Origin of the sequence: Streptomyces sp. NPDC091282, assembly GCF_044757385.1 — a bacterium.
Classification (GTDB): Bacteria; Actinomycetota; Actinomycetes; order Streptomycetales; family Streptomycetaceae; genus Streptomyces; species Streptomyces gramineus.
The window spans coordinates 382,755-607,402 of sequence record NZ_JBIVUX010000002.1; the positions used below are offsets into that span (position 1 = coordinate 382,755).

At 72.8% G+C, this 224,648-nt stretch carries 198 protein-coding genes, 3 tRNA genes and 1 riboswitch (2 of these 202 cut by a window edge); of the genes, 76 read left to right on the forward strand and 125 right to left on the reverse strand.

Going from position 1 to position 224,648, the window contains the following annotated elements; genetic code table 11:
* Positions 1–833, reverse strand: partial view of a bifunctional lysylphosphatidylglycerol synthetase/lysine--tRNA ligase LysX gene (lysX, locus tag ACIQOE_RS08850; RefSeq protein WP_401410597.1) — the beginning only. The gene continues 2,440 nt to the left of window position 1, outside the view; only the first 833 of its 3,273 coding nucleotides appear in the window; its start codon is at positions 831–833; its stop codon lies off the left edge, out of view.
* 232 nt (positions 834–1,065) lie between these two features.
* Here lysX and ACIQOE_RS08855 point away from each other — a divergent pair, with 232 nt between their 5' ends.
* The gene (locus ACIQOE_RS08855) at positions 1,066–1,521 is read left to right on the forward strand and encodes a universal stress protein (protein ID WP_351313973.1); all 456 of its coding nucleotides are present in this window, start codon (positions 1,066–1,068) and stop codon (positions 1,519–1,521) included.
* On the opposite strand, the gene ACIQOE_RS08860 is transcribed toward ACIQOE_RS08855, so the two are convergent.
* The gene (locus tag ACIQOE_RS08860) at positions 1,457–2,710 is read right to left on the reverse strand and encodes an MFS transporter (RefSeq protein ID WP_401410599.1); all 1,254 of its coding nucleotides are present in this window, start codon (positions 2,708–2,710) and stop codon (positions 1,457–1,459) included. The two genes, ACIQOE_RS08855 and ACIQOE_RS08860, sit on opposite strands and share 65 nt — an antisense overlap.
* Positions 2,711–2,812: 102 nt before the next feature.
* Here ACIQOE_RS08860 and ACIQOE_RS08865 point away from each other — a divergent pair, with 102 nt between their 5' ends.
* Positions 2,813–3,763 (forward strand): LysR family transcriptional regulator, encoded by a 951-nt coding sequence (locus tag ACIQOE_RS08865; protein ID WP_401410601.1) that lies wholly within the window; start codon positions 2,813–2,815, stop codon positions 3,761–3,763.
* A 60-nt stretch (positions 3,764–3,823) separates the two neighbouring features.
* Positions 3,824–5,236 carry an amino acid permease gene (locus tag ACIQOE_RS08870; RefSeq protein WP_362643541.1) on the forward strand — a complete coding sequence of 471 codons (1,413 nt, stop codon included), beginning with the start codon at positions 3,824–3,826 and terminating at the stop codon, positions 5,234–5,236.
* On the opposite strand, the gene ACIQOE_RS08875 is transcribed toward ACIQOE_RS08870, so the two are convergent.
* On the reverse strand, positions 5,233–6,048 hold the full coding sequence (locus ACIQOE_RS08875; RefSeq protein WP_401410603.1) for an alpha/beta fold hydrolase: 816 nt from the start codon (positions 6,046–6,048) through the stop codon (positions 5,233–5,235). The two genes, ACIQOE_RS08870 and ACIQOE_RS08875, sit on opposite strands and share 4 nt — an antisense overlap.
* 98 nt (positions 6,049–6,146) lie before the next feature.
* Between ACIQOE_RS08875 and ACIQOE_RS08880 the strand changes: the two genes are divergently transcribed.
* Complete coding sequence (locus ACIQOE_RS08880; RefSeq protein ID WP_365567596.1) at positions 6,147–6,620, forward strand: MarR family transcriptional regulator; 474 nt, start codon at positions 6,147–6,149, stop codon at positions 6,618–6,620.
* A gap of 3 nt (positions 6,621–6,623) precedes the next feature.
* Here the strand turns inward: ACIQOE_RS08880 and ACIQOE_RS08885 are convergent, their stop codons facing one another.
* Positions 6,624–7,787 carry a CapA family protein gene (locus ACIQOE_RS08885; RefSeq protein ID WP_401410605.1) on the reverse strand — a complete coding sequence of 388 codons (1,164 nt, stop codon included), beginning with the start codon at positions 7,785–7,787 and terminating at the stop codon, positions 6,624–6,626.
* 221 nt (positions 7,788–8,008) lie between these two features.
* Here ACIQOE_RS08885 and ACIQOE_RS08890 point away from each other — a divergent pair, with 221 nt between their 5' ends.
* From ACIQOE_RS08890 to ACIQOE_RS08900, 3 genes are all read left to right on the forward strand, one after another.
* Positions 8,009–8,557, forward strand: a complete 549-nt coding sequence (locus ACIQOE_RS08890; protein WP_351313994.1) for a sigma-70 family RNA polymerase sigma factor — start codon at positions 8,009–8,011, stop codon at positions 8,555–8,557.
* Positions 8,558–8,701: 144 nt separating this feature from the next.
* Positions 8,702–9,217 (forward strand): hypothetical protein, encoded by a 516-nt coding sequence (locus ACIQOE_RS08895; RefSeq protein WP_351313997.1) that lies wholly within the window; start codon positions 8,702–8,704, stop codon positions 9,215–9,217.
* Positions 9,218–9,365: 148 nt separating this feature from the next.
* Positions 9,366–10,022, forward strand: coding sequence for a zf-HC2 domain-containing protein (locus ACIQOE_RS08900; RefSeq protein WP_351314000.1), 657 nt, complete (start codon positions 9,366–9,368; stop codon positions 10,020–10,022).
* A gap of 7 nt (positions 10,023–10,029) precedes the next feature.
* On the opposite strand, the gene ACIQOE_RS08905 is transcribed toward ACIQOE_RS08900, so the two are convergent.
* Both ACIQOE_RS08905 and ACIQOE_RS08910 read right to left on the reverse strand, forming a co-directional pair.
* Complete coding sequence (locus ACIQOE_RS08905; protein ID WP_351314003.1) at positions 10,030–10,893, reverse strand: DNA-formamidopyrimidine glycosylase family protein; 864 nt, start codon at positions 10,891–10,893, stop codon at positions 10,030–10,032.
* 31 nt (positions 10,894–10,924) lie between these two features.
* The gene (locus ACIQOE_RS08910) at positions 10,925–13,015 is read right to left on the reverse strand and encodes a SpoIIE family protein phosphatase (RefSeq protein ID WP_401410608.1); all 2,091 of its coding nucleotides are present in this window, start codon (positions 13,013–13,015) and stop codon (positions 10,925–10,927) included.
* Positions 13,016–13,178: 163 nt separating this feature from the next.
* Between ACIQOE_RS08910 and ACIQOE_RS08915 the strand changes: the two genes are divergently transcribed.
* Positions 13,179–14,600, forward strand: a complete 1,422-nt coding sequence (locus ACIQOE_RS08915) for a lipase maturation factor family protein (protein ID WP_401410610.1) — start codon at positions 13,179–13,181, stop codon at positions 14,598–14,600.
* On the opposite strand, the gene ACIQOE_RS08920 is transcribed toward ACIQOE_RS08915, so the two are convergent.
* The 8 genes from ACIQOE_RS08920 to ACIQOE_RS08955 are packed head-to-tail and all read right to left on the reverse strand — an operon-like array spanning position 14,588 to position 22,478.
* Positions 14,588–15,418 (reverse strand): amidohydrolase family protein, encoded by an 831-nt coding sequence (locus tag ACIQOE_RS08920; protein ID WP_401410612.1) that lies wholly within the window; start codon positions 15,416–15,418, stop codon positions 14,588–14,590. The two genes, ACIQOE_RS08915 and ACIQOE_RS08920, sit on opposite strands and share 13 nt — an antisense overlap.
* On the reverse strand, positions 15,415–15,729 hold the full coding sequence (locus tag ACIQOE_RS08925) for an L-rhamnose mutarotase (protein WP_351314015.1): 315 nt from the start codon (positions 15,727–15,729) through the stop codon (positions 15,415–15,417). Before ACIQOE_RS08925 ends, ACIQOE_RS08920 begins: the two co-directional genes overlap by 4 nt.
* On the reverse strand, positions 15,726–16,712 hold the full coding sequence (locus ACIQOE_RS08930) for an aldo/keto reductase (RefSeq protein WP_401410614.1): 987 nt from the start codon (positions 16,710–16,712) through the stop codon (positions 15,726–15,728). Before ACIQOE_RS08930 ends, ACIQOE_RS08925 begins: the two co-directional genes overlap by 4 nt.
* Positions 16,709–17,464: an SDR family oxidoreductase gene (locus ACIQOE_RS08935; protein ID WP_365559654.1), complete on the reverse strand. Its 756-nt coding sequence runs from the start codon at positions 17,462–17,464 to the stop codon at positions 16,709–16,711. The genes ACIQOE_RS08930 and ACIQOE_RS08935 overlap by 4 nt, the downstream gene beginning before the upstream one ends.
* Complete coding sequence (locus ACIQOE_RS08940; RefSeq protein WP_362167027.1) at positions 17,461–18,810, reverse strand: L-fuconate dehydratase; 1,350 nt, start codon at positions 18,808–18,810, stop codon at positions 17,461–17,463. Before ACIQOE_RS08940 ends, ACIQOE_RS08935 begins: the two co-directional genes overlap by 4 nt.
* Positions 18,811–18,851: 41 nt before the next feature.
* On the reverse strand, positions 18,852–19,886 hold the full coding sequence (locus ACIQOE_RS08945; protein WP_362643550.1) for an ABC transporter permease: 1,035 nt from the start codon (positions 19,884–19,886) through the stop codon (positions 18,852–18,854).
* Positions 19,879–21,411, reverse strand: a complete 1,533-nt coding sequence (locus tag ACIQOE_RS08950; protein ID WP_401410617.1) for a sugar ABC transporter ATP-binding protein — start codon at positions 21,409–21,411, stop codon at positions 19,879–19,881. The genes ACIQOE_RS08945 and ACIQOE_RS08950 overlap by 8 nt, the downstream gene beginning before the upstream one ends.
* Entirely contained in the window at positions 21,408–22,478 is a 1,071-nt protein-coding gene (locus tag ACIQOE_RS08955; RefSeq protein WP_401410619.1) for a sugar ABC transporter substrate-binding protein, read from the reverse strand. The genes ACIQOE_RS08950 and ACIQOE_RS08955 overlap by 4 nt, the downstream gene beginning before the upstream one ends.
* A 178-nt stretch (positions 22,479–22,656) precedes the next feature.
* Between ACIQOE_RS08955 and ACIQOE_RS08960 the strand changes: the two genes are divergently transcribed.
* The gene (locus ACIQOE_RS08960) at positions 22,657–23,358 is read left to right on the forward strand and encodes a FadR/GntR family transcriptional regulator (protein WP_362643587.1); all 702 of its coding nucleotides are present in this window, start codon (positions 22,657–22,659) and stop codon (positions 23,356–23,358) included.
* A gap of 87 nt (positions 23,359–23,445) precedes the next feature.
* Here the strand turns inward: ACIQOE_RS08960 and ACIQOE_RS08965 are convergent, their stop codons facing one another.
* From ACIQOE_RS08965 to ACIQOE_RS08985, 5 genes are all read right to left on the reverse strand, one after another.
* On the reverse strand, positions 23,446–26,463 hold the full coding sequence (locus ACIQOE_RS08965; RefSeq protein WP_401410621.1) for an alpha-mannosidase: 3,018 nt from the start codon (positions 26,461–26,463) through the stop codon (positions 23,446–23,448).
* A 185-nt stretch (positions 26,464–26,648) separates the two neighbouring features.
* Positions 26,649–27,896: a glycosyl hydrolase gene (locus ACIQOE_RS08970; protein WP_401410623.1), complete on the reverse strand. Its 1,248-nt coding sequence runs from the start codon at positions 27,894–27,896 to the stop codon at positions 26,649–26,651.
* Between the two features lie 50 nt (positions 27,897–27,946).
* The gene (locus ACIQOE_RS08975; RefSeq protein WP_365559660.1) at positions 27,947–28,813 is read right to left on the reverse strand and encodes a carbohydrate ABC transporter permease; all 867 of its coding nucleotides are present in this window, start codon (positions 28,811–28,813) and stop codon (positions 27,947–27,949) included.
* Entirely contained in the window at positions 28,810–29,697 is an 888-nt protein-coding gene (locus tag ACIQOE_RS08980) for a carbohydrate ABC transporter permease (protein WP_399009504.1), read from the reverse strand. Before ACIQOE_RS08980 ends, ACIQOE_RS08975 begins: the two co-directional genes overlap by 4 nt.
* Positions 29,698–29,707: 10 nt before the next feature.
* Positions 29,708–31,000 (reverse strand): sugar ABC transporter substrate-binding protein, encoded by a 1,293-nt coding sequence (locus tag ACIQOE_RS08985; protein WP_365567614.1) that lies wholly within the window; start codon positions 30,998–31,000, stop codon positions 29,708–29,710.
* 225 nt (positions 31,001–31,225) lie between these two features.
* Here ACIQOE_RS08985 and ACIQOE_RS08990 point away from each other — a divergent pair, with 225 nt between their 5' ends.
* On the forward strand, positions 31,226–32,272 hold the full coding sequence (locus ACIQOE_RS08990; protein WP_365559662.1) for a LacI family DNA-binding transcriptional regulator: 1,047 nt from the start codon (positions 31,226–31,228) through the stop codon (positions 32,270–32,272).
* A 36-nt stretch (positions 32,273–32,308) separates the two neighbouring features.
* Here the strand turns inward: ACIQOE_RS08990 and ACIQOE_RS08995 are convergent, their stop codons facing one another.
* Entirely contained in the window at positions 32,309–34,687 is a 2,379-nt protein-coding gene (locus ACIQOE_RS08995) for an alpha-L-fucosidase (protein ID WP_401411545.1), read from the reverse strand.
* Between the two features lie 252 nt (positions 34,688–34,939).
* Here ACIQOE_RS08995 and ACIQOE_RS09000 point away from each other — a divergent pair, with 252 nt between their 5' ends.
* Positions 34,940–36,283 carry an amidase gene (locus ACIQOE_RS09000; protein WP_401410626.1) on the forward strand — a complete coding sequence of 448 codons (1,344 nt, stop codon included), beginning with the start codon at positions 34,940–34,942 and terminating at the stop codon, positions 36,281–36,283.
* 173 nt (positions 36,284–36,456) lie between these two features.
* Here the strand turns inward: ACIQOE_RS09000 and ACIQOE_RS09005 are convergent, their stop codons facing one another.
* Entirely contained in the window at positions 36,457–36,948 is a 492-nt protein-coding gene (locus ACIQOE_RS09005; protein ID WP_351314059.1) for a GNAT family N-acetyltransferase, read from the reverse strand.
* Between the two features lie 54 nt (positions 36,949–37,002).
* Positions 37,003–37,176, reverse strand: coding sequence for a hypothetical protein (locus ACIQOE_RS09010; protein WP_351934878.1), 174 nt, complete (start codon positions 37,174–37,176; stop codon positions 37,003–37,005).
* Between the two features lie 484 nt (positions 37,177–37,660).
* On the opposite strand from ACIQOE_RS09010, the gene ACIQOE_RS09015 reads away from it, so the two are divergent.
* A complete protein-coding gene (locus ACIQOE_RS09015) occupies positions 37,661–38,038 on the forward strand; it encodes a hypothetical protein (RefSeq protein WP_362643561.1) in 378 nt (125 codons plus the stop codon).
* A gap of 25 nt (positions 38,039–38,063) precedes the next feature.
* The gene (locus ACIQOE_RS09020) at positions 38,064–38,870 is read left to right on the forward strand and encodes an SDR family oxidoreductase (protein WP_351314068.1); all 807 of its coding nucleotides are present in this window, start codon (positions 38,064–38,066) and stop codon (positions 38,868–38,870) included.
* A gap of 25 nt (positions 38,871–38,895) precedes the next feature.
* On the opposite strand, the gene ACIQOE_RS09025 is transcribed toward ACIQOE_RS09020, so the two are convergent.
* The 6 genes from ACIQOE_RS09025 to ACIQOE_RS09050 all read right to left on the reverse strand — a co-directional run bounded on the left by ACIQOE_RS09025 (position 38,896) and on the right by ACIQOE_RS09050 (position 47,886).
* Positions 38,896–40,389: an SDR family NAD(P)-dependent oxidoreductase gene (locus tag ACIQOE_RS09025; protein WP_351314071.1), complete on the reverse strand. Its 1,494-nt coding sequence runs from the start codon at positions 40,387–40,389 to the stop codon at positions 38,896–38,898.
* A gap of 103 nt (positions 40,390–40,492) precedes the next feature.
* Complete coding sequence (locus ACIQOE_RS09030) at positions 40,493–41,818, reverse strand: wax ester/triacylglycerol synthase family O-acyltransferase (protein ID WP_362643589.1); 1,326 nt, start codon at positions 41,816–41,818, stop codon at positions 40,493–40,495.
* Positions 41,819–41,973: 155 nt separating this feature from the next.
* Positions 41,974–44,295: a GH92 family glycosyl hydrolase gene (locus ACIQOE_RS09035; protein WP_401410630.1), complete on the reverse strand. Its 2,322-nt coding sequence runs from the start codon at positions 44,293–44,295 to the stop codon at positions 41,974–41,976.
* Between the two features lie 230 nt (positions 44,296–44,525).
* Entirely contained in the window at positions 44,526–45,746 is a 1,221-nt protein-coding gene (gene glgC, locus ACIQOE_RS09040) for a glucose-1-phosphate adenylyltransferase (protein ID WP_351314077.1), read from the reverse strand.
* A gap of 92 nt (positions 45,747–45,838) precedes the next feature.
* Entirely contained in the window at positions 45,839–46,990 is a 1,152-nt protein-coding gene (glgA, locus tag ACIQOE_RS09045) for a glycogen synthase (protein ID WP_351934970.1), read from the reverse strand.
* A 38-nt stretch (positions 46,991–47,028) separates the two neighbouring features.
* Positions 47,029–47,886 (reverse strand): (2Fe-2S)-binding protein, encoded by an 858-nt coding sequence (locus ACIQOE_RS09050; RefSeq protein ID WP_401411549.1) that lies wholly within the window; start codon positions 47,884–47,886, stop codon positions 47,029–47,031.
* A gap of 231 nt (positions 47,887–48,117) precedes the next feature.
* Between ACIQOE_RS09050 and ACIQOE_RS09055 the strand changes: the two genes are divergently transcribed.
* Positions 48,118–49,323, forward strand: coding sequence for a DMT family transporter (locus ACIQOE_RS09055; protein ID WP_401410632.1), 1,206 nt, complete (start codon positions 48,118–48,120; stop codon positions 49,321–49,323).
* On the opposite strand, the gene ACIQOE_RS09060 is transcribed toward ACIQOE_RS09055, so the two are convergent.
* Complete coding sequence (locus ACIQOE_RS09060; RefSeq protein ID WP_365567626.1) at positions 49,313–50,473, reverse strand: transglycosylase family protein; 1,161 nt, start codon at positions 50,471–50,473, stop codon at positions 49,313–49,315. The two genes, ACIQOE_RS09055 and ACIQOE_RS09060, sit on opposite strands and share 11 nt — an antisense overlap.
* A gap of 351 nt (positions 50,474–50,824) precedes the next feature.
* Between ACIQOE_RS09060 and gndA the strand changes: the two genes are divergently transcribed.
* Complete coding sequence (gene gndA / locus ACIQOE_RS09065; protein WP_362643568.1) at positions 50,825–52,267, forward strand: NADP-dependent phosphogluconate dehydrogenase; 1,443 nt, start codon at positions 50,825–50,827, stop codon at positions 52,265–52,267.
* Positions 52,268–52,698: 431 nt separating this feature from the next.
* On the opposite strand, the gene ACIQOE_RS09070 is transcribed toward gndA, so the two are convergent.
* From ACIQOE_RS09070 to ACIQOE_RS09085, 4 genes are all read right to left on the reverse strand, one after another.
* Complete coding sequence (locus ACIQOE_RS09070) at positions 52,699–53,334, reverse strand: aspartate/glutamate racemase family protein (RefSeq protein WP_401410634.1); 636 nt, start codon at positions 53,332–53,334, stop codon at positions 52,699–52,701.
* A 7-nt stretch (positions 53,335–53,341) separates the two neighbouring features.
* Positions 53,342–53,686 carry a GNAT family N-acetyltransferase gene (locus ACIQOE_RS09075; RefSeq protein ID WP_351314092.1) on the reverse strand — a complete coding sequence of 115 codons (345 nt, stop codon included), beginning with the start codon at positions 53,684–53,686 and terminating at the stop codon, positions 53,342–53,344.
* A 21-nt stretch (positions 53,687–53,707) separates the two neighbouring features.
* Positions 53,708–54,127: an aspartate 1-decarboxylase gene (gene panD / locus ACIQOE_RS09080; protein ID WP_351314095.1), complete on the reverse strand. Its 420-nt coding sequence runs from the start codon at positions 54,125–54,127 to the stop codon at positions 53,708–53,710.
* A gap of 175 nt (positions 54,128–54,302) precedes the next feature.
* Positions 54,303–55,217, reverse strand: a complete 915-nt coding sequence (locus tag ACIQOE_RS09085) for a hypothetical protein (RefSeq protein ID WP_401410636.1) — start codon at positions 55,215–55,217, stop codon at positions 54,303–54,305.
* Positions 55,218–55,318: 101 nt separating this feature from the next.
* Here ACIQOE_RS09085 and ACIQOE_RS09090 point away from each other — a divergent pair, with 101 nt between their 5' ends.
* The 5 genes from ACIQOE_RS09090 to ACIQOE_RS09110 all read left to right on the forward strand — a co-directional run bounded on the left by ACIQOE_RS09090 (position 55,319) and on the right by ACIQOE_RS09110 (position 62,365).
* Positions 55,319–56,536 (forward strand): CapA family protein, encoded by a 1,218-nt coding sequence (locus ACIQOE_RS09090; RefSeq protein ID WP_365559674.1) that lies wholly within the window; start codon positions 55,319–55,321, stop codon positions 56,534–56,536.
* 371 nt (positions 56,537–56,907) lie between these two features.
* The gene (locus ACIQOE_RS09095; protein WP_365568094.1) at positions 56,908–59,166 is read left to right on the forward strand and encodes a cache and HAMP domain-containing protein; all 2,259 of its coding nucleotides are present in this window, start codon (positions 56,908–56,910) and stop codon (positions 59,164–59,166) included.
* A 6-nt stretch (positions 59,167–59,172) separates the two neighbouring features.
* Positions 59,173–60,792, forward strand: coding sequence for a poly-gamma-glutamate synthase PgsB (gene pgsB / locus ACIQOE_RS09100; protein WP_401410639.1), 1,620 nt, complete (start codon positions 59,173–59,175; stop codon positions 60,790–60,792).
* Entirely contained in the window at positions 60,789–61,271 is a 483-nt protein-coding gene (locus ACIQOE_RS09105) for a poly-gamma-glutamate biosynthesis protein PgsC/CapC (RefSeq protein ID WP_351314109.1), read from the forward strand. Before pgsB ends, ACIQOE_RS09105 begins: the two co-directional genes overlap by 4 nt.
* Before the next feature lie 38 nt (positions 61,272–61,309).
* Positions 61,310–62,365: an NlpC/P60 family protein gene (locus ACIQOE_RS09110; RefSeq protein WP_351314112.1), complete on the forward strand. Its 1,056-nt coding sequence runs from the start codon at positions 61,310–61,312 to the stop codon at positions 62,363–62,365.
* A gap of 261 nt (positions 62,366–62,626) precedes the next feature.
* On the opposite strand, the gene ACIQOE_RS09115 is transcribed toward ACIQOE_RS09110, so the two are convergent.
* A complete protein-coding gene (locus ACIQOE_RS09115; protein ID WP_401410641.1) occupies positions 62,627–64,096 on the reverse strand; it encodes a PHB depolymerase family esterase in 1,470 nt (489 codons plus the stop codon).
* Positions 64,097–64,538: 442 nt separating this feature from the next.
* Between ACIQOE_RS09115 and ACIQOE_RS09120 the strand changes: the two genes are divergently transcribed.
* Positions 64,539–65,366 (forward strand): 3-hydroxybutyrate dehydrogenase, encoded by an 828-nt coding sequence (locus tag ACIQOE_RS09120; RefSeq protein ID WP_401410643.1) that lies wholly within the window; start codon positions 64,539–64,541, stop codon positions 65,364–65,366.
* A 204-nt stretch (positions 65,367–65,570) separates the two neighbouring features.
* The gene (locus tag ACIQOE_RS09125) at positions 65,571–65,807 is read left to right on the forward strand and encodes a ferredoxin (protein WP_401410645.1); all 237 of its coding nucleotides are present in this window, start codon (positions 65,571–65,573) and stop codon (positions 65,805–65,807) included.
* Here ACIQOE_RS09125 and ACIQOE_RS09130 read toward each other — a convergent pair.
* From ACIQOE_RS09130 to ACIQOE_RS09140, 3 genes are all read right to left on the reverse strand, one after another.
* Complete coding sequence (locus ACIQOE_RS09130) at positions 65,728–66,426, reverse strand: response regulator transcription factor (RefSeq protein WP_365559681.1); 699 nt, start codon at positions 66,424–66,426, stop codon at positions 65,728–65,730. The two genes, ACIQOE_RS09125 and ACIQOE_RS09130, sit on opposite strands and share 80 nt — an antisense overlap.
* The gene (locus ACIQOE_RS09135; RefSeq protein WP_401411551.1) at positions 66,423–67,571 is read right to left on the reverse strand and encodes a sensor histidine kinase; all 1,149 of its coding nucleotides are present in this window, start codon (positions 67,569–67,571) and stop codon (positions 66,423–66,425) included. The genes ACIQOE_RS09130 and ACIQOE_RS09135 overlap by 4 nt, the downstream gene beginning before the upstream one ends.
* 62 nt (positions 67,572–67,633) lie before the next feature.
* Positions 67,634–68,182 carry a hypothetical protein gene (locus tag ACIQOE_RS09140; RefSeq protein ID WP_401410647.1) on the reverse strand — a complete coding sequence of 183 codons (549 nt, stop codon included), beginning with the start codon at positions 68,180–68,182 and terminating at the stop codon, positions 67,634–67,636.
* Positions 68,183–68,426: 244 nt separating this feature from the next.
* On the opposite strand from ACIQOE_RS09140, the gene ACIQOE_RS09145 reads away from it, so the two are divergent.
* Together ACIQOE_RS09145 and ACIQOE_RS09150 are read left to right on the forward strand one after the other, a co-directional pair.
* Complete coding sequence (locus ACIQOE_RS09145) at positions 68,427–69,806, forward strand: MFS transporter (protein ID WP_401410649.1); 1,380 nt, start codon at positions 68,427–68,429, stop codon at positions 69,804–69,806.
* Positions 69,807–69,934: 128 nt separating this feature from the next.
* Positions 69,935–71,884: a helix-turn-helix domain-containing protein gene (locus ACIQOE_RS09150; protein WP_401410651.1), complete on the forward strand. Its 1,950-nt coding sequence runs from the start codon at positions 69,935–69,937 to the stop codon at positions 71,882–71,884.
* A 73-nt stretch (positions 71,885–71,957) separates the two neighbouring features.
* On the opposite strand, the gene ACIQOE_RS09155 is transcribed toward ACIQOE_RS09150, so the two are convergent.
* From ACIQOE_RS09155 to ACIQOE_RS09180, 6 genes are read right to left on the reverse strand one after another with little or no spacing between them, the layout of a single operon-like run.
* Entirely contained in the window at positions 71,958–72,926 is a 969-nt protein-coding gene (locus tag ACIQOE_RS09155) for an alpha/beta hydrolase (protein WP_401410653.1), read from the reverse strand.
* The gene (locus tag ACIQOE_RS09160; RefSeq protein WP_365568115.1) at positions 72,923–74,056 is read right to left on the reverse strand and encodes a branched-chain amino acid ABC transporter permease; all 1,134 of its coding nucleotides are present in this window, start codon (positions 74,054–74,056) and stop codon (positions 72,923–72,925) included. The genes ACIQOE_RS09155 and ACIQOE_RS09160 overlap by 4 nt, the downstream gene beginning before the upstream one ends.
* A complete protein-coding gene (locus ACIQOE_RS09165) occupies positions 74,053–74,940 on the reverse strand; it encodes a branched-chain amino acid ABC transporter permease (RefSeq protein WP_401410655.1) in 888 nt (295 codons plus the stop codon). Before ACIQOE_RS09165 ends, ACIQOE_RS09160 begins: the two co-directional genes overlap by 4 nt.
* On the reverse strand, positions 74,940–75,737 hold the full coding sequence (locus ACIQOE_RS09170; protein ID WP_401410657.1) for an ABC transporter ATP-binding protein: 798 nt from the start codon (positions 75,735–75,737) through the stop codon (positions 74,940–74,942). Before ACIQOE_RS09170 ends, ACIQOE_RS09165 begins: the two co-directional genes overlap by 1 nt.
* A complete protein-coding gene (locus ACIQOE_RS09175; RefSeq protein ID WP_401410659.1) occupies positions 75,734–76,546 on the reverse strand; it encodes an ABC transporter ATP-binding protein in 813 nt (270 codons plus the stop codon). Before ACIQOE_RS09175 ends, ACIQOE_RS09170 begins: the two co-directional genes overlap by 4 nt.
* Positions 76,547–76,550: 4 nt before the next feature.
* Positions 76,551–77,786: a substrate-binding domain-containing protein gene (locus tag ACIQOE_RS09180; RefSeq protein WP_401410661.1), complete on the reverse strand. Its 1,236-nt coding sequence runs from the start codon at positions 77,784–77,786 to the stop codon at positions 76,551–76,553.
* A gap of 300 nt (positions 77,787–78,086) precedes the next feature.
* Here ACIQOE_RS09180 and ACIQOE_RS09185 point away from each other — a divergent pair, with 300 nt between their 5' ends.
* Both ACIQOE_RS09185 and ACIQOE_RS09190 read left to right on the forward strand, forming a co-directional pair.
* Complete coding sequence (locus ACIQOE_RS09185) at positions 78,087–78,887, forward strand: CoA transferase subunit A (protein WP_401410663.1); 801 nt, start codon at positions 78,087–78,089, stop codon at positions 78,885–78,887.
* 2 nt (positions 78,888–78,889) lie between these two features.
* Positions 78,890–79,558, forward strand: a complete 669-nt coding sequence (locus tag ACIQOE_RS09190; RefSeq protein ID WP_351314154.1) for a 3-oxoacid CoA-transferase subunit B — start codon at positions 78,890–78,892, stop codon at positions 79,556–79,558.
* Positions 79,559–79,622: 64 nt separating this feature from the next.
* On the opposite strand, the gene ACIQOE_RS09195 is transcribed toward ACIQOE_RS09190, so the two are convergent.
* A complete protein-coding gene (locus ACIQOE_RS09195) occupies positions 79,623–80,249 on the reverse strand; it encodes a TetR/AcrR family transcriptional regulator (RefSeq protein WP_401410665.1) in 627 nt (208 codons plus the stop codon).
* A gap of 163 nt (positions 80,250–80,412) precedes the next feature.
* Here ACIQOE_RS09195 and ACIQOE_RS09200 point away from each other — a divergent pair, with 163 nt between their 5' ends.
* From ACIQOE_RS09200 to ACIQOE_RS09215, 4 genes are all read left to right on the forward strand, one after another.
* Complete coding sequence (locus tag ACIQOE_RS09200) at positions 80,413–81,042, forward strand: isochorismatase family cysteine hydrolase (protein ID WP_401410667.1); 630 nt, start codon at positions 80,413–80,415, stop codon at positions 81,040–81,042.
* Positions 81,039–82,616 carry an aldehyde dehydrogenase (NADP(+)) gene (locus tag ACIQOE_RS09205; protein WP_401410670.1) on the forward strand — a complete coding sequence of 526 codons (1,578 nt, stop codon included), beginning with the start codon at positions 81,039–81,041 and terminating at the stop codon, positions 82,614–82,616. Before ACIQOE_RS09200 ends, ACIQOE_RS09205 begins: the two co-directional genes overlap by 4 nt.
* Before the next feature lie 77 nt (positions 82,617–82,693).
* The gene (locus ACIQOE_RS09210; protein ID WP_401410672.1) at positions 82,694–83,179 is read left to right on the forward strand and encodes a lipocalin-like domain-containing protein; all 486 of its coding nucleotides are present in this window, start codon (positions 82,694–82,696) and stop codon (positions 83,177–83,179) included.
* A 103-nt stretch (positions 83,180–83,282) separates the two neighbouring features.
* A complete protein-coding gene (locus ACIQOE_RS09215) occupies positions 83,283–83,786 on the forward strand; it encodes a MarR family winged helix-turn-helix transcriptional regulator (protein ID WP_401410674.1) in 504 nt (167 codons plus the stop codon).
* 352 nt (positions 83,787–84,138) lie between these two features.
* On the opposite strand, the gene ACIQOE_RS09220 is transcribed toward ACIQOE_RS09215, so the two are convergent.
* Entirely contained in the window at positions 84,139–85,305 is a 1,167-nt protein-coding gene (locus tag ACIQOE_RS09220) for a PP2C family protein-serine/threonine phosphatase (protein WP_401410676.1), read from the reverse strand.
* 199 nt (positions 85,306–85,504) lie between these two features.
* Between ACIQOE_RS09220 and ACIQOE_RS09225 the strand changes: the two genes are divergently transcribed.
* Both ACIQOE_RS09225 and ACIQOE_RS09230 read left to right on the forward strand, forming a co-directional pair.
* On the forward strand, positions 85,505–85,939 hold the full coding sequence (locus ACIQOE_RS09225; protein ID WP_351314175.1) for a MarR family transcriptional regulator: 435 nt from the start codon (positions 85,505–85,507) through the stop codon (positions 85,937–85,939).
* A gap of 262 nt (positions 85,940–86,201) precedes the next feature.
* Positions 86,202–86,534 (forward strand): STAS domain-containing protein, encoded by a 333-nt coding sequence (locus tag ACIQOE_RS09230; protein ID WP_351314177.1) that lies wholly within the window; start codon positions 86,202–86,204, stop codon positions 86,532–86,534.
* A 3-nt stretch (positions 86,535–86,537) separates the two neighbouring features.
* Here the strand turns inward: ACIQOE_RS09230 and ACIQOE_RS09235 are convergent, their stop codons facing one another.
* From ACIQOE_RS09235 to ACIQOE_RS09255, 5 genes are all read right to left on the reverse strand, one after another.
* On the reverse strand, positions 86,538–86,708 hold the full coding sequence (locus tag ACIQOE_RS09235; RefSeq protein WP_351314180.1) for a hypothetical protein: 171 nt from the start codon (positions 86,706–86,708) through the stop codon (positions 86,538–86,540).
* A 33-nt stretch (positions 86,709–86,741) separates the two neighbouring features.
* Positions 86,742–87,098 (reverse strand): PRC-barrel domain-containing protein, encoded by a 357-nt coding sequence (locus tag ACIQOE_RS09240; RefSeq protein WP_401410679.1) that lies wholly within the window; start codon positions 87,096–87,098, stop codon positions 86,742–86,744.
* A gap of 67 nt (positions 87,099–87,165) precedes the next feature.
* The gene (locus tag ACIQOE_RS09245; protein WP_401410681.1) at positions 87,166–89,604 is read right to left on the reverse strand and encodes a SpoIIE family protein phosphatase; all 2,439 of its coding nucleotides are present in this window, start codon (positions 89,602–89,604) and stop codon (positions 87,166–87,168) included.
* 77 nt (positions 89,605–89,681) lie between these two features.
* Positions 89,682–93,956 (reverse strand): HAMP domain-containing protein, encoded by a 4,275-nt coding sequence (locus ACIQOE_RS09250; protein WP_351314189.1) that lies wholly within the window; start codon positions 93,954–93,956, stop codon positions 89,682–89,684.
* 214 nt (positions 93,957–94,170) lie between these two features.
* Complete coding sequence (locus tag ACIQOE_RS09255) at positions 94,171–94,536, reverse strand: STAS domain-containing protein (protein ID WP_365568135.1); 366 nt, start codon at positions 94,534–94,536, stop codon at positions 94,171–94,173.
* Between the two features lie 206 nt (positions 94,537–94,742).
* On the opposite strand from ACIQOE_RS09255, the gene ACIQOE_RS09260 reads away from it, so the two are divergent.
* The 4 genes from ACIQOE_RS09260 (at position 94,743) to ACIQOE_RS09275 (ending at position 98,925) form a co-directional block, all read left to right on the forward strand.
* On the forward strand, positions 94,743–95,153 hold the full coding sequence (locus tag ACIQOE_RS09260; RefSeq protein WP_362648702.1) for an ATP-binding protein: 411 nt from the start codon (positions 94,743–94,745) through the stop codon (positions 95,151–95,153).
* 206 nt (positions 95,154–95,359) lie between these two features.
* Entirely contained in the window at positions 95,360–96,550 is a 1,191-nt protein-coding gene (locus ACIQOE_RS09265) for a glycoside hydrolase family 3 N-terminal domain-containing protein (RefSeq protein WP_365559705.1), read from the forward strand.
* A gap of 117 nt (positions 96,551–96,667) precedes the next feature.
* The gene (locus tag ACIQOE_RS09270) at positions 96,668–97,135 is read left to right on the forward strand and encodes a MarR family winged helix-turn-helix transcriptional regulator (RefSeq protein ID WP_401410684.1); all 468 of its coding nucleotides are present in this window, start codon (positions 96,668–96,670) and stop codon (positions 97,133–97,135) included.
* A 116-nt stretch (positions 97,136–97,251) separates the two neighbouring features.
* A complete protein-coding gene (locus ACIQOE_RS09275; RefSeq protein ID WP_365559725.1) occupies positions 97,252–98,925 on the forward strand; it encodes an MFS transporter in 1,674 nt (557 codons plus the stop codon).
* An 84-nt stretch (positions 98,926–99,009) separates the two neighbouring features.
* On the opposite strand, the gene ACIQOE_RS09280 is transcribed toward ACIQOE_RS09275, so the two are convergent.
* The 3 genes from ACIQOE_RS09280 to ACIQOE_RS09290 all read right to left on the reverse strand — a co-directional run bounded on the left by ACIQOE_RS09280 (position 99,010) and on the right by ACIQOE_RS09290 (position 104,651).
* The gene (locus ACIQOE_RS09280; RefSeq protein ID WP_351314204.1) at positions 99,010–101,199 is read right to left on the reverse strand and encodes an RICIN domain-containing protein; all 2,190 of its coding nucleotides are present in this window, start codon (positions 101,197–101,199) and stop codon (positions 99,010–99,012) included.
* Between the two features lie 28 nt (positions 101,200–101,227).
* The gene (locus tag ACIQOE_RS09285; RefSeq protein WP_401410686.1) at positions 101,228–102,592 is read right to left on the reverse strand and encodes a ricin-type beta-trefoil lectin domain protein; all 1,365 of its coding nucleotides are present in this window, start codon (positions 102,590–102,592) and stop codon (positions 101,228–101,230) included.
* 193 nt (positions 102,593–102,785) lie between these two features.
* Positions 102,786–104,651 carry an ABC transporter ATP-binding protein gene (locus ACIQOE_RS09290; RefSeq protein WP_351315992.1) on the reverse strand — a complete coding sequence of 622 codons (1,866 nt, stop codon included), beginning with the start codon at positions 104,649–104,651 and terminating at the stop codon, positions 102,786–102,788.
* Between the two features lie 171 nt (positions 104,652–104,822).
* On the opposite strand from ACIQOE_RS09290, the gene ACIQOE_RS09295 reads away from it, so the two are divergent.
* The 3 genes from ACIQOE_RS09295 (at position 104,823) to ACIQOE_RS09305 (ending at position 107,930) form a co-directional block, all read left to right on the forward strand.
* Entirely contained in the window at positions 104,823–105,806 is a 984-nt protein-coding gene (locus tag ACIQOE_RS09295) for a YbhN family protein (protein WP_399010023.1), read from the forward strand.
* A 30-nt stretch (positions 105,807–105,836) separates the two neighbouring features.
* The gene (locus ACIQOE_RS09300) at positions 105,837–106,619 is read left to right on the forward strand and encodes a crotonase/enoyl-CoA hydratase family protein (RefSeq protein WP_351314214.1); all 783 of its coding nucleotides are present in this window, start codon (positions 105,837–105,839) and stop codon (positions 106,617–106,619) included.
* A gap of 219 nt (positions 106,620–106,838) precedes the next feature.
* Positions 106,839–107,930 (forward strand): mechanosensitive ion channel family protein, encoded by a 1,092-nt coding sequence (locus ACIQOE_RS09305; RefSeq protein WP_399010024.1) that lies wholly within the window; start codon positions 106,839–106,841, stop codon positions 107,928–107,930.
* A gap of 16 nt (positions 107,931–107,946) precedes the next feature.
* Here ACIQOE_RS09305 and ACIQOE_RS09310 read toward each other — a convergent pair whose 3' ends face one another.
* Positions 107,947–109,530: a M1 family metallopeptidase gene (locus ACIQOE_RS09310; protein WP_401410689.1), complete on the reverse strand. Its 1,584-nt coding sequence runs from the start codon at positions 109,528–109,530 to the stop codon at positions 107,947–107,949.
* A 203-nt stretch (positions 109,531–109,733) separates the two neighbouring features.
* Between ACIQOE_RS09310 and ACIQOE_RS09315 the strand changes: the two genes are divergently transcribed.
* The 4 genes from ACIQOE_RS09315 (at position 109,734) to ACIQOE_RS09330 (ending at position 115,770) form a co-directional block, all read left to right on the forward strand.
* Entirely contained in the window at positions 109,734–111,950 is a 2,217-nt protein-coding gene (locus ACIQOE_RS09315) for an NADP-dependent isocitrate dehydrogenase (protein ID WP_401410691.1), read from the forward strand.
* Between the two features lie 385 nt (positions 111,951–112,335).
* On the forward strand, positions 112,336–113,700 hold the full coding sequence (locus ACIQOE_RS09320; RefSeq protein ID WP_365564644.1) for a bifunctional o-acetylhomoserine/o-acetylserine sulfhydrylase: 1,365 nt from the start codon (positions 112,336–112,338) through the stop codon (positions 113,698–113,700).
* Positions 113,697–114,833, forward strand: a complete 1,137-nt coding sequence (locus tag ACIQOE_RS09325) for a homoserine O-acetyltransferase (protein ID WP_401411554.1) — start codon at positions 113,697–113,699, stop codon at positions 114,831–114,833. The genes ACIQOE_RS09320 and ACIQOE_RS09325 overlap by 4 nt, the downstream gene beginning before the upstream one ends.
* 145 nt (positions 114,834–114,978) lie before the next feature.
* Positions 114,979–115,770: an N-formylglutamate amidohydrolase gene (locus ACIQOE_RS09330; RefSeq protein ID WP_401410693.1), complete on the forward strand. Its 792-nt coding sequence runs from the start codon at positions 114,979–114,981 to the stop codon at positions 115,768–115,770.
* A gap of 225 nt (positions 115,771–115,995) precedes the next feature.
* On the opposite strand, the gene ACIQOE_RS09335 is transcribed toward ACIQOE_RS09330, so the two are convergent.
* The 3 genes from ACIQOE_RS09335 to ACIQOE_RS09345 are packed head-to-tail and all read right to left on the reverse strand — an operon-like array spanning position 115,996 to position 118,546.
* Entirely contained in the window at positions 115,996–116,475 is a 480-nt protein-coding gene (locus ACIQOE_RS09335; protein ID WP_351314232.1) for a hypothetical protein, read from the reverse strand.
* Positions 116,472–117,047, reverse strand: coding sequence for an RNA polymerase sigma factor (locus ACIQOE_RS09340; RefSeq protein WP_401410695.1), 576 nt, complete (start codon positions 117,045–117,047; stop codon positions 116,472–116,474). Before ACIQOE_RS09340 ends, ACIQOE_RS09335 begins: the two co-directional genes overlap by 4 nt.
* Before the next feature lie 59 nt (positions 117,048–117,106).
* Complete coding sequence (locus ACIQOE_RS09345) at positions 117,107–118,546, reverse strand: S8/S53 family peptidase (RefSeq protein ID WP_401410697.1); 1,440 nt, start codon at positions 118,544–118,546, stop codon at positions 117,107–117,109.
* A 115-nt stretch (positions 118,547–118,661) separates the two neighbouring features.
* On the opposite strand from ACIQOE_RS09345, the gene ACIQOE_RS09350 reads away from it, so the two are divergent.
* Positions 118,662–121,265, forward strand: a complete 2,604-nt coding sequence (locus tag ACIQOE_RS09350; protein WP_365568156.1) for a CHAT domain-containing tetratricopeptide repeat protein — start codon at positions 118,662–118,664, stop codon at positions 121,263–121,265.
* An 88-nt stretch (positions 121,266–121,353) separates the two neighbouring features.
* Here the strand turns inward: ACIQOE_RS09350 and ACIQOE_RS09355 are convergent, their stop codons facing one another.
* Positions 121,354–123,081, reverse strand: a complete 1,728-nt coding sequence (locus ACIQOE_RS09355; RefSeq protein WP_401410699.1) for a LuxR C-terminal-related transcriptional regulator — start codon at positions 123,079–123,081, stop codon at positions 121,354–121,356.
* 94 nt (positions 123,082–123,175) lie between these two features.
* Between ACIQOE_RS09355 and ACIQOE_RS09360 the strand changes: the two genes are divergently transcribed.
* Positions 123,176–124,255, forward strand: a complete 1,080-nt coding sequence (locus ACIQOE_RS09360; RefSeq protein ID WP_351314243.1) for a M12 family metallopeptidase — start codon at positions 123,176–123,178, stop codon at positions 124,253–124,255.
* Positions 124,256–124,371: 116 nt separating this feature from the next.
* Here the strand turns inward: ACIQOE_RS09360 and ACIQOE_RS09365 are convergent, their stop codons facing one another.
* The 8 genes from ACIQOE_RS09365 to ACIQOE_RS09400 all read right to left on the reverse strand — a co-directional run bounded on the left by ACIQOE_RS09365 (position 124,372) and on the right by ACIQOE_RS09400 (position 131,820).
* Entirely contained in the window at positions 124,372–125,745 is a 1,374-nt protein-coding gene (locus ACIQOE_RS09365) for an NtaA/DmoA family FMN-dependent monooxygenase (RefSeq protein ID WP_401410702.1), read from the reverse strand.
* Between the two features lie 21 nt (positions 125,746–125,766).
* Positions 125,767–126,978, reverse strand: a complete 1,212-nt coding sequence (locus tag ACIQOE_RS09370; protein ID WP_401410704.1) for an LLM class flavin-dependent oxidoreductase — start codon at positions 126,976–126,978, stop codon at positions 125,767–125,769.
* A gap of 70 nt (positions 126,979–127,048) precedes the next feature.
* A complete protein-coding gene (locus ACIQOE_RS09375) occupies positions 127,049–127,144 on the reverse strand; it encodes a putative leader peptide (RefSeq protein ID WP_351314250.1) in 96 nt (31 codons plus the stop codon).
* A gap of 81 nt (positions 127,145–127,225) precedes the next feature.
* Positions 127,226–128,251 carry a transporter substrate-binding domain-containing protein gene (locus tag ACIQOE_RS09380; protein WP_365564658.1) on the reverse strand — a complete coding sequence of 342 codons (1,026 nt, stop codon included), beginning with the start codon at positions 128,249–128,251 and terminating at the stop codon, positions 127,226–127,228.
* 56 nt (positions 128,252–128,307) lie between these two features.
* The gene (locus tag ACIQOE_RS09385; RefSeq protein WP_365564661.1) at positions 128,308–129,108 is read right to left on the reverse strand and encodes an amino acid ABC transporter ATP-binding protein; all 801 of its coding nucleotides are present in this window, start codon (positions 129,106–129,108) and stop codon (positions 128,308–128,310) included.
* Positions 129,105–130,085: an amino acid ABC transporter permease gene (locus ACIQOE_RS09390; protein ID WP_365564664.1), complete on the reverse strand. Its 981-nt coding sequence runs from the start codon at positions 130,083–130,085 to the stop codon at positions 129,105–129,107. The genes ACIQOE_RS09385 and ACIQOE_RS09390 overlap by 4 nt, the downstream gene beginning before the upstream one ends.
* A gap of 404 nt (positions 130,086–130,489) precedes the next feature.
* A riboswitch (SAM riboswitch) is annotated at positions 130,490–130,601 on the reverse strand.
* Positions 130,602–130,678: 77 nt separating this feature from the next.
* Positions 130,679–131,551, reverse strand: coding sequence for a glutathione S-transferase C-terminal domain-containing protein (locus tag ACIQOE_RS09395; protein WP_365568173.1), 873 nt, complete (start codon positions 131,549–131,551; stop codon positions 130,679–130,681).
* Positions 131,552–131,688: 137 nt separating this feature from the next.
* Positions 131,689–131,820: a putative leader peptide gene (locus ACIQOE_RS09400; RefSeq protein WP_365564668.1), complete on the reverse strand. Its 132-nt coding sequence runs from the start codon at positions 131,818–131,820 to the stop codon at positions 131,689–131,691.
* Positions 131,821–131,979: 159 nt separating this feature from the next.
* Here ACIQOE_RS09400 and ACIQOE_RS09405 point away from each other — a divergent pair, with 159 nt between their 5' ends.
* Both ACIQOE_RS09405 and ACIQOE_RS09410 read left to right on the forward strand, forming a co-directional pair.
* Entirely contained in the window at positions 131,980–132,237 is a 258-nt protein-coding gene (locus tag ACIQOE_RS09405) for a hypothetical protein (RefSeq protein ID WP_351314269.1), read from the forward strand.
* A gap of 140 nt (positions 132,238–132,377) precedes the next feature.
* The gene (locus tag ACIQOE_RS09410) at positions 132,378–133,187 is read left to right on the forward strand and encodes a hypothetical protein (protein ID WP_351314272.1); all 810 of its coding nucleotides are present in this window, start codon (positions 132,378–132,380) and stop codon (positions 133,185–133,187) included.
* A gap of 24 nt (positions 133,188–133,211) precedes the next feature.
* On the opposite strand, the gene ACIQOE_RS09415 is transcribed toward ACIQOE_RS09410, so the two are convergent.
* From ACIQOE_RS09415 to ACIQOE_RS09425, 3 genes are all read right to left on the reverse strand, one after another.
* Positions 133,212–134,576 carry an MFS transporter gene (locus tag ACIQOE_RS09415; RefSeq protein ID WP_401410709.1) on the reverse strand — a complete coding sequence of 455 codons (1,365 nt, stop codon included), beginning with the start codon at positions 134,574–134,576 and terminating at the stop codon, positions 133,212–133,214.
* 57 nt (positions 134,577–134,633) lie between these two features.
* Positions 134,634–136,109: an NAD-dependent succinate-semialdehyde dehydrogenase gene (locus ACIQOE_RS09420; RefSeq protein WP_365568179.1), complete on the reverse strand. Its 1,476-nt coding sequence runs from the start codon at positions 136,107–136,109 to the stop codon at positions 134,634–134,636.
* A 148-nt stretch (positions 136,110–136,257) separates the two neighbouring features.
* Entirely contained in the window at positions 136,258–137,055 is a 798-nt protein-coding gene (locus ACIQOE_RS09425; protein ID WP_365568182.1) for an IclR family transcriptional regulator, read from the reverse strand.
* Between the two features lie 222 nt (positions 137,056–137,277).
* On the opposite strand from ACIQOE_RS09425, the gene fae reads away from it, so the two are divergent.
* From fae to ACIQOE_RS09450, 5 genes are read left to right on the forward strand one after another with little or no spacing between them, the layout of a single operon-like run.
* Entirely contained in the window at positions 137,278–137,841 is a 564-nt protein-coding gene (gene fae / locus ACIQOE_RS09430) for a formaldehyde-activating enzyme (RefSeq protein WP_365564679.1), read from the forward strand.
* Positions 137,838–138,950, forward strand: a complete 1,113-nt coding sequence (locus tag ACIQOE_RS09435) for a mandelate racemase/muconate lactonizing enzyme family protein (RefSeq protein WP_351314287.1) — start codon at positions 137,838–137,840, stop codon at positions 138,948–138,950. The genes fae and ACIQOE_RS09435 overlap by 4 nt, the downstream gene beginning before the upstream one ends.
* On the forward strand, positions 138,947–140,467 hold the full coding sequence (locus ACIQOE_RS09440) for an aldehyde dehydrogenase (protein WP_401410712.1): 1,521 nt from the start codon (positions 138,947–138,949) through the stop codon (positions 140,465–140,467). The genes ACIQOE_RS09435 and ACIQOE_RS09440 overlap by 4 nt, the downstream gene beginning before the upstream one ends.
* A 45-nt stretch (positions 140,468–140,512) precedes the next feature.
* The gene (locus tag ACIQOE_RS09445) at positions 140,513–141,442 is read left to right on the forward strand and encodes an NAD(P)-dependent oxidoreductase (protein ID WP_365568191.1); all 930 of its coding nucleotides are present in this window, start codon (positions 140,513–140,515) and stop codon (positions 141,440–141,442) included.
* 45 nt (positions 141,443–141,487) lie between these two features.
* On the forward strand, positions 141,488–142,648 hold the full coding sequence (locus ACIQOE_RS09450; protein WP_401410714.1) for an iron-containing alcohol dehydrogenase family protein: 1,161 nt from the start codon (positions 141,488–141,490) through the stop codon (positions 142,646–142,648).
* Positions 142,649–142,679: 31 nt separating this feature from the next.
* Here the strand turns inward: ACIQOE_RS09450 and ACIQOE_RS09455 are convergent, their stop codons facing one another.
* From ACIQOE_RS09455 to ACIQOE_RS09490, 8 genes are all read right to left on the reverse strand, one after another.
* Positions 142,680–143,843: a cytochrome P450 gene (locus ACIQOE_RS09455; RefSeq protein ID WP_401410716.1), complete on the reverse strand. Its 1,164-nt coding sequence runs from the start codon at positions 143,841–143,843 to the stop codon at positions 142,680–142,682.
* A 102-nt stretch (positions 143,844–143,945) separates the two neighbouring features.
* On the reverse strand, positions 143,946–144,374 hold the full coding sequence (locus ACIQOE_RS09460) for an OsmC family protein (protein WP_351314302.1): 429 nt from the start codon (positions 144,372–144,374) through the stop codon (positions 143,946–143,948).
* 27 nt (positions 144,375–144,401) lie between these two features.
* Positions 144,402–145,136, reverse strand: coding sequence for a hypothetical protein (locus ACIQOE_RS09465; protein ID WP_401410719.1), 735 nt, complete (start codon positions 145,134–145,136; stop codon positions 144,402–144,404).
* A gap of 61 nt (positions 145,137–145,197) precedes the next feature.
* Positions 145,198–147,285, reverse strand: coding sequence for a SpoIIE family protein phosphatase (locus tag ACIQOE_RS09470; RefSeq protein ID WP_401410721.1), 2,088 nt, complete (start codon positions 147,283–147,285; stop codon positions 145,198–145,200).
* 833 nt (positions 147,286–148,118) lie between these two features.
* Entirely contained in the window at positions 148,119–149,312 is a 1,194-nt protein-coding gene (locus ACIQOE_RS09475) for an XdhC family protein (RefSeq protein ID WP_401410723.1), read from the reverse strand.
* A complete protein-coding gene (locus ACIQOE_RS09480) occupies positions 149,305–151,431 on the reverse strand; it encodes a xanthine dehydrogenase family protein molybdopterin-binding subunit (protein WP_401410725.1) in 2,127 nt (708 codons plus the stop codon). The genes ACIQOE_RS09475 and ACIQOE_RS09480 overlap by 8 nt, the downstream gene beginning before the upstream one ends.
* Positions 151,428–152,420 (reverse strand): xanthine dehydrogenase family protein subunit M, encoded by a 993-nt coding sequence (locus ACIQOE_RS09485; protein WP_365564703.1) that lies wholly within the window; start codon positions 152,418–152,420, stop codon positions 151,428–151,430. Before ACIQOE_RS09485 ends, ACIQOE_RS09480 begins: the two co-directional genes overlap by 4 nt.
* Complete coding sequence (locus ACIQOE_RS09490; RefSeq protein ID WP_351314320.1) at positions 152,417–152,977, reverse strand: 2Fe-2S iron-sulfur cluster-binding protein; 561 nt, start codon at positions 152,975–152,977, stop codon at positions 152,417–152,419. Before ACIQOE_RS09490 ends, ACIQOE_RS09485 begins: the two co-directional genes overlap by 4 nt.
* 232 nt (positions 152,978–153,209) lie before the next feature.
* On the opposite strand from ACIQOE_RS09490, the gene ACIQOE_RS09495 reads away from it, so the two are divergent.
* Positions 153,210–153,812, forward strand: coding sequence for a TetR/AcrR family transcriptional regulator (locus ACIQOE_RS09495; protein WP_365564706.1), 603 nt, complete (start codon positions 153,210–153,212; stop codon positions 153,810–153,812).
* A 57-nt stretch (positions 153,813–153,869) separates the two neighbouring features.
* Here the strand turns inward: ACIQOE_RS09495 and ACIQOE_RS09500 are convergent, their stop codons facing one another.
* From ACIQOE_RS09500 to ACIQOE_RS09510, 3 genes are all read right to left on the reverse strand, one after another.
* Complete coding sequence (locus tag ACIQOE_RS09500) at positions 153,870–154,394, reverse strand: SMI1/KNR4 family protein (protein WP_365564708.1); 525 nt, start codon at positions 154,392–154,394, stop codon at positions 153,870–153,872.
* A 107-nt stretch (positions 154,395–154,501) separates the two neighbouring features.
* Positions 154,502–154,575: transfer RNA gene (locus ACIQOE_RS09505), tRNA-Pro, on the reverse strand.
* A gap of 45 nt (positions 154,576–154,620) precedes the next feature.
* Complete coding sequence (locus tag ACIQOE_RS09510) at positions 154,621–156,048, reverse strand: MFS transporter (RefSeq protein WP_401410728.1); 1,428 nt, start codon at positions 156,046–156,048, stop codon at positions 154,621–154,623.
* 220 nt (positions 156,049–156,268) lie between these two features.
* On the opposite strand from ACIQOE_RS09510, the gene ACIQOE_RS09515 reads away from it, so the two are divergent.
* Positions 156,269–156,859, forward strand: a complete 591-nt coding sequence (locus ACIQOE_RS09515; protein ID WP_351314331.1) for a helix-turn-helix domain-containing protein — start codon at positions 156,269–156,271, stop codon at positions 156,857–156,859.
* A 109-nt stretch (positions 156,860–156,968) separates the two neighbouring features.
* On the opposite strand, the gene ACIQOE_RS09520 is transcribed toward ACIQOE_RS09515, so the two are convergent.
* Together ACIQOE_RS09520 and ACIQOE_RS09525 are read right to left on the reverse strand one after the other, a co-directional pair.
* The gene (locus ACIQOE_RS09520) at positions 156,969–157,826 is read right to left on the reverse strand and encodes a dioxygenase (protein WP_365568213.1); all 858 of its coding nucleotides are present in this window, start codon (positions 157,824–157,826) and stop codon (positions 156,969–156,971) included.
* A 71-nt stretch (positions 157,827–157,897) separates the two neighbouring features.
* On the reverse strand, positions 157,898–158,407 hold the full coding sequence (locus tag ACIQOE_RS09525; protein WP_351314337.1) for a hypothetical protein: 510 nt from the start codon (positions 158,405–158,407) through the stop codon (positions 157,898–157,900).
* Positions 158,408–158,536: 129 nt separating this feature from the next.
* On the opposite strand from ACIQOE_RS09525, the gene ACIQOE_RS09530 reads away from it, so the two are divergent.
* Positions 158,537–158,884 carry a cupin domain-containing protein gene (locus tag ACIQOE_RS09530; RefSeq protein WP_362642711.1) on the forward strand — a complete coding sequence of 116 codons (348 nt, stop codon included), beginning with the start codon at positions 158,537–158,539 and terminating at the stop codon, positions 158,882–158,884.
* A gap of 6 nt (positions 158,885–158,890) precedes the next feature.
* Here ACIQOE_RS09530 and ACIQOE_RS09535 read toward each other — a convergent pair whose 3' ends face one another.
* Positions 158,891–159,922 (reverse strand): LacI family DNA-binding transcriptional regulator, encoded by a 1,032-nt coding sequence (locus ACIQOE_RS09535; RefSeq protein WP_351314343.1) that lies wholly within the window; start codon positions 159,920–159,922, stop codon positions 158,891–158,893.
* Positions 159,923–160,057: 135 nt separating this feature from the next.
* Here ACIQOE_RS09535 and ACIQOE_RS09540 point away from each other — a divergent pair, with 135 nt between their 5' ends.
* From ACIQOE_RS09540 to ACIQOE_RS09550, 3 genes are all read left to right on the forward strand, one after another.
* A complete protein-coding gene (locus ACIQOE_RS09540; RefSeq protein WP_401410731.1) occupies positions 160,058–161,224 on the forward strand; it encodes a phytanoyl-CoA dioxygenase family protein in 1,167 nt (388 codons plus the stop codon).
* A 24-nt stretch (positions 161,225–161,248) separates the two neighbouring features.
* Positions 161,249–162,025, forward strand: coding sequence for an SDR family oxidoreductase (locus tag ACIQOE_RS09545; protein ID WP_401410733.1), 777 nt, complete (start codon positions 161,249–161,251; stop codon positions 162,023–162,025).
* A 129-nt stretch (positions 162,026–162,154) separates the two neighbouring features.
* A complete protein-coding gene (locus tag ACIQOE_RS09550) occupies positions 162,155–163,159 on the forward strand; it encodes a Gfo/Idh/MocA family oxidoreductase (RefSeq protein ID WP_365564717.1) in 1,005 nt (334 codons plus the stop codon).
* 73 nt (positions 163,160–163,232) lie between these two features.
* On the opposite strand, the gene ACIQOE_RS09555 is transcribed toward ACIQOE_RS09550, so the two are convergent.
* Entirely contained in the window at positions 163,233–163,793 is a 561-nt protein-coding gene (locus ACIQOE_RS09555; RefSeq protein WP_365568222.1) for a TetR/AcrR family transcriptional regulator, read from the reverse strand.
* Between the two features lie 128 nt (positions 163,794–163,921).
* Between ACIQOE_RS09555 and ACIQOE_RS09560 the strand changes: the two genes are divergently transcribed.
* The gene (locus tag ACIQOE_RS09560; RefSeq protein WP_365564720.1) at positions 163,922–164,962 is read left to right on the forward strand and encodes an NAD-dependent epimerase/dehydratase family protein; all 1,041 of its coding nucleotides are present in this window, start codon (positions 163,922–163,924) and stop codon (positions 164,960–164,962) included.
* Here the strand turns inward: ACIQOE_RS09560 and ACIQOE_RS09565 are convergent.
* The 5 genes from ACIQOE_RS09565 to ACIQOE_RS09585 all read right to left on the reverse strand — a co-directional run bounded on the left by ACIQOE_RS09565 (position 164,950) and on the right by ACIQOE_RS09585 (position 169,133).
* Positions 164,950–165,138 carry a hypothetical protein gene (locus tag ACIQOE_RS09565; protein ID WP_365564722.1) on the reverse strand — a complete coding sequence of 63 codons (189 nt, stop codon included), beginning with the start codon at positions 165,136–165,138 and terminating at the stop codon, positions 164,950–164,952. The genes ACIQOE_RS09560 and ACIQOE_RS09565 overlap by 13 nt on opposite strands.
* 78 nt (positions 165,139–165,216) lie before the next feature.
* Positions 165,217–166,119 carry a sugar phosphate isomerase/epimerase gene (locus ACIQOE_RS09570; protein ID WP_351934960.1) on the reverse strand — a complete coding sequence of 301 codons (903 nt, stop codon included), beginning with the start codon at positions 166,117–166,119 and terminating at the stop codon, positions 165,217–165,219.
* A gap of 2 nt (positions 166,120–166,121) precedes the next feature.
* Positions 166,122–167,033 carry an ATP-binding cassette domain-containing protein gene (locus ACIQOE_RS09575; protein ID WP_351314366.1) on the reverse strand — a complete coding sequence of 304 codons (912 nt, stop codon included), beginning with the start codon at positions 167,031–167,033 and terminating at the stop codon, positions 166,122–166,124.
* Positions 167,034–167,037: 4 nt separating this feature from the next.
* Positions 167,038–168,108, reverse strand: a complete 1,071-nt coding sequence (locus ACIQOE_RS09580) for an ABC transporter permease (RefSeq protein ID WP_351314369.1) — start codon at positions 168,106–168,108, stop codon at positions 167,038–167,040.
* 5 nt (positions 168,109–168,113) lie between these two features.
* Positions 168,114–169,133: a sugar ABC transporter substrate-binding protein gene (locus ACIQOE_RS09585; protein ID WP_351314372.1), complete on the reverse strand. Its 1,020-nt coding sequence runs from the start codon at positions 169,131–169,133 to the stop codon at positions 168,114–168,116.
* 307 nt (positions 169,134–169,440) lie between these two features.
* Here ACIQOE_RS09585 and iolD point away from each other — a divergent pair, with 307 nt between their 5' ends.
* The 7 genes from iolD (at position 169,441) to ACIQOE_RS09620 (ending at position 179,028) form a co-directional block, all read left to right on the forward strand.
* Positions 169,441–171,312 (forward strand): 3D-(3,5/4)-trihydroxycyclohexane-1,2-dione acylhydrolase (decyclizing), encoded by a 1,872-nt coding sequence (gene iolD / locus ACIQOE_RS09590; protein WP_401410738.1) that lies wholly within the window; start codon positions 169,441–169,443, stop codon positions 171,310–171,312.
* Positions 171,313–171,413: 101 nt separating this feature from the next.
* A complete protein-coding gene (locus ACIQOE_RS09595; protein WP_399010265.1) occupies positions 171,414–172,145 on the forward strand; it encodes a GntR family transcriptional regulator in 732 nt (243 codons plus the stop codon).
* Between the two features lie 341 nt (positions 172,146–172,486).
* Positions 172,487–173,797, forward strand: a complete 1,311-nt coding sequence (locus ACIQOE_RS09600; RefSeq protein ID WP_362642724.1) for an extracellular solute-binding protein — start codon at positions 172,487–172,489, stop codon at positions 173,795–173,797.
* Positions 173,798–173,805: 8 nt separating this feature from the next.
* Positions 173,806–174,786 (forward strand): sugar ABC transporter permease, encoded by a 981-nt coding sequence (locus tag ACIQOE_RS09605; RefSeq protein ID WP_351314383.1) that lies wholly within the window; start codon positions 173,806–173,808, stop codon positions 174,784–174,786.
* Positions 174,783–175,670 (forward strand): carbohydrate ABC transporter permease, encoded by an 888-nt coding sequence (locus ACIQOE_RS09610; protein WP_351314385.1) that lies wholly within the window; start codon positions 174,783–174,785, stop codon positions 175,668–175,670. The genes ACIQOE_RS09605 and ACIQOE_RS09610 overlap by 4 nt, the downstream gene beginning before the upstream one ends.
* 26 nt (positions 175,671–175,696) lie before the next feature.
* Positions 175,697–177,019, forward strand: coding sequence for a glycoside hydrolase family 36 protein (locus ACIQOE_RS09615; protein WP_401410741.1), 1,323 nt, complete (start codon positions 175,697–175,699; stop codon positions 177,017–177,019).
* Positions 177,016–179,028, forward strand: a complete 2,013-nt coding sequence (locus tag ACIQOE_RS09620; RefSeq protein ID WP_401410743.1) for a beta-galactosidase — start codon at positions 177,016–177,018, stop codon at positions 179,026–179,028. The genes ACIQOE_RS09615 and ACIQOE_RS09620 overlap by 4 nt, the downstream gene beginning before the upstream one ends.
* A 284-nt stretch (positions 179,029–179,312) precedes the next feature.
* Here the strand turns inward: ACIQOE_RS09620 and ACIQOE_RS09625 are convergent, their stop codons facing one another.
* From ACIQOE_RS09625 to ACIQOE_RS09685, 13 genes are all read right to left on the reverse strand, one after another.
* Entirely contained in the window at positions 179,313–179,978 is a 666-nt protein-coding gene (locus ACIQOE_RS09625) for an NUDIX domain-containing protein (RefSeq protein ID WP_351942285.1), read from the reverse strand.
* Between the two features lie 89 nt (positions 179,979–180,067).
* On the reverse strand, positions 180,068–181,885 hold the full coding sequence (locus tag ACIQOE_RS09630; protein ID WP_401410745.1) for an ABC transporter ATP-binding protein: 1,818 nt from the start codon (positions 181,883–181,885) through the stop codon (positions 180,068–180,070).
* A gap of 137 nt (positions 181,886–182,022) precedes the next feature.
* Positions 182,023–183,039, reverse strand: a complete 1,017-nt coding sequence (locus tag ACIQOE_RS09635) for a sugar kinase (protein ID WP_401410747.1) — start codon at positions 183,037–183,039, stop codon at positions 182,023–182,025.
* Positions 183,036–183,671 carry a bifunctional 4-hydroxy-2-oxoglutarate aldolase/2-dehydro-3-deoxy-phosphogluconate aldolase gene (locus tag ACIQOE_RS09640; protein ID WP_362642734.1) on the reverse strand — a complete coding sequence of 212 codons (636 nt, stop codon included), beginning with the start codon at positions 183,669–183,671 and terminating at the stop codon, positions 183,036–183,038. The genes ACIQOE_RS09635 and ACIQOE_RS09640 overlap by 4 nt, the downstream gene beginning before the upstream one ends.
* 39 nt (positions 183,672–183,710) lie before the next feature.
* Positions 183,711–184,517, reverse strand: coding sequence for a hypothetical protein (locus tag ACIQOE_RS09645; RefSeq protein ID WP_401410749.1), 807 nt, complete (start codon positions 184,515–184,517; stop codon positions 183,711–183,713).
* Positions 184,517–185,662, reverse strand: a complete 1,146-nt coding sequence (gene dgoD / locus ACIQOE_RS09650) for a galactonate dehydratase (RefSeq protein WP_351314408.1) — start codon at positions 185,660–185,662, stop codon at positions 184,517–184,519. Before dgoD ends, ACIQOE_RS09645 begins: the two co-directional genes overlap by 1 nt.
* Positions 185,659–186,402: a FadR/GntR family transcriptional regulator gene (locus ACIQOE_RS09655; RefSeq protein ID WP_365565520.1), complete on the reverse strand. Its 744-nt coding sequence runs from the start codon at positions 186,400–186,402 to the stop codon at positions 185,659–185,661. Before ACIQOE_RS09655 ends, dgoD begins: the two co-directional genes overlap by 4 nt.
* 40 nt (positions 186,403–186,442) lie before the next feature.
* Positions 186,443–187,216 carry an SDR family oxidoreductase gene (locus ACIQOE_RS09660; RefSeq protein WP_351314414.1) on the reverse strand — a complete coding sequence of 258 codons (774 nt, stop codon included), beginning with the start codon at positions 187,214–187,216 and terminating at the stop codon, positions 186,443–186,445.
* Positions 187,217–187,224: 8 nt separating this feature from the next.
* Complete coding sequence (locus ACIQOE_RS09665; protein ID WP_401410752.1) at positions 187,225–189,303, reverse strand: alpha-galactosidase; 2,079 nt, start codon at positions 189,301–189,303, stop codon at positions 187,225–187,227.
* Positions 189,300–190,148, reverse strand: a complete 849-nt coding sequence (locus ACIQOE_RS09670; RefSeq protein ID WP_365568255.1) for a carbohydrate ABC transporter permease — start codon at positions 190,146–190,148, stop codon at positions 189,300–189,302. Before ACIQOE_RS09670 ends, ACIQOE_RS09665 begins: the two co-directional genes overlap by 4 nt.
* Positions 190,148–191,086 carry a sugar ABC transporter permease gene (locus ACIQOE_RS09675; RefSeq protein WP_351314423.1) on the reverse strand — a complete coding sequence of 313 codons (939 nt, stop codon included), beginning with the start codon at positions 191,084–191,086 and terminating at the stop codon, positions 190,148–190,150. The genes ACIQOE_RS09670 and ACIQOE_RS09675 overlap by 1 nt, the downstream gene beginning before the upstream one ends.
* A 1-nt stretch (position 191,087) precedes the next feature.
* A complete protein-coding gene (locus ACIQOE_RS09680) occupies positions 191,088–192,377 on the reverse strand; it encodes an extracellular solute-binding protein (RefSeq protein WP_365565513.1) in 1,290 nt (429 codons plus the stop codon).
* Between the two features lie 14 nt (positions 192,378–192,391).
* A complete protein-coding gene (locus tag ACIQOE_RS09685) occupies positions 192,392–194,416 on the reverse strand; it encodes a glycoside hydrolase family 27 protein (protein WP_401411556.1) in 2,025 nt (674 codons plus the stop codon).
* Between the two features lie 377 nt (positions 194,417–194,793).
* On the opposite strand from ACIQOE_RS09685, the gene ACIQOE_RS09690 reads away from it, so the two are divergent.
* Positions 194,794–198,864 carry a discoidin domain-containing protein gene (locus ACIQOE_RS09690; RefSeq protein ID WP_401410757.1) on the forward strand — a complete coding sequence of 1,357 codons (4,071 nt, stop codon included), beginning with the start codon at positions 194,794–194,796 and terminating at the stop codon, positions 198,862–198,864.
* Between the two features lie 35 nt (positions 198,865–198,899).
* On the opposite strand, the gene ACIQOE_RS09695 is transcribed toward ACIQOE_RS09690, so the two are convergent.
* From ACIQOE_RS09695 to ACIQOE_RS09720, 6 genes are all read right to left on the reverse strand, one after another.
* Positions 198,900–199,781, reverse strand: coding sequence for an alpha/beta hydrolase (locus ACIQOE_RS09695; protein ID WP_351314432.1), 882 nt, complete (start codon positions 199,779–199,781; stop codon positions 198,900–198,902).
* Between the two features lie 112 nt (positions 199,782–199,893).
* Complete coding sequence (locus tag ACIQOE_RS09700) at positions 199,894–200,271, reverse strand: hypothetical protein (protein ID WP_351314435.1); 378 nt, start codon at positions 200,269–200,271, stop codon at positions 199,894–199,896.
* Positions 200,272–200,375: 104 nt separating this feature from the next.
* Entirely contained in the window at positions 200,376–201,251 is an 876-nt protein-coding gene (locus ACIQOE_RS09705) for a hypothetical protein (protein ID WP_401410760.1), read from the reverse strand.
* A gap of 30 nt (positions 201,252–201,281) precedes the next feature.
* Positions 201,282–202,430, reverse strand: a complete 1,149-nt coding sequence (locus tag ACIQOE_RS09710; protein ID WP_351314441.1) for a hypothetical protein — start codon at positions 202,428–202,430, stop codon at positions 201,282–201,284.
* A complete protein-coding gene (locus ACIQOE_RS09715) occupies positions 202,427–204,691 on the reverse strand; it encodes a hypothetical protein (RefSeq protein ID WP_401410763.1) in 2,265 nt (754 codons plus the stop codon). The genes ACIQOE_RS09710 and ACIQOE_RS09715 overlap by 4 nt, the downstream gene beginning before the upstream one ends.
* 244 nt (positions 204,692–204,935) lie before the next feature.
* A tRNA-Pro gene (locus ACIQOE_RS09720) sits at positions 204,936–205,009 on the reverse strand.
* A 103-nt stretch (positions 205,010–205,112) separates the two neighbouring features.
* On the opposite strand from ACIQOE_RS09720, the gene ACIQOE_RS09725 reads away from it, so the two are divergent.
* Positions 205,113–205,622, forward strand: a complete 510-nt coding sequence (locus tag ACIQOE_RS09725; RefSeq protein ID WP_365565498.1) for a DUF309 domain-containing protein — start codon at positions 205,113–205,115, stop codon at positions 205,620–205,622.
* Between the two features lie 34 nt (positions 205,623–205,656).
* A complete protein-coding gene (gene cobF / locus ACIQOE_RS09730; RefSeq protein ID WP_351314449.1) occupies positions 205,657–206,439 on the forward strand; it encodes a precorrin-6A synthase (deacetylating) in 783 nt (260 codons plus the stop codon).
* 16 nt (positions 206,440–206,455) lie between these two features.
* Here the strand turns inward: cobF and ACIQOE_RS09735 are convergent, their stop codons facing one another.
* The 5 genes from ACIQOE_RS09735 to ACIQOE_RS09755 form a co-directional block, all read right to left on the reverse strand.
* Positions 206,456–207,202: a cobalt-precorrin-6A reductase gene (locus tag ACIQOE_RS09735; RefSeq protein ID WP_401410765.1), complete on the reverse strand. Its 747-nt coding sequence runs from the start codon at positions 207,200–207,202 to the stop codon at positions 206,456–206,458.
* A 91-nt stretch (positions 207,203–207,293) separates the two neighbouring features.
* Complete coding sequence (gene ykgO, locus ACIQOE_RS09740) at positions 207,294–207,416, reverse strand: type B 50S ribosomal protein L36 (RefSeq protein ID WP_046728129.1); 123 nt, start codon at positions 207,414–207,416, stop codon at positions 207,294–207,296.
* Between the two features lie 36 nt (positions 207,417–207,452).
* Positions 207,453–207,710: a type B 50S ribosomal protein L31 gene (locus ACIQOE_RS09745; RefSeq protein ID WP_365568281.1), complete on the reverse strand. Its 258-nt coding sequence runs from the start codon at positions 207,708–207,710 to the stop codon at positions 207,453–207,455.
* Positions 207,711–207,778: 68 nt separating this feature from the next.
* Positions 207,779–207,943, reverse strand: a complete 165-nt coding sequence (gene rpmG, locus ACIQOE_RS09750; RefSeq protein WP_046728127.1) for a 50S ribosomal protein L33 — start codon at positions 207,941–207,943, stop codon at positions 207,779–207,781.
* A 126-nt stretch (positions 207,944–208,069) separates the two neighbouring features.
* The gene (locus tag ACIQOE_RS09755; RefSeq protein WP_365565487.1) at positions 208,070–208,843 is read right to left on the reverse strand and encodes a sulfite exporter TauE/SafE family protein; all 774 of its coding nucleotides are present in this window, start codon (positions 208,841–208,843) and stop codon (positions 208,070–208,072) included.
* A gap of 116 nt (positions 208,844–208,959) precedes the next feature.
* Between ACIQOE_RS09755 and ACIQOE_RS09760 the strand changes: the two genes are divergently transcribed.
* Positions 208,960–209,430 carry a DNA starvation/stationary phase protection protein gene (locus tag ACIQOE_RS09760; RefSeq protein WP_351314463.1) on the forward strand — a complete coding sequence of 157 codons (471 nt, stop codon included), beginning with the start codon at positions 208,960–208,962 and terminating at the stop codon, positions 209,428–209,430.
* Positions 209,431–209,520: 90 nt separating this feature from the next.
* Here ACIQOE_RS09760 and ACIQOE_RS09765 read toward each other — a convergent pair whose 3' ends face one another.
* Entirely contained in the window at positions 209,521–210,453 is a 933-nt protein-coding gene (locus ACIQOE_RS09765) for a LysR family transcriptional regulator (protein ID WP_365568286.1), read from the reverse strand.
* 71 nt (positions 210,454–210,524) lie between these two features.
* On the opposite strand from ACIQOE_RS09765, the gene ACIQOE_RS09770 reads away from it, so the two are divergent.
* Positions 210,525–211,424, forward strand: a complete 900-nt coding sequence (locus tag ACIQOE_RS09770) for an SDR family NAD(P)-dependent oxidoreductase (protein ID WP_401410770.1) — start codon at positions 210,525–210,527, stop codon at positions 211,422–211,424.
* 7 nt (positions 211,425–211,431) lie between these two features.
* Here the strand turns inward: ACIQOE_RS09770 and ACIQOE_RS09775 are convergent, their stop codons facing one another.
* A complete protein-coding gene (locus tag ACIQOE_RS09775; protein WP_401410772.1) occupies positions 211,432–212,286 on the reverse strand; it encodes a Cof-type HAD-IIB family hydrolase in 855 nt (284 codons plus the stop codon).
* Between the two features lie 208 nt (positions 212,287–212,494).
* Between ACIQOE_RS09775 and ACIQOE_RS09780 the strand changes: the two genes are divergently transcribed.
* The 3 genes from ACIQOE_RS09780 to ACIQOE_RS09790 are packed head-to-tail and all read left to right on the forward strand — an operon-like array spanning position 212,495 to position 215,610.
* Positions 212,495–213,898, forward strand: coding sequence for a glutamine synthetase (locus ACIQOE_RS09780; protein WP_401410775.1), 1,404 nt, complete (start codon positions 212,495–212,497; stop codon positions 213,896–213,898).
* Positions 213,895–215,040, forward strand: coding sequence for an amidohydrolase family protein (locus tag ACIQOE_RS09785; protein WP_401411558.1), 1,146 nt, complete (start codon positions 213,895–213,897; stop codon positions 215,038–215,040). The genes ACIQOE_RS09780 and ACIQOE_RS09785 overlap by 4 nt, the downstream gene beginning before the upstream one ends.
* A 42-nt stretch (positions 215,041–215,082) precedes the next feature.
* Positions 215,083–215,610 (forward strand): NUDIX hydrolase family protein, encoded by a 528-nt coding sequence (locus tag ACIQOE_RS09790; protein ID WP_351316004.1) that lies wholly within the window; start codon positions 215,083–215,085, stop codon positions 215,608–215,610.
* Positions 215,611–215,791: 181 nt separating this feature from the next.
* Here ACIQOE_RS09790 and ACIQOE_RS09795 read toward each other — a convergent pair.
* The 10 genes from ACIQOE_RS09795 to ACIQOE_RS09840 all read right to left on the reverse strand — a co-directional run bounded on the left by ACIQOE_RS09795 (position 215,792) and on the right by ACIQOE_RS09840 (position 223,191).
* A tRNA-Pro gene (locus ACIQOE_RS09795) sits at positions 215,792–215,865 on the reverse strand.
* Positions 215,866–216,069: 204 nt separating this feature from the next.
* Positions 216,070–216,429: an MmcQ/YjbR family DNA-binding protein gene (locus tag ACIQOE_RS09800; protein ID WP_351314481.1), complete on the reverse strand. Its 360-nt coding sequence runs from the start codon at positions 216,427–216,429 to the stop codon at positions 216,070–216,072.
* Between the two features lie 30 nt (positions 216,430–216,459).
* Positions 216,460–216,996 carry a GNAT family N-acetyltransferase gene (locus ACIQOE_RS09805; RefSeq protein ID WP_399013395.1) on the reverse strand — a complete coding sequence of 179 codons (537 nt, stop codon included), beginning with the start codon at positions 216,994–216,996 and terminating at the stop codon, positions 216,460–216,462.
* Positions 216,993–217,574 (reverse strand): XRE family transcriptional regulator, encoded by a 582-nt coding sequence (locus tag ACIQOE_RS09810; protein ID WP_362642777.1) that lies wholly within the window; start codon positions 217,572–217,574, stop codon positions 216,993–216,995. Before ACIQOE_RS09810 ends, ACIQOE_RS09805 begins: the two co-directional genes overlap by 4 nt.
* 46 nt (positions 217,575–217,620) lie before the next feature.
* Complete coding sequence (locus ACIQOE_RS09815) at positions 217,621–218,523, reverse strand: LysR family transcriptional regulator (RefSeq protein WP_363017881.1); 903 nt, start codon at positions 218,521–218,523, stop codon at positions 217,621–217,623.
* Between the two features lie 31 nt (positions 218,524–218,554).
* The gene (locus ACIQOE_RS09820) at positions 218,555–219,748 is read right to left on the reverse strand and encodes a glycine C-acetyltransferase (RefSeq protein ID WP_365557882.1); all 1,194 of its coding nucleotides are present in this window, start codon (positions 219,746–219,748) and stop codon (positions 218,555–218,557) included.
* 19 nt (positions 219,749–219,767) lie between these two features.
* Positions 219,768–220,796 (reverse strand): L-threonine 3-dehydrogenase, encoded by a 1,029-nt coding sequence (gene tdh / locus ACIQOE_RS09825; protein ID WP_365568300.1) that lies wholly within the window; start codon positions 220,794–220,796, stop codon positions 219,768–219,770.
* Between the two features lie 201 nt (positions 220,797–220,997).
* Positions 220,998–221,369 carry a YybH family protein gene (locus tag ACIQOE_RS09830; RefSeq protein ID WP_401410779.1) on the reverse strand — a complete coding sequence of 124 codons (372 nt, stop codon included), beginning with the start codon at positions 221,367–221,369 and terminating at the stop codon, positions 220,998–221,000.
* Between the two features lie 49 nt (positions 221,370–221,418).
* Positions 221,419–222,132: an SDR family NAD(P)-dependent oxidoreductase gene (locus ACIQOE_RS09835; RefSeq protein WP_401410781.1), complete on the reverse strand. Its 714-nt coding sequence runs from the start codon at positions 222,130–222,132 to the stop codon at positions 221,419–221,421.
* 129 nt (positions 222,133–222,261) lie between these two features.
* The gene (locus ACIQOE_RS09840) at positions 222,262–223,191 is read right to left on the reverse strand and encodes a LysR family transcriptional regulator (protein ID WP_365557372.1); all 930 of its coding nucleotides are present in this window, start codon (positions 223,189–223,191) and stop codon (positions 222,262–222,264) included.
* Between the two features lie 111 nt (positions 223,192–223,302).
* Between ACIQOE_RS09840 and ACIQOE_RS09845 the strand changes: the two genes are divergently transcribed.
* Complete coding sequence (locus tag ACIQOE_RS09845; protein ID WP_401410783.1) at positions 223,303–223,605, forward strand: muconolactone Delta-isomerase family protein; 303 nt, start codon at positions 223,303–223,305, stop codon at positions 223,603–223,605.
* Positions 223,602–224,648, forward strand: partial view of a YbfB/YjiJ family MFS transporter gene (locus ACIQOE_RS09850; RefSeq protein ID WP_401410785.1) — the 5' portion only. The gene runs 180 nt beyond the window's last position; 1,047 of the gene's 1,227 nt are visible here — the first part of the coding sequence; the start codon lies at positions 223,602–223,604; the stop codon falls past the right edge of the window. Before ACIQOE_RS09845 ends, ACIQOE_RS09850 begins: the two co-directional genes overlap by 4 nt.

Here is a 224,648-nt window from a genome sequence, read left to right on the forward strand (position 1 = left end):
CCGCTGGGCGAGAAGACGACGGCCTTGTCGCGCCGGGTGGCGAAGTAGCCGAGCGAGTCCCGGTCGCCGTAGGCCTTCAGGAGGGCGCGGATGCGGGACTCCTCGTCGCCGTGCAGGGCCGCTTCCAGGCGCTGTGAACGGAACAGGGTGGCGGCGGCGTTGAGCAGGGCCAGGGCGCCGAAGAGGCCGAGCATGAAGGCGACGAAACGGGGCGGTCGCCCGCCGTAGCTGCCGCCGTCGACGAGGCCGCCGCAGACCCGGTCGGCCGCCCAGGCCAGGTGCTGGCCGTGCGGGAGCGAGCCGGGGAAGAGCGAGACCAGGCCCCAGCCGGCCAGGATCGCCACGACCAGGCCGACGAGCAGGACGCCGACGGCACGGCGCACGGCGGCCCGGCGCGAGGCGGCGTAGAACTCGCCTCTGGCCACGATCAGCAGCGCGAGGGCGGATCCGCACACCAGCAGTGAGCTGAAGGAGTACCAGTCGAAGCCGAAGGCGACCGTCAGGACGTCCGCCAGCACCAGCAGGCCGAGGTAGACCACCACCAGCCACCAGGCGAGCTTCTTGCGGGCGGCGGTGGCCCCGGCCAGCAGGAACAGGAAGACGGCGTAGGCCAGGTTGGGGCTGACGGGCACCACGACGGCGTTGAGGAAGTGCACGACCGGACGGAGCAGGGCGCGCAGCGGGGCGATGAAGGAGAGCAGGGCGCACAGCAGGGCGAGGGCGCCGAAGAAGGTCCCGAAGGCCTCCGGCACCCAGGCCGTCCGCCCGCCGCGGGGCGGGCGCACCGGCCCCGCGGTGTCCTTGCCCGGGGCGGGCTCGACGGCGGCACTCATGCTCCGACTGTAGGAAGCGCCCGCCGGACTCGCCCGTCGAACGGCCGGAGCGCGCAGGGCGGCTGCGGGCTGGTGGGCGGTTGCTCGCGCCCCCTTCGGGAGGGCCATGTGCGCGTCCCTGAAAGGGGCGCGGGGAACTGCGCGAGAAGCCCCCGCCGACCCGCGCCCGTACGACTCGCGGCGGGCCACCCCGGACACTCACCGGACCGGTGGATTCCGATAGCCTCGGGGCGTGGCGGAACAACACCAGTTCGAGCGGGGCACGGACGGGCCGAAGGTCATCGTGGTCGGCGTGGACGGCTCGGACTCCTCGTGGCACGCGGCCTCCTACGCCGCCGGTCTGGCCCGGCGGCAGCATGCCCTGCTCGCCGTCGTCTACGTGCAGCCGGTGCTGGCGGCCGGCGCCGCGCTCGGGGCGCCGGTGGCGGAGACGACCGACGAGATCGCGGAGGACCTGGTCGCCCAGATCAGGGACGCGGCCGAGCGGCTCAAGGGGATATTCGAGGTGCGCTGGGAGTTCCACACGTTCCGCGGTGACCCCTACACCGGCCTGACGAAGGCGGCCGACGAGCTGAAGGCGGACGCCGTCGTGGTGGGCGCCTCCGAGCAGGCCGGCCACCGGTTCATCGGCTCGGTGGCGATCCGTCTGGTGAAGGCGGGACGGTGGCCGGTGACGGTGGTGCCGTAGCCCGGTCCGCGGCGCGCGGGAGCAGGGCCGGGGTGACCAGCAGCAGGACCCCGGCCGCGGCGATCGCGGTGCGCGTTCCGGCGAGGGCCGCCAGCGCTCCCCACAGGGCGGTCAGCGCGGCGATGGAGGCCTTGGTGCCGACCGACCAGGCGGACAGGGTGCGGGCGGTCAGGTCGTCCGGGGTGTGGTCGAGCCGGTGGGTGGCGAGCACCGGGTTGAAGACGCCGGCGCAGAGTATGAGCCCGAACTCGGTGACCATGACGATCAGCAGTCCGGGCAGGCCGGGACGGACGAGGGCCGGCCCGAGGGACCACGCGGCGCGCAGCGCGCCAAAGGCCAGCAGGACCCGGCGCTGTCCGTGACGGGCGACGAGCGGGCGGGCCAGGCGGGAGCCGACCAGGCCGCCCAGGCAGGGCACCGCGAAGGCGAGGCCGTACTCCCAGGGCGGGAAGCCGAGCGGGCCGAGCATGAGGACGGCCAGCAGCGGCGCGGTGGCCATGATCAGGCCGTTGACCAGGGCCACGTTCAGGAACAGGGGCCGCAGCTCGGGGCTGGTGAGGATGTGCCGCCAGCCGTCGAGCAGGTCGGCGGCCCGCGGGCGGGCGGCTCCTCTGTCACGGGGGGCCGGCTCGCCGCCGCCGACGGCCCGGATGCCCAGCGCCGACAGCAGGAAGCTGGCCGCGTTCGCGACCACCGTCGTGATCGGGCCGAGCACGCCGATGGCGGCGCCGCCGAGCGGGGGACCGAGGACGGTGGCGGTCCACATCGTCGACTCGAAGCGGGCGTTCGCGGTCAGCAGCCGGTCGCGCGGCACGAGCGACTTCAGGAAGGCCCCGGAGGCCGCGTTGAACGTGATGTCGGCGGCGGCGACCACCACGGAGACGGCTATCAGCTGGCCGATGCCGAGGGCGCCGAGGAGGTAGGCGGCGGGCACGCTGAGCAGCGCGGCGCACCGGACGAGGTCCATCCCCGCCATCACCGGCCGTTTGCGCCGGAACTCCACCCAGGGGCCGAGCGGTACCGCCAGCGCGGCGCCCACGGCGGGCCCGGTCGCGGCGAGCAGCGCCACCTGGGCCGCGCTCGCGTGCAGCACCAGGACCGCGATCAGCGGGAACGCGTCGAACGCGAGCCAGGTCCCCAGCACGCTGACCGAGTACGCGGCCCACAGCCACCCGAACCGCCGTCCCATGCACAACCTCCCGTTGACCCGGGACATGAAAACGTGCTGGTGGCCGCCGAATCAAACAACTCGCCGGTCCCTCGCCACAACCCGCGGTTGTACGGTGGCGGTGTGGACCTCACCGCCGTGCGCACCTTCGTCGCCGTCGCCGACTCGGGGCAGTTCCAGGAGGCCGCCGTCGTGCTGGCGGTCACCCAGCAGGCCGTCTCCAAGCGGATCGCGGCGCTGGAGAAGGAGCTGGGGGTGCGGCTGTTCACCCGTACGCCGCGGGGCGCCGACCTGACCGTCGACGGCCGGACCTTCCTGCCGCACGCCCGCGAGCTGCTGCTCGCCGAGGAGCGCGCGACCGCCTCCGTACGGTCCGGCCGGCGCCCCCTGCGGGTGGACGTGGTCGGCGCCCGACTGGCCCCGGCGGCGCTGCTGCGCGGCTTCCACGAGGCGCACGGCGAGATCGCCCTGGACGTCGTCACGCTCTTCGACGTCGACTCGGCGCTCACGGCGCTGCGCTCCGGCGCGGTCGACGCGTCCTTCCGGGCCGTCGCCATGCCCGGCCGGCCGCTGCCCAGGGGCGTCGAGGCGGCCCGGGTGTACGACGAGCCGGTCCAGCTGCTCACCGGCCCCGGGCACGCCCTGGCGGGCCGCCGGGCGGTCGCGCCCGGCGAGCTGGCCGGGCACCGGATCTGGATGCCGGGCATCGTGGAGGGCACCGAGTGGGCCGCCTACTACGCCGCGCTCGCCGCCGAGTTCGGTCTCACCATCGACTCCTCGGGCCCCAATTTCAGCGGGGCGGTGCAGGACGCGGTGGCCCGTTCCGGCACCCTGGCGACGCTGGTCGGCGAGCGGACCGGGCTGGTCTGGCCCGAGGGTCACGACCTGCGCCGCATCCCGCTGCTCGACCCGGTGCCCGTCTATCCGCACTTCCTGTTGTGGACGGCCGCCAACCCGCACCCGGCGCTGGCCGTCCTGCGGACCCATCTCGCCGGCGCGCGGCCGCCCGGCCCCACGACCGGGATCTGGGTGCCCGGCTGGGCCGAGAGCGTGCGTGGCGTCTTCCGTCCATGACGCCCCTGGGCCATCATGATCCGCCGTCAGCCGTTCGCGATCGGCGATGAGGTGAGGCACATGGCCAAGCTCCGCATGGGTGAAGGAATTCTCCGCCGCAAACCCATCGAACACATCGAGGAGAGCGAGACCGGCGAGGGACCCCGGCTCGACAGATCGCTCGGGCTGTGGCAGCTGACCGCGATCGGCGTGGGCGGCATCATCGGCGCGGGCATCTTCACCCTCGCCGGCACGGTCGCCAACGGCACGGCGGGGCCGGCCGTGCTGCTCTCCTTCCTCATCGCCGGCCTGGCCAGCGCCTGCGCGGCGCTGTCGTACGCCGAGTTCGCCGGGATGATCCCGAAGGCGGGTTCGGCGTACACGTACGGCTACGCGGTGCTCGGCGAGTTCGCGGGCTGGTTCATCGGCTGGGACCTGCTCCTGGAGTACACGGCGATCGTGGCGGTGGTCGCGATCGGCATCTCGGGGTACTTCGGCTTCCTGGTGGAGGAGATGGGCGCGCACCTGCCGCGGTGGATGCTCGGCGCCCCCGGCACCGGGGCCGGTCACCGGGTCGACCTGTTCGCGGCGATCCTCTGTCTGCTGATCGCCTACCTCCTCAACCTCGGCATCCGCAGCGCGGCCCGCTTCGAGACGGTCGTGGTGGTGCTCAAGGTGCTGGTGGTGCTGCTGGTGATCGGTGTCGGCGTGTTCCACATCGACTCGGGGAACTACCACCCGTTCTTCCCGTTCGGCGTCGGCGGGGCGTTCACGGGCGCGGCCACGGTCTTCTTCGCGGTCTTCGGGTACGACGCGATGTCGACGGCGGCCGAGGAGTCGAAGGACGCGCAGCGCCACATGCCGAAGGCGATCATCTACTCGCTGGCGATCTCCATGGTGCTGTACGTGGCGGCCTGCCTGGTCCTGACCGGTATGCAGAACTACAAGGACATCGACCCGGAGAGCGGCTTCTCCACGGCGTTCAAGTCGGTGGGGCTGAGCGGACTCGCGGACGTGATCGCGGTGGGGGCGATCATCGGCATCCTGACGGTGATGTTCACCTTCATGCTGGGCGTGACCCGTGTCTGGTTCAGCATGTCCCGGGACGGGCTGCTGCCCTCCTGGTTCGCGAAGACGCACCCGACGCGGCACGTGCCGACCCGGGTGACCTGGATCGTCGGAGCGGCCTCGGCCGTCCTCGCCGGGTTCGTGCCGATCGGCGAGGCGGCCGAACTCACCAACATCGGCATCCTGCTGGCGTTCGTGGTGGTGTGCGTGGCGGTGATCGTGCTGCGCTACCGGCAGCCGGACCTGCCGCGCGCCTTCCGCACCCCGTGGATGCCGGTCGTACCGGCGCTGGGCGTCGTCTTCTCGGTCTGGCTGATCACGTTCCTGGCCTGGGAGACCTGGGTGCGGTTCGCCGTCTGGTTCCTGATCGGGTGCGTGATCTACTTCGGCTACTCGTACAAGCGTTCACGGCTGGCCGGACGCTAGAGCGCACGCAGGAAGTCGAGCAGGAGGCCGTTGAAGACGTCCGGGCGCTCCAGGTTCGGGTAGTGGTCGGTGCCTTCGACGACCTCGGCGCGGCCGTCGGGGACCTCGCGGGCGAGGCGTTCGGCGGCGGCGAGCAGCTCGGCGGGCTCCAGGCCGCCGTTGATCGTGAGGACCGGGACGTCGATCTTCGGCAGCCGGGGCCAGGAGCCGGTCACCGGCACGTGCCAGTCCGTCTCGCCTGGCGTGTGTCTGGCGAGGGTGCGGCGGGCCATCTCGCGCAGCCGGCGCGGGATCTCCGGGTCCAGGTCCGCGACCTCGCGCCGCGCGCCCGCGGCGACCCGGACGAAGGCGTCGAGCCAGCCCTCGATGTCACCGGCGCCCAGGGACCGGGCGTACTCGGCCCCGAGTTCGGTGTGCCAGGCGTCGGAGTACCGGAAGTCGCCGGTGGCGGCTCCGCAGGTGACCACCGCGCGGACCAGGCCGGGGTGTTCGAGCACGGTGTCGGTGGCGATCACTCCGCCCATGGACACGCCGACCAGGACGGCGGGTCCGGCGTCGAGGTGGCGCAGCAGCGCGGCGAGGTCGTCGGCCCAGCGGAACGGCTCGCTCGCGTTGGCGGAGGAGCCGTGCCCGCGGACGTCGGGGGCGATCACCCGGTGTCCGGCGGCGAGGGCCGGTATCTGGTCCGCCCACATGCGGTGGTCGACGTACCCGGAGTGGATGAGGACCACCGGGTCGCCGGAGCCGGTGTCGAGGTAGGCGAGGTCTCCGTCGCGGGACGGGAAGAAGCGGACGTCCACACCATCTGTCATGACAACCAAGGTGTCATCCTCGGTGCGTTTTGACAACCGAGTTGTCATGATGACTTTGACACCTCGGGTGTCACCTTCGCCGGGTGCATGATGGCCGGGTGAACGACATCGACGAGCCCCTCGGCCCCGACGAGCTGGGTGAGCGCATCACCGAGGTGTACGACCTGATCGGCCCGCTCTACCGGCGCGCCTTCCGCAAGATCGAGCAGGGCGAACAGATCGAGGGAGCCTCGGTCGGCGTGCGGTCCGTGCTGGACCTGCTGCGCAGGTTCGGCCCGATGACGGTGCCGCAGATGGGCCGGATCATGGCGCTCAGCCGGCAGTTCGTGCAGCGCACGGTGAACGACGCGGCGGCCCGCGGCTGGGCCGAGGTGATCCCCAACCCCGCGCACCAGCGCTCCTCGCTGATCCGGCTCACGGACGCGGGCCGGACCGTGATCACCGCGGTCCTCGCCCGCGAGCACGCGGTGAACCGGCAGGTCGGCGGCGGCCTGACCGACGCCGAGATCACGGCGTGCGTACGGGTGCTGAGGGAGCTGCTGCGGACCATGGACCACGTCGACGTGGAGTGAGCGCTACTCCCCCATCACCAGCCCGTCCTTGGCGGCGCCGCGGCCGAGCACGACGTCCCGGATGGTGTCGCGCACGGCGGTGTAGTCGGCGCCCTGGTCGATGGCGGCGTTCAGGTCGACGACCCGGCCGGAGTCGATGTCGTAGAGCTGCGGGACGAACTCGACCCTGGCCACCTCCCAGCGGCCGCCGGGACGGGCCGGCGGGGCGAAGGTGAAGCGGGCGAGGGTGGACTGGTTGCCGCGCGGGTCCTGGCGGCCCTGGCGGTTGTACAGCTCGCCGGCCAGCTGGTCGCCGAGGCTGTAGACGACCCAGGTGCCGTTGACCTTCTCGTAGGCCTGCGGGATGTGCGCGTGGGTGCCGAGGACCAGGTCGATGTCCGGGCGGCCGCCGGTCCGGGCGGCCGTGAGCTGCTTGGCGAGCGTGAGCTGCTGCTGGTCGGGCGCGTCCTGTCCGTCGGTGCCCCAGTGCACGGAGACGACGACCACGTCGGCCCCCGCCTGCCGGGCGGCGCGGGCGTCGGCGACGACGCGGTTCCCGTCCAGGAGGTTGACCGCCCAGGGCTGCCCGGAGGGCAGGGCGTTGCCGTTGACGTCGAAGGTGTAGGAGAGGTGCGCGACCTTGGCGGGCCCGGCGCCGAGCAGGGTGACCGCGGCGGCCTCGGCCTGGGTGCGGGCGGTGCCGGCGTGCCGCAGGCCCGTCCGGTCGAGGTCGGTGAGGGTGCGCCGGATACCGTCGGCGCCGCCGTCCAGGGCGCGGTCGGAGGCGGTGGAGCAGCTGTCGTAGCCGACCGCGGCCAGGCCCTCGACGAGCTGCGGCGGGGAGCCGACGCCGGCCGGGCCGGGCGTTCCGCCCTCGGCGTCGGTCACGGTCGCCAGGTGGCAGAGCGCCAGGTCGGCGTGGGAGACGACGGGTTCGACGCCGGCCAGCATCTGGCGGAAGTCGTGGCCCTTGCCGCCCGCGTCGAGGTTCGCGTGGTCCAGCGCGGACTTCTGCGGCATGACGTCGCCCGAGGCGACGAGGGTGAAGCCGCCGCCCGGCGCGGGCACGGCGGGGGCCGGCCGGCCGGACGGCGTGGCGTTCTCCTGCCGCACGTGGTTCTGGCAGGCGGCTGCGGTGGCGAGGAGGGCGGTCAGGGCCAGGGCCACCTGGCGTCTGCGATTGATCATCAGGAGCACCCCAGAGTCGCAAGCCTTGTCCGATTTACAGATCAATGGGTACGAAGCCGAGCCGGGTCGCAAACAACTCAGGCGTCCCGATTGACCCATCCGGGTGGGGTAACGGGGAGGACGGACCGTTCGTCGCACCGTTCGCCGACCCGATCGACCGTCCGTCGCAGATCCCTGTGCGCCCACTGTCCCGCCGCCCGGCCCTGCGATGCCATACGGCCATGACGGCCGGAACCACCCTTCCCGACGGGACGACGACCGCCGAGCACGAGCTCGCCGCGCTCCAGCGCGAGCACGGCCGCCCGCTCTTCGCGCTGCTGCTGCGGCTCAGCGACGGCGACCGGCAACGGGCCGAGGACCTCGTCCAGGAGACCCTCGTACGCGCCTGGCAGCACCCCGAGGCGCTGCGCGCCGACGACTTCGACTCCGTCCTGCCCTGGCTGCTGACGGTCGGCCGGCGGCTCGCCATCGACGCCCGGCGGGCCCGCCGGGCGCGGCCGCCCGAGGTGCACGACGCCGTCCTGGAGAACACCCGGGCCGTCGGCGACCACGCCGAACGCGCCGCCGCGGCGCTGGACGTGCGGGAGGCTGTGAAGACTCTCACCCCGGAGCACCGTGACGTCCTGGTGCTGGTGTATTTCCAGGGGGCCAGTGTGGCGGAAGCCGCCGAGACCCTGGGCATTCCGCCCGGTACCGTGAAGTCGCGGGCGTACTACGCGCTGCGGGCCCTGCGCCGGGTTCTGCCCGGTTACGCACCCGACCTGGGCTGAAACCGGAAGCCAGGTCAAACCTCGGTAAAGCGCCTTGCTGAGGACCCTGTTGGAGCAATCAGCTGTCTTCATCCGTGTTCCGCACCGGGAGAGGGACGGACCCGGGGTCGGGGCCACGCGCGCACCGGAGGAAGGCAGGACGGGATGCTGCACAGAGGGCAGGAAAGCACGGACGGGGCCGGGAGCGGGGAACTGGCGGTCCCGATGGCCTGGTTGTACGCCGAGTACATCGCCGACGAGCTGCTGCGCACCGGCGATCTCATGCCGCCGACGTCCTTCGAGTTCCGGGCCGGCCGGGACGCGCTGGCGTTGACGATCTTCCTCTCCGACACGGACGGCGAACTGTCGGGCATCCGGGTCGTGTCCCAGTTGGAGACCTGGCTCTCGCTCACCGCCTACGACCAGCCCTGGCAGGACTGGGTGGGGGACCGCATGGCCCGGCTGACCGCCGAGGCGACGGCGACGGGCGGGCCGTCGGCCGACCTGGACCTGGCCGCGGCGGCCTGGCGCTGGCTGGAGGAGACCGAACTGCTCGCACCCGACCTGGACGCGGTGCCGGGCGGTGGTTCGGTCTTCGGCGAGGACGAAGGACCGAAGGTGTGGACGGCCGCCTGGCGGCTCGGTCTGCCCCTCGGACATCTCGCCATCCATCTTTTTTGAATCGGCACCAATCCGCGGGCCCGGCCGCTCCGAACCCGTTGATTACGATTCTGTACGTGCCTTGAGTGAAACAGCGGCCGACTGCGTACGGGTGGGAGCAAGGAGCAATGAGTAACCCCCACCCGCACTCACGGCACGAGGATTCGGCATGAGGTCCCTGGAAAGGCATCGCGACGTCGGCGCGTACGCGCTCGGCGTGCTGGACGAGGCGGAGGCCTTCCGCTTCGAGGACCATCTCATGGAGTGCCCCAGCTGCACGGCACACGTGACCGAGTTCGGCCCCGCCGCACGGCAGTTGATGCTGTACCGCCGGGCCACGCCGCGCTTCGTGCACCCGATGGCCCAGCCGGGTCCCCGGCTGCTGGACCGGCTGCTCGCCGAGGTGGCGAGCCGGCACCGGGTCAAGCGCCGCAAGCTGCTGTACGGTCTGGCCGCCTCGGTGGTGTTCGCGGTCGTCGGCCCCGGCATCGTGGCGTACACCGGCCACGACGCCCCGCCGGCCGTCCGGGTCACCGCCGCCACCGACACGCGCTCCGGCGTGTGGGCGCAGGTGAAGTCGGCGGACACGGACTCGGGCAGCACCATCGAACTCCAGGTCAAGGACGCCGACGGACCGCGCACCTGCCGGCTGGTGGCGATCGGCCGGGACGGCTCCGAGCAGGTCGTGACCACCTGGGCCGAGCGCGACCACGACGACCGGGTGTCCACCATGACGGGCGGCTCCTCGATGCACCCGGACGAGATCGACCGCTACGAGGTCCGCAACGCCGACGGGCAGCCCCTGGTGACCCTGGACCCCCGGTGAGCGCGGATCACTTGAGCAGCCGGGACATCCGGCGGTCCGCCAGCGGCTTGCCGCCCGTCTGGCAGGTCGGGCAGTACTGCAGCGAGGAGTCGCTGAAGGAGACCTCGCGGATCGTGTCGCCGCAGACCGGGCACGGCTCGCCGGTCCGCCCGTGGACGCGCAGCCCGCTCTTCTTCTCCGACTTGAGCCGGCCCGCCGCCAGGCCGTGGGAGCGCTCCACCGCCTCGGTGAGGGTGGTGCGCAGCGCCTCGTACAGCCCGTGGACCTCCTCCGGGGTCAGGGACGCGGCCAGCTTGAACGGGGACATCCTCGCCGCGTGCAGGATCTCGTCGCTGTAGGCGTTGCCCACCCCGGCGATCAGGCTCTGGTCGCGCAGCGCGCCCTTGATCCGGCGCCGCTCGTCCTTGAGGAGGGCGGCGAGCCGGGCCTCGTCGAAGCCCTCGGCGAGCGGGTCGGGACCGAGCCGTGCGACACCGGGCACCTCCCCGGGGTCCCGGACGACGTACACGGCGAGTTTCTTCTGGGTGCCGGCCTCGGTCAGGTCGAAGCCCGCGCCGGTCTCCAGGGCCACCCGGAGGGCGAGCGGACCCTTGCCCGGCCGGGGCAGCCCGTCCGGCAGCCGGTCCTTCCACTGGAGCCAGCCCGCTCGGGCCAGATGGGTGACCAGGTGCAGGCCCCCGTCGCCCTCGACGTCCAGGAACTTGCCGTACCGGTGCACGGCCACCACCTCGCTGCCCTCGAAGGCACCGACCGGGGGGTCGTACGTCTTCAGGACGCTGACGGCGACCGGCAGGACGCGCACCACCTCGTGACCGACCAGGTTCTCGGTCAGGAAGTCCTTGAGCGCTTCGACCTCGGGCAGCTCGGGCATGCGTCCAGGGTGCCACCCGTGGCCGCCGGGGTCAGGCCGGCTCCGGCATGCGGAACTCGCACCAGACCGCCTTGCCGCCGCCGCGCGCCTCCACGCCCCACACGTCGGTGATCTCGTCCACCAGCAGCAGGCCCCGCCCGGACACCCCGTCCGCACCGGCCTCGCGGCGGCGCGGCAGGGCGCTGGAGGAGTCCTCGACCTCGACGCGGAGCCGGCGCTCGCCGCCGCACAGAACCCGCAGGGTGACGATCGCGGAGCCCTCGGTGTGCATCAGCGCGTTGGTGATCAGTTCGTCGGCGACCAGCTCGATCTCGTCGGCGCGCTCCCCCGCGCCCCAGGCCCGGACGGCGGCGCGGATCATGTGCCGGGCCAGGCTGAGCGCCTCGGGGTCGCCGGAGGCCACGTGCTGCTGGAGGCGGCAGACGGCCTGAGCGGTGTCCGGGCCCCGGCGGCGCAGCAGGAGCAGCGCCACGTCGTCGTCGCCGCCCCGGTCCTCGGCGACCTCGATCAGCCGGTCGGCGAGCCGCCGTACGTCCTCCGGGCCCTCGGCGACCTGCCGGATCAGGGAGCGCATCCCGTCGCCTAGGTCGGTGCCCGGCTGCTCGACCAGTCCGTCGGTGCACAGCAGCAGCGTCTCCCCGGAGTCCAGCTCCAGGGTGGACACCGGGTATTCGAGGCTCTTGAACTCGGCGGACAGGCCGAGCGGCAGGCCGCCGTCCACCGGGACCCGCCGGCAGCTTCCGTCGGCGCCGCGGACCAGCGGGTCGATGTGTCCGGCACGGACCACCTGGACGACGCCGGTGGACAGGTCCGCCTCGGCGTACAGGCAGGTGGCGAAGCGGTCGGTGTCGAGTTCGTCCAGGAAGACGGAGGCGCGGGCCATCACGGCGGCCGGGGCGTGGCCCTCGGCGGCGTAGGCGCGCAGCACGATCCGCAGCTGGCCCATGACGGCCGCCGCGTGCGTGTCGTGGCCCTGGACGTCCCCGATGACGGCTCCGACCCGGCCGCCGGGCAGCGGGATCAGGTCGTACCAGTCGCCGCCGATGTCCCGGCCCAGGGTGCCGCTGCCGCTCGCCGAGCGGTAGCGGACGGCGACGTCCGCCCCGCGCACGCTGGGAATGGTCCGCGGCAGCATCGCCTGCTGCAGGTTCTGGGCGAGGTCCTTCTCCTGTTCGAAGAGCATGGCGCGCTGCAGGCTCTGCGCGATGCTGCTGCCGAGGGCGACCAGGACGGCGCGTTCCTCGGTGGAGAAGCCGAGCCGGTCGTCGTAGAGCAGGCCCATGGCGCCGATCGGGCGGCCCTGCGCGATGAGCGGGAGGTAGGCCGCCGAGGTGATGTGCAGCTCGGTGATGTGCGGCCACAGGATCGGGTAGCCGTCGGCGAACTCCTGCGGTGACTCGATGAAGCGCGGTCCCAGGGTCCGCACCACCTCGCCCATCGGGTAGGGCTCGTCTATCCGGGTGATCCGGGTGCCGGGCACGAAGCTGCCCACCGGTCCCTCGGCGACCAGTCTGATCCGGCCGGCCTCGACCAGGCCCATCACCAGACTGGTCGCGCCCAGGTTGGGGATGCCCTGGGTGTCCTTGAGGGCGTCGATGACGTCCTGGACGCTGCGGGCGTGCGCCAGGGCGGCGGTGACCACCTGGACGACGCCGGTCTGCTGGCGCAGCGCCTCGTCCTGGGCGGCCCGCAGGCTGCGCGCCTCGCTGTCCTCCAGCTCCTGGGTGGCGTCCCTGACCACGCCGACGACCCGGCGCGGGCGGCCGGTCTCGTCCCGCCTGATGTACCCCTGGGTGTGGGTCCAGCGCGGGGTGCCGTCGCGGCGGCGGATGCGGAAGTAGGCCCCGTAGTTCTCGCTGCCGTCCTTGATGGCGGCGGACACCACCGCGTCCAGCCGGCTCCCCTCCGTCAGGGGGACCCGGACGGCCAGGCTCTCGGCTCGTCCGTCGTACTCCTCGGGGGTCAGGTCGAACACCTCGTACGCCTGGGCGTCCATGTGGAGCAGACCGGCGTCCAGGTCCCAGTCGAAGGTGCCCAGCCGGTTGAGCGCCAGGATCGGGTGGTCCGGGTGGGCGGGCCAGTCGTCCGGGAGTGACGGAGCGCTCGCTCCCCGATCAGCCATGGGGCCACCTTGCCAGGGGAAGCAGAACCGGGCAATTCATCCGATTTCCTTCGCCTCACTCTCCCGGGTTACGTCACCGGGGGCGCGCGGTACACAGGGTGACGGGCCCTCTCCCGGCATCGGGGCCGGGGCGCGGACCGCTAAGAGGCAGGGGCGCACGGCCGTGGACTGGTTCACCGCACCCGGGTACGGGCTGAGCCGGCTGGTCTTCCAGCGGGCGCTGGCCGGCGTGTACCTCGTCGCGTTCCTGACGGCGGCGCTCCAGTTCCGGGCGCTGCTGGGCGAGCGCGGGATGCTGCCGATCCCGCGGTATCTCGCCCGGGTGCCGTTCCGGCGGGCGCCGAGCCTCTTCCACCTGCACTACTCGGACCGCTTCTTCGCGGCCTGCGCCTGGACCGGGTGCGCGGTGTCGGCGGCGCTGCTGGCCGGACTGGACTCACGGCTTCCGCTGTGGGCCGCGACGGTGCTGTGGCTGATCCCGTGGGCCCTGTACCTCTCGATCGTCAACGTCGGCCAGACCTGGTACGCGTTCGGCTGGGAGTCGCTGCTCCTGGAGGTCGGCTTCCTCGCCGCCTTCCTCGGCAACGACGAGGTGGACCCGCCGGTCGTCGTCCTGTTCCTGCTGCGCTGGATCCTGTTCAGGGTGGAGTTCGGCGCGGGTCTGATCAAGATCCGCGGGGACGCCTGCTGGCGCAGGCTCACCTGCCTGCACTACCACCACGAGACCCAGCCGATGCCGGGCCCGCTGAGCTGGTTCTTCCACCACCTGCCGGGGCCGGTGCACCAGGTGGAGGCGGCCGCCAACCACGTCACCCAGCTCGTGGTCCCCGTCCTGCTGTTCACCCCGCAGCCCCTCGCCACGGCGGCCGCCTCGCTGATGATCCTCACCCAGCTGTGGCTGGTGGCCTCAGGAAACTTCTCCTGGCTGAACTGGATCACCATCGTGCTGGCCCTGTCGGCGCTGCGGCTGCCGTCCGGCCGCACCGCCGCGGCCGGCCCGCCGCTCTGGTACGAGGCCGTCGTCCTCGCCGTGGCCGCGCTGCTGGTCTTCCTGAGCCACCGCCCGGTGCTGAACATGGTCTCCCGCCGCCAGGTGATGAACCGCTCCTTCGACCCGCTCCACCTGGTCAACACCTACGGCGCCTTCGGCAGCGTCAGCCGGGTGCGCTACGAGGTGGTGGTCGAGGGCACGCTGGACGATGCTCCGCGCGAGGACGCGGACTGGCGGGAGTACGAGTTCAAGGGCAAGCCCGGCGATCCGCGGCGCTGGCCGCGCCAGTTCGCGCCCTACCACCTCCGCCTGGACTGGCTGATGTGGTTCGCCGCCCTCTCCCCCGCGTACGCCGACGAATGGTTCGGCGGCCTGATGGAGCGCCTCCTGGAGAACGACCGGGACACGCTGCGGCTGCTGCGCCGCTCGCCCTTCCCGCCCGACCGGCCGCCGCGCTTCGTGCGCGCCCGCCTCTTCCGCTACCGCTACACCGGGTGGCGGGAGCTGCGGGAGACGGGCGCGTGCTGGGAGCGGTCGTACGTGCGGGAGTTCATGCCGCCGACGCGGCTGGCGAGGGCGGCTCAGAGGCCGTAGACCCGGGTGGCGGTGGTCTCGAAGACCTGGGTGCGTTCGCCGGGGCCGATCAACTGCCCGGCCGCGTCTAAGACTTCGGCGTAGGTTCCGGCCAGGAGGCACACCGGCCAGTCGGAGCCGAACATCAGGCGGTCCGGGCCGAAGGCGTCCATGACCGTCTCCGCGTAGGGGCGGAGGTCCTGGACCGTCCAGGAGGCCGGGTCGGCCTCCGTGACCATGCCGGAGAGTTTGCAGACGGTGTTGGGCAGGGCCGCAAGGGCGCGCACCGCACCGGCCCAGGGGTCGAGGGCGCCGGAGGCGATCGGCGGTTTGCCCAGGTGGTCGAGGACGAAGGTGAGCCCCGGATGGGCCTCGGCCGCCTTGACGGCGGCCGGCAGCTGGTGGGCCCGCACGACCAGGTCGTAGACGAGGCCGGCCTCGGCGACCGCGGCCAGGCCGCGGTGGACGTCGGGACGCAGCAGCCACTTGGGGTCCGGTTCGTCCTGCACCTGGTGGCGGATGCCCTTCAGGTGGGCGCCGCCGGGGAGTTCGCGCAGACGGGCCAGTTCACCGGCGACCGCCGGGTCGGTCAGATCGGTCCAGCCGACGACCCCGGCGACCAGGTCGTGGGCGTCGGCGAGGGCCAGGAACTCGGGGGTCTCCTCGGGGACGGTGACCGTCTGGACCAGGACCGTGCGGGTCACGCCGGCCGCCCGCGCCTCGGGCCGGAGGTCCTCGACGCCGAAGTTCCGTCTGAGCGCGCGCAGTCCGGGTCCGGTGATCCAGTCCTGGTCGCGTACCGACAGGTCCCAGACGTGGTGGTGGGCGTCGACGGTCACGGCAGCTCCCAGACGACGGGCAGAGAGGCGTCCGTGCCCGCCCCCGAGTAGTCGTGGACGACGTCCAGCAGCTCGGCCATCCGGGCCTGCCAGGCGACGTTGACCGGCAGCTTCTCCAGCTCGGCGAGGAGCGCGCCGTAGTCGGCGCACTCCAGCACGTGGAAGAGGTCGGTGCCGCTGCGCCAGATGGTCCAGGAGGTGGCGCCGGCCGCGCGGATGGCGTCGGTGAGCGCGGCGGGCACCTCGCGGTGGGCGGCCTCGTACGCGGCGACGCGGTCCGCGCGGACCTTGGTGTGCAGGGCGACTCTCATGACGGGTCCTCCGTCGGGAGCGGGACGTCGGCGGGCAGGAGGTGCGCGGCGCGCAGTTCCTGCCAGAAGGCGGCGGGGACCGGGGTGGCGAACTGCCGTGCCCCGTCCTCGATCTCCGCCGCCGAACGGGCACCGACCAGGACGCTCGCCACGGCCGCGGGGGCGGCGCAGAAGGCGAGGGCGGCCGCGCGGAGCGTGGTGCCGTGCCGTTCGGCGAGCGTCTTCAGCCGCACGGCGCGGGCGAGCAACTCAGGTGGGGCCTGCGTGTAGTTGTAGGTGGCGTCGGGCCTCGGATCGGCCAGCAGACCGGAGTTGAAAGCGCCGCCGATCACCACGGACGCGCCGCGTTCGGCGGCGGCCGGGAGCAGGTCGGCCAGGGCGCTCTGGTCCAGGAGGGTGTAGCGGCCGGCGCACAGCACCACGTCGACGTCGGTGTCGCGGACGAACCGGGTGAGCATGGCCGTCTGATTCATGCCGGCGCCGATGGCGCGGACGAGGCCCTCGGAACGCAGCTTCTCCAGGGCCGGGTAGCCCTCGCGGAAGGCCTGCTCGGCATGGTCGTCGGGGTCGTGGAGGTAGACGACGTCGATCCGGTCCAGGCCGAGCCGTTCCAGGCTCGCCTCCAGGGTGCGGCGGATGCCGTCGGCGCTGAAGTCCCAGACCCGGCGGTGGGTGTCGGGCACGGCGAAACCGTCGGCGAGGTCGTCACCGGCCCCGGGCCCCGGCTCCAGGCGGCGGCCGACCTTGGTGGAGAGGGTGTAGGCGTCCCGGTCGTACGCCCGCAGCGCCTCCCCCAGCCGCCGTTCGGACAGGCCGAGGCCGTAGTGCGGGGCGGTGTCGAAGTAGCGCACGCCCCGCTCCCAGGCGGCGGTGACCGTGTCGTGGGCCTGCCGGTCGGGGACCTCGGTGTAGAGGTTGCCGATCGCGGCGGCGCCGAGGCCCAGCGGGCTGACCGGGACGCCGCTGCGGCCGAGGGCGTTCACCGGCCCGCCGGGCGGAGCCTGAGGCCCTGCATGCCGCCGTCGACGGCGAGGGAGGTCCCGGTGGTGGCGCCGGACAGCGGACTCGCCAGGTAGGCGACGGCGCCCGCGACCTCGGCGGCGGAGACCAGCCGGCCGGAGGGCTGGCGGGCCTCCAGGGCGGCGCGTTCGGCGGCCGGGTCGGGAGCCCTGTCGAGGAGGCGGCCGATCCACGGGGTGTCCGCCGTACCGGGGTTGACGCAGTTGACGCGGACGCCCTCGCGGAGGTGGTCGGCGGCCATGGCGAGGGTGAGGGAGTACACGGCGCCCTTGGTCGCGCTGTAGAGGGCGCGCTGGGGCAGTCCTGCGGTGGCGGCGATGGAGCAGGTGTTGACGATCGCCGCGTGCCGGGAGCGGCGCAGGTGGGGCAGGGCGGCGCGGGCCGTGCGGACCATGCCGAGGACGTTGACGTCGAAGACGCGGTGCCATTCGTCGTCGTCGTTGTCCTCGACCGTGCCCTGCGCGCCGACACCGGCGTTGTTGACCAGGACGTCGAGGCCGCCGAGGGCCTCGGCCGCGTCCTCCACGGCCGACCGCACGGAGGCGTCGTCGGTGACGTCGGCCCGGAAGCCGAGCAGCGGTTTCGCGACGGCCGCCGGGTCCAGGTCGAGGACGGCGACCTGGGCGCCGCGTTCGGCGAGGAGTTCGGCGGTGGCCCGTCCGATCCCGGAGGCGCCGCCGGTGACCAGGGCCCTCAGTCCCTCGAAGTCGGTCATGCGGCCTGTCCCTTCTGGGTGTCGGGGTCGGCGGCCCAGAAGGTGCCGCCGGGGAAGGTGTACTCCGCGATGGACTCCGGTCGCATGGCGGCCGAGAAGCCCGGCGCGGTGGGTGCCGTGTAGTGACCCTCCCTGATCACCACCGGGTCGCGGAAGTGCTCGTGCAGGTGGTCGACGTACTCGATGACCCGGTCGTCGGTGGTGCCGGCGACCGCGAGGTAGTCGAACATCGAGAGGTGCTGGACGAGTTCGCACAGGCCGACGCCGCCCGCGTGCGGGCAGACCGGCACGCCGAACTTGGCGGCGAGCAGCAGGACGGCGAGGTTCTCGTTGACGCCGGCCACCCGGGCCGCGTCGATCTGGACGACGTCGATGGCGCCGGCCTGGAGCAGCTGCTTGAAGACGATCCGGTTCTGCACGTGTTCGCCGGTGGCGACCTTGACCGGGGCCACCGCGCGGCGGACGGCCGCGTGGCCGAGGATGTCGTCGGGGCTGGTGGGCTCCTCGATCCAGTACGGGTCGAACTCGGCGAGCGCCTTGGTCCAGCGGATCGCCTCGTCGACGTTCCACCGCTGGTTGGCGTCGACGGCCATCCGGATGTCCGGGCCGACGACCGCGCGGGCCACCCGGCAGCGCCGGATGTCGTCCGCGAGGTCGGCGCCGACCTTCAGTTTGATCTGCCGGAAGCCGTCGGCGACCGCCTGGGCGGCGAGCCGGGTGAGCTTCTCGTCGTCGTAGCCGAGCCAGCCGGCCGAGGTGGTGTAGGCGGGGAAGCCGCGTTCCAGGAGCCGGGCCCGGCGCTCGTCGGCGCCCGGCCGGGCGCGCCGCAGGATGCCGAGGGCCTCCTCGGGGGTGAGGGCGTCGGTGAGGTAGCGGAAGTCGATCTGGCGGACGATCCACTCGGGTTCGGCGTCGGCGAGCAGCTGCCACAGCGGTTTCCCGGCCCGGCGGGCGGCCAGGTCCCACACCGCGTTGGTGACGGCGCCGATCGCCATGTGCATCACCCCCTTCTCGGGGCCGAGCCAGCGCAGCTGGCTGTCGCCGATCAGGTCCCGGAAGAGGGTCGCCGGATCGTCGCAGATCTCGTCGACCGGGCGGCCGAGCACGTGGTTCCGCAGGGCGTCGATCGCGGCGACCTGGACGTCGTTGCCCCGCCCGATGGTGAACGTGAACCCGTGTCCCTCGTGCCCGTCGGCGGCGTCGGTGCGCAGCACGACGTAGGCCGCCGAGTAGTCGGGGTCCGGGTTCATCGCGTCGGAGCCGTCGAGCTCGCGCGAGGTGGGGAAGCGGATGTCGTAGGTGTCGACCGCGGTGACACGCGCGCGGGGGCCGGGGCTCGGGGACACGGATTGCCTTTCCGTCGGGGGGAGTTCGGGACGCGGGCCGGTCAGTCCTGCGCGCGTCCCGTGGTGACGCGGGCGATCATCAGGGCGACGAGGATGATGCCGCCGTAGATGGCCTGGATCCAGAACGAGGGAACCTGCGCCAGGGTGAGCAGGTTCTGTACGACACCCAGCAGGAGCACGCCGGTCAGGGCGCCGAACATGGTGCCCTTGCCGCCGTCCAGGCTGATGCCGCCGATGACCGCCGCCGCCATCACCGTGAAGATCATGTTGTTGCCCTGGTTGGCGCTGATCGCGCCGACGTAGCCCGTCTGCATGATCCCGCCGACGGAGGCGAGGACGCCCGCGACGACGGAGACGCCGAGCACCACCCGGTCGACGCGGATACCGGCCGCGCGGGCCGCCTCCGCGTTGCCCCCGATGGCGTACAGGGCGCGGCCGACCCGGTGGTACTTGAGGACCAGTCCGGCCGCGCCGAAGGCGACCGCGGCCAGCCACACCGACAGCGGGACCCGCAGGAAGGTGGAGGTGGCCAGGGAGAAGAACGCGTCGGGCATGCCGAACAGCGTCTTGCCCTTGGTGGCGCCGACGAGCAGCCCGCGCAGCACGATCAGCATGGCGAGGGTGACGATGAAGGCGTTGAGCTTGAACTTCACCACCAGGACGCCGTTGAAGGCGCCGATCAGGCCGCCGACGACGAGGACGGCGAGCAGGGCGAGGCCGGCCGGCCAGCCGGTGCCCCAGCCGGACTCGGCGCTCGGCAGCACCAGCAGCGCGCCGACGGCGGGCGCGATGCCGACCACGGACTCCAGGGACAGGTCGATCTTGCCGGTGATCAGGATCAGCGACTCGGCGAGGACCACCATGGCCAGGGCCGCCGAGGCGCCCAGGATGGAGATCAGGTTGCGTTCGGTCAAGAACGAGTCGTTGACCACCGCGCCCAGGATCAGCAGCACCAGCAGCGCCGGTACGAGGGCGAGTTCGCGGACCCTGCGGAGCAGCACGGTCTTGGCGGCGCGGGCGTCGGGGACGTGCAGGGGGCCGGCGGCCGAGGCCGAGGGGGCCTTCGTGTCAGCCATGGTCCACTCCTTCGGCCGGGGAGCCGGCTCCTGCGGGCATCGAGTCCACTCCTTCTATGGAGGCGATCAGCTCGTGGTCGCGCCAGCCGGCCGGGTGTTCGGCGACGACGCGGCCGTGGAAGAGGACGAGGACCCGGTCGCAGCGGCGCAGGTCGTCGAGTTCGTCGGAGACGACCAGTACGGCGGTGCCGTCCTCGCGGGCGTTGTCCATGCGGGCGAGCAGTGACTCCTTGGACTTCACGTCCACGCCCGCGGTGGGGTTGATGAGCACGAGCAGCTGGGGGTCGGAGGCCAGGGCGCGGGCCATGACGACCTTCTGCGCGTTGCCGCCGGAGAGGTCGGAGACGGGCTGTTCGGGGCCCTCGGCGTGGATGTCGAGGCGCTCGATCAGCTCGTCGGCGAAGCGGCGTCTGCGCTCGCCCGCGACGAACCCGAAGCGGCCGAGCCGGTCCAGGACGCTCATGGTGGCGTTGTCGCCGATGCTCATCCCGAAGACCAGTCCCTGTCCGTGCCGGTCCCGCGGCACGCAGCCGACACCGGCTCCGAGGGCGGCCCGCACGTCGCCGAACGGAAGCGGCCTGCCGTCGAGTTGCGCGGATCCCGAGGCCGGCGTGTACAGCCCGGCGAAGGACTCCGCCAGCTCGATCTTGCCGCTGCCGCTGGATCCGGCGATCCCGACGACCTCGCCGCGGCGCACAGTCAGGTCGATGTCCCGGTACGCCGGCGCGGTCAGTCCGCGCGCGTCCAGGACGACGGGGGCTCCGTCGGCCACCGCGTCACGGCTGTGCTCCCGCTCGGTGATCGACTCCCCCGCCATCGCCTCCACCAGCGCGCGGCGCGGGAGTTCGGCGACGGGGGCGGTGGTGATCCAGCGGGCGTCGCGGAGCACGGTGACGGTCTGGCAGACCTCGTAGACCTCCTGGAGGTGGTGCGAGATGAACAGGAAGGTCACGCCCGAGTCCTGGAGCGCCCGCATCCGGCTGAACAGCCGCTCGATCTCCCGGTTGTCGAGCTGGGCGGTCGGCTCGTCGAGCACGATGAACCGGGCGCCGAAGCTGAGCGCGCGGGCGATCTCGACCATCTGGCGGTCCTCGACCTTGAGGTCGGCGGTGCGGGCCTCGGGGTCGACGCGGACGTCCCAGGTGTCCAGCAGCGCGGCCGCCTCGCTCCGCAGCCGCCGCCAGCTGATGAACCCGCGGTGCAGGGGCTGCCGGTTGATGAACAGGTTCTCGGCGACCGTCAGTTCCGGTACGACCGTGGGCTTCTGGTAGACGCAGGCGACCTTGCTCCGCCAGGCGTCCCGGTCGGAGAGCGGGGGCGCGGGTTCGCCGTCGAAACGGACCGTGCCCTCGTCCGGGGCCTGGAGGCCGGTGAGGACGGTGACCAGGGTGGACTTGCCGGCGCCGTTGCGGCCGACGAGGGCGTGGGACTCGCCGGGCAGCACGGTGAGCCGGCCGTCGGCGAGGGCGACGGTGGGGCCGTACCGCTTGACGATGTCCCGGGCCTCAACAAGTGGCGTGCTCATTTGACCGTGTTGCCCCACAGCTTCGGGTCGTCCACGTTGTCCTTGGTGACGAGCGGCGCGGGCAGCTGGTCCTCCAGGATGCCGCTGGGCAGCTTGACGATCGTGGAGTCGTGGTCGGTCGGACCGGGCTTGAACGTCTTTCCTTCCATCGCCGCCTTGATGTAGTACATGCCGTACTTGGCGTAGGCGTCGGCGGGCTGGGAGACGGTCGCGTCGATCTGGCCCTTGCGGATGGCGTCGAACTCCTGCGGGATGCCGTCGTTGGAGACGATGGTGATGTGCCCGCTCTGCCCGGCGGTCTTGAGCATGCCCTTGGACTTCAGGGTCTGCAGGGTCGGCGCCAGGTAGACACCGCCGGCCTGCATGTAGATGCCCTTGATGTCGGGGTTGGCGTTCAGCAGGGTGTCCAGCTTGGAGGCGGCGGTGTCGGACTCCCACTTGGCCGGGATCTCCAGCACCTTGAGCTTCGGGTACTTCGTCTTCACGCAGGTGCGGAACGCCTCCGAGCGGTCCCGGCCGTTGACCGAGGCGAGGTCGCCCATGATCTGCACGACCTTGCCGCTGGTGATGTGCTGGCCGAGGTACTCGCAGGCCTTGGTGCCGTAGGCGACGTTGTCGGCGCGCACCACCATGGCCACCTTGCCCTTGTCGGGCGCCACGTCCACGGCGACCACCGGCACGCCCTTGCGGTCGGCCTGGTCGAGTCCGGCCTCGATGGCCGCGCTGTCCAGCGGGGCGACGACCAGCCCCTTCACGCCCTGGTTCAGCTCGTTGTTGATGTCGGTGATCTGCTGCGAGGGGTCGCTGTTGGAGTTGACCGTCTTCAGCGCCTCAACGCCCTGCGACTTCGCCATCTTGGGTACGTAGTCGTTGTACGACTGCCAGAACGGCGAGGTCAGCAGGGGCAGGATCACCCCGACCTTGCCGGTTCCGCCGCCTCCGGCGCTGCCGCTGCCGGTGTCGTTCGTGCTGCCGCACGCGGCGAGCGCGAGCGAGGCGCCGACGGCCACGGCCGTCGCGCCGATGATCCGTGACCTGTTCCGCTTCCTCAGTGTTCTGCCGGGCATCGGGCAGCTCCTCATCGAGCGTGTTCGAGCAGATGCCCGCATACTTATCAGACCACTCGGCGCCTTCGACACCCTGCGGACGCGATTTTTCCGGGAAACGAACCGTAGTGGTCCGACCACATGGCTGATTAGACTGCGGCGCACCGGCGACAGGAGGAACGGTGTGGACGAGAGCGGCGTGGACGGGGCGGCCCCGCAGAAGGGCACGGTGACGCAGCGCGCCATCGAGCGGATCAAGGAGATGATCGGGGAGGGAAGGCTGGAGCCGGGCCAGCGACTGCCGACGGAGCGGGATCTCGCCGCCCAGCTGGGCATGTCCCGCAGCTCGATGCGCGAGGCGATCCGCGCGCTGACCGTCCTCGGCGTACTGGAGGCCCGGCACGGCTCCGGCATCTACGTCACCCAGCTGGAGGCCGGCGACCTGCTGGAGACGTTCGGGGTGGTCGCCGACCTGTCCCGCGGGCCGCAGCTGGTGGAACTGCTGGAGGTGCGGCGGGTCTTGGAGTCGACGGCCACCGCGCTGGCCGCGGCGCGGATCACGGCCGACCAGCTGGCCGAGGTGGAGAAGCACCTGACGGCGATGAACGCGACGGAGGACCCCGAGGAGATCCTCGCCCACGACCTCGCGTTCCACCGGGTGATCGCCGGGGCGGCCGGCAACGACACGATGGCCGCGATCCTGGAGGGCCTGTCCTCACGGACGTTCCGGGCGCGGGTGTGGCGGGGGTACGAGGAGGAGGGGGCGTTCGCGCGGACGCGGCGCGAGCACGCCGCGATCCACCGGGCCCTCGTCGCCCGGGATCCGGAGGCGGCGAGGGCCGCGGCGGCGGCGCACGTGGGTGAGGTGGAGGAGTGGCTGCGGGTGCAGCTGCGGGGGTAGGCCGGGAGTTCGCGGCCGCGGGTGCGCCGTGGCCGGTCGCGCGGTTCCTCCTCCCCCGGCCTTCGGCCGGGGGTGCCCCCAGGGCCCCTAGAGGGGCGCCAGACGCAGCGTCACCAGTTCGAACGGTCGCAGTCGTAGTGAGACGCGGCCGCCGTCACGCTCCGGGTCCTGCCCGTCCAGCGGCCGCTCCAGCAGGTCCGTCACGCTGACGCCCGCGATCTCGAAGCCCGCCGTCAGCGTCGCGCGGGCGCGGCCGCCGTGGGCCTCGTGGAAGCGGACGACCACGTCGCCGCTGCCGTCGTCGGCCAGCTTCACGGCGGTGACGACCACGGCGTCGTTGTCGACGGTGCCCAGCGGAGCCACCTCCTGACCGCCCGTCACCCGGCGCTCCGGCAGGTTGATCCGCCAGCCCTCGCGCACCGCGTCCGCGATGGCCGCGCCCGGCACCAGGGCGTGCCGGAAGCGGTGCACGCCCTGGTCGGTCTCGGGATCCGGGAAGCGCGGGGCGCGCAGCAGGGACACCCGGACCGTGGTCGTCGTACCCCGGTCGCCGTCCGTGCGGACCGCGCGGGTCACGTCGTGGCCGTACGTCGAGTCGTTGACGATGGCCACGCCCCAGCCCGGCTCTTCCAGGTGGACGAAGCGGTGGTTGCAGGCCTCGAACTTGGCCGCCTCCCACGAGGTGTTGGTGTGGGTCGGGCGGTGGAAGTGACCGAACTGGGTCTCCGACGCGTACCGTTCGGCGTGCAGGTCCAGCGGGAAGGCCAGTTTCAGGAACTTCTCCGTCTCGTGCCAGTCCACCTCCGTGTCGATGGACAGGCGGCGCTCGCCGGGCCGCAGGGACAGCACCTGGGAGACGGCGGACTTCCCGAAGGACCGTACGATCCGGACCGACCGGCCGTCCTCCCCGGCCGTCAGCTCGTCGACGGAGGTCAGGTCGGTCACCGCGTTGCGGTAGAAGGCGTCGACGTCCCAGGCGTCCCACATGTTCGGGAAGTCCGGGTGCAGCTGGAGCAGGTTGGCGGCCGTGCCGGGGGCGACGGTCTCGCGCCCGGCCGCCGTGTCGTACGCGGACACGACCAGGCCGCGGGCGTCGATCTCGACCCGGAGCAGGCCGTTGGCGAGGACGTAACCGCCCTCGGGCCGCTCCGCGACCGTCACCTCCGCGGACGGCTCCGCCTCGCCCGCGGCCCCGGCCGGGACGCCGTGGCGGGTGTGCGGCGCCGCGTTGAAGACCAGGCTCCGCGTCCCCTCCCCCGCCAGCGCCCGCTGGGCCGCGTCGATGATCCCGTCGAGTTCCGCGGCGATCCGCCGGTAGGTGGCGCGGGCCTCGCGGTGCACCCAGGCGATCGACGAGCCGGGCAGGATGTCGTGGAACTGGTGGAGCAGGACCGTCTTCCAGATCCGGTCCAACTCCTCGTACGGGTAGGGGAATCCGGTGCGCACGGCCGCGGTGGCCGCCCACAGCTCGGCCTCCCGCAGGAGGTGTTCGCTGCGCCGGTTGCCCTGCTTGGTCTGCGCCTGGCTGGTGAGGGTGGCGCGGTGCAGTTCGAGGTACAGCTCGCCGACCCAGACGGGCGGGTCCGGGTAGTCGGCCTCCGCCTTCTCGAAGAACTCCCGCGGGGTCTCCCAGACGACCGCGGGCGAGCCCTCCAGGTCCCGTACCCGGGCCGCCTTCGCCACCATCTCCCGGGTCGTGCCGCCGCCGCCGTCGCCCCAGCCGGTCGGCGCCAGGGAGTGCCTGGCCCGGCCCTTGTCCTTGAAGTTGCGCGAGGCGTGGGCGAGTTCGCTGCCCTTCATGGAGCAGTTGTAGGTGTCGACGGGCGGGAAGTGGGTGAAGATCCGGGTGCCGTCGATACCTTCCCACCAGAAGGTGTGGTGCGGGAACTTGTTGGTCTGGGACCAGGAGATCTTCTGGGTGAGCAGCCGGGTGGTGCCGGCCGCCCTGATGATCTGCGGGAGCCCGGCGGCGAAGCCGAAGGTGTCCGGCAGCCAGGCCTCGTCGTTCTCGATGCCGAACTCGTCGAGGAAGAACCGCTTGCCGTGCACGAACTGACGGGCCATCGCCTCCGAGCCGGGCATGTTGGTGTCCGACTCCACCCACATCCCGCCGGCCGGCACGAACCTGCCGTCCGCGACCGCCTTCTTCACCCGCGCCCACACCTCGGGGCGGTGCTCCTTCACCCAGGCCCACTGCTGGGCCTGGGACATGGCGAACACGAAGTCCGGCTCGTCCTCGGCGAGGGCGGTCATGTTGGCGGTGGTGCGGGCCACCTTGCGGACCGTCTCGCGCAGCGGCCACAGCCATGCCGAGTCGATGTGCGCGTGGCCCACGGCGCTGATCCGGTGCGCGGACGGCGCGGCGGGCACGGACAGGACGCCGGTGAGCCGCGAACGCGCCGACCGGGCGGTGCCGTTGACGTCCTGGAGATCGATCGCGTCCAGGGCCGCCTCGACCGCGCGCAGGATCTCCCAGCGGCGCGGGGCGTCCGCCGGCAGCTCGGCCATCAGCTCGCCGAGGACCTCCAGGTCGATCACCAGGTTCCACACGGTCTCGTCGAGGACGGCGAGGTCCATCCTGGTGAGCGTGTACTGCGGCTCGTGTCCCGCGGTGTCCTTGTCGCCGAGCGCGGTGGGACGGAAGGGGTGGTAGTCGAGGATGACGGGGTTGGAGGCGGCCTCGACGTGCAGCCGTACCTCCTCGCCGCCCGCCACCGGGGCGCCGATCCTGACCCACTGATTACGCGGGTTGAGGCCCTTCACCGGGGTGCCGTCGGGCCGGTAGACCAGGCCCTCGCACTGGAAGCCGGGCATGTTCTCGTCGAAGCCGAGGTCGAGGAGGGCCTCCACGGTCCGTCCCGCCCACTCCTCGGGGACGGTTCCGTTCACCCGGAACCAGCTGGTGCCCCACGGAGCGCCCCACCGGTCGCCCACCCGGATCGGGCCCGGCTCGGCCGCGAGTCCTTCGGCGACCGGCACGGGTTCGCCGGGCGCGTGCCACACGGCGACGTCCAGGGGCACGGACTCGGGGTACACGGCGGGGCGGATGCGCTCGTCGAGGACACGCCTGAGGCGGGCTTCCACCAAGCTGCGGTCGTCATGCATGTGGGGTGCTCCGTTTGTTCGTTACCGGTTACCGGGTGTGCGTGGCGGTCACGGGGTCCGACGAGGTGTACTGCTCCCCTGCCGCGCGCACGTCGAACCGTGCCGCCGCCTCGCCCTGGCCCCGGATGTGCCGGATGACGTGCGCCGGGGCGGGCCGAGCGGCCTTCGTGTCCGGGGAGCCTGGGTCACGAGCGGGTCCGTCCCGGTGCGGTGGCGAGGACCTGATCGGGGGTGACGACCTCGGTGATGCCGCGCGCGGCGAGATGGTCGCGGTCGTCCGCGCGGGTGTCCAGGACGGTGGTGGGGCGGGCGCCGTCGGCGGCCAGCCGGAACCAGGCGTCGAAGACGGGGCCGCCGGGCGCGCACCGGGAGCGCCGGGCCGGGTCGGCGGGCACGACGAGCGCGGTGGCACGTGCCGTCGCCGCCCGGGACTCGGCCGCGGCGAGGACGTGCGCCAGGTCCTTGGGCTTGCGGTCGTTGGTGAGCAGGCCTAGTCCGTATTCGAGTTCGGGGAAGTCGGCGAGGCTCCTGCTGACGTCGTGCGAGCACCACCAGGTGACGCCCCACAGGCCGGGGCAGTCCAGGACGGCGTCGAGGGTCGCCTCGGTGAACGCGGCCGCGTGTTCGGCGGGGATCAGCGGCGCGGGCGCGCCCACCTCCTGGAGCCACACGGGCCGGTGCGGGTCCTCGGCCCAGGCCTTGCTCAGCTCCACCAGGTAGGCGGCGTGCTGCTCGGTCTGCGGGGCGCTGCGGCCGTGGCGCTGGGCGGTGCCGTCGAACACCCAGGAGTGCACGGCGGTGAGGTCGCCGAGACGGGCCGAGTGGGCGGGGGTGAAGGGCTGGTCGTCCTGGTACCAGGCGGCGTCGTAGGAGGCGTGCAGGTGCAGTCTGCCGGGGGCGGCCTCGGCGCAGGCGGCCAGCAGCCGGGCCAGCCAGCTCCCGGCCTGCTCCGCGGTGATCCGGTCCGGGTCGGGATGCGGGCCGGCGGCGAACTGGTTGACCTCGTTGCCGATGGTCATCCCGATGAAGTTCGGCCGGTCCGCGAGCGCCGCGGCGAGGGTGCGCAGGTAGGCGACCTCGCCGGAGACCACCTCGGGGTCGGTGAAGAGGTTGCGCCGGTGCCAGGTCCTGGTCCAGGCGGGCAGGAAGTCGAAGCTGCTGAGGTGGCCCTGGAGGCCGTCCACGTTGACGTCGAGACCGCGTTCGGCGGCGGCGTCGGCGAGGGCGACGAGCTGCTCGACCGCGCGCGGCCTGATCAGGGTGCGGTCGGGCTGGAAGTAGGGCCACAGCGGGAAGACCCGGATGTGGTCGAGTCCGAGGGCGGCGATCGAGTCGAGGTCGGCGCGTACGGAGTCCAGGTCGAAGTCGAGCCAGTGGTGGAACCACCCTTCGCTGGGGGTGTAGTTGACGCCGAAGCGCACGGCCGGGGGCATGCGGTCTCCTTGCGGGAACGCGCGGAACGCGGGACGCGGGAAAGGGGGGTTCAGCCTTTGACGGCGCCCTCGCCGACCCCGCGGAAGAAGTACCGCTGGAGACAGGCGAACAGGGCGATGAGCGGGGCCACGGCGATCACGGTGCCGGCCGCGACGAGGCGTTCGTCGTTGGCGAAGGTGCCGTGCAGGTAGTTGAGGCCGATGGTGAGGGTGAACCTGGAGGGGTCGCTGAGCACGATCAGCGGCCACAGGAAGTCGTCCCAGGCGCCCATGAAGGCGAAGATGGCGACGACGGCGACGGTGCCCTTGACCGACGGCAGGGCGATCCGCAGGAACCGCTGCCAGACGTCGGCACCGTCGACGTAGGCGGCCTCCTCGATCTCGTAGGGCAGGTTGAGGAAGGCGTTGCGCATCAGCAGGACGTTCATGGCGCCGATCGAACCGGGCAGCACGACGCCGATCAGGGTGTTGTTGAGGCCGAGTTCCCGCATGGTGGTGAACTGGGCGATGATGATGCCCTCCACCGGCACGAGCATCGCGAGGATGAACACGAGGGTGGCGACCCGGCGGCCCCGGTAGCGCAGCCGGGCCAGCGCGTAGCCGGCGAGCGCGGAGCCCACGCAGTTGGTGACGACGCTGGCGCCCGCCACCTTCAGCGAGTTGAGGGCGTAGTCCCAGACGGGGATGGTGTCGGCGACCCGCCGGTAGTTGCGCAGGGTGGGGTGTTCGGGCAGGAAGCCGGGCGGTGAGCTGAAGATGTTCTCGGTCGGTCCCTTGAGCGAGGTGGACAGCTGCCACAGGAAGGGTCCGACGGTGACGGCCAGCACGACCAGCAGCAGGGCGTAGCGCAGGACCAGTTCGCCGATCCGGACGCGGCGGCCGTGCTCGTCGGTGAGGCGGCTGCGGGTGGCGGTCACGGGCGGTCCCTCCGGTCCGCGCGCAGCACGAGCAGCATCAGCGCGACGGTGACGGCGAAGACGACGACGGAGAGCGCCGAGGCGTAGCCGACCCGGCCGGTCAGGCCGGTGCCGGTGCGCTGCACGAGCATCACGAGGGTGGTGTCCTCGCCGGCCGGGCCGCCGTCCGGGCCCGCCATCAGGTACACCTCGGAGAAGACCTTGAAGGCGGCGACCGAGGAGAGCGCGGCGACGAGCACCATCGTGGAGCGTACGGCGGGCACGGTGACGGAGAGGAAGCGGCGTACCGCGCCCGCGCCGTCCACGGCGGCGGCCTCGTGCAGTTCGCGCGGCACGTTGGCGAGCGCCGCCAAATAGATGATCATGTAGTAGCCGAGGCCTTTCCAGACCGTGACCGCCATCGCGCTCAGCAGGAGCAGCCACTGGTCGCTGAGGAACCCGATCCGGCCGATCCCGACCGTCTGGAGCAGGGAGTTGACCAGGCCGCGTTCGTCGAGCAGCCAGACCCAGATGAGCCCGACCACGACGATCGAGGCGACGACCGGGGTGTAGAAGGCGGACCGGAAGAAGGCGATGCCCGGGATGTTCTTCTGCACCAGCAGCGCGAGCAGCAGCGGCAGGAGGACGAGGGCGGGCACCACCACGACGACGTAGAGGGTGCTGTTGCGCAGACCGGTCCAGAACATGTCGTCGTGGATCAGCTCGCGGAAGTTGGCGAGGCCGACGAACCGGCCGGGGATCAGGGTGCGGCGGTCGGTGAAGGAGTTGACCACCGTGGAGACGAACGGATAGAGCACGAAGGCGCCGACGACCAGCAGCCCGGGAGCGGCGAACAGCCAGGGACTGGTGGGCAGCTGACGCCGCACGCGGGGCACGCCGGCCATGAGGGGCCCCTCAGCCCTGCTGCCGGAGCAGCTGGTCGCAGGCCTTGACAGCGTTGTCCAGGGCCGTCTTGGGGCTCTCCTTGCCCTGGAGGGCCTTGGCGACCTCGTTGCGCAGCGCGGTCTTCATCTGGTCGCTGAACAGGACCGGCGTGTAGTTGACGGCGGTCTTCAGGGACTTGGCGGCGGCGATCCGCACCCGGGTCTCGTCGGTGCCGTCCTCCTTGGTGAAGTACGGGTCGTCCAGGGAGCCGGCGGTGCTGGGGAAGATGGCGACCTGCTTGGCGAAGGACATCTGGTTCTGCGCGTCGGTCACGAAGTGCGCGAAGGCGACCGAGGCCGCCGTGTGCTTGGTCCGGGAGTTGACCATCACGCCCATCACGTACATGTTGACGTGCCCGGTGCTGGTGATCTGGTCGGTGATGCCGATGTTCTTGTACAGGCCGGGCGCCTGCTTCTTGAAGTTGTCGAGGTCCAGGGCGCTGCCGGGGTTCATGGCGACGGCCTCGGTGAGGAACTTCTTGCCGGAGGACTCCGGGGTCGCGGTCAGCGCCTGCGGGTCGAGCGCCTTGGCGTCGTACAGCTCCTTGTACTTGGTGAGCAGTTCGACGCCCTTCGCGTCGTTGAAGGCGAACCCGGTGCCCTGCTGGTCCATCAGCTCGACGCCGTAGCGTCCGAAGTCCTCGACGGTGGGCACGTTGGCGAGGGTGGCGACCTTGCCGCCGCTCTTGCGGGCCATGTCCAGCGCGTCGGCGAAGAGGTCGTCGTAGGTCTTCGGCGGCTGCGCGGGGTCGAGTCCGGCCTGCCGGAACAGCGCCTTGTTGTAGAAGAGCGGCCCGGTGTTCAGGTACCAGGGGAAGGCGTACGTCCCGCTCGTCCCCGGTATCCGGTGGCTGGCCCAGGCTCCGTCCAGGTACTCGGGCCGGTACTTCGCCGCCGCCTTGTCGAGGTCGAGGGCGAGGCCCGCCTTGGCGAGCGGAGCGACGAGGTCCGGGGAGACGTTGACGACGTCGGGCAGGGTGCCGCCGGCCGCGTCCGCGCTGATCTTGTCGGCGTAGCCCTCGGCCGGCTGGTCGATCCACTTCACGTGAGTGTCCGGGTACTTCTTCTCGAAGTCGGCGACCAGGCCCTCGAAGTAGGGCTTGAAGTTGGCGCGCAGGTTCCAGGTCTGGAAGGTGATGTCGCCCTCGACCTTGCCGGAGGCGTCGGTGGAACCGCCGCCGTCCTCGCCGGAACCGCAGGCGCTCAGCGGCAGGGCGAGGACGGCGGCAGCGGCGAGGGCGAGGGCTCTGCGGGAGATGCGCATGGTCCGTTGCTCCTTTGCAGCGGGGCGGCCGAAGGTGTCGGGCCAGACCTTGCACGCCGTTTTGGGCACGCGTCAATGGATTCGGCGGGGCTAAAGTCATTAGTGGCTCAAAACCCCTGCTCAGTCGAGTGGTGCGGGCCTCTTGCCGCCGATCGCTAATGCGCTTTAGGGTGTTCGAACTCAAGCGCATTAGCGGATCGCGGCCCCGATGAATGAGGAAGTGAGTTGGCGGAGAAACGCAGCCCCGCGCGCCGGCCGACGATGAAGGACATCGCGCGCAGGTCCGGGGTCTCCGAGAGCGCGGTCTCCTTCGCGCTCAACGGCCGCCCCGGCGTCTCCGAGACGACCAGGGCACGGGTGCACCGGGTCGCCGAGCAGCTCGGCTGGCGGCCCAGCACGGCGGCCCGCGCCCTGTCCGGCGAGGGCGCGGCCACCGTCGGCTTCGTGCTGGCCCGGCCGGCGCACTCACTGGGCGTGGACTCGTTCTTCCTGCAACTGGTCTCCGGCATCCAGGAGGTGCTGGCCGAGCGCCATCTCGGCCTGCTCTTCCAGATGGCCGAGGACGTGACCGACGAGTGCGCGGTGTACCGCCGCTGGTGGGCGGAGCACCGCGTCGACGGCGTCCTGATGGTGGACCCGCGCGCCGACGACCCGCGGCCCGGCCTGCTGGACGAACTCGGCCTGCCCGCGGTGGTGATCGGCGGTGCGCCCGACGGATGCCGGCCGGGTCTGTCCACGGTCTGGGCGGACGACGCGGCCGCGATGGCGTCGGTGGTGGACGAGCTGACGGCGCTGGGCCACCGCAGGATCGTGCACATCGCGGGCCTGCCGGGCCTCGCCCACACCCAGCGCCGGATCCGCACCCTGCGTGCCGAGGCGGACGGCCGGGGACTCTCCGAGGTCCGCTCGGTGACCACGGACTACTCCGACGCCGAGGGCGCGGCCGTCACCCGCCGTGTCCTGCGTGCCGCGCCGGCCCCGACGGCGCTGATCTACGACAACGACGTGATGGCGGTGGCCGGTGTCGCGGCCGCCGCCGAACTGGGCTACGCCGTCCCCGACGACGTCTCGGTGGTCTCCTGGGAGGACTCGGCGCTGTGCCGGATGGTCAAGCCGTGGCTGTCGGCGCTGTCCCGCGACAGCGCCGAGTTCGGCCGGACGGCGGCGCGCGAACTCACCGCCCTGCTGGACGGCGACCCGGCCCGCGCGGTCCGGGTACCGGTGCCCCGGCTGACGGTCCGGGGCAGCACGGCACCCGCCGCCCGCTCCTAGGGCCTAACCCCTGGGGCACGCGGCCTCTCGCCGGGGTCAGCCGTGCCACTCCACCTTGAACACCCACACGTGTTCGCCCGCCCTGCGGGCCGCCTCGGGGACGTCGATCACCAGTGCTCCGCCGGTGACGGTCCAGGTCAGCGGCCGGTCGTGGCCGAGCATGGTGATCCTGTCGCCGGACCGGACCGGCACCGGTGCCTCGACGGTGAGCCGGGCGCCGGGCCGGGCCAGGGAGTGGATGTAGAAGGCCTCGTCCGGGCGGACGGTGAACCGGAGGTCCTCGCCGAGCTGGGCCATGCGCGACCAGTAGGTGGTCCCGTACACGGCCTCCCCGTTGACCGCGAGCCAGGCGCCGGTCTCCCGCAGCCGGGTCTGCATGATCTCCGGGATGGTGCCGTCGGCACGCGGGCCGATGTCGAGCAGGAAGTTGCCGTTCTTGGAGACGATGTCGACCAGGCTGTGCACGACCTCCTCGGCGGTCATGTAGGAGCCGTCCGGGGTGGCCCGGTTGTAGCCGTAGCTGCGCGGGTCCAGTCCGCGGCTGGCCTCCCACTTGGCGACGACCGTGTCGGCGTACGTCGTGTACTCGGGCGTGGTGAAGTCGTGGAAGCCGATGCCGGAGCGGTCGTTGACGGTCACGTCGGCCGGACGGGCCCGGTCCTTGGCGTGGTTGAAGTACTCGGCGAGGACGTGCAGGCTGTCGTTCTCGCCGCCGATGTCGCACCAGATGATCTCCGGGTCGTAGCCGTGGACCAGTTCGAGCAGCTGCGGCGCCTGGAAGTCCCGTACGTAGTCCTTGCCGGAGGTGTATCCGGTGTACGGCAGGGGTTCCAGCGTGTACGGGTTGCGCGGGGCGTGCCCCATCCAGGGGCTGTCGGGGTTGAACCACTCCGGCATGGAGAAGTAGAGGCCCCGGTGGAGTTCGGGCGTGTACCGGCGGGACGCCTCGAACAGTTCCCCGACCAGGTCGCGCTTCGGTCCCATCCGCACGGCGTTGCGGTCGGAGAGTCCGGTGTCCCACAGGGCGAAGCCCTCGTGGTGCTTGGAGGTCAGCACGTGGTACTGGGCTCCGGCGTCCCGGAACAGTTCCACCCAGGCCCGCGGGTCGAACTTCTCCGCGGTGAAGCGCGGGATGAAGTCGTCGTAGGCGAAGTCCTCGCCGTAGGTGTCCCGGTGGTAGGCGTAGGTGGGGTTGCCCGGGTCCTGCATCTGGTCCCAGTACCACTCGGCGTACTGCACCCCGACCGGCGCCCACGCGGGTACCGAGTACACGCCCCAGTGGATGAAGATGCCGAACTTGGCCTCGCCGAACCAGTAGGGCGCCTGGTGGCCGGCCAACGAGGTCTCGGTGGGCAGGTAGTCGGCGGTCCCGAGTGTCAGCCGGCGCCGCACCGAGGCCGCTCGGCCACCGCGTCCGTCGACGCTGACCGTGCCGTCCCGTTCGGTGCCGGGTGCGGTGCCGGAGCGCCTGCGGATGCCGACCCGGACACGGGCCTGCTCGCCGGGGTCGAGGCGGCGGATGCGGGCGGGCTCGGCGGTGCGGGCGCCGGGGATGTCGACGGTGACGCAGACGTCGTCGCGGGCCAGGATCGCGACGGTGCCGGCGTTGACGACGGTGGCCTCGACGCTCTGGGCGCCGGTGCCGTCCAGCAGGGAGCTGGTGGAGTGCGCGTCCCGCAGGGCCAGTGCCCGGCCCTGGGCGACGGGCTGCAGGGAGAGCGCGAAGACGTGCAGGGCGGTCGTGCCGGCCTCGGCCGGACCGGTGACCGGCAGGGTGAGGGCGACGGCCGCGCGCCGCGGGTCGATCCACACCTCGCAGGTGCCGATCCCGACGGCGTGCGGGTCCTTGCCGCCGTCCGGCCGGTAGCGGTACGGCGCGGTCAGCGAGCCGCCCACCGCGTACCAGTCGGCGCCGCTCAGCCCGGCGGTGCTGGTGGAGCCGTCCTGGTAGTGGACGGTGGCCCGGCCGGAGGCGTTGCCGTAACTGCCCGCGGTGAGGAGGACGGCCGACAGGTAGTGGCCCCCGGGCAGGTCGACGCGCTGGCCGCGCGCGACGACGTTGTTCGCCGCTCCCGCGGTGGCGGCGGGGAAGTCGAAGGCGATCCCGTCGACCTCGACACGGCCGGCCGGGAGTTCCTCGCCGGGGAACGTGTAGCCGGAGCCGTCGAAGTCACCGCCGCGGGCGTCGGCGGTGTCGATGCCGTCGTTGTCGTAGAGGGAGTCGAGCGGTACGGGGACCGGGGCGGGGACGGCGGCCCAGGACGAAGCGGCGGGCTTGCCGGCATCCGCCTCAGCGGCACGGGGACCCGTGGCCCCGGCGGCACGGGCCGGGGCGGAAGCGGCGAGCGGCAGGGCGGCCGCCGCGACGGCACCCGCCGCGGCCCCGAGCACGTGGCGTCTGGGATGGGGAGACATGCTCATGCGCGGCTCCATTCATCGGATGTCTGATGATTGAGCGAGCCCTGGAGCCTGTCAATGGGGTGTGCACGCACAGGAGTTGGGGCAGTGGTCGGATGACCGGAGGGGACTGACCCGGCGTCCGGGACCGGTCCACGGCGCGCTCCGCCCGCGTGTCCGGTCGCCGCCGCTCTCGACGTGACGCCCGCGGCGCGGCAGAGTGCCGTTCTGTACCGACGAGTAAGCCCTTCCGCACCCCCAGGAGCACCCGTGACCAGCTGGGCCGGCCGGACCGCCGCCGACATCGCCGCCGCCGTGAGGGAGAAGCGGGTCACTCCCCGGGAGGTCGTGGCCGAGCACCTGGACCGGATCGCACGCCTCGACGGACGGATCGGTGCGTTCCGCAAGGTCAGGGCGGAGGCCGCGCTCGCCGAGGCGGACGAGCTGGCCGCCCGCGCCGACCTCGCCGAACTCCCGCTGGCCGGTGTCCCGTTGGCCGTGAAGGACAATCTGGCGGTGCGCGGCGAGGCGCATCTGGACGGGTCGGCGGCGACGCCGGACAGCCCCGCCGACGCCGATCACGCCACCGTGGCCCGGCTGCGGGCGGCGGGCGCGGTGGTCGTGGGGCTGACGAACGTGCCCGAGCTGTGCGTCTTCGGTACGACCGACGGGATCCACGGCATCTCCCGCAACCCGTGGGACACCCGGCGCAGCGCGGGCGGCTCCTCGGGCGGCAGCGCGGCGGCGGTCGCCGCCGGGCTGACGCCGATCGCCCTCGGCAACGACGGCATGGGCTCGCTGCGCATCCCGGCGGCCAACTGCGGTCTCGTCACCATCAAGCCGGGGTTCGGCGTGGTGCCGGCCGGTATCGGGCACGGCGACTGGTTCGGCATGTCGGAGAACGGACCGCTGGCGACCTCCGTCGAGGACGTCCGGCTGATGCTCGCGGTCCTCGCCAGGACGGAGTTCGAGGACTCCGCGCGGGACGGCACGCTGAGGATCGCCGTCTCACGGCGCAGTCCGCTGATCGGGACGACCGTGACCAGGCCGTATACGAACGCGGTGGCGGAGGCGGCCGGACTGCTGGCGGGCGCCGGGCATCAGGTGCGGCGGGCCGAGCCGCCGTATCCGGCGTCGATCGGTGTCACCGCGCTCCGGCACTGGACGGCGGGCACGGCCGTGGACGCGGCCGGTCTGGACCCGGCGCTGCTGACCCGCCGGACCCGGGTGCACGCGGCGATCGGCCGCCGGTTCCTGAGCGGGGTCCGCACGAGCGACTCCCGTGACCGGCTGCGCGCGCGGCTGACCCCGTTCTTCGCCGAGTACGACGTGCTGCTCACCCCGGCGCTGGCCCGTCGTGCCCCGCGGGCGGCCGCCTGGCACGAGCGCGGCTGGCTGAGCAACGCGCTGGCCGGCTCCAACTACTCGCCGCTGACCCCGGCCTGGAACCTCACCGGCTGGCCGGCGATGTCAGTGCCGTTCGGCATGCTGCCCTCGGGCACTCCGTGCGCCGTTCAACTGGTGGGCCGGCCGGGCTCGGAGGCGGTCCTGCTGGCGGTGGCCCGGACCCTGGAGACCCTGCGGCCGTGGCAGCGGACGGCGTCGGTCGGCTAGGTCGTGTCCGCAAAGTCCTGTCGTTCGCCCGGAGGGCGGGCCGCGCGGCGTCAGGTGCGTGCTCTCGGCGTGCCGGGCGGAAGCCCTCGTACTGGGCGTACTCGGGCTTTCGCCCGGTGCGGCGAGAGTGCGTGCATGGCGTCGCGCGGCAGACAGGACTTTGCGGACACGGCCTAGGTCGTGTCCAGGGCGCGGTACATGATGTGCAGGCCCACCGGGCCGTGTTCGGGGTGGTCGAAGGCCGCCGGGACCGTGCCGATGACCGTGAAGCCGAGCGAGGTCCACAGCGCGACGGCGGGGTTGGTCTCGACGACGGCGTTGAAGACCATGGCGCGGTAGCCCTGCGCCCGGGCCTCGGCCAGGACGTGTTCGGCGAGGGCCCGTCCGATGCCCTGCCCCGTGCGGTCGGGGTCGACCATGAAGCCGGCGTTGGCGACGCGCGCGGCCGGGCCGCCGTAGTTGGCGGTGAGGTAGGCGGAGCCGACGACGGCTCCGGTGGCGTCCTCGGCGACGTAGACACGTTTCGCCGGGCTCATCCACAGGGCGCGGGCCGCCTCCTCGGAGGTGTCGGGGTCCCAGCCGTACGTCTCGGCGGCGGCGACGATCCGGTGCCAGAAGGGCCAGATCTGCGGCCAGTCGGCCGCGGTTGCTGCTCTGATCGGCATGGGCGTGAGTCTCGCACGCCCATGCGTCGGCGATCGCGGATGATCGACCGGCGGTCAGTCCACGCTCGGCAGGATGTGGGGCTCGGCGAGGTCGTCCTCGTACCCCGCGAGGCGGATCGGGGCGGACCTGGCCCACACGTCGAGGCTGCCGAGCTGTCCGGGCCGCCTGCCCGAGCGCTCCGTGCGTTCCTTGGGGCGCTGCTCGATACTTGTCTTCTCCGGTGTCACCGCGCACTCCTTATGTGTCGGTCACCCTCGGGGCGTGCCGGACGGTCCGCGTTCCGGTGCCCGGCGCCCGCTCGGGTCTTGATGGAAAGGCCGGTTCGGACGCGGTGGCGCCGGTGTCTCACAACGGAGCAGGCCGTTGTCGGCCGGCTCGTCCCGGGACGGACCGTGGGTGTGGGTGGGACCCCTTACTGCTGTCCGTCCCCTCTAGATTAACCAAATGAGCGCAGGTCCGCTCGATAGGGAGTGCAAACAAGGTGTAACTATCGCGAGTCGGCGCACGCGTCGGCCGCCCCGGAATACACCCTTTCGTAACATGATGCACTGTTCGACCCACGCCTGCTCGACCAGGCCACCGAACACGCATTCGCATCGATGGACCTCGCTCTCCGTGCGGGCTGAGCAGTTCAGGCTGCGTTGGCCGGGTCGAAAACTCCACATGATCCGATGGCGGAGGACAACGGCTGTCTCGCGGAAGGACTGACGCATGGAGCTGCGCAGCGTCGAGGAGCTGATGGATCTGCTGTACGCCTGCCGTCACCAGCGGGCCCTGCGCACCGCGGCCCTGCTGCGCCGCAGCCGCCCCGCGGACAAGGAACTCCAGGTCGCGGGCCTGGTGCACGGCATCGAGACGCCGCCGGGCTCGCCCGACGGCGCGGCGCACTCGGTACGGCACCTGCTCGGGGAGCGGGTCCACCACCTGGTGCGCGGGGACGGCGCCGCCACCGAGGACGACACGCTGCGCCTGCGGCAGGCCGACGAGGAGAGCCGCACCGCCGGGTTCGACGCCGGTGTCCTGGAGGACTGGCGGACCGTCCTGGAACTGGTCGCGGCCCGCAACTCCCGTCTTGGGGCTGTCGACTGACGGTCCGTCATGAGACGGTACGGCGATGATGCCGTCGTACGGGCTCAGGGGCAGGGCGGCCGTCGTCACCGGCGGCACCCGCGGGATCGGTCGCGCGGTCGCCGGGGCGCTCGCGGCGGCCGGGGCGCTGGTGTGCGTGAGCGCGCGGGACGCGGACGAGGTCAGGAGCACGGCCGCGGCGCTGGGCGGGACCGGCCTCGCGGGCAGCGTCGCCGAGCCGGAGCATGCCCGGGAGCTGACCCGGCTGGCGCTCGGCGAGTTCGGCCGCCTGGACATCCTCGTCAACAACGCGGCCACCAATCGGCCGTACGGACCGCTCATGGACGCCGATCCCGGCGCGTGGCGGGAGGCGTTCACGGTCAACGTCGAGGGACCGCTGCGGCTGACGCAGTGCGCGTGGCGGGGCTGGATGCGCGAGCACGGCGGTTCGGTGGTCAACATCTGCACGGAGGGCGCCACCCATGTCGGCCCCGACGTCGGCGCCTACGGCACCAGCAAGGCGGCCCTGCTGCACCTGACCCGGCAGCTGGCCGGAGAGCTGGCACCCCGGGTCCGGGTGAACTCGGTCTCGCCGGGCCTGGTGCGCACGGAGCTGGCCCGGTTCATGTGGGAGCCGCGCGAGGCGGAGATCGCCGCCGGGCTGCCGCTGGGCCGCATCGGGGAGCCCGAGGACGTGGCGGGGGCGGTGCTGTGGCTGTGCTCGGACGCGGCGCGGTGGGTGACCGGTGCCGACATCCTGGTGGACGGCGGCACCCGGGTACGGGCGGCCCACGCACCGGCGGGCGGGCGCGGGGAGCCCGGCGACCGGCCCCCGCGGCCCGCACCCGCCTGACCGGCCCGGCCCGGCCGGGCCGGGATCACCACTTGCCGGGCTCGTAGTCCTTCAGGAAGACCCCGTACACGTCCTCGCCCTGCTCACCGCGCACGACGGGGTCGTAGACCCGGGCCGCGCCGTCGATCAGGTCGAGCGGCGCGTGGAAGCCGGCCTCGGCCAGGCGCAGCTTGTCGTAGTGCGGGCGCTCGTCGGTGATCCAGCCGGTGTCCACGGACGTCATGAGGATGCCGTCGCTCTCGAACATCTCCACCGCGCTGGTCCGCGTGACCATGTTCATGGCGGCCTTGGCCGCGTTGGTGTTCGGGTGTCCGGCGCCCTTGTAGCCGCGGCCGAAGACACCCTCCATCGCCGACACGTTGACGACGTACGACCGGCCGCGCGCCGCCTGCTTCGCGGCCGCGGCCATGGCCGGCCGGAGCGCGCTGATCAGGATGAACGGCGAGGTGTAGTTGCAGAGCTGGGTCTCCAGGAGCTCGACCGGGGAGATCTGGTCGATGGTCTGCACCCAGGTGTTGCTGTCGACGACGTCCGGGACGAGGCCGCCCGCGTCGATGGCGGTGCCGTCGAGGTGCCGGGCGACGCTGGCGTTGCCCGCGACCAGCGCCAGGTCGGCGACCTGCTGGGCGTCCAGGCCGCTGGTGCCCAGCGGCAGTGCGGCCAGGCCGTCCACGGCGCCCGAGTTGAAGGCGCCGATGACCTGGTGGCCGGGCAGTTCGCCGGCGGGCAGCGGGGCGCTCTCGCCCTCCACCAGCGCCGCGTAGGCCGAGGGCAGCCGGCGTACGGTCTGGGTCGCGTTGTTGATCAGGATGTCGAGCGGGCCGGCCGCGGCGACCTGCTCCGCCAGGGCGACGGCCTGGGCCGGGTCGCGCAGGTCGATGCCGACGACCTCCAGGCGGTGCAGCCAGTCCGCCGAGTCCTCCATCGCCTTGAAGCGGCGGATGGCGTCCTTCGGGAACCGCGTGGTGATCGTGGTGTGCGCGCCGTCCCGCAGCAGCCGCAGCGCGATGTACATGCCGATCTTGGCGCGGCCGCCGGTGAGCAGGGCGCGCTTGCCGGTCAGGTCGGCGCGGGCGTCCCGCTTGGCGCGGTTCAGGCCGGCGCAGTCCGGACAGAGCTGGTGGTAGAAGTAGTCGACCTCGACGTAGCGGCTCTTGCAGGTGTAGCAGGAGCGCGGCCGCTGGAGTATCCCCGCGATCGTGCCCTGCTCGGTCCGCGAGGAGGGCAGCAGGCCCTCGGTCTCGTCGTCGATGCGCTGGGCCGAGCCGGTCGCGGTGGCCTCGGTGACCGCCTTGTCGTGCGCGGTCTTGGCGGCCCGGCGCTCCTGGCGGCGCCGCTGCTTGACCGTGCGGTAGACGCCGGCCGTGGCCCGGCGCACCGCGATGGCGTCCGGGTGGTCGACCTCCAGCGTGTCCAGCTCGTCGAGGACGCCGAGGCAGACGGCGAGCCGCTCCGGGTCGATGCCCGGGCCGTAGACCACCTGGTCCTCGGCCGTCGGGCCGTCCTGTGTCACCGTCATCGTGCCGCCGCTTCCCTGATCCACCAGCGGCGCTCCGACTCGCGCCCGCCATCGAACAGGGAATTTTACGGAGCGCCGGGCCCTACCTCCAAACCCGACCGCATCATGGATCGCAGACCTCGATCAGCGAGTCGACCTCGTCGGTCACCGCGCGGGCGAGCACGTCGAGGTCCGGGACGGCCGCCGCGTCCGCGACGAGGCCGTAGTGGACCTGGTTGCGGTAGGTGGAGATGGCGACCGCGAGGGACTGGCCGGGCGCGAGCGGGGCCAGCGGGTAGACCGCCGTCAGCGGATGGCCGCCGAGCCGCAGGCCGAGGCCGGGCAGCGGGACGCTGGTGACGAGGATGTCGAACCAGAGCCGGGCCGCCTGGCCGACGAGCGGTCCGCCGAGCCGGTGCCCGAGGGCGGGCACGTGGTCGGCGAGCAGCGCGACGGCACCGGCGCCCCGGTTGGGGCCGGCGTCCTTGTTGCGGACCATCGCCGTGCGGACGCGGTCGAGGCGGGCGAGCGGATCGGGGTCGTCGACCGGAAGCCGTATCAGGTAGCCGGAGAGCCGGTTGCCCTGTGGGGCGACCGTGCGCGGACGGCGCTTGGAGACCGGGATCAGGGCGCGCGGCGCCACGCCCTCGGTGGGGGCGCCGCGCTCCTCCAGCCAGCGGCGCAGCGCGCCGGCGACGACGGCGATGAGGACGTCGTTGACGGTGCCGCCGACGGCCTTGCGGACCCGGTGCACGTCGTCGATGTCGAGATCGACGCCGGCGATGCTGCGGGTCCCGGTGGGCGTGGAGCGCAACGCGGCGGAGGAACTCACGCCGAGGGCGGACAGGGCGACGGACGCGCCGATGTCCAGGGCCCGGCCGACGTCCGAGAGCGCGCCGCGCACCAGCTCCGGGACCTTGCGCACGTCCGGCAGGGCCGGCAGGGTGCGCGGCGGCTCGATCGGACGCGGGGCGCGCTCGGGCAGGTCGAGCGGGTCCAGCACGCCGGCGGCCAGCTTGAGGGCGCGCAGCCCGTCGGCGAGGGCGTGGTGGAACTTGAACAGCACGGCGAAGGAGATCCCGTCCTCGCCGGGCAGCACATGCGCCTCCCACGGCGGCCGGCCGCGCTCCAGCGGGCGTTGCATCAGCCGGCCGGCGACGGCGTGGAAGTCGTCGGTCGGGGCGTGCAGCCGGACGTGGTCGAGGGGGTCGAAGTCCGGGGCGGTCTCGCGGGCGGCGCCGCCGAACGCCAGCGGCTGCCAGACGTCCCTGATGCGCATGCGCAGGCCGGGCACGGCGGCGGCGCGGGCCGCGAGCAGGTCGGCCGCGTGGGCGCCGGCGGTCGGCGAGTGCGCCGAGAAGACGCCCAGCGCCCCGAGGTGCATCGGGTGCAGGTCGGACTCGATGTTCCAGAAGGCCAGATCGAGAGGGGCGAGCAGATCAGCATGCACAGTCATCGAAAGGGGTGCCTCGCGTCGACGGAGGGGGAATCAGCAGTCAAACGCCGACACCTGATTACGGTCAAGTACGATCACGCTACACACAGTTAACAGCAGATTAAGTCCCGCCTCCCCCGAAAGAGGCGGGACTCATGGGAAACCTGAGGTCACCTCAGCGCCGGCGGCGCCGCCTGGGGTGACGTACCCCACTCTGACGGGTGCGGGCCGACCGTGAACGCGAGCGAGCGCAGGGTGCGCAGCGAACCGTTCGTCAGATAGGTCCGGCCGTACGCCGATCCGCCGACCCAGACGGACTGGACGTACCGGTCGGCGGCCGAGGTGCCGGGCGCGGTGACCGTGAAGCCGCCGCTCGGCCAGTAGCGGCGGTCGAGCCGGATGTCGGCCCGGTCGAAGACGGGCGTCGACAGACCCCAGGTGCCGAATCCCGGCTGGACGGGGAAGAGACCGATCGACGACAGCACGTTCCAGGCGGACATGGTGCCGAGGTCGTCGTTCCCGGTCATTCCGGAGGGCCCGTCGGTGAAGAGGGTGAGCGCCCCGTGCACGACGTCGGTGGTCTTCCAGGGCCGGCCGGTGGAGAGGTAGGTGTACGGGGCGATGAGGTCGGGTTCGTTCATCGGGTTGTACACGGCCGCGTGGTAGTAGTCGTACGCGTTGCCGTGCACCCACACCTCGCGGGCGGTCTTCGCCGGATCGGCGAGCAGCCGGTCGTAGGCGAAGAACGCGTCCAGCCGCCGGTCCGCGGCGTCCGCGCCGCCGATCAGGGAGATCACGCCGGGCAGGTCCTGCGGGACCAGCCACTGGTACTGCCAGGCGGTGCCCTCGTGGAAGCCGATGCCGCGGGCCGGGTCCGGGTCGCCGGTGAAGGCACCGGAGGCGTCCCGGGCGCGGAAGAAGCCGGTGGAGGGGTCGAAGACGTTGCGGTAGTTCTGGGCCCGGGTGGCGTAGCGGGCCGCGTCGGCGCCGTGGCCGAGGTCACGGGCCATCTGCGCGAGCATCGCGTCGGACAGCGCGTACTCCAGGGTCACCGAGGCGCCGTGGTCGTAGTCGGAGTCGCCGACCTTGGTGTGCGGGCGGCCCTTGACGTACGGCGCGAAGCCGTCGGCGAGGTACTCGGCGTTGGCCTCGCGGCCGACGCCCGCGTTGGCTGCCGGCGGCACCCCGTCGGCGTTCCTCCGCAGCGCCCGGTAGGCGCGCTCCTCGTGCCCCTTGAGCAGTCCCGCCTGGTAGGCGGTGGTCAGGAACGGGGTGACCGGGTCGCCGGTCATGATGTTGGTCTCGACCGGGCCGTAGCCCCACTTCGGGAGCCAGCCGCCGTCCTCGTCGACCTTCAGCACCGACAGCGCCATGTCCCGGGCCTCGCGCGGGGCGAGCAGGGCGAGCAGCTGGGCCTGGGTGCGGTAGGTGTCCCACAGCGACCAGTTCTGGTAGTACGTGAAGCCCGCCGAGCGGTGGATCCGGCGGTCCCAGCCGGTGTAGCGGCCGTCCGCGTCCTCTCCGACGTTGGGCGCGAGGAAGGCGCGGTACAGGGACGAGTAGAAGGTGCGGCGCAGGGTCGGGGAGCCGCCCTGGACCCGGATGCCGGCCAGCCGCCGCTCCCAGGCGTCCCGGGCCTGCCGTCGTACCGCGTCGAAGGGACGGCCGCCCTCGGCCCGCAGGTTGGCCTCGGCACCGTTCGCGTCGACGTACGACAGGGCGGTGGTCGCCTCCACGGTGCGGTCCCGGGTGGTGTCGAAGCGCACGTAGGCGCCGTCGGCCCCGGTGCGGGCCCCGGGAGCGACGTCGGTGCCCTTCCAGGTGCCGTAGGCGGTGAAGGGGCGGCTGAACCGGGTGACCGTGTACACGGTGTACGGGGCGGTCTCCCGGCAGAAGCCGTGGCCGGTGATCTTCGTGCGGACGGTGCGGTCGTCCAGGATCTCGACCTCGCTGCTCACCGGCTTGTGCAGGGCCTGGCCCGCGTTGAGCAGGACGTTGGCCTTGTCGGTGGCCGGGAAGGTGTAGCGCTGGACACCGGTGCGGGCGGTCGCGGTCAGCTCGGCGCGCACGCCGGAGTCGAGGCCGACGCGGTAGTAGCCGGGGCTCGCCGTCTCGTCGGCGTGGTCGAAGCCGGCCGCGTACCGGGCGTAGTCCGTCTGCGTGACGTCCCCGGTGGTGGGCAGGACGGGCAGGTCGCCGCCGATGCGGCAGCCGACGCCCGAGAGGTGGACCAGGGAGAAGCCGCGGATCCGGTGCTGCGTGTAGTCGTAGCCGGTGCTGTGCCCGGTGTCCGGGGAGAGCTGCACCATGCCGAAGGGCACGGCCGCGCCGGGGAAGGTGTTCCCCTCGTCCTGGGTCCCGATGAAGGGGTTCACCAGGTCGGTGAGGCGGCCGCCGGCCGGTTCGGCGGCCCCTGCGGCGGGGGCGGTGAGCAGCGCGGACGCGGTCAGCACCCCGGCCAGGCACAGCCGTGTGCGCCGGTTCCCTCTCATGTCGGAAGACCTCCGAAGGTTCGACGTCGTTGTCTGCATCGTGAGGGGGAAAGACGGCAAAGCCCGGCAAATGGCGGGTTTCGGGTGCAGCGCGTCGCCGGGCGGGGCACGGCGCGCGGGACGGGCACACGCGGCTCGGCGTACGACGGACGGGCGCGCCGCTCGGCGTACGACGGGACGGGCCCGGCGCGTGAGCGGCGCCGGGCCCGGCTGACGGGGACGGAGGGGAGCTAGGAGACCAGCTGTCCCTTGCCGAGGGCGATCACCCCGGCCTTGGAGACGGTGTACAGCTCCCCGTCCCGCTCCGGGTTGACGCCGATGGTGGCACCGGGCGGGACCTCGACGTTCTTGTCGAGGACCGCGCCGCGCACCACCGCGCCCCGGCCCACCACCACGTTGTCGTGCAGGATCGAGCCCTGCACCACCGCACCCGGGTCGACCCGCACGCCCGGTGACAGCACGGACCGGGTGACCTGGCCCCGGATCAGGCAGCCGGCGCTGATGATGGACTCGCTCGCCATGCCGCCGGCGTTGAAGCGGGCCGGGGAGAGCTGGTTGGAGTGCGTGTAGATGGGCCAGCTGCGGTTGAAGAGGTTGAAGGCGGGCCGCTCGGCGATCAGGTCCATGTGGGCGTCGTAGTAGGCGTCCAGCGTGCCGACGTCCCGCCAGTAGCCGCGGTCGCGGCTGGTCTCGCCGGGGATGTGGTTGGTGCCGAAGTCGTAGAGCTGGGCCTCGCCGCGGGCGGTGAGCTGGGGCAGTATCGAGCCGCCCATGTCGTGCACCGAGTCGTCGTCCTCGGCGTCCCGGTGCAGGGACTCGACGAGGGCCTTGGTGGTGAAGATGTAGTTGCCCATGGAGGCGAAGACGCAGTCGGGCGCGTCCGGCAGCCCCGGCGGGTCGGCCGGCTTCTCCAGGAAGGTCTCGATCGTCTGCCCGTCGGAACCCGGCTGGATGACACCGAACGCCGAGGACTCCGCGCGCGGGATCCGGATGCCCGCGACCGTGACCCCGGCGCCGCTCTCGATGTGCTGCTGGAGCATCTGCCGGGGGTCCATGCGGTAGACGTGGTCGGCGCCGAACACCGCGACGTACTCGGGCTGTTCGTCGTGGACCAGGTTCAGGGACTGCAGGATGGCGTCGGCGCTGCCGAGGTACCAGCGCGGGCCGAGCCGCTGCTGGGCCGGGACCGGGGTGACGTAGTTGCCGAGCAGGCTCGACATCCGCCAGGTGGTGGTGATGTGCCGGTCCAGCGAGTGCGACTTGTACTGGGTCAGCACGCAGATGCGCAGCACGTCCGCGTTGACAAGGTTGGACAGCACGAAGTCGACCAGACGGTACGTCCCGCCGAACGTGACAGCTGGTTTGGCGCGGTCGGCGGTCAGGGGCATCAGGCGCTTGCCCTCCCCGCCCGCGAGCACGATCCCGAGTACCGAAGGCCCACCACGACGCATGGCCGCTCCCCTCACCTTGGTGCTCCATGCCTGCCCTCGGAGCACTCCCGCTAAGCCTGTACCCGGATCGCGTCGAACAAGCGGCCAGCCAGTTACGACTGCTTGAGGATCTCCTCATAGAGCCCGACCGTCCGCCGGGCCACCGCGTCCCAGCCGAACTCCCCGACGGCACGCTCCCGTCCGGCCTCGCCCATCCGCCGGGCCGTCTCCCGGTCGCCCGCGACGGCGTCCAGCGCCCGGGCCAGGTTCGCCTCGAAGTCGTCGTCGAGATCGACCAGCAGCCCCGTCTTGCCGTCCTCGACGACCTCCGGGATGCCGCCGACCCGCGACGCCACCACGGGCGTCCCGCAGGCCATCGCCTCCAGGTTGACGATGCCGAGCGGCTCGTAGACCGAGGGGCAGGCGAACACGGCCGCGTGGGTGAGGAGTTGGATGACGTCCGCGCGCGGCAGCATCTGCGGGATCCAGTGCACGCCCGCACGGACCCGGCGCAGCTCCTCGAACAGCTCCCGGAACTCCCGGTCGATCTCCGGGGTGTCGGGCGCTCCGGCGCACAGCACCACCTGCACGCCCGGGTCGATGTCCCGCACCGCGCGCAGCAGATGGGGCACGCCCTTCTGCCGGGTGATGCGGCCGACGAACAGCACGTAGGGCCGGCCCGGGTCGATACCGGTCCGGGCCAGTACGTCGGTGCCGCGGTCCGGCCGGTACAGGGCGGTGTCGATGCCGTTGTGCACGACGTGGACCTTCGCCGGGTCCAGCGCGGGGTAGCAGTCGAGGATGTCCGTGCGCATCGCACCGGACACCGCAACCACCGCGTCGGCGGCCTCGATGGCGCTGCGCTCGGCCCAGCTCGACAGGGCGTAGCCGCCGCCGAGTTGTTCGGCCTTCCAGGGGCGCAGCGGTTCCAGGGAGTGCGCGGTCACCACGTGCGGGACGCCGTGCAGGAGCTTCGCCACGTGCCCGGCGAGGTTGGCGTACCAGGTGTGGGAGTGCACGAGGTCGCGGCCCGCGAGGCCGGCGGCCATGGCGAGGTCCACGGAGAAGGTGCGCAGCGCGTCGTTGGCGGTGTCCAGCGCGGACCAGGGGCGGTGCCGGACGACGCCGACCCCGCGGCCCTCGCCCCAGCAGTGCACCTCCAGGTCGACCAGCGGCTGCAACTCCCTGGCGAGGAACTCCACATGAACACCCGCGCCGCCGTAGACGTCCGGAGGGTACTCCCGGGTCAGCAGTCCCACTCGCACCCGCAACCCCCTGATCTCCACGGCCGGTTGTTCCATGGTCACCCAGATGCGGCGCGCGGGGAAGAGCGCGGTGGTTGTGTGAAACAACAGTCACCGCAGATCCCGCCGCCCGGTACCCGGTAGTAGAGGCAGCAGCTGCGCCGCCGGAAGGCCGGGCCGGTGCGGACGCCGCCGGCGCGCAGCAGCGGGTGCGCGAGGAGCGCGTCGGCGAGGGCACGGACCCGGTCCACGTCCTCGGTACGGCCCTCGGCGCGTGCCCACCGCTCCAGTTCGCGGGCGGCCCCGGCCAGCGCGGAGGCGGCGTTGCCCCACAGCAGGCCGGCGGCGGCGCCGTAGCGGGCCCGCAAGGTCTCGGCCAGCGGCTGGAGATGGCCGTGCACGACGGCCTCCGCGAGCGTGTCAGGTCCGGCGCCTCCGGGCAGCGCGCGGACCTCGGTCAGCCAGAGGTCGTCGGGAGCGGCGGCAGCGGCGTCCCAGCGGAGCAGCCGGGCGTCCAGGTCGGGGAGGCGGCCGTAGCGGGCGGCGCAGCCGAGGGCGGCCGACCAGAGCCGGGCCGCCAGCCCCTGGTGGGCGATGGAGGCGGCGACGCGGAGTTCACCGGTGCGCAGCCGGGCCGCCACCAGCTCCACCCGGGACGTGAGGACGTCCCCGTGCGCGTCCGGCGGTGACGTTCCATAGGCTTGGGCGAGCCGTGGCAGTCCGTCGATCCGGGCCGCCGCCGGGTCTCCTGCCACCGGGTCTCCTGCCACCGGGTCTCCTGCCACCGGGTCTCCTGCCGCCGGGTCTTCTGTCGCCGGGTCTCCTGCCGCCGGGTCTTCTGTCGCCGGTCGGAGCGTGCGCAGGACGAAGAACCCTCCGAGCGGGCGGAGTGCGGCGAGATCGGGGTCCAGGTCCACGAACAGCAGTAGTACCAGGCACGCCTGGGCTCGCAGGCCGTGGGTCTCCACCCTCCGTCACCCACCCTGGGGATGATCGGAGCCCTCCCCTACTCCATCGGTAGTACGAGGCATTGGGTGCTCAGGTACGACGACGGGAAGCGATCGGGCGGGCAGAGTGTTGCTCATGGAAGCCGACCGTTCACCGTGCGGGACCGCCCTGCGGATCCGCCCGACGCAGAGGAGCCAGCCTTGAGTGCCCTCGCGTTGTCCGTGCTGCTGTCCTTCGTGTCCGCCGTCGCCTACGCCGGCGGAGCGATCGTGCAGGAGCAGGTGGCGGTCACCTCCCCCGGCGAGCAGTACGCGCCGCTGCGCCGCGCGAGCTGGTGGGGGGCGATGGCGCTGAACGGCCTCGGCGGACTGCTGCACGTGGTGGCGCTGGCCTACGGCCCGCTCAGCCTGGTCCAGCCGCTGGGCGCGCTCACCATCGTGTTCGCGCTGCCCATGGCGGCCCTCTTCGTCGGCCGCAGGGCCGGTTCGACCGCCTGGCGCGGCGCGGTCATGGCCACCGTCGGCCTGGCCGGACTGCTCTCCCTGGTCGGCACCTCCGACTCCCACACCCTGGACTCCGCCGGGCGCACCGGGGTCGCGGTGGTCACCGGCGGGGCGATCGTCGCGCTGATGGCCGCGGGCCGCGCCGCGCACCGGCACCCGGCGGTGCGCAGCGTGCTGCTCGCCGTCGCCTCGGGCATAGCCTTCGGCATGTCCTCGGTGTTCACCAAGGTCGTGGCGATCGACTGGGACGGCGGCGTCGCCCTGTCCGACCTGCTCTGGCTGGCCGTGATCGGCGTGTACGCCGTCGCCGGTGTCACGATCTCCCAGGCGGCGTACCGCGGCGGCGGCCTCGCCGCGCCCCTGGCCACGCTGACGGTGGTCAACCCGGTGCTGGCCGCGGCGGTCGGCATCACGATGTTCCACGAGACGTTCCGCTACGGCACGACCGGCACCCTGCTGGCGCTGGCCTGCGGTGTCGTCGCGATGGGCGGTCTGATCCTGCTGACGACCGAACGCATCGAGAGCACACCGCATCCCGCGGACGCCGCGCCGGAACCCGAGGCCTCACCGGAGCCGCTCATCGAGGCCCTGGTGGAACTGGCCGAGGCCGGCCGGACGAGGACGGACCCGTCCGAGGCGGTCCCGACCGGGGCGGTCCCGGCGGCGGCCGGGGTGCCGGAGGCGACTCCGACGCCGGAAGCGGACCTCACGACGGACGGCCCGGCGCCGCTGGACCTGATGGAAGCCGACCTGGTGGACGCGGGCCTGGCGGGCGGCGGTCTGGCAGAGATGCCGCGGCAGCGCACCGGATCCGTGACGGACCTGGCCGAGGTCGTGCTCCCGGCCGTCGGCCACGTACCGGCCCCGGGAGCCGACCGCCGCCGGATCCGGGTCAGATCCTGACGCCGCCGGCCCGGAGATAGGCGACCGGGTCGATGTCCGTGCCGAAACCGGGCCCCGTCCGCACCTCGAAGTGCAGATGCGGGCCCGTGGCGTTTCCGGTCGACCCCGACCGGCCGATCCGCTGCCCCGTGGACACGCCCTGTCCCGCCCGTACCGAGATGGCCGAAAGATGGCCGTACTGCGTGTAGCGGCCGTCGGGGTGCCGTATGACCACCTGGTAGCCGTACGAACCGCCCCACCCGGCCGTGACGACCTGGCCGGCCTCGACCGCCTTCACCGTGCTGCCGGTGGGCGCGAGGAAGTCGACGCCGGTGTGGTAGCCCTTCGACCAGTGCGAGCCGGAGGCGTGGTACGGCGTCCCGACCGGCGCGTCGACCGGCGCGACCAGGGCGTGGTCGCCGTGGGTGGCGGCCTTCTTCGTCCTGGTCTCCGGCTTGGCCGCGGGCTTGGTGCGGGCCGGCTTGGCCGCCGTCTTCGTCGCCTTCTTCGCGGGCGAGCGGGTCTCGTGGCCGGTCAGGCTCAGCCGCTGGCCGGGCAGGATCAGGTCGGGGTCGGAACCGACCGTCGTCCGGTTGGCGGCGTACAGCCGGTGCCAGCCGCCGGCGACGTCCTGTTCGGTGGCGATCCCGGAGAGCGTGTCGCCGTGCACCACGGTGTACATCTCGGCCTTGCCGGCCCTGGACTGCGGTGTGGTCTGCGGCTGTACGTCCCGTACCGAACTCTTGGCGGGGCGGGTGGCGGCGCTCTCGGTGTGCACCTCGGGCGTGGCACCGCCGCGGGTGAGCCCGGCCTGGACCGAGCAGACGGGCCAGGCGCCCGGCCCCTGGCCGCCCAGGACCTTCTCGGCCACGGCTATCTGCTGGTCCTTGGTGGCGAGGTCGGCGCGCGGCGCGTACCGGGTGCCGCCATAGGCCTCCCAGGTGGACTGGGTGAACTGGAGCCCGCCGTAGTAACCGTTGCCGGTGTTGATGCCCCAGTCGCCGCTGGACTCGCAGGCGGCGACCTTGTCCCAGGTGGACACGGAGGCCGCGTCGGCGGTCCCGGCCGCGGCCAGCGGAAGCGCCAGTCCGGCGCCGCCCGCCGTGACCGTGAGCGAGGCGCGGTTGATCCTGTTCGGCTGGTACCGGCGGTGCCGGCCGCGTTCGGCCATGTCTGAGATCCCCCTCGCCACGCGCGTCAGGAAGGCCAAAAGTAAGCGCCACGAACAGGCCATGACAAGGCGGCAATCAGCCGCCTCTCACACCCGGCGGCACGGCGGACGCGGCGTGAAGCGGCGCGCGGCGCGGCCGAGTTGATCCACCGTCAGTCCGCGGACCGCGCGCCCCCCGGGTGAAGTGGGCCGCGAGACGGCTGAGGCGTCGGCGCCTGTGATCCGTATGTGCAAGTGCGGCCGGTCGAACGGCGAGTCAGGATGGCCTTTGGGCAATACTGGCGGGCAGGAGCGGCGGCAGCATCCCTTGCACGTTCTACGGGATCACTTGATCTTTGAGGAGCAGGCGGTATGAGCACTACGGCGCAGATCGGCGTCACGGGTCTCGCGGTCATGGGCCGCAACCTCGCCCGGAACTTCGCGCGCAACGGCTACACGGTGGCGTTGCACAACCGCACGGTGTCCAAGACACGCGAGCTGGTGGAGAACTTCGGGGACGAGGGCGACTTCATCGCGGCCGAGACCGCCAAGGAGTTCGTGGCGGCCCTGGAGCGGCCCCGCCGGCTGGTCATCATGGTCAAGGCCGGCGACCCGACGGACGCGGTGATCGAGGAGTTCGCCCCGCTCCTGGAGCCCGGCGACATGATCATCGACGGTGGCAACGCGCACTTCGCGGACACCAGGCGCCGGGAGAAAGCGCTGCGCGAGCAGGGCATCCACTTCGTCGGCATGGGCGTCTCCGGCGGCGAGGAGGGCGCGCTGCACGGGCCGAGCATCATGCCGGGCGGCCCGAAGGAGTCGTACGACTCGCTGGGCCCGATGCTGGAGAAGATCTCGGCGAAGGCGGCGGCCGACGGCGCGCCGTGCGTGACGCACATCGGTCCCGACGGCGCCGGGCACTTCGTGAAGATGGTCCACAACGGCATCGAGTACGCCGACATGCAGCTCATCGGTGAGGCGTACCAGCTGCTGCGGGACGTCGCCGGGTACTCCCCCGCGCAGATCGCGGACGTCTTCCGGACCTGGAACACGGGCCGGCTCGACTCGTACCTGATCGAGATCACCGCGGAAGTGCTGGCGCACGTGGACGCGGCCACCGGCAAGCCGTTCGTGGACGTGGTGGTGGACCAGGCCGAGCAGAAGGGCACCGGCCGCTGGACCGTCCAGATCGCCCTGGACCTGGGCGTGCCGGTGTCCGGGATCGCGGAGGCGGTCTTCGCGCGGTCGCTGTCCGGTCACGCCGGTCTGCGGGCCGCCTCCCAGGGCCTGGCGGGACCGAAGCCGACGCCGCTGCCCGAGGCAGAGGCGGCGGCGTTCGCCGACCGGGTGGAGCAGGCGCTGTACGCGTCGAAGATCGTGTCGTACACGCAGGGCTTCCACGAGATCCAGGCGGGCAGCGACGAGTACGGCTGGGACGTCGACCTCGGCGCGGTCTCCTCGATCTGGCGGGGCGGCTGCATCATCCGGGCGGCGTTCCTGGACCGGATCCGTGCGGCGTACGACGCGCGGGCGGACCTGCCGAGCCTGCTGTCCGACGAGACGTTCGCGCGGGAGATCGCCGGGGCGCAGGACGACTGGCGCGAGGTGGTCATCGCGGCCACGCGCGAGGGTGTGGCGGTGCCGGGCTTCTCGGCGGCGCTGGCGTACTACGACGCGCTGCGGGCGGAGCGGCTGCCGGCCGCGCTCACGCAGGGGCAGCGGGACTTCTTCGGGGCGCACACGTACCGGAGGGTGGACCGGGAGGGGGCGTTCCACACGCTGTGGGGCGGGGACCGTAGCGAGGTCACTGCGTAGGCGTAGGCGGTCGGCTGTTTCGGTCGCGGTTGCGTTTCGGGCGCGGGTGAGCTGCGGTTTTGCGCAGTTCCCCGCGCCCCTTTGGTGGGTGGCCGCCTGGGGTGTGTTCGTGGGTGCGGGTTGATCGGGGGTTTGCGCCGTTCTCCGCGCCCCCCAGGGGGTGGGGTCAGGTGAGGGGTGGGCCCGGTTGGGGGGTGGGGGTGGGGTCCGGGGGGACCGGGGGTGGGGTGGGGGTCGGGGCCGGCGGGGTCGGGACGGGGCCCGGGGCCGGGGGTGGTTCAGGGGTGGGGACCGGGCTGGGGTAGGGGTCCGGAGGCTGGGGCTCGGGGGGTACGGGGGTGGGCTGCGGGTTCGTCATGGCGTCCTCCGGCCGGTGGCTCGACTGCACCTGCGGGGTGCACCCCTCGCGTACCCGGACGGGACCGGTGCACTCACCCCGCCGCCCGCGCGGCCGCGGCGAGACCGGGACGCGGGCTGGAGAGGATCGGCACGGACGTCGTCGTCAGCCGCTGCGCCGGAGCCATCGAGACCTGGGCGAGGACGATCACGTCGGCGTCGGTCACGGTGTCCGCGGCGGCCGCCACCAGACGGGCGCAGCCCTCGACGTCCCCGGCCTCGAAACGGGTCCAGGCGTCCGCCACGACCTGCACGCGGGCGCGGACCGGGCGGTTCGCGCGCCGGGCCTCGTCCTCGATCAGAGCCAGGGTCGGGGCCAGGGTGCTCTCGACCGTCGCGAGGACCGCGACGCGGGGCCCGGCCGTCACCGCGGCCGCCGCCATCGGACGATCGCCCCGGACCACCGGGACACCGACCCGGGCGGCGGCGCATTCCGCCACCTCGCCGATCGTCGAGCAGGTGCACAGGACGGCCCCTGCGCCGTCCGCGGCCGCCTGCTCCAGGGCCGCCGTGACCTGCGGTGCCACCGCCTCGGGCCCCTCCGCGCGGGCCCGGGCGAGGAGGTCGGGCGCCACCAGGTGGCGCAGCCCCAGGCCCGGGTGGTCCTCGTCGCGCAGGGCGTCGAAGACGGGGACGTGGAGCGGGGACGTGTGCAGGAGGGCGAGCGCCACGGGTTCCTCAGAAACGGCCGGGGTGGGCGACCAGCCACTCCTTCGCCGCGCGCAGCAGCTCGGGGTCGGCTTGCGGCGCCACCTCGGGGTGGCGTTCGGCCCACCTGACGACGTAGGGGCAGAGCGGGGCCACCGGGGTGCCCTCGCGCTCGGCGATGGCGTACAGCTCGCGGGCGAGGGAGCCCGCGATGCCCTTCCCCTCGTGCTCCGGTTCCACGATGGTGTGCACGGGCACCAGGGCCCGGGAGGGCGACTCCAGCACGAAGTACTCGACGTGGCCGACGACTTCGTCGCCGGCGACCGCCTCCAGACGGCCCGCCGCGCGGTCGTCGCGGATCTCGATGTCGCTCATGTCGCCCTCCTGGTCCGCCGGTCAGGCCGACACGGCCTGCGGGCTGCGCTCCTGGTCCGAGCCGGGTACCGGCTCGGCCGGGTCGGCGCCGAGCGCCACGACGCGGTTGTCGTGGTCCACGTGCACGACCCGCGGCCGAAGCGTACGCGCCTCGGCGTCGGTGACCTGAGCGTAGCTGATGATGATCACCAGGTCGCCGGGGTGGACGAGATGGGCGGCCGCCCCGTTGATCCCGACGACTCCGGAACCCCGCTCGCCCTCGATGACGTACGTCTCCAGCCGGGCGCCGTTGCTGATGTCGACGATGTGGACCAGCTCACCGGGGAGCAGGTCGGCGGCGTCGAGAAGGTCGGCGTCGATGGTCACCGATCCCACGTAGTGCAGGTCGGCCTGGGTCACGGTGGCCCGGTGGATCTTGGACTTGAACATGGTGCGCAGCATGTCTGACTCCTACGAGACGGCTCCCTGCCTGCGTTTTTGCAGGTCAAGGGCGTCGTTCAGCCTACATCCGCGCATCCTGGACTCGAAGGCCTTCCAGGACATGGTGTGCCGTCGTGAGCAGGATTCTCACCGGGCCGTCGAGTCGGTGTCCAGGGCCCTACCGAGCCGAGCCGTGTCAGCCCGTGCGGGCGGGACGAGTTGCGGTGGGAGCGGTCGCCCATCGGTGGGTGATCTCGCTCATGGCGGTGGCCGCGCGGTCCGCGGCCGGTGCCTCCAGGCGGACGCCGGGGGCCAACTCGACGTGCAGGAAGGGTACGTCCGCGGCGTCGGCGGCCCGGCCCTCCATGTTCGTGCTGCCCTCCACCGGACACTTCCGTGCCCAGGCCCGGCACACGTGGAAACCGTGGGTGCCGAGGGCGTCGGCCAGCCGGCGGGCGTCCGAGCCGGCGGCCGATCCGGGGCCGGTGGAGGCGACCGCGTCGTAGCCGGGGGCGGTGGAGGCCGCGAAGCCGTGCAGTTGGAGGCCGGGCATCCCGCGGCGGACCAGCTCGGCGCAGATGGCGTAGAAGACGGTGTCCCGTCGATGTGCCACGTCCGCGGAGTTGCCGGCTCCGGCTCTGCGGTGTGCTCCCGCGATCACCAGGACGCCGCCGGGAGAGTCGCGCAGGACCCGTACGCCCAACTGCTCGGTGCTCTTGTCGAAGACCGGGTGGGGGATCTGGATCGAGAACCGCGGTGTGCGGTCCAGGTCGACGTAGACGCGCCCCCAGCCCCGCGGCGTCACGGCCGCGTCGGTGCGGTCGGCGACCTCGGCGTAGTGGTGTCCGGAGACCCGGTCGAGGACCGTGCGTACGGTGAAGTCCCGTCCGGAGAGAATCCGTTCGGCCTGTGCGCGGTGGCCGTCGACGAGCAGGCCGACCGCCCGCGCGACGGCGGTACGGTCCGCGCGGCCGGGCCGCCGGTAGCCGCCGTCCGGAGTGAAGCGGCCGGTGTAGTCCGCGACCTCCCGGGCCAGGTCCACCGGCTGGGCGTCCTGGCCGTGACGACCGTCACCGGAAGCCGGTCCGCCGCCTCCAGTGGCGTGGATCACGGCGGTCGTACCACCGGCGAGACCAGCGATGACCAGGAGAATTGTCGTGATCGTTATGATACGCGAGCGATTGGCACTCATGGTCGTATCAAGATATCCCGGTGAACATACGCCGTAGCCGCACCCCGCTCAGCCTGCTGGCCCCGCTCTCCCTCGTCGCAGCCGTCACCGGTTGCGGGCTCGTCTCGGACGACGGAGCCGGCGGGCCCGCGGGCCGTACCTTCACCGTGGCGGCGGCCGGGGACATCCTGATGCACCCCGCGCTGGTGGACCAGGCCCGCAAGGACGCCAAGACCACCGGCAAGGGCGTCGCCGGACTGGACTTCGGGCCGATGATGGCCGGCATCAAGCCGGTGATCAGCAAGGCGGACCTGGGCATCTGCCACTTCGAGCCGGTGGTGGGCACGGTGAACGGCCCCTTCGAGGGCTTCCCGGACTTCCAGGTGCCCCCGCAGACCGCCAAGACGATCAAGGACCTCGGCTACGACACCTGCTCCACCGCCTCGAACCACACGCTCGACCACGGGTACGGGGGTGTCCGGCGCACGCTGGACGCGCTGGACGACGCCGGCCTGAAGCACACCGGCTCCTTCCGGACCCGTAAGGAGGCGCTCACTCCGCTGATCATGGACGTGAAGGGCGTCAAGGTCGCGCAGATCTCGTTCGCCTACGGCTTCAACGAGCCGCACGAGTACCCCAAGGGCAAGCCGTGGGTCGCCAACAGGATGAGCCTGAAGGCAATCAAGGCGGCCGAGCAGCGGGCCCGCGACGCCGGCGCCGAAGTGGTGATCCTCTCCATCCACTGGGGCCTGGAGCACCACCCGGAGCCCTCGGGCCAGCAGATCTCCTTCGCCCGGGAGATCGCCCGGCAGACCGGCGTCAACCTGGTCATCGGCTGCCACGCGCACGTGGTGCAGCCGATGGAGAAGGTCGACGGCACCTGGGTCGCGTACGGCATGGGGAACCAGATCGCCCGGCACGAGGTGCCGACCGGACTGACCGAGGAGGGCGTGATCGCCTGGTTCACGTTCACCGAGCACGGCAAGGGCCACTGGGACGTCCAGCCGCGGTTCGAGCCGACCCTGCTGGAGATCCCGCCGGACGCCGAGAACGCCACGGACGGCGGCAAGGCCACGTACACCGAGGACGACGCGCGGGACTACCGCCTGCTGGACGTGCCCGCCGCGCTCCGCGACGACAAGGACCTCACCGACCGCCAGCGGGCCCGGCTGCGGCTCGCCTTCGAGCGCACCGAGGGAACCCTCTACAACCGGGGCGCGGCCGAGGACGGCCTGAAGCCGCTGACCGAGATGCCGTGACGGCCGTCTGACGTCGGGGCGGCGGTCGTGACGGCCGTCCGACGCCGGCTGCGGCGGTCGCGTCGCGCGGGCGCCGTGGGCGGGTCGGCGCCCGGTTCCACCGGGCGGTCAACGTGTCCGGGTGCCCGAATCTGACCGCCTAAAAGCTGAATGTTGCGCAGATCACAGCCATACGGGGGCAACTTCATGTGTTTCCGGGTGGTCGGAGTGCTGCGGACACACTCGCGTAACAGGTGTGCCCGCAGCCCACACGCAACGGACACACCGTCCCCGCTTCTCCGCGGGGACTGACCACCTGTACAGCCTGAGAGGACCCTCCCTTGGCGTCACCGCCCCCGGCGCGGCAGCACCGAGCCCGCCGCCGAGCCGACATGTCGCTGATCGGAGGCATCCGGCCGCCGATCGCGGTGCTGTCGGTGCTCCTGCTGTCACTCGCCGGTATCACCGCGCTCGTACTGGGCCGGGTCGACAACGCCGGGGTGCCCAAGGCGGTACTGACCTCTCAGCAGCACTTCGCGGAGGACGGCGCCATCGCGCTGCGCGCCTCCATCGACGAGTCGGTCACCGACCTCACCCGGTCCGCCGCGCTGTTCAGCGCCGGCGAGCCGGTCTCAGGCGACGCCGCCCTGGACAAACTCGGCAGCACCTACCAGAAGTGGACCGGGACCGCCGTCGTCGAGATCCGCTCCGGCAAGCTGGTCGCGGCCCGAGGCGAGACCGTACCGCTGACCTCGGTGAACACCGCCTCCCTCGGCGACGAGGGCGGCCTGGCACCCCGCATGGTCCGGCTGAAGAACGGCGAGACGCGCCTGCTGTCCCTGGCCCTGCTGTCCTGGCCGGGCAGACCGCAGCTGCTGCTGGTGGCCTCCAGCAACCTGACGTTCCCCGGCATCAGCCTCGGCCAGTTCCGGTCCATCGCCGTGGCCGACCAGAACGGCGCGATCCTCAGCAGCGACGGCATCCCCGAGCCCGAGCAGGTGCGCAACGACACCGACCGCGCGGACATCAAGGCGTCCAACAAGCAGCTGAAGTCCTTCGCCCAGCTCGCCGCCCGCAAGGCCCGCCAGGATCCGCGCAGCAGCAAGGAACCCGGCATGGGCGGCTACCAGGGCGTCAGCGGCAGCGTGGTCGGCGGGCACGTGCTCAGCAGCCGTTCCGTCGCCGGATACGCCACCCTGGCCGCGCCCGCCCCCGGCGAGATCACCACCGCCTCCGGGCTCGGCCTGTCCGTCGTCGCCATGGCCAAGGTCAGCGAGGACCCCACCCGGACGAAGTCCGTGGTCTTCGGCCTGCTGGCGGGCGGCGCCCTCCTGGTCGCCGGTGCCGTCGCCGTCGCCGTCCTGCTGGGCACCGTCCAGCGGCCGCTGATCCGGCTGTTCCTCGAATCCCGCCGGCTCACCCGCGGCGACCTGACCCGGCCCGTCAGCGTCCCCGGCTACGGCGAGGCGCGACGCATCGGCAGCGCACTGGAACGGCTGCGCCGGCAGTTGCTCGGCGAGACCGTCGAGGCGACCGGTGCCGCGTCGCGCCCGCGCGGACTGCGCCGGGTCGGCACCCGGGCCCTGCTGAGCGCCTGCGCGGTCCTGCTGCTGGCCTGGTCGGCACCGCTGATGCTGCTGGTCAACCGCGCCGACGACAAGGCCGTCGTACCCCAGCAGCTCGTCAGCGACCAGCGGGAGCGCACCGACACCCTCAGCGACCGGGTGCGCCGCGCCCTCAACGAGGGCAGCGCCGACCTGGACTCGGTCGCGTCCCTCATCGGCAACCGCACCGACGCCGAAACCATGGGCAAGGTGCTGGAACGCACCCTCGACGAGAACCGGCGCTACCGCTCCCTGTACGTCGTCGACTCCTCCGGCCAGATCCTGGCCGCCAAGGGCAACAGCCCCAAGGTGATCCGCGCCCACCGGGTCTCGGACACCCCGATCCGGCTGCTGGGCCAGGGCGGCAAGGAGCCCGTCGTCGTCGCGGACGCCGAGATCCCCGGGCGGAACGGTGCCCGGCTCGTCGGTGAGTTCCGCGTCGAGTTCTTCAACGCGCTCCTGACCCGGCCGGGTCTGGGCGTGGTCCGCCTGGTCGACGACCACAGCAAGGTCATCGCCGGCAACACCGGCTTCCTCGCCTTCCAGGGACTGCCCGACGAGCACCTCAAGGACCTGGCCGCCGCCAGCGCCCAGCGGCTCGGCAAGAAGGCCCGCGCGAACGGGGTCCTCTACCGCGAGGGCGGCGTGCGGATCGCGGCGGCCGCCCCGTTCGCCGGCAGCGGTCCCGCCGAGTCCCTCGGCTGGAGCGTGGTCAGCTGGCAGGCCGCCAACCGGCTCGACATCCCCGAGTACGACAGCCAGAACCGGACCGTGCTCGCCGGACTGCTCGGCGCCGCCGCGGCCGCCGCCTGCCTGGGCTGGATGCACATCGTGGTGGCCCGCCCGCTGCGCTCACTGGCCCAGCGGGCCGAGGCGCTGGCCGACGGCGACCGCAAGACCGTGCTGTTCCCGCAGCACCACGACGAGGTCGGCGCGGTCACCCGCTCCCTCGAACTCATCCGGCAGAAGCTGCAGGAACTGAGCCGGCAGCAGCCCCGCCGCACCCCGCCCCAGGCGCACGCGCCGCAGCAGTACACAAGGAACTGATCGCCCGTGCTCTTCCTCTACACCGTGCTGCTGGTGTGCTGCGCGATCATGCTCGTCGCGGGCATCGTCGAGCAGCGGCGGCACTTCACCAACCTGGACCACATACCGACCCGGGTCCTGATCAACGGCATCCGCGGCAAGTCGTCCATCACCCGGCTGTGCGCCGGCGCCCTGCGGGGCGGCGGTCTGACCACCGTCGCCAAGACGACCGGCACCGCGGCCCGGTTCATCCACCCCGACGCCACCGAGGAGCCGGTCTACCGCAAGTTCGGCATCGCCAACGTCGTCGAGCAGATCGGCATCGTGCGGCGCGCCGCCGCGTACGCGCCGGACGCGCTCGTCATCGAGTGCATGGCCGTCATGCCGGCCCTCCAGGAGATCAACCAGTCCAAGCTGATCCGGTCCACGATCGGCGTGCTCTGCAACGTCCGCGAGGACCACCTCGCCGAGATGGGCCCCACCCTGGACGACGTGGCGCGTTCGCTGTGCCGGTCGATGCCGGAGGACGGCATCTGCGTCACCGCGGAGAAGGATCGTTTCCACATCCTCCAGGAGGAGGCCGACGCCCGGAACTGCCGACTGATCTACGCGGATCCGGAGATCGTCACCGACGAGGAGCTGCGCGGCTTCAGCTGGTTCACCTTCAAGGAGAACGTGGCCATCGCGCTGACCGTGGCCGGACTCCTCGGCGTCGACCGGGAGACGGCCCTGCAGGGCATGTACGAGGCGCCGCCGGACCCGGGTGTCCTCTCCGTCGAGCGTTATGTCACGCCCGAGGGGAAGAAGCTGCGCTTCGCCAACGTCTTCGCGGCCAACGACCCCGAGTCGACGCTGATGAACATCAACCAGCTGCTCGACCTCGGCGCCATCCACCGCCCGGTCAACGTGGTCATCAACTGCCGCCCCGACCGCGTCGAGCGCAACGGGCAGATGGGCGAGATCATCCCCGACCTCGACCCCGAGCGCGTCTTCGTCATCGGCCACCCGGCCAAGTCCGCCATCGACGCCATCCCCGCGGAGTTCCGCTCCCGCGCCGTCGACCTCGGCGGCGACAAGCGCGACCCGCACGAGTTCATGGCCCGGCTGCTGGAGCAGCTCGGTCCCGACTCCTCGCTGGTCGCGATCGGCAACATCCACGGCCAGGGCGAGATCCTGCTGGAGCACCTCGCCGAACTCCCGCCGGACGACAGCCCCGACGAGTCCGCGGCAGCCGCCCCGGCCGGCAGGGCCGAGAAGGCGCCCGCCGTGGTCGAACACGTCGAGACCATGCAGCTGTACGTGCCCCGCATCGACCCCTACCAGGGCTACTCGCAGGCGTACGAGTCGCGCTACGGGCAGCAGCAGCCGTATGCCGCCGGGCAGGTTCCCGTGCAGCGCGACGCCGCGCACCCCTACCCCGACCAGGAACGGGCAGACCGGTCCGGGTACGCCCGGCCGTACCCCGACGACGCCCGGACCCGGCAGCACCGCGACGACCGGTCCGCCCCCACCGCGCCGCAGGCGCGCCCGGAGAACGGCACCGCACCCGGACAGGCCGCGCCCCGCGGGCTGTTCGAGCCCCGCATTTCCCCCCAGTCTTCCGCCGACGAGAGCCAGCAGTGGCACAGCCCAGGAGAACAGCGTTGATCCCCTCCGTCCTCACCCCCGAGATCGCCGCGATCGGCATCGGTCTGGGTCTGATGTTCTCGTTGATGTGCTACTTGGCCACCAACCTGTCGCCGGGCGGCATGATCACACCCGGCTGGCTCGCCCTCACCCTCATCGAGGACCTGCAGCGGGCCGCCCTGGTGGTCGGCGTGACCGTCCTCACCTACGTCGCCACCCTGCTGATGCAGAAGTTCGTGATCCTCTACGGCAAGCGGCTGTTCGCCGCCGTGGTGCTCAGCGGCGTGCTCATCCAGGCCACCGTGATCATCGTGCTGCAGATGGAGTTCCCGCTGCTGTACGCCAACCAGACGCTCGGGTTCATCGTCCCCGGCCTGATCGGCTACCAGCTGGTCCGCCAGCCCAAGGGCGCGACGCTGCTGTCCGTCGGCTCGGTCACCCTCGCCACCTATGTGGTGCTGACCGCCGGCATCCTGCTGGGCGCTCTGCCCTCCGCCTGAGTCCGCCCCTACCCGACGCAATCCTGGAGCCCCTCACCATGCCGAAGCGCAAAGGCCGCCCGGTCGTCCACACGGCGACGGTGCTGGCGCTGCTCGCGGGCAGCGCGTACTTCACCTACGAACTACGCAAGGACGAACAGGCGAAGGTCCCGGCCGCCCAGACGGTCACCGACAACGCTCTGCAGAACTCGGGCACGGCCACCGGCAAGCAGACCTGGGAGCGCCTGAACGACCCGGCGCGGTCCGTGCTGCGCGACGGCAAGGGCGCGATCATCGCCACCTTCACCGACGGTGCCCGCACCGCGACCCTCAAGGGTCCCTCCCGCACGTTCACCGAGCCGGCGAACACCAGCACCAAGGTGATCACCGACGACTGGGTCCGTCTCATGTCGGAGCCGTGGACCAAGGGCGCCGAGAACCAGCAGTGGTTCAAGGACTGGTTCAAGCAGTACTACGGCAGCCAGGAGGACGACATCTTCGCGATCGCCTTCCAGTACGTGCAGGGCGTGCCGGTCAAGAAGGACTCCGCGGGCGTGCCGTACGCGGGCGACGCGGTGTTCGGCCCGTACAAGGCGGACGGGGTGGACCGCCTGGAGCAGAACGACTTCTACGACTACCTCGGCATCCCCTACACCTTCCGCAACGGGACGACGATGAGCCCGCGCCCGGAGCGCTACCGCGCGCTGGACTGCTCGGGCTTCATGCGGATGGTGTGGGGCTACCGGTCCCGCTATCCGCTGATGGCCAGCGACACCCTGGGCGACGGCCTGCCGCGCTCCGCCAACGGCATGGCCCGCTCGAAGACCGGCGTCGACATCATCAAGCTCCAGGGCCCGTCGCCCTGGTACACGCGTCCGAAGAACACCGACATGCTGCAACCCGGTGACCTGCTGTTCTTCAAGATGGACCACCGCACCGCCGACCACATCGACCACGTCGCCCTCTACCTGGGCCTGGACACCGAGGGCCACAAGGTCTTCATCTCCAGCCGCAAGGAGCAGAACGGCCCGACGATCGGCGACGCGGGCGGTGTCTCCCGCATCGACGGCAACGGCTTCTACGCCAAGCTGTTCCGCAGCGCGAAACGCCTCTGACCAGGACGAACCCGCCCCGACGGCTTGCCACCCCTCCGGTGGCTAGCCGTCGCCGTCCACCACCATGGAGGACCTGCTCCTACCTGGACACTCACCAGTACCGGCCGGGAGGCGGCGAGTCGGTCCGGTGACGCCAACCGTGGGGTCTGGACCTGATTCGCGCTACCTCGGCGCCGGGCCGGTCGGCCTGGTCCGGTGGGGGAAGGCTCGGGCCCCGCGCCCGTCTCCGCGTCGGGGAGACGGGCGCGGGGCCGCGGCGGTTCAGCAGCCGGAGTCCGCGATGACGAAGTAACCCGGTGAGGTCTCCTTCAGTGTGTGGGTGATGGCGACGTTGTAGAGGCCCATGTTCTGTCCGGAGCCGTTGGCGTAGGTGTAGCCGCCGGACTGGTGGGCGCGCCCGGCCTGGACCTGCTGGTAGTTGTTGGCGGTGTAGCACGCGGGCGCGGAGCCGGTGGTCGTCGCCGTGACCGCCGCGGAGGACGCGCCGACGGCTCCCGAGGAGTCGACCGCCGCCACGGTGTAGCTGTAGGCGGTGCCGGCGGACAGGCCGGTGTCGGTGTAGGCGGTGCCCGTCGCGGAGCCCACCTTCGCGCCGCCCCGGTAGACGTTGTACGAGGCGGCGCCGCTCACGGCGTTCCACGACAGCGAGGCGCCGGTGCCGGTGGTGCCGGTGACCGTGAGGCCGGACGGGGCGGGCAGGGAGCCGGTGCCTCCGCCGCCGCCGCTGCCGTCCAGGCCCCAGAACTTCGCGGTGTGGTAGCTGGAGCAGATGTAGTTGAGGTAGTAGGTCCCCGTGGTGCCGCACTGGTCGGCTCCCGAACCGGGGTTCACGGCGAGGCCGTGCGCCATGCCGGAGACGGAGAACAGGGCGACCGCGGCCTTGCCGGTGCTGTCGTCGTAGACACTCTCGGTGGTGCCGCCGGTGAGGGTCCGGGTGCTGGAGGCGGTCTGGCCGATGCCCCAGACGTCGGTCCACTGGTCGCGCAGCTCGGTGCCGTTGACGGGGGCGACGGTGGTGTCGGAGGAACCCTGCCAGATGGCCACCCGCGGCCACGGACCCGTGTAGCCCGGGTAGGAGTTGCGGACCTTGTCGCCCCACTGCTTCGGGGTGAGGTTCTGCGCGCTGTACTGGCAGCCGGAGGCGGCGGTCTGCGTCGTGGCGCACTGCGCGGGAAGGCCCGAGTCGACGGCGCCGCCCGCGAACACGTCCGGGTAGTCGGCGAGCAGGTCCGCGGTCATGCCGCCGCCCGCGGAGAGCCCGGTGACGAAGACGCGGGTGCGGTCCGAACCGTACTGCGCCACCGCGGTGTCGACCATCTGCTTGACCGAGGCCGCCTCGCCCTTGCCGCGCGTGTCCTTGGACGAGTCGAACCAACTGAAGCAGGACAGGCTGTTGTTGGCCGAGCTGGTCTGCGGGTACACCACGGCGAAGCCCCACTGGTCGGCGAACTTCTGCCAGCCGGAGTGCGCGTGGTAGTCGCTCGCCGACTGGGTGCATCCGTGCAGGGCGACCACCAGCGGCGCGCCGGAGGGCAGGCCGGTCGGCGCGTATGCGTACATCGCCAGGTTGCCTGGGTTCGAGCCGAAGTTGGTGACCTGCTGGAGCGTGCCGGCGGCCGCGGCGGCGCTCGTCGTGACGGGGGCGACGACGCCGAGGCCCGTCACGACGGCGGCCAGTACGGCGGCCAGTGCGGTCCGCCGGAACATTCGACGCCAGGTGGAGTGAAGCATGATGCGACTCCGATGGGTGGTGGGGAGGGAGGGGGATCACGGGCCCGGTGCGCCGCCCGGCGGTCCCACCCCGCCCGGTCCGCGCCCCGCGCCCTGCCCTTGGGACAGCCGCCGCGGCACCTGTCCGCGCCCGCCGTCCGTCGAACCGGCCTGCTGGAGACGGAAGGTACGACCGGCGCTCCGGGCCGCGACATGTCAGGGGCACCCAGGACACCGCCGCCCGCCGTGGCTCCCGCAGCCATGGTGCGGGCGGTGCCGCTGTGACATGCGGCGGGTCCCGCGGGCCGGAGCCGCGGCGGCTGTCCGGTGGTGCGGGGCGGCCGCGGTCGGCGCCGTCCCGGGCCTGCCGGTGCGGGACGGCGCCGGCCACCATCTCGTGGTGCGCAGGTGTGTCGACGGCCCACATGTCTCATCGTCCGGTTCCTGCCTACCGTGTTCGGCCATGGACAGCACGAAGAGCCCCGACGAGGGCTCATCCCGACACCCCGGGCCCGGGGACACCGCCGCGTCCGATCCGGCGCCGATCCGCTTCCTGGCCGGGCGCAGGGTTCTGGTCACCGGCGCCGCCAGCGGGATCGGCCGGGCCTGCGCGGAAGGCTTCGCCGCGGCCGGTGCCGAGGTGTACGTGGTGGACCGGGCCGGTGAGGCCGCCAAGGAGGTGGCCGAGGCGATCGGCGGCACCGCCGTCGTGGCCGACCTCTCCGAGGCCGAGGCCGTCGACGCGCTGCCGGACGACGCGGACATCGTGGTCAACAACGCCGGTCTGCAGCACGTCGCCCCGCTGCACGAGTTCCCGCCCGCGCGCTTCACGCTGATCCAGCGGGTCATGGTGGAAGCGCCGTTCCGCATCCTGCGCCGCACGCTGCCCCACATGTACGCGCACGGGTGGGGCAGGGTCGTCAACATCTCGTCCGTGCACGGGCTCAGGGCGAGTGCCTACAAGTCCGCGTACGTGACGGCGAAGCACGCGCTGGAGGGCCTGAGCAAGGTCGTCGCCCTGGAAGGCGCCCCGCACGGTGTGACCAGCAACTGCCTCAACCCCGGCTACGTCCGCACCCCGCTGGTCGAGGGTCAGATCGCCGACCAGGCACGCGCCCACGGCATCCCGGCCGCGGACGTGGTGGACCAGGTGTTCCTGGACCGCACCGCGATCAAACGGCTGATCGAGCCGGCCGAGGTCGCCGAGGCGGCCCTGTGGCTGTGCGGCGAACGCAGCGCGTCCATCACCGGCAGCTCGATCCCTCTCGACGGCGGCTGGACCGCCCGCTGAACGCCCGGCACCACCACCCGCATGTGCAGACCCGTGGTGGGTTCGTCCAGGACGTAGCGGATCGGGTCCATCAGGCCGGTGTAGGTCGCGGTGCGTCGAGAGGAGACCGCGACTTCGAGGAGTGGGTCCTGCTGACGCTCGGCCGTGCCACCGCGCACGAGCCGGGCCCAGACTCCCCCGCCCGACCACCTGAGACCGCCCCCCGTGGAGATCCGCATCGACCACGGCACCTGTATCGGGTCCGGGCAGTGCACCCTGACGGCACCCGCCGCCTTCACCCAGGACGACGACGGGGCAGCTGCCCGGCGGCCGGCCACCGGCTGGACGCACGGCGGCCTGGACGCCCGAAACCGGGCCCGGGTCATGCCAGGCCGGCCGCAATGGCGCGGCGGACGGCGTCGGCGCGGTCCTGGATGCCGGCTTTGGCGAACAGGTTGTTGATGTGGGTCTTGACCGTGGCCTCGCTGACGAAGAGCTTCCCGGCGATGGCCCGGTTGGGAAGGCCCTGGCCGATCAGGGTGAGCACCTCACGTTCGCGGCGGGTGAGGTCCGCGGGCAGCGGCTGTGCGGCGGCCGTCGAGCGCGTGCGTACGGTGGCCAGGAGGCGGTTCTGCACCTCCTGGTCGAGTACGGAATGTCCCGCGGCGGCGGTCCGGATCGCGCGGACGATGTCCTGGCGCCCCGCGTTCTTCGTCAGGTAGCCGCGGGCGCCGGCACTCAGGGCGGCCAGGATCGAGTCGTCGTCAGCGAACGTGGTCAGCACGACCACGGCCGTTCTGGGGTGTTCCTCGCTCAGCCGACGGGTGGCCTCGACACCGTCCATCACCGGCATGCGCAGGTCCATCAGGACGACATCGACCGGTGCGGCGGTCACGGCGGCGAGCACCTCGGTGCCGTCCGCGGCGACGGCCACGACGTCGATGTCCTCGCTCATGTCGAGCACCGCGGCCAAGGGCTCGCGGACGGCGGCCTGGTCGTCGGCGACGATCACCTTCAGCGGACGCTCGGTCGGCGCGTCCTGCGGGTCGCGCGGCTCCTGAGCCGGTTCGTTCGTCGTCATCCTCGGATCACTGCCTCCACCTGCCAGCCGCCCCGGTCCGGTCCCTCGGTGAGCGGACCCGCGGTGAGGGTGCCGCCCAGCAGGGCGACGCGTTCGCGCATTCCTATCAGTCCCATGCCGCTGCCGACACCCGCGGCCGCCTCACCGGTCGCGGGCCCGTTGCGGACGGCAAGGCTGGTCGAGTCGGCGTCGAACGTCAGCTCCACCGCGACCTCGGCGCCGGGAGCGTGCCGGCCCGCGTTGGTCAGCGCCTCCTGCGCGATGCGCAGCACGTTCTGGGTGACCTGTGCCGGCAGCTCCCGGACGGTCCCGGTGACGGTGAGCACCTCGCGGTGGCCGGACGACTCGATCATGGCGGTCAGGCTTTCGAGCAGCGGAAGGGAGTCCTCGCGCAGCGCGTGCACGGTCCACTGGGCCTGTTTCAGGCTCTCCCTGACCAGGCTCTGCGCCTTGTTGTGCGCCGCGCGGACCTTCTCCAGGTCCCCGGTGTCCATCAGGGCGTCCGCCAGCTCCAAATGCATGTTGATCCCGGCCAGCGAGTGCGCCAGCACATCGTGGACGTCGCGGGCGATGCGGCCTCGTTCGGTGAGCACGGCCGTTCGGGCCTCGGCCCGCGCGGCCCGCTCGGCGGACTCGGCGGCCTGGAGCCTCGCCTCCACCGCCTGTTGCCTGCCCCGGCCCAGGATTCCGGCCACCACCGGGACGCCGGTGCTGAGGCCGAAGGTCCAGGTGAGCACCTGGTGATCGGGGCCGACGTAGAAGTAGAAGACAGCGCCGCACAGCAGGCTGGACAAGGCCGCGACCGCCAACGCCGGTCTGAGGGGGAGACGGTAGCCGGCGTGCCCGACGAGGAAGTAGGCGAAGAGGTAACCGGAGCCGCTGTTGCTCACCTCGAGCAGGGCGGCCGCCGCCACGACACCGGCGGTCAGCCAGACCAGCGCGACCCGGCGCGGGACGTCGAGCGGCAGGTGCCTGCCCAGCAGGGCAAGGGAGTTGACCGCCAGCAGGGCGACCACGGCCAGGCCGCGGCCGCTGACGCCCACCGGCCGGACGGTGCTGACCGCGATGGCGATGATCAGCAGGGTGACGGCCCACTGGAGGCGGGCGTCGTGCCGGAGCACGGCCCGGGGGCCGGGCTCACGCAAGGAGGCCGGCCCGGGGGCGGGGAGACTGTCGGAGAAGGACACGGCGCGACGATAGTCGGTGGTCAGACGGACCGCTGCGCGGCGACCGTCGTGCGCCGTCCGTCGGCCTCCGGCTGCAGCTGCTCCCGGGTGGCCATGCGGCCGCGGAGGAATATGGTGCCCAGCCGGGTGACCACCTCGGTGAGTGCCATCAGCACGAACGCGGCCACCCACGCGTCCTGCGTGGTGATCTGGTGGGCCAGGCTGAAGCGGGCCACGTCGTCGGCGCCACCGTGGTCGACCCACAGCTGGAAGCCCATCCGCGCTCCCATGCCCAGCACCCACAGGGTCGCGGAGACCGCGCCCGCCTTGATGAAGAGATGCGTGCCGGACTTGCGTATACGGGTGTAGATGCCGCCCGCGACGCCGAGGGCCGCGCCGACGGCCACGAGCGCACCGATCAGCACCAGGTCGTTGCCGGCCGTGGGCACGGTCTTCAGGTAGCTGTGCGCGACGAAGGCCACGATCCCCAGGGGGATCACGTACGACTTCACGTCGAGGCGGCCCTCCCGCAGCTGCCGGAAGACGACCAGGAGGAGGGCGATGTCGGTGATCCAGTCAGTCGTTGTCATGCCTCAAGCCTGCTGACTCGGGCCCGTACGCGCCTGGACCCACAGGTGGAACTACGGGTGGAGTCCGGCCGGTCGGTGAACCGCCGGACTCACGAGCAGAACCGCCTTTCCACGAGCCGGCATGGTGGTCGCACGCATAGCGGACCCTCGAACTGTGTGGTTCCGCCACATGTGCGCCTGACCTGCGGATTCCTACGGTGTGGCGACACGCAAACGTCCCCGTCACACCCAGGAAGTGGTGCCGATGTCGTCGCCCGCAGCCGCTCCACCAACCCCCGCCGGCCTCAGGCGCATCGTCGCCGCGTCCCTCATCGGCACCACCATCGAGTGGTACGACTACTTCCTGTACGGCTCGGCCGCGGCCCTCGTCTTCGGGCGCGTGTTCTTCCCCGACTCGGACCCGCTGACCGGGACGCTGCTGTCCTTCCTCACCTACGCCATCGGGTTCGCCGCCCGGCCGATCGGCGCCGTGGTCTTCGGTCACTTCGGCGACCGCTTCGGACGCAAGAAGCTCCTGGTGATCAGCCTGCTGATGATGGGGCTCTCCACCGCCCTGATCGGCTGCGTCCCCGGGTACGACACGATCGGCGTCGCGGCTCCCCTGCTGCTGACCGTCCTGCGGCTGATCCAGGGTTTCGCCCTGGGCGGCGAGTGGGGCGGGGCCGTCCTGCTGGTCTCCGAGCACGGTGAGGCCGAACGGCGCGGGTTCTGGGCCTCGTGGCCGCAGGCCGGCGCCCCGGCCGGCAACCTGGTCGCCGTCGGGGTGCTCTCCTTGATGACCAGCGTGCTCAGCGACGACGCGTTCGACTCCTGGGGCTGGCGGGTGCCGTTCCTGCTCTCGGCCGTCCTGGTCATGATCGGTCTGTGGATCCGGCTGTCCGTCGACGAGTCGCCCCTGTTCAAGGAGGCGCTGGCCAAGGCGGAACGGCGCAAGGCGGAACAGCGGGCCGAGCAGCCGCCGTTCGTGGCCGTCCTGCGTCACCACTGGCGGGACGTGCTGGTCGCGATGGGCGCGCGGATGGCCGAGAACATCTCCTACTACGTGATCACCGCGTTCGTCCTCACGTACTGCGTCGAGCATCTCAAGATCGACAAGCAGACGTCGCTGAACGCCGTGCTCATCGGCTCGGCCGTGCAGTTCTGTCTGATCCCGCTGTTCGGCGCGCTCTCGGACCGGGTCGGGCGCAAGCCCGTCTACCTGGTGGGCGCGGTCGGCGTGGGCGTGTGGTCGTGGGCCTTCTTCGCCCTGCTGGACACCAGGTCGTTCCCCTCGCTGGTGCTGGCCGTCACCGTCGGGCTGATCTTCCACAGCGCCATGTACGCGCCCCAGGCCGCGTTCTTCTCGGAGCTGTTCGCGACCCGGATGCGCTACACCGGCGCGTCCATCGGGGCCCAGCTCTCCTCGGTGGCGGCCGGCGCCCCGGCTCCGCTGATCGCGACCGCTCTGCTGAGTTCCTACGGCGACGCCACCCCCATCTCGGTGTACGTCGGTCTGGCCGCGGTGATCACCGTCGTCGCCGTCGTCGCCGCCCGCGAGACCCGCGGCCGGGACCTGTCGGCCGTCGAACCGGGCGGTTCCACGGCCGGAGCGGCCCCGGAGCAGCAGCCGGCCGCGTCCGCCTGACGGCGCGCGCCGCGCACCAACGGGAGCCGGTGTCCTGCCTGCTGGGGGACACCGGCCCTCATCGGGCCTTACGCTCCAGGCCGTGCCCCGCCACCACCGTCCACCGACTCAGCAACGGTAGCCCGCCCATGCCGCACTCCCCCGTCCCCGTCACCCGTCACCTGCGCCGCCTGCTGGAGATGCTCGCCGCGGGCGCTCCCGCCGAGGAACTCGGCACCGTCGCGGCCGACGCGCGCCGTGACGGTGCCAGCGCCGAGGACCTCGCGGAGGTGGAGAAGGCCACCGAGGCGGCACTGCGGGTGCAGAGCACTCTCCGGCAGCACCGGCGCCGGGAAGCGGAGTTGACGGCGCTCTTCGACACCGCGGGCGACCTGGCCGCGCTGCGCGACCTCGACGCCGTGCTGCGGTCCATCGTCCGGCGGGCCCGCCTGCTCCTGGGTACCGACACCGCCTACCTCACGCTGCCCGACGAGGACGCCGGGGACACCTTCATGCGGGTCACCGACGGCTCGGTGTCCGGGCTGTTCCAGAACCTGCGCCTGCAACTGGGCGAGGGACTGGGCGGTCTGGTCGCGCAGACCGCGCGTCCCTACGCCACCCACGACTACCGCACCGACGACCGCTTCCTGCACACCGGCAGCATCGACGCCGGAGTCCTGGACGAGGGGCTGGTCGCGATCCTCGGCGTCCCGCTGCTGCTGGGGTCGGGCAGCGGCGGCCAGGTCATCGGGGCGCTCTTCGCGGCCGACCGGACGCCCCGCACCTTCGCCCCGGACGAGGTGGCCCTGCTGTGCTCGCTGGCCGACCACGCGGCCATCGCGATCGACACCGCGAAGGCCATGGCCGACACACGGTCGGCGCTGGCCGAACTCGCCGAGGCCAACGCCGTGATCGGGGAGCATTCGGCCGCCGTCCAGCGTGCCGAGGAGTCCCACGACCGGCTCACCGATCTGGTGCTGCGCGGCGGCGACGTGTCCGATGTCGCCACCGCCGTGGGCGGTCTGCTGAAGGGCGACGTCGCGGTCCACGACGGGGCCGGGTGGCCGCTCACCGCGGTCGGCGGGCAGGGCGGCGCGTTCGCCGAGGGGTCGCAGGACGGGGAGCGCGCGGAGGCCGCCGCGCTGGTCGCGTCGGCGAAGAACTCCCGCGCGTCCGCCCGTGCGGTGTTCCGTGACGGGCGCTGGGTCTGCGCGATGCTGGCGGGCCAGGAACTGCTGGGCTGCCTGGTGCTGTACGGGCGGCCGGACCTGGACGGCCCCGACCAGCGCCTGTTCGAGCGGAGCAGTGTCGTGACCTCGCTGCTCCTGCTGCTGCGGCGGTCGGTGGCCGAGACGGAGAACCGGGTGCGCGGCGATCTGATCACCGATCTGCTCACCGCGCCCGACCGCGACCCGGCCGGCCTGGTGGCCCGCGGCCGCCGCCTCGGCTTCGACCTGGACCGGCCGCACGTCCTGCTCGTCGCCCGGACCGCCGACGAGGCACGGGGACGGCTCGCCGACGCGGCCGTGCGGTACCTGTTCGGGAGCGGCGGTGTCAGCGCGGAACACGAGGCCGCCGTGGTCCTGCTGCTTCCCGGTGAGGGCACGACGCCGGGCGAGGCGGCCCGGCTGGCCGCCGAACGGCTCGGCCGGCTGATCGGCACACCGGTCACGGTGGCCGGCACGGGCCCGGCCGCGGGACCGCGGGCCATCGCCGGCGCGCACACCGAAGCGATGCGCTGTCTGCGGGCGCTGCACGTCCTGGACCGCACCGGGCAGGGAGCCGGCGTCACCGAACTCGGCTTCCTCGGCGTGCTGCTCGGCGACGACCACGACGTGGACGGCTTCGTCACCGCGACCCTCGGTCCGCTGCTGGAGTACGACAGCCGGCGCGGCACCCAGCTGGTCCGTACGCTGCGCGCCTATTTCGACTGCGGCGGGAGCCTGACCCGGGCGAAGGAGGAACTGCACGTGCACGTGAACACGGTCGTGCAGCGCCTCGACCGCGTTCAGGCGCTGCTCGGTGCCGGGTGGAACGCCCCCGAGCAGGCCCTGGAACTCCAACTCGCCCTGCGTCTGCACCTGCTGTCCGGCGCCTGACGCCCGGGCGGGCCGCGAGCGGGGCCCGGGGGCGGCCGGCGTGCGCTCGGCCGTCCCGGAGGGGCTGCCGCGGTCATCCGGACGGGACGGCGCCCGGTCCGCTCGTTCCCCGTGCGTCCGCCGCACGCAGGAGGTTCCGCGCCACGGTCCGGGCGCCCTCGTCGCCGACGAGGATCGTGTAGTGGTTGGTGCCGGACACGCGCTGCGGGCGCACCCGTTGAGGATCCAGGTTCGCGGCGGCGAGCCGGTGCTCGTCGTACAGCCCCTGCGGCTCGTCCATCAGGCCGCGCTCGGCCCACAGGAGCACGGCCGGGCGGGGCAGCCGGTGCACCGCGCCCGACACCTCCTCCCGGAGCTGGTCGACGCCGTCGACGCGGACCGCCTCCCGGTCGCAGGAGGAGCGCAGCAGCGGCTCCTCCCCCACGAGGTCGCGCTGGATGTAGGCGTCCACCCACGGTGTCCAACTGCCGCCGAAGGCCGGATGGTTCCGCCAGAACGCGCGGTAGGCGTCCCGGTCCGGGAACGTCATCGACAGCCGCCGCACGGCCGGGCCGATCACCGCGTCGAGCAGTTCGTCCGGGTCCAGGTCCGCCGGGACGGGGAAGCCCACCCCGCCGTCCACCAGCAGCAGGGCCGCCGGCAGGCGCGGATGGCGCACGGCGGTCAGGGCCGCGACGAAGGCGCCCATCGAGTGGCCTGCCAGCACCACCGGCTCCAGGCCGAGCGCGTCCGCGACGGCGGCCGTGTCGTCGGCGTGGCCCGCGATGCCGTACGGTCCGGGCAGCCGCCCGCTGCCGCCCCGGCCGCGCAGGTCCGGCGCCATCAGGGTCATCCGTCCGGCCAGGTGGTGGGCGACGCGCGCCCAGCTCAGGCCGTTGGCCGTGATGCCGTGCAGCGCGAGGGCCACCGGTGCGGCCGGATCCTCCGCGGGCCAGCGTGACACGGCCAGTTCACCGCCGCGCACCGGTACCCGCAGTTCCTCGCGCGCCGGGGGGCCGGCTTCCGGTCGGGTTGTGGCGGCGGTCCTCGGAGTGCGGTTCATGACGGCACGGCCTCTCCTCGCTCGGCGGTGGCGCGCGGCCCACGGGCCGCGCGGATACGGTCCGGCAGTCGCACCACGCCGCCGGGAAGAAGATAGATGACCGCGATGAACAGGGCCCCGAGCAGGAACAGCGGCTGCGAGAGCGGTGCCCGCAGCACGGTGGGCAGCGAGGTGACCGTCTGCGATCCGGCCAGGTCGCCGAGGCGTTGGTCGGCCCAGGTGTAGAGGATGCCGCCGATCATGGGACCCCACCGGGTGCCGGAGCCGCCCAGTACCACCATCACCAGCAGGGACAGGGTGAAGTCGGAGGTGGTGGTGCGCGGAGTGGCACCGCCCGTCAGCAGGAGGTACACGATGCCGCCGAGCGCGGCCAGGGTGCCGGCGATGACGAAGGCGGCCAGTTTGAAGCCGTAGGGGCGCATGCCCAGCACCTCCACCCGGCGTTCGTTCTCCTTGATGCCCTCCCACACCCGCCCGAGGGGTGAGCGGACGGTCCACTGCACGACGGCCAGCGCGACGACGAGGTAGGCCAGGGCGGTCCAGTACAGGGCCGGGGTGTGCTGGATGCCCACCAGCGGGGCCGGAAGTCCGTCGGCCGGGGCCGCCCTGCCCTCCTCGCCGCCGGTGACGCCGCCGGGGTCGCGCTGCACGAGGATCGACGCGGCCTGCGCGAAGGCCAGGGTCACCATGGAGAACGCGATCCCGTCGACCCGCAGGCTGATCGCGCCCAGCAGCGCGGAGAGCGCCGTGCCCGCCAGGAGTCCCAGCAGCGCGGACACGGCGAACGACAGGCCCGATTCGAGCAGGACGATGTCGGTGACGTAGGTGCCCGCGGCGAAGTAGAGCGCGTGCCCGAAGGAGAGCAGTCCGGTGCGGCCGAGCAGCAGATCGTAGCCGGTGGCCAGGGCGCCGAACACCAGGCAGAGGGCGAGCAGTTGGAGATTGCCCGGGCTGCCGATCGGGCCGTCGAGCAGGACCGGCAGCGGCAGCGCGCTGAAGGGCACGACGACGAGCACCGCCAGCAGCGCGGCGGGCCAGAGGCGGGAGGCGTGCCGCAGCCGCTCCAGGCGGGTGGCGACGGTGCGGTCCCCGGCGCGGGCCGGGCCGCGTGGCTGGGTGACGATGGTCATGCGAGCCTCCTGGTGAGCCCACGCGGCCGGACGAGCAGCAGGGCGGCGAGCAGGACGACGACGGCGAGGTCGCCGAGTCCGGCGGTGGTGTAGTAGTTGGCGAACTGCTGGACGAGGCCCACGGCGACCGAGGCCAGCGCGGCGCCGGTGAGCGAGTCCATGCCGCCCGTCACGACGACCACGAAGGCGAAGATGAGCAGGGAGGTGCCCTGTCCGGGGTCCACGGAGCCGAAGTAGAGGCCGCCGAGGGCGCCTCCGAGGGCCGCCGCCGCGCCGCCGAGGGCGAAGACCAGCGTGAAGGCCTTCCGTACATCGATGCCGAGCGCGGTGACCATCGCACGGTCCTCCACCCCCGCGCGGACGACCAGTCCGTGCCGGGTGCGGCCGAGGAACAGCCTGAGCGCGGCCAGCACGACCACGGCCGCGCCGATCAGCACCAGGCGGTTGAGCGGCACTTCGGCGCCCAGCAGGCCGAAGGTGCCCGCGAGGGCCTTCGGGCCGGGGAAGGGCCGGGCGTCGGCGCCCCAGATCGCGGACAGCAGGGCCGGGACGGCCAGACCGACGCCGACCGTGGCGAGGATCTGTTCGCGCGGGCGGGTGTAGAGCGGGCGGATCACGGCGAGTTCGAGCAGGACGGCGGCGACGGTGCCCACCGCGGTGCCGAAGGCGACGGCGAGCGCGAACCCCGCGCCGCCGGGCCCGGCGCCGGGCAGGTGGCCGGACGCGGCCCACCAGGTGCCGTAGGCGCCGACGGACAACAGGGCGCCGTGGGCGAAGTTGAGCACGTCCATCAGCCCGAAGATCAGCGACAGTCCGGAGGCGACCAGGAAGTACAGGGCCCCGAGACCGAGGCCGGTGAAGACGAGCAGGACGACGGTGGACATCAGGTGTCGGCCTCCGGGAGCCGGGCGGCGGGGCGGGCCGCGAGGTGAGGGGACCGGCCGGCGGGCGCCCGCGTGCCGTCGCCGTGGCCGGTGCTGCCGACGCCGAGCAGCCGGCGGGCCGCCTCGGCGTCGGCGAGCAGGTCGCCGGTGGGGCCCCGGTGCGCGGTGCGGCCGTCGGCGAGGACGACGCAGTCGCGGGCGAGGCGCCGTACCACGGCGAGGTTCTGTTCCACGAGCAGGACCGGGACGGCCTCGGCCGCGCGCTCCAGGACCTGGGCGACCTCCGTGACCACCTTGGGGGCCAGCCCCTTGGTGGGCTCGTCCGCGATGATCAGCCGGTTGCCGTTGAGCAGGGTCCGGGCGATGGCGACCATCTGCTGCTGGCCACCGGACAGGGTGCCGGCGGCCTGCCGGGCCCGTCGCCTCAGCTCCGGGAACAGGTCGTGCACGAGGCCGTAGGCCGGTTCTCCGGCTCCGGACCGCTCGGCGAGGCGCAGGTTATCGGCGACGCTGAGGGCGGCGAAGACGCCGCGGTCCTCGGGTGCGTAACCGATGCCCCGGCGCACCAGGGCGTGGGTGGCCAGGCGCACCGTCTCCTCGCCGGCCAGCAGCACGCTTCCGGTGCGCGGGACCAGGCCGAGGATGCCGCGTACCGTCGTCGTCTTGCCGGCTCCGTTGCGGCCCAGGAGTGCCGTGGTGCCCGAGGCCGCCACCTCCAGGTCGACGCCGTGCAGGATGTGCCTGCTCCCGATCACCACGCGCAGGTCACGCACGGTCAGCAGGGGTGCGGGGGTCACAGCTCCTCCCCGAGGTAGGCCTGTTGCACCGTGGGGTCGGCCATCACGGTCCGCGGGGTGTCGAGGGCGAGCAGCGTGCCGTGGTGCATGACGGCCACCCGGTCGGCGAGTTCCAGCAGCACGTCCATGTGGTGCTCGACCATCAGCACGGTGCGCCCCTCGTCCTGGTGCAGCGAGTGGATGAGTTCGGTCAGCGCGGGCACCTCCTCGGCGCTCACCCCGGCCATCGGCTCGTCGAGCAGCATCAGCCGGGGTTCGCCGACGAGCAGCACGGCGAGTTCGAGTTTGCGTTTCTCGCCGTGCGAGAGGGCGTCGGCGCCCGCGTCGGCGCGGTGGGCGAGCTGGGTGCGCGTCAGCACCCGGTCGACCAGTTCCGGGTAGGTCCCGGCACGGCGCCACACCCGGAACGAGCCGCCCTCGGCGGCCTGGGCCGCGAGCCGCACATGGTCGGCGACCGTCATCCCGGGCCACAGGCTGGAGGTCTGGAAGGTGCGGCCCAGTCCGCGCCGGGCCCTGGCGTAGGCGGCTTCGGCGGTGACGTCGTGGCCGTCCAGTTCGATGGTGCCGCGCGAGACCGGGCTGAGGCCGCTGACCAGGTTGAACAGGGAGGTCTTGCCCGCGCCGTTGGGGCCGATGAAGGCGAGGAACTCGCCCTGGCGGACGTCGAAGGAGACGGAGTCGACGATCGTCGCGCCGCCGACCGTCCAGCCGATGTCGCACAGCCGCAGCACCGGTGCCGCGTCGGCGGAGGCGGCCCGGTCGCCCGAGGCGCCGGCGGCGCTCGCGGGCGCCGTGTCGGAGGAGGACATCGGTTCAGCCCGCCGTGCCGGCGGCCGGTGGCGCGACCTCGGCCATCGGGACGCTGTCGATCAGCTCCGGCCGGGCGGCGGCGCCGGTTCCCTTCAGGCGGGCGGTGAACATCGGCTGGAGCAGGGCGTGGTCCGCGGCCCGGATCTGCTCCTTGCCCTTGGGCCCGTCGAAGGTCCAGCCCTCCAGCGCCTTCGCCATGGCGGCGGTGTCCGTGGCGCTGCCGGAACCGATCGCGTGCACGATCATCTGGGCCGCCGTGAAGCCGTCCGGGCTGAACAGGTCGGGCGTGCCGCCCGCCTTCGTGATGCCGTCGAGCATGGCCTTCTCGACCGGGTTGTCCCCTCCGGCGCCCGGGAAGTAGTGGGCGAGGAAGGCGACCTTGGAACCGGCCGGCCCGAAGACCGGGTACGAGGCGGTGCCCGCGAGGCCGGTGACGACCTTGCTCGCCTCCAGCACGCCCTGCTGGCTCAGCGCGGTCCACAGGGCGGGGGCGTTGGAGCCCGCCCAGGCGACGAACACCAGGTCCGGCCTGCCTGCTCGGGTCTGCCGGGCGAACGGCGTCAGGTCGGTGGCGCTCGGCGGGGCCAGCACCGAGCCGACGCGCGCGCCCTCCTTGCCGAGGACCGCCTTCACCGCGTCCACGTTGGCCTTCCCGAAGGCCGAGTTCTGCGCGAGCACGGTGACCTTCTTGCCCTTGGCGTCGCCGAGCAGGGTCCCGGCCGTGAGGATGTCCTGGTACGACTGCCGCCCCGAGCGGAAGGTGTAGGCGTTGACGCCGGTGACCGCGTCGGTGGCGGCCGGACCGCTGACGTACAGGACCTTGTTCTGGGCGGCCAGCGGTGCCACCTGGAGCGCCACGCCCGAGTCGGTGGTGCCGGCGAGGACCTTGTATCCCTTGCCGACGAGGGACTTCGCGGCGGCGACGGCCTTCGCCGGGTCGCCGGCGTCGTCCTGTTCGGTGACCTCGATCCGGTGGCCGTCCACCGTGTTCGTGCCGTGCGTGGCGTAGGCCAGTCCGGCCTTGAAGCCTTCCTCGTACTGCTTGCCGTAGGCGGCGAGCAGCCCGCTGCGGGAGTAGACCAGGCCCACCTTCACGGCGGCGGGCCCGCCGTCGGAGCCGCCGGTCTCCGTGCCCGCGGTGCCGGCCGAGGAGCATCCGGCGACGAGGGCACCGGTGGCGAGGAGGGTGAGCGCACGGAGGGATCTGCTTCTGAGGGCGTACCTGAGGCTGGACGGCATGGTGATTGGCTCCTGACCGTGTGTCGCGCCCCGTCGCCGGGTGCCGTCGGCCTCGTCCAGGACGACGGCACCGGTCCGCGACAGCGGCGGGGCGCTGCGTGATGGCCGGAACCCTAGAAGCGCCGTACGGCGGGCGGCATGTGGCCGGTCACCGCTCTTCGCGGCCCGGTCGTGGCTCCGGCGCACATGGCCCGTGACGGCGGGTGCGGGCAAGGGTGAGGAGCGGCCGGCCGTCGTCGTGACGTCGGGTGCGGACCCGGGCCGGCGCGCGGTGCGCACCTCTGTGGAGAAGGAATCGGCATGGACAAAGTGGTGGCCGCGGCCGCGCTGGCAGTGGCGGACATCCCCGACGGTGCGACCGTGGCCGTCGGGGGTTTCGGGCTGTGCGGCATCCCGTCGACGCTGATCGCCGCGCTGTCCGAGGCGAGCGCGTCCGGGCTGCGGATCGTGTCCAACAACTGCGGTGTGGACGACTGGGGGCTGGGGCTGCTGCTGCGCGCCGGCCGCATCGCCCGGATGACCTCCTCCTACGTCGGCGAGAACAAGGAGTTCGCCCGCCAGTACCTGTCGGGCGAACTGGAGGTGGAGCTGACCCCGCAGGGCACGCTCGCCGAGCGGCTGCGGGCCGGCGGCAGCGGTGTCCCGGCCTTCTACACCCCGGCGGGCGTGGGCACCCAGGTCGAGGAGGGCGGGCTGCCCTGGCGGCACACTCCCGACGGCGGTGTGGCGGTGGCGTCCCCGCCCAAGGAGACCCGTGAGTTCGGTGGCCGCCGCTACCTGCTGGAGGAGGCCATCACCGCCGATTTCGCCCTGGTGCGGGCCGCGGTCGCCGACCGGCACGGCAACTGCGTCTTCCACGCGGCCGCCCGCAACTTCAACCCGCTGTGCGCGATGGCGGGGCGGGTGACCGTCGTGGAGGCGGAACGCGTCGTGGCGGCCGGTGAACTGCCGCCGGACGCCGTCCATCTGCCGGGCGTGTACGTGGACCGGGTGGTCGCCGCCGACGCGTCGCTGGACAAACGCGTCGAGCGCCGCACCGTGCGCCCGGCGCGCACCCACGCCGAAGCAGCCGTCTCGCGCCCCGACTCCGAGGAGAACTGACCATGCCGCTCGACCGCGACCAGCTCGCCGCCCGCGCCGCCCGGGAACTCCGCGACGGCCAGTACGTGAACCTGGGCATCGGTCTGCCCACGCTGATCCCCGGTCATCTGCCGGACGGGGTGCACGTGGTGCTGCACTCGGAGAACGGCATCCTGGGCGTGGGCCCCTACCCGTACGACGGCGAGGAGCACCCCGATCTCGTCAACGCGGGCAAGGAGACGGTGACCACCGTCCCCGGCACCGCCTACTTCGATTCGGCCCTGTCCTTCGGCATGATCCGGGCCGGCCGGATCGACGTCTCCGTGCTGGGCGCCATGCAGGTCTCGGCCCGCGGCGACCTGGCCAACTGGATGATCCCCGGAAGGGTGGTCAAGGGCATGGGCGGCGCGATGGACCTCGTCCACGGTGCGCGCCGGCTGCTGGTCGTCATGGAACACGTCGCCAAGGACGGCAGCCCCAAGCTGGTCGAGGAGTTGAGCCTGCCCGCCACCGGGCGCCGGGTGGTGGACCGGGTGATCACCGACCTGGCCGTCATCGATGTCACGGCCGAGGGGCTGCGGCTGGTCGAGACCGCTCCTGGTGTCACCGCGGCGGAGGTCCTGGCGGCGACCGACGCCGAACTCCTCGTCGGCGAGGGCGTGCACGCGGGCATCGGTCCGCGACCGGTCTGAGCGACCTCGTGCTCCTCCGCGGGGCTTCCGCCCCGAACAGGGCGCCCGGCGCGGCGGGGGTGCGTCAGGCCTGCGCGGGACGGGGCCCGGCGCGGTGCTTGAGCCGGCGGTTGACCGTTTCCAGGATCTCGTCCGAGAGGTCGCCGTCGGCCACGGCCCGGGACATGAGTACGGCCCCGACCAGCGCGCTGAGGGTGAGCACGGCCTCGGCCCTGGCGTCCTCGGCGTCCTCGGCGTCCTCGGCGTCCCCGGCGTTCTCGTCGAGGCCCGCGATCAGGTCCAGGTAGGCGCGGACCTGGCGCTCGTAGGCGTCCTTGAGGTGGACGTCGCCGTCGGTGCCGTCGCGTCCCGCGGCGGCGCCGAGCGGGACCAGCGCGCAGCCGGTGGCCGGGGTGTCGCGGTGCTGCTCGCTCAGGTACGCGTCGAGGAGGCCGGCCCGTGCGTCCCGCTCGTTCTTCCGCGCGGCCCGCTCCATCTTCGCCGATCCCTCGGTCAGGGCAGCGGCGGCGGCCTGGGTGACGAGGTCGTCGCGCGACGCGAAGTGCTTGTAGAAGCCGCCGTGGGTGAGTCCGGCCTCCTTCATCACGTCCGCGACGCCGAGCCCGCCGACGCCGTCGGTGCGGACCTTGCGCGCGGCGATGCGGAGGACCCGTTCGCGGCTGGCCGCCTTCTCCGCCTGCGAGTGCCCCATGACGGCCCTCCCTCTCGTACCCCGGTCTGGATGACGTGCATCATACTCCGACGCCTCGCAGAGGAGGTCGGCAGCCGTTCGTTTGACTTTCAGGATTATGGCCGTAATCCTGAATGAGGATGTCACGTGTCATCCACATTCATCGTTCCGTTGGGAGTACGCCATGTCCCGGACCTACGAGCCGGGCCGCACAGCGGTCCTGCTGGTCGACCCCTACAACGACTTCCTGTCCGAAGGCGGACAGATCTGGCCGCGCCTCGCCGCCCTGGCGGGCGAGGTCGGCCTCCTCGACCACCTGCGCTCCGTCGTCGGCTCCGCCCGCGAGGCGGGGGCGCGTGTGGTGTTCGTCCCGCACCGGCGCTGGGAGCCCGGCGACTACGCGACGTGGGCCCACCCCAACCCCACCCAGCTCGGCATCATGGAGCGGCACAGCTTCGCCCGCGGCACCTGGGGCGGCGAGTTCCACCCCGACTTCCGGCCGCAGACCGGCGACATCGTGATCCAGGAGCACTGGGCGCAGAGCGGATTCGCCAACACCGACCTGGACTTCCAGCTCAAGCAGCACGGCATCACCCACGTCGTGCTCATCGGCCTCCTGGCCAACACCTGCATCGAGTCCACCGGCCGCTACGCCATGGAACTCGGCTACCACGTGACGCTGGTGCGCGACGCCACCGCCGCCTTCGAGCCCGCCATGATGCACGCCGCGCACGACCTGAACGGCCCCACCTACGCCCACGCCATCACCACGACGGACGAAGTGACCGCCGCCTTCGACGGAGCGCACGCATGAACCTCACCGGAGAACTGCTGATCGGCGCGGCCCGGGTGGCCGCCACCGCCGGGACCATGAAGGCGCTCGACCCCGCCACCGGAGAGGTCGTCGAGCCCGAGTTCGCCTTCGGCGGCGCGGCCGAGGTGGACCGCGCGGTGCGCCTCGCGGACGACGCCTTCGACAGCTACAGCCACACCTCGCTCGCCCGACGGGCCGCCTTCCTCGACCTCGTCGCGGACAAGCTGGAGGCGGTCAAGACCGAACTCGCCGCCCGCGCCGCGCTGGAGACCGGCCTGCCGACCGCACAACTGGAGGGCGAGACGGTCCGGACGGCCGGCGTCTTCCGCAAGTTCGCCGACGTCGTCCGCACGGGCCGCTTCCTGCGGGCGGCCGTCGACACCGCGCAGCCGGACCGCCTCCCGATGCCGCGGCTGGACCACCGGCTGCAGAAGGTGGCCCTGGGCCCGGTGGTGATCTTCGGCGCGAGCAACTTCCCGATCTCCTACTCGGTGGCGGGTGGGGACACCGCCTCCGCGCTGGCGGCCGGCTGCCCCGTCGTCGTCAAGGCCCACAACGCCCACCCCGGCGCCTCCGAGATCCAGGGACGGGTCATCCGGGAGGCGGTCACCGAGGCCGGACTGCACGAGGGCGTCTTCTCACTCGTCCGTGGCGCCGGCAACGGGATCGGCGAGGCGCTGGTCGACCATCCGCTGGTCCGCGCGGTCACCTTCACCGGCTCCGAGGGCGGCGGCATGGCCCTGTACCGCCGGGCCCAGCACCGCCCCGACCCCATCCCGGTGTTCACCGAGATGACGAGCGTCAACCCGGTCTTCGTCCTGCCGTCGGCCCTGGCGGCGCGCGGTGCGGAGATCGGCGCGGGCCTGCTGCAGCGTGCCCTGTACAACGTCGGACAGGCCTGCCTGAAGCCGGCGATCCTGCTGGCCGTCGACGGTCCCGGCTTCGAGGAGCTGCGGGACGCCGCGACCGCCGAGGTGCGCGAGGCCGCCGCGCGGACCATGCTCACGCCCGGCATACACGAGGCCTACACCCGCAACGCGCGGCGGACGGAGGAGGGCGGCGCCGTCCTGGTCGGCGCGGGCGCGGACCCGGCCCGCGCCGGGGAGGGCCAGGCCCTGCTGTACGAGGTGAGCGGTGACCGGCTGCTGGCCGAGCCCGCCCTGCGCGAGGAGGTGTTCGGCCCCGCGGTGCTGCTGGTGCGGCTGTCCGGCGCGGAGCAGCTGTTCGAGGCGGCCCGGGCCTTCCGCGGGCAGCTCTCGGCCACGGTGCACGCCGACGCCGCCGACCGCGCCGCGGCCGGACGGCTGCTGCCCGTCCTGGAGCGGCGCACCGGGCGCATCGTGTTCAACGCCTTCTCGATCCCGCAGGAGGTCTCGGACGCCGCCACCCACGGCGGCCCGTTCCCCGCGACCTCCGACAGCCGGTTCACCTCGGTGGGCATGGGCGCGATCGAGCGGTTCGTCCGCCCGGTCACCTACCAGAACCTCCCCGACGACCTGCTGCCGGAGCCACTGCGCGAGGCGAACCCGCTGCGCCTGTGGCGGCTCGTCGACGGTGAACCCGGCCGGCACTGACCATCCGCGCGGGCTCCGTTCCCCCTCTCCGAACGGAGCCCGGCGGGCTCCACCCGACGACGAAAGGCGGCCCCGCCGTGTCCGAACCCGACCGCACGACAGCCGAGCACGAACGCGTGGCGCGCGACGCGGTCCGCGAACGGCTGATCGGCGCCTGGCGGCTCGTGTCGTACACCGCCACGAGCACCGCGGGCGAGGTCGTCAGCCCGCTCGGCTCCGCGCCGTACGGCCTGATCGTCTACACCGCCGAGGGATACATGTCGGCCCAGCTGGGCCGTGGCGACCGTACGCCCCTGCGGTCGGCGCGCCTGGAGGACGCGGCGGACGGCGAGCTGGCGCGGGCCGCGGCCGGCTATCTCGCCTACGGCGGCCCGTTCGCGGTCGTCGGTCCCACCACCGTCGAGCACCATGTCACAACCAGCCTCTTTCCGAACTGGATCGGCCGGGCCCAGGTCCGCGAGGTGGGCTTCGACGGCCCGCATCTCGTCCTGCGCGTCGCCACGCCCACCCGTCTGTGGGGCGCTGACCGCACGGCCGAGCTCACCTGGCGCAGACTGTCCTGAGCGACGGACCGGACATGACGTGCTTGTCCGGCGGCTCTTCGGGTACGGCGTTTGCATAGGTGATACCTGCAATTGACAGCGGGATTCGGAAAGCGATGCCTCCGTGACTGGTCTGAGTGGTTCCCGGGACGACCGATCAGGTCAACCGCGCGACGGTCCCGTGCCGCTCGCCCCTGCGCTGGCCGACGCCGTGGACCGGCTCGCCCACCTGTGGTCGGACGCGGCTCAGGGCGCGAACCTGCGTCTGTCGCCGCACCAGCTGAGGGCGCTGCGGATCCTCCGGGAGGAACCGGGCCTCAACCTCACCTCGCTGGCCGTGGCCATGAGGATCGGGCTGCCGACCGCGAGCCGGCTGTGCGACCGGCTGGAGGCGGCCGGGCTGCTGGAGCGCGAGCTGCATCCGCGCAACCGGCGCGAGGTGCGGCTGCTGCTGACCCGGCTGGGCCAGCGGATCCTGGACGAGGTGGCCTCGCACCGCGCGGACGCCCTGACGGCGGTGCTCGCGGCGATGGATCCGGCCGACCTGGCGGCTCTCCAGCAGGGGCTCCGCGGGTTCCTCACCGCCCACGACCGGACGGCACGGCAGCACCGCGACGGCGGCCCCTGACCGCTCCGGCGGCGTACGGCACGAACAGCGGCCGCCGGGGCCGTGCCGGTCCGGCGGAGCCCACATCGGGGCCACGCAGCGGACGGCGGCCCGCCCGGCACACCGGGGAACACGGGCCGCGGGCCGAGCACCATGCGGGCGGGCCGCACGCGCCGCACGCCGTCGGCTCCGTCAGGCGTACGGCGGTCGCGCCTGCCGGGGGCGGCCCGACGGCGGTGGCGGCCGGAGCACCGACCACGCGCGCCGCGCACCGCCGGCTCCCGCAGGCGGACGCCCGCCGGGACGGCCTACCGGCGGGGCGGCCGGAGGTGCCGGCCGCGCGGGCGACCGGGGTGGTCACCGGGCGCCGCGGTCAGGGGCGGCCTCGCCAGTCCAGGCAGACGACCAGGGCGTCGTCCGTGGCCAGGACGTCCTCACCCCGGTGGACCGCCAGCTCGCGCAGTATGGCGCGGGGCACCTCGGCGGCGGGCAGCAGCCGGGTGGAGTGTATGGCGCGGGCCAGGGCCCGGTCGCCGTACGCCTCGCCCTTCGGGGAGTTCACCTCGTGCACGCCGTCGCTGACGAAGACGAGCCGGTCGCCGGGCTCCACCTCGAACTCCTGCGCGACGTAGTCCGTCTCCTCGAACATGCCGAGGGGCAGCTGCGCCTCGAAGGGGACCCGCTCGACGGTGCCGCCGCGCAGCCGCAGCAGCAGCGGGGAGCCCGCGTCCACGACACTCACCCGTCCGCTGTCCAGGTCGAAGTCGAACATGAGGACGGACAGGTAGCAGCGGCCCCGGTAGTGGGCGTACACGGCCTGGTCGGCCAGGGCCGCCTGGTCGGCGAGGGAGATCCCGGCGCGACGCGCGTTGCGCAGCGCGTTGATCGCCAGGCTGGTCAGCAGCGCCGCCTCTATGCCCTCGCCCATGCCGTTCGTGACGTAGAGCATCAGGTGGTCGGCGGTGGCCGACCAGTCGAAGTTGTCGCCGAAGACGGCGTAGGCGGGCTCCAGCTGGCCACCGAGGTCGTACTCGGGGCGAGTGCATGAGCGGCCGGGCAGCAGCTGCCACTGCATCTCGGCCGCCAGGGTGAGCCGGTCCTTGCGGCGGGCCTGGAGATACAGGTCCGTGTCGCGTTCGGCCACCAGCACCTCGTGGCCGAGCACCTCGGCGATCTCGGCGAGTTCGGCCACGGACGCGCGGGCCGCCTCGTCGGCGGGCAGCGTCACGGACAGTACGCCGAGCCGGTCGCCGCGCACGCTGACCGGCAGGTGCACGCGCATGCGCCGGTCCTGGCCCTCCTCGCAGTAGGGCTCCTGCGAGCCGAAGGCCCGGCCCGCGGGGCTGCCGTGCACCGGCACCGGCACCAGGTTGTGCGGCCGCACCGACACCGGCTGCAGCGCCGTCAGGCCGTAGTCGGCCATGAACAGCTCGACGGCCTGCGCGCCGTACTGCTCGGTCAGCACGACGCGCACGGCGTCGAGCAACTCGTGGGGAGCCGCCGTGCGCACCGCGCGCTCAGCGGTCTGGAATCTGTTCACGATGAGTAATGCACCATTCTTTCTCCCGGCAACGCGCGGGCCCCGCCGGGGAGGCGGGCCTCGCGAAGAGCCGCGTCGGTCGTTCCGAGGGGTCGGGTAGGGCTGAGGCTCCTAGTAGGCTGAAAGGCGCCCCAGAGCCTGCGAGAGTGTGATCGTGACTGCCTTCCGCCGCCGCCCCGAGCCCGATGAGGTCGCACGTGTGACCACCAAGGCCGTTGAGCTGCTGGAAGTTGTATGGGGCCGTGCGTCGACCGCGCCCACCTCTGCCTCCCAGTTGCGCGTGCTGCACATCCTCGAGCACCACGACGGCATCAATCTGCGCACGCTCGCCGAATCCCTGGCCTCCACCCCGCCGTCCACCAGCAGGCTGTGCGACCGGCTACAGGCCGCGGGATTCATCGAGCGGGTGGTGGGCGCGGAGGACCGGCGCGAGGTACGGCTGCATCTCAGCGGCCGGGGCCGCTCCTTCCTGGCCGATCTGCGGGCCCGCCGCGAGAGCGAGCTGCAGAAGGTGCTGGCGGACATGCCCGCCGCCAAGCGCGTCGCCCTCCTGGAGGGGCTGGAGGCGTTCTGCGCCACCGCGGCGACGCAGATACCCGACGAGACCCCCGAGTCCGACAGCCGGACCGCCTGAACAACCCGCTCGGTACCGGGCCGCCGCCGCTCCAAGGCGGGGGCGGCCGGTGCCGGGGGCGGTCCCTGTCCACCGGAGCATTCCAGGTCCTTCCCCGTGTACGTCCGACTCGGCTACTCTGTTGCCTCATGGCTATTATTGTCAAACGACAACTGTTCTGAGAAACGCTCTTACCTTGTCCGACTACCCTGCTTCTGACGCGATTCGCGTCAACTGTGCGCTATGTCTCGAAAATCCCGGGACACGACACGAGGATGGCTCGATGCCCGCGGCTCCCGAACTGAGGGCGCACGTCGACCGCGACGGGCAGACCTTCGTGATCACCGTGAGCGGGGACGTGGACTACGCCGCCGTCGACGGCTTCGACCGCGCCTGGGACGCGGCCGACCACGCGGCCATGCCCGTCACCGCGGTCGACCTGACGCGCGTCACCTTCGCGGACAGCATGCTGCTCAACGCCCTCATCGAGGCCCGGCTGCGCCATCAGGCCTCCGGGCGCGACCTGGTACTGGTGGGCCCGCTGGGGCCCGCCGTCAGCCGGCTCCTGACGATCACCGGCGCCATCAGGCTGTTCACCGTCGTCGAGGGCGGCTGAGGGTCAGCGCACGATCCGGCGGCGCCCCGCGTGCCGGAGCCTGAACCCCGCGTAGAAGAGATCGGCCAGCAGCACCGCGGCGCCGATGACCAGCAGGTAGAACAGCCCGTGCGCGGTGAACCCGATGATGCCCAGGACGAGGGCCACGAGGATCAGCAGCAGAAAAAGACTCATCGGCTCTCCTAATCGGCCGTCGCGTGTGCCGGGTCAGCGGCGGGCCAGCCGGCGTTCACCGCCGGCGCCCGGGGTGTAGTCGAGCGAGTAGTGCGCGAAGACGGCGGGCTCCTGGTCGGCCGGCAGCTCCCCGTCCGTGTCGATGGACGGCGCCTTCTTGACCGTGTCCTTCTCGTGGGCGACCTGCAGGTAGCCCGGACCGACGGTGGCGCCGTCGAGCGGCACGAACACCAGGCGCCGCCGGGTGGGCAGGCCGACGGTCACGGTGGCGTAGCTGGGCTGGTCGGTCGCCGTGTCGACGTAGACCGATTCCAGGATCCCGACCTTGTGCCCGAAGGTGTCGACCACGTCGTGGCCGCGCCACTCTCGGATATCGCCTGCTTCGAACATGTGACACCTCCGTAGGGTCAGGTACCCCTGATCCCGCGGTTGACGCCGCCGGCCGCTCCGGCGGCGCTCAGAACGGCGCCACGCGGATGCCCACGAGGCAGGTGTCGTCGTCGGTGTCGGACCTGCTGTGGGTCAGCAGGCGGTCCAGCGCCTGGTCCAGGGTCGCGGGAACGTTGCGGGCGGTCGTCAGCAGCTGCGCCAGGGACTCCTCCACCGACCGGTCACGGCGCTCGATCAGGCCGTCCGTGTACATCAGCAGCGTGTCGTCCACGGCGAGCTGCACCTCGTGCTCCTGGTACACGGCCTCCGGTACGGCACCCAGCAGCATCCCCTTGACCAGCGGCAACGGCTCCGCGTCCCCGGCGCGGACCAGCACCGGCGGCAGATGGCCGGCCCGGGCCCAGCGCAGGGTGTGCCGGTCGGGGTCGTACAGGCCGCACACCGCGGTGGCGGTGACGGAGCCGGTCAGGTGGTGGGTGACCATGTTCAGCCAGGACAGCAGCTGCCCCGGCCCGGCACCGGTCACGGCGAGGCCGCGCAGCGCGTTGCGCAGGACCACCATGCTGGTGGCCGCCTCGATGCCGTGTCCGGCGACGTCGCCCACGCACACCAGCACCAGCCCGGACGGCAGCAGGACCGCGTCGTACCAGTCGCCGCCGACCAGGTGCTGGGTCTCCGCGGGCCGGTAGCGCACCGCGAGGTTCAGTCCGGGAACCGCCAGCGGGGCACCCGCGGGCGGCATGATCGCGTGCTGGAGCTGGAGGGTGAGCCGGTTGCGCTCGCTGGCCTGCTGCTCGCTGTGGGCGAGCTGGTCGCGGGTCGCGGCGAGCGCCACCTCCGTCCAGTGGTGCGCGGAGATGTCCTGGTAGGCGCCGCGTACGACGTACAGCTGGCCGCCGGAGTCGAGGACCGGTTCGGCCACCACCCGGATGTGGCGGGTCACGCCGTCGGGGCGCTGCAGCCGGAAGGCGGCGGACGCGGGCCTGCGGTGGTGCAGCAGGGTGCGCAGGAAGCGGCCGATGGCGACGGCGTCGTCGGGATGGGCGTGGACGGGCAGGTCCTCCAGCGGCACCGGGGCACCGGAGTCGGGTTTGCCGTAGAGGTGGAAGAGCTGGCCGTTCCAGGTGATCTCGCCGGTGAGGAGGTTCTCCTCGAAGCCGCCGATCCGGCCCAGGCGCTGCGCGTGCTGGAGCAGGCTGGCCAGCCGGGCGGTCTCGTCCTCGATGCGCCAGATGAGCAGGACGCAGCCGCCGTGCCGGCTGATGTTGATGTCGGCGACGGCCGCGAGGGGGACGTCGTCGACGAGTGCGGTGAGCCGCATGCGGTGGGCGCGGTAGGGCTCGCCGGTGGCGTAGACCCGCTCGATCCGCTCGAACAGCTCGCTGTGTCCGGCGGCCATCGGGTAGGCCTCCAGCAGCAGGGCGCCGCTGATGACGGCCCGGGGCCTGCCGCCGGGATCCAGGAAACGGCCGTTGACGTGGTGGATGCGGAAGTCGGCGAGGTCGCCGCCGGCGTCCAGGTGCGGCACGAGCACCAGAGCGGGGTCGTGGAGTCCGTCGGCCAGGTCCATCAGCTCGGAGAGGCCGGGCAGCACGGGCCGGACGCCGCCGTGGGCGTGGTCCGGGGAGCCGGTGTCCAGGGTGTGCGCGCACAGCTCGGCCAGGGCCTCGACCTGCCGGACGACCGGCGCGGACGGCGGGTCCAGCGGGCCGGGCCAGACGATCTCCAGGACGCCGTGGATGCGCCCCCCGGTACCGGCCGCCACGGCGACGCGGCCGCCCTCGGGATGCTGGTGCTGGCCGATGGACGGCAGCCCGGTCGCGGCCAGGCTGCCGATCCAGTGCCCCGAGCGTTCGGTGAGGCCGCGCCGGGCCACCGTCGCCACCCCCGGCGGCACGTGCCGCCAGCGTCCGGCCTCGGCGGAGGAGAATCCGGCGTGGCCGGCCAGGGTGAGCGAGCCGTCGGCGCCGAGCGCCCAGATGGCGACCGCCTCGGCGCCGAGCGGGGCCAGCGCGTGCTCCAGCAGGGACTCGGCCACGGCCTGGGTGTCGTGGGCGGCCAGCGCACCGCTCTCGGCGGCCCGCAGCCGTACGGCGGAGGCGTGGCCGCCCGCCGGGTCGACGGCCTCGGTACCGGCCGCGGTGGCCGCGAGGAAGGCGGCGGTCACCTCGGACATCCGGTCGCGTGCGGCCTGGTTGATGACGTCGACCGCGAACTCCAGCGGCGTCACCCCGGCCTGCTCGGCGAGTTCGGCCAGCTGCCGGGCCGCCTGGGCCGGGCCGCAGCCGAGCCGTTCGACGAGGATGCCCTTGGCCAGCTCGATCAGGGCCCGCCCGTCGGCCTCGGCGTGCGCCGCCCGCACCTCGCGGCGCAGCCGCTCCACGGTCGCCGCCAGCCGGCCGATGGGGGACGAGGGGCCGGTCTCGGCCGGTGCCCCGTCGGGCTGTCCGCCGTCGGCGCCGTCGAGCGGTCGCGGCGGTTCGGGCGTGGGAGGGAGTTCACTCACGGTGGGCCTGTTTCTCGGCTGGGACGCCCCGGGGCGTTACGCGGCCTGCTGGTGGACGCCGTGGCGGCGGATTGCGGTCACACGGCCAGCCAGCGGCGGACGCGGGCGATGAGGTCGTTCGTGTCGACGGGCTTGGTGATGTAGTCGTTGGCGCCCGAGGCGAGGCTCTTCTCCTGGTCGCCCGGCATGGCCTTCGCGGTGACGGCGATGATGGGCAGCTCCGCGTACTGGGGCATGGCGCGGATCTCCGCGGTGGCCGCGTAGCCGTCCATCTCGGGCATCATCACGTCCATCAGGAGCAGGCAGACGTCCGGGTGGGCGAGCAGCATCTCGATGCCCTTGCGGCCGTTGTCGGCGTGCAGGACCTGGAAGCCGTGCAGTTCCAGTACGCCGCTGAGGGCGAAGAGGTTGCGCGCGTCGTCGTCGACGACCAGGACCGTGCGGCCGAGGAAGGTGTCGTCCACCACCTGGGCCGCCGGTCGGTGCGGTTCGTCGGCGCGTACCAGCGACAGCACGTCGCCGGGCTGTTCGGCGGACAGGTGCAGGGTGATGCGCTCGCGCAGTTCGTCCAGGCTGGACAGGAAGTCCAGCGGCCGGCCGCCCGCGAGGGCCCGCAGCGCCTGCTCCTGCGCCAGGTCGACCCGGTGCCCGGTGTGCACCAGGACGGGCACGCTGGCCAGCGCGGAGTCGCCGCGCATGGCCTCCAGGAAGTCCGCGCCCTCCTTGCCGGGCATGCCGAGCTCCAGGACGACGCAGTGGCAGGGTTCGGCCGCCAGCGTGCTCGCCGCCTCCTGCGCGCCCACGGCGGTGATGAGGTCGATCGCTCCGTGCGGATCGCCGGGGTCGTGCGCGAGGTCGGCGACGGCCCGTTCGGCGACCAGGGTGAGCAGTCCGCGCGGGCGTTCCTCGATCACCAGGAGGCGGCGCCTGCGCTGCGCGGGGGCCGGTCCTGCGGCGGGCAGCGCGCGGGACGCGGGCTCGGGCTCCGCGGCGCTGAGGACCCGGGGCTGCTCCGCCGGCCGGGCGCCGTTGTCGAGCAGGTCCTCGAAGTCGGCGCGGGCGACCGGCAGGTACAGCGTGAACGTACTGCCCTGGCCGGGTGCGCTGTCCACGGTGACCGCGCCGCCGAGCAGATGGGCGATCTCGCGGGTGATGGACAGGCCGAGTCCGGTGCCGCCGTACTTGCGGCTGGTGGTCCCGTCGGCCTGCTGGAAGGCGCCGAAGATGGTCTCCAGCTGCTGGTGGGGGATGCCGATGCCGGTGTCGACGACCCGGAAGGCCACCACCGGGCCGCCGCGCAGCACGCCCGCCGGGACCTCGCGGTCGGCGGCCGGCTCGATGCGCAGCTCCACGCAGCCCTGTTCGGTGAACTTGACCGCGTTGGACAGCAGGTTGCGCAGGATCTGGCGGAGCCGGGAGTCGTCGGTGAGCAGGTCGGCGGGCGTGCCCGGCGCGGTGGCCACCGTGAACTCCAGGCTCTTCTGGGTGGTCATCGGCCGGAAGGTGGCCTCGACGTACTCCAGGAGCTGGCGCAGCGGGACCCGCTCGGGGGCCACGTCCATCTTGCCGGCCTCCACCTTGGACAGGTCGAGGATGTCGTTGATCAGCTGCAGCAGGTCCGAGCCCGCCGAGTGGATGATGCCGGCGTACTCGACCTGCTTCGGGGTGAGGTTGCGCGAGGGGTTCTGGGCCAGCAACTGGGCGAGGATCAGCAGGCTGTTGAGCGGGGTGCGCAGCTCGTGGCTCATGTTGGCCAGGAACTCCGACTTGTACTTGGAGGCCAGTGCCAGCTGCTGCGCGCGGGTCTCCAGTTCCTGCCTGGCCTGCTCGATCTGCAGGTTCTTCGCCTCGATGTCGCGGTTCTGCGAGGCCAGCAGGGACGCCTTCTCCTCCAGTTCGGCGTTGGAGCGCTGCAGTTCGTCCTGCTGTACCTGCAACTCCTCGGACCTGGCCTGCAGTTCGGAGGTGAGCCGCTGGGACTCGCCGAGCAGCTCGTCGGTACGGGCGTTGGCCACGATGGTGTTGAGGTTGACGCCGACGGTCGGCACCAGCTGGGTGAGGAAGTCCTGGTGGATCTGGGTGAAGCGGGCCAGCGAGGCCAGTTCGATGACGCCGAGGACCTGTTCCTCGACCACGATGGGCAGCACCACCAGGGCGCTGGGCACGGCCTGTCCGAGTCCGGAGGAGATGGTGACGTAACCCTCGGGCAGTTCCTCGACGTTGATGATCCGCCGGTTGCGTGCCGCCTGTCCGACCAGGGAGCGGCCGACCGGGATGCGGGTGGGCCGCTCGGTGTCGTCCGGGTAGCCGTAGGAGCCCACCAGGCGCAGTTCGTGGCCGCGTTCGGTGTCCTCCGCCAGGTAGAAGGCGCCGTACTGGGCCGAGACCAGCGGGGTGAGTTCGTCCATGATGAGTTCGGCGACCACGGGCAGTTCGCGGTGGCCCTGCATCAGGCCCGAGATGCGGGCCAGGTTGGTCTTGAGCCAGTCCTGTTCCTGGTTGGCCCGGGTGGTCTCGCGCAGGGACTCCACCATGGAGTTGATGTTGTCCTTGAGGTCGGCGACCTCGCCGGACGCCACCACGGTGATGGAGCGGGTCAGGTCGCCCTCCGCGACGGCGCTCGTGACCTCGGCGATCGCGCGGACCTGCCGGGTGAGGTTCCCGGCCAGTTCGTTGACGTTCTCCGTCAGCCGCTTCCAGGTGCCCTCGACGCCCTCCACCTCGGCCTGGCCGCCGAGGCGGCCCTCGCTGCCGACCTCGCGGGCGACACGGGTGACCTCGGCGGCGAAGGACGACAGCTGGTCGACCATCGTGTTGATGGTGGTCTTCAGCTCCAGGATCTCGCCCCGGGCGTCGACGTCGATCTTCTTCGACAGGTCGCCGCCGGCCACCGCGGTCGTCACCAGGGCGATGTTGCGGACCTGCCCGGTGAGGTTGTTGGCCATGGAGTTGACGTTGTCGGTGAGGTCCTTCCAGGTCCCGGCCACGTTCGGCACGTGGGCCTGGCCGCCGAGCCGTCCCTCGGTGCCGACCTCGCGCGCCACCCGGGTGACCTCGTCGGCGAACGCGGAGAGCGTGTCGACCATGGTGTTGATGACGTCGGCCAGCGCGGCGACCTCGCCCTTGGCCTCCACGGTGATCTTCTGCGACAGGTCGCCGCGCGCGACCGCGGTGGCGACCTGGGCGATCGACCGGACCTGACCGGTCAGGTTGGACGCCATCACGTTGACGTTGTCGGTGAGGTCCTTCCAGGTCCCGGAGACGCCCGGCACGATCGCCTGGCCGCCGAGGTTGCCCTCGGTGCCGACCTCGCGCGCGACACGGGTGACCTCGTCGGCGAACGCGGACAGCTGGTCGACCATCGTGTTGATGGTGTTCTTCAGCTCCAGGATCTCGCCCCGCGCGTCCACGGTGATCTTCTGCGACAGGTCGCCCTGCGCCACCGCGGTGGCCACCTGGGCGACGTTGCGGACCTGCGCGGTGAGGTTGCCGCCCATGAAGTTCACGGAGTCCGTCAGGTCTCGCCAGGTGCCCTTGACGCCCTTGACGTCCGCCTGGCCGCCGAGCCGGCCGTCGGTGCCGACCTCGCGGGCGACGCGGGTGACCTCGTCGGCGAACGCGGACAGCTGGTCGACCATCGTGTTGATGGTGTTCTTCAGCTCCAGGATCTCGCCGCGCGCGTCCACGGTGATCTTCTGCGACAGGTCGCCCTGCGCCACCGCGGTCGTCACCTGGGCGACGTTGCGGACCTGGGAGGTGAGGTTTCCGGCCATGAAGTTGACCGAATCGGTGAGGTCGCGCCAGACGCCGCCGACCCCGGGCACCTGCGCCTGGCCGCCGAGGCGGCCCTCGCTGCCGACCTCGCGGGCGACACGGGTCACCTCGTCGGCGAACGCGGACAGCTGGTCGACCATCGTGTTGACGGTCTCCTTCAGCTGGAGGATCTCGCCGCGCGCGGGCACGTCGATCTTCTGCGAGAGGTCCCCGCGCGCCACCGCGGTGGCCACCTGGGCGATGTCACGGACCTGCGTGGTCAGGTTGCCGGCCATGGCGTTCACGGAGTCGGTCAGGTCCGCCCAGGTGCCGGACACCCCCGGGACCTGCGCCTGCCCGCCGAGCGTGCCCTCGGTGCCGACCTCGCGGGCCACGCGCGTCACTTCCGAGGTGAACTGGGACAGCTGGTCGACCATGCCGTTGAAGACCGTGGCGATGTCGCCGAGCAGTCCCTCGCCGTCGGAGGGCAGACGGGTGCCGAAGTCACCGTCCCGCACCGCCGTCAGACCGGCCAGCAGCTGCCGCAGCTCCTGTTCGCCGGGCCCCTGGACCCGGGTGTCCGCCGACATGCCGCTCATGCACACCCTCGTTCCGCTCCCCAGAGTCCCCACCCCGAGGACCCGGAACCTCGCCGGAGCCGTAGAGCTCCGCCCACCAGCGGCGATTCCGCGTTCGGCGGCATCGCGCGGCAGACATTCGGTCGCAGGTTAACTCAGTTGTCGGCCGACAACCAAAGTGTGCCGAGGCCGGACCGGGGCCGGAACCGGCCCCGCCCGGACGCCCGGCACGGCGTCACGCCGCGATGGCCTCCCGCACGGTCGGATGGCAGGTGGCCAGGGTGTCCAGGCCCACCAGCTCCACGGTCCGCCGCACCGGGTCCCGCAGCCCCGCGAGCCGCAGCCACCCGCGTGCGGCCCGCGTCACCTGGTGGGCGGCGATCAGGGCGTTGATCCCGCTGGAGTCCATGAAGGTGACCCCGCTCAGATCGACGACGACCCGGGAGCCCGCGGTGGGATCGGCCGGCGGCATGGCGCGGGCCAGGGCGCCCACGGTGTCGCAGTCGATCTCGCCGCGCAGGCCGAGCACGGTGACGCCGTCCACGTCGCTCCGGGTGACGGACAGCGCACCGTTCTCCGCTGCCCTGTGTTCCTCTGCCACGTGCGTCCTCCGCGCCCTCGGTCCGAGCTGTGTCGCCGGTCCTCAGCCAACGTGCCCAGCCGGACGGACTGCGATGCACGACGGCGGGCATCCGGATCGGGGCGGTGCGGGAGTACGACGGCGCATCGCCGGGTAGGCGCGCGCCCATGAACGGGGTATCGCGGATCGTCGGCAGGGCGTCTGTCCCGCCCGAGGAGTGTTCCCGGATGGCGGATGCTGCACCTGTCGAGGTCACGGTCGCGCTGGACGGGGCGGACGGCTGTATCGCCCACGCCCGGCACCGGACGTCGGACTTCCTGGCACGGGCCGAGTCGGCGCCGGGACGGCCGGTGCCGGTCCGCACGCTGGAGCTGGCCCAGCTGGTGGTGAGCGAGCTGGTCACCAACGCGCTGAAGTACGCGCCCGGACCGGTGCTGCTGCACCTGGGCGCCGCCGACGGCGTGCTGGAGATCGAGGTGTGGGACAGCGATCCGGCCCTTCCGCTGGCCCGGCCGGCGGACGCCGGACGGGTCGGGCAGCACGGCCTGGAGATCGTCCTGGCGGTGGCCAGGGACGTCGAGGCACGGCGGGAGCCCGTCGGCAAGCGGATCACCGCCCGGCTGGCGCTGTCCGACTGACCGCGACCGTCCGGGCCGCCCTGTCACCGGGCGCTGCGGCCGTCCGGTGAGCGCGCCCGAGGCGGCCGGGACCGCCACAGCGCGCACCGCACCCGTTCGGCGTAACGTGAGGCGCCGGGGCGGATGTCGGGCCGCGCGGGGCAGGGATGCCGTGCGGGGGCCGGCCGGTCCCGTGGACCGCATCACTCACGAGTCAGGAGCGCACCATGGCGACACCCGTCCGCCGGCCCGCGGGCCGGCGTTCCGCTGCCCGGCGCACCGCCGTCGGGCTCGCCACCACCTTGCTCGCCGTGTGCGCGTGCAGCGCGCCGGCGGCCGGGGAGGAGGCCCACCGCGTGTCCGCCACGGCCTGCGCCGACAAGGTCTACACGGGGATGACCACGGCGCAGCGGGTCGGCCAGCTGTTCATGGGCGGAATCGCCGCGTCCCGTCCGAGCGCCGCGGACCTGAAGACCCTGCGCACCTATCACGTCGGGTCCGTCATGCTCACCGGGCGCAGTTCGGCCGGTACGGCGGCGACGAAGAAGGTCGTGGACGGGGCGCGGGCGCAGGCGGACACGGTCGCGGGACACCGGGTCGGGCTGCTCGTCTCCACCGACCAGGAGGGCGGGCAGGTCCAGGTGCTGAGCGGCCCCGGCTTCTCCGTCATGCCCAACGCGCTCACCCAGGGCTCCTGGAGCACGGCGACGCTGCGCTCCCGCGCCGAGACGTGGGCACGGCAGCTCAAGGCGGCCGGCCTCGACCTCAACCTGGCCCCGGTGGCCGACGTGGTGCCCGCGAGCCTCGGCACGCGCAACGCTCCCATCGGGCACTTCTACCGTGAGTACGGCCACACCCCCTCCGTCGTCACCTCCCACAGCGGCGCCTTCGCCGCCGGTTTCCGCAACGCCGGGGTCATGACCACCGTGAAGCACTTCCCCGGTCTGGGCCAGGTCATCGGGAACACCGACACCACCGCGAACGTGGTCGACTCGGTGACCACGTCCTCCAGCGCGAGCCTGCAGCCCTTCCGCAGCGCGATCACCGCGGGGTCGCCGTTCGTGATGATCTCCTCGGCGAAGTACACCAAGATCGACTCGAAGCATCTGGCGGCCTTCTCGCCGACCGTGATCAGCTCGCTGCTGCGCACCAAGTTCGGCTTCAAGGGCGTCGTGATCTCCGACGACCTCGGCCAGGCCGTCGCGGTCCGCTCCTTCACCCCGGCGCAGCGGGCGGTGGACTTCCTGAACGCCGGCGGCGACATGGTCCTCACGGTCAAGGCGTCGGCTCTTCCGGCGATGATCCAGGGCGTGCAGGCCAAGATGGCGTCGGACGCCTCCTTCCGGGCCAAGGTGACCGCCTCCGTGCACCGCGTCCTCACCGCCAAGGCCACGGCGGGCCGGCTGACCTGCAGCTGAGACCCCCGCGATCCGGAGACGGAGCCGGGCCGAGCCGATACGGGCTCGACCCGGCTCCGTCGTATTTACTTATGACTGGTTGAACAGTCCAGACTGATAAATCTAGTATTAGTACATGTGAAGACAGACATAGCTTCCGATGCCGGCGGCACCCGGGATCCGGGCGACGCCTCCCTCCTCGCCGCCGAGCTGAGGCTCGCGGTGGGCCGGATGACACGGCGGCTGCGCCAGGCCCACGCGGTCGGGGACGTCTCGCTCTCGGGCGTCTCCGTGCTGGCGCGGCTCGCGGCCGAAGGACCCGACTCCCCCACCTCACTGGCCGAGATGGAACGGGTGCGTCCGCAGGCCATGGCCGCCACCCTCGCCCAGCTCGAACAGCGCGGCCTGATCCGCCGCACCCCCGACGCCGTGGACGGACGGCGGAGCATCGCCGCCGTCACCGAGGAGGGACGCGCCATGCTCGCCGAGCGGCGCTCGGAGTCCGTGCAGCGGCTCGCGGACGTCCTCGACGGGTTCTCCGCCGAGGAGCGCGAGACCCTCGGGGCGGCCGTGCCGCTCCTCGCCCGGCTGGCGGAACGGGTGTGAGCGCGCCCCGCCGGTCCGGCGCCCTGCGCTCGGCCCGCCACCAGGAAACCCCGCCCGGACCCGGCTACAAGTGGGTCGCGCTCTCGAACACCACGCTCGGCGTGCTGATCGCCACGATGGACGCGTCGATCGTCATCATCTCGCTGCCGGCGATCTTCCGCGGCATCGGCCTCGACCCGCTGGCGCCGGGCAACATCGGCTACCTGCTCTGGATGATCCTCGGCTACCTGCTGGTCTCCGCGGTCTTGGTGGTCGTGCTCGGACGCCTCGGCGACATGTTCGGCCGGGTCAAGATCTACAACCTCGGGTTCCTGATCTTCGCCTGCGCCTCGGTCGCATTGTCACTGGACCCGTTCCGCGCGGGAGCGGGCGCGATGTGGCTGATCCTGTGGCGGATCGTGCAGGCCTTCGGCGGGTCCATGCTCACCGCCAACTCGGCCGCCATCCTCACCGACGCCTTCCCGGCCCGGCAGCGCGGCATGGCCCTCGGCATCAACCAGATCACCGCGCTGGCGGGCCAGTTCCTCGGACTGCTCGCGGGCGGTCTGCTGGCCGCCGTCGACTGGCGGGCCGTGTTCTGGGTGAGCGTCCCGGTCAGCATCACCGGCACGATCTGGTCGTACCTGAGCCTGCGCGAGACCTCGACGGGCCGGCCCGGCCGGATCGACTGGCTGGGCAACATCACCTTCGCGGCGGGCGCCGGCATCCTGCTGGCCGGGATCACGTACGGCATCCAGCCCTACGGCGGCAACGCCACCGGCTGGACGAACCCGTGGGTGCTGACCGGCCTGATCGGCGGCGTCGCCCTGCTGCTGGCCTTCTGCGTCGTCGAGACGCGGGTCGCCGACCCGATGTTCGACCTGACGCTCTTCAGGAACCGGGCGTTCGCGGCCGGCAACGTGGCCGCCCTGCTGACCTCGATCGCACGCGGCGGCCTGCAGTTCATGCTCATCATCTGGCTGCAGGGCATCTGGCTGCCGCTGCACGGCTACGACTTCGAGGACACCCCGCTGTGGGCCGGCATCTTCATGCTCCCGCTGACGCTGGGCTTCCTGGTCGCGGGCCCGGTCTCCGGCTACCTGTCGGACCGGTTCGGCGCCCGGTTCTTCTCCACCGCGGGCCTGGTCGTCGTCATGCTGTCGTTCCTCGGCCTGCTCGCGCTGCCCGTCGACTTCGACTACGGGCTGTTCGCGACGCTGCTGCTGCTCAACGGGCTCGGCCAGGGCATGTTCTCGGCGCCCAACACGTCCTCGATCATGGGCAGCGTCCCGGCCGAGTACCGGGGAGTCGCCTCGGGCATGCGCTCCACCTTCCAGAACTCCGGTACGGCGCTGTCCATCGGCGTCTTCTTCTCGCTGATGGTCTCCGGCCTCGCCGCCACGCTCCCGGACACCCTGAAGAGCGGTCTCACCGCGCACGGCGTACCGGCCGCCTCCGCCGCGCACGCCGCCTCGCTGCCGCCGGTGAGCACGCTGTTCGCGACGTTCCTCGGCAACAACCCGATCGAGCACCTGCTCTCCTCGGAGGGCGTCCTCGACCACGTGACCAGCGCCCAGCGGTCCGTCCTGACCGGCCACACCTTCTTCCCGCAGCTGGTCTCCGGTCCGTTCCACCACGGCCTGACCGTCGTCTTCGGGGTGGCCGCGGGCATGGCCCTGGTCTCCGCGGTGGCCTCGGCGCTGCGCGGCAGCCACCGTCCCGTCCTGGAACGGGCGGAGTCCACGGACCGGGCGGCCGCCCGGACGACCTCGTCGAACTCGCAGAAGTCGCAGAAGTCGCAGAAGCCGTAGCGGTCGCGGCGGTCCCGGACGTCGGGGAAACGGCCGTGGGCCGGTACGGCGGATGTCCGCCGTACCGGCCCACGGCCGTTCAGGTCACGGGTACGACTTCAGGTTCGCCACGTTGGTGGACGAGTTCGACGGTCCGCCCGTGTTGTTGACGACATGGCTGATGGTGCCGGTGCCGCCGAGGGAGACCGTCACCAGGCTGGTGAAGCGGACGCCCGAGGTGTTCGGCGCCTCGACGGCGTGCGCCGCGACCACGCCCGGGTTGACGTTGAAGTAGCAGTAGCTGCCCAGGCCGTACACCTGGTGGCTGGTGACCGAGTCGGCGACCTTGTAGGCCGCGTAGCCCTGGGTCGAGCCGTTCATCCAGGCCGCCTGGTTGGGCGGGTCGTAGGGCATCTCGTTCTGGTAGAAGTACGTCCGGCCGCCGTTGCCGTTCCAGAGGGTCTGGTACTTCTGGAAGTGCTCGACGAACAGGCCGTACATCGTCACGTTGTCGCCGTTGACGACCAGGCCGGTGTCCGCGGTGTTGCTGGTCCAGCCGACCCCGCTGCCGTGGTCGGCGCGCCAGATCCACATGTGGTCGCCGATGACGTTGTCGCTGTTGACGACGAGGCTGGTGGTGGCCTTGCCGACGCCCGCGCCGCCGACCCGGAAGTACACGTCGTGCAGGGAGGTCGGGTCGGCCGCGTGCGAGGCCGAGGAGCCGCTCGGACCGACCTCCACCAGGGTGGAGGAGTTGGTGGTGCCGGCGTCGAAGAGCAGGCCCGCGATCTGGACGCCGTCGACGTCGGCGACCTTCATCGCGGTGACGCCGTTGTCCGGGACGAAGGTGGCGAGGCCGAGGCCGAGGACGACGGTGTCGGCCCGGTTGACCTGGAGCGTCTGGTCGAGGTGGTAGACACCCGGGGTGACCAGGAGGTTCTTGCCCGCCGCCAGGGCCGCGTTGATCTGGGACGCGGTGGCGCCCGGCTTCACGACGTAGAAGCTGTCCAGGGACAGCGACGAACCGGCGGCCGAACCGGAACTCCAGCTGGTGCCGGAGGAGTTGGACCGGGTCGACGGTACGAAGACCTGGTAGTTGCCGGAGCCGTCGACGTACAGGAACGGCTTCTCACGGGTCACCGGGCTCTGGGCGACCGTGGTGTCCGGCGGGCTCGGGAAGGTGGTGCCCGGCACCCCGGTGCTGCCGACGAAGACCATGTTCCAGTTGGAGCCGGTCCAGCTGCCGAGCTGCGAGTTGCGGGTCAGCCACTGCTGCTGGCTGCCGGAGTTGACCTGGCCGTCGATCTTGCTGTCGGCGATCAGGCCGCCGCTGGACCAGCCGCCGTCGTCCAGGGCGAGGTTGCCGCGCAGGTGCATCCGGCGGTACGCCGAGGCCTGCGAGACCGCCCAGCGGTCGGCGCCGCCGGTCGGCGTGACGGACAGGTTCTCCGCGCCGCGCCAGAAGTTCTGGGTGGCGTTGCCCTGGAACCAGTCGGCCTCGGCGTGCACCGCGCCGTTGATGTTGACCGCGTCCGGGGTCAGGCCGAGGCCGAGGACCTGGGTGTAGAAGCCGACGTTGACGTTGGCGCTGTAGGTGCCCGGCTTGAACATCACGGCGTAGCGCTGGGAGCCGAACTGGTTCGTCTCCTGCTGCTGGAAGATCGAGTTGAGGCGGCTCTGGATGGTCGACGCCGACATCGACGGGTCGAAGACGACGACGTTCGGGCCGAGGTCCGGGGTGCCGGACGGCGGCGCCGTCACGGCGGCCACCTGGAAGCGCTGGGCAGCGGTGCCGTTGCAGGTGTACTGCACCAGCTGCACGCTGTCCGCGGTGGAGGCGGCCGGGTCGTCGAGGCACTTGCCGCTGTTGCGGTTGACGAAGTGGTAGGCGCCGCCGCCCTCGTCGACCGGCTGCCACTGCTGGTTGGCCCCGCCGCCGTAGGTCCACAGCTGGGCCGTGGCGTTGTCGGCGGTGGAGACGTCGGTGACGTCGACCACCTGGTCGGTGTTGTTGCCGTTGCCGATCCGGACGTAGCCGTCGCTGGTGGCGGTGAGACTCCACTGCTGGGCGGTGGTGCCGTTGCAGGAGTACTGCTGGACGGCGGTGCCGTTCGCGGTGGCGGCGGCCCTGGCGTCCAGGCACTTGCCGCTCGCGGCGTTGGTGAGGGTGGCGAGCCCGGTGGGCAGCGCGGCGGCGGCCGCGTGCGCGGACGGGGCGGCGGTCAGCAGGGACGCTCCGAGAACGGCCAGCACGGCGGCGGCCGTCGGTCTGCGGCGCCAGGGAAGGCGAGGCAAGGGATCTCCTAGTCCGAGGTGTGGGGGGTCAGCCGGTGTAGCCGGCGAAGACGCGCGTGTAGTCCCAGTTGGACTGGCTCACGCCGGAGCAGCTGTCGGCGGAGCCGCCGGTGCAGGGCCGGTCGCGGTTGGCGGACCAGAAGGTGAGCCGGGCCAGGTGGTGCTGCTGGGCGTAGGCGAGGATGGTCCGGAAGTCGTTGACGGTCACCGTCTCGTTGTTGTCGGTGATGCCGTTCATGGACGAGATGCCCATGTCCCGGTAGGCCTGGTCGTCGCTGTAGTGGTACGCGTTCTTCAGCGCGTTCTTCAGGCCCTCGGCCGCCTGGGTGGTGAGGTTGCCCATGTTCTGGCCGGCGCCGCCGAAGTCGAAGGGCATGATGGCCCAGGCGTCGACGGTCAGCCCGGAGGACGCGGCCCGGTTGATCAGGCTGGTGTCGGGGCCGCTCTGGCCGGTGCCGATGGTGATGTACACCTTCGTGCCGGGGTTGTTGGCCTTCACCGTCTTCAGCGCGTCCACGACCCGCTGCTGCACGGTCCCGTTGCTGTAGGCGTCGGCCTCCAGGTCGATGTCGATCGCCTTGAGACCGCCGTAGGCGTTGATGACCTTCTGGTAGGCCGCGGCCAGTTCGCCGGCGCTGGAGCAGGAGCTCTCCAGCTTGTTGCCGCTGTAGCCGCCGAAGGACGGTACGACGTCACCGCCGTTGGCCCGCACGGTGTTGACCGTCTGCTGGTCGACCCCGCCGGTCAGCGCCCGGCTCCCGTCCCACTGCGGGTTGCAGTAGCCGTTGCTGAGGACGAACGCGAGCGTGTAGTACTTCACGCCGGTCGCGTTGGTGATCGTGGTCGGGCTCGGCGGGTCGCCCCAGCCGTTGTACAGATACGGTGCCACCGCCATCGGCGAGGACGGCGTGGTGCCGCCGCCGTCGGACGCGGGCGCGGTCCACTTCTGGTTGGCGGTGCCGCCGCACGTCCAGATCTGGGCGCGCGTGCCGTTCGCCGAGGAGTTGCCGGTGGCGTCCAGGCACTTGTTCGCCTGCGGGTTGACGATGTCGTGGGCGGAGCTGACGGTCCACTTCTGGTTGGCGCCGCCGGAACACGTCCACAGCTGGGCCTTGGCGCCGTCCGCGGTCGAGTTCCCGGTCACGTCGAGACACTTGCCGAGGGCGCGTATGGTGCCGTCGCTGCCGACGGTCCACTGCTGGGCGGCGGTGCCGTTGCAGTCGTAGAGCTGGACGGCCGTGCCGTCGGCCGAGCTTGCGCCCGCCACGTCCAGGCACTTGCCGCCGATGCCGGTGATGGTGCCGGTGGCGGCCTGCGCGGGGGACGCGGCGAACAGGCCTGCGGAGAGGGTCAGGGCGGCCAGGGCGGCGGCCGTGGGAAGGGGTCTGGCCATGGGGGGTTGGCCTTTCACGCGGGGGGATGCGGCACGGCGTGCGCCCAACACCTCTGTGGTCAGCGGGTGTTGAGCACAGCCGTGAGGCTTTGTTTAAGGCGTGAAGCTAAAGGTCCGGACCAGTGCCGTCAAGTGCGGGAGCGCTCCCTTCGCGGAATCGGGGAAAAAGATGACGCTGAGGTGAACGCGGCCGTCAGGATGCCGGTGCGGCGGCGAACTGGGTGCGGTGCAGCTCGGCGTACCGCCCCTGCGCCACCAGGAGTTCCGCGTGGGTGCCGCGCTCCGCGATCCGGCCGTCCTCGATCACCAGGATCTGGTCGGCCGCCCGGATCGTCGACAGCCGGTGGGCGATGACGACGGCCGTGCGCCCCTCCAGCGCCTCGGCGAGCGCCTCCTGGACGGCCGCCTCCGAGGTGTTGTCCAGGTGCGCGGTGGCCTCGTCGAGGATGACCACGCGCTGGCGGGCCAGCAGCAGCCGGGCGATGGTCATCCGCTGCCGCTCGCCGCCCGAGAGCCGGTAGCCGCGTTCGCCGACCACCGTGTCCAGGCCGTCGGGCAGCGACCGTACGACCTCGTCGAGGCGGGCCCGGCCCAGCGCGTCCCACAGCTCCTCCTCACCGGCCGCCGGGCGGGCGAGCAGCAGGTTGGCGCGGACGGTGTCGTGGAAGAGGTGGCCGTCCTGGGTGACCATGCCGAGGGCGGCGCGCAGCGAACCGGCGCCCAGGTCGCGGACGTCGACGCCGCCGATGCGTACGGCGCCCCCGTCGACGTCGTACAGGCGCGGCAGCAACTGGGCGATGGTGGACTTGCCCGCGCCGGAGGAACCGACCAGCGCGACGGTCTGCCCGGGTTCGGCGCGGAAGGAGATGCCGTGCAGGACCTCGGCGCCGCCGCGGGCGTCCAGGGCCGCGACCTCTTCGAGCGAGGCGAGGGAGACCTGGTCGGCGGCCGGGTAGGCGAAGCGGACGTCGTCGAACTCGACGGCCAGCGGGCCGTCGGGCACCTCGCGGGCGTCCGGTTTCTCCTCGATCAGGGGCTTGAGGTCGAGGACCTCGAAGACCCGCTCGAAGCTGACCAGCGCGCTCATCACCTCGACGCGGGCGCCGGCCAGCGAGGTGAGCGGGGCGTAGAGCCGGGTCAGCAGGAGGGCCAGGGAGACCACGGCGCCCGGCTCCAGGGTGCCGCGCAGCGCGAACCAGCCGCCGAGGCCGTAGACCAGGGCGAGCGCGAGCGAGGAGACGAGGGTGAGGGCGGTCATGAAGACCGACTGGGCGGTGGCGGTGCGCACCCCGATGTCCCGGACCCGGGCGGCGCGCGCCGTGAACTCCGCCGACTCCTCCTCGGGGCGGCCGAAGAGCTTGATCAGGGTGGCGCCGGGCGCGGAGAAGCGCTCGGTCATCCGGGTGCCCATGGCCGCGTTCAGCGCGGCGGCCTCGCGCTGCATCCGGGCCATCCGGCCGCCCATCCGGCGGGCGGGCACCACGAACACCGGCAGCAGCACCAGGGCGAGCAGGGTGATCTGCCAGGACAGGGTCAGCATGACCGCGAGGGTGAGCAGCAGCGTGACCAGGTTGCTGACCACGCCGGACAGGGTGTTGGCGAAGGCCCGCTGGGCGCCGATCACGTCGTTGTTGAGACGACTGACCAGCGCTCCCGTACGGGTACGCGTGAAGAACGCGACGGGCATCCGCTGCACATGATCGAACACCGCCGTGCGCAGGTCGAGGATGAGTCCCTCCCCGAGCGTCGCCGAGAGCCGGCGCCCGAGGACGCCGAGCGCCGCCTCCGCGACGGCGACGGCCGCGATCAGCAGCGACAGCCGTTCGACCGTGCCGGTGTCGTGCCCCGACACGATCGCGTCGACGACATGGCCGGCCAGCACCGGGGTGGCGACGGCGAGCAGGGCGGTGAGCACCCCGAGCAGAACGAAACGGACGATCCCGCCGCGGTGCGGGCGGGCGAAGGCGGCGATCCGGCGCAGCGTGGCCCGGTCGAGCGGGCGCCGCTCCTGCTCGGCGGTCATCACGCTGTGCAACTGGGTCCAGGCGGTGGTCTCCATACTCATGGGGGAGAACGTAGGACCTCAAGCTTCGTTGAGGTCAATGTCCGCTCACCGTCCCCCCGTACGAAGGACCAGATGAGCCTCCCCCCTCACCCGCTTCCCGTCCGTCATCCGGTGTCTCCTCTTCCGCCACCCGCAGTTGGCGCGGCGCGGAAAACCTCTCCCGGTGTGACAGCGGAAAGAATCCCCGGCTTCCGTGCGGGCCGTCTCCCCCGGCTCGCCCGCCGTGTCCCCTGGCGGCACATCCTCACCCTGATCCCGCTCCTGCTCGTGGCGGTCATCGCGGTGCAGCACTGGCCGGTCCTCGTCGAGGGCTTCGCCCACCTCCGTGACGCCTCCCTGCCGTGGCTGCTGGCCGCGGGCGCCGCCACCTGCCTGACCTGGGTGGCCGCGGCCTTCACCCGGCAGGGCGCGGTGGTCCAGCAACTGCCCCGCTGGCGGCTGCTGGCGACCCAGCTCGCGGCCGGCTCGGCCAACCACCTGCTGCCGACGGGCCTGGGTTCCGGCGCGGTCAACCTGCGGTTCATGACGGTGTGCGGGGTGCCGCTGGCCACCTCCTCGGCCGCGCTCGCCCTGTATCTGCTCGCCGAGTCGGTGGCGCGGGTGGGCCTGATGGCCGTGTTCTTCGTCGCCTTCCCGGACGCCCTGCACCTCGGCGGCCTCCTCCCGCACGGGACGGCCGGCCCGCTGCTGACCGTCGCCGGCGCGGTGGCCGTCGTCGCGCTGGGCGCGCTGTTCCTCGTACGACGGGTGCGCGAGCCGGTGTTCCGCTTCGTGCGCTCGGCGCTGAGCGAGGCCCGCTCGGTGCACACGCGTCCGTCCCGGGCGCTGGCGCTGTGGGGCGGCTCGCTCGCCTTCCCCGCCCTCCAGGCGGCCGGACTGGTGGCGGTGGGACAGGCTCTTGGCCTGCCGGTACCGCCCGCCCACATGGCGCTGGCGTACCTGGCGGCCACGGTCGCCGTCGCGCTGATCCCCACCCCGGGCGGTCTGGGTTCCGTGGAGGCGGCGCTGATCGTGGCGCTGGTGGCCGCGGGCGGCCCGGTGGCGGTGGCGACGGCCGTCGTCCTCGCGTACCGGATCATCACCGTGTGGGTGCCGTTGCTGCCGGGAGCCCTGACACTGGGAGCGCTGGTACGACTGAAGGTCATCTGACCCCGATGGCCTTCCGACGGAGGGAAGCGCATGCCGGTCCGCCTGGAACGCCAGGGTCCTGTCACCACGGTCGTCCTCTCCCGGCCCGCCGCGCGCAACGCGGTGGACGGGCCGACGGCGGCCGAACTGACCTCCGCCTTCCTTGAGTTCGAGGCGGACGACGCGGCCCGGGTGGCGGTGCTGTGGGGTGAGGGCGGCACCTTCTGCGCGGGCGCGGACCTGAAGGCGGTGGGCGGCGAGCTGGGCAACCGGGTCGCGGAGGACGGCGACGGGCCGATGGGCCCGACCCGGCTGCGGCTGTCCAAGCCGGTGATCGCGGCCGTCGCCGGGCACGCCGTGGCGGGCGGCCTGGAACTGGCGCTCTGGTGCGACCTGCGAGTGGCGGAGGAGGACGCGGTGTTCGGCGTCTTCTGCCGTCGCTGGGGGGTGCCGCTGATCGACGGCGGCACGGTACGGCTTCCGCGGCTGATCGGTACCAGCCGGGCCATGGACATGATCCTGACCGGCCGTCCGGTCCCGGCCGAAGAGGCGTACGCGATGGGCCTGGCCAACCGCCTGGTCCCGGCGGGCACATCGCGCGCGGCGGCGGAGGAACTGGCCGCGTCCATCGCCGCGTTCCCGCAGGCCTGCCTGCGCAGCGACCGGGCGTCGGTGCTGGACCAGGAGGGGCTGGACGAACAGGCGGCGATGCTCGCCGAGGTCCAGTACGGCATGGACGTGCTGGCGGAGGGCGTCGAGGGAGCGGCGCGCTTCGCGGCCGGGGCGGGCCGGCACGGGACCTTCACGGACCAGGAGTCCTTCACCGGCCACTGATCGTTCACGGAGCACGGATCCTCCACCTGCCAGGGGCCCTTGGCCGGCCGGGGGGCCTTCCCGGACGCCCGTGGGCCGCGCCGGTTTCCCCGCCGGTTCGGGTCCCTTCGGCTGCCCCGCACGGCCGGCCGCCGGGGTCCGCCGCACGAACCTCTGTGCGGATCAGGTCCCGTGGATGCGGCAGGATGAGCGGTTGCACAACCGAATGGGAGGTAACCGGTGGACCGAGCGCTCACCGTCGATGACCTGGTCCTCGCGGGCATCGCCCTGGCGGCGGGCCTGTTGCTGGCCTTTCTGTCGCGCGGCATGCTGCGCTGGCTGGCCAAGCACGCCAAGCGGACGCGCTGGAGCGGTGACGACGTCATCGTGGACGCGCTGCGCACGGTCGTCCCGTGGGCGGCGCTCGCGGGCGGCGCGGCGGCGGCCGCCGCGGCGCTGCCGCTGACCAGAACCGTGCAGCACCAGACCAATCAGTGCCTGAAGGTGCTGCTCATCTTCGCGGTGACGGTCTCGGCGGCGCGGGTGATCGCCGGTCTGGTGCAGTCGGTCACCCAGTCCCGCTCCGGAGTCGCCGGTTCGGCCACCATCTTCGTGAACATCACCCGGGTGCTGGTCCTCGCGATCGGCTTCCTGGTGGTGCTCCAGACGCTGGGCGTCTCCATAGCGCCGCTGCTCACCGCCCTGGGCGTGGGCGGACTCGCGGTCGCCCTCGCGCTCCAGGACACCCTGGCCAACCTCTTCGCGGGCATCCACATCCTCGCCTCCAAGACCGTCCAGCCGGGCGACTACATCCGGCTGAGCAGCGGCGAGGAGGGCTATGTCGTCGACATCAACTGGCGGCAGACGACCGTGCGTCAGCTCTCCAACAACCTGGTGGTCGTCCCCAACGGCCAGCTGGCGAAGACCAACATGACCAACTACACGCGGCCCGAGCAGCAGTTGACGATCCTGGTGCAGGTGGGCGTGAGCTACGACAGCGACCTGGACCAGGTCGAGCGCGTCACGCACGAGGTGATCGCCGAGACCATGACCGAGATCACCGGTGCGCTGCCGGAGCACGAACCGGCCATCCGCTTCCACACCTTCGGCGACTCACGGATCGGTTTCACGGTGATCCTCGGCGTCGGCGAGTTCAGCGACCAGTTCCGGATCAAGCACGAGTTCATCAAGCGCCTGCACCGCCGCTACCGCGAGGAGGGCATCCGCATCCCGGCCCCGACCCGCACGGTGGCCCTCCAGCAGGGGGCCGTGGTGATACCGCAGCAACGCGTCCCGGACGACGTGCCGTCGGGCCTGCCGCACACCGAATAGCCCCCTGCCGTACGGCTTACAGGGTCGCGGAGTTGTCGTGGTGCCGGCCGCCGCGCAGGCTGTGCGGGGTGGCCGGGGCCGGGGTCACCGGGGTGACCGTCCAGTCGGGGTGGCCCGGCATCCGCGGGGTCGTGGTGCCGTAGAGCCAGTCGCGCAGGAAGCCCGACAGGTCCTGGCCGCTCACCTCGGAGGCGACGGCGATGTAGTCCTGCGTCGACGCCGAGCGGTTGCGGAAGCGGTCCAGGAAGGTCCGCTCGACCCGGTGGAAGACGTCCTCGCCGACCAGCTCGCGGAAGGCGTACAGCGTCAGGACGCCGCCGAGGTAGCGCTGGCTGTCGAAGAGGTTGACCGCGTTCGGGGCCGCCACCGGCCCCGAGTCGTGGCGCCACTGGTCGCCGCGGGCGTAGGTGTCCTTCATCCGGGCCTCCATGGTGGTCATGCCCAGGGAGTCCGGCCAGCCGCGTTCGTAGCGGTAGAGCAGCCCGTAGAAGTCGGCGTGGCCCTCGTTCAGCCAGAGGTCGGCCCAGGTGGCGGGCGAGACGAGGTTGCCGAACCAGGAGTGGACCAGCTCGTGCATCATGTGCGAGCCGATCTTCGCCTCCTCCTGGAGCAGGAAGTTCGGCTTGTACAGGGTGAGGGTCTGGGTCTCCAGGCCGGTGAAGTCGAAGGCGTCCGGGTCGTCGGAGTTGCAGGGCAGCAGGCCGTACGTCTCGAACGGGAAGGCGACGCCGAGCCGGTCCTCCAGCCAGGCCACCTGGCCCGCGGTGAGGGCGAGCGCCGGTTCCAGGGCGGCGGCCCGTGCGGCCGGGACGACGTCCCGCAGCGGCAGGCCGTGCGGGCCCCGCCGGTCCCTGATCACGTAGTCGCCCACGGTGATCTGGACGAGTTCGGTGGCGATCGGCGCGCGGGACCGGTACGAGTAGGCCGTCCGGCCGCCGGACAGGCGTTCGGTGCGGGTCAGGGTGCCGTTCGCGACCCCGCGCAGTCCGCTCGGGACCGTGATGCGGAAGGAGAAGTCCGCCTTGTCCGAGGGATGGTCGTTGCACGGGAAGACGGTGTGCGCGGAGTCCGGCTGCGGGCAGACGGCGAAGCCGTCCGGAGTGGGCACCCAGGCGGTGTGCGCGAGGACGCGGCCGGGGTCGGCGCCGTACTCCACGCACACGGTGACCTGGTCGTGCTCGCGCAGCGGGCGCGCGGGGGTGATCCGCAGTTTCTCGCCGGCCTGCTCGAAGGCGGCGGTGCGGCCGTCGACGCGCACGGAGCGTATGTCGAGGCCGAGGGCGTCCAGGGAGAGGCGGGAGAGGTCGTCCGTGGTGCGGACGCGCAGGGTCGCGGTGGCGTCGATCAGGCGGGTCGTGGCGTCGTAGGCGAGGTCGAGGTGATAGGCGAGGACCCGGTAGCCGTCGTTGCCGAGGGCCGGGTAGACGGGGTCGGAGAGGGTCTCAGGGCCCGGGACGGGTGTCCCGCCCCCGGCCCTCGCGGCGCCGCTCCTCTCCCCCGTGGAGAAGGGACGCGCGAGAGCCGGGGCCCCCGTGGCCAGTACGGTCGCCGTGCCGAGCAGGGCGGCCGCCGGGGCCGTCACTCTGGTGCGATTTCTCATGGTCCGCTTTCGCTCGGGCGGCCGGCTGGTCGGTCCGGCCGCCGGTCGATGGTGGCTCGTTCGTCTTGACCACCCTGGGGACCGATCCGGTTGCCTCCCGTATGACAGACCGATCCTCCGAGTCGCGGACCCCTGTCGAGCCCGGGTCGTGCACGAGATATCTTGATGTCGAGCAATGTTGCAGACGTGGAGCGGAGCACCCGGTGACTGACTCGACCATCTTCTACACCTACACAGACGAGGCCCCGGCCCTCGCGACGCACTCGTTCCTGCCGGTGATCCAGGCGTACGCCTCGCAGGCCGGAGTCGCCGTGGACATCCGCGACATCTCCCTGGCCGGGCGCATCATCGCCCATTTCCCGGAGTACCTGAACGAGGACCAGCGCATCCCGGACGCCCTGGCCGAGCTGGGCGACCTGGCCAAGACGCCCGAGGCCAACATCGTCAAGCTGCCGAACATCTCGGCGTCGATCCCGCAGCTCAAGGCCGCCGTCGCCGAGCTGCAGGGCAAGGGCTACGCGCTGCCGGCCTACCCGGACGACCCGAAGAGCGACGAGGAGCGCGAGATCCGCGCCCGCTACGACAAGATCAAGGGTTCCGCCGTGAACCCGGTCCTGCGTGAGGGCAACTCGGACCGCCGCGCCCCCGCCTCGGTGAAGAACTACGCCAAGACCCACCCGCACCGCATGGGCGCCTGGGCCTCGGAGTCCAGGACCGACGTGACGACCATGGGCGAGAACGACTTCCGCTCCACCGAGAAGTCCGCGGTGATCTCCGAGGCCGGCGCGCTGCGGATCGAGCTGGTCGCCGAGGACGGCACCACCACCGTGCTCAAGGACTCCGTACCCGTCCTGGCCGGCGAGGTCGTGGACGCCTCCGTGCTGCACGTGGCCCAGCTCAACGACTTCCTGGCCGCGCAGATCGCGCGCGCCAAGCAGGACGGCGTCCTGTTCTCCGTGCACCTCAAGGCCACGATGATGAAGGTCTCCGACCCGATCATCTTCGGTCACGTGGTGCGCGCCTTCTTCCCGAAGACGTTCGCGCGGTACGGCCAGACCCTCAAGGTGGCCGGCCTCAGCGCCAACGACGGCCTCGGCGGCATCCTCAAGGGCCTGGAGAACCTGCCCGAGGGCGCCGAGATCAAGGCCTCCTTCGACGCCGAGCTCGCCGAGGGCCCGGCCCTGGCGATGGTCGACTCCGACAAGGGCATCACCAACCTGCACGTCCCCTCGGACGTCATCATCGACGCCTCGATGCCGGCCATGATCCGCACCTCCGGCCACATGTGGGGCCCGGACGGCCAGGAGGCCGACACCCTCGCGGTCATCCCGGACTCCTCGTACGCCGGTGTCTACCAGGCCGTGATCGAGGACTGCCGGGCCAACGGCGCCTACGACCCGTCCACCATGGGCTCGGTCCCGAACGTCGGCCTGATGGCGCAGAAGGCCGAGGAGTACGGCTCCCACGACAAGACCTTCGAGATCGCCACCGCCGGCACGGTCCGCCTGGTCGACGCGGCCGGTGCCGTCGTCATCGAGCAGCCGGTCGCCGCCGGTGACATCTTCCGCGCCTGCCAGACCAAGGACGCGCCGATCAAGGACTGGGTGAAGCTGGCCGTCACCCGTGCCCGCGCCACGGGCGACCCGGCCGTGTTCTGGCTGGACGAGGGCCGCGCGCACGACGCGCAGCTGATCGCCAAGGTCAAGGAGTACCTGCCGGAGCACGACACCGAGGGCCTGGACATCCGGATCCTGGCGCCGGTCGAGGCCACCAAGCTGTCCGTGGAGCGCATCCGGCGCGGCGAGAACACCATCTCCGTCACCGGCAACGTGCTCCGTGACTACCTGACCGACCTCTTCCCGATCCTGGAGCTGGGCACCAGCGCCAAGATGCTGTCGGTCGTCCCGCTGATGGCGGGCGGCGGCCTGTTCGAGACGGGTGCCGGCGGCTCCGCGCCCAAGCACGTCCAGCAGCTGGTCAAGGAGAACTACCTGCGCTGGGACTCCCTCGGCGAGTTCTTCGCGCTGGTCCCCTCCTTCGAGCAGTACGCCACGGCCACCGGCAACGCCCGCGCCAAGGTGCTCGCCGACACGCTGGACCGCGCCACGGCGACCTTCCTCAACGAGGACAAGTCCCCGACCCGTCGCGTCGGCGGCATCGACAACCGCGGCAGCCACTTCTTCCTGTCCCTGTACTGGGCGCAGGAGCTGGCCCGGCAGACCGACGACGCCGAGCTGGCCAAGGCGTTCGCGCCGCTCGCCGAGACGCTGACCGCGAACGAGCAGCAGATCGTCGACGAGCTGCTCGCCGTGCAGGGCTCCCCGGCCGACATCGGCGGCTACTACCAGCCCGACAAGGCCAAGGCGGACGCGGTCATGCGCCCCTCGGCCACCTGGAACGCGGCGCTCGCGGCCCTCTGAGCCGGCCCCGCCGCTCCAACCGCTCCACCGCTCCGGGGACCCGCCACGGGTCCCCGGCCGACGGCTGCGCCCCGGCAGGCATCCCGCCCGCCGGGGCGCAGCCGTGTCCGCCCCTCGTGACGTGCGTGTGTCGTTCGTGAAGTCTGCGTGTCGCGCACGGCGGGCCGCTGGCGGGCCGTGATCCGCCGTGGTTCGCTCGACGCATGACGGTGCTGGTCACCCGACGCCATGTCGATCATGTGCGTGTCACCACCACGGGGTGTCGCGCCGAGAGCTGACGCCCCGCTCCGGCCCGGCCCCGCCCTGCCCCGTTCTGCCCCGTTCTGCCGACGACGCGTGCCCGCACGCGCACGCCGTCCTGCCTTCCCGCACGAGGAGCAGCACCATGAGCCAGCCCATCGACTCCGTCACCGCCGGTCACACGCCCGACGAGCCGCCCGCCGGACCCGACACCTCGGCCTGGTCGTTCGAGACCCGGCAGATCCACGCCGGAGCCGTCCCGGATCCGACGACCGGCGCCCGTGCGACGCCGATCTACCAGACGACCTCGTTCGTGTTCCGCGACACCCGGCACGCCGCCGACCTGTTCGCCCTCGCCGAGCCCGGCAACATCTACACCCGCATCCACAACCCCACCCAGGACGTGTTCGAGCAGCGGATCGCGGCCCTGGAGGGCGGCGTGGCGGCGGTGGCGCTGGCGTCCGGGCAGGCCGCGGAGACGCTGGCGATCCTGACCCTGGCGGGGGCCGGCGACCACATCGTGTCGAGCACGTCCCTGTACGGCGGCACCTACAACCTGTTCCGGCACACCCTGCCGAGGTTCGGCGTCGAGGTGTCCTTCGTGGACGACCCGGACGACCCGGAGGCCTGGCGGGCGGCCGTCCGCCCGAACACCAAGGCGCTGTTCGCGGAGACGCTGGGCAACCCGCGCGGCAACGTGCTCGACGTCCGGGCGGTCGCGGACGTGGCGCACGCGGCCGGCGTGCCGCTGATCGTCGACAACACCGTCCCGACCCCCTATCTGCTGCGGCCCCTCGAACACGGCGCGGACATCGTGGTGCACTCGGCGACCAAGTTCCTCGGCGGGCACGGCACGGCCATCGCCGGTGTGGTGGTGGACGGCGGCGGCTTCGACTTCGGCGCGCGTCCCGACCGCTTCCCCGACTTCTCCGAGCCCGACCCGAGCTACCACGGACTGCGCTACTGGCCGGCGCTCGGTCCGGGCGCGTACGCCGTCAAGCTGCGGGTGCAGCTGCTGCGCGACCTCGGTCCGGCGCTCTCCCCGCACTCGGCGTTCCTGCTGCTCCAGGGCGTGGAGACGCTGAGCCTCCGGCTGGAGCGGCACTCCGCCAACGCGCTGGCCCTGGCCGAGTGGCTGGAGGGGCGCGACGAGGTCGCCGCCGTGCACTATCCGGGGCTGCCCTCCAGCCGCTGGTACGAGGCCGGGCAGCGGTATCTGCCGCACGGCGCGGGCGCGATCGTCTCCTTCGAGCTGCGGGACGGGATCGAGGCGGGGAAGCGGTTCGTCGACGCCGTCGAGCTGTTCAGCCACCTCGCCAACATCGGCGACGTCCGCAGCCTGATCATCCATCCGGCGTCCACCACCCACAGCCAGCTCGACGAGGAGCAGCTGGCGGCGACCGGCACCGCACCGGGCCTGGTGCGGCTGTCGGTCGGCATCGAGAACCTGGCCGATCTCCGGGCCGACCTGGAGGCCGGTTTCCGCGCCGCCAAGGGCGCCGCGTCCTGAACGCCGTACCGCCTTCCGAAGTGCCACTGCCGGCGGCCCGGCGTCAGGAGGATCCGCCGGGCCGCCGGCAGTGGCGCGCGCTGCAGAAGCCGCTGCCCCTGGAGGCGGGCGGTGAACTGCCCGGGGTCCGGCTGGCGTTCGAGACCTGGGGACGGCTCGCGCCGGACGCCGGCAACGCCGTGCTCGTCCTGCACGCGCTGACCGGTGACAGTCACGTCGCCGGGCCCGCCGGGCCGGGACATCCGACGCCGGGCTGGTGGGAGGGCGTGGTCGGGCCGGGTCTGGCGCTGGACACCGACCGCTGGTTCGTCGTCGCCCCGAACGTCCTGGGCGGCTGCCGGGGCAGCACGGGCCCGTCCTCCCCGCGCCCCGGCGCCCGCGGCCCCTGGGGCAGCGCGTTCCCCTTCCTGACCCAGCGGGACCAGGTCGCCGCCGAGGCCGCGCTGGCCGACGCCCTGGGCATCGGGCGGTGGGCCCTGGTAGCCGGTGGTTCGATGGGCGGCATGCGGGCCCTGGAGTGGGCGGTGACGTACCCGGAGCGGGTCGGCGCCCTGCTGCTGCTCGCCACCACGGCGGCGGCCGGCGCGGAGCAGATCGCCTGGGCGAACACCCAGCTCACCGCGATCCGCGCCGACCCCGGATGGCAGGGCGGCGACTACCACGGCACGGGCCGGGCCCCGCACGCCGGTCTGGGACTGGCCCGCCGGATCGCCCATGTCACCTACCGCAGCGAGCCCGAACTCGCGGTGCGCTTCGGACGGCGGGCGCAGGGCACCGAGGATCCCCTGTCCGGGGGCCGCTACCAGGTCGAGTCCTACCTCGACCACCACGCCGCCAAGCTGGTCAGGCGCTTCGACGCGGGCAGCTACGTCGTGCTGTCCGAGGCGATGAACGCCCACGACGCCGGCCGCGGCCGGGGCGGACTGCGCGCCGCCCTGCGCCGGGTCACGGCCCGCACCCTGGTGGCGGGGGTGGACTCCGACCGTCTCTATCCCCCGGCCCAGCAGGCCGAACTGGCCGCCCTGATCCCGACCGCCGACACCCTGCGGCTGGTCGAGTCCCCGTACGGGCACGACGGCTTCCTGATCGAGACCGGACAGGTCGGCGCGCTGCTGCGGGAACTGCTGGCCTGACGGCCCACCGCCGCGGGCCGCGACCGCTCGCCCGGCGGGGACGACCCGGTGCCGGGGAGATCGCCGACCGTCACGGCTCGGCCGGCCGGCGATGTGACACCGTGATCCCGCACCCCGTCACCGCCAACGCCCCCGGGAGCCGCCCGTGTCCGAGCCGTCGTACGACCTGCTGCCCGGCGCCGCCGAGTCGCCCGTGATCCTGCACGTGCCGCACTCGGCCCGGGAGATCCCGGCCGCGGTGCGCGACGGCATCGTGCTGGACGACGCCGCTCTGGAGCGGGAGCTGGACCACATCACGGACGCGCACACGGCCGGGATCGCGCGGGCGGCGGCCGGGCTCGCCGCCGTGACCCCCTGGCGGTTCGTCAACCGGCTGTCCCGGCTGGTGGTGGACCCGGAGCGGTTCCCGGACGAGCGGGAGGAGATGCTCGCCGTGGGGATGGGCGCCGTGTACACGCGGACCACCCACCGGGAGGTGCTGCGCGAGGAGCCGGTCGATCACGGCCCGCTGGTCGAGCGGTACTTCCGGCCGTACGCGCGCGCCATGACCCGGGCCGTGGCGGGGCGGCTGGCGGCGACCGGACGGGCCGTCGTGATCGACGTGCACTCCTATCCGAGCCGGGCGCTGCCCTACGAACTGCACGGGACGGGGCCGCGGCCGCCGGTGTGCCTGGGCACGGACGTCTTCCACACCCCGGCCGGGCTGACGGCGGCGGCCCGCGCGGCCTTCGCGGGGTGCGGACGCGCGGAGCTGGACAGCCCGTTCGGCGGGACCTACGTGCCGCTGGAGTTTTACGGGTCGGACGCGCGGGTCCAGGCCCTGATGATCGAGATCCGCCGCGACCTCTACATGACCGAGCCGGGCGGTCCGGCGGGGCCGGGAGCGGACCGGCTCGCCGCCGCCCTGGCCGCGCTCGTCGACACCGTCGCCCGCTGACCCTCCGGCCAGACCGTCTCCGCGCGACACGCGGCGGGGGGCCGTACGACCGTGGTGGCAGGCCCCCGGAGGTGTCCGCGTCCCGCCCGCGCCCGGGGCTCCGGCGGCCGGCTCCCGGGCCGTACGCCGCCGGCACGGGACCGGCGGCGTACGGCCCGCAGAGACCTGCTCCGGCCGGGAGCCGCCACCCGGTCCGTCACCCGGCGCGTCCGGGTGCCGCCGGACTCACACCCGCAGCCACTCCGTGACGATCACGTCGCCGCCGGTCCGCAGCCGGAGCGCGAACGGTCCGACGGGCGCGGTGTCGCTGGCGAACCGGCCCATGCCGTCGGCCGTGAGGGCACCGCCGGCCGCCGGGGTGCCGAGCAGCTCGATGCGCGCCGGCTGCGGAGGCAGCAGCTGCCCGAGCAGTCCGTCGCCGGTGACCTCGATGTCCACCGTGAGGTCGCCCGCCTGGAAGGTCAGCATCCGGGGCGGTGCCTCGGCCCCCCTGACCGGGATGGCGTCGACGAGGGAGTCGAAGGTCAGCTCGGCGATCCGGGCGTCCAGGTCGTGCAACGCGTAGGCGTCCATGGCCAGTTGCAGCAGTCCGGCCGGGAGCGGGTCGAGGACCGCGGCCGCCTGGCGCAGCTCCTCCTCCAGCAGGTCCGCGTCGAAGGCGGAGCCGTCGAGGCCCTCCTCCACCGGGAATCCGTCGTCGCTCATACCGCACCCCTCGCGTCGAGCCGGGCCCGCAGCCGGCGCAGACAGCGCTGGCGCAGCGGGCCGATGCTGCCCACCGCGATGCCCAGCGCCCCGGACACCTCGGCGTAGCTGGGCGGCGGCGAGGCCATCAGCACCCGCAGCAACTGCCTGCACCGGTCGCCGAGTTCCTCGAACTCCTGCCACAGCAGACGGATCAGCTCGGCCTCGTCCGCCCGGTCCTCCGCGTCGATCAGGGACTGCTCGGGCGTACGGTCCTCGCTGACCCGGTCCAGGACCTGCGGATCGTCGGTGGGCATCAGGCGGGTCAGCCCGCGGATCACCTTCAGGCACTCGTTGCGTGCGGTGCTGGCCAGCCAGGAGCCCGCCTTGTCGGGCTCCCGGATCCGGCCCAGATGCTGGGCGAAGCGGAACCACACGGTCTGGTACACCTCGTGCCCGTCGGCGTCGGAGAGCCGATGCGCGCGCACCACGGACCACACCAGCGGGCTCAGCCCCTCCACGAGCGCCTTCCAGGCCGCCGCGTCGCCGTCGACGGCGGACTGGACCAACGCGCCGACCTCTGCTCGGTCCACGGTCCCACCCCTCGTGTACGGGGAGTCATCGTACGCCGTGGAGGGGAGTGTTCCGGAACTCAGGGCGCGGGAGCCGGCTGGACGACCGGGACCGGCTGCCAGCTCGCCGGCCGGAGCGCCGGTACATGGGCCCCGCGCACCTCGGCGTAATCCGTGACGCCCGCCATGAGCCCGGTGCTCGCGGCGCGCGCGTCCGGCTCCTCGGCCGTGCTCATCCGCTCGGCGACGAGGCCGGCGGCGATGGGGGTGGCGAACGACGTTCCGCTCCACTGTGCGAACCCTTCGAACATCACTTGATCGGGTTTGCCGGGGCCGGTGGTCCCGGTGTCGGTCAACACGCCGGTGTGGCGCGGGTACTGGCAGGTGCAGGCGTAGCCGAAGCCGTACCGGCAGGCCTCGTAGGTGGTGTGCTGGTAGACGTACGGCACCGGGGTGTCGAACCCGGCCAGGGCACCGGTCAGTTGCTCACCGGGGGCGTAGACCTTGACCCAGCCGCCGTGGTTGGTGAAGCAGGCGCCGTACTCGCCGTCGCTGCGCAGCGCGCCGACCGAGAGGACGGCGTTCTCGTAGCCGGGCAGTGCGGCGTAGGCGGCGGGCCAGAACGGGGTGGCGCTGCCGTTGTTGCCTGCGGCGGCGACCAGCAGGGTGCCGGGCCGGTCGCGCAGGGCCTGCATGAAGTTCTCGACGCCGAGCAGTCCGTCGGCGCTGCCGTTCGGCGTGCCGGCGGAGAGGCTGATGATGTCCGGCCAGCCGTGCCGGTCGACGGCCTCGAAGAGTTTGGCGCCGAACTCCGACTCCAGGATGGCGCCCGCGTCGTTGAGGGTGTTGGTGACCGTGATGTCGGTGTTGGGCGCCAGGGCCGCGACGAGTCCGGCGATGAACGTGCCGTGGCCGACGTACTGCTGGAGGACGCCGTCGGCGTCGGTCTCCGCCAGCTGCGGGTCGCCCTGGACGCGGGCCAGGAGCGGGTAGCTGCGGTAGTCGTGCACCAGACCGGTGTCGATCACCAGCACGCCGACGGCGGTGTCCGGGTCGTGGGCGCCCTCCACCGGCCGCGGGTTGGGGGTCTGGCTGAGCAGGGCGGGCACCGGCTCGGCGGGGTTGCAGGCGTTGACCGTGGTGGACACGACGTGGTTGCGGCTGACCAGGCGGCGCCCGGCCCGGCCCTCCGCCTCCCGCAGCGCGCGCAGCGCGTGGCCGACCGCGTGGTCGCCGGTCCGGTCGCCGTGCTCCGGGTCGCCGACCCGGATGCGGGTGATGCCGGTGCGGTTGGTCTCCGGGCCCGCCCGGCGCACCTGGTCGGCGACGAGGCCGGTGGTGGCGGTGAAGTGGGCGCGGACGGTGTCCTCGACGGCGCGGGCCTCCTCGCCGTCGCGGGCGAGGACGACGCCCTTCTCGTAGAAGAACTCGGCGGAGTCGTCCGGCCCCATCGCCAGCGGAACGTCCGGCATCGAGCGCTGGATCTGATCGAACTGCTCGTGGAATCGCTGAGGTGCCATGGCCTGTCGTCCTCCCCCGGAAAAACGGCGTTCTTCAGTCAGAGTCTCGCGCCCGCCGTCTGATACAGCGCCAAACCAGTGGGGCATGTATGCCCAGGCCACTACCATCCGAGAGGTGACAGCGGGAAGCGAATCGGTGACGGAACTCCTGCCGATGGTGTTCGCCGCCCCCGGCGAGGCCCTGGCACGCGCGGAGCGGCTCCTCGGGTCGGATCCGTCGCCGCTGGACGCGTCCGTCGCCCACCAGGTCGTCGGCATCTGGCAGCGCGACTTCGGGGACCTCGGCGTCGCCCTCGAACACCTGCGGCGCGCCCGTGACTTCGCGGCGCGCGCGGACTCCGCGGAGCGGGAGGCGGACGTCCTCGCCACACTCGGGGTCGCGCTGGTGCACGCGGGCCGCACCCGCCAGGGCCTGACCGCGTTCGAGCGCGGGGTGGCCCGGGGCAGCGGGCACACCCGGGCCCGGGTGCTGTACCGCAGGGCGTACGTCTGGTGGGTGCTGGGCCGGCACAAGGAGGCCCTGGAGGACGTGCGGCGGGCCATTCCGGTGCTGCGCCAGGCCGACGACGTCATCTGGACGGCCCGCGCGCTGACGCTGCGGGCCACGGTGCATCTGGCCCTCGGCGCGGTGGACCGGGCGGACGCGGACTTCACGGCGGCGGAGCGGCTGTGGGAGACGACGGGCCAGGAGCACGACAAGGCGGACGCGGTGGAGAGCCGGGGCCTGGCCGCGTTCCGGGCGGGCGACATCCCGGCGGCGCTGCGGCTGCTCGCCGAGGCCGAGGAGCGCTACGCCGAGCTGGGCACGCCGACGTTCATGCTGTGCATCCGGCGCTGCGAGGTGCTGATGGCGGCCGGGCTGGCGCCCGAGGCGCTGGCCGAGGCGGATGCGGCCATCGCGGCGCTTGACCGGCTCGGCGGGCAGTCCACGCGCAAGGCCGAGCTGCTGCTGGCCGCCGCCCGGGCCGCGCGGTCGGCGGGTGACGCGCAGACGGCGATCGCCCGTGCCGCGGTCGCCGTACGGCTCTTCTCGGGGCAGCGGCGCGGCTGGTGGGAGACGCACGCCCGGCTGGTGCTGATCGAGGCACGGGTGGCGGGCGGGGCCGTCTCCGGACGCCTGGTGCAGGACGCGGCGGCGGTCGCCGACCAGCTGGCGTCCTTCGGGGCGCCGGCCGCGCCGGAGGCCTCGCTGCTCGCGGGGCGGATCGCGCTGGCGCTGGGCTGGACGGCGGACGCGGAACGGCATCTGGCGGTGGCCGCGCGCAGCCGGCACGGCGGACCGCCGCTGGCCCGGATGACCGGCTGGGCGGCGCAGGCGCTGCGCGCCCGGTCGGCCGGTTCGCGACGGGGCGTGCTGGAGGCCTGCCGGCGCGGCCTGGACGTCCTCGACGACCACCGGATGACGCTAGGCGCCTCGGAGTTGCGGGCCCGGGCCACCGCGCAGGGCGCGGAGCTGGCCGCGCTGGCGCAGCAGGCGAGCCTGGCGCACGGCGGACCGCGCAGGCTGCTGGAGTGGAGCGAACGCTGGCGGGCCACCGTCCTGTCCACTCCCCCGACCCGGCCGCCCGCCGACCCGGCCCTGCTCACCTCGCTCACCGCGTTCCGCGAGATCGCCTCCCGTGCGGAGGACGCCCGCAGGCAGGGCCGTCCGGTGCCCGCCCTGGAGCGTGAACAGCGCCGTCTGGAAGGGGAGATCCGCTCCCGGACCCATCACATCCACGGGGACGCGCCCGGTGGCGGCGACCGCTTCGACCCGGCCCGCCTGCTCGACCGGCTCGGTGACGGCCGCCTGGTCGAACTCGCCGTGCTGGAGGGGCGGGTGCACGTCCTGCTGTGCGGGCAGGGCCGGGTGCGGCGTTTCGCGGGCGGCCCGCTGGCGGAGGCGGTCGCCGAGGCCGAGCACGTCCAGGCGGGGCTGCGGCGGCTCGCGCATCCGGGAGCGGAGGCGCGGCTCGCGGTGGTGGAGGCCGGCGGGCGGCGCCTGGAGGAACTGCTGCTGGGCGCGGCGGCGGACCAGCTCGGCTCGGGTCCCGTGGTGATCGTGCCGCCGGGGGCGCTGCACCGGGTGCCGTGGGCCCTGCTGCCCTCGCTGCGGGAGCGGGTGCTGAGCGTGTCGCCGTCGGCGGGGAGCTGGCTGCGGGCCCGGGAGACCGAGCCGCCGCCGGGCGGCCGCCAGGTGCTGGTCCGCGGGCCGGGGCTGGCGACCGGGGGCGCGGAGGTGCCCGAGATGGCGGGCCAGTACGCGACGGCACGGATCCTCGACCACGACGAGGCCCAGGTGCCCGCCGTCCTGCGCGAGCTGGACGGGGCGGGGCTGGCGCACATCGCCGCGCACGGCACGTTCCGCGCCGACAGTCCGCTCTTCTCCTCGCTGCGCATGGCGGACGGCCCGCTGATCGTCCACGACTTCGAGCGCCTGGCCCGCAGCCCCTACCGGATCATCCTGTCCAGCTGCGACACCGCCCGCCTCGCCTCGGTCGGCGCCGACGAACTCCTCGGTCTTGTCACGGCGTTGCTGCCGCTGGGCACGGCGGGCGTGGTGGCGAGCAGCGCGCCCGTCAACGACGCGGCCGTGGTCCCGCTGATGCTGGCCCTGCACAAGGGGCTGGGCGCCGGTCTGTCGCTGGCGGAGGCGCTGCGGGATGCCAGGGCCGCCCTGCCGGGCGACGCGGTCCACCAGGCGACGGGCTGGGCGTTCGCGGCCTTCGGGGCGGCCTGAGCGGAGCGGGCCGAGGAGCGCCGGCGGCGCCCCGCTCCGTCATGGCGGAGCGCGCCGCTCCCCGCGCCCTTTCGCGGCCCGGGATCGTTCACGCCGTTCTCCGCTCGGGCTCCTCCACCAGCCAGGGCAGGGCCGCCCGGTCGCTCGCGCCGAGGCGGGTGTACGCGCCGTAGAGGTGGTTGCCCACCGTCCGTACGGACAGCGTCAGCCGCTCGGCGATCTGGCGGTTGCTCAGACCGGCCGCGGCGAGGGTGACGATCTGCCGCTGCCGGGCGGTGAGTTCACCGAGGACCAGGCCGGACAGGGCCGGGGTGCGGGCGCCCTGGCAGCGCCGGGCGAGGGCGACGGCGCGGGTCCGGGAGAGACGGGCGGCCCGCGGGTCGCGGTGCGCGCGGGCCGCCTGGGCGTGGGCCTCCGCGGCGAACAGCAGCAGACCGCGTTCGGCCAGCGCCTCGGCGGCCCGGTCCAGGGCGGCCCCGTCCTCGTCCGCGAGGGCCTGCGCGTGGCGGGCGAGCACGCCGGCCGGCCGCTCGGCGGACCCCGCCGGCTCCCCTCGCCGTACCGCGCCGTAGTGCGCGAGACCCCCGTCCCCGCGCACTACGGCAGCTTCTCCCGACTCGGCCGCGGCACGGGCGAGTTCGGTACGGCAGGAGGCGTCGCCCGGCGCCGTCCGCAGTCCCTCCCTCGCCCATGCCGCCGCCTCTCGCAGCTCCCCCCGAAGCCGCGAGTACCGGGCACGCACAGCCGCGTACCCGGCCGGAACGGGCAGGCCTCCCGCTGCCAGCCACTCCCCCACCGGGGCCGGCGCCTCCCGTACGTCCAACCGGTCGATCCGTTCCGCGAGTTCTTCCTGTTCGTCCTTCAGGGCCGGTTCGCACTGGCCGGCGGTGCGGGCCAGCCTGCGGGCCCGGAGCCGGCCCACGCGGGCGCGCAGCGCGGGGCCGTGCAGCGGATGGGCGAGGCGGACCGTGCCCCGGTCGTCGACCTGGATCAGGCCGTCGTTCTCCAGCCGTTCCAGGACGGCGAGGTCGAGGCCTTCGTCGAGGTGCGGCGGCAGCGGCTCGGCGAAGGCGAGCCGTTCCAGGGTGTCGCGCTCGCCGGGGTCGGGGCGGTCAAGGAGCGGCGCGATCCGGTCCCGTACGGTCGCGGTGAGCGGCAGCGGGCCGCGCCAGGACCACTCGCCGGTGTCCGGGAGCCGGTGCAGCGCACCGGACGCGCGCAGCGCGCCGAGCAGGTCCCGCAGCAGCCCCAGGTCGCCCCGGCACATCCGGTGCAGCCGGCGCACGGTGAGCGGGTCCAGGCCGCCGCCCGCCAGGAGCCGGGCCGTCTCGTCGTACGGCAGGGGCTCCAGGGCGAGGCGGGTGAGGAGTTCCCCGGTCCACAGGCGCGCGACCGCGCCGGGCAGGGGCGCCGGGCCGGTGGCGGCGACCACGAGGCGGGTGCGGCCGTGCACGGCGAGCTGGTGGACGAGTGCGGCGGAGGCCTCGTCGAGGAGGTGGGCGTCGTCGACGACGAGGAGGCGTACCCCGGCGAGCTGCCGGATCGCGCCGGGCAGCGAGAGCCCGCCGGGCAGCAGGTGCGCGAACGCCGCGAAGGGCAGCGCGGAGGTCTCCGGGGTGCCGGTCACCCGCACGCAGTCGGTGCCGCGCACGGCCTCCGTGATCAGCCGGGTCTTGCCGCCGCCGGCCGGCCCGGTCACCAGGACTCCCTGCCGGCCGGCGCCCAGCGACCGCCTGACCAGCTCCAGTTCGTCCTCCCGGCCGGTGAAGGGCCAGGGCGGTCCGAGGGGTCCGGTGTCCTGTTCGTAGCTCGTCACACGAGTATGAGTCGGGTTGCTCAGCCCTGATACAGGGGGACTTGAGTAGCTTGCGACTCAGGCGGCCGGCCGGCGGGAACGGCAGGCTGGGCGCATGACCCGACGCTACTGCTCGCTGCCGCGGCAGTCGGACCCGGCGTTCGCCCCGGGACTGGCCGCCGAGCGGCTCGGCGCGCTGATCGGCGGGCGGCGGATGTGGGTCAACGGCACCGTCCTGCACTACTGCTTCCTCGACGCCGCCACCGACGCCTCGGTGATCCCGGTCCCCGGGACCGCGGAGATGCGCCGGGTGCCGTGGGCCGGTACCGAGGAGCAGCGGGACGTGGTGCGCGAGTCCTTCCGGGAGTGGCAGGACCTCGGTATCGGGGTGCGGTTCGCCGAGGTCCGCGACCGGGGCGAGGCCGAGCTGCGGATCGGCTTCCAGGCGGGCGGCGGATCCTGGTCGGCGGTCGGCCGGGACGCGCTCGCGGTGGGGGCCGGCGAACGCACCATGAACCTGGGCTGGGACCTGACCGAGCCCGGCGGCCGCTGGACCGCGCTGCACGAGATCGGGCACGCGCTCGGGATGCGGCACGAGCACCAGAGCCCGTTCGCCGGGGTGCACTGGGACGACGAGGCGGTGTACACGGCCCTCGCCGGGCCGCCGCACCACTGGAGCCGGGACCGGACGGACCGCGCGATCCTGCGGAAGCTGGACCCGGCCGAGGCCAACGGCTCGGTGTGGGACCCGCATTCGGTGATGCAGTTCCCCTTCGGCCCGGGGCTGATCCTGGAGCCGGAGCAGTACCACAACGGCCTGTACCCGCCGGGCTCGCTGTCCCCGGCCGACAAGGAGTTCGTGCTCCGCTGGTATCCGCCCGCCGAGGCCCCGGCCGCGCTGGTGCCGTTCCGGTCGGCGCCGCTCGGCCTCGGGCCGGGCGGGCAGGCGGACTTCGCCGTGGAGCCGCCGGAGACCCGCGAGTACAGCGTGGGCACCTTCGGAGCGTGCGACTCCGTCGTCGTGGTCTTCGAGGAGCGTGACGGGGAACCGCGCTACCTCGCCGGGCACGACGACGGGGGCACCGCGCACAACGCGCTGGTCGGGGTCCGGCTCGTCAAGGGCCGGCGCTATGTCGTCCGCGTACGTCTCCATTCCACGTGGGGGTCGGGGGAGACAGCGGTCATGTGCTGGTGACACCGGCACGGGACCGCGGCGCGGAGGTCGGACTCAGGGTCCGGCACCGGGGGGAAGCGGTCGCGGCACGTAGCCTTCGGGGGAGGGATACGTGCCGCGGCCTTGCCCGTGGCCGCTCAGGACGCCGCGCGCTGCCCCCGGGGCTCGTCCGGGTGGGCGAGGCCGAGGTGGTCGCGCAGGGTGGTGCCCTCGTACTCGGTGCGGAAGACGCCCCGCTCCTGGAGGAGGGGGACGACCGTGTCGGCGAAGGCGTCCAGGCCGCCCGGGGTGATGTGCGGGACCAGGATGAAGCCGTCGGCGACGTCGGCCTGCACGAAGTCGTCGATGGTGCGGGCGACGGTGGCCGGTGAGCCGACGAAGGTCTGCCGGTTGCCGGTGTTGATCACGAGGTCGCGGATGGACCACTTGTTGGCCTCGGCCAGCTCACGCCATTCGCGGGCGATGGCGACCGGGTCGCGGTACATCCGCACCTGGGCGCGGCCCCGCGAGATGTGCTCCTCGCTCACCAGCGGGTCCACCTCGGGCAGCGGCCCCTCCGGATCGTACGACGACAGGTCCCGGTTCCAGACGAACTCCAGGTGCTTGAGGGCGGTCGCCCCGCTGACCTGCAGGCGCCGCACCTCGTGGGCGGCCTCCTCGGCCTCCTCGTCGGTGTCGCCGAGGACGAAGCTGGCGGCGGGCAGGATCAGCAGGTCCTCGGGGCGGCGGCCGTACGCGGCGAGGCGGGACTTGACGTCGGTGTAGAAGGCCTGGCCGGCGTCGAGGGTGGCGTAGCGGCTGAAGATGGCGTCGGCGCCGGCCGCGGCGAACTCGCGGCCCTCGTCGGACTCGCCGGCCTGGAAGATCACCGGGCGGCCCTGCGGGGAGCGCGGCACGTTGAACTGGCCGTGGATGTCGAACTGGGGGCCGCGGTGGGCGAAGGAACCGGCCCTGGCGTCGCTCAGGAAGGCTCCGGCGGCCTGGTCGGCGAGGATCTCGTCGCCGTGCCAGGAGTCGAAGAGCTCGTTCGCCGTGGCGAGGAACTCCTTGGCGCGGGAGTAGCGCTCCTCCTGCGGCAGGAAGCCGCCGCGCCGGAAGTTCTCGCCGGTGAAGGCGTCCCAGGAGGTGACCACGTTCCAGGCGGCCCGGCCGCCGGAGAGGTGGTCGAGGCTGGCGAACTGGCGGGCCACCTCGTAGGGCTCGTTGAAGGTGGAGTTGATGGTGCCGGTCAGCCCGAGGCGGTCGGTGACGGCGGCGAGCGCGGCCAGCACGGTGAAGGTGTCGGGGCGGCCGACCACGTCCAGGTCGTATATTTTTCCGCCCTGTTCGCGCAGCCGGAGGCCCTCGGCGAGGAACAGGAAGTCGAACTTGGCGCGTTCGGCGGTCTTCGCGAAGTGCGTGAAGGAGCTGAACTCGATGTGGCTGCCGGCGGCCGGGTCGCTCCACACGGTGGTGTTGTTGACGCCGGGGAAGTGCGCGGCCAGGTGGATCTGCTTCAGCGGCTTGCTCATGTCGGGTGCGGTCCTTCCGGCTCAGGCGGTGGCGGCGTAGCGGTTGGCGGGCCGGGCGAGCCCGAGCAGACCGCGCAGGGTGTCCGCCTCGTAGGCGGTGCGGAACCGGCCGCGGCGCTGGAGTTCGGGGACCAGGTCCGCGGTGATGCGCGGCAGGTCGTGGCCGAGCACGCCGGGCCTGAGCCGGAAGCCGGAGAGGCCTTCGGCCGCGAACTCCTCCAGGAGATCCGCGAGTTCGGTCGCCGTGCCGGTGAAGACGCGGGCGTCGCCGGTGTGTTCGCCGCCATCGAGTGCGTCGAGGCGTTCCTTGCGGGCGACGGCCGCGGCACGGTCGTCGTCGAGGTGGACCTCCAGGTCGCCGAAGACGTGCACGGTGTCGCCGGGCCGTCCGGCGGCCTCCTGCCCGGCGCGGATCTCGGCGACGGTCGCGCGGGCGTCCGCGGCGTCGGCCGGGGTGACGTAGCCGACGTCGGCCTGGCGGGCGATCAGCCGGTAGGGGACGCTCTGGTGGCCGAGGGCGGTGACCAGGGGCTGGCCCTGTGGCGGGCGCGGGGTGATGGAGGGCCCCTTGACGCTGAAGTGCCGGCCCTCGAAGTCGGTGTAGTGCAGCTTGTCGCGGTCGATGAATCGGCCGGTGGCCGTGTCCCTGATCTCGGCGTCGTCCTCCCAGCTGTCCCAGAGCCGGCGCACGGCCTCCACGTAGTCGCCGGCCTCCTCGATGTACTCGGCGAGCCGGGCCTGCCCGGCCGGTGACCGCAGCTGCGCGAGGTCGGCCGGCGGGAAGGTGCGGCGGCCGAAGTGGTCGGCCTCGTGCGGACGGGCGGAGATCTGCACCCGCAGACCGGCCCGGCCGGTGCTGACGTAGTCCAGGGTGGCGATCGCCTTGGAGATGTGGAACGGCTCGGTGTGCGTGGCGATCACGGTCGGCACCAGGCCGATGTGACGGGACAGCGGTGCGATCCGGGACGCGATCAGCACGGCGTCCAGGCGGCCGCGGACCTGGTCGGTGCGGCCGTCGGGCTCGCCGTGGCGCGAGGACTGCAGGCCGAGGCCGTCCTCGATGGTGACGAAGTCGATCAGGCCGCGCTCGGCCTCGGCGACCAGGCCGGCCCAGTAGCCGGCGGTGAACAGCTCACGGGGGCGGGCGGCCGGGTCGCGCCAGGACGCGGGGTGCCAGCCGGTGCCGTCCAGGGCGACGGCGAGGTGCAGGGGGGAAGCGGGAGATGAGGACACGGTGGTGCCTTCCTGAAGGTCCGTACGAGGGCGCGCCTGGGCGGAGAGGGGGCGCGGCGGGGACAACCGGTCAGGAACAACAGAGCGCGCCGGCCACGCGCGCCAGGTCGATGTGCGGCCGGGAGACCAGGACGGTACGGCGGCTGGGGCTGAGCACACGCGTCATGTCCCGCACCTCCCGGCCTGCTCCGCGTACATCTCGTCACGACGCACAACAGCGGGGCCGCGGTGGTTGTTCCCGGGCCGGTCAGGAGTTGTCGAGCGGCAGTCCGGGCGGGTTGACCTCGGACGTGGCGACGGCCTCGTTGGACAGGTTGTAGGCCTTCAGCCACTGTGCGTACTGGCCGTTGTCGATCAGGTGGTTGATGGCGTCGGCGAGCGGCTTGGCGAGGCCGCTGTCCTTCTTCGCGGTGGCCGCGATCAGGCCCTGGAGGCCGGCGCCCGCGCCGGAGTAGGTGCCGGCGGTGCGGGTGGCGTTGGGCGTGTTCGCGGTCTGTCTGTTGTGGTAGGCGATGCCGGGGTTGGGGCCGAGGTAGGCGTCGATCTTGCCGCCGGCGAGGGCCAGGTAGACGCTGTTGCCGTCCTGGTAGTACTTGACCGTCAGCTTCTTGCCCTCCTTGGCCAGCTTGGCCTTCCACTCCAGGAGGATCTTCTCCTGGTTGGTGCCGGCGCTGACGGCGACGGTCCGGCCGGCGAGGTTCCGGTAGTTCCCGTCGAAGTTCCAGGTGCTCTTCTTGGGGACGGTGAAGGCGAGGTTGTCCTGCCGGTAGGAGGCGAACTCGTACTTCTTCTTGCGTTCCTCGGTGTCGGTGATGTTGGAGAGGGCCACGTCGACCTTGCCGCTGTCGATGCCGACGAACATGTTCTCCCAGGTGAAGTTCTTCACCTCGGGGGTGAGGCCGAACACCGCGGCGACCAGGCGGCCGAGGTCGGGTTCGGAGCCGGTGAGGGTCTTCTGGTCGGAGCCCACGTAGGCGAGCGGCGGGAATCCGGCGGGCAGGGCGCCCTCGCCGATGACGAGCCTGCCGCTCTTGCGGAGGGCGGCGGGCAGTTCGGCGCTGATGGACTCGACCTCGGAGACCTTGATGGTCGTCTGCTGCGCGGCGCCGTTGGAGACCCGTCCGATGACGACCTCGCCGCTCTTGGCGGCGCCGGTCGTGGTGGCGGCGTCGCTGTCGCCCCCGCAGGCGGCGAGCCCGGTGGCGAGGGTCGCGACGGCGGTCGCCGTGGTGAGGCCGCGGATCAGGCTGCGTCGGGTGAGGAGCGTGGGCATGGCTGTCCTTCGGGTGCGAGCGAAAAGCGGTGGGCGGGTGGTGAAAGGGGGCTGGTTCAGAGGACCTTGCGCAGGAAGTCACGGGTCCGTTCGTGCCGCGGACGGTCGAGGACCTCGGCGGGCGGGCCCTGTTCGACGATCTTTCCGCCGTCGATGAAGACGATCCGGTCGGCGACCTCGCGGGCGAAGCCGATCTCGTGGGTGACGATCACGAGGGTGGTGCCGCCCGAGGCCAGGTCCTTGATGACCGCGAGGACCTCGCCGACCAGTTCGGGGTCGAGCGCGGAGGTCGGCTCGTCGAACAGGATGATCCCGGGGCGCAGCGCGAGGGCGCGGGCGATGGCGACGCGCTGCTGCTGGCCGCCCGAGAGCTGGCGCGGATAGGCGCCGACGCGTTCGCCGAGGCCGACCCGTCCGAGGAGTTCCTTGGCCAGCTGCCGGGCCTCCTGCCGGGTCAGCTTCCCGGTGGCGACGGGGGCGGCGGCGACGTTGTCGAGGACCGTCAGGTGCGGGAACAGGTTGAAGTTCTGGAAGACGAAGCCGATCCGGCTGCGCTGGGCCAGGATGGCGCGTTCACTCAGCTCCTTGAGGCCGTCGCCGTGGCGCTTGACGCCGATCAGTTCGCCGCCGACGCTGACGTGCCCGGACTCGGGCTTCTCCAGGTGGTTGACGACCCGCAGCAGCGTGGACTTGCCGGAGCCGGAAGGGCCGATGACGACGGTGACCTCGCCGGGGCGCACGGTCAGGTCGATGCCGTCGAGGACGCGGTGGGCGCCGTAGGACTTGTGGACGTCGTGGATCTCCAGTGCGGCAGGCGTGACGTCCTGGAGCTGGGCCGTGTCCGGTGCGGTGGTCATACGGCGGCCTCCCGGCGTATCCGTTCGCGCAGGCCGTCCAGGCCGGTGCGCAGTCTCTGCAGGGGGGTCGGGGGAAGGGTGCGGGTGGCGCCGCGGGCGAAGTACCGCTCGACGTAGTACTGGAGGACGGAGACCGCGCTGGTCAGGATCAGGTACCAGACGGTGGCGACGAGCAGCAGCGGCACGATGTCGCCGGGGTAGGTGGCGCCCATGGACTGCACCGATCCGAAGAGGTCGAGCAGCGAGACGTAGAACACCAGGGACGTGCTCTTGATCAGGCCGATGAGCTGGTTGACGTAGTTCGGCACGATGGAGCGCAGGGCCTGCGGGAGGACGATCCGGGAGAACTGGTAGCCCTTGGGCAGGCCGAGCGCGGCGGCCGCCTCGTGCTGGCCCTGGTCGACGGAGAGGATGCCGCCGCGCACCACCTCGGACGCGTAGGCCGCCTCGTTGAGGCTGAGGCCGATCACGGCGATGGCCAGGTCGGTGGCGAGCTTCGACTCGTCGAAGCTGACGAAGGCCGGGCCGAAGGGCACGCCCAGGCTGAGCGTCTGGTAGAGCGCGGAGAAGTTGTAGAGGAAGATCAGCAGCACGATCAGCGGGATCGAGCGGAACAGCCAGGTGTACGTCCAGCTCACCGCCCGCAGCACCGGACTCCCCGAGAGCCGCGCGAGCGCCAGGACGACACCGCCGAGCAGGCCCAGGACGGCGCTGAGCGCGGCGACTTCGAGGGTGACGACGAGCCCGTCGAGGATGGTGGGCCGCAGGAACCAGTAGCGGAAGCGGTCCCACTGGTAGAAGGGGTTGGTGGCGAGTCCGTGGGCGAACTGCGCCACGAGCACCAGGACGACGGCGGTGGCGATCCACCGGCCGGGACGGCGCAGCGGCCGGACTCGCTCGCTGCGGACGGTTCTTGACGGTGTGTCGGTGGGCGGTGGCGCCTCGGCTACGGACAGGACGCCTGGGGGTTCACTCATGGCGGGCTCCGGCGGAGTCGGACGTCCCGGACCACGACGGCCGGGACCGCGGCACCGGACCGCGTCAGGGGACACGGCACCGGTGCGCGGGGGCGCGCGGGACACGGGACGGGGCGGACGGCTGCGCACCGGGACGGCCGGTGCGTCGTGGCGGTCGCGGGGACGCGAGGCCGCGCGAGCGGTGCTGCGGGCGGGGCGGAGGGGTCGGGTCAGACCCGACAGCGGGCGACGCCCGGCGCGGTACACGCGGTACACAGCGCGCTGCTGACACGGAGCAGGTCGACGGCGCGGTCGGCGACCAGCGGGCTCGGACACGGCTGTACGCAGCCCTGGGCCCGGCCATGGGCCGACCTCGAAGCTGCGTACATGTCCGTCACCTGTCGCTGTCGTGGCGGCCCCTGGGGGCCTCGCGCTTACCGAACGTCGTCATCCGGTCCGGTCGTCACCTGGGGCACCCCACCGCGGTGCGAGGGTTGCCGGTCAGCAAGCCAGGGCTCGATGCTGACGCTCTTGACCGTTCTGTGCCGCAAGTAAGTCAGTCGGCCGAAAAAATGTCAACGCCTGTCCGACAGGCGAAATGACGAGGACCGCTTCTACCTGCGCGAAGTGCCGGAGACGTCCGCCGCGTGCCCCGCCCAGTCCAGGATCTGGACGGCCGCGCCGGCGGCCTCCAGGCCCTGGCAACGGCCGTGGTGGCGGCGGGCGATGCCGTCGAGGTCGAGGTGGGGGCCGAAGGCCGGGTGCGCGGCCAGCCGGCGGGCATAGGCCCACAGCGCGGGGTGGCCGGCGACGGCGTGCACGGCGGCGGCGTCCAGGTGGTTGCGGTGCACGGTGTCGAGTTGCACCAGGGCCACCCACAACTCGACGTCGGCTGCCGTGAGTTCTTGGCCGACCAGGAACTCCGCGCCGGTCAGCCGGCGCTCCAGTGCGCCCAGGGCGGCGAGCAGGGTCTCCAGCGCCGCCGGGTCGCCGCCCTCCCGGCCGGCGTCCTGCGCCGCCCGCCCGATGTCCTCGGCGCACAGCCGCTCGGCCTCCTCGATCGCGGTCTCGGCACCGCACGGGTACAGCCGGACCGCGCCGTCACCGAAGTGGCGGTCCAGGTCGCGCAGGATGTCCCGGCTGTGGGTCGACACGATCCGGCCGGACCAGTCGTCGCTGAGCACCGGCGCGAGGGCCGGTCCCGAGTAGCGGTGGGCGCTCGCCTCGTACAGCGGGCGCAGCGCGGTGTGGCCGCCGTCGGGACCGTCCGGGACGGCGGGCAGGAAGGTGACGGGACAACAGTCGTCCAGGGCGAGGAGGCTGTGGCCGACGGCGATGCGGAGGCCGTCGGGACAGGCGGTGGCCAGGTGCAGCCGGTAGCGGCGGGGCACGGCGTAGTGCCCGCTGCGCGCGTCCCGGCCGATGCGGCCGCGGAAGACGGGGCCGGAGCGGGCGGCGGGCAGGGCGGCGAACGGAGTGATGGACATGCGTCTCCCCGGGGGTAGGGGCGCGCGGGCGTCCGCGCGGCGGAGGCGTTCGTCGGTGGGCGGGCGCCCGGCGGGTGCGGCCGGTGGCGGGCGTCCGGTCCTGCGGGGGCCGTGGGGCGGTGGCCGGCGGCGGGTGGTCAGCCGGTGCGGCTGATGGCGCTGCACACGCGCTGCAGGTCGATGTGCAGCCGCGAGGTGAGCAGCGGGACGGGGCAGGGCCTACGGCTCTCTCGGCGCTGTCTGCCGGTGGCCGTGCGCTGCGGACCCATCGTTCCCTACCTTTTCACTAGGATTCCCCTTGGAGTGTCGATCGGCCTCCGCGTGCCGTCAAGGGGGCGTCCACGCCTGGGACACCCGGTCCCGGTTTGCCCTCGGGCGGCGGCTGCTGTCCGCTGGAGACGCGGGCCGAGTGACAGGAGCCGGATGCGATGAGCGAGCCCCCGGGTCCCGGGCCGGTACCGGGTGCCGTGCCCGAGACCTTCGTGTTCGCCTGCGGGCGCTGCGGTGAGGTCTGGGAGGCGGTCTTCCAGGCGGTGTTCTTCACCGATCCGGTCGCCGACCCGGACCTGCAGAGCACCCTGGAGTACGTCGACGAGGCCGGGCGCGCGGTGCGGTCGCCGCTCGCCGACGCGGTCTGCCCGCGCTGCGGCAGCAGGCGGGTGCGGATCACGGCACCCGGATCGTGACGCTCACCCGGATGGCACGCGCGGGTGGTCGGCCGCGGTGCCGGATGGTGGCGTGGAGGGACGTACCGCCGTCACCCGCGGAGTGACGCAGCACCGCTGCCCCCGCGGGGACGTCCCGCCGCCCCGAGGAGGCAGTCGCGATGATCCGTCCGTTCCGACCCGTGCGTGTTCTCGCTCCGGCCGTGGTGGCGGGGGTCCTGCTCGCCACGGCGGCCTGTTCGGACGAGGGCGGCGGCCCCGGGGCCGTGGCCGTCTCGCCGGCCGGCGAACGCTCCCCCGCGTCCCCGTCGGCGACCCCGGCCCTCACCGGTGCGGGCGCGAAGGCCGCCCTCATCACACCGGCCGACATCGAGGACAACTGGAAGCTGGCCACCGACGCGGCGAGCTGGCGCAACTCGATGCCGGTCGGCAAGGTCGACGTGGCCGCCTTCCTCACCGCCAAGGCGGACGCCGCCGACTGCCAGCGCCTGCTCGACGGTCTCTACTCCGACAGCCTGCTGGGCCGTGCCTCCGGCGCCTCCGGGCTGCGCGGGTTCACCTCGGAGGACTCCCGGATGCTGTACCAGGTCGGCGACTACGGCTCGGCGAACCTGGACGCCACGCTGGCCTGGCTGAAGTCCCTGCCGTCCAAGTGCGACCAGTTCACGGCCACCGGCAAGGACGGCGGCAAGCGGACCGTGCAGGTCGTCTCCGCGAAGGTGCCGGCGTCCGGCGACGCGCGCGAGGCGGTGACGGTGACCGTCCAGGGCGACTCGGGCGGGCAGCCCGCCACCTACACCACCGACGTGGCGGTGCTGCGCATCGGCGCCTCCGGCGCGGCGGTCACCAACGGCGGCCTGTCCGGCGTCGACCACGACAGCACCGCGCTGGCCGTGCGCAGCGGCGCCCAGCGCCTCAAGGACGTCCTGTCCGGCAAGACCCCGGCACCGATGCCGAGCCAGCTCGACTAGCGTGCGGGGTCCGGCCGGGCGGTCTCAGCCGTCGGCCGGGCCGCGCGCCGTGCGGGCCGCCCTGGCGAGGTCCAGGTCCGTGGTCTCCGGGGCGAGGAACTGGGAGACCAGACCGCCGATCGCCAGCACGCCCGCGCCGACGAGCAGCACGAACTCCACGCCGAACCGGTCCAGGCCCATCGGCAGCAGGAAGGTGCCGACGGCCGCGCCGACCCGGCTCATCGCGGTGGCGAAGCCGACGCCGGTGGCGCGCAGCGAGGTCGGGAACACCTCCAGCGGGTAGACCGCGGTGAGCGCGCTGGAGGCCGCGTTGAGGAAGATGAAGAAGAGGAAGCCGGCCACGATGACGGGCGTCGAGTGCGGCCACACCGCGACCAGCGCGAGACAGCCCGCGGTGATCCAGAACGGCGGGATCAGCAGCCTGCGGCGGCCGATGCGGTCGACCACCAGGCAGCCCGCGGTGACACCGGCGACCGCGGTGAACGAGTAGACGAGCAGCGCCGCGACCGCGTTGTCACCCATGTGCAGGGCGTCGAAGACCTGCGTCCAGAAGGTGCCGATGGCGAAGTACGGCAGGACCAGCGCCGCCCAGAAGACGCTCGCGAACACCGTGCTGCGCAGGTGCTCCTTGCTGAACAGTGCCCAGAACCCGGCCTGTCGGCCGGTGGTCGGCTCGTCGAGTTCGGCCTCGACGTCGATCTCGATGCCGTACCGCTCGATGAGCGCCTCGGCCTCCTGCCGGCGGCCCTTGCTCAGCAGCCAGCGGGCCGACTCGGGGATGCCGCCGCGCAGCGACACGCAGACCACCGCGAGGACGGCGCTGCTGGCCAGGGACCAGCGCCAGCCGCCGTCGACCTCCGCGAACACGGCGCCGACGACGGTGGCCGCCGCGTAGCCGACGTACCAGCTGATCTCCAGGCTGGCCAGCAGCCTGCCCCGGCCCTGCCTCGGCGCGTACTCGGACAGCAGCGGGGCACCGATGGCGTACTCGCCGCCGATCGCCACGCCCATCAGCAGCCGGATCAGGAACAGCTGGAGCCCGTCGGTGACGAAGAACTGGAGCACCGAGCCGACCAGGAAGACCACCATGTCGGCGAGGAACACCGGGCGGCGCCCGAACCGGTCGGCGAGCCGGCCGAAGAGCGGACCGCCTACGAAGATGCCGATCAGCGGGGAGGCGCCGACCAGGCCCTCCATGAGGGTGGAGAGGTGGAGGTCGGCGGTCAGGGCGGTCATCGCCATGCCGATGCCGCCGATGATGTAGCCGTCGATGCCCTCGCCGATCTGGGTGGCGAGCTTCAACTTGGTCTGCAGGCGGCGGCGTTCGCGGGTGCGGTCGGCGGCTTCGGGGGTGCCGGGCGGTTGCTGGGTCGCAGGCGTCATTGCCATGTGCGGTCCTTGGGGGTGAGCGGGTGAGCGGACGGGGACGGGCGGCGGACGGACGGGTCAGAGGGGCCAGTCGAGGGCGATGTACTGGGTCTCCAGGAAGGCCTCGATGCCCTCGCGGCCGCCCTCCCTGCCGAGGCCGGACTGCTTGACGCCGCCGAAGGGCGCGGCCGGGTCGGACAGCAGGCCGCGGTTGACGCCGACCATCCCGGCCTCCAGGCGTTCGGCCAGGCGCAGCGCCCGGCCGACGTCACGGGAGTACACGTAGGAGGCCAGGCCGTGGACGGTGGCGTTGGCGCGGGCCACCATCTCGTCCTCGTCGGTGAAGGTGGTGATCGGCGCGACGGGGCCGAAGACCTCCTCGTGCAGGACGCGGGCGTCGTCGGGGACGTCGACGAGGACGGTCGCGGGGTGGAAGTGGCCGGGCCCGTCCGGGACTTCGCCCTGTACGGCGATCCGGGCGCCGCGCGCCACGGCGTCGGCGACCAGGTCGCGGATCCGGGCCACCGCCGTCTGGTCGATCATCGGGCCGAGGGTGACCCCGTCGGCGAGGCCCGGACCGGTGCGTACGGCGGCCATGGCGGCGCCGAACTTCCGGGTGAACTCGGCGGCGACGTCGGTGTGGACGTAGAACCGGTTGGCGGCGATGCAGACCTCGCCGCCGCCGCGCATCTTGGCGTCCATCGCGCCGCGCACGGCGGCGTCCACGTCCGCGTCCGCGCAGACCACGAACGGGGCGTTGCCGCCCAGTTCCATGGTCACGTTGACGACGTTGGCGGCGGCCTGCGCCAGGAGCGTCCTGCCGGTGGCGGTGGAGCCGGTGAAGGAGAACTTGCGGACCCGTTCGTCGCCGAGCCAGACCCCGACCACCTCGGCGGCGCGGTCGGTCGGCAGGACGTTCAACAGGCCGTCGGGCAGCCCGGCTTCGGTCAGCAGCGCGGCGATCGCCAGGGCGGTGAGCGGGGTCTGCGGGGCGGGCTTGAGCAGCACCGGGCAGCCGGCCGCGAGCGCCGGGGCGATCTTGCGGGTGGCCATCGCGGCCGGGAAGTTCCAGGGGGTGACGAACGCGGTCACGCCGACGGGGTGTTTGCGCACGACGTGCCGGTAGCCGCCCGCCGGGGCGTCCCCGAAGGCGGAGCCGACGCGCACCGCTTCCTCGGCGAACCAGCGGAAGAACTCGGCGGCGTACCCGACTTCGGCCACCGCGTCCCGGTGGGCCTTGCCGTTCTCCAGCACGATGAGCCGGGCGAGCGCGTCGGTGTGCTCGCGCATCAGCGCGAAGGCGGCGTGCAGGATCTCCGAGCGGCGCCGTGGCGGGGTCGCCCGCCAGCCGGCCGCGGCCTCCTGTGCCGCGCCGATCGCCGCGCGGGCGTCCTCGGGCCCCGCCGCGGAGACCTCCCTGACCGGATCGCCGGTGGCCGGGTCGTGCACGGGGTACGTGCGCCCGTCGGCGGCCGGGAGCCAGCGGCCGCCGAGGAACACATCGCCTTCCGCGAACGGCGCCTTGGCCAGGAGGTCGATGCCGACGAGGTTCATGAGCTGCTCTTTTCTCCGTTCCGGACGAGGCTCGTCCGATGCGCGGTGAATTTACGAGCGCGTCATGGGGCCGACAAGGCAACCCCGGCGGATCGCAATGGGGGTTGCTCTGAGGGCAACTCGCCGATCTTGGCGGGGAGTACGGCGGTCAGGTGAGCCGGGCCCGTCCCTGCGGGGTGCGCCGCGGCTCCCAGCCCAGCAGCGACGACACCCGCGCCGCCGCGCGTGCCGTGGTGCGGCCCGCCTCGTCCAGCCGGTCGCCGAGCCGGGACTTGGGGGCGGAGATGTTGATGGCCGCGACGACCCGGCCCCGGAAGTCCCTGACCGGCGCGGACACCCCGACCAGTCCCTCCTCGAACTCCTCGCTGACCCGCGCGTACCCCTGCCGCCGGGCGTCCTGGATCAGGGACCACAGGTCCTGGACGGGCATCTCCCCGCTGGTGCCGAACCGGACGTACAGCTCGTCGGGGGTCGCGTCGGCGAGCAGCACCCGGCCCGCCGACAGCCGCCAGGCGGGCACCCCGCGTCCTTCCCAGTCGTGCACGCGGAAGGAGTGGCCGGAGACCGAGAGCAGGGTGAGGACCTCGCGGTCGCTGAGCACGCACAGGTGGCTGGTCTCCTCCAGGTCCGCCGACAGCGCGTGCATGACCGGCTCGGCCACCCGGACCAGGCGGCTCTCGGAGGTCCGGGCGACCAGGGAGAACAGCCGCCAGCCGAGCCGGTACTCCAGGGTGTCGGGGTCGCGCTCGACGATGCCCTCGGCGGCCAGCGCCTTCAGGGCCCGGGAGACCTGGGTCTTCTCCCGGCCGACCAGCCGGGCGAGGCGGACGACGCCGAGGCCGCCGGCGTTCTGGGCCTCGTCGGAGGCGAGGGCCTCCAGGAGGTCGATGTCACGGCGCAGGCCGTGGCCGCGGGAGGCCGCGGAGGAGTCGGTCACAGGGGCCATCGTAGGCGCGCGTACGACCGCCGGAACCCCCAGGTCAGCCCAGAAGTTGTCAGGAGAGCAACCGGCATTTCGATTCCCCTGGCCACCTTGCGAGGGGGTGGTGGCGGACCTAGATTCGCCGCATCGGGCCGGAGGAACCGCACCGAATACGAGGTTCGTCCTCCACGGGATCTGCCTCTCCGTGCCCGCCGAACCACGCTTCCCAGGTCCAGGAGAGATCCGATGCCCACGCCGGTTTCCCCCGCCAGCCCGCCCGGCTTCGCCCCGACCGCGCTCATCGGCGAGTCCTTCGTCGGTGACGGCGCCAACGCCGCGCACACGAACATCGTGATCGGACGCAAGGGCGGCCCGGTCGAGACGGCGTGGGCGACGGCGCTGGCCACCCCGAGCGCCGGGCACGTCCCGTTCCTGACGGTGGTGCGGCCGTCGGTGCCGGTGAAGCCGCTGACGCTGTTCGTGACCAAGGCGGCCGCGGCGGGCGACCTGCACGAGCGCGCCACCTGGGGCTCCGCGCAGGCGGGCCTCGCGCAGGGCGTCGCGGACGCCGTCCGGGAGGGCCTGATCCCCGCCGCGGACGCCGACGAGCTGCTGATCATCGCGGCGGTGTGGGTCAACCCGGCCGTCGACGACCTGGACGCCTCCTTCCGCAACCAGCGCGCCGCCGCGCACGGCGCGGTCCGCGCGGCCGTGACCGGCACCCCGACCGTCGCCGACGTGCTGGCCGCCGCCGAGGAGGGCCCGGCCAACCCGTTCTACACCCCGACCCCCGAGGTGCTCGCCCGATGAAGATCACCGACATCACCCTGGACCGGCTGCGCCTGGAGCTGGACCCGCCGTTCCGCGCCGCCTGGGACCCCGAGCCGCGCCGCGCCTTCGACGCCACTATCGTCCGCGTCCACACCGACGAGGGGATCACCGGCATCGGCTCCGGCGATCTGATGGACGGCTTCGAGACGTACAAGCACCTGTTCGTCGGCGAGGACCCGCTCGACATCACCCGGCACGTCCGCGCGATCGAGACCGCCAACTTCCACGGCGCCCACTACTGGCCGCTGGAGGCCGCGCTGTGGGACGTCATCGGCAAGGTGCACGGCCGCCCGGTGTCCGAGCTGTTCGGCAACGCGGCGAAGCGGCTGCCCGCCTACGCCTCCTCCGGTGAGCTGAAGTCCCCGGCGGAACGCGTCGAGACCGCCCTGAAGGTGCGCGAGGCCGGTTTCCGCGCCATGAAGATCCGCATCGACCGCAACCGGGTCGACGAGGGCGTCGCGGCGGTCCGCGCGGTCCGCGAGGAACTGGGCGCGGACTTCGAGATCATGGTGGATCTCAACCAGTCCTGGCGGATGGCCGGCGACACCGCGAACGCCTCCGACCTCGCCAGGACCCGCAAGACCGTGGCCCGGCTCGCCGAACTCGACGTCTTCTGGGTCGAGGAGCCGCTGCCGTACGCCGACCTGAACGGCTTCAGGCAGTTGCGCGCGGAGAACCCGGGGGTGCGGATCGCCGCCGGCGAGATGCACCACTCCCCCACCGAGCTGCTGCGGTACCTCGAAGAGGACGCCCTGGACATCTACCAGATGGACGTGGTGCTCGCGATCGGCATGCACCGCGCCCGCACGCTGGCCGAGCTGGCGCAGCTGAAGCACCGTCAGTTCACCCCGCACAGCTGGACCAACGGCATCGGCGTGCTCGCCAACCTCCATGTCGCGGCGGGCGTCGGCGGCGGCCCGTTCTTCGAGTTCCCCTACGACCCGCCCGGCTGGACCCCCGAGCGCCGTGACTTCATGCTCGCCGAGCCGGTCCGGGTGAACGCCGAGGGCGACCTGGAGATCCCGGACCTGCCCGGCCTCGGCATCGAGCTGGACGAGGACGCGATCGACCGCTGGAGGATCAAGTGACGTACACGATCGACGAGTTGCTGGCACGGTCGTACGACGACTGGCTGGCCGCGGCGGACAAGCTCGCCTTCGAGACCCGGCTGTTCGTCGACGGCGCCTTCACCGACGCCCTCTCCGGTGACTCCTTCGCGAGCGTCTCGCCGCGCGACGGCGCGGTGCTGGCCCACGTGCAGGCGGCCGGTCCAAAGGACGTCGACCGGGCGGTACGGTCCGCGCGGGCCGCCTTCGAGGACGGCCGCTGGCGCGACCTCGCACCGAAGGAGCGCAAGCGGATCCTGCTGCGCTGGGCGGACCTGATCCTGGCGAACGCCGAGGAACTGGCGCTGCTCGACACCCTGGAGATGGGCAAGCCCGTCACCGAGTCCGTGCGGATCGACGTGGCCAAGACGGCGGAGACCATCGCCTGGTACGCCGAGACGATCGACAAGACCTACGACGAGGTGGCCCCGACCCCCGGTGACGCGCTGGCGCTGGTCACCCGCGAGCCGCTCGGCGTGATCGGCGTGGTCGTTCCGTGGAACTACGCGCTGCTGATCGCCAGTTGGAAGCTGGGTCCGGCGCTCGCCACCGGCAACAGCGTGGTCCTGAAGCCCGCCGAGCAGACCTCGCTCGCGGCCCTGCGGCTGGCCGCGCTGGCCACCGAGGCGGGGCTGCCCGACGGGGTGCTCCAGGTGGTGCCGGGCCGGGGCGAGGTCGCGGGACAGGCGCTCGGCCGCCACCCCGAGGTCGACAAGATCGCCTTCACCGGTTCGGCGGAGGTGGCCCGGCTCTTCCAGGTGTACGCGGGCCAGTCGAACGGCAAGCAGGTCGCCGTGGAGGCGGGCGGCAAGTCGCCCCAGCTCGTGCTGGCCGACGCCGACATCGAGGCCGCCGCGTCCGCCGTGGCCTGGGGCATCTTCTACAACGCCGGCCAGACCTGCAACGCGGGCTCCCGGGTCGTCGTGCACGCCTCGGTCAAGGATGAACTCCTGGACGCCGTACGGCGGATCACCGCCAGCACCTTCCGCGTCGGCGACCCGCTCGACCCGGCCACCGTGATGGGCCCGATCGTGGACGAGGGCCAACTGGCCAAGATCCTCGGCTACATCGAACGCGGCCGGGCGGACGGGGCCCGGGTCCTGATGGGCGGCGGGCGCACGCTCACCGGCACCGGCGGCACCTTCGTGGAGCCGACCGTGCTCGACGGCGTGTCCAACACGTCCGCCGTCGGCCAGGAGGAGATCTTCGGCCCGGTCCTCGCCGTCGTGTCGTACGACGGCGGGGTGGACGAGGGCGTACGGCTCGCGAACGAGAGCGACTTCGGGCTCGTCGCCTCCGTCTGGACCCGGGACGTGACGGTCGCCCACCGCACCGCGAAACGGCTGCGGGCCGGCACGGTGTGGATCAACACCTTCGACGCCAGCGACGTCATCACGCCCTTCGGCGGGTTCAAGGCCACCGGCGCGGGACGCGACAAGTCCCTGCACGCGCTGGACGCCTGTACGGCGCTGAAGACCACCTGGATCAACCTGGCCTGACCGGCCGCCTCCCCACCACTTCACCTGCATCGAGCGAGGACAACGATGAGGATCGGATTCATCGGCCTGGGCAACATGGGACGCCACATGGCCCGCCACCTGATCCACGCGGGACACCTGGTCACCGTGTACGACACCCGCCCCGAGGCCGCCGTCGAGCACCTGGCGCTCGGCGCCCGCTGGGCCGACACCCCGGCCGAGTGCGTGGCCGGCGCCGAACTGCTGATCACGATGCTGCCGAACCCGCGTGTCGTCGAGGAGGTGCTGCTGCGCGGCGGCGCCGCCGAGGCGCTGCCCGAGGGCGCGCTGTGGATCGACATGTCGACCTCCACCCCGGCCGTCGCCGACCGGATCGCCGCGGACGTCCTGGACCGGCGCGGGGTACGCCGGCTGGACGCCCCGGTGAGCGGCATGGCGCACGGCGCGGAGGCCGGGCGGCTGCAGATATTCGTCGGCGGCGCGGCGGACGACTTCCGGATGTGCCTGCCCGTCCTGGAGGTCCTGGGCGACCCCGACAAGGTGCTGCACGTGGGGCCGCTCGGCACCGGCTACACGGTCAAGCTGATGATCAACCTGCTGTGGTTCAGCCACCTCGTGGCCACCTCCGAGGTGCTGGCCATGGGCACCAAGGCGGGCGTGGACCTCGGGGTGCTGCGCGGTGCGCTGCTGGCCAGCCCGGCCGCCTCGCACTTCCTGGAGCGGGACCTGCTGTCCGTGCTGGTCGACGGCGACTACGACGACTCGTTCGCCATGGTGCTGGCCTGCAAGGACCTCGGTCTCGCCGTGGACCTCGGCCGTGACCTCGGCGTCCCCACGGAGCTGTCCGCACTCGTGGAGCAGATCTACCGCCGCTCCCGGGCCCAGCACGGCGACCTGGCCGGGGAGATGAGCCCGGTGCGCCTCTACGAGGACCTGGCCGGACGGGAGTTCCGTCTCCCGCGCCCGGAGGAGGCCCTGCTGAGCACTCCCGTCTGAGCCGAACCCCCTCCCTCTTCCCCGCGTCCCCAGGAGCCGTACGCCATGGGCGAGTCCCTCACCGGTCAGCTGACCGTCGACCCCACCTGCCGCATCGAGTTCGGCCCCGGCCGGCTCTCCCGCCTGCCCGACCTGATCGCCTCCCTCGGCTCGGACCGCGCGTTCGTGGTCACCGACCGCGGACTGCGGGCCGCCGGGATCGCCGGCCAGGTGCTCAAGGTGCTCGACGCGGCGGGCGTCGAGCACGCGGTGTACGACGGGGTCGGCGCCAACCCGTCCACCGGCAACGTCGACGAGGGCGCCGCCCGGGCCCGGGAGTTCGGCCCCGCGGTGGTCGTCGCCCTCGGCGGCGGCTCGGTCCTGGACGCGGCCAAGGGCATCTCGCTCCTGGTGGGCAACGCGGACGCGGCGGCGGCCGACGCGGACGCGCTGTGGGAGGCGCTGGACGGGCTGCCGCTGATCGCGATCCCGACCACCTCGGGCACCGGCGCGGAGACCAACGGCTTCGGTGTCATCGAGGACACCGGGGCCCGCCGCAAGGTGTACATCGGGCATCCCTCGGTCAAGCCCAGGATCGCGCTGCTCGACCCGGAGCTGACGCTCGGCCTGCCGGCCCGGATCACGGCCGCCACCGGCATCGACGCCCTGGTGCACGGCATCGAGTCGCTGGCCTCGCGCGGCGCCAACCCGGTGTCGCAGGCGTACGCGACGCAGGCGGTCGCCATGATCGGCCGCTGGCTGCCCCGCGCCCACGCCGACGGCTCGGACCTGGAGGCACGGGCCCAGCTGATGCTCGGCGCCCACCTGGCGGGCCAGGCGCTGACCGTCTCCGGACTCGGCCTCGTGCACGGCATCGGGCACGCGCTGACCGCGCACACCGGCACCCCGCACGGGGTCGCGCTGGCCGCCGTCCTGGAGGAGGTCCTGGAGTTCGGCGCACCGGCCGCGGCGGACGCGTACGAGCGGACCGCCCGCGCCCTGCGCCTCGATCCGCCCGCCGACGGCGACTGGGCCCGCGCCGCGGTGGACGCCGTCCGGGAGATCTCCGGCGCGCTCGGCGTCAAGCAGCCGCTGCGTGAACTCGGCGTCCGCCCTGACCTGTTGCGTCCCATCGCCGCGGGCGCCGTGGCGGACGCGGTCACCAGGAACGCCCCGCGGCAGCCGACCGAGGAGGAGGTCCTGCGGATCCTGGAGGCGGTGTACTAAGAGCGCCGGTCCGGCGGGCCCGGCGGGACCGTCACCAGCGCACATGCAGGGTCGGCGGCTTGCGGAACACCAACCCGTGCGGTGCGGCGGGCCGTTCCGGGTCGAGGCGCAGCGCGGGCAGGCGGTCCAGCAGGCGCCGCAGGGCGATCCGGGTCTCCAGGCGGGCGAGGTGCGCGGCGACGCAGTGGTGCGGGCCGTGGGCGAAGCCCAGTTGGAGGCGGGCGTTGTCGCGGCGGACGTCGAACCGGTCCGGGTCGGGGAAGACCGCCGGGTCGCGGTTGGCGCCGGTGAGGGAGACGGTGACCAGGTCGCCGCGTCGGACGGCCGCCGTCCCGAGGACCACGTCACGGGTGGCGTAGCGGTCCACCACCGCCGCTCCGGGCTCCAGCCGCAGGGACTCCTCCACCGCACCGTCCAGGAGGTCGGGATCGGCCCGGACCAGGGCGAGTTGGGCGGGGTCGCCGAGCAGGTGGAGCAGCGCGTTGGTGATCATCGCCTCGGTGGTCTCGATACCGCCGAACATCATGACCGCCGCGTTGGAGGCCACTTCGGGCGGTGTCAGCCGGCCGGCGGCGGAGACGAGGAGCGAGGACGCGTGCCGGTCGGCGATCGTGGCCTCCACGGCGGCCCGCAGCTCCGCGTAGGCGGCGGCACCGGCCGGACCCGCCGCCACTCCCTCGGTGATGTCCGAGACGGCCCGTACGATCGCGTCGTACCAGGCCAGGACCGTGTCCGTGGTCGCGCCGGCCAGGCCGAGCGCCTCGGTCACCACGGCGACGGCGAGCGGTCCGGCGAAGGTACGGCGCAGTTCGGCGGCTCCGGACGGTTCCAGGCCGGTGATGAGCCGGTCGGTCTCCCCCTCGATGAACGCGGCGAAGCCGTCGTGCACGGCGCGGGGCCGGAAGGGAGCGGCGAACGGCTCGCGGTGCCGGGCGTGCGCGGCACCGTCGAGGGAGAGCATGCTCGGACCGACGACCTGGGCGGTGGAGAAGCGCGGGTCGTCCACGGTGAAGGTGGCGGAGTCCCGCATCACGTCCACCGCGAGGTCGCGGCGGGTGACCAGCCAGCCGTTCAACTCGGGCAGCCAGGACACCGGTTCGCCGGCACGCAGCCGGGCCAGAAGCGGGTGCGGATCACGGGCGAGTTCGGCGAGCGTGGTGGAGGCGCCGAGCGGGAAGGCACCGGCGGTGCTCATCGGGCGGTCCGGCCGGAGGAAGGGAGTCCGTTCACCTCCTCACCCAATCACGGCGGCCCGGCGGCCCGTCGGCCGCCCCGGGAGCGACGGGCCGCGGGCGGTTCAGTCGTCCTCGACCGAGACGGCGACGGGGGTCCCGGCCTCGATGGTGCGGCTGACCGTGCACAGCCGGTCGTGCGAGACGGCGACGGCGCGGGGCAGGATGGCGCGGGCCCGGTCGCCCGACGGGCCGTCCGGGAAGGTGACGGAGAAGGAGACCGCGAGGTCCGTCATCCGGTTGCCGCCCTCGTCGGTGACCTTGTGGCCGCTGACGGTGACGGTGAAGGCGTCCGGTTCGACGTGCCGGCCGGTGGCGACGTCGACGTCGGCCGCGGTGCAGCCGCCGATCGCGGCGAGCAGGAGCTCCACCGGGGTGAACTCGGTGCCGTCGGCGGTGCCGAAGCCGATCGTGCCGCCGCGCGCGTTCGTCGCGGTGAAGTGTCCGGTGGCGGTGCGCTCGACGGTGACCAGGCGCAGGGAGTCTTCGCTCATACCGCCGAACCTAAGGCAGGACGGCCGTCAGCGCAGGATGTTGACGGCCCGCGCCACCACCAGGACCACCGTCACCAGGGACACCGAGGACTGCAGCATCATCAGCATCTTGGCCCAGCGCGACAGCGGCATCACGTCGGTCGGGCTGAAGGCGGTGGAGTTGGTGAAGGACAGGTACAGGTAGTCCAGGAAGGCGGGCTCCCAGTCCGCCGGGGCGGTCTCGGGGCTCTGCATCTGCACGAAGAGGAAGTCAGCGTACTGGTGGTGGCCGCGGACCCGGGCCATCGGGCCGCCGCGGTCCCACTCCCAGTACCAGAGCGCGAACACGATCACGTTCGTCAGCCAGATGCCGCCGCCGGTCAGCAGCAGCGGTCCGGCCTCCGCGCCCTCGGTGCCGTCGACGAGGCCCGCCACCAGCCGGACCGCCGCCCAGCCGTTGGCGAGGCTGATCACGCCCATCAGGGCCAGGCCCAGCAGTCGCAGCCACCGGGTGCGGGGTTCCACCCTCCGGGGGTTGCCGGCGATCAGGCCTGCCAGCAGGGCCAGTTCGAGGGCCGGCAGCGCCCAGTAGGGCTGGAGGGCGAGGCGGTGCGGCAGCATCAGCTGGAGCGCCACGGCCACCAGGATGACGGCCGTCACGGCCCAGCGCGGCTCGCCCCGCGTGGCCCTGCGCCACGCGGGCACCACCTGGCGTTCGCCGTCGGCCAGCAGCCGTTCAAGCCTGGCCGGCCGGCCCTCGGCGTCGCTCCCCGGGTCGTTCATGGTGACGATTGTCCACGAGGCGGCCGGCCGGCCCCACGCCGCCCGGCGGCTGTGCCGTGCTTCACGGGTCCGGCGGCAGCAGGGGCCGGGCCCTGGCGATGAGCAGGGCGACGTCGTCCTCGCCGCCGGGCGGCCGCAGCGTCTCCAGGATGCGTTCGCAGGTCAGCTCCGGATCGTGGCCGCGGGTCGCGGCGAGGGCGTCGAGCAGGGTGTCCAGGCGGGCGTCGATGGCTTCGTCGCGGGTCTCCACCAGGCCGTCGGTGTAGAGGACCAGTTGGTCGCCGGGCCGGAAGTCGACGGTGGCGGCCTCGAAGGGCACTCCGCCGACGCCGAGCGGGACGCCGGCGGGCAGGTCGAGGAGCCGTGCCGGGCGACCGGCCCGCAGCAGCGCCGGCGGCAGGTGCCCGGCGAGGCACATCCGGCACTCGCCCCGGTGCGGGTCGCAGACGCAGTACAGGCAGGTGGTGATGGCCTGGTCGCTTCCCTCGATGAGGTGGTCGAGGTGGTACAGGGCCTCGTCGGGGGCGAGGTCGAGTTCGGCGAAGGCACGGGCGGCGCTGCGGAGTTGGCCCATGGTGGCGGCGGCGTTCAGTCCGCTGCCCATGACGTCCCCGACGACCAGCGCGGTCTTGTCGCCCCGCAGCGGGATGGCGTCGTACCAGTCGCCGCCGATCTCGCTCATGGCGCCGGCCGGCTGGTAGCGGCAGGCCACCTCCAGGCCCGGCAGCCGGGTCGGGAGCTGCGGGAGCAGGCTGCGCTGCAGGGTGAGGGCGGCGTGGCGCTGGGCCTGGTAGCCGCGGGCGTTGTCGATGCAGACCGCGGCGCGGGCGGCCAGTTCGGAGGCGAGGAACACGTCGTCCTCGTCGAAGGGCGCGGCGTTGCGGGTCCGGGCGAGGGCCAGGGCGCCCAGGACCTCGCCCCGGGCGGGCAGCGGTACGACCAGGTAGGAGTGGACGCCGGCGGCGGCGAGGAGGGCGGCGGCGCTCTCGTCGCGGGTGATGAGGTCCAGGTCCCGGCGGGTGGTGCGGGAGAGCAGGACCGGGCGGCGGGTGCGCACGCACCGGGAGACCAGGCGGTCGCTGTCGTAGGTGACGAGTCCGCCGGGCGGGTGCGCGGCGCGGACCGCGTCGCCGTCGTGGGCCGCGCTGACGGCCAGGGTACGGAAGCACAGGCGGCCCTCGTGCGCGACGGTCCGGCCGTCGAGCGCCCGGTCGAGGACGTCGACGGAGGCCACGTCGGCGAGGTCAGGTACGACGACGTCGGCCAGTTCGCGGGCCGTCGTCTCCAGGTCGAGGGTGGTGCCGACGGAGGCGGACGCCCGGGCGATCATGGCAAGGCGGTGCCGGGCCTCGGCCGCCTCGGTGGCCGCCCGGTACCGTTCGGTGACGTCGATGACGGAGTACGCGAGGCCGAGCACCCGGCCTCCGGAGTCCTCCAGCCGGTAGTACGAGACGGACCAGGCGTGGTCGTGGTCGGGGTCGCCGGGCGGACGGCAGACGATGTCCCGGTCCACCACGGACTCGCCCGTCTCCAGGACCCGGCGCAGCCGCGCCTCGGGGCCGGTGTCCAGGTAGGTGAGGATCTCGCCGGCGGTCCGGCCCAGGCGTTCGGCGGCGGACTGGCCCGTGATGCGTTCCAGGGCCGGGTTGACGGCCCGGTAGCGCAGGTCCGAGTCGAGGATGGCCAGGCCGACCGGGGACTGGGACACCAGTCGTATGGCCAGGGCCGCGTCCAGTTCGACCCGCTCCACCGCGGCCCGGTCGGCGGCCAGGCCGAGCGCGTAGGAGCCGCCGAGGTCGTCCAGCAGCCGCATGTTGCGGAACTCCACCAGGCGGGTGCTGCCGTCCTTGTGCCGGACGGGGAAGACCCCGGCCCAGTTCCGGCCGGTCTCCATGACCCGCGTGAACAGCCGTACCAGTTCGTCCCGGTGCTCCTCGTGGACGATCAGCCGGGCCGCGTACTGTCCCAGCGCCTCGGCCGCGCTGTGGCCGAACAGTTCCTCGGCCTTGGGACTCCAGAGGACCACCTGGCCCTCCGCGTTCAGCACCACCGCGGCGACGCCGAGCAGGTCGAGCAGGCCGCTGGGCGGTGCGTGGGAACCGGTCGCCGACCGGTCGTCGGCTGCTCGGGAGGAATCCGTCGCGTCCATCCCTCACCTTCCCCTCCCGCCCGGTGCTCTCGCTCGTGCCGCATCGGCGGGCGTGCTGTCTTCATCCATGGTCGCCCCAGACCGACGAGGTCCACACCTGGGCCCGCCCCGACGCCCCGTCCCCAGCCCCGGCCGACCCCCTCCCGCCCACCTCCCACCGCAGGTCGGACGCCCTCCAGCCCCGCCCCGCCCCCGTCGGCCGGTCCCGGCCACCGGTGCCCCCCGATCCCGGCCGGCCACGACCCGGCTGATCACCGGACCCGCCAGCCAGAACGGGCACGCTCCGGCGCCTACGGCCCGTGTGCGCCCGAGTCCGGCGCGCACGGACCGGGGCCGCTCGCACCCGGCGCGCACGAGCCGGGGGCGCGCTGACCCGGCGCCAGCGGACGCGGGCTCTCCGACCTGGCGCCGAGGGACTGGGGCTCTGCGACCCCGGCGCCAACGGACCGGGGGCGCGCTGTTCCGGCGCCAACGGACCGGGGGCGCGCTGTTCCGGCGCCAACGGACCCGGGCTCTCCGGCCCGGCCCCACCGACCGAGGACGCCGACCCGGCGCCCACGGACCGGATGCGCTCGCGCCCGACGCTCACGGACCGGGGCGCGCTGAGCCTGCGCCCACGGACAGGGGCTCTGCGACCCGGCGCCCACCGACCGGGCGACCGGTCACCTGGTCGCCGCGCACCGGGGGCAGCCGGTGTGTGCCGGGGTACGGTCACGGGGTGCCGGGCGGTGCCTGCTGTCGTGGCGCGGCCCGGCGGGCCGCCGTCGGCCGTGGAGCCGCGCGGCAGCGAAGGCGGTCCGGAACGGAGAAGACCGGGCGGCCGCCGTCGGCGGTCAGCCCGGGCGTACCGGTGACTTCCTGGTCGTGATCACGGTGTCCGGGGTGGTGCGGCGGGCCGGGGCCCGGTCCGCCGCCGGCCGGTGGATCGGTGTCGCCGAGCCGGTGAGCGGTGCGCCCGTCCCGCCCCGCCGGATCGCGACGATCTCCGCCGCGATGGACATCGCGGTCTCCTCGGGCGTGCGGGCGCCGAGGTCGAGGCCGATCGGCGACCTGAGGCGCGCCAGCTCCGCGTCGCCGAGGCCCGCCGCTCGCAGCCGGTCCTCGCGGTCGGCGTGCGTGCGGCGGGAGCCCATCGCGCCGACGTACGCCACCGGCATCCGCAGGGCCGCCGCCAGCAGCGGCACGTCGAACTTGGCGTCGTGGGTCAGCACGCACAGGACCGTGCGCGGGTCGGTCCGCGTGCTGCGGAGGTAGCGGTCCGGCCAGTCGACGACGACCTCGTCCGCCTCCGGGAAACGGGCCCGGGTGGCGAAGACGGGACGGGCGTCGCACACGGTCACGCGGTAGCCGAGGAGCTTTCCGGCCCGTACGAGCGCGGAGGCGAAGTCGATCGCGCCGAAGACGATCATCCGGGGCGGCGGGACGCGGGTCTCCACGAACAGGGTGAGGCCGCCGGGGCAGTGCGAGCCGTCCTCGGAGATCTCGACGGTACGGGTGCCGCCGGCGGCCAGCGTCGCCAGGGCCTCGGCGGTGACGCGCTCCCTCGGGAGGGAAGCCGGAGTGCCGTGCGCCGGAGCCGGCCGGTCCTCGCCGGGGGCGCGCACGGCCGTACCCAGCAGGTCGGCGGGCCCCCGGACCACCCGCGCGAGGGCCACCGGCTCTCCGCGGGCGGCCGCCCGCAGCGCCGCCTCGTACGTCCCGCGGTCCGGTGCGTCGCGGGTGACCGGCGTGACCAGGACCTCGATCACCCCGCCGCACGTCAGCCCCACCGCGAAGGCGTCCTCGTCGCTGTAGCCGAAGCGCTCCACGACCGGTTCGCCGTCTTGGAGCGCCTGCACGCACAGGTCGTACACCGCGCCCTCCACACAGCCGCCGGAGACCGACCCGACCGCCGTGCCCGCGCCGTCGACCGCGAGGGCGGCGCCGGGCGGGCGCGGCGCGCTGCCGCCGACGGACACCACCGTGGCGACGGCGAAGTCCCGGCCCTCCGCGGCCCACGCGCTCAGCTCCGCCGCGAGGTCAAGCATCCCGGCCCGCCCGCAGCACGCGGTCGGGGCGGATGGGCAGGCTGCGGTGGCGTACGCCGGTCGCGTGCCAGACCGCGTTGCCGACCGCGGCCGCCGCGCCCACGATGCCGATCTCGCCGATGCCCTTGATGACGACGGGGTCGTCCTCGTCCGGGTCCTCGGCCAGCCAGTCCGCCTCGATGGACGGGACGTCGGCGTTGGCCGCGAAGTGGTAGCCCGCGAGGTCGGCGCCGACGTGGGCGCCCGACGCCTGGTCCCGGACCGCCTCCTCGTGCAGGGCCATGGAGATGCCCCAGGTCATGCCGCCGACGAACTGGTTCCTGGCGGTCAGCGGGTTGACGATCCGGCCGGCCGCGAAGATGCCGAGCATCCGGCGCACCCGTACCTCGCCGGTCGTGACGTCCACGGCGACCTCGGCGAAGTGGGCGCCGTAGGAGTGCCGTTCCTTCTGCGGGAGGGCCGCGAGGGCCGCCGTGGTGTCCGAGCGGACGGTGATGCCCTGCGCGGGGATGCCGCCGCCCAGCGCGAGGCGTTCGCGCAGTTCGTCGGCGGCCGCGGTGACCGCCCAGGACCAGGAGCTGGTGCCCATGGAGCCGCCCGCGATCATGGCCGGCCCGAAGTCGCTGTCCCCGATCAGGACGCGCACGCGGTCGGGGGTCACCTCCAGCGCGTCGGCGGCGACCAGGGTGAGCGCCGTGCGCGCGCCGGTGCCGATGTCCGCGGCGGAGATCCGGACGGTGAAGCCTCCGCCGGCCTCGGCGGTCACGGTCGCCGTGGACGGCAGGGCTCCCGCGTGGAAGGTGGCAGCCGCCGTTCCGGTGCCGAGCAGCCAGCGGCCGTCGCGGCGCAGGCCGGGACGCGGGTCGCGGTCCGCCCAGCCGAACCGCCGGCCGCCCTCCCGGAAGCAGGCGGTCAGTGCGCGCCCGGCGAACGGCAGTCCGGACACCGGCCCGGTCTCCGGTTCGTTGCGGACGCGCAGTTCGATCGGGTCGATGCCGAGCTTCGCGGCCAGTTCGTCGAGCGCGGACTCCAGCGCGAACGAGCCCGGCGCCTCGCCCGGCGCGCGCATCCAGGTCGGCGTCGGCACGTCGAGCCGTACGATCCGGTGGGCGGTGTGGTGGGCCGGGGCGTCGTACAGGACCCGGGCCGGCATGGCCGCGGGCTCCAGGAACTCGTGGACGGTCGAGGAGAGGTTCAGCGACCGGTGCTCCAGCGCGCGCAGCCGCCCGTCGGGGTCGGCGCCGAGCCTGACGTGCTGGGCCGTGGGGCTGCGGTAGCCGACCAGGGAGAACATCTGACGGCGGGTCAGGACGACCCGGACGGGGCGGCGCAGGAGGGTCGCGGCCATGACGGCGGCCACCTGGTGGGCGCGGACGCCCTTGGAACCGAAGCCGCCGCCGATGTGCTCGGAGCGCACGCGCACGGAGTCCGGGTCGAGGGAGAACAGGCTGGCGAGTTCGCCCTTGACCCAGATGGCGCCCTGGTTGGAGTCGACGACCTCCAGGCGGCCGCCGTCCCAGCGGGCGGTGGCCGCGTGCGGCTCCATCGGGTTGTGGTGCTCCTCGGGCGTGGTGTACTCGGCGTCCACGACGACGGCGGAGCGGGCGAGTTCGGCCTCCAGGTCGCCCTTGGCGGTCACGGCCGCGGCGTGCGGCACGTCCGCCGCGGTGTACGCGTCCGGGCGCCCGTCGGCGAACGTGATGTCGTGCGGCTCCCGTTCGTAGCGCACCACGAGCCGCTCCGCGGCCTCCCTGGCCTGTTCGGAGGTCTCGGCGACGACCAGCGCCACGGGCCAGCCCGCGTGCGGCACCCGGTCGTGCTGGAAGAGCGCGATGGACGGGTCGGGCTTGTTCCCCATGAGGCCGGCGTAGTCGGTCTCCAGGTGCGGGGCGTTGCCGTGGTGCAGGACGGCGAGGACGCCGGGCAGGGCGAGGACGGCCGCGTCCTCGACGGCGGTGACACGGCCGCGGGCGACCGTGGACAGCACGAGCCAGCCGTGGGCGAGTTCGGCGAAGGGGATCTCCCCGGCGTAGCGGGCGGCGCCGGTGACCTTGGCGTGTCCCTCCACGCGGGTGTGCGCGGTGCCGACGGAGCCCTTCAGGGGCGTGACGGTGGTCATCGGGCCGCCTCCTCGGCGAGTTCGGTGAGGACGGCCACCATGAGGTTGCGCATCAGGGTCACCTTGTATCCGTTGTGCGGAAGGGGCCGGGCCGCGGCGAGTTCGGCGTCCGCGGCGGCGACGAAGGTGCGGGCGTCGGCCGGTGCGCCCGTGAGCACCCGCTCGGCCTGCGACGCCCGCCAGGGCCGGGACGCGACCGCCCCGAGGGCGAGCCGCGCCTCCCGTACGGTGCCCGCCTCGACGTCGAGCGCGGCGGCGACGGATCCGATGGCGAACGCGTACGAGGCCCGCTCGCGGACCTTGCGGTAGCGCGAGGCGGCGGCGACCGGTGCGGGCGGCAGGGTGACGCCGGTGATCAACGCGCCGGGCGGCAGGGCCGTCTCCCGGTGCGGTGTGTCCGCGACCGGCAGGTAGAACGCGGCGAGCGGCACCTCCCCCGGCCCGTCGGCCGTCTCGTAGGAGACGACGGCGTCGAAGGCGGTGAGGGCCACGCCCATGTCGGAGGGGTGTACGGCCACGCAGTGGCCGGAGGCGCCGAGGATCGCCGCGTTGTGGTGCTCGCCGGTGACGGCGGGGCAACCGCTGCCCGGGGTGCGCTTGTTGCACGGCTGGGTGACGTCGGTGAAGTAGCCGCAGCGGGTGCGCTGGAGCAGGTTGCCGCCGACGGTGGCCATGTTGCGCAGCTGCCCGGAGGCCCCGGCCAGCACCGCCTGCGCCAACGCCGGGTAGCGGCGGCGTACTTCGGGGTGGGCGGCGAGGTCGCTGTTGGTGACGGTGGCGCCGATCCGCAGGCCGCCGCCGGGGGTCTTCTCGATGCGGTCCAGGGGCAGTTCGCGGATGTCGACGAGGCGGGCGGGCCGCTCGACGCCGGTCTTCATGAGGTCGACGAGGTTGGTGCCGCCGCCGAGGAACCGTGCCTCGGGGTCGGCGTCGAGGACCGCGACCGCGCCGGGGACGTCGAACGCGCGCTGGTAGCCGAACTCCCTCATGCCGCCGCCTCCGTGGTGCCCTGCTCCGCCGCCGCCCGCGCGACCGCCCGGACGATGGACACGTACGCGCCGCAGCGGCACAGGTTGCCGCTCATCCGCTCGCGGATCTCCTCGGCGGTCAGCGGCGGCGGGCCCGCCTCGGGCCGTACGTCGCCGGTGGCGGCGCTCGGCCAGCCGGCCGCGTGCTCCTCGATCACGGCGACGGCCGAGCAGATCTGGCCGGGCGTGCAGTAGCCGCACTGGTAGCCGTCGAGGTCGAGGAAGGCCTGCTGCACGGGGTGCAGCCGTTCGCCGTCGGCGAGTCCTTCGACCGTGGTGATCTCCCGGCCCTCGGCGGCGACCGCCAGTTGCAGGCAGGAGACGGTCCTGCGGCCGTCGACCAGGACCGTGCAGGCCCCGCACTGCCCCTGGTCGCAGCCCTTCTTGCTGCCGGTGAGGTCGAGCCGCTCGCGCAGGGCGTCGAGGAGGGTGGTGCGGTGGTCGACGGACAGGGAGTACTTCTCGCCATTGATGTGCAACGTGATGGCGCTGTGCGTAGAGGGATGGGATGGAGCCATGATCAGCCTTCTTTCGCAGATCCGGAGCGCGCCGTGAAGGCGGTCCGGTACGCGGGCGTGGGGGAGGATCGGGGGCACCGGAGGGCAAAGAAGCAGCTCAGTGGATGGCTTGATCAGGTCGGCCGGGACTATGATGCGTCCAATCGGACAGCTGTCCGCTCTTACGGGCAACGTACCGGACACTTGTCCGCTTAGCAAGGCGGCTCCTCGGCGAGCCCGCGAGGAGGCAGGCGTGCCGGAGAAGCCGGAGAAGCCCGGGAAGAAGGACGCGGGGCTGCGCTCGGACGCGCAGCGCAACCGCGAACGCATCCTGGACGTGGCGCTGGCCGAACTGACCCGCTGCGCCGACGTCCCGCTGAGCGCGATCGCCAAGAAGGCGGGTGTCGGCCAGGGCACCTTCTACCGGAACTTCCCCAACCGCGAGGCCCTGGTCCTGGAGATCTACCGCCACGAGATGCAGCTGGTCGCCGACTGCGCGACCGAGCTGCTGGCGACCCGGGAGCCCGACCGGGCGCTGCGCGCCTGGATGGACCGGCTCGCCCTGTTCGCCATGACCAAGGCCGGCCTGGCCGACGCGATCCGGCAGGCCACGCGCGCGGCCGGGGCGACGGCGAAGCCCGAGCACACTCCGGTGACGGACGCCTCGGACCGCCTGCTCCGCGCCGCCGAGAAGGCCGGCGCCATCCGCCCCGGCGTCACCGCGGACGACTTCTTCCTCGCCATCAGCGGCCTGTTCACCATCGACCCGCAGGGCGACTGGCAGGCCCGCTCCGCCCGCCTCTTCGACCTGGTCATGGACGGCCTGCGCACCGGAGCCCCGGGCCCGCAGTCATGACCGTGCCGCCCCCGGCGGCGACACCACTCCCCCGGTCACCCCGCTCGTGCGCCGTCGTCAGCCCATCGGCTGGAAGAACGGGCGATCCGGCGGGAAGCGGCGAGAGCGCACCGTCACGTCCTCACCCCTGAGGTAGGCCAGCAGCCACTCGCCGAACGTCATGTCATGGAGCGTCCAGGCCGGGCTGTCCAACTCGACGACCACGACCCGCCAGGGCACCGAGGAGTCCTCCGGGACGCGGAGGAAGACGGATTCCCCCGTCACCGCCGACGCCACCGGCATCAGTTCACCGGGATGCGCGCCGGCCGGACCCGGCAGGTACTCCGCCATGTCGTCCTCGCGGAAGAGTTCGAGATCTCCCCTGACGGATTCCGCGAGGTTGTGCAGCAGGTGACCGGCCGGATGCTCCACGTACAGCTGGTCGTTGACGCAGACCGAACCGTAGGCGTCCACGATCTCGCGGAAATCCTCGGGGAACTCGATTCCGAACTCCCGCCGCATGCCGTCCCACGGCGCCGGATCCGTCCAGTTGAATCCGGGTTCGCCCAGCAGGGACCGAATCTCGGCGAATGCCGACCTCACCGCACCTCCTCCGGCGGGATTCCGCGTCCCGCTCCCCGTCCCCCGCAACGGCCGGAGGCCGGACTCGGTTGGTTCCGAGTCCGGCCTCCGGTTGCGACTGTCTCCAGTCGGGACGACAGGATTTGAACCTGCGACCCCTTGACCCCCAGTCAAGTGCGCTACCAAGCTGCGCCACGTCCCGCTACGCCATCACGCGGTGCACACCGCGTGATCACGCAGGTCAACATTACCGTACGCGTGCGGGTGCTGCCGCCGCCCGCTCCGTGACCGCTACGGTGACGCGCCGGTCGCGGCGGGCCGGGACCAGGAGCGCGGCCCCGGCGGCGGCCAGGCAGAACAGGGCCAGCAGGGTCCAGGCGTGGGTGTAGCCGGAGGCGTAGGGCAGGCCGGAGGGCTGGAGCCGGCCGGTGACCAGGACGCTGGTGAGCGCGGCGCCGATGGAGCCGCCGATGGTACGGATGTTGGCGTTCATGCCGGTCGCGGCGCCGGTCTGCTCGGGCGGCACGCTGCCGACGACGAGGTTGGCCATGGAGGCGAAGGCCAGGCCGATGCCGAGGCCGAACAGGCCGGAGACGACGGCGATCTGCCACTGCGCGGTGTGCCACAGGGCGAGCAGCCCGAGCGCGAGGGCACCGAAGGCCGCGCCCGCGGTGAGGAGCGCCTTCGCGCCCACCCTGGGCTCCAGCCGGCCGCTGAGGATGCCCGAGCCGAACATCGCGAGCAGCATCGGGAGCATCAGCAGTCCGGACGCGGTGACGCTGGCGCCGAAGCCGTACCCGGCGACGGACGGCGTCTGGAGGAAGCCGGGCAGGAAGGACCAGAGCGCGTACATGCCCGCGCCGAACAGCAGGGCGGCGGCGTTGGTGGTCCAGACGACGGGCAGCCGCATGACGCGCAGGTCGATCAGCGGGTTGCGGGAGCGGGCCTCGGCCAGCAGCCAGATTGCGAACAGCACGACGGCCGTACCGAACAGGCCGAGCACCTTGGCGGAGCCCCAGCCCCACTGTCCGGCCTGGCTCAGCGGCAGCAGCAGCGCCACCAGCCAGGCGGAGAGCAGCCCGGCGCCGAGCCAACTGACGCTGCCCTCGGCCCTCTTGGGCGACTCGGGGACGTAGCGGGCGGCGATCAGGACGGTCACGGCGACCACGCCGACCGGGATCCAGAACAGCCAGCGGTAGTCCAGCGCGGAGACGATGGGACCGGCGGCGACGATGCCGACGCCGCCGCCGGCCGCGATCACCGCGGACAGGTTGCTGATGCTGCCGCTGACCTCGGACGGGGCGAACTCGTCGCGGATGATGCCGAAGGAGAGCGGGAACAGGGCGCCGCCGACGCCCTGGACGACCCGGGCGAGGATCAGGACGCCGATGTTCGGCGCGAGGGCGGCGAGCAGACAGCCGGCCAGGACGGCCAGCAGGACGGCGACGAGGGTGCGCTTCTTGCCGGTCAGGTCGCCGACCCGGCCGAGTATCGGGGTGAAGACGGAGGCGGACAGCAGGTAGGCCGTCATCACCCAGGTCGCGTTGGACTGCGAGGTGTGCAGGGCGTGCTGGACGGTCGGCAGGGCCGGCGCGACCAGCGACTGGAGCATGGAGAACACGCCGGCACCGGTCGCGAGGACCGCGAAGGTGAGGCGGGTGGACTTCCGGGGCATGAAGGAGCCTCTCCGAACATCGGACACGGAGGGAAACAACGAGGAAGGGGGGTGTCTGGGCGGGTGCGGAAGGGCGCGGGCGCAGGCCGCGTCCGGCCGTGGCGGGCCCTTCTCGCACTGCTAAAGTGGAGGTACCCCTCCACTGTACTGGAGGCGGACCTCCGCTTCAACCGAAGTCGAGGAATCCCTCCGGTTCACCTTCGTCCCCCGGGAGGCAGCAGTGACCGCCGGCACCTTCCCCGTCAGTGAGATCGTCGCGTCCCGCAGACCGCACCGGAAAGACGCGGCCCGCAACTACGACGCGCTGCTCGCGGCCGCCCGCGAGGCGTTCGCCGAGAACGGCGCGGAGGCCTCCCTGGAGGACGTCGCGCGCCGCGCCGGGGTCGGCATCGGCACGCTGTACCGCAACTTCCCCACCCGCCGGGACCTCTTCGAGAGCGTGTACGCCGACGAGGTCAACACCCTGTGCCGGGTGGCCGTCGACCTCGCCGAGCAGGAGCCCTGGCAGGCCCTGACCGCCTGGCTGGACCGGTTCACCGCCTACATGGTCACCAAGCGCGCGGTCCGCGACGCCCTCAACGACGAGTCGGAGATCTTCCAGGCCTGCCGCGACTCGATGTACGGCGCAGGCGGCCCGCTGCTGGAGCGGGCCCAGAAAGCCGGCGTGGTACGGACGGACATGGAGATCGGCGACCTGCTGCGGATGGTCTCGGGCATCACGGCGACGGCCTTCGAGGACGAGACCCAGCGCGACCGGGTGATGGGCATCGCGCTGGACGGCGTCCGGGCGGCACGGCAGACCGCCCTCTAGCGGGTGAGGCCCACGCGAGGAGAAGCCTCCCCGGCGGGCGCGGTGAGCGCGGCGCCGGGCCGGAGGAGCACGCGGGCCGGACGGGTCCCGCACCCGAGGTCCGGCGGGTTCACGCACGCTCCAGCACGAGGTCGAACCGGGCGTGCCGGAACGGGTTCGGCACGCCGAACTCCGCCGCGAGCGCCGGGTCGTCGGTCGGCGTGAAGTCCTTGACCAGGCTCTCCTTGACCGCGAACACGGCGTCGGAGTCCAGGTACTCGCCGCCCGCGACGAAGACGTGCGTGGTGACCGGCGCGTGTCCCGCGGCCGAGGCGATGAAGTGGACGTGGGCGGGACGGTAGGGGTGCCGGCCGGTGGCCTTGAGCAGGGCGCCCACCGGGCCGTCGGCCGGGACCGGGTAGGCGCGGGGCACGCAGGTACGGAACCGGAAGCGCCCCTCGGCGTCGGCGGTGAACAGGCCGCGGCCGTTGCCGGACGGCTGGACGCCGGGCTGCTGGACGTCGTAGAAGCCGTGCGGGTCGGCCTGCCAGACGTCCACGACGGCGCCGGGCAGCGGGGTGCCGTCGGTGGACCGGACCACGCCGCTGATCACACAGGGTTCTCCCGTGCCCACCAGGTCGATGTCCGCGCCCAGCTCCCGGACCGGGGACTCGGTCAGGTGGAAGGGGCCGAGGACGGTGGACTCGGTGGCGCCGGGCGCGCGGTGCGCGTTGACCGTCTCGACCACCGTCGACAGGCCGAGGACGTCCGACAGCAGGATGAACTCCTGCCGGGTGTCGGTGCAGGTCCGGCCGGTCTCGGTGAGGAAGGCGACCGCGTTCTCCCACTCGGGCGGGGTCAGCCGGGTCTCGCGCGCGAAGGCGTGCAGATGCCGGATCAGCGCGGCCAGCAGCTCGCGCAGCCGGGGGTCGTCGGTGTTCCGCAGGCTCTCGACGGCCTCGGCGGTGACCGCGTCGACGGTTGTCATACCGGCTCCTTGCCCGGGAGGAACAGTGACCAGAAGTGATCGTAGACCGTTGACCGTTCAAGGAACCGGATCTACTTGATCAGCGCGTTGGCGACCACCACGATCACCCCGAGCAGCGCGTCGAGCAGGCCGATGAGGACGGCCGCGGGCCAACTCCGCGCCGACCGGCGGGCCGTGACGAGACCGAGCCCGAACAGGATCACGATGTTCAGGAGGAACGCCGGGTACTCGACGCCCTTGGGCGGCCACCAGTTCCAGCCGGCGCCCGCCAGCAGGAAGACCGTGGGCAGCACCGCCGTGACCAGCGGCCACTCCAGGGCCAGGGCGCGCAGCCCGTCCCAGCGCCGGTGCGGGGCGCGCTCGGCGATGTAGTGGGCGTAGCCGTGCGCCAGGGCGGAGGCGCCGGCGGTCACCAGGAGCCACAGCGCGTCGTAGCGGCGGCTGGCGGCGGAGGTGTGGCCGTACTGGGTGAGCGCCGCGACCATCGAGGAGGCCAGCACGGCGCCGTAGACCCCGCCGAACAGGACGGCCTCGCGGGTGTCGTGGGAGTGCGGCTCCGCCACCGCCGTGGAGTCGGCCATGCCCTCCACGATCGCCCCGGCACGCCGCGCCCGCCAGTCCGGCGGCCCGACGAAGTGTCCTCCCACCAGGCCGGATGCCCCACACCCTGTCCACGCCCAGGGTGCGTCCGGGCTCGCTAGGGTCGCCGTATGACGACGCACAGCTTCGCCCTCCACATCCCCGACGCCGACCTCGAACCGGAGCCGCTGGATGCGGCCCAGATCCTCTCCGGCACCCCCGAGGTCACCGGGAAGGTGGTCTGGGAGTCGGCCGATGGCAAACAGATCCGCGGGATCTGGCAGATCACCCCGGGTGTGGTCACCGACACCGAGGCGGACGAGCTGTTCGTGGTGGTCAGCGGCTCGGCGACGATCGAGGTGGCGGACGGCCCGACGCTCACGGTGGGGCCCGGGGACATGGCCGTGCTCCGCGCGGGCGACCGTACGACGTGGACGGTGCACGAGACGCTGCGCAAGGCGTACGCGATCACCCTGTGAGCGCGCTCAGCGGACCGTGGCGGCGGGCATGTTGTAGGGCGTGACCACCTGGATGGCCGACGGCAGGGTCGGGCCCGCGGGGGGCAGCGCGCCCTGCGCGCGCATCACCAGGTGGCAGGCCTCGCGCATGTCGTGGCGCAGGTCGTGGTGGAGGACGGCGGACAGGCGGTGCTCGCGCAGCAGGCGGGTGTTGTCGTGGTCGAGGTCGTGGGCGACGAACACGGCGCACTCCCGTCCCAGGTCGGCGAAGGCGCGCAGGGTCGCGTTGTTGCCGCCGCCGATGGAGTAGACGGCCCGGATCTCCGGGTCGCGTTCGAGTGCCGCGCGCACCAGGTCGTACTGGGTGGCGTCCAGGCCCTGTCCCTCGGCGATCTCCACCACGGTGCGCTCGGGATGGGTGGCCCGCATGACGCTGCGAAAGCCCATCTCGCGCTCCTCCTCGTTGCGGAAGAAGCCGCTGCTGAGGCTGGTGAGGACGTTGCCGGGGCGGTCGCCGAGCCACTGGCCCGTCAGGTAGGCGGCGGTGGCGCCGGCCGCCCTGTTGTCGCTGCCGACGTAGGCGAGCCGGCCGCTGGCGGGCAGGTCGGTGACGAGGGTGACGACCGGGATGCCCGCCGCCCGCAGACGCCCGACGGCCTCGGTGACCTCGGGGACGTCCGGCGCCTTGAGGATCACGCCCTGCGAGCCGCGGCGGGCCGTCCGGTCGAGCGTCGCCACCAGCTCGGCCACCGGCCCGGTCTCCCGGAAGTGGAACCGCGAGCGCACCACCGCCGGGTGCAGCGAGGGCAGCTCGGCCTCCAGCGCGCCGCGCACCGCGGTGGTGAACCGCTCGGGAGCCTGCATCACGATGTCGACCATGAAGGTGCGGCCCACCAGCCGGACCTGGGTGCGCTGCCGGTCCAGGTCGGCGATCGCCTGCCGCACCTCCCGCCGGGTGCTCTCCCGCACCCCTCCCCTGTCGTTCAGGACCCGGTCCACGGTGGCCTCGCTGAGCCCTGCCTGACGTGCGATCTCCCGGATCGGGAAGGGGTGGCCCACGACCTGGCTCCTTGAGGGGTTTTTGATGGCTCGCTGCTGGTTGTTCGAGGGGTTTGTACTGACAAGAATGGCAGAGCCCCGCCGCTCCCAGGGCCCCGGGCCGTGACCATGGCCCTGACCGAAAGAAGGACGCCGATGTCCCTCGCCGCCGAACAGGACCGCGCCTGGCTCTCCGGGCAGGACTGCGATCTCGACACCTTCCGCGCGCTGGTCGAGCGGACCACCGATCCGGCCGACTACCCGCACGCCGCGGCCGTCGAGCAGAACGTCCTCGTCTACGACAGCGAGCGGCTGCGCGCCCGCGACACGTCCCACGGCATCCGCACCGAACTCGTGCGCGCCCTCACCGACGGCCCCGGCGTCGTCGTCTTCAAGGGCGCCTTCCCCGATCCGACGGTCGTGGACCGGGCCTCGGCGGTGTTCGACGCGCTGATCTCGGAGCAGAAGGAGTCGGGCGCGCGGGCGGGCGACCACTTCGCCAGGCCCGGCGCCAACGAACGGGTGTGGAACGCGCTGGAGAAGGCGGCGCTCTACGACCCGGAGGTGTTCGCCGACTACTACGCCAACGACATCCTGGCCCTGGTCTCCCGGGCCTGGCTGGGCCCCGGCTACCAGGTCACCTCGCAGGTCAACGTGGTCAACCCGGGCGGGGTGGCGCAGACCGCGCACCGCGACTACCACCTCGGCTTCCTCTCCGACGAGCAGGCCGGGGCCTACCCGGCCCACGTGCACCGCCTCTCCCCCGCGCTCACCCTGCAGGGCGCGGTCGCGCACTGCGACATGCCGGTGGAGTCCGGGCCCACGCTGTACCTGCCGTACTCCCAGACCTACGAGCCGGGTTACCTGGCCTGGCGGCGCCCGGAGTTCCAGGAGTACTTCAAGGCCCGTCACGTGCAGCTGCCGCTGGCCAAGGGCGACGCGGCGTTCTTCAACCCGGCGGTGTTCCACGGCGCCGGCACCAACCGGAGCGTCGACGTGCGGCGGACCGCCAACCTGCTCCAGGTGTCCTCGGCCTTCGGCCGGGCGATGGAGACCGTGGACCGGGAAGCGGTGACCAACGCGGTCTACCCGGTGCTGCGCCGGCGCCAGGAGGAGGGCGCCTCCGAGGCGTGGCTGGACCACGTCATCGCGGCGAGCGCCGAGGGCTACCCGTTCCCGACCAACCTCGACAACGATCCGCCGGTCGACGGCATGGCCCCGCCCTCGCAGGCGGACCTGGTGCGCCGGGCGCTGCGCGAGGGCTGGGCGACCCGCGTGCTGCGGGACGAACTGCGGGCCGCCACGGTCCGGCGCGAGAGCTGAGCGAGCGGAAAGGCCAAGGAATCCATGGGACTTCTCGACGACAAGGTCGTCCTCGTCAACGGCGGCAGCCAGGGCGTCGGCGCCGCCGTCGCGCGGGCCGCGGTGCGTGAGGGCGCCGCGGTCGCCGTCACCGGCCGCCGTCCCGGGCCCGGCGAGGCGCTGGCGGCCGAACTCTCCGCCGCCGGCGGCGAGGCGCGGTACATCCGGGCCGACGTGTCGGACGCCGGGCAGGCCAGGTCCTCGGTGGCCGAGGTGATCGGGGCGTGGGGCCGGATCGACTGCCTGGTCAACGCGGCGGGGCTGACCTCCCGGGGCACCCTGCTGGACACCACGCCCGAACTGTTCGACCAGCACATCGCGGTCAACCTGAAGGGGCCGTTCTTCGCGATGCAGGCGGCGGTGGCCGACATGGTCGCCCGCAAGGCGCCCGGCACCGTGGTCAACATCATCACGTCGTCCGCGCACGGCGGGCAGCCGTTCCTCGCGCCGTACGTCGCGGCCAAGGCCGGGCTGATCGGGCTGACCCGCAACGCGGCGCACGCGCACCGCTGGGACCGGGTGCGGATCAACGGCCTCAACATCGGCTGGACGGCGACGGAGGGCGAGGACGCCACGCAGCGGGAGTTCCACGGGGCGTCGGACGGGTGGCTGGACGAGGCCGCCGCGCGGCTGCCGATGGGCAAGCTCGGCCAGCCGGACGAGATCGCCGACTTCGTGGTGCTGCTGCTGTCGGACCGGTCGGGCGTGGTGACCGGCTCGGTGATCGACTGGGACCAGAACGTGCTGGGCGGGCTCGACTGAGGGGCTGCCACGCCGGGTCACGGGCCGCCCGCGGCCGCGTCGTGGCCGATCGCGCCCATGCGGCTAAGCCGCACATCGGTACAGCCCCGCGCCCCTCGGGACGCGTACACATCAAGGAGTAACACCCTCATGCGTATCGGAATCCTCGGCCTCGGCCGCATCGGAGCCTTCCACGCCGAGACCCTGTCCGGGCTCGACGCCGTCGAGTCGCTCGTCCTCACCGACCCGTTCGCGGACGCCGCCAAGGCCGCCGCCGAGAAGTTCGGCGGCGAGGTCGTGGACTCGCCCGAGGCGCTGCTTTCCGCGGGCGTGGACGGCATCGTGGTGGCGGCCGCCACCGACGCCCACCCCGCGCTGATCCTGGCGGGCGTCGAGGCCGGCATCCCGGTCTTCTGCGAGAAGCCGGTCGCCAAGCGGATGAGCGAGGGCGTGCGGGTCCTGGAGGCGGTCCGGGACACGGGCGTGCCCATCCAGATCGGCTACAACCGGCGGTTCGACGCCGGGTTCGCCGCCGCGCGGGCCGCCGTACAGGCCGGCGAGCTGGGCGCGCTGCACACCGTCCGGTCCACCACCCTGGACCCGGCTCCGCCGCCCGCCGCCTACGTCGCGGTCTCCGGCGGGATCTTCCGGGACTGCTCCGTGCACGACTTCGACATCATCCGCTGGGTGACCGGCCGTGAGGTCACCGAGGTGTACGCGGCGGGCGGCAACCGGGGCGCCGACTACATCAAGGAGGCGGGCGACGCCGACACCACGGGCGCGATCCTCACCCTGGACGACGGCACCCTCGCGGTGGTCTCCAACTCCCGCCACAACGCACGGGGTTACGACGTCCGCATGGAGCTGCACGGCTTCCGGGACTCGATCGCGGTCGGCCTGGAGGACAAGCTCCCGCTGCGTTCGGTCGAGCCGGGCGTGACCTTCCCCGCGGGCACCCCGCACGACTTCTTCATGGACCGCTTCACCGCGGCCTACCGCGCCGAACTCGCCGCGTTCACCGAGGTCGTGGCCGGCTCCCGGCCCTCTCCCTGCACGGTGGAGGACGCCCTGGAGGCCGGCTGGATCGCGGAGGCCTGCACCCTGTCTCTGCACGAGCACCGTCCGGTGTCGATCGCAGAGGTGCGCGGAGCCTGACACCGCGCACGGCGGGGCGGGGCACCGGGACCGAAGCACGCGGTCCGGGCGCCCCGCCCCGCCCTTTCGGTGTTCACCGGGCCCGCAGCCCGTCCACGACGAGTTCCAGGATCCGCGCCGCCCGCGCCTGCGCGTCGCCGCGCGCCGGGTCGATCCGCCACAGGACGCTGAGCTGGAGGAGCACGTCCTCGGGGTCGACGTCCGGCTTCAGCGTGCCGTCCGCCGCGCCCGCGTCGAGCAGGACCGCGATGGCGCGCACGAACGGCTCGTACATCGGGTCGGCGCCGCCGCCCATCGCCGCGTGCACGACCTCCGAGACGCCGAACTTGAGCCTGCCGTAGCGGGCCACCTCGTCGCACCAGCGGCGCAGGGCCACCAGCGGCGGATGCGTCCGCAGCAGCTCGGGCGCGAGGTCGATCAGGTGCTGGAGGTCGTGCCGGTACAGCTCCATGATCAGCGCCTCCCGGGTCGGGAAGTGCCGGTAGAGCGTGCCGATGCCGACCCCGGCCGTGCGGGCGATCGCGGAGAGCGACGCCGAGGTGGCGGCGGAGAGTTCCGCGCGGGCGGCGGCCAGGATCCGGTCCCGGTTGTCGCGGGCGTCCTTCCGCGTCGGCTTCGAGGGCTGCGGGTTCACGGTGTCAGTCGTCCGTCCGGTGTGGATTGCTATCCGGAGGCCCCTCCGGTACGTTGGGAGACGTAGCGGAGGGGTCTCCGTTTCATTGCCGATTCTGGCACATCCCAGCACATCCGTGGAGGTCAGTCATGCCCGAACTCGTCCTGGTGACCGGCGGCACCGGATACATCGCCGGCTGGTGCGTCGCCGAGCTGCTGCGCCGCGGCTACGACGTGCGGACGACCGTGCGCGCACCGGGCCGCGAGCAGGCGGTCCTCGACGCCGTCTCGACGGTCGCCGACCCGGCCGGGCGGCTGGACTTCGCCGTCGCCGACCTCACCGCCGACGCCGGGTGGGAGGCCGCGGTGAAGGGCGTCGACCGGGTGCTCCACGTGGCCTCCCCGCTGGGCGTGAGCGCCACGGCACCCGATCTGGTCACCCCGGCCCGGGACGGCACCCTGCGGGTGCTGCGGGCGGCCACCGCGGCGGGCGTACGGCGGGTGGTGATGACGTCGGCCGCGAACGCCGCGAGCCCGTCGTCGTACGCCACGCAGGGCGTCACCGACGAGACGCTGTGGACCGATCCGGAGGATCCCACGCTGATCCCCTACCGGCGGGCGAAGACCCTCGCCGAGCTGGCGGCCTGGGAGTTCATGCGGGAGCACGGCGGCGCGACCGAGCTGACCACCGTGCTGCCCGGCGCCGTCTTCGGGCCGGTGCTGGCGCCGGACACCGCCGGTTCCGTCGGGATCGTCGCCCGGATGCTCTCCGGCGCGATGCCCGGCGTGCCCCGCATCGGGCTGGAGGTGGTGGACGTCCGTGACCTCGTGGACGTGCACCTCGGCGCGATGACCTCACCGGCCGCCGCGGGCGAACGGTTCCTGGCCACCGGCGAGTTCGTGTGGATGGCGGACCTGGCGCGGTTCCTGCGGGAGGGTCTGGGCGAGCGCGGACGGCAGGTGCCGACGCGCACTCTGCCGGACTTCGCCGTGCGCCTCGCGGCCCGCTTCCGGGACCCCTCGCTGCGGGAGATCACCCCGGCGCTGGGCCGGCGCAACCGGCACACCACCGAGAAGGCGGCGCGGCTGCTCGGCTGGCGGCCGCGGCCGGCCCGCGAGACGGTGCTGGACTGCGCCGAGAGCCTGTTCGCCCACGGCGCGGTCCGGGTCCCGGCGGCTCAGAGGCCGTAGCGGACCGCGAACTCGTCCGGGTCGTAGGCGTCCCGGTCCGGGTCGTGACCGGTCGCCGGCCTGGTCTCGACCATGTCCTCCGGCAGGATCCGGTCCGGGAGCGCGCCGAAACGCCGGTGCCGCGCCTCCTCGGCCGCGGTGTCCGCGTCCGGCCGTGCCCGCTCTTCGTCCGTCATCGTCGCCCCCATGGCCATCGTCCGGTGTCGTCCCGTCGACCCTGTGAACGTCCGGACCCCGGGCGCGTGTTCCCGCCCTCAGGCCCCGCAGGACCGCAGGAACTGCCGGGTGCGCACCGCGATGGGCAGCGGCTTGTCCGGCTCGCAGGGGTACATGTCCTGCTCGACGATGGCGAACAGGTCGACGCCGAGGCGCTGCGCCGCCTCCATCACCGGGCCCAGCTCCGGCACGCCGGCGGGCGGTTCGCACATCACGCCCTGCGCCACGGCCGGCCCGAACGGGGTGCCCTTGGCCTGCACGTCGGCCAGGATCGCCGGGTCCACCTGCTTGAGGTGCAGGTAGCCGATCCGCTCGCCGTAGGTCTCGATCAGCTTGACGCTGTCGCCGCCGCAGTACGCGTAGTGGCCGGTGTCCAGGCAGAGGCCGACCAGGTCCGCGTCGGTCGAGTCGAGGAAGCGCTCCACGTGCTCCTCGGTGTCGATGTGGGTGTCGGCGTGCGGATGGACGACGATGTCCAGGCCGTACCGCTCCTTGACCTCGTGGCCGAGGCGTTCCATGCCCTTGGTCAGGTGGGCCCACTGCTCGCCGGTCAGCTCGTGCGGCTCCAGGATCTCGGCGGTCTTGTCGTCCCGCCAGAAGGACGGGATGACCACCAGGTGCTTCGCGTCCATCGCCTGGGTGAGCGCGGCGACCTGGCTGACGTGCTCCCAGGTGGACTCCCAGACGGCCGGGCCGCGGTGCAGGCCGGTGAAGACGGTGCCGGCCGAGACCTTCAGGTTCCGCCGGCCGATCTCGTCGGTGAGGCGGGCCGGGTCGGTGGGGAGGTAGCCGTACGGGCCCAGTTCGATCCACGGGTACCCGGCCTCGGCGACCTCGTCGAGGAAGCGTTCCCAGGGCACCTGCCGGGGGTCGTCGGGGAACCAGACGCCCCAGGAGTCGGGGGCCGAGCCGACACGGATGCGGTCGAGGGCGTTCGCCATGCTCAGGACTTTCCTTCCGGACCGGCCGCCGAGCGGGCGGGCAGGTCCTCCTCTTCCGGGAGTTCCTCGGTGTCGACTCCGCGGACCTGGGACAGTTCGTGCTTGAGGGCGGCCAGTTCGGCGCCGCCCGCCATGTGGTTGGTCAGCTCTTCGAGGGTGATCCCGCTGCGCTCGGCGGAGAGTTCGAGGGTGCCGAGGCGCAGCACGCTGAAGTGGTCGCCGACCATGTACGCGTGGTGCGGGTTGTGGGTGATGAAGATGACGCCGAGGCCGCGTTCGCGGGCGGCGGCGATGTACTTCAGCACCACACCGGACTGCTTGACGCCGAGGGCGGCGGTGGGCTCGTCCAGGATCAGGACCCGGGCGCCGAAGTAGACCGCTCGGGCGATGGCCACGCACTGGCGCTGGCCGCCGGAGAGGGTGCCGATGGGCTGCTCCAGGTCGTCCAGGACGATGCCCATGTTGCGCAGTTCGCGGTCGGCGGTCTCCTTCATCCCGGCGATGTCCAGACGGCGGACCGGCCAGGGGCCCTTCGTCATCTCGGAGCCGAGGAAGAAGTTCCGCCACACGGGCATCAGCGGGACGGTGGCGAGGTCCTGGTAGACGGTGGCGATGCCCTTGTCGAGGGCCTCGCGCGGGCTGCTGAAGCGCACCGGCGCGCCGTCGACGAGGAAGTCGCCCTCGGTGTGCTGGTGCAGTCCCGAGATGATCTTGATGAGGGTCGACTTGCCGGCGCCGTTGTCGCCGAGGACGCAGGTGACCCGGGCGGGGAAGACCTTGAGGTCGACGCCGTGCAGGGCGCGGATGTTGCCGTAGGACTTGCCCGCGCCGCGCAGTTCGACGATCGGGGCGTCCTCGGCCGGCTCCGTGTCCGGGAGGCCGGCGCCGTGGGTTCCGGTTGCGTTGTCAGTCATCGGGTCACCTCCTGGTCGCGGTGCGCTGGACCCACAGGTTGATCAGGACGGCGCCGAGCAGCATCACGCCGAGGAACGCCTTGAACCAGTCCGGGTTCCAGCCGGCGTAGACGATGCCCTGCTGCACCATGCCGAACATGAAGGCGCCGAAGACCGGGCCGATCGCCGAGCCCGCGCCGCCGGTCAGCAGGCAGCCGCCGATGACCGCGGCGGAGATGTAGATCAGCTCCTGGCCGACGCCCTCGCCGGACTGCACGGTGTTGAAGGAGAACAGCTGGTGCATGCCGACGAACCAGGCGCCGAAGCCGACCAGCATGAACAGCGAGATCTTGGTGAAGGTCACCGGGACGCCGACCGCGCGGGCGCTCTCCTTGTTGCCGCCGACGGCGAAGATCCAGTTGCCGTACTTGGTGCGCAGCAGCACCCAGGTGGCGATGGCGGCGAAGACCAGCCACCACACGATGGTGATCTTCACTTCCACGCCGCCGATGTGGAAGGAGGACGCGAAGACGCTCCTGACCTGGTCGAAGCCGTCCATGTTGCTGATGTCGTCGGTGGCGACGTTGCCGGTGACCAGCTTGGTGACGGCGAGGTTGACGCCCTGCAGGATCAGGAAGGTGCCGAGGGTGACCAGGAAGCTGGGCAGCCCGGTCTTCACCACCATCCAGCCGTTGAAGGCGCCGATGGCGAGCGAGACGACCAGGGCGACGACGACGCCCATCCACACGTTGAGCGTCAGCTGGTAGCTGAGCATGCTCGCGGTGAGCGCCGAACTGACCACCGCGACACCGGCGGAGAGGTCGAACTCGCCGCCGATCATCAGCAGGGCCACCGGCAGCGCCATGATGCCGATGGTGGACGACTGGTACAGGATGTTCGCCATCGCGCCGGCCTCGCGCACCGGCGGTGCCGCGACCAGGAAGAACACGTACACGGCGACCGCGCCGAGGAACACGCCCACGTCCGGGCGGGCCAGCACCCGCAGCGCCAGCGGGCGTTGTGCGGTACGCCCGTCCTTCTGCCCGGGGCCGGGGGCCGGCGGTGTCGCCACCGCCGGCGGTGCCTGGTGACTCATACCGCTCACCGTGTGCCCTTCGCGGCGAACTGGGCGACCTTCTCGACGTTGGACTTGTCGACGAAGGCCGGGCCGGTCAGCACCGGCTGCTCACCGCCGCCCATGTAGTTGCCGTTGTTCTTGTAGAGCCACAGCGAGTCGACGGCCAGGTAGCCCTGCAGGTACGGCTGCTGGTCCACGGCAAACTCGATGGTCCCCTTGCTGATCGCGCCGGTCAGGTCCTTGTTGAGGTCGAAGGTCGCGATCTGCGCCTTGCTGCCCGCGTCCGACACCGACTGCACGGCGATCAGCGCGATCGGGGCGCCGAGCGTGATCACGTGGTCGATGGCGCCGTCCGTCTTGAGCTTGGCGGTGATCGTGGACTTGACCGCGGTCGGGGACGTGCCGTCGACGTACAGGGTCTCCGTCGTCCCCGAGAAGGTCTTCTTCACGCCGTCGCACCGCTGGGTCAGGCCGACGTTGCCCTGCTCCTGGATGACGCAGACGACCTTCTTGGCGCCTTCCGTGTTCAGCCGCTTGCCGAGCGCCTCGCCCGCCACCGTCTCGTCCTGGCCGAAGAACTCCAGCAGGCCGAGCTTCTTCCAGTCGCTCAGGCCGGAGTTGAGGCCGACGACCGGGATGTTCGCCGCGGTCGCCTTGCCGATGACGGCCTTGAGGGCGTCCGGCTTGGCGAGGGTGACGGCGATCCCGTCGACCTTCTGGTCGATCGCGTTCTGCACCAGGTTGGCCTGGTTGCCCGCGTTCGGGTCGGCGGAGTAGACGAGCTTGACGTTGTCCTTGTCGGCGGCCGCCTGGGCGCCCTTGCGGACGATGTCCCAGAAGGTGTCGCCGGGAGCCTGGTGGGTGACGAGGGCGACCGTCATGCGCGGGGTGCTCGCCTTGCCGGCGGCGGCGGACGCCCCGCCCTCCTCCGACTTCTTTCCGCCGGAGCTGCTGGAGCAGCCGGCGAGGGTCAGGGCGGCCGCAGCGGCCACGGCCACGAAGGGGGCCAGTCTCCGCGTGCGGATTCGGGATGAGCGGTCCATCGTGCCTGCACCTCACTGTGCGACGGGAAGGAGAGGAGATCCGCGAGGATCCTGACCCGGTCCGGACGGGGCCGGTCCGGGTCGGTGCTGTGCGTTGGGACGGGATACAAGTCCCTGCGCGGCCCGCTGTCAATACTTTGTTAAGACATCATTTCACACTCAGGTCCGAATGTAAGTACAAACCATTGACAGTTCGGCCCGCCCCGAACTACACCTGAGAGGCACCCCTGCACCCGGGAGCCCCGCGATCCCTACCCGCTCCCGCCCGGCGTACCCCTGGACACCGTCCCGCGCGAATGAGGTCCCCATGAGCCAGCCGACCACCCGCCTGACCGTCGCCCAGGCGCTGGTGCGGTTCCTGTCCGCCCAGTACACCGAGCGCGACGGCGTCAGGCACCGGCTGATCGCCGGCACCTGGGGCATCTTCGGCCACGGCAACGTGGCGGGCATCGGCCAGGCGCTGCTGGAGTACGGCGACGTCATGCCCTATCACCAGGGCCGCAACGAGCAGGCGATGGTGCACGCGGCGGTCGGCCACGCCCGGCAGCTGGACCGGCTCTCCGCGCAGGCGGTGACCACGTCCATCGGACCGGGCGCCACCAACCTGGTGACCGGGGCGGCGCTGGCCACGATCAACCGGCTGCCGGTGCTGCTGCTGCCCGGCGACTACTTCGCCAGCCACGCGCCCGACCCGCTGCTGCAACAGCTGGAGCACCCCGTCGAGTTCGACGTCTCGGTCAACGACACGCTGCGCCCGGTCTCCCGCTACTTCGACCGGATCACCCGCCCCGAGGCGCTGGTCCCGTCGGCCCTGAACGCCATGCGGGTGCTCGCCGACCCGGCCGACACCGGCGCGGTCACCCTCGCCCTTCCGCAGGACGTCCAGGCGGAGGCGTACGACTGGCCCGAGGAGTTCTTCGCCGAGCGCGTCTGGCGGGTACGGCGGCCCGCTCCCGACCCGGCGGAGCTGGCGGACGCCGTGCGCGCCGTACGGGCCGCCGAGCGGCCGTTGATCGTCGCGGGCGGCGGAGTCCACCACAGCCGCGCCGAGGACGCCCTGAGGGCCCTCGTGGAGGCCACCGGCATCCCCGTGGCCTCGACCCAGGCGGGCAAGGGCGCGCTCCGCCACGACCACCCGGCCGACCTGGGCGGCATCGGGCACACCGGGACCGCCGTCGCCGACGGCCTGGCGCGCACCGCCGACCTGGTGATCGGCGTCGGAACCCGGTACACGGACTTCACCACGGCCTCCGGCACGCTCTTCCAGAACCCGGACGTCCGCTTCCTCAACCTGAACATCACCGGTTTCGACGCCCACAAGCTGGCCGCCCGCACCCTCGTGTGCGACGCGCTGGCGGGGCTGGACGCCCTCACGAAGGCCCTCGCCGGACACCGGGTGGCCGCGGCCTACGAGGCCGAGTACCGGGACGGCAAGGAGCGCTGGGAGCGGGTCGTCGAGGCCGCCTACCGCGCGGACGACGAGGACGCGGTGCCGACCCAGACCCAGGTGCTCGGTGCCCTGGACGCGGTGGTGGGCGACGACGACGTGGTCATCAACGCGGCCGGCTCGCTCCCCGGCGACCTGCACAAGCTCTGGCGGGCCCGGTCGCCGCGCCAGTACCACCTGGAGTACGGCTACTCCTGCATGGGCTACGAGATCCCGGCCGGCATCGGCGTCCAGCAGGCCGCCCCGGACACCGTGGTCTGGTCGCTGGTCGGCGACGGCACCTACCTGATGAACCCGACCGAGATCGTCACCGCCGTCCAGGAGGGCCTGCCCGTCAACCTGGTGCTGATCCAGAACCACGGGTACGCCTCCATCGGCGGGCTCTCCGAGTCGGTGGGCGGCGAGCGGTTCGGCACCGACTACCGCTTCCGTTCGGCCGACGGCACCTTCGGCGGTGCCCCGCTGCCGGTCGACCTCGCGGCGAACGCGGCCAGCCTCGGCATGGAGGTGCTGCGCGCCAAGACCGTGCGCGAGCTGCGCGCGGCGCTCGCCGCGGCCCGCGCGAGCTCCCGGCCGACCTGCGTGTACGTCGAGACGGACCCGGCGTCCACCGCGCCGGGCGCCGAGGCCTGGTGGGACGTGCCGGTGGCCGCGACCGCCACCCGCGAGCCCGCCGTGCGGGCCCGCGAGGACTACGACCGGCAGGTCGCCGGCCGCCGCCGGCACCTGTGATCCCCACGAACCCGGAAGGAGGCGTCCCGGTGGCCCGAACCGCTGATTCCGCCCGAACCGCCGGTTCCGGCCGGACCTCGACCGGCGCGGCGCTCGGCTCCCTGGACTTCGCGCTGGACCGCGGCAGCCCGGTCCCGCTCTACTACCAGCTCGCCCGGCAGCTGGAGGAGGCCATAGAGCACGGGGTGCTGGCCCCCGGCAACCTGCTGGGCAACGAGATCGACCTGTCGGTGCGGCTCGGCCTGTCCCGGCCCACGGTCCGCCAGGCCATCCAGTCGCTCGTCGACAAGGGCCTCCTCGTCCGCCGCCGGGGCGTGGGCACGCAGGTGGTGCACAGCCAGGTCAAGCGGCCGCTGGAACTGAGCAGCCTCTACGACGACCTGGAGTCGGCCGGCCAGGGCCCGAGCACGCGGGTGCTGCGCAACGAGCGGATCCCGGCGACCGGCGAGGTGGCCGCCGCGCTCGGCGTCGCGGAGGGCGCGGAGGTGGTCGTGCTGGAGCGGCTGCGCTGCACGCACGGCCAGCCGGTGGCCTTCCTCTGCAACTACCTCCCCGCCGGTCTGCTCGAACTCGGCACGGAGCGGCTGGAGTCGACCGGTCTGTACCGGATGATGCGGACGGCCGGGATCACCCTGCACAGCGCCCGGCAGACCGTGGGCGCGCGCAGCGCCACCGCCGAGGAGGCCGGCCGCCTCGACGAGAAGGAGGGCGCCGCGCTGCTCACCATGCGGCGCACGGCCTACGACGACACCGGACGTCCGGTGGAGTACGGCAGCCATGTCTACCGGGCGTCCCGGTACGCCTTCGACTTCCAGCTGCTGGTGCGTTCCTAGACATCGGCGCGACGCCACGGGGAACGGCGGCCGGCGGTGCGGCCACCGCGGGCTTAACCGCTGGTCCCGCCGTGCGAAACCAACATGCCCGCACACGAGTCCCCACGGAGTTCGCCCGCCGGGGGCCCGGCCGTACCGCTCCGTTCAACAAAGCGGCAGGCAACCATGTCGATTACGTTTCGGGCAAGAGACGGGCGAGAGGGACGCAGGCTATTGACGCATGAGCGGACAAGCGGCTGTTATGGCGCCCACGATGTTCGGCCGAGTTGGTTTCTGATCGGTTTCGGGACCTTTCGAAGATCAACTCTCCCCTTGCCGAACCCTGTTACTCAGGAGCCGCCATGCGCATCTCCCCGTCCGGTCTTCACCTGCCGGGTCCGAGCCGCCGAAACGTCCTGCGTGGGGCCGGTTCGGCCGCCCTGCTCGCGGGCGGCATACCGCTGCTCTCCGCCTGCGGCGGCAGCGGGTCCTCCTCCGACCCGAAGACCGTCACCCTGGGCTCCAACGGCTCGGACGCCGTGCCGAAGAAGGCCTACGCGGAGATGTACGCGACCTTCAAGAAGCAGTCGGGCATCACCGTCGACGTCAACACGAAGGACCACAACACCTTCCAGGAGCAGATCAACTCCTACCTGCAGGGGACGCCGGACGACGTCTTCAACTGGTTCGCCGGGTACCGGATGCAGTTCTTCGCGAAGAAGGGTCTCGCGACCCCGATCGACGAGGTCTGGGACAAGATCGGCGACGGCTTCCCCGACGCGATGAAGAAGCTCAGCAAGGGCGAGGACGGCAAGTACTACTTCGTGCCGCTGGACACCTACCCCTGGGCGATCTTCTACCGCAAGAGCCTCTTCCAGGAGAAGGGCTACAAGGTCCCCACCACCTGGGACGACTTCGTGGCCCTGTGCAAGCAGATGAAGAAGGACGGCCTGGTCCCGATCGCGTTCGGCGACAAGGACGCCTGGCCGGCCATGGGCACCTTCGACCAGCTCAACTTCCGCATCAACGGCTACGACTTCCACGTCGACCTGATGGGCGGCAAGGCCGAGTGGACCGACCCGAAGGTCAAGGCCGTCTTCGACCACTGGGCCGAGATCCTCCCCTACCACCAGGACGGCTTCATGGGCCGCACCTGGCAGGACGCCGCGCAGAGCCTGGTCTCCAAGAAGGCCGGCATGTACCTCCTCGGCTCCTTCGTGGCCCAGCAGTTCACCAACAAGGCCGACCTGGACGACCTCGACTTCTTCGCCTTCCCGGAGATCAACTCCGCGTACGGCCAGGACACCGTCGAGGCGCCCACCGACGGCTACATGGTCAGCAAGGCCCCGAAGAACAAGTCCGGCGCCTTCAAGCTCATGGAGTACCTGGGCACCCCGGACGCCGAGCAGATCTACCTGAAGGCCGACTCCAGCGTGGTGGCCGCCTCCTCCAAGGCGGACACTTCGTCGTACTCCGCCCTGCAGAAGAAGGCGTACGACATGATCAGCAACGCCAAGAGCCTCACCCAGTTCATGGACCGCGACTCCCGACCGGACTTCACCTCGACGGTGATGCAGCCCGGCCTGCAGAAGTTCCTGCAGAACCCGAAGGGCGTCGACAGCCTGCTCTCGTCGATCGAGCGCCAGAAGAAGACCATTTTCGCGTCCGAGTGAGCGGCTGAATGACCACTGACATCACCACGAAGTCCCAGGAGGCGGCCGCCGTGCCGCCTCCTGGGCGCGCGTCCGAGAAGAAGCGGGTCCGGCAGGGGCACAAGCGCCTGCTGACCCGCCGCGACCGCATCACGCTGGCCTTCATGGCCGGCGTGCCGACGGTGCTCCACGTCCTCCTGGTCTGGGTGACCGCCCTCGCCTCGATCCTGCTGGCCTTCACCACCTGGGACGGCATCGGCTTCGACTCCATCAAGTGGGTCGGGTTCGACAACTTCCACCAGCTCTTCAGCGACAACCCGCAGTTCTGGCCCGCGGTCCAGCACAACGTCATCTGGTTCGTCGTACTGATCCTGATACCCACGCCGTTCGGCCTGTTCCTGGCCGTGCAGCTGGACAAGCGGATCCGGTTCACCCGGATCTACCAGACGGCGTTCTTCCTGCCGGTCGTCATCTCCATGGCGTGCATCGGCTTCGTCTGGCAGCTGATCTACAACCCGGACACCGGCCTGATCAACAGCATCATCGGCGCCAACAAGCCGGGCCACTACATCGACTGGATCGGCGACCCGAAGCTGAACCTGTGGGCGGTCCTGATCGCCGCGTCCTGGCGGCACGCCGGCTATATGATGATCCTCTACCTGGCCGGCCTGAAGAGCGTCGACCCGTCGCTGCGCGAGGCCTCCGCCCTCGACGGCGCCAACGAGTGGCAGACCTTCAAGAACGTCATCTTCCCGACCCTGCGGCCCACCAACACGGTCGTCCTGGTCGTCACCATCATCGAGGCGCTGCGCGCCTTCGACCTGGTCTTCGTCTTCAACAAGGGCGCCCAGGGCACCGAGTTGCTCTCCATCCTGGTGACCAACAACATCATCGGCGAGTCCAGCCGCATCGGGTACGGCTCGGCGATCGCGGTGGTCCTGCTGGTCATCTCCCTGATCGTGATCATCCCGTACCTGATCGCGACCTTCCGGAAGGAGCGGCGCGCATGAGCACCGTGAGCGCGCTGGGCAAACAGCGCACCCCGATCCGTCCGGCCCGCGTCCTGCTGCACGTCTTCCTCGCCGTCACCGCGCTCGCGTGGCTCGCCCCGCTGCTGTGGGCGGTCTTCTCGGCGCTGCGCCCGTACAGCGAGACCAGCGACCGCGGGTACGTGTCCTGGCCGCACACGCTGAACTTCGACAACTTCACGAACGCGTTCACGCAGTCGGACATGACCCACTACTTCATGAACACGCTGATCATCGCGGTCCCGGCCGTGCTGCTCACGCTGTTCCTGTCGTCGATGGTCGCCTTCTACGTCAGCCGCTTCGACTTCCGGCTCAACCTGGCGCTGCTGCTGGTGTTCACGGCGGGCAACCTGCTCCCCCAGCAGGTCATCATCACCCCGCTGTACCGGATGTACCTGCTGACGAACCTGCCGGGCATCACGCAGAGCGGCAAGCTGTACGACTCGGCGCTCGGCCTGGTCCTCATCCACGTGGCCTTCCAGTCCGGGTTCTGCGCGTTCGTGCTCAGCAACTACATGCGCTCGCTGCCGCACGAACTGACCGAGGCCGCGCTGGTGGACGGCGCGTCGGTGTGGCGCCTGTACTGGCAGATCACGCTGCCGCTGTGCCGGCCGGCGATGGCGGCCCTGGCGACCCTGTTGTCGATCTGGATCTACAACGACTTCTTCTGGGCGCTGGTGCTGATTTCGACCGGTGAGAACATGCCGATCACCTCGGCGCTGAACAACCTGTCGGGCCAGTACTTCACCGACCCGAACCTGGTCGCCGCCGGCTCCCTGCTCACCGCGATCCCGACGCTCGTCGTGTACTTCGCGCTGCAGAAGCAGTTCGTCAGCGGCCTGACCCTGGGCTCCGCCAAGGGCTGAGACGGCCCCCTCCGAAAGAGAACCCCGTGCACAACCCGTTCACCCCGGTCGCCTCCGTGCCCGTGGACACCTGGTCCGCGCGTGTCCACGAGGAGGGCTGGCAGTCCTGGTCGCCGAGCGGCTCCTACCGGCTCGGCGTCGCCCCGTACCGCCCGGCGAACGCCAACTGGGCGACCGTGTGCTACCGGCCCGGCAGGACCGTGCCCGCCGGGACCTACCAGGGCGAGGGCCTGCTGGCGCTCGACCCGGGTGACGGCTCGCCGGCCCGGCTGTGGGCGGCGGTGAACCCGCCGCACGAGGTGCCGTCGGTCCGGCTGACCATGGCGCGCGGGGTCGCCGAGGTCGAGGCCGACGGCCCGGTCAAGGAGTGGACCGGCCCGGACATCCAGTCCGTGCTGGGCGAGTGGGCGGACTCCCTGGCCCTGCCGGCGCCCCGGCCCGCGCCCACCGTCTGGTGCTCCTGGTACGAGTACTTCACGACCGTCACCGAGGACGACATCCACGAGAACCTGCGGGCGATGGACACCCTCGACCTGCCCGTCGACGTGGTGCAGATCGACGACGGCTACCAGAGCGCCCTGGGCGACTGGCTGAACCTCTCCGGCCGCTTCCGCTCGCGGCGGGGCATCGCGGACGCCATCCGCGGCCGCGGCCGCCGGGCGGGCATCTGGACGGCGCCCTTCCTGGTCGACCCGGCGAGCGCGCTCGCCGAGACCTACCCGGACCTGCTGGTCCGCGACCCCGACGGCGGCCCGCTGCACGCGGGCCGCAACTGGGGTCACGACCTGTACGTCCTGGACACCACCCACCCGGCCGCCGCGGCCTACCTCACCGAGGTCTTCGCCACGCTGCGCGCCGAGGGCTACGACTACTTCAAGACCGACTTCCTCTACGCGGGCGCGATGGACGGCGTACGGCACTCGGGCGCCGACCCGCTCACCGCGTACCGGCAGGGCATCGCCCTGATCCGGGAGGCCATCGGCGCCGACGCCTACCTGCTGGGCTGCGGCGCGCCGATGCTGCCGTCCGTCGGCCTGTTCGACGCGATGCGGGTCAGCCCCGACACCGCCCCGCGCCGCCGCCCCGAGGCCGACGACTACAGCCAGCCGGGCCAGGACCCGGCCGAGTTCACCGGGACCGGCCGCCAGTGGCAGCACGGCCGGCTCTGGGTCAACGACCCCGACTGCCTGATGGCCCGCCCCGCCGTGGAGACGCGCGACCGCTGGGCGGCGCACGTGGAGGCCGTCGGCGGCCTGGTCGCCTCCAGCGACCGGCTGCTCTCCCTCGACCCGTGGGGCGTGGACATCACCCGCCGCCTTCTGACCGGAGCCAACGGAGCCACCCGATGAACGACCGCACCCTCTCCGTCCCCGGCATCGTCTACGGCGGCGACTACAACCCCGAGCAGTGGCCCGAGGAGGTGTGGGCCGAGGACGTCCGTCTGATGCGCGAGGCGGGCGTGAACATGGTGAGCGTCGGCATCTTCTCGTGGGCGCTGCTGGAGCCGTCCGAGGGCGTCCTCGACTTCTCGCGGACGGACCGGATCCTCGGCCTGCTCCACGAGAACGGCATCGCCGTCGACCTCGCCACGCCGACGGCCGCCCCGCCCGCCTGGTTCTTCCGCGCCCACCCACAGGCGCTCCCGGTGGACCGCGACGGCCGCACGCTGTCGTACGGCAGCCGCCAGACGTTCTGCCCGAGCAGCCCCGCCTACCGGGCGGCCTCGCTCAAGATCACGGCCGCCCTCGCCGAACGGTACGCGAGCCACCCGGCCGTGACGATGTGGCACGTCCACAACGAGTACGGCTGCCACAACGCGGCCTGCTACTGCGACACCAGCGCCGAGTCCTTCCGCCGCTGGCTGCGGGCCCGCTACGGCGACGACCTGGCCGCCCTCAACCACGCCTGGGGCACCGCGTTCTGGAGCCAGTGGTACTACGCCTGGGACGAGATCCTGCCGCCCCGCGCCACCGGTGCCGTACCGAACCCGACGCACCAGCTGGACTGGCGGCGGTTCTGCTCGGACGAACTGCTGTCGCTGTACACGGCGGAACGGGACGTGCTCCGGGAGGCGGCCCCGGCGATCCCGGCCACCACCAACTTCATGGTGATGCACAACTTCGACGCCCTCGACTACTGGCGGTGGGCCCCGGAGCTGGACGTGGTGGCCAACGACCACTACCTGATGTCCGCCGACCCAGAGTCGCAGATCGACGTCGCCCTCAGCGGTGACGTGATGCGGTCGCTGGCGGGCGGCCCGTGGCTGCTGATGGAGCACTCGACGGGCGCCGTGAACTGGCAGCCCGTCAACCGCGCCAAGACTCCCGGTGAGTTGCGCCGCAACGCGCTCGCCCACGTGGCGCACGGCGCGGACGGCATCTGCTACTTCCAGTGGCGGGCGGCGAAGGCCGGTGCCGAGCAGTGGCACTCCGCGATGCTGCCGCACGCCGGGACCGACAGCCGGATCTGGCAGGACGTGGTCCGGCTGGGCGCGGACCTGCGGGCGCTGGCGGAGGTCCGCGGCAGCGGCGGCAACGCCGAGGTGGCCGTGGTCTGGGACTGGGACGCCCGCTGGGCGCTGGAGTTCCCGTCCCAGCCGAGCGGCGAGCTGCGCTTCCAGGAGCTGGTCCGTGCCTGGTACGAGCCGCTGTGGCGGGCCGGGGTGGCCGTGGACTTCGTCCGGCCGGACGCGGACCTGTCGGCGTACAAGGCGGTCCTGGTCCCGAGCCTGTACCTGGTGGACGACGCGGGCGCGGCCAACCTCACCGCCTTCGCGGAGGCCGGCGGCACCCTGGCCGTCGGCTTCCACAGCGGCATGGTCGACGAGAACAGCCATGTGCGGCTGGGCGGTTACCCGGGGGCGTTCCGCGAGGTGCTGGGCGTCCGCACGGACGAGCTGTTCCCGCTGCTGCCGGGTGAGCGGGTGGCGTTGGGCGGGGGCGGCACGGGCTCGCTGTGGTCGGAGCGGGTGCGGCCGGCGGGCGCCGAGGTGGTCACGTCCTACGCCGACGGGCCGCTGGCCGGTGTGCCCGCGGTGACGCGGCACGCCTATGGCGCGGGCAGCGCCTGGTACCTGGCGACGCTGCCGGACGCGGAGACCCTCGCGGGGCTGCTCGGACGGATCCGCGAGGAGGCGGGGGTGGCCGCGGGCCGTGCGGCGCCTCAGGGCGTGGAGGTCGTCGTGCGGCGCGGTGCGGACGCGGACTTCGTGTTCGTGATCGACCATGCGGGTGCGGGGGCGGAGGTTTCGGTGGCCGCGGGGTCGGTGGAGCTGCTGTCCGGGAAGCCGGTCGACGGGGTGGTTGTGGTGGCTCCGGGCGAGATCGCCGTGGTTCGGGAACGGCGGGCGTCCGCCTAGCCACGAGTCGGCGATGTGCTGTGGCGACTGCCGGCCTGTCGTGGCTGATCGCGCAGTTCCCCGCGCCCCTGAAGGGGCGCGACAGCCCGCGCGTCTTCGCAGGGAGGCGACGGCCACTTGCCCCTGAAGGGGCGCGACAGCCCGCGCGTCTTCGCAGGGAGGCGACGGCCACTTGCCCCTGAAGGGGCGCGACAGCCCGCGCGTCTTCGCGGGGAGGCGACGGCCACTTGCCCCTGAAGGGGCGAGGTAGCCCCCGCGTCCTTGCAGGGACGCGGGGGCTGGTCTCACTTGGCCGCGAACGGGCCGTCCAGGGCCGCCCATTGGAGGAGCATGATGGTCTTCGCGTCGGCGATCTCGCCGGTGCGGATCATCTCCAGGGCGCGGCGGAAGGGGAGTTCGAGGATCTCGATGTCCTCGCCCTCCTCGTCCAGGCCGCCGCCCTCGTGCGTGCGGGTCGCCGGCGTGTAGGCGGCCGCGTAGAAGGAGATCCGCTCGGTCACCGAACCGGGGCTCATGTAGACGTCGAAGACGTGCTCGACGTCCCCGACGGTGTGGCCGGTCTCCTCGACGACCTCCCGGCGGACCGCGTGCTCCGGGTGCTCGTCCTCGGCGTCCAGCAGACCCGCCGGGGTCTCGATCAGCATGCCGTCGGGGTGGCCGTTGACGTACACCGGGAAGCGGAACTGGCGGGTGAGCAGGACGGTCTCGTGCTCGGTGTCGTAGAGGAGGAGGGTGGCGCCGTTGCCGCGGTCGTGGGTCTCGCGTTCCTCGGTGTGCCAGGTGCCGTCGGCGTGCCGGTAGTCGAAGGTGGTGGCCCGCTCGACGTACCAGTGGCTGGAGAGCAGCTTCACCTCCCGGACCCGCACGCGCGGGTTGCCGGTCAGGTCGAGACCCGTGCGGTCGAGTCCGGTGCGGCCCCGGCGGTCGGGGGTGTCGGCCCCGGCGGTCATCGCGGGCCTGCCGGGCGGGCGGAAGCGTTCGGATCGTTCATGATCCCCTGTCTACCACCCGCCCGCGGAACCGTTGCCCCGGGCCGGTCCTAGTGCACCTCGGCCCGTGCCGGGTCCTCGTCGAGGAAGCCGCCCGACTGGTGCTGCCACAGCTTGGCGTAGGCGCCCTCTGCGGTGAGCAGTTCGTGGTGCGTGCCCTGCTCGACGATCCGGCCCCGGTCCAGGACCACCAGCCGGTCCATGGAGGCGACCGTGCTCAGGCGGTGCGCCACCACCAGTGCCGTACGGCCCTCCATGAGCCGCCACAGCGCCTCCTGGACGAGGATCTCGCTCTCGGAGTCCAGCGCGCTGGTCGCCTCGTCCAGGAGCAGGATCGGGGCGTCCCGCAGGATGGCACGGGCGAGGGCGACCCGCTGGCGCTGGCCGCCGGAGAGCTTGACGCCGCGCTCCCCGACCATCGTGTCGAAGCCGTCCGGCAGCGCGTCGGCGAACTCCGTGACGTGGGCCGCCTCGGCGGCCAGCCGGATCTCGGCCTCGCCCGCGCCCGGCCGGGCGAAGGCGATGTTGTCCCGCAGGGTCCGGTGGAACATCGCCGGGTCCTGCGGCACGTAGGCGATCTGGCTGCGCAGGTCGGCCTGGCGCAGCCGGCTGATGTCCTGGCCGCCGATGGTGATCCGCCCGCCGTCGATGTCGGTCATCCGCAGCAGCAGCCGGGTGAGCGTGGTCTTGCCGCCGCCCGACCGGCCGACGAACCCGAACTTCGAGCCGCTGGGCACGTCCAGCTCAAGCCCCTCGAACAGCGGTTTGGCGCCCGCGTGGGTGAAGGAGACCTGCTCGAAGCGGACGTCGGCGGCGCGCGGCGCGAGCGGTTCCGGGGTCACCGGGTCCAGGACGGTCGGCGGGTCCAGGAGCAGTTCGGTGAACTGGGCGGCCTCCGTCATGGAGCTCTCCATGCGCCGGTAGATCTGGTTGAACTCGAACATGATCCGGGTCGCGTTGGTGTAGTAGGTGAAGGCGACCACGACCCCCTCCACGCTCTGCCCGCCGCCCGCGAGGCCCACCGCGAGCAGCAGGCCCAGCGCGTTCGTCGCGACGGACATCGGCGCGACGAAGGTGTCGATGCGCAGGTTGCCGTAGTCCCAGGAACGCAGCGTGCGCCGCCTGGACTCGGCCACCCGCGACCGGTGTTCGGCGGCCTCCCGCCGCTCGGCGGAGAACGCCCGGACCGTGTCCATGTTCATTAGGCTGTCGGCGACATGGCCGGACACCCGCGCGATGGCCTCCTCCCGCTGGGCGACCAGCCGCTGCCGCCGCCGGATCAGCGGCACCACGCACACCGCGGTGACCGCGATCATCGCCAGCAGCCCGACCACCAGGAGCGGTTCGTAGCGCCACAGCACCACCGACCCGAACAGCAGGGGCACGAAGCTGCCGACGATGTTGAAGGTGAGCGTGTCGGCGAACTCCTCGAAGCGGGTGGCGAAGCTCAGCACCCGCTTGGTCAGCGATCCCGCGAAGTTGTCGTGGAAGAACGCGGAGTCCTTGGCGAACAGTTCGTCCATACCGGTGACGTACAACTGCTCGATGCCGAGTGCGTCCAGGCGGTTCAGGCAGTGCAGCCCGATCCGCCAGAGGGTCTCCGCCAGCAGCAGCGTGCCGCCGAAGCCGAGCACGTACGGCAGGGCCGCGGCCACGCTCAGGCCGTGGCCGCCGGCGATCCGGCCGACCAGCTTGGCGACGGCCAGCGGCGCCACGTAGTTGATTCCGATGTTGCCGAGTGCCGGCAGCAGCATTCCGGGCAGCGTGAACCACTTGAGCCGCGCCAGTTCCCGTCCGTAGTAACGCAGTGCGAGCAGGACGGCACCTTGTCGCGGTCCGCTCGCCGGTAAATCGACCGAGGATGTCATGTTCAACCCTGTGTAGTCGTCGTACGGCATGCCGAGTCGGCCGGCGCATGGTCTGCGTCGGCCTGGAATCGGCAGGTCAGGAAAGGGAAGTGTGCCGTGGCGACGGTCACCGAGTCCACGTGTTTTCCGGACGGCGGCTACTGTCCGAACACGCGGTCGACAGCGGGGCGGTCCGGGTCCTCGTACCGCTCCCAGTCCGCGTCCGCGAGGCCGAGGAGCCGTTCGGTGCGCGCCGGGTCGGGCAGCGGACCGTGATCGCCCGTCACCTTGAGGGCGGAGACGGCGGTGATGTGACCGAGCCGCAGGGCGCGGACGGTCGAGCCGCCGCGGAGCAGTCCGGCCAGGAAGCCCGCCGCGAACGCGTCGCCCGCGCCGACCGGTTCCACCACCGTCGTGCGCAGCGCCGGCACCGTGCACGCGCCGTCCGCGGTGACGGCGGTGGCGGCCCGCGCGCCGTCCTTGACGACGAGGATCCGCGGACCGGGCAGCAGGTCCCGCACGCCGGCGACGGTCAGGTCGGCGCCCCACAACTGCTGTGCCTCGTCCAGGCCCACGAGGACGATGTCGGCGCGGTCGGCGAGGGCGCGCAGGACACCGGGCGCGGTGCCGTCCGGCCACAGGGCGGCACGGTGGTTGACGTCGAAGCTGATGGCGTACGGCCGTTCGCCGGCCGGCGTGGCGAGGGCACCGGTCACCAGGTCCCGGCAGGACGGCGAGAGGGCCGGGGTGATGCCGGTGAGGTGCAGGAGGGCGGCGGAGCGCAGCGGTTCGCCGTCCAGCAGGCCGGGATGCAGGGCCGAGGCCGCCGAGCCCGCGCGGTAGTAGTGGACGCGGGTTCCTGCGGGGCCGGGGTCCTTGACCAGGAGGCCGGTGGGCCGTCGCGGGTCGACGAGGACGTGGCCGACGTCGACCCCGGCGGCGGCGACGGCCGCGCGGACCCGGTGCCCGAACGGATCGTCGCCGACGGCCGAGAGCCAGACGGCGGGGATGCCGTGGTCGGCGAGGTACATGGCCACGTTGGACTCCGCGCCCGCCGTGGACAGCCGCAGCGCGTCGGCCCCGGCGAGCGGCCGGGGCGGGTCGGGGGCCAGCGCCGCCATGGTCTCGCCGACGCAGACGACCCGTCCCGGGGCCGGCCTCCAGGGTGCCGTCATGCCGGTCCGTCCTCCGCCACGGCGGCCAGGAACGCCCGTGCCCTCTCGCGCAGCGCCGCGAGGTCGCCGCCGTCGGCCGCGTCGCCGACCAGCGGCGAGCCGACGCCCACGGCGGTGGCGCCGGCGGCCAGGTAGGCGCGGGCGGCGACGACGTCGACACCTCCGACCGGGACCAGTACCGCGTCCGGGAACGGGCCGCGCAGCGCCTTCAGATAGGCCGCTCCCCCGGCCTCGGCGGCCGGGAACAGCTTCAGCGCGGCCGCGCCCCGGGCCTGGGCCGCGATGACGTCCGTGGGCGTGAGCACACCGGCCAGGACCGGCATGCCGAGGTCCAGCGCGGTGTCGACGCCGGCGCCCAGGCCGGGGGTGACCGCGAAGCCGGCGCCCGCCCGGTGCGCGGCCCGCGCGTCGGCGGCGGTCAGCACGGTCCCGGCACCCAGCGGCCGGCCGGGTCCCAGTTCCGCGGCGGCCCGGGCCAGGACGGTCAGCGCGTCCGTGCCGCTGAGGGACACCTCGATCAGTTCGACGCCCTCCTCGGCGAGGGCCAGCACGGTGCGCAGGGCGGCGTCCGGATCGCAGCCGCGCACGATGGCGAGCAGTCGGCGGGAGGTGAGGGCGGCACGCAGATCCACGGCCAGGCTCCTTGGGGGTTCGGGATGGCGAGGGGGCGCTCAGGGGCAGGGGCAGGCGGCGGTCACGGTGAGCCGCCAGCGGACCTCGCCGGTGGCGCCGACGCGGGCCGCGTCGTCCGGGCCCGCGTCGGCGAGGTCGAAGACCCGGCCGAGCATGGGCTCCACGCCCGTACTGCGGTAGGGCCGGTCCGCCGGGAAGCCGCCGAGGTTGCGCCACAGGGCGACGGAGACCGGCTGTCCGTCGGCCTCGACGGTGAAGGCGAGCCGGTCCGCGCCGTCGTGCACGCAGCACCGTTCGGCCGCCACCACGGCCCCGGCCGCCGTGCCGTCGTCCGGCCCGAACCGGTCCATGCGCAGTCCGAGCGGCGCCGGCCAGGTGCCCTCCAGCCAGCGGGCTCCGTCCGGCCAGGGCCGGTCCAGCAGGCCGGCCGCCTCCGGGAACAGCCGGGCGGGCGCCGCCTCCCGGAGGGTGACGACGGCCTCCTCGGAGAGGTCCAGCAGGGCGTGTGCGGCCCACAGGAAGCGGAAGCCGGGCTCGGCCGTCAGCACGTAGTCGGCGCGGACGCCGTCGGCCGTGGCGCTCAGCTCGCGGGCCAGCGTGAAGCGTTCGCAGCGGACGCGCTCGGTGTTCCCGTCCCGGGTCCAGGCCCGCGGCCAGGCGTCCCCGTGGTCGGGTGTGCCGCGCACGGTGGGGACGCACTCCTCGAGACCGCCCGCGTCCACGAACGCGTCGCCCGGCGCCGCCGAGTCGCGGCCGGTGTCCTCGCGCCGCCACAGCCATTCACGGCCGCCGTGCCGCAGCGAGGTCCAGCGGCCGCCGTGTACGGGGTCGGTCAGGACCTCCATCACCACTCCGCGAACGAGCCGTCGGAGTGCCGCCACACCGGGTTGCGCCACTGGTGGCCGGACCGGTCGGCGGCGCGCACGGCCGCCTCGTCGACGGTGATGCCGAGCCCGGGGGCGTCCCCGCGCCGCGCGTGCCCGTCGGCGAACCGGAAGGGTTCGGTGTCGACGAGGTAGGAGAGGAGGTCGGCCGCCTTGTTGTAGTGGATGCCGCGGCTCTGCTCCTGGATCAGGAAGTTCGGCGTGGCGAAGGCGACTTGCAGGCTGGCCGCCAGCGCGATCGGCCCGAGCGGGCAGTGCGGGGCGAGCTGGGCGCCGTAGGTCTCCGCGAGCGAGGCGATCCGGTGCACCTCGGAGATGCCGCCCGCGTGGGACAGGTCCGGCTGGGCGACCGCGATGCCTGCTGCGAGGACGGGCAGGAACTCGGCCCGCGAGTACAGGCGTTCGCCGGTGGCCAGCGGCACCGGGCTGGCGGCGACCAGGCCGGGCAGCAGGTGGCCCTGTTCGGGGACGACGGGTTCCTCGACGAACAGCGGGTGCAGGGGCGCGAGTTCGGCGAGGACGCGGCGGGCGCTGGCGGCGGTGAAGCGGCCGTGGAAGTCGACGGCGACGTCCCGGTCGGGGCCGAGCACGTCGCGGGCGGCCGCCACCCGGGCCACCACGGCCGCGGTCTCCGACGCCGTGGTGATGGGCGAGGTGGCCCCGGCGGCGTTCATCTTCACCGCGGTGAAGCCGGCCTCCACCTGGGCGGTGACCTGCTCGGTGAGTTCGGCGGGTTCGTCGCCGCCGACCCAGGCGTAGACCCGGACCCGGTCGCGGACCGGGCCGCCGAGCAGGGCGTGCACGGGCGCGCCGTACGTCTTGCCCGCGATGTCCCAGAGCGCCTGGTCGAGTCCGGCGACGGCGCTGGACAGGACGGGGCCGCCGCGGTAGAAGCCGCCCTTGGTGAGCACCTGCCAGTGGTCCTGGACGCGCAACGGGTCCTGTCCCACCAGGTATTCGGCGAGGACCTCGATGGCGGCGCGCACCACCTCGGCGCGGCCCTCGACGACGGGCTCGCCCCAGCCCACCACGCCCTCGTCGGTCTCGACGCGGCAGAACAGCCAGCGGGGCGGGACGAGGAAGGTCTCTATTCGTTCGATCTTCACTGGCCGCCGGTGCCTTTCGGGTCGTCGTCGGTGCCGTCGAGCCGGGCCAGGTCGCGGCCCGCCTGGTCGAGCAGGGCACGCATGGCGCGCTCGGCCGCCGCGGGGTCGCCGTCGCGGACGGCGTCCAGGACGGCGCGGTGGGCGGGGACGGGAGGCTCGCTGTGCGGGGAACTGTGCACGAGGCGGTCGCGGTGGGCGAGCCCGGACTCGATGACCATCTCCATGCGTTCGAGCAGTTCGTTGTGGGTGGCGGCGAGCAGGGCGCGGTGGAAGGCGAGGTCGGCGTCGACCGCGTGTCCCGGGTCGGTGTCGTCGTGCCGTCCCATGGCGTCCAGGGCCGCTTCCAGGGCCGTGAGGTCGTCCTCGGTGCGGCGGGTGGCGGCGAGCCGTACGGCGGCCGGTTCGATGATGGCCCGGACCTCGGCGAGGTTGTGCAGCAGCGACCGGTCGGCGCCCTCGGCGCCGGCGCCCTCGAACCGCCAGCGCAGCACGTCGGCGTCGAGCAGGTTCCAGTCGGCGCGGGCGCGCACGAAGGTGCCGCGTTTCTGGCGGGCGTCGACCATGCCCTTGGCGGCGAGCACCTTGAGGGACTCGCGCAGGGCGGTGAGGCTGACGTCGAGTTCGCTCTGCAGCGCCACCAGGTCGAGGGTGGCCCCTTCCGGGATCTCGCCGCCCAGGATGCGGCGCGCCAGGGCCTCCACGGTCTGGCCGTGCACACCGCGGCGGGCGTAGGGCGTCATGTCGTACAGCCTTTCTGTTCACGGCGTGGCGCGGCGGCGCTCACTCGGAGTCCTTCACGATGCTCCAGCCGCCGTCCACGACGAGCCGGGCTCCGGTGATGAAGGAGGCCTCGTCGGCGCTGAGGAACGCGATGGCGGCGGCCACCTCCTCGGGCGTGCCGAACCGGCGGGCGGCGGTCTGCGCGACGCTGCGCTCCCGTTCCTCGGGCGGCACCCGGTCCCAGGCGCCGGTCAGGACCGGTCCGGGCAGCACCGCGTTGACGCGTACCTCGGGCCCGTACTCGACGGCGAGCTGTCCGCACAGCGACAGCAGCGCGCCCTTGGCCGCCGCGTAGGCGGGGTGCCCGGGGATGCCGGCGTGGGCGTGCACCGACGAGGTGAGCACCACGGCCCCGCGTCCGGCCCGCAGGTCGGGCAGGACGGCCTTGAAGCCGAGGAAGCTCGCGGTGAGGTTGACGGCGAGCTGCCGCTGCCAGGACTCGGCCGGCATCTCGTGGGCCGGGCGGACGTCGACGGTGTAGGCGTTGCTGACGAGCACGTCGACCGGGCCGAAGGCGTGGGCGGCGGTGACGATCCGGTCCCAGGCGTCCTCGGCGGCGACGTCGGCGTGCACGTAACAGGCCCGGCCGCCGTCCTTGGTGATCCCGTCCACCACGGCCTGCCCGCGTTCGTCGGCGATGTCGACGAGGACGACGGCGGCCTCCTCACGGGCGAGGCGTTCGGCGGTGGCGGCTCCGATGCCGGAGGCGGCACCGGTCACCACGGCGGTACGGCCGGTGAAGCGGGCACCGTACCGTCGTACGGACTGGTCCATCGGGCTCCTTAGAGGGTGAGCTTGCTGGAAACATATGCGTCCTGCCGGCGGGTCAGCACCACCAGGTCCGCATCGTGGTCGGCGCTCCAGGCGAACGGCAGGCCGTGGTGGAGCAGATGGGCTCCGCCGTATTCCGCTCCGCTCGCCGTGTCCCGGTAGCGGGCGGCCGGGTCCAGGCCGCGCAGCCGGAGGCGGTCGGGGCGGCCGGTCAGCAGCGGGGCGCCGTCGAGGCGGCCGGTGGAGAGCGCGGCGACGACGGTGCGGTCACCGTGGTCGTACTGCACTCCGCAGCTGGTGTCGTCGGGGGTGCCGAGCAGCCGGGCCTCGCCGAGGTGGACGACGTCCCGGACCTCCTTGTAGCGGGCGATCCACCGGGCGGCCTCGGCCCGCTGTGCGGGTGTCCAGGCGCGCAGGTCGGCGCCGATGCCGAGGACCCCGCACAGGGCGTTGACGAAGCGGAAGGCGAGGCTGCGCGGCCGCGGGTCGAGGATGCCGGGGGCGTCGGTGACCCAGGAGCTCATCACGTGCGGGGCGTGCGCGTGCAGGAAGCCGTGCTGGATGCGCAGCCGGTCCATGGGGGCGGTGTTGTCGCTGGGCCAGACGACGTCGGTGCGGGCGATGGTGGCGTGCTCGATCCGGCCGCCGCCGCCCGCGCAGCCCTCGACGGTGACGTCCGGGTGGGCGGTGCGCAGGTGGTCGAGGACGCGCAGGTATCCGGCGACGTGCTCGGCGTCCAGGTCGGCGGGGCCGGCGCCGGGGCGGCCGCGTTCGGTGGGCGGGCGGTTCATGTCCCACTTGAGGTAGCCGATGTCGTAGGTGCCGAGCAGCCGGTCCAGGGTGGCGAGGACGAACTCCTGGACGTCGGCGCGGCCGAGGTCCAGGAGCAGCTGGTTGCGGACCAGGCGGGACGGGCGGCCCTCGACGCGGTACACCCACTCCGGGTGTTCGGCGTGGAGCCGGCTGCCGGGGCTGACCGCCTCCGGTTCGACCCACAGCCCGAAGTCCAGGCCGAGGGCGCGGACGTCCGCCACGAACCGGTCGAAGCCGTCGGGGAACGCGGCCGGGTCCGGGTACCAGTCGCCCAGTCCGCCGGTGTCGTCGGCGCGGCCGGTGAACCAGCCGTCGTCGACGACGAACAGCTCGGCGCCGATGTCGGCCGCGGTCCTGGCCAGTTCCAGCTGCCCGGCCGCGTCGACGTCGAAGCCGGTGGCCTCCCAGGAGTTGTAGAGCACCTTGCGCGTGCGGTGCAGCCGGTCGCCGGTGAGCCGGCGTTCGTAGCGGTGCCAGACCCGGGACAGGCCGTCGAGTCCGTCCGCGCTGAACGCGCAGGCGAGACGGGGCGTGGCGAGCGTCTCTCCGGCGGCCAGCAGCACGGCGCCCTCGTGCGGGACGCGGCCGGCGCGGATCCGTACGGCGCCGCCGGGTTCGGCCTCCGCCGTGATGTGCCAGTTGCCCGACCACTCCAGTGCGATGCCGTACGCGGCGTCGCCGCTGCGCACCGCGAGCCAGGGTGCGTACGCGTGTCCCGGCGTGCCCTGGAGGCTGCCGATGCCGAACGTGCCGCGTTCCAGGTCGAGATGGGTGAGCTGGAACTCCTGCGACCACTGCCCGCACAGGTAGGTGAGCCGGGCCGGGCCGGTGACGGCGATGTTGACGGCGGCCGAGTCGAGGCGTTCCAGGCGCAGTTCGCGGTCGGCGGTGAACTCGGTCCAGCGCAGGATCACGTCGGTGCCCGGCACGGTCTCGTAGCACAGGACCGTGCGCAGCCCGGTCCTCTCGTCGGTGAAGGCGAGCCGCAGCGTGCCCTCCGTGTGCTCCGCGCCGTCGAACTCCCACCACACGCCGCGCTCGTCGCCCGCGATCAGCTCGGAGCCGGTGAACGGCCGCAGTCCGTACGGGAGGTACTCGGCCGGGGCGGCGTCGGCGGGCGTGATGAAGTGGGTGCGGTGGGACCAGTCGAGGGCGGAGGGGCCGTCCTCGACGCCGAGCGGGCCCCAGGCGTCGAGTTCGGCCCAGGGGCCGTCCGGGGAGAGGCGGACGGTGTAGGAGGTGTGCTCCGTGCGCAGGGTCCAGCGGGTGTACGTCACTTGACCGCTCCGAGGTTGAGGCCGGCCACGAAGTGGCGCTGGAAGCGGAGGAACACGGCGACCGTGGGCGCGGCGGCGATGACCGAACCGGCGGCGATCACGTTCCACATGGACACGTACTGCCCCTGGAGTCCGATGAGGGCCGCGGTGATCGGCATCTTGGAGTCGCTGCGCAGGACGGTGATGGCCCAGAGCAGGTCGTTGAAGATCCAGGTGAAGGACAGGGCGCTGAGCGCGGCCAGGGCGGGGCGGGTGAGCGGGAGGATGATCCGCCAGAAGATCTGCCACGGTCCGGCGCCGTCCACGACGGCGGCCTGCTGGATCTCCGCCGGGATGGACCGCATGAAGCCGTGCAGGACGAAGACGTAGAAGCCGACGCCGAAGCCGATCTGCACGCCGATGAGCGCGGGCAGCGTGTCGTAGACGCCCATCAGCTCGCTCAGTTTGGACACCGGGATGAGCAGGATCTGCGGGGGAAGCAGGTTGCCGCCGAGCATCAGGAGCAGCAGGGAGCGCCGGAAGGGCAGGTCGTAGCGGCTGAGGGCGAACGCGGCCATCGCGGCGAGGGCGAGCGTGGCCAGGACGCTGGGAACCGTCACCAGCAGGCTGTTGATCAGTGCGCGCTGCTGGCCGCCGTCGGTCCAGGCCTGGCCGAAGTTGCCGAGGGTGAAGGAGTGCGGCCAACTGCCCAGCCCGTGCGCGGCGATGTCGTCGAAGCTGCGCAGGCTGGTGACCACGACCAGGACGATGGGCAGCAGCCACAGCAGGGCCAGCGCGCCGGCGCCCAGGTGGAATCCGGCGGTCGCGGCCCGCCTGCGGCGCAGTGCCGTCGAGTCGGCGGACATCAGTCGGCCTCCCGGAACGCGCGGACCAGATAGGAGGCGATGACCCCGAAGGCGAGGACGAAGATGACGACGGCCAGGGCGGAGCCGTAGCCCAGGCGCAGCGACTGGAAGGCGGTCGAGTACATGTAGGTGCTCAGCAGTTCGGAGGAGTGGTAGGGGCCGCCGCGGGTGAGCGACCAGACGACGTCGAAGGAGCGCAGCGAGTCGATGACGATGACGGACAGCACGACCGCGTTGACGCTGCGCAGCTGGGGCAGGGTCACGTGCCGGAAGCGCTGGAACGCGCTCGCGCCGTCGACCTTGGCGGCCTCGTAGAGCGCCGGGTCGATGCCCTTGAGGCCGGCCAGGTACAGCACCATGACGTAGCCGATCTGCCGCCACAGCGCGGGCACGATCACGGCGTACAGGGCGGTGTCCTGGTCGGCGAGCCAGGCGTGCCTCAGGCTGCCGAGGCCCACGCCCTGCAACACCTGGTTGAGGACGCCGTCGGGCTGGTAGATCGCCTGCCAGACCAGGGCGGTGGCGACCAGGGAGAAGACCACGGGCAGGAACAGCGCGGCCCGGTAGAAGCCGATCCCGCGCCGCTCCTGCTGGAGGAAGAGCGCGGCGGCCAGGCCCAGTACGGCGGACAGGCCGCCGAACAGGACCAGCCACAGCACGGTGTGGCCGGCCGCGCTGCGGAAGACGTCGTCGTGGGCCATCTCGCGGAAGTTGTCCAGGCCGACGAACTGCGGCGGGGAGACGCCGTCCCACTTGGTGAGGGCGAGGTAGAAGCCCTGCGCGGCGGGCCAGAAGACCCACACGGCCTCGGCCAGGAGCGGGACCAGGACGAACGCGAGGACCAGGGGCGGGGTGCGCCGGGGCCCCCGGCCCGCCCGCCGCGTTCGGGCGGGCGGGCGGGCCGGGGACTTCTGGCCGGGCGCGGTCAGCACGGCCATCTCAGGCGTTCCAGATCTTCTCGGCGTCCCGCTGCCAGCCGGTCAGGATGCTCCCGATCGACTTGGGCTCGGCGAAGAACTTGGTGAGCGCGGTGTCCGCGGTGGGCTGGAGGGCGTCGCTGGAGTCCCGGTTGAAGAACTGGGTGATCTCGGCGGCCGCGTCGACGTGCGCGCGGCCCTTCTTCACGAGGGCGGTGCCGGCGTCCTTGGCGTCCGGGTTGCAGGGCAGCACGGTGCCGGAGGAGCCCTTGATGTAGATCTCCTGGGCCTCGGCCGTGGCGAGGTAGCCCATCAGGTCGCGGACCTGGTCGCCGCGGCCGGTGCGGGCGCTGGCGAAGTAGCCGTCGACGGGCGCCTCCTCGGCGAGCGGGACCTTGGAGTCGATGACGGGGAAACGGAAGAAGTCGATGTCGTCCAGGGCGCTCTTGGGCGCCGAGTCGGCGAAGAAGGTGCCGATGAGCATCATGCCCGTCTTGCCGTTGAGCAGGGCGGTGGTGGCGTCCTGGAAGGCGAGGGCGGTGCCGTTCGGGTCGAAGTAGGGCAGCACCTCCCGCCAGCGGTCGAAGACCTTGCGCACCTCGGGGTCGTCGAACCGGTGCTTGCCCGCGAGGAGTTCGCGGTGGTACTGGGCGCCGTTGATCCGGATGTCCAGGTAGTCGAACCAGGCGGACGCCACCCAGGGCGTGTTGCCGCCGGCGCCGAGTCCGATCGGGGCGACGCCCTTGCTCTTGAGCTTGTCGCACAGGTCGAGGAAGCCGTCCCAGCTGGTGGGTTCGCTGACGCCCCACTTGGCGAACTGGGACTTCCGGTAGAACATGCCCCACCAGTAGTAGGTGTTGGGCACGAACACCTTCTTGCCGGAGCTCGCGGTGCAGAGCGTGTGCAGGGCCTTGGAGTACCGCTTGAGGTCGGGCGAGGAGGCCCACACCTCGTCGAGGTCGAGCAGCAGGTTCTTCTTCGCGTAGGCGTCCGCGACCGAGCCGGGGTACCAGGTGTACACGTCCGGCGGGTTGGCCGAGGTGAGGTAGGTCGGCAGCTGGGTGCGGAAGGTCTCGGCGGCGACCGTGTTGAGACTGGCCCTGCCGGACCCCTTCTTCGCGTACGCCGCGACCAGGTCCTCCATCGCGGTCTTGGCCTGCGGGGCGGACAGGTTGGACTGGAGGGTCACCGCGCCCTTCGAGGAGCCCTTGGCGGAGGAGGTGTCGGTGACGCAGCCGCTGAGCAGGGCCGCGGTCCCGGCGGCCCCGATTCCGGCGAGGAACCGGCGTCGGCTGGGCTGGTGGTCGGTCATGGTCGTTTCCTCAGTCACTTGAGTCGGGTGCGGTACACGTGGCCGTCGACTCCGCGGAACACCGCGTCGACGGCTCCGTCGGGGCCGGCGGCCGCGCCGAGGGCGCCGTCGAACGCCGCGCTCGGGAACTCCTGCCGTTTGCTCCAGCCCTGCCAGGCGCCGTCGGCGTACCGCTGCTGCCAGAGCGTGTAGTCGGCGGCCCGCGCGTACAGCAGCACCGCGTCCCCGGCCGCGACGAGGGTCGGGCTGCCGCTGACGGTTCCGCCGACGGAGGTCCAGTCGGACCACTGCCCCGCGGTGTCCCGGGTCCGGGTCCACACGTCGTCGGCCGCGCCGCGCACGGCGACGTGGACGACGCCCTGTGCGTCGACGGCGGCGGACGGACGGCCGTGGACCGGCCGGCCGCCGGGTGCGCCGAGCGAGGTCCAGCCGGAGGCCGGCCCGCGCTGGACGACCGTGCCGTCGGAGCCGGTGGCGAACAGCGTCCAGTGCGCGGGGTCGGTGAAGGCGACGGTGGGCGCGTCGGTCAGCCGGCCGCCCAGCAGCTGCCAGCGGCCCCAGCGGCCGTCGGCGTAGACCCTCCGGTAGGCGCGGGAGTCGGCGCCGCGCACGAAGACGTCGGTACGGCCGCCGGCGGAGGTGTACACGGCCGGCTGGCCGAGGATGCCGCCCCGGACCGGGCCGCCGAGGTCCCGCGTCCCGCCGTCCGCCTTCTCCACGAGCGAGCCGTGCGGTCCGCGGAAGAAGACGCCGCCGCTCGTCACGGCCGGGCTGGCCGTGGCGGTCACGCCGAGGTCGGTGCCGGGCGGGGTGTCGGCGCCGGTGAGCTTGAGGAACGCGGTGCCGTGCGCGGGAACTTCGACGGTGTACGACCCGGTGTGCGTGCCCCGGTCGGTGCGGGCCCGCAGGTCGCGGACGCGCACCGGGCCGCCGAGGCCGGCGTCGGAGAACGTGACGGTCCGCCGGGCGCTCTGGTCGGAGCGGTTGAGCAGGACGACCGCGCGCTGTCCGCGGCCCTGGAGCACCTTGCTGTAGACGTCGCCGACGGAGTCGGTGGCGACCCGCACGCCCTGAATGGCGAGGGGGTCCTGGTCCACGGCGATGATCTCCGGGTTGCGCAGGGTCGCGAGCATCGAGTCGGAGAGCGTGCGCGGGTCGGAGCCCAGCACCAGCGGGGAGGCCATCTCGGCCCACATCACGAACTGGCTGGTGGACTCCTCCTGCGTCAGCTCGTAGGACCCGTCGGTCATCTTCCGCATGGGGATGAGGTAGTCCGGGTCGTTGTAGTGGCCGGGGCCCTGCGCCTCGGGGTGCCAGGCGTTGGCGTCCATGTTGCGCAGGATGTTCGGCCACTCGCCGGGGCTCGGGGTTCCCCAGGCGATGTCGGTGCCGGTGCGCCAGGAGTCGGCGATCGCCGGGGCGTAGACGTAGGTGTTGTGGGCGTCCTGCTCGGGGGTGTGCGGCAGGCCCCAGTCGTCGGTGAGCGGGTTGCAGAGGTTCAGCAGCATCCTGCGGCCGGACTTGGCGACCGCGTCGCTGAACTCCTTGTAGGCGGGGCCCGGATCGAGCTGGGCGCCGATCCCGCAGAGGAAGTCGACCTTGATGGCGTCGATCTTCCAGTCCGCGAACTGCCGTGCGTCCTGGTCGTAGTGGCCGCGGCTGCCGAGGCCGCAGCTCTTGCCGCCGTCGTAGGTGCCGCCGTCGGTGTAGATGCCGGCCCGCAGACCACGCTTGTGCAGATAGGAGACGAGGGCCGGGATGCCGGACGGGAAGCGGTCCGGGTTGGCGACCAGGTGGCCCTGTGCGTCGCGGGGGTTGTCGGCCTGCCAGCCGCCGTCCAGCCACACGATGTCGTATCCGCTGTCGCGCAGACCGCTGCTGACCAGCCGGTCGGCGACCGAGCGCACCTCCTTCTCGGTGGGCGCGCCGAGCCCGTAGTAGGTGTTCCATCCCATGTAGGGGGTCGGCGCGAGGCCGCTGTCGTAGGACGCGGGCGCGCCCTGGTCGACGGCCGTCCCGGCGACGGCGTCGGGGGTCATGGTGGCGGCCAGGACGGCCGCGATCGCGGCCGTCAGGGCGGGCCGGGTGAACCGGTGGTGCCTGGAGCCGGTTGATACGGGCGGGTGCAAAGTCACGTGCCTCTCCCGGGGATTGGGAAGCAGGAGGACGAGACGCGGGCCGCTCCGCGGCAGAGGCCGACGACGTCACGGCGACGACTGTGGCCCGTGGCCGAAACACTGTCAAGATTAATTACTAATTTAATAGAAGCCAGCCGAGGCCTGCGCGCAAAACCTTGACAGGGTCAGCACAGGGGTGCAGTGTTCGGCAACGTTGTCATACGTCCTGGCAACGTTGTCATCATCTGGTGTCCCCGGCTGTGCCGTTCCTCGAACTCCCCCGATCGGAGCGCTCGTCCATGTCGGATCAGTCAACCTCGCCGTCCCGCCGCGCCGTTCTCTCCGCCGGCACCACGCTGCTGGCGGGATTCGGGCTCGGTGCGGGCCCGCTCGCGACCACCGCCACGGCGGTATCCGGACAGCCGCTCGCGGGCGGATCGCGGTCCGAACTCGCCGCCTTCCGGCCGGTGTCGGTCTCCTCCACCGACTACGCGCCCACGCCCGCGGAGTTCGCCGTGGACGGTCTGGACACCGTCGGCGTCCGGGGCAGCGGGTGGCGGGCCGCGGCCGGCGATCCGCAGTGGATCTCCGTCGACCTCCAGGCGCCGTGCCGGGTGGAGTCGCTGCGGCTGGTCTTCGAGGCGACCGCGGACGACCCGCCGTTCACCGAGTCGCCGAGCGGCAGCCCCCGCAACGACACCACCGGGCAGGAGATCCTGTCGAGTTGCGCGGTCGGCTTCGTCGTGGAGACCTCCACCGACCACCGGTCCTGGACCAGCGTGTACCGCACCGAGTCCGGCACCGGCGGGGTCATGGAGATCACCCTGAGCGAGCCGGCCACCGCCCGCTGGGTGCGCATGACCGTCCACAAGCGTTCCAACGCCAACCCGCTCGGCCTCAACGGCTTCCAGGTGTACGGCACCTGCCGCACCCCGCGCCCCGAGGTCACCGGCTGGACGGACTGGGAGTCCCGGCACCGCACCCCCGAACCGCTGCGGATCGCCGCGGACGGCACGGTGGCGCTGGAGTCCGGGTGGGACCTGACGATGGACGACCGGGCGGCCGGCGGCGGTGCCGCGCTGTCCAGACCCTCGTTCGACACCAGCCGCTGGCTGCCGGCCACCGTCCCCGGCACCGTGCTGGGCTCGCTGGTGGAGCAGGGCCGGCTGCCCGACCCGGTGGCCGGCTTCGGCAACCTGCACGTCCCGGAGGCGCTGTCCCGGCACTCCTGGTGGTACCGGCGCGAGTTCCGGCTCCCCGCGGGCCTGCGCACCGGCTCGGGCCGGCACGTCTGGCTGGAGTTCGACGGGATCAACCACACGGCCGAGGTCTGGTTCAACGGCACCCGCGTCGGCGACTTCACCTCGCCCTTCGCCCGCGCCGCCTACGACGTCACCGGCCTGCTGGGCGACGGCGAGCAGGCCCTCGCCGTCCGGATCGCCCCGATGCCCTTCCCCGGCAGCCCCGCCGACAAGGGCCCGGCGGGCCTGGCGTTCGTGGACGCGGGCGCGAACATGATGAACCGCAACTCGCCCACCTACCTCGCCTCCTCGGGCTGGGACTGGATGCCGGCGGTACGGGACCGGGCGGCCGGCATCTGGAACCACGTACGGCTGCGCTCCACCGGTGCGGCGGTCCTCGGCGACCCGCGGGTGGACACCGTGCTGCCCGACCTGCCCGACACCGGTACGGCGGAGCTGACCGTGGTGGTCCCGGTGCGCAACGCGGGCACCGCCGAGGCGCGGATCACCGTCGCGGCGGCCTTCGGGAAGGTGCGGGTGGCGCGGACGGTCACGGTGGCGCCCGGCGAGGGCACCGACGTCGTCTTCACCCCGGACGCGTACGCGCAGCTCCGGCTGCGGAACCCGGCGCTGTGGTGGCCGAACGGCTACGGCGAGCCGGCCCTGCACACGCTCACGCTCACCGCGTCCCTGGACGGCACGGAGAGCGACCGGCGCACCGCCCGCTTCGGGATGCGCCAGTTCGGCTACGCATACGAGGTGCCGCTGACCTTCCAGTCGGGCAGCGACGCCTACGCCCAGACCGTGGACTTCACCCGGCGAACGGCCCGGTACGTGCGCGTCCTGTGCCGCACCCGCGCGACGGACTGGGGCTCGTCGCTGTGGAGCCTTGCCGTGCTGGACTCCTCCGTGCCGACGAACGACCTGGCCCTGCACAAGGAGGCCACCGCGTCCTCGGTCGACGACCCCGGCAACGGTGCGGGCAACGCCACCGACGGTGACGCGGCGACCCGCTGGTCCTCGGCCTTCGAGGACGATCAGTGGATCCGGGTCGACCTCGGGTCCCAGGTGGCGTTCGACCGGGTGGTGCTCACCTGGGAACGGGCGTACGCCGGGACGTACACCGTCCAGGTCTCCGACGACGGCACCGACTGGACCGACGTGCGCGACGTCGACAACACGGCGGTGCCGCTGCCGTTCCGTACGTCCGGCTCGGCGAGTCTGCAGACCGTCGAGCTGGCCGCCGCGACGGCCCGGTACGTGCGGGTGTTCTGCCGTACCCGGGCGACCAGTTGGGGTTCGTCGCTGTGGAGCCTGTCGGTCGTGGACAGCGCCGTGCCGGGCACCGATCTCGCGCTGCGCAAGGAGGCCGCCGCGTCCTCCGAGAGCGACGGGACCCACGCGGCCCAGGCGGTCGACGGGAATCCCGACACCCGGTGGTCCTCGGCCTACGAGGACGACCAGTGGATCCAGGTCGACCTGGGCTCGCGGGTGCGGTTCGACCGGGTGCTGCTGCTGTGGGAGCAGGCCTACGCGAAGACGTTCACGGTCCAGGTCTCCGACGACGGGACCGACTGGCGGGACGCCGAGTCCGTCGACAACTCCACGGTGCCGCTGAAGATCAGCGTCAACGGCGTCCGGGTGTTCTGCCGCGGCGGCAACTGGGGCTGGGACGAACTGCTGCGGCGGATGCCCGCCGACCGCATGGACGCGGCCGTGCGGATGCACCGCGACATGAACTTCACCATGATCCGGAACTGGGTGGGCTGCTCCGACCGCGAGGAGTTCTACGCCAGTTGCGACGAGCACGGCCTGCTGGTGTGGAACGACTTCCCCAACGCCTGGGGCATGGACCCGCCGGACCACGATCTCTTCCTCGACCAGGTGGCGGACACCGTACGGCGCTACCGCATCCACCCGAGCGTGGCCGTGTGGTGCGGCGCCAACGAGGGCAACCCGCCGGGACCGGTGGACGACGGCATGCGGGCCGCGGTCCGCGACCAGGCGCCGGCCGTGCTCTACCAGAACAACTCGGCGGCCGGGATCGTCTCGGGCGGCGGCCCCTACGGCTGGGTCGAGCCGGAGCGCTACTACTCCGCCTCGACGTACGGCGGCGGGACGTTCGGCTTCCACACGGAGATCGGCATGCCCGTGGTGTCCACCGCGGAGACCATGCGGGCGCTCGTCGGCGACGAGCCGGAGTGGCCCGTCGGGGGCGCCTGGTACTACCACGACTGGAGCACGAAGGGGAATCAGGCTCCGCAGAACTACCGGGCCGCCATCGAGACACGGCTGGGCGCGGCGACCGGCCTGGACGACTTCTGCCGCAAGGCGCAGTTCGTCAACTACGAGAACTTCCGCGCCATGTTCGAGGCCTGGAACGACCGGCTCTGGCAGGACGCGAGCGGGCTGATGCTGTGGATGTCCCATCCCGCCTGGTACAGCACGGTCTGGCAGACGTACGACTACGACTTCGACGTCAACGGCGCCTACTACGGAGCCCGCAAGGCCGCCGAACCCGTCCACGTGCAGGCAAGTCCCGTCGACGGCCGGGTGATCGCCGTCAACCACACCGCGCGGCGGATCACCGGCGCCACGGTCGTCGCGCGCCGCTACGACCTGACTGGTCGTCAGATATCGGCCGAGCAGCGGGCGGGCGTCGACATCGCGCCGTCCGCCGCCGCGACCGCGTTCACGCTCGGCGACGACGGGCTGCCGGACCTCCACCTGCTGCGGCTGCGGCTGACGGACGCCCGGAACACGCTGCTGTCGGAGAACACCTACTGGCAATACCGCGCCCCCGAGGACATGCGGGCCCTGGACCGGATGCCCCGGACCAGGGTCTCGGTGGACGTCACCGGCACGGACCACGATCCGGGGACCCGGCGGCGCACGCTGACCGCGCGGGTGACCAACCGCGGCTCGTCGGTCGCGGCCATGCTCCGCCTCTCGCTCCGCGACGCCCGCTCAGGACAGCGTGTCCTGCCGACGCTCTACAGCGACAACTACCTGTGGCTGCTGCCCGGCGAGTCGCGGACCGTCACCGCCTCCTGGCCGCAGAGCACGGCGGCGGCACGGCCGGCCCTGCGGGTCGAGGGCCACAACGTGGCCGCGGTCACGGCGCGGTAGCCGTCCCGGCCCGAGATCACCGGCGCCGGGCGGCCTCACCCGGTGTGGGCCGCCACGGCGCCGATGATCTCGGGCCACAGTTCGCGCGGACGGTCGTGGCCCATGTCCGGGACGAGGAGGAGTTCGGCGCCCGGTACCAGGTCCGCGGTGCGCCGGCCGCCGCTGACGTCGATCAGCGTGTCGTCCAGGCCGTGGATCACCAGCGTCGGCACCTGGAGCTTGCGCAGCGCCTCCGCGCGGGAACCGCCGAGGATCATCGCGCCGAGCTGGCGCCCCACCCCCGCCGGGTAGTAGGCGCGGTCGTAGCTGTCCGCCGCCAGTTCCCGCAGGGCCGCGGGGTCGCCGTAGCGCTTGGACGCCCAGGCCAGGTCGCGTTCCGACGCGGCGATGTACCCCTCACGGTCCCGGGGCTTCGGGCTGAGCAGCGCGGCCTGCGCCTCGGGCGTCGCCTGCCCGTACTCGCTCTCGCCGGTCGAGGACATCATCGAGGTCAGCGTCAGCACCCGCTCCGGCCGGGCGATGGCCATCGTCTGGGCGATCATCCCGCCCATCGAGGCGCCGACCACGTGCGCGCGTTCGATGCCGAGGGCGGTGAGCAGGCCGAGGCCGTCCTCGGCCATGTCCGTCAGCCCGTAGGGGACCATCGCGAGGGCGGCCGCGATGTCTCCGGAGGTCACGGCGGCGACGAAGCGGCCGATGTCCACCGGGTGCCCGTCGAACTTCGTGGACAGGCCGCTGTCGCGGTTGTCGTACCGGATGACGTAGCGGCCGCGCTCGGCCAGCGCACGGCAGAAGTCCTCGTGCCAGGCGATCATCTGGGCACCGAAGCCCATCACGAGCAGCACCGGTGGATCCGCGGGGTCGCCGAAGGCTTCGTAGGCGAGGGACACACCGGGCGACACGTCTGCAAGGGGCATGGCCGGATCCTGCCAGGTCGGGACGGACAGGCGCACGCGGATTACGGGTGCGGAGGTCCGGCGCCCCCGGATCACGACGCTGCTGCCGTCGGTTCCCCTCCCGGGCCTGGCCTCACCGCAGGGGCGGCCGCGCGGGCGGCTGGGCGGCATGCGTCGAGGACAGGTGCCTCAGCGCCGACTTGATGTTGGTGACGATGTCCGTGATCCGGGCTCTGCGGCCGGAGCCGTCCGGAACGAGGAGCGAGTTCCCGTCCTCCCTGGGAACGGCGCGGACCACGTCGAAGACCCGCTCCCCGTCCAGCGCCACGGCGAGGTCCAGGCTCTCGACCCTGACCAGCGCGAACCCGGGCGGGTCGACCCACCTGAGGACCGGGAGGCCGGAATCCCACCCGACGGCCAGCCGTGCCCGCAGCCGGGCCAGGACCGGCCGATGGGTCTCCTGGTCGGTGGAGCGGAACTCGCAGCGCAGTTCCAGCCTGCTGCCCTCCACCAGCCACTCCACGTCGTACTGCGGGCGGCCGTGGAAGGAGAGTTCACGACCGCGCAGCGGCAGGGTGACAAGCCGGTCTTCTCTGCCCGTGTACGGCCTCGGTGTCAGAAAAGCACCCCGGAGATCCAGAGAATCCCGGTCAGCAGCGACAGGAGTACCAAGGCGGCCAGCGATGCCCGAGCCATCGGTGTCCGCCACCGGACTTTTGGGTGGCCCCCCGCGGGGTCCGGCAGCGTCGGCGGCCCCGGTGGTGCCTCGGGCTCCGGGAGGCTTTCGAGGGGCATGGCCGGATCACCGACCTTGCCGCCCTCCACGAGCACCGCCAGCCTGCCCCGGGACACCCCGTCCGCGTCCTCCGCGTCGGAGACCAGGTTGAGCAGGTGCGCCTGTCCGTGCTCCCTGCCGGAGAGCAGCGCCGACAGGCGGGCCAGGAAGGCCGGGGCGGCACCGGGGGCCGCCCTTCCCGCGATCCACCGGCCGGCGTGCCCGCGGCCGGTCGCCAGGTCCTCGGGGGAGACCGGTTCCAGCGAGGCCACCGCCGCGTGCAGCCGGGTGGTGAGGTCCTCGCGGTCCGTGGCGTCCCCGGAGGGGGCGGCGAGCAGGCGGTCCGCCTCCGCGGCCGGGCAGATCCCGTCGAGCAGTCCGGAGAGCACCCCGTGGCCGTCCTTGTCCTCCGCCAGGTCGGCCAGCAGGCAGGAGGCCAGGCCGAGGACGGCCTCGGTCTCCTGCTCGTCGGTGTCGTGCGCGCCCTCCAGGGCCAGGGTGTAGTAGATGCGCCTGCCCCCGGAATCGGTCCGGACGGACGGGATGCCGCTGAGCAGTACCCGCCAGTGCTCCGCACCCTCCTCGGCGACGGCCAGCAGGCAGGGCCGCTCGGTGGCGGTCCAGTGCGCGAACGCGTCCCACCAGCGGCTGCCCGGCGCGGAGTTGACGAACGCGTAGTCGTGCGCGTGCGAGCGCGTACGGAGATGTATGTGCACGGGCGGGTCCCCTCACCCTCGGCGGCCGGTTCAGCTCAGGTGGTGCAGGCGGGGTCCGCCGCGCCGCTCGGCCAGGGCGGCCAGGACGTCGAAGAGGGACCTGGTGACCTCCTGGGCCTCCGTGTAGCGCTGCTGGTCGGCCTCGGCGACCCGTTCGCGGCGGCCGCGTTCCCCGCTGGCTCTGTTCCAGAGGTCGCGGAAGAAGCCCTCGCGCAGGTCGGCGTACTCCCTGGAGTACCGGGCGGTCGCCTGGTGCCGGGCGGCGCTCTGCTCGCTCTGCATCCGGGCGCTGTCGACCAGTTGGCGGCAGAGCAGGCCGATCAGGTCCTCCAGTCCCTTCCTGGTGATGGTGCCGGGCGGCCGGACCCGGTACTTCGGTTCCATCTCCACGTTTCCGGGGGCGCCGGGGCGCGGCACCCAGCGGGCCGAGACGAGTTCCACGCACCCGTAGGTGTCGATCGGCAGGTACCGGACCGACGCGTGCGGCGCGGCCTCCCTGATCGTCTCCAGCACCTCGCTGAACTGGTCGACGACCTGGTGCTTGAGGGCGGCGGAGTGGTCCTGGAGGCTTCCGCTGTCCGAGAGGTAGGTCTCGCACTTGACCGGGCAGAAGATCACCATCGCGGGCTCGCCGGCCCGCTCACGCCGGTTCTTGGCCCATCGCAGCACGACCTGCTTGATCTGGAACACCGCGAGGTGGGAGGTGAGGACGGGGGCGTGTTCGGCTCCGGCCTCCATCAGGAGCACCGAGTCGATCGGCACGATGAGCACCGAGCTGTCGGCCAGGAACGCCTCGCACTCGTTCCACTTCTGCTCGTGCTCGGGACCCTCGCCGCCGCTCTCCAGCCAGCCGCCCGGATAGTCGAGGATGTCGAAGCGGATGGGCAGGTCCCGGCCCCGCGGTTCCAGCAGCAGCCGGAACCAGGCCGGGTCACTCGTGCCGGGCATCAGCTTGGGCTGGAACACGCGGGCCTTGAGCGCCCCGGCGACCAGGTTGTCCGCGATGGCGATCCGGTTGCGGGTGAGCCGGTCGGCGGCGACCAGCTGGACCGTGGTGTCCCCGGTCAGCATCCGCTGGCCCTCCGACAGCAGGCTGGCGATCAGGGTGCTCTTGCCCACCTGGCTCGGGGCCAGCAGGCCTATCTTGTACTCGAACACCGGGCGTTCGGCGTCGGTCACCGTTCCTCCTCCTCCCCGGCGAGGGCCGCGATCCCCTCGGTCACCCTGACCACCCGCGCGAAGCGGCTGTTGGCCTCGTCGATACCACGGAACTCCTCCGGCCACAGGTCGTTGCGGTAGCTGCGCACGAAGCGGCGGAACTCCTGCGGCGAGGTGCCCGACCGGATCAGCGTGTCCTCGAACTGCTCCACCAGCGCGTGCACCACGGCCGCGGGAACCGCCGCCTCCCGCAGCAGCGACTTCTGGATCCGGAACGCCGCCTGTTCGGCGAGGCCGTTGAAGATGCCGTACAGCTCCTCGGCGCCCTCCTCGGTCAGCGGGACCGCCACCTGCTGCATCTCCTCGCCGGTGTCGGGGTGGGTGACCTGGAGGTTCAGCGGGGCGAGGTCGGGGCGTACCCGGGGGTAGAGCAGCGTGCGGTACTCAAGGCGTACGTCCAGCAGGCTGTGCACCGCCGCCGCCAGGTCCGGGCACGGCTGGGAGGACTCGTCGAACAGTCCGGCCAGGCGCCCCAGGAGTTCGCGGCCCGTCCCCGCCGCGCCGGGTGCCGGCTCGGCGAACAGCGCGCCGCACTCGGCCGCGACGGCCTCCGCCGTCCGGTCCCAGGCGTCGGTGAGCCGTTCGGTGAAGAAGTCGTCGAGTGCGGCGAAGCGGCGGCTGATCTCCACCCGGATCCGGTTGAACTCGGGCCCGGCGAAGTCCGCCGGATGGCCTTCGGTGATCATGCGCGTGAGTGCCAGTTCCCGCCAGATGTCCGCGCCGCGGCCGAAGCCGTCGCCGATCCAGTCCAGGACGCCCTGGTAGGCGTTCTCGACCGCCTGCGCGTACGCCGGGTCGGCCGAGCCGTTCGCCTCCGCGGCGAGGCCGGCGACGAGCAGCCGCAGCCGCTTGGCGATTCCGCTGCGCAACTGGGCGGCCTTGGCGTCGTTGACCTCCTCCGGGACTCCGGCCCGCCGTGCCACCAGACTCAACGCGCTGCGGACGTCGGCGAGTTGCAGCCGGATCCGGTCGCGTACCGCGCCGGCCCGGCCGCGGGTGGCGGACAGCACCTCGGCGTCCATCACCGGCAGTCCGTCGGCCAGCCGCTTCAGGAGCGGTGTCAGCACCTCGCGGCCGACGCGCTCCGGATCGCGTACGTCGGTCTCGAGAACGGTGAAGAAGCGGTCGGCCTCCCCGCCGTTGAGGTTGCGCAGCAGGTCCCCGCGGAGGTTCTCGGCGAGGTGCGGCTTGTCCGGGTCGATGTTGTGCACCACGTAGGCGAACTCGCCGGTGCTGCTCACGTACCCGCGCACCCGGTCCAGCAACGCCATGCCGGAGGCGTCGGTCTCGTCGAAGAAGGAGGACGTGTCGGAGGAGCGCTTGACGACCAGGACCGCGTCGACCTCGTTGCGGAGCCCGTCCACGTGGCGTTCCTCGGCGTCGGCGGTGACCTCGCCCAGACCGGGCAGGTCGACGATGCCGATCCGGGCGACGTGCTCGTGCGGGAAGGGGCACTCGATCCGGGCCTCGCGCACCGCGGCGTAGGCGCGCCGCACCCCGCCGGGACCGGCGGCCCTGATCTCCTCGTCCGTCGGATAGGCGACGTAGGGCCGGATCTCCTCCAGGGGCACCGACGTCACCCCGCCGGTCAGCAGGTGCTCGTAGGAGGGCAGTGCGCTCTGCAGGTCACGGAGCCTGGTGAGGAGCAGGCGGCCGCGGGTCTGGTCCGTCGACTCCGGGTAGCGCCACGCGGCGAACTCCTCCAGGGAGCGCGGGGGCGCCGGATACGAGAGGGCGGCGTGCAGCGGGGCGATCACCTCGGTGAGAAAGCCCGCCGGGCTGTACATCTCCAGCTCGGCCCGGCGCACCGTGGGCGAGTGGAAGATCCGGCTGCGTACGGCGGTGACCGGAATGCCGTCACCGGTCGGGATCTGCCGGTCGTCCAGGCCCGAGACGGACTGGAGCAGCGTGCTCTTGCCCATGCGTGCGGCACCGCTCACCCCGAGGTTGACCGTGGTGCGGGTGAAGCGTGAGGCGATCACCTGGAAGGAGACGGCGGCCTCGGCCGCCCCCGCCCGGATCTCCGGCAGCTGGGGGAAGGTGAGCGAGGCGGCGAGGTCGGGATCCGGTGTGGTGTGGGTGCGGAGGTCGGCGAGGGCCGCCTCCAGATCGTCGAAGTGCGCACCGAGCGTCTTCCACCGCGCGCTCTCCCGCTCCACGGCGGGCAGTTGACGCGATCGCGCTTCGAGCAGGGCAGCGATGGCCGCAGATATGTCTGACATGTCCCCCCTAGCCATGACGCACCGGTTCCGTACCCCTGCGGACCGGTTCGGGAAACCATCCCCGATATGCCAGGCAAGCTAGCGGGCGAACCCGTACGCCGCCGGATGTTCGCGGAAATCCCCGGCCACGGCGGCCGTTCCGGAGCCCCGGGTCACGGCCCGGGGCACCGCGCACCCGGAAAAAGGCCGAGGGGCCGCTTCGGATGTCCTCCGAAGCGGCCCCTCGGCCTTCGACTGTCTCCAGTCGGGACGACAGGATTTGAACCTGCGACCCCTTGACCCCCAGTCAAGTGCGCTACCAAGCTGCGCCACGTCCCGGTGCGGTCACTCGCGGTGATGCGCGTGATCACGCGGACAGCACTTTACCGCACCCGGCCGGGCGGGCCGAAAGCGGGCGGGCGGCCGGGGGACAATCGGTCGTATGGGCCGTAGGGGAGACACCGGAGCACGGGACCGGGACGCCGAGGGGCGGGCGCGCAGCGCCCGGCCGCGGGACGGGCTGGGGCGGCCGCTGCCGTACGGCGCGCCCGGTGTCGAGCGGCAGGCGGAGGGGATCGTACGGACCCCGCAGGAGACCGTCGCCGAGGCGCAGGCGCTGCTGGACGCAGGGAAGCCGTTTCACGCGCACGAGGTGTTCGAGGACGCCTGGAAGGCGGGGCCCGAGGCGGAGCGGGCGCTGTGGCGGGGGCTGGCCCAGCTGGCCGTCGGGCTCACGCACGCGGCGCGCGGGAACGCGAGGGGCGGTGCGCGGCTGCTGCGGCGCGGTGCGGGCGCGGTCGAGGAGTGGGCGGCCGGCAGCGGGGTCCTGCGGCCCTACGGGATGGAGCCGGACGGGCTCGCCGCGTGGGCGCGGGAGCTGGCCGGGCGGGTGGAGGGGGGTGCCGGAGCCGTCGACGCCGGGGCCGAGGCGCCGCGGCTGCACCGGGGGTGATCGGCAGGCGGTGGCATGCGGCAGACTCGGGGGCGTGCGAAAGATTCATGTCATCGGTATCGGCGCGGGCGACCCCGAGCAGCTCACCCTCCAGGCGGTCCGGGCGCTGCGGAGCACGGACGTGTTCTTCCTGCTCGACAAGGGCGAGGTCAAGAGCGATCTGACCGGGCTGCGCCGGGACATGCTCGACGCGCACCTGCCGGACGGCGGCTTCCGGCTGGTCGAGGCGCGGGACCCGGACCGGGACCGGGCCGCGAGCGGCGGGGCGTACTCGCCGGCCGTCGGCGACTGGCGCAGCGCCCGCGCGGACATCTACGAGCGGCTGATCCGCGAGGAGCTCGGCGCGGAGCAGACCGGCGCGTTCCTGGTGTGGGGCGATCCGTCGCTGTACGACAGCACGCTGGCGATCCTCGAAGAGGTGCTGGCCCGCGGCACGGTGGCGTTCGCGTACGACGTGGTACCCGGGATCAGCAGCGTGTCGGCGCTGGTGGCCAGGCACCGCACCGGGCTGAACCGGGTCGGCGGGCCGGTGCAGATCACCACCGGGCGGCGGCTCGCCGAGGGGCTGCCGGACGGCGTGGACGACGTGGTCGTGATGCTGGACGCGCACCAGGCCTTCCGGCACTACGCGGACCAGGACATCGACATCTACTGGGGCGCCTACCTCGGCACGCCCGACGAGATCCTGGTCTCCGGTCCGATCGCCGAGGCCGGTCCACGGATCGAGCGGCTGCGGGCCGAGGCCCGCGAGCGCAAGGGCTGGATCATGGACACGTATCTGCTGCGCCGCCGCCCGCGGGCTCCGCGGGAGGCGTGACCGGCGTCCGGCCCGCTCACGCGGGGCCGAGGGCCAGCCGTTCCAGTACGGCCGCCACGTCCGGCACCGCCGTCACCCCGGCCGGCAGCGGCGGGCGCCGTACGACGACGACGGGCAGTCCCAGCTCGCGGGCGGCCGTGAGCTTGGCGGCCGTCGCCGCTCCCCCGCTGTCCTTGGTGACCAGCACGTCGATCAGGTTCTCCTGGAGCAGCGCGGTCTCGTCGGCGACCGTGAACGGCCCCCGGGCCAGCAGCACTTCGGTGTGCGGGGGCATCGGGGGTTCGGGGGGTTCCACCGAGCGGACGACGAAGTGCCGGTCGGTCAGGTGGGCGAAGGCGGACAGCCCGAGGCGTCCGGTGGTGAGCAGGACCCGGGGGCCGAAGCGGGGCAGCAGGCCGGCCGCCGCGGGCAGGGACGGGACCGGGTGCCAGCGGTCGCCGGGGCCGGGCCGCCAGCCCGGACGGCGCAGTACCAGGGCGGGGACACCGGCCCGGTCCGCGGCCCGGACCGCGTTCGCGGTGATCGTGCCGGCGAACGGGTGGGTGGCGTCCACGAGGGCGTCCACGCGTTCGGCGCGCAGCCAGTCGGCGAGACCTTCCGCCCCGCCGAAGCCTCCCACGCGGACCTCTCCGGCCAGCGCGCCGGGCCGGGTGACGCGGCCCGCCAGGGAGGTCGTGACGCGGACGCCGGGGTGCGCGTCGAGCGCGGCGGCCAGTTCGCGGGCCTCGGTGGTGCCGCCGAGGATCAGGACGTGCGGGGACATGGGGCGAGCGTACGGGCCGCGTACGGCGGGCCGGGACGCGGGACGGCCGCCCGGCGGTGGGCCGGGCGGCCGTCGTGCGAAGGAGGTGCCGTCAGCCCTGGCGGGCCTTGAACCGGGGGTCCTTCTTGTTGATCACGTAGACCACGCCGCGGCGGCGGACCACCTGGGCGCCGGGCTTGGCCTTCAGTGAGCGCAGGGACTTGCGTACCTTCATGGTTCTCGTTCTCCTCGTGTCGGTCGCCGGGCCGGGTCAGCCGCGGGCGGCGGTGCGGCCGTAGCGGCGCTCGAAGCGCTCCACGCGGCCGGCGCTGTCCAGCACCCGGGACCTGCCGGTGTAGAAGGGGTGCGACGCGGACGAGACCTCGACGTCGATCACCGGGTACGTGACGCCGTCCTCCCACTCGACCGTCCGGGACGAGTCGGCGGTGGAGCGGGTCAGGAACGCGACGTCCGCGGCGCGGTCGCGGAAGACGACGAGCCGGGAGTCGGGATGGATGCGGGCCTTCATCGGGTTTCCTTCCTTGGGCCCCGCTCCGGTGGTGTTCCGGAGCGTGGGGCCCGGTCGTTCTCGGCGGTTCAGCGCTCTTCGCGGAAGTCCACGTGTGCGCCGGCCACCGGGTCGTACTTGCGCAGGACCAGCCGGTCGGGGTCGTTGCGGCGGTTCTTGCGGGTCACATAGGTGACTCCGGTCCCGGCCGTCGACTTCAGCCGGACGACGGGACGCGCGGTGCTGCGTGCCATGAGGTTCTCCCTTCGCCCACACCCGGGATCACTGATCCGAGCATGTCAATCACGATGGCTGTAACAACGGGTCCCGCGGTCGCATTCCCGGGTGCGGGACCGGTCGGCGCGGGCGCCCCGGACCGGTCAGCGCAGGAGCAGCTGGAGGCCGCCGACGATCGTCGCCGCGATCACCAGCTGCTCGAACAGCCGCTGGTTGATCCGGTCCACCGCCCACTTGCCGATCAGCGCGCCCGGCACCACGAACACCACGAGCGCGGCGTCCAGCAGCAGCGAGTTGCCGTCGATCAGCCCGAGGCCGGCGCTGAAGGGGACCTTGGAGACGTTCACGATCAGGAAGAAGAACGCCGAGGTGCCGAGGAAACCGAGCTTGCGGAAGCCCGCCGACAGCAGGTACATCGACATCACCGGGCCGCCCGCGTTGGCGACCATCGTGGTGAAGCCGCCGAGGACGCCGTAGGACCCCGCCTTCACCCGGCCCGCCCGGGTGGTGACCGCCTCCGGGTCGTCCGGCCGGCCGGCCCCGCGGCGCCGCCACAGGGTGACGCCGGCCATCAGCAGCAGGATCGCGCCGATCGACGTTCCCACGACCCGGTCGTCGGCCCACACCAGGAACAGGGTGCCGATCACCACGCCGGCGGCGACGGCGGGGAACAGCCGCCAGAGCGTGGGCCAGTGGGCGTGCCGGCGGTAGGTGGCGACCGCGAGGACGTCGCCCGCGATCAGGATCGGGAGCAGGACGCCGGTGGAGGCGCGGGCCGGGAGGATCGCGGCGAAGACGGCGAGGCTGACGGTGTTGGCCCCGCTGACGGCGGTCTTGGAGAAGCCGACGAGCAGCGCGGCGAGGGCCAGGGCGGCGAACTCCCAGCCGGATATGTGCCAGAGGGTCATGGTGTTCATGCGGGGACCGATGTTATGTCCGGACAAGCCGTTCCGGTAAGTACCGTCCCGGCGTTTACCGCTGCCCGGTCCGGGCACCCGGTCGGCGATCACCGCACGAGGAAGGAATCGCAGGGATGACCGTGGTGAAGAGCACACTGTCCGAAGGAGCGCTCCGGGTCACCGGGACCGCCCTCCAGGAGACCCTGGTGGATCTGCTGGGGCTGTCCCTGATCGGGAAGCAGGCGCACTGGAACATCGTCGGGCCCCGGTTCCGTTCGGTCCATCTGCAGCTCGACGAGGTGGTCGCCACCGCACGCGCCCACTCGGACACCGTCGCGGAACGCGCCGCCGCGCTGGGCGTCTCCCCGGACGGCCGTCCGGAGACGGTCGCCGCGGCCTTCTCGCTGCCCGGCGCCAAGGACGGCTGGCTGCGGGACGACGAGGTCGTCGACCTGATGGTGCGCACGCTGGAGGCGGCGGCCGGAAGGCTGCGGGAGCGGATCGCCGCGACCGCCGAGCCCGATCCGGTCACCCAGGACCTGCTGATCTCGATCACCGCGGACCTGGAGAAGCAGCGCTGGATGTTCGCGGCCGAGAACAGCTGAGCACCGGGACGTCCGAACCGGCGGGACCGGCGGGACTCCCGGGTACGGCGTGAGAGGGGCGGGGAGGTCCGGACCGGACCTCCCCGCCCCTCATGTCGCCGAGTGCGGTGCCTCCGTGTCGAGCGCCGCCGTCCGCAGGGCCGCCGCCACGCGCGCGACCGCCCGCGTCGGCGGGTGGGGCAGCCGGGCCAGCAGCTGGCGCCGCTGTTCCTGGGGCCCGCCGCGCACCGGCAGGATCCTGACGCCCGGCGGCGCGGCGGCGGCGAGGGCGGCCGGCACGGTGGTCAGCCCGCAGCCGGCCGCGACCAGGTGGAGTTTGGCCAGCCAGTCCCGGACGGTGTGGACGATCTCCGGCCGCTCGTCGAGGCCGGGCCACACCCCCATCAGCCGGTCCTCGCCCGCCGAGGGACCGGCGATCCAGCGCTGTCCGCGCAGGTCGTCCACGTCCACGAAGTCCCGGCGCGCCAGCGGGTGGGCGGCCGGCACCGCGAGGCACAGGGCGCGTTCGCCGAGGGTCCGCAGCGCCAGCGGCGGTGACTCGGTGTCCGGCGCCCGGAACGGCGGTGCCGAGGCGAGCAGCGCGAGGTCGAGGCTGCCGGCGCGCAGCGCGCGGACCAGCGCCGGGGTGGTGCCCTCCCGGCCGACGACCACCAGCCCCGGATCGCTCCGGCGCAGCGCGGCCAGGGCCCGGGGCACCAGCACGGCGCCCGCGGTCGGGAACCAGCCCAGCCGCACCGGCCCGGTCCCCTCCGGCAGGCCCGAGAGTTCCCGTGCCGTCGCCTCGATCTCGTCGAGGACGACCGTCGCGCGCCGCATGACGACCCGGCCGGCCGCGGTGAGCCGTACCCCGTCGCGCCGCCGCTCCAGGAGTTCGGCGCCGGCCGCGCGCTCGATCGCGGCGATCTGCCGGGACACCGCGGACTGGGTGTAGCCCAGCGAGGCGGCGGCCGCGGTGAAGGTTCCCTGTTCGGCCACGGCGCGGAAGACGCGCAGCGCGGTCAGTGACACATCGGTGAAGTCCATGACGTTCACGCATGCTAGCCGTGCCGAACTCTCGTTGGACTCATGGACACGGGGTTCCTAGCGTTGCGGGCATGAACGCATCCCCGACAGCCCCGCGCATCGCCCTCGTCACGGGCGCCAACCAAGGACTCGGCCGCGCCCTCGTCGAGGGCCTCGCCGCCCGTCTGAACCCGGCCGATCTCGTCCTGCTCACCGGCCGCGACCCGCGGCGGGTCACGGAGGCCGCCGCCGAGGTCGCCGGACTGCCCGGCACCCGGGCCCGTGTCGAGGGCCGGGTCCTGGACGTCACCGACACCGACGCCATCGCCCGCCTCGCGGGCGAACTCCGGGCCCGCCACGGCGGAGTGGACGTCGTCGTCTCCAACGCGGTCGCCCGCGTGCTGCCCGACGAGTCGCAGGCCGAGCGGGCCGACGAGTTCATCGACGTCTCCAACACCGCCACCCACGCGATCCTGCGCTCCTTCGGCCCGGTGCTGCGTCCGGGCGGGCGGCTGCTGGTCGTCGCCAGCTCGCTCGGCACGCTCGGTCACCTCGACCCGCGGCTGCACCACCTGTTCGACGGCGCCACCCTCGACCAGGTCGAGAACGCCGTGGAGTCCTGGCGCGGCGCCGTCCACCGGCACACCGCCGCCGAGGCCGGCTGGCCCGTGTGGCTGAACGTGCCCTCGAAGGTGGCCCAGGTCGCCGCCGTCCGCGCCGTCGCCGCCGAACGCCGTGCCCGGGACCTGGCCTCCGGCACCCTGGTCGCCTCGGTCTGCCCCGGCATGGTCGACACCGCCACCTCCCGCCCCTGGTTCAGCGACTACAGCCGGGCCCAGTCCCCCGCCGACGCCGCCCGCGCCGTCCTCGACCTGGTCTTCGCCGACCGCGTCGACCCCGCTCTGCACGGCGAGCTGATCCGGTTCGGCAAGCCCCTGCCCTGGCACGACGGCACGCCCCCGGTGGAGCAGGACCGCCTGGTCAGGCCGTGAGGACGGTTCACAGGCCCAGGATCCGTGCGACGGTGCGCAGCACGCCGTCGTCGTTGTTGGACGGGGCGAGGTGGCGGGCCCGGGAGATGACGTCCGGGTGGGCGTTGGCCATGGCGAACGACCAGTCGGCGGCGTCCAGCATCTCCAGGTCGTTCAGGTAGTCGCCGAAGACCATCGTCTGGGCGGGCGTGATGCCCAGCTCGCGCTGGAGGCCGCGCAGGGCGGTGCCCTTGTTCGCGGTGCGGTTCATCACGTCGACCCAGTGCTCGCCGGAGACCACGACCTGGTGGGTGGCGGCGAAACGGGCGAGAGCCGGGGCGGTGGTGCGCTCGGCCGGGCCGAAGTCGAAGAGCGCGACCTTGATCACGTCGTCGTCGACGGCGGTGAGGTCGTCGACGACCCGGTGCTCGACGTAGTAGCGGCGGACCTCGGCGAGGAAGGCCTCGTCGGTGCGCTCCACGTACGCGGACCGCTTGCCGCAGACCACCGCGCCGACGTCGACGCCGTCGGCGACCAGCCGCCGCACGGTCCGGGCGAGGTCGCCCGCGACGGCCTGGTCCAGCACGTCCGAGCTGAGCTCGACGCCGTCGCGCACCACGTACGTGCCGTTCTCCGCGATGAACACCATGCCGTCGGCGACGTCGGCGAACTGCCGGGCCAGGGTGGCGTACTGGCGGCCGCTCGCCGGGCTGAACAGCACTCCGCGGCGGCGCAGCTCGGCCAGCATCGGCCAGAGTCTCGCGGGGATGCGCTTCTCGTCGTCGAGGAGGGTGCCGTCCATGTCGGTGACGACGAGGCGGATGTCGGCGGAGCCGGCCGCGGGGCCGGTCGTGGTGAGGAGGGAGGCGGGCGAGGCGGGCATGTCCTGCTTCCGGTGGGAGACGGCATTCGCACACCAGTGTCCCGCACCCGGCCGACGGGACCGGAAACGGCGGTGGGGTCCGCGGTGGCCGCCCGGTCACCGGCGGACGGCACACCCCCGCGAGCCGCGCCGGTAGCGCGGTTCGGCGCGGTCGCCGTGAAAGCCTGACCAGGACGTGTGCACCCGAGCCCGTCGAGGAGGATGTCGAATGCCGTCCCTTGTCGACCCCGTGCCCGGCGGGCGCCCCGGCGACCTCGCCCGCGCGCATGCCCTCGCCCATGAGCTGTCCGCCCAGGGGGTCCGTGCGATCGTGCTGGCCTACGTGGACACCGCCGGGATCTGCCGGGTCAAGACGGTCCCCTGGCAGCGGCTCCAGCAGGCGGTGGCGTGGGGCGTCGGCATGTCCCCGGTGTTCGACACCTTCCTGGCCGACGACACGGTCGTCCGCACCGACGTCCTCGGCTCGCCCGACGGCGACCTGCGCCTCTACCCGGACCTGGACCGGCTGGTGGTGCTCGCCGCGCAGCCCGGATGGGCCTGGGCACCGGTCGACCGGATCACCCAGGAGGGCGACCGGCATCCCGGGTGCAGCCGCACCTTCCTGCGCCGGACGGTCGCCGAGGCCGAGGACCGGCTCGGCCTCACCTTCAAGGCGGGCGTCGAGATCGAGTGGGCGCTCGGCCGGGCCGCCGCCCCGGCCGACGAGTTCGCCCCGGCGACCCAGGGCCCGGCCTACGGCGCCGCCCGCCAGATCGAGCTGAGCGACTACGCGGCCGACCTGCTCGCGGCCCTGGACGCGCAGCGGGTGCAGGTGGCCCAGTTCCACCCGGAGTACGCCCCGGGCCAGTTCGAGCTGTCCACCGGAGCGCTGGATCCGGTGGCGGCGGCCGACCAGAGCGTGCTGGTGCGCCAGACCGTCCGCGCGGTCTCCCAGCGGCACGGCCTGCGGGCCTCCTTCTCGCCCGCCGTCACCGAGCGGGGCGTCGGCAACGGCGGCCACCTCCATCTCTCCGCGTGGCGCGACGGGGTCAACCTGCACGCCGGCGGCGACGGCCGGTACGGGATGACGGCCGAGGCGGAGTCCTTCGTCGCCGGGATCCTGACCCACCTGCCGGCGCTGCTGGCGGTGACCGCGCCGAGCCCGGCCAGCTACCTGCGGCTGCGGCCCTCCCGGTGGGCGGGGGCGTTCACGGCCTGGGGACATGAGGCCCGGGAGGCCGGCGTCCGGGTCGTCACCGGGACGACCGGCCACCAGAGCCGGGAAGCCAACCTGGAGGTCAAACCCGTCGACCTGGCCGCCAACCCGTATCTCGCCCTCGGCTCGGTGATCGCCGCGGGACTGGACGGGCTCACCTCGGCCGCGCCGCTTCCCGAGGAGGTCGCCGACGACCCGGCCCGGCTGATCCCGGACGAGGCGGTCGCCCGGGGCGTACGACGGCTGCCGACCTCGCTGGTGCAGGCCGTCGACGCGTTCCGGGAGGACAAGGTGGTGTGCGCGGCCCTCGGTCCGGTCCTCGCCGACGCGGTGGTGGCCGTGCGCGAGGGCGAGACGGCGGCGGTCGCCGGGCACGACGAGGCCGGGGTGGCGGCGGCCTACCGCTGGAAGTACTGATGGCGGGAACGGTCCGGGAGGCGGTCGACGCGCTGCCGCTCGTCGACCACCACTGCCACGGCGCGGTCACCGCCGACCTCGGTCCGGCCCGGTTCGAGGCGCTGCTGACCGAGGGCGCGGCCTGGCCGGGCGTGTCGCCGTTCGACAGCCCGGTCGGAGTGGCCGTACGGCGGCACTGCGCGCCGCTGCTGGACCTGGAGCGGCACGCGCCCGCCGCCGCGTACCTGGCGCGCCGCGCGGAACTGGGCTGGCAGGAGGTCAACCGGCGGTTCCTGCGGGCCGCGCACGTGGAGACGTTCTGCGTGGACACCGGCTACGCGCCGCACCCGGTGACCTCGCCCGCCGGTCTCGCGGCCGCGGCCGGTGCCGACGCCCGTGAGGTGGTCCGGCTGGAGAGCGTCGCCGAGGCCGTGGCCGGGCGGGGCGTCGACGCCGGCGGGTACGCGTCCGCGTTCCGGGCGGCGGCCGAGGAGGCGGTACGGCGGCCCGGTGTCGTCGCCGTCAAGTCGGTGGCGGCCTACCGGACCGGTTTCGGCCTGGATCCGGCACGGCCGACGTACGCGGAGGTGACCCGGGCGGCCGCGCTGTGGTTCGCGCGGGGCGGCCGGCTCACCGACCCGGTGCTCGTGCGTCACCTGCTGTGGACGGCGGTCGCCCTCGAACTGCCGCTCCAACTCCACGCCGGTTTCGGCGACTCGGACCTGCGGCTGCACCAGGCGGACCCGGCGCTGCTCACGGACTGGCTGCGGCTGACCGCCGGCAGCGTCCCGGTGCTGCTGCTGCACTGCTGGCCCTACCAGCGCCAAGCCGCCTATCTCGCCACGGTGTTCGAGCACGTGCACCTCGATGTCGGGCTCGCGCTGCACTACGTGGGACCGGGCCGGGCGGGCGCGGTGCTGGCGGAGGCGATGGAGATCACCCCGTTCCGCAAGCTGCTGTACAGCTCGGACGCTTATGGTGTGGCTGAGTTCCACCATCTCGGTGCGCTGTCCTTCCGGCGGGGACTGGCCGGAGTGCTCCAGGAGCGGGTGGACGCAGACGAACTGAGCCACACCGACGCAGTGAGGATCGCCGCCTGGACAGGACGCGACAACGCCCGTCGCCTCTACGGACTCCCCGTATCGGACCCCGGCCACGACTGAGCGCGTGCCCCACCCGGAAAGTATGATCAATCAATGTCTGACATGACCGAAACCACGCCCGGTTGGCTGTCCTCCGACGAGCTGGAGATGGCTCGCGCCCGCATGCCGATCCTGTACGTGGAGGCCGTGCCCGTACGGGTGGACGACAGCGGTGAAGTCACCAGCATCGGCCTGCTGCTCCGCATCGGCCCGGACGGAACGGTCAGCCGGACCCTCGTCTCCGGCCGTGTCCTGCACCACGAGCGGGTCCGTGACGCCCTGTTGCGCCACCTGGAGAAGGACCTCGGCCCGGTGGCGCTGCCCCGGGTACCGGCCTCCCTGCAGCCGTTCACGGTGGCGGAGTACTTCCCGACGCTGGGGGTCACGCCGTACCACGACCCCCGTCAGCACGCGGTGTCGCTGGCGTACATCGTGCCGGTGACCGGAGACTGCCGGCCCCGCCAGGACGCCCTGGACCTGGTGTGGTTCAGCCCTCAGGATGCGGTCTCCGCGGCCGTGCAGAGCGAGATGCCCGGCGGCCACGGCGTGCTGCTGAAGCAGGCCCTCGCGCATGTGGGCTGCGTGGGCTGACGGCCCGCGCGGGGGCGGCTGCCGCGACCGCGGCGTCCGCCGCCGGGCCCACCGGGCCCGGCCCGCACCCCGCCGGTCACGGCACCCGAGCGACCCGGCGCGGTGCCGTGACCGGCTCGCCGCGCGGCGCACGCGAAAAAGGGCCCTCACAGGCTCTCGCCTGCGACGACCCTTCGCACCGTCGGGACGACAGGATTTGAACCTGCGACCCCTTGACCCCCAGTCAAGTGCGCTACCAAGCTGCGCCACGTCCCGGTGCCGTCTGACCTGGGATTTCCCCGGTCGAAACGCGCAAGGAAACAATACCGCACTCGGGCAGGTGGTCGCGCACGGCTTTTGTCCGGGCACGGCGCCGGTCCGGCGCGGCCCGGTCCGGCGCGGCCCGGTCCGGCGCGGCCCGGTCCGGCGCGGCCCGGTCCGGCGCGGGAGCCGCGGCCGTACGCGCCGGTGCCGCCGTACTCAGTCCCCGGCCGGGCGGCCGACCCTCGGATGGGCGTCCAGGAGCCGGGGCGGGGCCGCCTGGCGCCAGGAGTCGGCGAGGATGTCGCGCAGCTCGGCCTCGTCCTCCAGGGCGGCGAGCCGTACCCGGACCCAGGCGAACTGCGCCTCGTGACCGGCGATCCAGAACTTGCCCGGCTCGGCGAGTACGAGTTCGTCGCGCTCCTCCTTGGGGCAGCGCACGGCGATGGACGTCTCGTCCTCGGGCAGCGTGGCGAACATCTTCCCGGCGACCCGGAACGTGGGCATGTTCCAGGCGGTCTTCTCGCTGGTGTCCGGCAGGGACAGCGCGATGCGGCGTACGTCTTCGGCTTGCGGCATGTCCGGCACCGTAACCGCCGGCACTGACAGTCAGCCGGTGCCCGCCCCGACGTGCTTGTAGTAGAGGGTCGTCGGCCGCAGCACCCCGCCGGGGTCGGCCGCGTAGTCGGGGATGGTCCCCGCGCGGGTCCAGCCGGCCGACCGGTAGAGGTGTTCGGCGGGGCTGTCCGTCTCGGTGTCGAGGTGGAGCAGGGTGATGCCGGCGTCGGCCGCCGCCGCTTCGGCCACGGTCAGCAGCCGCCTCCCCAGGCCCCGGCCGCGGGCCTCGCGGTGGACCATCAGCTTCACCAGTTCGGCGCGGTGCCGGCTGTTCGGCTTGCCGGGGAAGGCGAAGGCCAGGCTCACCGTGCCGACGACCCGGCCGGCGCCGTCCAGCGCGGCCCACACGGCGAGCCGCCCGTCGGCCACCGCGTCCGCCCGCCCCCGCCACCAGGCCGCCGCCTGCTCCGGACCGAGCGGCGCGAGGAAGCCGACGGAGGCGCCGCCGTTCACCGTGTCGGCCAGCAGCGCGGCCAACTCCCCCGCCCGCTCGGCCAGTCCGTCCGCCCCCAGGCGCACCGCCGTCACGGCCGCACCACCGCGAGGACGTAGCGTGCCGCCCGCGGCCCGGCGCACCGGAACCGGGTCGGCCCCCACACCCGCAGCCGCAGGCAGTCGCCGGTCTCCAGCAGGTGTTCGGTGTCCTGCGCGGTCACCGCGAGGCTCCCGTCGAGCACCCACAGGTGCTGCTCCAGGCCGGGCACCGGCGGGCGGTCGTAGGAGATGTCCGCGCCCGCCGCGAGCCGGCCCTCCACCAGCTCGCCGCGGAGCGAGCCGTGCGGGGGCGAGACGGACCGGCGGACGAAACCGGCGGCGCGGTCCTCCCAGACCTGCTGTTCGGCGGCGCGCAGCACCGGCACGGGCGCCGTCTCGACCTCGCTGAGCAGCTGGGACATGGTCCGCCCGTAGACGTTGCAGAGCCGGTTGAGGAGGGCCGCGGTGGGACTGGTCTCGGCCCGCTCGGCGCGGGACAGGGTCGACTTGCTCACTCCGCTGCGCTCCGCCAGCTCGCCCAGGGACCAGCCGTGTGCGGCGCGCAGTTCGGCCAGGCGGGCGCCGAGCCGGGCGTCGACGGGATCCGGGGAGACCGCTTCTTCTCGTTTCACATCCGGGACGGTATCCCGCACATGAAACACGCGGATGAACGAACGCTCACAGCCGTGCCGCTTCGCCCAGCGCCTCCAGTACCGGGCTGATCAGCGGATGCCCCTCCGCCCCGCGCCGTACGGCGGCGAAGACGCGGCGGGTCGGGGCGACGCCGTCGACCGGGCGGACGACGACGCCGGTCAGGTCCATGCCGCGCAGGGCCGAGCGGGGGACGAGGGCCACGCCCGCGTCGGCCGCGGCCAGCGCCACCACGGCCCGGAAGTCGTCGGAGGAGTGTTCCAGGCGGGGCTGGAACCCGGCGCTCTCGCAGGCCAGGACCACCACGTCATGGCAGGGGTTGCCGGGGTACGGGCTGATCCAGGGGTCCTTGGCCAGGTCGGCGAGGGGGACCTCGGCGGCCCCGGCCAGGCGGTGGTGGAGCGGGACGACCGCGTCGAAGGGCTCGGCGTACAGGGAGACGTGGGTGAGCCGGGGGTCGTCGGCGGAGGGAGCGCCCCGGTACTCGACCGCCACCGCGACGTCGACCTGCCGGTCCAGGACCATCGGCAGGCTGGCGTCGCCCTCGGCGTCCTGGACGCGCATGCGTATGCCCGGCGCGGTCCGGGCGAGGCGGGCCACGGCCGGGGCCACCACCTGCGCGATGCCGGTGGCGAAGGCGGCGACGGTGACCGTCCCTGCGTCGCCCGAGCCGTACGCGGCCAGCTCCGCCTCGGCCCGCTCCAGCTGGGCGAGGACGGCGTTGGTGTGGCCGAGCAGGATCTCGCCGGCCGGGGTGAGCCGTACGCCCTTGGCGCTGCGCTCGACCAGGCGGTGGCCGGTCTCCTGCTCCAGGGCCGCCAGCTGCTGCGAGACGGCCGACGGGGTCAGATGGAGCGCGGCGGCCGCCGCCGTCACGGTGCGGTGGTCGGCCACCGCACGGAGGATGTGGAGCCGCCGCGCCTCGATCATGGTGTTGATTATTGCAATATGTCCCGCGTGCTCAGTCCGCGAGCGCCGCCCGGGCCGCGACGAAGGCGTCCACCGCGCGGTTGACGTCGTCCGTCGAGTGGGCCGCGGACAGCTGCACCCGGATCCTGGCCCGGTCCTGCGGCACCACCGGGTACGAGAAGCCGATCACGTACACGCCCCGCTCCAGCAGCAGCTCGGCCATCCGGCCGGCCACGGCGGCGTCGCCGATCATCACCGGGGCGATGGCGTGGTCGCCGGGCAGGACGTCGAAGCCCTCCTCAGTCATCCGGCGGCGGAAGAGCGCGGTGTTCTCGGTGAGCCGGACCCGCAGGTCGTCCGCGGACTCCAGCAGGTCGAGGACCTTCAGCGAGGCCGCCGCGATCACCGGGGCGAGGGTGTTGGAGAACAGGTAGGGACGGGAGCGCTGGCGCAGCAGGGCGACGATCTCGGCGCGGGCCGCGACATAGCCGCCGGACGCGCCGCCGAGGGCCTTGCCGAGCGTGCCGGTGATGATGTCGACCCGGTCCATGACGCCGTGCAGCTCGGGCGTGCCGCGGCCGGACGGGCCGACGAAGCCGACGGCGTGCGAGTCGTCGACCATGACCATCGCGTCGTAGCGCTCGGCGAGGTCGCAGATCTCCCGGAGCGGGGCCACGTAGCCGTCCATGGAGAACACGCCGTCGGTGACCACCAGCCTGCGCCGGGCGCCCTGCGCCTCCTTCAGCTGCCGCTCCAGGTCGGCGAGGTCCCGGTTGGCGTAGCGGAAGCGGCGGGCCTTGGAGAGGCGGATGCCGTCGATGATCGAGGCGTGGTTGAGGGCGTCGGAGATCACCGCGTCCTCCTCGCCGAGCAGGGTCTCGAAGACTCCGCCGTTGGCGTCGAAGCAGGAGGAGTAGAGGATCGTGTCCTCCTGGCCGAGGAACGCCGACAGGCGCGCCTCCAGCTCCTTGTGGACCTCCTGGGTGCCGCAGATGAAGCGGACGGAGGCCATGCCGTAGCCCCAGCGGTCCAGGGCCTCGTGGGCGGCGGCGATCACCTCGGGGTGGTCGGCGAGGCCGAGGTAGTTGTTGGCGCAGAAGTTGAGGACCTCGCCGGGGCGGCCGCCCGCGGTCACCTCGACGGTCGCGGACTGCGGGGTGCCGATGACCCGCTCGGGCTTGTGCAGGCCGGCGGCGCGGATCTCGTCGAGGGTGGCGCGCAGGTCGTCGCGCACGGAGTCGAACATCATCAGTCCTTGGTTGTCGTCAGAGGGTCCAGTCGAGGATGACCTTGCCGCCGCGCCCGCTGGCGGCGTCGGCGAAGGCCGCCTCGAAGTCGCGGTACCCGTAGCGGCCGGTGATCACCGGAGCGAGGTCGAGTCCGCCCTCCAGGAGCACCGACATGGCGTACCAGGTCTCGAACATCTCGCGGCCGTAGATGCCCTTGATGGTGATCATCGAGGTGACGACCCTCGCCCAGTCGACGGAGAAGTCCTGGGCGGGCAGGCCGAGCATGGCGATACGGCCGCCGTGCGTCATGTTGGCGATCATGTCCTGGAGCGCCTCGGCGCGGCCGGACATCTCCAGGCCGATGTCGAAGCCCTCGCGCAGCCCCAGCTCCCGCTGGCCGTCGGCGATCTCGGCCCGCGACACGTTCAGGGCCAGGCTCACGCCGATCTTGCGGGCGAGGTCGAGGCGCTCCTCGCTGACGTCGGTGATCACGACGTGCCGGGCGCCCGCGTGCCGGGCCACGGCGGCGGCCATGAGACCGATCGGCCCCGCGCCGGTGATCAGGACGTCCTCGCCGACCAGCGGGAAGGACAGCGCCGTGTGGACGGCGTTGCCGAACGGGTCGAAGATCGCGGCCACGTCGAGGTCGACGGGGACGCGGTGCACCCAGACGTTGGAGGCGGGCAGCGCGACGTACTCGGCGAACGCGCCGTCGCGGCCGACGCCGAGACCGACGGTGGCACGGCACAGGTGGCGGCGGCCCGCCAGGCAGTTGCGGCACTTGCCGCAGACCAGGTGGCCCTCGCCGCTGACCAGGTCACCGGCCTTGATGTCGGCGACGTCGCGGCCGGTCCCGACGACCTCGCCGACGAACTCGTGCCCGAGCACCAAAGGCGTGGTGATCGCCTGCTGGGCCCAGCCGTCCCAGGCCCGGATGTGCAGGTCGGTGCCGCAGATGCCGGTGCGCAGCACCTTGATCAGTACGTCACCCGGCCCGACCGTGGGCTCCGGCACGTCCGCGAGCCACAGTCCGGGCTCCGCCTTCTCCTTGACCAGCGCCTTCAACGCTACGGCTCCTGTGCGTGAGGTCCCGGCCAGGGGCACGCCGAGGCGTGCCCCTGGCCGGGGAGGGGGGTGGAATCTCACAGCAATCTGCCGTATCCGGGCGCCCGGGTCCATCGAGGTTTTCTTAACCGCCGCCACAGCTCCACTTCACGCCCGCCCGGCGCGGGGCGCCGGCACCCGCGCGGGCCCGTGGCGGGACGCTCAGCCGAGCCGGGAGACCTGGTAGTGGCCGATGTACCAGTCGTCGCCCTCGCGGGTGGCGAGGACCGAGAGCTTCACGTCCAGCGGGGGCCGGTCCGTGAAGGAGAACTCGACTGCCAGGTAACCGAGAACGACGCCGTCCGCGGGCCGCCTGGTCTCCAGGACGCGGTAGCGGGCCGTCATGCCGAGCGGCTGGGAGGCGTAGTACGCGGTGACGGCCTGCCGTCCGACGCCGTACGGACGCAGTCCCTGGAAGACGGCGTCCTCGGTGAACTGGGCGGCGACGCGCTCCGGTTGGTGGGCGTCGACCGCCGCCTGCCACCGGTCGAGCACCCCGGCCAGGATCGCCGTGTCATCCGTCGTGGTGGTCATGTCCGCTCCTCACTGTGCGATATGACGTGCCGTCAGTTGCGGATCCCGGTCAGTGGCCGGCGCTCATGCCGCCGTCGACGTGCAGGATCTCGCCGGTGACGAACGGCGCGTTCTCCAGGAAGAGCACCGCGTCGACGATGTCGCCGACTTCACCCATCCGGCCCACCGGGTGCAGTGCGGCGAGGAAGTCGTGGGTCTCCGCCGGGTGCATAGGGGTCTTGATGGTGCCGGGCGACACCGCGTTCACCCGGATGCCGCGGCCGGCGTACTCGATCGCCAGGGACTTGGTCGCGGACTGCAGACCGCCCTTGGTCAGCGAGGCGAGGACGGAGGGGACCCGGGAGTCCGCGCTGTCGACCAGGCTGGTGGTGACGCTGACGACGTGGCCGCCGCCCTGGGCGAGGAGGTGCGGCAGGGCCTGCTGGGTGAGGTGGAAGAAGCCGTCCGTGTTGATGCCGGTCACGGCCGCGTAGTCGGCCGCCGTGTACTCGGTGAAGGGCTTCGCCACGAAGATGCCCGCGTTGTTGACCACGGTGTCGAGGCGGCCGAACCGCTCGACGGCGGCGGCCACGACCCGCTCGGCGGTGGCCGGATCGGCGATGTCGCCCCGCACGGTCAGCACGCCGGCGTCGTCGCCGGGCCCGATGCCGCGCGAGGTGGCGACGACGGCGTACCCGAGCTTGCGGTACCCCTGGACGAGGGCGGCTCCGATGCCCTGCGAGGCGCCGCTGACGATGGCGACCTTCTGGTTCTCGACGCTCATGACGACCTTCTTCCGGGTGGATGACCGGTACTAGGCGACCGGTCGACTATTCGGAAGGTAGGGGGCGCTGCACCGGAGGTGCCAGGACTGCTTTCCTCCGTGCTGGGAGGGACAGGCTCCCAGGCCCGCTCAGGCGGGGAGCGCGTACGGGTCGCCGGCCGGCAGCCAGGCGTCCGCGGCGTGGATGCCGAGGTCGCCGACCCCGTCGCACAGGGCGTCGACCACGGCAAGGACTCCGGCCCGGTCCTCGCTCTCGCGCCGGACCAGGGACCAGGTCCAGTAGACCTTCGGCGCCACGATCTCCCGGCGGACCAGGTCGGGCGGGAGTGCGGCGGTCTGGCCCTTCGGCGAATTGACGACCGGGCGGGTGCAGCGGCGGACGTGGTCGAAGAAGGCGGGCCCGGTGACGGCGCCGTCGGAGATGCGCACGGCGCGGGCGCCGACTGCCCGCGTCAGCTCCTCGGCGTACCCGTTCCAGGAGGCCCAGGAGGTGGTGTCGTCGTCGATGAGGACGTCGGTCTCGCGGGCCGGCACGTCACCGGTGTGGCTCCCCTTGGCCACGGCGTACAGCCGGTCGGCGCCGAGCAGCCGGGCCCGCAGTCCGAGCCGTCCGAGGTCGTCGGCGGGCACCCGGCAGACGGCCAGGTCCAGGCTGCCGTCGGCGACCCTGGCGGCCTGGGTGTGGGAGGGGGCGACCCAGGCGTCCAGGTGCAGCCGTGCCACCGCCGCCGTCCGCGACATCAGGTCCGGGGGAAGCCAGTTGACGTATCCGAGCCGTACCGGCTGCGAACCCGACAGGAGGCCCGCGCGGCGCTCCAGGTCCTCGGCCCGCTCCAGCAGGACCCGGGTGTGCGGCAGCAGGGCGGCGCCGGCCGGGGTGAGCGAGACCGAGCGGCGGTCCCGGTCGAACAGCCGCACGCCCAGGTCCCGTTCGAGGGCCTTGATCTGCTGCGAGAGCGAGGGGCCCGCGATCAGCAGCCGCTCGGCGGCCCGCCCGAAGTTCAGTTCCTCGGCGACCGCGACGAAGTACCGCAGCTGGCGCAGTTCCACGGGCGCCATGCTACGCGCGGTGGGAGGCCGGGCCTCCCAGCAGCGAGGCAGCCGGTCGTGGCAGCGCGGTCCCGGACGGGAGCACGATGGAAACACCGCCGAGAGCACAAGAAGCGCACCGTGCGAGAGTTCCTGGTCGAGATCACCACCGCCGTTCCCGAGGGCACGGGCCAGGAGGAGGTCGACCGGCGGCGGGCCGCGGAGGCCGTCCGCGCGGGCGAACTGGCGGCGGCCGGCCACCTGGTCCGCCTGTGGCGCCCGGTGGGCGAGTTGCGCAGCATCGGCGTCTGGCGCGCCGCCGACGAGGCGGAACTCCACGAGAAGGTCCTCGGCACCCTGCCGCTGCGCCCCTGGATGACGCCGACCGTCACTCCGCTGGAGTCCCACCCGAACGACCCGGGCCGGATCGACGCCGCCCGATGACCCCCACGTCTGCCTGGGCCCATGTCGCCAGGGCCGGTGCGGCGCTCGCCGCGGGCATGGGCGTCGGCCGATTCGTCTACACGCCGATCCTGCCCCTCATGCAGGCCCGGGCGGGCCTGTCCGCGGCCGCCGGAGCGCACCTGGCCACCGCCAACTACGCCGGCTACCTCCTCGGCGCGCTCGCCGGCACCCTGGCCCCGGCGCTGGTGCGGTCCCGTGCCGTGCTGCGCGGATCACTGCTCCTGCTGACCGCCTCGCTCGCCGCGATGCCGCTCACCCGCAGCACGGTTCTGTGGGCGCTGCTGCGACTGCTGGCCGGGGCGGCCAGCGCGCTGGTGTTCGTCGTGGCGGCCGCCGCGCTGCTGCACCATCTGCGGGAACACCCGGCGCACCTGCCCGGCTGGTCCTTCGGCGGGGTGGGCGCCGGCATCGCGCTGTCCGGGCTGCTGGTGCCGGCCCTGCGGCCGGTCGCCGACTGGCGGGCCGCCTGGTGGGCCGCCGCCGCGCTCGCCGGAGTGCTGACGGCGGCCTCCTGGAACCTGCGGCCCGAGGACGCGCCGCCGGCCGGACCGGTGCCGGGGCGCCCGGCGACCGCCCGGACCCACCGCTGGTTCGGCGCCCTGTTCGTCAGCTACTTCCTGGAGGGCATCGGCTACATCGTCGCCGGCACCTTCCTGGTCGCGGCCATCGACCAGGCCTCCCCCGGGTGGGTCGGCAGCGGCGCGTGGGTGCTGGTGGGGCTGGCCGCCGTGCCGTCCGCGGCGCTGTGGGCCCGGCTCGGGCGCAGGTGGTCCCGGCCGGGTCTGCTGCTCACCGCGCTGGTGGTCCAGGCGGCCGGGATCGCCCTGCCCGCGGTGACCGGGAGCACGGCCGCCGCCCTCGGCTCGGCGGTGCTGTTCGGCGCGACGTTCCTGGGCGTCAGCACCCTGGCCCTGGCCACCGGGGCGCACCTGCGCTTCCCGCGCTCCGTCGCCCTGCTGACCGCCGGGTACTCCGTGGGACAGATCCTGGGCCCGCTGGCCGTCGCCCCGCTGCTGCGGCAG

Excerpts from the sequence above, each read along its gene's own strand:
- ACIQOE_RS08945 (WP_362643550.1), bottom strand. The coding sequence starts at position 19,886 with ATGGCTGACACGAAGGCCCCCTCGGCCTCGGCCGCCGGCCCCCTGCAC.
- ACIQOE_RS08925 (WP_351314015.1), bottom strand. The coding sequence starts at position 15,729 with ATGAGAGTCGCCCTGCACACCAAGGTCCGCGCGGACCGCGTCGCCGCG.
- ACIQOE_RS09390 (WP_365564664.1), bottom strand. The coding sequence starts at position 130,085 with ATGAGTGAACCCCCAGGCGTCCTGTCCGTAGCCGAGGCGCCACCGCCC.
- ACIQOE_RS09560 (WP_365564720.1), top strand. The coding sequence starts at position 163,922 with ATGCCCGAACTCGTCCTGGTGACCGGCGGCACCGGATACATCGCCGGC.
- ACIQOE_RS09195 (WP_401410665.1), bottom strand. The coding sequence starts at position 80,249 with ATGGGGCACTCGCAGGCGGAGAAGGCGGCCAGCCGCGAACGGGTCCTC.
- ACIQOE_RS08970 (WP_401410623.1), bottom strand. The coding sequence starts at position 27,896 with ATGCCCCCGGCCGTGCGCTTCGGCGTCAACTACACCCCCAGCGAAGGG.
- ACIQOE_RS09490 (WP_351314320.1), bottom strand. The coding sequence starts at position 152,977 with ATGGCTCCATCCCATCCCTCTACGCACAGCGCCATCACGTTGCACATC.
- ACIQOE_RS09275 (WP_365559725.1), top strand. The coding sequence starts at position 97,252 with ATGGACGCGTCGATCGTCATCATCTCGCTGCCGGCGATCTTCCGCGGC.
- fae (WP_365564679.1), top strand. The coding sequence starts at position 137,278 with ATGCCCACGCCGGTTTCCCCCGCCAGCCCGCCCGGCTTCGCCCCGACC.
- ACIQOE_RS09425 (WP_365568182.1), bottom strand. The coding sequence starts at position 137,055 with ATGGCCCCTGTGACCGACTCCTCCGCGGCCTCCCGCGGCCACGGCCTG.
- ACIQOE_RS09755 (WP_365565487.1), bottom strand. The coding sequence starts at position 208,843 with ATGAACACCATGACCCTCTGGCACATATCCGGCTGGGAGTTCGCCGCC.
- ACIQOE_RS09075 (WP_351314092.1), bottom strand. The coding sequence starts at position 53,686 with ATGAGCGACATCGAGATCCGCGACGACCGCGCGGCGGGCCGTCTGGAG.
- gndA (WP_362643568.1), top strand. The coding sequence starts at position 50,825 with ATGAGCACTACGGCGCAGATCGGCGTCACGGGTCTCGCGGTCATGGGC.
- ACIQOE_RS09485 (WP_365564703.1), bottom strand. The coding sequence starts at position 152,420 with ATGAGGGAGTTCGGCTACCAGCGCGCGTTCGACGTCCCCGGCGCGGTC.
- ACIQOE_RS09290 (WP_351315992.1), bottom strand. The coding sequence starts at position 104,651 with ATGGAGACCACCGCCTGGACCCAGTTGCACAGCGTGATGACCGCCGAG.
- ACIQOE_RS09670 (WP_365568255.1), bottom strand. The coding sequence starts at position 190,148 with ATGTCCGCCGACTCGACGGCACTGCGCCGCAGGCGGGCCGCGACCGCC.
- ACIQOE_RS09830 (WP_401410779.1), bottom strand. The coding sequence starts at position 221,369 with ATGACCACCACGACGGATGACACGGCGATCCTGGCCGGGGTGCTCGAC.
- ACIQOE_RS09120 (WP_401410643.1), top strand. The coding sequence starts at position 64,539 with ATGGACAGCACGAAGAGCCCCGACGAGGGCTCATCCCGACACCCCGGG.
- ACIQOE_RS09685 (WP_401411556.1), bottom strand. The coding sequence starts at position 194,416 with ATGACCCCCGACGCCGTCGCCGGGACGGCCGTCGACCAGGGCGCGCCC.
- ACIQOE_RS08935 (WP_365559654.1), bottom strand. The coding sequence starts at position 17,464 with ATGACCGACTTCGAGGGACTGAGGGCCCTGGTCACCGGCGGCGCCTCC.
- ACIQOE_RS09625 (WP_351942285.1), bottom strand. The coding sequence starts at position 179,978 with ATGACCGCCGGGGCCGACACCCCCGACCGCCGGGGCCGCACCGGACTC.
- ACIQOE_RS09600 (WP_362642724.1), top strand. The coding sequence starts at position 172,487 with ATGCGCATCTCCCCGTCCGGTCTTCACCTGCCGGGTCCGAGCCGCCGA.
- ACIQOE_RS09655 (WP_365565520.1), bottom strand. The coding sequence starts at position 186,402 with ATGACGCCCTACGCCCGCCGCGGTGTGCACGGCCAGACCGTGGAGGCC.
- ACIQOE_RS09385 (WP_365564661.1), bottom strand. The coding sequence starts at position 129,108 with ATGACCACCGCACCGGACACGGCCCAGCTCCAGGACGTCACGCCTGCC.
- ACIQOE_RS08870 (WP_362643541.1), top strand. The coding sequence starts at position 3,824 with ATGGCCAAGCTCCGCATGGGTGAAGGAATTCTCCGCCGCAAACCCATC.
- ACIQOE_RS09250 (WP_351314189.1), bottom strand. The coding sequence starts at position 93,956 with ATGAGCGGCATGTCGGCGGACACCCGGGTCCAGGGGCCCGGCGAACAG.
- ACIQOE_RS09570 (WP_351934960.1), bottom strand. The coding sequence starts at position 166,119 with ATGGCGAACGCCCTCGACCGCATCCGTGTCGGCTCGGCCCCCGACTCC.
- ACIQOE_RS09800 (WP_351314481.1), bottom strand. The coding sequence starts at position 216,429 with ATGCCGCAAGCCGAAGACGTACGCCGCATCGCGCTGTCCCTGCCGGAC.
- ACIQOE_RS09690 (WP_401410757.1), top strand. The coding sequence starts at position 194,794 with ATGTCGGATCAGTCAACCTCGCCGTCCCGCCGCGCCGTTCTCTCCGCC.
- ACIQOE_RS09025 (WP_351314071.1), bottom strand. The coding sequence starts at position 40,389 with ATGACGGTGACACAGGACGGCCCGACGGCCGAGGACCAGGTGGTCTAC.
- ACIQOE_RS09020 (WP_351314068.1), top strand. The coding sequence starts at position 38,064 with ATGATGCCGTCGTACGGGCTCAGGGGCAGGGCGGCCGTCGTCACCGGC.
- ACIQOE_RS09095 (WP_365568094.1), top strand. The coding sequence starts at position 56,908 with ATGTCGCTGATCGGAGGCATCCGGCCGCCGATCGCGGTGCTGTCGGTG.
- ACIQOE_RS08985 (WP_365567614.1), bottom strand. The coding sequence starts at position 31,000 with ATGCGCATCTCCCGCAGAGCCCTCGCCCTCGCCGCTGCCGCCGTCCTC.
- ACIQOE_RS09420 (WP_365568179.1), bottom strand. The coding sequence starts at position 136,109 with ATGAACCTCGTCGGCATCGACCTCCTGGCCAAGGCGCCGTTCGCGGAA.
- ACIQOE_RS09470 (WP_401410721.1), bottom strand. The coding sequence starts at position 147,285 with ATGGACGCGACGGATTCCTCCCGAGCAGCCGACGACCGGTCGGCGACC.
- ACIQOE_RS08955 (WP_401410619.1), bottom strand. The coding sequence starts at position 22,478 with ATGCCCGGCAGAACACTGAGGAAGCGGAACAGGTCACGGATCATCGGC.
- ACIQOE_RS09460 (WP_351314302.1), bottom strand. The coding sequence starts at position 144,374 with ATGAGCGAAGACTCCCTGCGCCTGGTCACCGTCGAGCGCACCGCCACC.
- ACIQOE_RS09520 (WP_365568213.1), bottom strand. The coding sequence starts at position 157,826 with ATGACAACCGTCGACGCGGTCACCGCCGAGGCCGTCGAGAGCCTGCGG.
- ACIQOE_RS09165 (WP_401410655.1), bottom strand. The coding sequence starts at position 74,940 with ATGTCCACCGTCGTCCTGCTCGTCTTCACCGGCCTCGGTCTCGGGGCC.
- ACIQOE_RS09780 (WP_401410775.1), top strand. The coding sequence starts at position 212,495 with ATGCCGTCCCTTGTCGACCCCGTGCCCGGCGGGCGCCCCGGCGACCTC.
- ACIQOE_RS09415 (WP_401410709.1), bottom strand. The coding sequence starts at position 134,576 with ATGGCAATGACGCCTGCGACCCAGCAACCGCCCGGCACCCCCGAAGCC.
- ACIQOE_RS09820 (WP_365557882.1), bottom strand. The coding sequence starts at position 219,748 with ATGTTCGACTCCGTGCGCGACGACCTGCGCGCCACCCTCGACGAGATC.
- ACIQOE_RS09675 (WP_351314423.1), bottom strand. The coding sequence starts at position 191,086 with ATGGCCGTGCTGACCGCGCCCGGCCAGAAGTCCCCGGCCCGCCCGCCC.
- ACIQOE_RS09620 (WP_401410743.1), top strand. The coding sequence starts at position 177,016 with ATGAACGACCGCACCCTCTCCGTCCCCGGCATCGTCTACGGCGGCGAC.
- ACIQOE_RS09395 (WP_365568173.1), bottom strand. The coding sequence starts at position 131,551 with ATGTCCATCACTCCGTTCGCCGCCCTGCCCGCCGCCCGCTCCGGCCCC.
- ACIQOE_RS09635 (WP_401410747.1), bottom strand. The coding sequence starts at position 183,039 with ATGACGGCACCCTGGAGGCCGGCCCCGGGACGGGTCGTCTGCGTCGGC.
- ACIQOE_RS09060 (WP_365567626.1), bottom strand. The coding sequence starts at position 50,473 with ATGGCCGAACGCGGCCGGCACCGCCGGTACCAGCCGAACAGGATCAAC.
- ACIQOE_RS09320 (WP_365564644.1), top strand. The coding sequence starts at position 112,336 with ATGAGCCAGCCCATCGACTCCGTCACCGCCGGTCACACGCCCGACGAG.
- ACIQOE_RS09585 (WP_351314372.1), bottom strand. The coding sequence starts at position 169,133 with ATGGACCGCTCATCCCGAATCCGCACGCGGAGACTGGCCCCCTTCGTG.
- ACIQOE_RS09840 (WP_365557372.1), bottom strand. The coding sequence starts at position 223,191 with ATGGCGCCCGTGGAACTGCGCCAGCTGCGGTACTTCGTCGCGGTCGCC.
- ACIQOE_RS09530 (WP_362642711.1), top strand. The coding sequence starts at position 158,537 with ATGACGACGCACAGCTTCGCCCTCCACATCCCCGACGCCGACCTCGAA.
- ACIQOE_RS09310 (WP_401410689.1), bottom strand. The coding sequence starts at position 109,530 with ATGAGAAATCGCACCAGAGTGACGGCCCCGGCGGCCGCCCTGCTCGGC.
- ACIQOE_RS09360 (WP_351314243.1), top strand. The coding sequence starts at position 123,176 with ATGACCCGACGCTACTGCTCGCTGCCGCGGCAGTCGGACCCGGCGTTC.
- ACIQOE_RS09660 (WP_351314414.1), bottom strand. The coding sequence starts at position 187,216 with ATGGACCAGTCCGTACGACGGTACGGTGCCCGCTTCACCGGCCGTACC.
- ACIQOE_RS09285 (WP_401410686.1), bottom strand. The coding sequence starts at position 102,592 with ATGGCCAGACCCCTTCCCACGGCCGCCGCCCTGGCCGCCCTGACCCTC.
- ACIQOE_RS09190 (WP_351314154.1), top strand. The coding sequence starts at position 78,890 with ATGCCGCTCGACCGCGACCAGCTCGCCGCCCGCGCCGCCCGGGAACTC.
- ACIQOE_RS09230 (WP_351314177.1), top strand. The coding sequence starts at position 86,202 with ATGCCCGCGGCTCCCGAACTGAGGGCGCACGTCGACCGCGACGGGCAG.
- ACIQOE_RS08995 (WP_401411545.1), bottom strand. The coding sequence starts at position 34,687 with ATGTCTCCCCATCCCAGACGCCACGTGCTCGGGGCCGCGGCGGGTGCC.
- ACIQOE_RS09765 (WP_365568286.1), bottom strand. The coding sequence starts at position 210,453 with ATGGACTTCACCGATGTGTCACTGACCGCGCTGCGCGTCTTCCGCGCC.
- panD (WP_351314095.1), bottom strand. The coding sequence starts at position 54,127 with ATGCTGCGCACCATGTTCAAGTCCAAGATCCACCGGGCCACCGTGACC.
- glgC (WP_351314077.1), bottom strand. The coding sequence starts at position 45,746 with ATGCGTCGTGGTGGGCCTTCGGTACTCGGGATCGTGCTCGCGGGCGGG.
- ACIQOE_RS09550 (WP_365564717.1), top strand. The coding sequence starts at position 162,155 with ATGCGTATCGGAATCCTCGGCCTCGGCCGCATCGGAGCCTTCCACGCC.
- ACIQOE_RS09475 (WP_401410723.1), bottom strand. The coding sequence starts at position 149,312 with ATGCTTGACCTCGCGGCGGAGCTGAGCGCGTGGGCCGCGGAGGGCCGG.
- ACIQOE_RS09365 (WP_401410702.1), bottom strand. The coding sequence starts at position 125,745 with ATGAGCAAGCCGCTGAAGCAGATCCACCTGGCCGCGCACTTCCCCGGC.
- ACIQOE_RS09745 (WP_365568281.1), bottom strand. The coding sequence starts at position 207,710 with ATGAAGGCCCGCATCCATCCCGACTCCCGGCTCGTCGTCTTCCGCGAC.
- iolD (WP_401410738.1), top strand. The coding sequence starts at position 169,441 with ATGAGCCAGCCGACCACCCGCCTGACCGTCGCCCAGGCGCTGGTGCGG.
- ACIQOE_RS09110 (WP_351314112.1), top strand. The coding sequence starts at position 61,310 with ATGCCGAAGCGCAAAGGCCGCCCGGTCGTCCACACGGCGACGGTGCTG.
- ACIQOE_RS09130 (WP_365559681.1), bottom strand. The coding sequence starts at position 66,426 with ATGACGACGAACGAACCGGCTCAGGAGCCGCGCGACCCGCAGGACGCG.
- ACIQOE_RS09160 (WP_365568115.1), bottom strand. The coding sequence starts at position 74,056 with ATGACCATCGTCACCCAGCCACGCGGCCCGGCCCGCGCCGGGGACCGC.
- ACIQOE_RS09300 (WP_351314214.1), top strand. The coding sequence starts at position 105,837 with ATGCCGGTCCGCCTGGAACGCCAGGGTCCTGTCACCACGGTCGTCCTC.
- ACIQOE_RS09445 (WP_365568191.1), top strand. The coding sequence starts at position 140,513 with ATGAGGATCGGATTCATCGGCCTGGGCAACATGGGACGCCACATGGCC.
- ACIQOE_RS08900 (WP_351314000.1), top strand. The coding sequence starts at position 9,366 with ATGAGGTCCCTGGAAAGGCATCGCGACGTCGGCGCGTACGCGCTCGGC.
- ACIQOE_RS09410 (WP_351314272.1), top strand. The coding sequence starts at position 132,378 with ATGATCCGTCCGTTCCGACCCGTGCGTGTTCTCGCTCCGGCCGTGGTG.
- ACIQOE_RS09465 (WP_401410719.1), bottom strand. The coding sequence starts at position 145,136 with ATGAACGACCCGGGGAGCGACGCCGAGGGCCGGCCGGCCAGGCTTGAA.
- ACIQOE_RS09235 (WP_351314180.1), bottom strand. The coding sequence starts at position 86,708 with ATGAGTCTTTTTCTGCTGCTGATCCTCGTGGCCCTCGTCCTGGGCATC.
- ACIQOE_RS09205 (WP_401410670.1), top strand. The coding sequence starts at position 81,039 with ATGAACCTCACCGGAGAACTGCTGATCGGCGCGGCCCGGGTGGCCGCC.
- ACIQOE_RS08905 (WP_351314003.1), bottom strand. The coding sequence starts at position 10,893 with ATGCCCGAGCTGCCCGAGGTCGAAGCGCTCAAGGACTTCCTGACCGAG.
- ACIQOE_RS09565 (WP_365564722.1), bottom strand. The coding sequence starts at position 165,138 with ATGACGGACGAAGAGCGGGCACGGCCGGACGCGGACACCGCGGCCGAG.
- ACIQOE_RS09185 (WP_401410663.1), top strand. The coding sequence starts at position 78,087 with ATGGACAAAGTGGTGGCCGCGGCCGCGCTGGCAGTGGCGGACATCCCC.
- ACIQOE_RS09405 (WP_351314269.1), top strand. The coding sequence starts at position 131,980 with ATGAGCGAGCCCCCGGGTCCCGGGCCGGTACCGGGTGCCGTGCCCGAG.
- ACIQOE_RS09150 (WP_401410651.1), top strand. The coding sequence starts at position 69,935 with ATGCCGCACTCCCCCGTCCCCGTCACCCGTCACCTGCGCCGCCTGCTG.
- ACIQOE_RS09725 (WP_365565498.1), top strand. The coding sequence starts at position 205,113 with ATGGGCCGTAGGGGAGACACCGGAGCACGGGACCGGGACGCCGAGGGG.
- ACIQOE_RS09380 (WP_365564658.1), bottom strand. The coding sequence starts at position 128,251 with ATGCCCACGCTCCTCACCCGACGCAGCCTGATCCGCGGCCTCACCACG.
- ACIQOE_RS09790 (WP_351316004.1), top strand. The coding sequence starts at position 215,083 with ATGACCGAAACCACGCCCGGTTGGCTGTCCTCCGACGAGCTGGAGATG.
- ACIQOE_RS09455 (WP_401410716.1), bottom strand. The coding sequence starts at position 143,843 with ATGAGCACCGCCGGTGCCTTCCCGCTCGGCGCCTCCACCACGCTCGCC.
- ACIQOE_RS09680 (WP_365565513.1), bottom strand. The coding sequence starts at position 192,377 with ATGACCGACCACCAGCCCAGCCGACGCCGGTTCCTCGCCGGAATCGGG.
- ACIQOE_RS09175 (WP_401410659.1), bottom strand. The coding sequence starts at position 76,546 with ATGTCCTCCTCCGACACGGCGCCCGCGAGCGCCGCCGGCGCCTCGGGC.
- ACIQOE_RS09375 (WP_351314250.1), bottom strand. The coding sequence starts at position 127,144 with ATGACGCGTGTGCTCAGCCCCAGCCGCCGTACCGTCCTGGTCTCCCGG.
- ACIQOE_RS08950 (WP_401410617.1), bottom strand. The coding sequence starts at position 21,411 with ATGAGCACGCCACTTGTTGAGGCCCGGGACATCGTCAAGCGGTACGGC.
- ACIQOE_RS09605 (WP_351314383.1), top strand. The coding sequence starts at position 173,806 with ATGACCACTGACATCACCACGAAGTCCCAGGAGGCGGCCGCCGTGCCG.
- ACIQOE_RS09510 (WP_401410728.1), bottom strand. The coding sequence starts at position 156,048 with ATGCCCCGGAAGTCCACCCGCCTCACCTTCGCGGTCCTCGCGACCGGT.
- ACIQOE_RS08895 (WP_351313997.1), top strand. The coding sequence starts at position 8,702 with ATGCTGCACAGAGGGCAGGAAAGCACGGACGGGGCCGGGAGCGGGGAA.
- ACIQOE_RS09200 (WP_401410667.1), top strand. The coding sequence starts at position 80,413 with ATGTCCCGGACCTACGAGCCGGGCCGCACAGCGGTCCTGCTGGTCGAC.
- ACIQOE_RS09450 (WP_401410714.1), top strand. The coding sequence starts at position 141,488 with ATGGGCGAGTCCCTCACCGGTCAGCTGACCGTCGACCCCACCTGCCGC.
- ACIQOE_RS08965 (WP_401410621.1), bottom strand. The coding sequence starts at position 26,463 with ATGCATGACGACCGCAGCTTGGTGGAAGCCCGCCTCAGGCGTGTCCTC.
- ACIQOE_RS09575 (WP_351314366.1), bottom strand. The coding sequence starts at position 167,033 with ATGACTGACAACGCAACCGGAACCCACGGCGCCGGCCTCCCGGACACG.
- ACIQOE_RS09610 (WP_351314385.1), top strand. The coding sequence starts at position 174,783 with ATGAGCACCGTGAGCGCGCTGGGCAAACAGCGCACCCCGATCCGTCCG.
- ACIQOE_RS09645 (WP_401410749.1), bottom strand. The coding sequence starts at position 184,517 with ATGGAGGTCCTGACCGACCCCGTACACGGCGGCCGCTGGACCTCGCTG.
- ACIQOE_RS08910 (WP_401410608.1), bottom strand. The coding sequence starts at position 13,015 with ATGGCTGATCGGGGAGCGAGCGCTCCGTCACTCCCGGACGACTGGCCC.
- ACIQOE_RS08860 (WP_401410599.1), bottom strand. The coding sequence starts at position 2,710 with ATGGGACGGCGGTTCGGGTGGCTGTGGGCCGCGTACTCGGTCAGCGTG.
- ACIQOE_RS08885 (WP_401410605.1), bottom strand. The coding sequence starts at position 7,787 with ATGATCAATCGCAGACGCCAGGTGGCCCTGGCCCTGACCGCCCTCCTC.
- ACIQOE_RS09435 (WP_351314287.1), top strand. The coding sequence starts at position 137,838 with ATGAAGATCACCGACATCACCCTGGACCGGCTGCGCCTGGAGCTGGAC.
- ACIQOE_RS08980 (WP_399009504.1), bottom strand. The coding sequence starts at position 29,697 with ATGGCCGGCGTGCCCCGCGTGCGGCGTCAGCTGCCCACCAGTCCCTGG.
- ACIQOE_RS09005 (WP_351314059.1), bottom strand. The coding sequence starts at position 36,948 with ATGCCGATCAGAGCAGCAACCGCGGCCGACTGGCCGCAGATCTGGCCC.
- ACIQOE_RS09155 (WP_401410653.1), bottom strand. The coding sequence starts at position 72,926 with ATGAACCGCACTCCGAGGACCGCCGCCACAACCCGACCGGAAGCCGGC.
- ACIQOE_RS09335 (WP_351314232.1), bottom strand. The coding sequence starts at position 116,475 with ATGAGCGACGACGGATTCCCGGTGGAGGAGGGCCTCGACGGCTCCGCC.
- ACIQOE_RS08875 (WP_401410603.1), bottom strand. The coding sequence starts at position 6,048 with ATGACAGATGGTGTGGACGTCCGCTTCTTCCCGTCCCGCGACGGAGAC.
- ACIQOE_RS09140 (WP_401410647.1), bottom strand. The coding sequence starts at position 68,182 with ATGACAACGACTGACTGGATCACCGACATCGCCCTCCTCCTGGTCGTC.
- rpmG (WP_046728127.1), bottom strand. The coding sequence starts at position 207,943 with ATGGCACGCAGCACCGCGCGTCCCGTCGTCCGGCTGAAGTCGACGGCC.
- ACIQOE_RS08890 (WP_351313994.1), top strand. The coding sequence starts at position 8,009 with ATGACGGCCGGAACCACCCTTCCCGACGGGACGACGACCGCCGAGCAC.
- ACIQOE_RS09835 (WP_401410781.1), bottom strand. The coding sequence starts at position 222,132 with ATGAGCGTCGAGAACCAGAAGGTCGCCATCGTCAGCGGCGCCTCGCAG.
- ACIQOE_RS09180 (WP_401410661.1), bottom strand. The coding sequence starts at position 77,786 with ATGCCGTCCAGCCTCAGGTACGCCCTCAGAAGCAGATCCCTCCGTGCG.
- ACIQOE_RS09400 (WP_365564668.1), bottom strand. The coding sequence starts at position 131,820 with ATGGGTCCGCAGCGCACGGCCACCGGCAGACAGCGCCGAGAGAGCCGT.
- ACIQOE_RS09695 (WP_351314432.1), bottom strand. The coding sequence starts at position 199,781 with ATGCCCCTTGCAGACGTGTCGCCCGGTGTGTCCCTCGCCTACGAAGCC.
- ACIQOE_RS09760 (WP_351314463.1), top strand. The coding sequence starts at position 208,960 with ATGACCGTGGTGAAGAGCACACTGTCCGAAGGAGCGCTCCGGGTCACC.
- ACIQOE_RS09775 (WP_401410772.1), bottom strand. The coding sequence starts at position 212,286 with ATGCCCGCCTCGCCCGCCTCCCTCCTCACCACGACCGGCCCCGCGGCC.
- ACIQOE_RS09630 (WP_401410745.1), bottom strand. The coding sequence starts at position 181,885 with ATGACATCCTCGGTCGATTTACCGGCGAGCGGACCGCGACAAGGTGCC.
- ACIQOE_RS09480 (WP_401410725.1), bottom strand. The coding sequence starts at position 151,431 with ATGACCACCGTCACGCCCCTGAAGGGCTCCGTCGGCACCGCGCACACC.
- ACIQOE_RS09735 (WP_401410765.1), bottom strand. The coding sequence starts at position 207,202 with ATGTCCCCGCACGTCCTGATCCTCGGCGGCACCACCGAGGCCCGCGAA.
- ACIQOE_RS09545 (WP_401410733.1), top strand. The coding sequence starts at position 161,249 with ATGGGACTTCTCGACGACAAGGTCGTCCTCGTCAACGGCGGCAGCCAG.
- ACIQOE_RS09580 (WP_351314369.1), bottom strand. The coding sequence starts at position 168,108 with ATGAGTCACCAGGCACCGCCGGCGGTGGCGACACCGCCGGCCCCCGGC.
- ACIQOE_RS09345 (WP_401410697.1), bottom strand. The coding sequence starts at position 118,546 with ATGGCACCTCAGCGATTCCACGAGCAGTTCGATCAGATCCAGCGCTCG.
- ACIQOE_RS09240 (WP_401410679.1), bottom strand. The coding sequence starts at position 87,098 with ATGTTCGAAGCAGGCGATATCCGAGAGTGGCGCGGCCACGACGTGGTC.
- ACIQOE_RS09265 (WP_365559705.1), top strand. The coding sequence starts at position 95,360 with ATGGCGACACCCGTCCGCCGGCCCGCGGGCCGGCGTTCCGCTGCCCGG.
- ACIQOE_RS09770 (WP_401410770.1), top strand. The coding sequence starts at position 210,525 with ATGAACGCATCCCCGACAGCCCCGCGCATCGCCCTCGTCACGGGCGCC.
- ACIQOE_RS09035 (WP_401410630.1), bottom strand. The coding sequence starts at position 44,295 with ATGAGAGGGAACCGGCGCACACGGCTGTGCCTGGCCGGGGTGCTGACC.
- ACIQOE_RS09260 (WP_362648702.1), top strand. The coding sequence starts at position 94,743 with ATGGCGGATGCTGCACCTGTCGAGGTCACGGTCGCGCTGGACGGGGCG.
- ykgO (WP_046728129.1), bottom strand. The coding sequence starts at position 207,416 with ATGAAGGTACGCAAGTCCCTGCGCTCACTGAAGGCCAAGCCCGGCGCC.
- ACIQOE_RS09525 (WP_351314337.1), bottom strand. The coding sequence starts at position 158,407 with ATGGCCGACTCCACGGCGGTGGCGGAGCCGCACTCCCACGACACCCGC.
- ACIQOE_RS09115 (WP_401410641.1), bottom strand. The coding sequence starts at position 64,096 with ATGCTTCACTCCACCTGGCGTCGAATGTTCCGGCGGACCGCACTGGCC.
- ACIQOE_RS09715 (WP_401410763.1), bottom strand. The coding sequence starts at position 204,691 with ATGTCAGACATATCTGCGGCCATCGCTGCCCTGCTCGAAGCGCGATCG.
- ACIQOE_RS09145 (WP_401410649.1), top strand. The coding sequence starts at position 68,427 with ATGTCGTCGCCCGCAGCCGCTCCACCAACCCCCGCCGGCCTCAGGCGC.
- ACIQOE_RS09015 (WP_362643561.1), top strand. The coding sequence starts at position 37,661 with ATGGAGCTGCGCAGCGTCGAGGAGCTGATGGATCTGCTGTACGCCTGC.
- ACIQOE_RS09540 (WP_401410731.1), top strand. The coding sequence starts at position 160,058 with ATGTCCCTCGCCGCCGAACAGGACCGCGCCTGGCTCTCCGGGCAGGAC.
- ACIQOE_RS09815 (WP_363017881.1), bottom strand. The coding sequence starts at position 218,523 with ATGATCGAGGCGCGGCGGCTCCACATCCTCCGTGCGGTGGCCGACCAC.